The sequence below is a fragment of the Acidocella aluminiidurans genome, from assembly GCF_055383125.1.
The window spans coordinates 1,669,280-1,899,501 of sequence record NZ_AP031589.1; the positions used below are offsets into that span (position 1 = coordinate 1,669,280).

Consider the following 230,222-nt stretch of genomic DNA (forward strand, 5'->3'; position numbering starts at 1 on the left):
CGCGCGATTTATTTTTTCGGCGCGGCGGGGAGCAGCCGGCCATAGACCAGCCCGAGGAAGGCCAGCAGCGTCGCGGTGCTGCCGAGATCGAGCCGGAACAAGGCGGCCTCCTGCGCCAGGCTGAAGCCGAGCAAACCCGCGCCATAGACAGGCGAGAGCGCCAGATGCGCCGCCATCGGCAGCCCGATCAGCCCCCAGCGCCAGAGCCTCTCCTCGGGGCGCAAGGAGAGGGCGGCGATGACGATGCAGGGCAGCAGCAGCAATTCCACGCCGGAGGCCGGGCCGATCAGCACCGCGCACCAGAGCGTGTTGAGCGTGCCAAAAAGCGGCAGCGCGATGCGCCCGGCCAGGCCGTTGCGCCGGGCCAAGGCCGGGATGGCGAGAAAGACTGGGCTGGCGGCCATGGTGATGAACAGCCAGGCCCCGGGCCGGCCGATCAGCGCCATCGCGTAAAGCGGATAAAACGGCCCATTCGCCCCGACTACGGCGGCGATCAGATTGACCGTCGCGGCCAGCGAGTCTTGATGGTCGAGATAGGCCTGCAGACGGGCGGAGAGGGTCATCCGCTTCATACGCAAGCGCGGCGGAATGGGATCAGGCGATGAGCACGGTGACACCCGGCAGGGCGTGAAACGGCTCCAGCTGCGCGGCGCTGGCGCGGGCATCGGTGATCAGCGTCCAGCGCGCCGGCAGCGGCGTCCAGCTGGGCGAGATGGCGCGGCCGAGCTTGTCGGCATCGGCCAGCACGTAAACCTCCTGGCCTTGCGCCACCATCAGCTCCTTCAGCGAGGATTGTGCATCCGTCGCCTCGCAGATACCGCGCCCGGCGACGACGCCGTCCGCCCCCAGAAAGGTGCGTCGGGCGGTGAGGCGGCGCAGCGCGTGCTCGGCGGCGGGGCCGACCGTGCCAAGGCTGATCTGGCGCAGCTGCCCGCCCAGCACGCTCAGCTCCACGCCCGGCTTGCCGGCCAGGGCGTTGAGGGCGGTGAGGCCGTTGGTGATGACATGCAGCCCTTGCATCCCGGCGAGCTCGGCGGCCAGGGCGCCGGTGGTGGTGCCGGCATCCAGCAGCAATGTTTCGCCGGGCTGCACGAAGCTGGCGGCAAGCCGGGCGATGGCGCGCTTCTGCTCCATATTCACCCCGGCGCGGACCTGCAGCGATTGTTCGGGCACGGCGGCGCCGCCATAGGTGCGCAGCACCTGGCCGCCGGCGGCCAGGCGGGCGAGATCACGCCGGATGGTGGAGGCGGAAACGCCGAGCTCAGCGCTCAGCGCCTCGACATCGAGGGCCCCGGCGCGCAACCGGGCGAGGATGGTCTGGCGGCGCTGGCCGGCGAGTCTCAACTATTTCGCTCCTTGGAGTTTCTGACCTAACGCGAGGCCAGCCAAGCGCCAACACCCCAGCCCCAAAGTCGCAAAAGTTTTTGCGGGGTGTGGGGGCTTTTTTTAAAAAGCCCCCCACCTCTTCGCCGCTTTTTTGAAAAAAAGCGGCACCAAAAAACTTTTGCGCTTCAGCGTGCCGCCAGATCGATGGCGGCGCGGATCGCTTCCAGCATCGAGCGTTCATCGACAATGCCCTTGCCGGCAATGTCAAAGGCGGTGCCGTGATCGACAGAGGTGCGGATCACCGGCAGGCCGACGGTGATGTTCACCCCGGCCTCCAGCCCCAGCACCTTCACCGGGCCGTGGCCCTGGTCGTGATACATCGCCACCACCATGTCGAAATCCCCGCGCCCGGCGCGGAAGAACAACGTGTCCGCCGGCAGCGGGCCTTCCACGTCCCAGCCCTTGGCGCGGCAGGCCTCCACGGCGGGAACGATTTTCTGCTCCTCCTCGCCATAGCCGAACAGCCCGTTCTCACCCGCATGCGGGTTGATGCCGCAAACGCCGATCTTTTTGCGCGGCAGCTTGGCTTTCTCCAGCACCTCATAGCCACGGGTGATGACGCGCTCGACCAGAGCCGGCTCGATCTTCCTGATCGCGTCGATGATGCCGATATGGGTGGTGACATGGATCACGCGCAGCTTCGGCGCGGTCAGCATCATCGAGACTTCCGGGGTGTTGGTCAGCGCCGCCAGCATCTCGGTATGGCCGGGATATTTATGCCCGCCGGCATGCAAAGCTTCCTTGTTCAGCGGCGCGGTGCAGATCGCCTGCACCTTGCCCGCCATCGCCAGCCCGGTCGCGATCTTGATGAACTGATAGGCGGCATCGCCGGCCACCGGGGAGAGCTTGCCCCAAGGCATGTCGGCCGGGATCAGCCCGAGATCGATGCAATCCACGCTGCCCGGGGCGTAGAGGGCCTTGTCCTCCTCACCCGGGGCGAGCCTGTTCACCTTCAGCGTGGCGCCGATGATCCTGCCCGCCACGTCCAGCCGCGCCGCATCGCCAATGACCAGCGGGCGGCACTTCGCCAGCAGGTCCGGGTGGGTGAAGCTCTTCATGATGATTTCCGGGCCGACGCCGGCGGCGTCCCCCATGGTGATGGCGATCACGGGCTTAGACATGGCGAGGCATCCTTTTCAGGCGTTACGATAAGAAGCGTGCAGCAGGTCCGGCCGGCGCAGCACGGCGCGGCAGCGGACCATGGTCTCCGGCTGCCCGAAGGCCCCGGCCTTGGTGATCACGGCGAGGCCGTGCGGGCCGGTGGCGCCGCCCTCGGTGACGGAAAGCGGCACACCGGGCTCGATTTCTCCGACCAGCCGCAGCCCGGCGGCGCCAAACGCCACCAGCACGGCCCGCGCGGTCTCGCCGCCGGTGGAGAACAGCCCGCCAATGCGCGCCGCGAACGGGGCGACCAGCCGGGCCAGAGCGTGGCAAAGCTGCAGCCCCTCGCCGACATTCACCTGCTCTTCGAGCCCGAGCTGCACCGCGACATCCTGCCCGGCATCCAAAGCCGCCGCCAGCGCCGCCAGCGCCGCCCGCCAGCCTTCGCTGCCCTCGCCCTCGCGCAGAATATGCGGGGCGATGGGCAGGTTGCGCACGCTCTCATCCTCGATCAGCCGCGCCACCTGCTGGTGGGAGACGCCGGACATGCTGCCGACGACGAACAAAATCGGCCCCTCCACCGGCGCCATCGCGGCCTCTTCCACCGCGCCGCTCAGGCCCAGCGCCAGCGGCAGCTGCCTGGCGAGCCCGGCGGCACCGGCCCACAAAGCCGGCCGGCCCAGCCCAGCGGTGGCCTGCGCGATGGCGCGCAGATCCTCATCGCTCTCCGCATCGCACACCACGGCGTCGTGGCGTTCGGCGGCTTTCGCCAGGGCGGCGCGCAGCGCCTGGGTGCCGGCGCGCACGCTCTCCAGCCCGACCACATCGGTCCTCAGCCCGGCCTCTTCCAACAGGCTCGGCATATGGGCGCGCCCGGTGATGCCTTCGCGCCTCCACACCTCGGTCTCTTCCACCTTCACCCCATGCAGATATTGCTGGCCGCCGCGCGTCTGCCGGCCTGTGGCCGGAAAGGCGGGGGCGATCAGGGCGAAGGCCTCGGGCGCGAAGCCGCGCTGCGCCGCCAGGGCGGCGGCCAGCTCGGCGCCGATATTGCCGCGCAGGGTGGAGTCGAATTTCTTGAACCAAAGCTGGCCCGCCGCGCCGAGATCGGCCAGCAGCGCGCTGGTCCGCGCCGCGGCCTCATGCGGGGCCAGGCGGCGCGTATCCGCATCCAGCGACAGCACCGCCGCCGCCGGCGCCGCGGCGGCGGTCTCACCCAGCGTCACCAGCGTCTTCAACCCGGCGGCGACGCAGGGAATGGCGCAGTCCGCCGCGCCGGAGAGATCATCGGCGACGATCAGCAGTTTGCGGCGGGGCAGGCTCATGCCTTCGCCGCCACGCGCCGCGCCCACCAGGCGGTCATTGGCGGGGTGAGGATGGAGGTGACGATCACCGCCGCCGCCACCAGCACCGTCGCCGGCGCCGCCGCCGCCGCATAGGCATGGTTGGCGCTGGCCACCAGGGTCGGCACCGCGGCGGCATTGCCGGCGGTGGAGGCCGCGGCCAGCCCGGCCGTGCCTTTGCCGCCGGTCGCCTTATCCGCCAGCAGCATGACGATGCCGGAGACCACCAGCACGAACAGCCCGAGGCAGAGCCCCAGCAGCCCCGCCGCCCAGACCTTGTGCAGATCCAGCGAGGCCCCGAGCGCAAAGGCGAAGAAGGGGATCATCACCGGGGTGGCGCGGCCAAGGAAATCGCGCATCTCGCGGTCGAGATTGCCGATGACGATGCCCGCCGCCAGCGGCAGGATGGCGCCCACCAGCGTCTGCCAGGGGAAGGCGGAGAGGCCGGCGGCGCCCAGCGTCACCATCGTCAGAAACGGGCCGGATTCCAGCGACATCACGGAATAGGCGGCGGCCTCGTCGGCGGTGCCGTACTGGCCCATCAGCGCCATATAGAGGCCGCCATTGGTGTCGTTGATGGCGGCGACCACGGCCAGGGTGGACAGACCGGCGAACCAGCCGGAGGTGATCGGCCCTTCACCCAGGAAATGCCCGAGCACGACACCGCAGACGATGCCGAGCAGGATTTTCGCCACCAGCAGCACGCCCCCCTTGCCGGCGACCATCGGCAGCGTGCGGACGCTGATCGAGCTGCCCATGCAGACATAGAACACCGCCAGAATCGGCAGCGCGCCGGAGAACAGCGCCCCGGTGAAGGAGCCGAAGAAATGCGGCGTGCCCGGCGCAAATGTGTTGAACAAGCAGCCAATGGCCAAGGGCACGATCATCATGCCGCCCGGCACGGCCTCGATCATTTTTTTCAGGGGCAATTGCATGGGCGTTCTCCAGCTTTCATTTTAATGACTGATTTGAGCGAATTAAGGGCGGGATAACAGCATACAACGCGCGCCTCAACCAAAAATTTGCGCAAAATGCGCAATTACGCATATAGCCAGCCGAAATCGCCCCGCTCACCGGCGGGCGACCTCATCGAAAATCAGGCCTTATCAACGCAATGAGAGGTCGAGCATCCGCCCATCGAACAGCCGGTCGCGCGAGGCGCGCAGATGCGCCGCCATCAGCGTGCGCGCCGCCTCCGGCTGGCGGGATCTGATCGCCTCGACGATGCGCCGATGCTCCTCCAGCACGTAATCCAGCCCTTGCTTGGGCCCCATCAGCGAGATGCCGTGAATATGCATCCCCACCGCGATATGCGGCTGCAGCGCCTGCAGCGACTGATGGTAGTAATGGTTGTTGGAGGCCTCGGCGATGGCGAGATGGAAGGCGAAATCCACATCGTCGCGGTGCTGCCCCTGGCGGGTGGCCTGCGCCATCGTCTCCAGCGCCGCCTCGATCTTCGCCATCGCGCTTTGGTTATAGCGCAGCGCGGCGAAGCTGGCGGCCTCGGGCTCCAGCGTCAGCCGGTATTCATAGCAGCGCTGAATATCCGCGATATTCTCCACCGGCGCGAAGCCCAGCGGCGGCTGCACGGCGGGCGGGCGCACGAAGCTGCCGGCCCCCTGGCGGGAGACGATGAATTTCTCCTGCTTGAGCCGCGCCAAGGCGGTGCGCACCACCGGCCGCGAGACATCGAACTGGCTGGCGAGCTGGTGCTCACTGGGCAGGCGGCTATGGGGCGCGTAGGCGCCGTTCTGAATGCCGGCGAGAATGCTGTGATAAACTTGGTCGGCCAGACCCGAGGTCTGGCTCTCTTGCGGCTTCATCGCGGCTTCGGGGTCCTCCAACACGCTCCGTTCCTAACAAATGTTAGCGCTATCGGCAAACCCGCCGCCACGCCTCACCCGCCCAGCGCGCCTTGGGTGTTGACGTAGACGGCGTACAGGCTGGTGCTGGCCGCGATGAACAGCCGGTTGCGATGCCGCCCGCCGAAGCAGAGATTGGCCGCGCGCTCCGGCAGATGGATATGGCCGATGGCATCGCCTGCCGGGTTATAAATCCGCACCCCATCCAGCCCCTCCCCCATGCCCCAGCCGCACCAGAGATTGCCCTCCACATCCACCCGGAACCCGTCCGGCCGCTCGCCTTCCTGGCAGGCGATGAAGATACGGCCCTTGGTCAGCGTCCTGCCATCGGCGGCCATCTCGTAAACCCGCATCCGCCTGGGCGCGATACCGGTTTCCGCGACGTAAAGCAGCTTTTCATCCGGCGAGAAGGCCAGACCGTTCGGGCCCTCGATATCGTCAGCGGCGATGGACAGCGCACCGGTCTGGCCGTCGATCCGGTAGAGACAGGTCGGCAGCTCCGGCGCCGCTTTCTCGCCCTCATAGAAGCCGCGAATGCCAAAGGTCGGATCGGAAAACCAGATCGAGCCGTCGGATTTCACCACGATATCGTTGGGCGAGTTCAGCCGCTTGCCGTTGAAGCTCTCCGCCAGCACGGTGGTGCTGCCATCATGCTCCAGCCGCATCACCCGGCGCTGCAGATGCTCGCACCACACCACCCTGCCCTCGCGGTCGCGGGTGGCGCCGTTGGTGAAGTCGGACGGGCGGCGGAACTCGTCCACGCTGCCGGTCGTCTCATGCCAGCGCAGCACCCGGTTATTCGGAATATCCGACCAGAGCAGATAGCGCCCCGCCGGCACCCAGACCGGCCCTTCCCCCCAGCGCGTCCCGGTATAAAGCCGCTCCACCGCCGCCGCATCCAGCCGGTAGCGGGCGAAGGATTGATCCAGGATCTCGAAAGCCGGATCGGGATAACGGGTCTGGCCGGGCCAGCGGGGATCGGTCTGCGTCAAACTCAGCTCTCCAGCCTATAGGCGGCGGCTTCGGCCTCACGCTCGCCCTGCACCAGCCATTTCCGGGTCGGGACGGCGGAGATGATGGCCGAGAGCACCGCACCGGCGATAATGAACACGCTCATCGCCACCGGCAAGCCCCAGCGCGCCTTGAAGCGCGCGATCAACGCGGCACCGATGCCAAACCGTTGCCGCTTGCATCCGCCCGCATGTTCAAAACTCTTCAGCCTTTCACGAACAGGCGCTGCGCCAGCACCTCACCATTCAGGAAGGCCATGACATTGCGCACACTCATCAGCGACACTTCGCGCCGCGCTTCCGGCGTCACCCCGCCGCAATGCGAGGAGACGATGACATTATCCAGCCCCCAGAGCGGGTTGTCGGCGGCGGGCGGCTCCTGGGCGAAACTGTCCAGCCCGGCCCCGGCGATGCGCCGGCCGGTCAGCGCCGCCCCGATCAGCCCCAGCACGCGGCCGCGCAGTTCCCGGCCGTTGTAGAATTTTTTATCCCAGCCGCCGCGCCGCACGAATTCGTCCTGGTTGCGCATATCCTTGGCCAGCCCAAGCATCAGCGCGATGGGATGTTCAGCGCGCTGGCGCGCGCTGGTCAGCAGTCAATGCGGCGGCGCCGGCCTGGGAGGGGGCGGAGTCTGTATCCATAGGACAGGTTCCCTTGTTGCAGCGCCACGCGACCGTAGAGCTCCATACTTGTTGTAAATTTGTAATTCGACCCATAATGGCCACCCAAAGCCTCGTCAAGCCCGCATCGCCATGCGAACAAGATGAAGTCAATGCGCACTGGTCATCTCCGCGCCGTCCGCCAGACTTGACGCTGCCCCACCCCACCGCTAGTGAATAAACAAATTTACAACAAGTGACGTCCAGCTTTGCCCTTCGGGGATTGACGGCCCGGCCAACCAGGCAGAGCCTGGCGCGCGCTTGCCACCGCAAAGGGATTGTTTGAGATGAAGCTTCAACCTGTCGCGCTGCACGCACCGATCGAGCTGCTGCAGCCCGCCGAAATCGCCTTCGGCGCCGGCGCCCTGGCGCGGCTGGCGCGCTTCGCGGCCCAGCACGGCCTCACCCGCACTTTGGTGGTGGCGGATGCCTTCAACGCCACCCGCATCAATCTGCTCGGCCTGGCCGGCGAGGTCGCGCTGTTCGGCGAGGTGAAGCCCGAGCCGGATGTCCCCAACCTCAATGCCGCGCTGAAGCTGGCGGAAGCGTTCAAGCCGGATTTCGTCATCGGCTTCGGCGGCGGCAGTGCGATGGATCTGGCCAAGCTGGTGGCGGTGCTGCCCGGCAGCGGCAAGGCGATTCACGATGTCGTCGGCCCGGACAAAGCCCCGCTGCGTAAGGTGAAGCTGGCACAGATCTCCACCACCTCGGGCACCGGCAGCGAAGCCGGCATCCGCGCTTTGGTGACCGACCCCGCCACCCGCAACAAGCTCGCGGTGCAGAGTGCCAACATGCTGGCGGACCTCGCCATCGTCGACCCTGAGCTGACGATGAGCGTGCCCGCCGCCATCACCGCCGCCACCGGGGTCGATGCGCTGGCCCATTGCGTGGAAGCCTATACCAGCCGCAAGGCGCATCCGCTGATCGACACTTACGCGCTCACCGGCGCTCAGCTCGTCGGCCGCTATCTGCCCCGCGCCGTCGCCGATGGCGCGGACAAGGAAGCCCGCGCCGGCCTGGCTCTGGCCTCGCTCTATGGCGGCTTCTGCCTCGGCCCGGTGAACACCACCGCCGGCCACGCTGTCGCCTACCCGCTGGGCAGCCGCCATAATCTGCCGCACGGCCTGGCCTGCGCGCTGATCTTCCCGCACACGCTGGCCTTCAACGCCCCCGCCTGCCCGGAAAAGACCAATGCCGTGCTGGAAGCCCTCGGCCTGCCCGCCAGCAGCGACCCGGAGAGCATCCGCCAGAGCACCACGGAATGGTGCGCCAGGCTCGGCATGGATATGCGCCTTTCCGCCAACCGCGTGCCGGAGGATGATCTGGAAGCGATGGCCCAGGAAGCCCATGCCATCCGCCGGCTGCTGGATAATAACCCCCGCGATATGAGTGTTGCCGATATCCTCAGCCTCTATCGCACCGCCTTCTGACCCCAAGGGAGATGACAAGCATTATGGCAACCCCGACCAAACCGCGCGGCGTATTCTGCGCGGCGCTGACCCCCGTCCATGACGATCTGAGCCCCAATCATGCGGCCTTCACCAAACATTGCCAGGCGCTGCTGAATGACGGGCTGACCGGCATCGCCCTGCTCGGCACCACCGGCGAGGCCAACTCCTTCTCCACGGGCGAGCGCCAGGGCCTGCTGGAAGCCGCGCTGAAAGCCGGCATCGCGCCGGCGCAGCTGCTGCCGGGCACCGGTGTCACCGCCCTCACCGAGACCGTCGCCCTCACCCGCCACGCCCTCTCCGTCGGCGTCACCAATGTCGTGATGCTGCCGCCTTTCTACTACAAGAATGTCAGCGATGAGGGGCTGTTCGCCGCCTATTCCGAGGTCGTCGAGCGCGTCGGCGATCCCCGCCTCGGCATCGTACTCTACCACATCCCGCAATTCTCCGCCGTGCCCATCCCGCATGACGTGATCGAGCGGCTGCTGCAGCGCTACCCCGGCAGCTTCGTCGGCATCAAGGATTCCGCTGGCGACATCAAGAACATGCTGGCCATGGTCGAGCGCTTCCCGGATTTCTCCGTGCTCGCCGGCGCCGACCCGTTGATGCTGCCGCTGCTGCAGCAAGGCGGTGCGGGCGCGATCACCGCCACCGCCAATCTGGTCGGCGCGGATCTCGCTTTCATCTACAAATATTTCAACGATGCGAGCCGCAAGGATGAGGTCGAGGCGGCGCAATCCCGCGTCGTCGCCGGCCGCAACCGCGCCTCCACCTACGCGCAGATGGCCTCGCTGAAGGCGCTGGTGGCTGAGCGCCATGGCGACCAGGGCTGGCTGAATATGCGCCCGCCTCTGGTGAAGCTGACCGAAGAAGAGCGCGCCGCGCTGCTGGCGAGCTAAAAAAGTTTTTTGGTGCAGCTTTTTTTCAAAAAAGCTGCAGAAACGCTCGGGGCTTTGACACGATGTTGCCAAAGCCCCCAACGTTTTGAAGCCCTTTTTGAAAAAAGGGCTTCACCCCAAAAACTTTTGCAACCTAAGTCCCAGAAACTGCGGCATAGGCCTCGGGCGTGTCGATGTCTTGCAGCACCGCCTTGGTACTTACCTCAATCCGCTTCAGCCGCTCGCGATTTGCTATCAGCAGGCTCCGCGCCCCCTCATCGCCCCGCAGCTCCGCCATCGCCGCGAAATGTGCCCGGCCCCACAGCACCGGATTCCCCGGCTGCCCCTCAAATACCGGCTGCACAATATCAAATGGCGGCACCAGCGCCGCGCCCAACGCCCGCAACAAATCCGGCGTCACAAACGGCATATCGCCCAAACAAATCAGCGCCCCGGCACAATCCGCCGGCACAGCCGCAACCCCCGCGCGCAGGCTGGCCGAAAGCCCCTGCGCATAATCCGCCGCCTCAACGCAGCGTACCGCCAGCCCCGCCGCCTGCGCCGCAACCGCCTGCGCCTCATGCCCCGTCACCAGCAGCACCGGCCCGATCTGCGCCGCCACCGCCGCCTCCAGCACGCTGCGCAGAATCGTCTGTCCCGAAGGCAGCGCCAGCAACAGCTTGTTGCGCGCCCCCATCCGGCGCGACCTGCCAGCCCCCAGCACCACCACCGCGATCATCAGGCCAACGCCACCCGCCGGCTCGCCCGCAGCGAGGCCAGCAGCACCAAAGCCGCCACCACCCCCATCGCCCCGGCGGCAACGAAGGCCGGGGTGTAGGTGCCGGTCTGCTGGCGGATCAGCCCGGCGCCAAACGCCGCCGTCGCCGCCCCCAGCTGGTGTCCGGCCAGCACCCAGCCGAATACGATCGGCGCATCCTGCTCGCCAAAGGCCTGGTTGCAGAGCTTCGCCGTCGGCGGCACCGTGGCGATCCAATCCAGCCCGTAAAATACCGCGAAGATGGTGAGATTGACCGTATCGAAGGACAGAAACGGCAGCGCCATCAGCGAGAGCCCGCGCAGCCCGTAATAAACGATCAGCAATGCCCGGCTGTCATGCCGGTCGGTCAGCCAGCCCGAGGCGGTGGTGCCGATCAGATCGAACACCCCCATCATCGAGAGCAAGCCCGCCGCCGCCACCGGCGCCACCCCATGGTCGCCGCAGAACGCGATCATATGCGTGCCGATCAACCCGTTCGTGGTCAGCCCGCAGACGAAGAAGGTGCCGAAGAGCAGCCAGAATACCGGCCGCTTCGCCGCCATCGCCAGCACGCTGAAGGCCAGCCCCACCGTGCGCCGCCGCGCGGGCTTCGCCGGCGCCGTGCCGTCAATTTCGCCAAAACGCTGGGTGCCGATATCGCCCGGATGCTCCGGCAGCACCAACGCCACAATCGGCACCAAAATCATGCAGGCAAGGCTCACCGTCAGCACCACCGGCCGCCAGGTATATTGCGCGGAAAGCCAGGCCAGGAAGGGCAGAAACACCAAAGCCCCGGTGGCGGTGCTGGCACTCAGCAGCCCCATCACCAGCCCCTGGCGCGTCGCGAACCAGCGATTCACCACCGCCGCCCCCAGCACCGAAGCCACCGCCCCGGTGCCGATGCCAGAGAACACGCCCCAGCTCAGAATATACTCCAGCGGGGTGCGCATCCACAGGCTGGCGAAGGTGGCCAGCGCCATCAGCCCCAACCCGCCCAGCATGGTCCGCCTAATGCCGAAACTCTGCATCAGCGCCGCCGCGAATGGCCCGACCAGCCCGTACAGAAAAATCCCGATGGCCGCACCCAGCGAAATCGTCGCCCGGTCCCAGCCAAATTGCAGCTGCAAAGGCAGCAGCAGCACCCCCGGCGTCGCCCGCACCCCGGCCGAGACCAGCAGCGACAGGAAGGTGACGGCCACCACTGCGAAAATATGCGCCTTCGCCGAAAGCAGTCCGGAACGATGCAATAACCGGCTCATGCGCCCCGCTCCCCGCTCAGCGTGACCAGCCTTGCCAGCCCGGCCTGCATCCGCGCCCATTCCGCCGCGCCATAACCGCCCAGCAGCCGGCTCTGGGCGTCGCGCCAGGACTCCGTCGCGGCCCGCAACGCCGCCTCTCCCGCCGGCGTCAGCGCCACATGCTTGGCCCGCCCCGCCGCATCGCTCAGCGCCACCCAGCCGCGCTGGTCCAGCGGCTTCAGCGCGCGGTAGAGCGTGGTGCGGTCCATCACCAGCGTCTCCGCCAGCCGCATCAGCTCCGGCTGTCCCTCCCGGGCGATATGGCGCAGCACGGAAAACTGCACGATGGACATGCCGCTTCCCGCCAGCGCCTCGTCATAAAGCCGGGTGACGGCGCGCGAGGCCTTGCGCAAAGCCGTGCAGGCGCAAACCGGGTCGAGGAGCAGCTCGTCTGTATGATGCATATACATCAAATAGCACGCCCCCTTCTCGCGTCAACGCCCCCGCGCCGGACATAAAAAAGGCGGCGGGCCCTGGAGGGAGCCTCGCCGCCCGCACCGCATGCGCGTGATTACGCGGAGCGGTAGAGCTTGGTCATCACGAATTCGCGGTGGCCCAGCGCCTCGGCCGCCGTCAGCCGCCCATTCGCCACCCGCCCGATCATCCCGATCAGCGCGTCGCCCGCCTGGTCGATGGTCATCTCCCGGCGCAGAATGCCCGACACATCGAGATCCACATGCTCGGACATGGTGCGCACCGTGCGCGGATTGCCGGTGATCTTGATGACCGGCACAATAGGATTACCGATCACATTGCCCTGCCCGGTCGGGAAGGTGTGGATCACGTAACCGCCCGCCGCCATCAGCGTGATGCATTCCGCCGCGGCCGAGGAAGTGTCCATGTAATACAGCCCCGGCCCTTTCGCCGGGGCTTCCGCCGGCTGCAGCGCATCGATGAATTTGCACTCATGGCCGATCTTTTCCAGATTGCCGAGCGCCTTTTCCTCGATGGTGGTGAGGCCGCCGAGAATATTGCCCTTCGTCGGCTGACTGTCGGAGAGATCGTCGGTCTTGTGCGCCTCGATCACCTCCTCCTGGTAGGCCTTCCACATCTTGTACCATTTCTCCTCGATCTCCGGGGAGATGGCCCGCTTGCGCGCCAGATGCTCCGCCCCGGTGATCTCCGAGGTTTCGCCGAACACGCCGTAAATCCCTTGCGGGATCAGCTTGTCATACATGTTGCCGACGGTCGGGCAGGAGGCGAGACCCGTGGTGGTGTCGCTCTCGCCGCATTTGGTGGAGACCCAGAGATCCTTTACCTCCACCGGCTCGCGCTGCAATTCCGAGGCCCATTGCACGAACTCCTTGGCCTTGCGGGAGACGGCGGCGATGGTGTTGATGTCGCCATGCTGCTCGATCCAGTAGCCTTCCACCGGCTTGCCGGTCTTGGCGATGCCATCGACTACCACCTTGGTCCAGGACGGCTCGATGCCGACCACGATCACCGCGGCGACATTCGGATTGCTGCCGGTGCCGATCAGCGTGCGGAAATGCACAGCCAGATCCTCGCCAAACTGCAAACGCCCATAAGCGTGCGGAATCGCCAGCGTGCCCTTGATGTTGTTCGCCACCGCCTCGCAGACGGCGTTGGAAAGATCATCCAGCGGCAGGATCACCACATGGTTGCGCACGCCCACGCGGCCATTCTCACGGCGCCAGCCGGTCAGTTTCATTTCGCTCATCATCCTGCTCCTCACCAGCGCTTGGTCTTCAGATTCTGCGTGTGCACATGCCCGCCCTTCTTGGCCGGGCCGACCATCTTGCCGATATCCTCGCCATATTTGATCGCGGTGTCGCCGGCATTGAGATCCTTCAGCGCCACCTTGTGGCCGATCGGCACATCGTCGATCGCGGTCAGATGAAAGGAGGAATTATCCAGCGTCACCACGCACAGCATCTGCGTGCCGGCCTTCAGATCCTCCACCACCACAACGCCGACATTATCCTCCGGATTGTGAACCAGTAACTGCGGTATGCTCATCAGCCTGTTTCCTCTTTTTTGGTAATTCTTCTATCTTATACAAGACTCAACCTGTCAAGCCTTTCCTCCCGCCGCCGCCCGCGCGCACCGGCCCCGCGCCGCCGGAATAATTGTATCTTTATACATATAGCTTTATCCTGCCCCCCTGACCCTCAAGCCCGACGGACCCCATGGCGACACTCCCGGCGAAGGCCGAACCCAGCACCTCCTTCCAGCCGCTCTACGCGCAGGTTTACGCGCTGATGACCGAGCGCATCGGCTCCGGCCAATGGCAGCCCGGCGCGCTGCTGCCCAACGAGTTCCAGCTCGCCGCCGAATTCAAGGTCAGCCAGGGCACGGTGCGCAAGGCGCTGATGGCGCTGGAGGCCAACAAGCTGATCGTCCGCCGCCAGGGCCACGGCACCTACGTAGCCCGGCACACCGCCCAGCAGGCCTTGTTCCAGTTCTTCCGCATCGTCGATCTCAACGGCACCCGCCTCACCCCGGCCAGCCGCGCCTTCGCGCAGAAAACCGCCAAGGCGACGCGCGCCCAGGCGCAGGCGCTGGGGCTGAAACCCGGCGCTTCCCTGCACAGCATCACCCGCGTGCGCTCCTTCGCCGAGGATTCGGCGATTTTCGAAACCATCATGGTGCCGGCGGCGTTGATGCCGGGGCTCTCGGTGATCCTGAACCAGGAAATGCCGGAGGAAATGTATGTGATCTACCAGCAGCATTTCGGCATCACCATCACCCGCGCGGATGAAACCCTGGCGGCGGTGGCGGCGAGCGCGGAGGATGCGGCGCATCTGCAGGTGCCGGAAGGCACGCCGCTGCTGGAAATCACCCGCATCGCCTCGGACCTCAACGGCAGGAAGGTGGAGCTGCGCGTCAGCCGCTGCAAAACCAGCGCCTACCGTTACGCGGCGGAGATCACCTGACGCCGACGCCGATCATTCTTGCTAAACCCCGGCCAGCTCCTTGCGGCGCCGCTCCAGCTCCTCGCTATAGCGGCGCAACGCATATTGCTCCGAGAGCACGCCGATGACCTTGCGGCTCGCCGTCGTCTCCAGCACCACCAGCGCATCGGCCTCCGCGCTCTCAAACAGCGCCAGCGCCTCCTTCACGCTCATCCCCGGCAGCAGATACACATCGCGGTGATGCAGAAACCCCTCCAGCCCCGCCCCGTCCAGATTGGCCGCATGCAGCTCCGCCGGCAGCACGATGCCGCTATATTTGCCCTGCCCATCCAGCACCACCAGCCGCTTCACCTCACCGGGTGCCGCCTCCCGCCGCAGCACCTCCGGCTCCGCCTCATGCACCATCCGCACATCCCCGCTGCGCATCAGCCGGCCGACGGTGAGGCTGGCGATCCAGCCAATATCCGCGCCGCTGCGGATCGGCGTGCCGCGCAGATGAAAGCGCCAGGTGGAGAAGGAATAGCCGAACACCCGCTTGACCGTGATCGAGGCCGCGATCGCCGCCGCCAGCACGCAGATGGTGATGGAAAACTGCCCGGTGCTCTCCAGCGCCAGAAAGGTCATCGTCATCGGCCCGCCGACGATGGCCACCGCCATCGCGCTCATCCCCACCACCGCGTAGAACCCCACCGGCATCGCCGCCAGCCCCGGCACCACCAGCGCCACATCCGCGAATAATTTCCCGAACAGCGTGCCCAGAAACAGCGAGGCGAAAAACAAGCCGCCGCGAAACCCGGCGCCGATGGAAATCGAGGAGGCCACCGCCTTGCCCAGAAACAGCACCAAAGCCGTCAGCAGCGGCAGCGACAGCCCGATCTGCGCATGCAGCGCCGCATGGCCGGAACTCAGCGTCGCCGGCGAGACCATGCCCAGCGGCCCGAGCAGCAGCCCGCCCACCACCGGGCGCAGCCAGAGCGGCATTTTCGAGCGCCGGAACCCGGCCTCGATCGCCGTCACCCCGCGCATGATCGCAATCGCCACCATCCCGGCGGAAATCCCGACCAGAATCGCCATCGGGTAGGCGGAGAGCGGCAGCACCTGCGGCAGCGCCACATTCAGCGGGGCCGAGCCGCTATGCAGCTGCCCGGTCACCAGCGTACCGGCCAGCGCCGCGATGATGATGAACGGCAGCGTCGCCAGCGAATAATTCGCCAGGATCAGCTCCACCCCGTAAAACACCCCGCAGAGCGGCGCGCTGAACGCCCCGCCGATCGCCGCCGCCGCCCCGCACCCGACCAGCAGCCGCAAATCCGAGCGCCGCAGCCGCAGCTTCGCCCCGCCCCAGGAGGCCAGACCGGCGCCAAGCTGCGCATAGCCCGCCTCCAGCCCCACCGAGCCGCCAATGCCGTTGGACCACACCGTCTGCACCGCGACGATGACGCTATCGCGCAACGACATCCGCCCGCCATAGAGCGCATTCGCCTCCACCGGATCTATGATGCCTTTCGGGCGGAATTTCGCCACCAGCCAGGCGCCCAACCCCAGCACCAGCCCGCCCAGCACCGGCACCGCCAGCAGCCGCGCCGTCTCCACGGAGGGCGCGTCGGACAGACCCTGCCCGGCCGGCAGATTGAACAGCAGGCGATGCAGCGTATGGGTGACGCCGTTCATCGCCGCCACCCCGGCCCCCGCCACCACGCCCACCAGCGCCGCGAACCCCGCCAGCCATAATTCATCCACCCGCACCAGCAGCCGCACACGCTGCCAGGCTGCATCCAGTTTGGGAAAATGGGCGGGCTTAACGTCCGTAATAGAGGGTTGCGACATGGGTGGCTTCGGCAAAGAACAGCCAGCGCTCTATGAACAGCCCCATGGCGGTCAGCAGCGTGGCGAGGATGATGAGCAGTGCCGGCACCAGCCCCAGCCCGGCCAGCAGCGCCAGCAAGGCCGGCAGCAGGAAGGCGGTGGCGAGGGTGATGCGGCGCAGCTTGGCGGCGTGTTTGCGGGCGATCTGATAGCCCATCTCACGCAGCACGTAGTTTTCGGTGAAATGCGGCGCATCCAGCGGCCGCACCGCGCCATACTCTTTCAGCCCGGTGGCGCTGGCGAGCGTGGCCAGCGGCTTTTGCGTGTCGATGAAGCGCCAGTAAGCCAGCTTGGCGGCCGCCGCGAGCAGCCCGGCCACCAGCACCAGCAGACCGGCGAGCCCGGCCTGCCCGGTCCAGCAGGCCAGCAGCAGCGCCAGCAGCATTGCGCCGGAGAACAAAGCCAGCAGCATATAATTCGGCGCGGTATGCTTGTTGTTCCACTGCCGGATCGGCTTCAGGCTGGCATAGATCATCGCCGTGCAATAGACCGTGACCAGCCCCAGCGCCGCGGCGATCAGGCCGACAATCACCGTCACCGGCGCCGGCCCCCTCACCCACCACAAAGCGGCAAAGCCCAGAGCCGGCGGAAAGGTGACCAGCGAGGCCACCCCTTCGCGCGAGAGCCAGGAGGAGCGCCATTGGCTGAAGGCCCGCCAGGCGCGCTCCGGCCGCCCCAGATGCAGCATGGAGGCGATGAGCCCCGACGCCGCGAAGCCGAGGGCCACCACCACCCCAACCGGCATGAACCAGCGCGAGCCCGGCAGCAGCCCGAGCAGCGCGAACAAGGCTAGCCAGGCCAGCAGCCCGTATCCAAAGCCGGTGAGCGTGGTGAGCAGCAGAACCGAAGCGGCAGGCTTCATCGGGAGAGCACCTTGTCCAGCAGCTTCAGCAGCTTGCTGCCGCCATCGGCAACACGCTCGCGCGGCGCGGTCGGGATCTGCGCCTTGCGCGGCGGCAAATATCTGTTCACCGGCTTATAGCCCAGCTCCGGCATCAGCTCGACGCCGCCGCGCTCGGCCACCAGCTTGGAAACCTTGCTCTCCGGGTCGTTGAAATCGCCAAAATGCCGGGCCCGCGACGGGCAGGTGGCGACACAGGCCGGCTCGCGCTCCGCCTCCGGCAGCGTCTCGTTATAAATGCGGTCGATGCAGAGCGTGCATTTCTTCATCACCCCGGCCAGCTCATCAAACTCCCGCGCCCCGTAAGGGCAGGCCCAGGAGCAGAGCTTGCAGCCGATGCATTTATCCATATCCACGAGCACGATGCCGTCCTCCACCCGCTTATAGGAGGCGCCGGTGGGGCAGACGGTGACGCATTGCGGATTTTCGCAATGCAGGCAGGAGCGCGGAAAATTCACCGTGCGGCTCGCCTCGCCGCAGCCGGCTTCGTAGGAATGGATGCGATTGAACCAGACGCCGTCAGGCTCCTTGCCATAGGGGTCGTAATCGGGCAGCGGCGCGACATGGCCGCCCGTGTTCCATTCCTTGCAGTTCACCGCGCAGGCATGGCAGCCCACGCAGGTATCCAGATCGATCACCAGGCCAAGCTTCTTCGCCCCCGGATTTTGGGTGGGCAGGCTGGTCATTTCGCTGTCTCCAATTTCGCGCCATATTGCAAGGTTTCAGGATGATGCACCGGAAAAGGCGCGTGCTGCTGTTCCGGGTGCGGCGCGGTCCGCCCGGCTTCGGCGGCGTTGGCCTTGCGCACCCGAACGGTGAGATCGAACCAGGCCGCCTGGCCGGTGACCGGGTCCGAATTGGAGGCGCGATGGCCCCCGCCATCCGCCGGCAGATATTCCGAGATCAGATGGTTGAGCAAAAATCCCCGCTCGGATTCAGGGGCTTTCTTATCCAGCGTCCAGGCGCCGGAGCGCTTGCCGATGGCATTCCAGGTCCACACGCTGTTCGGGTTCAGCCCCTCCATCAGCCGCGCCTGGCAGGTGAGCGTGCCGTTGCGGCTCTCCACCACCACCCAATCCTCATCCGCAATGCCCAACGCGCCGGCGGTTTCCCGGTTCATGTAAAGCCGGTTTTCGGACATGATCTGTCGCAGCCAGGCATTTTGCGAACCCCAGGAATGGTACATCGCCATCGGCCGCTGGGTGAGGGCGTGCAACGGATACTCTTCGCGGCTCACCATCGTCGCCTCAATTGGCTCATACCAGATCGGCAGCGGGTCCATCACTGTTTCCAGCCGGGCGCGCAGCCGTTCGGGGGGTTGATGCGCCCCGTGCCCCTGTGCGGCCAGACGGAATCTCTGCAGGATTTCGCTGTAGAGATGCAGCGTGATCGGCTCGTCCTTATCGATCAGCCCCATCGCCTTGGCGGTGCTGAGATAGGCCTGATTGGAATGTTTGAAGTAAAGCTGCTCATCGGGCAGATGATGTCGCCAGAAGCTGCCATTTTCGATATAACGCTTGAGCTGATCGCCATTCACCTCGCCCTTGCCGATGGCCTGCCCATCCGCGCCGCGGAACCCGGCCAGCGGGCCGACACCTGGCTTGCGCTGATGCTTCACCATGTAGTCAGCGTACGACGCATAAAGTGGCGCGCCGTCTTCATCGGTGAAATTCGGCAATTTCAGCCGCCCGGCAATCTCGATCAGCACATCCTGAAAGGGCCGCACATCGCGGTCGGGCTTGAGCACCGGAATCCGGATCGCATCCGCCGGCCCATGCGCCGAGCCGATCGGCCGGTCCAGCAGCGAGATGCAATCATAGCGCTCCAGATAGGTGGTGTCCGGCAGCACGATGTCCGCATAGGGCACGGTTTCCGAAAAGAACGCATCGGCCAGAATGAAAAACGGAATCCTGTAGCTGCCATCCGGGGTCTTGTCGGTGAGCATGCGCGTCGCCTCACCCGGATTCATCGCCGAGTTCCAGGCGACATTGGCCATATAGACCATCAGCGTGTCGATCGGATAGCGATCCTGCGCATACGCCTCGGCGATGGACATATGCATCATCCCGTGTACGCCCAAAGGCGCGTCCCAGGAAAAGGCCCGGTCCAGCCGCAGCGCCTCGCCCTTGTCATCCACCAGAAGATCCTGCGGCCCGGCGGGGAATCCCAAAGGCAGCCCGGCCAGCGCGCCATTTTCCAGAAACGCCTTGCCCCCCGGCGCCGGCCCGGCCGGAATCGGTTTCGGGTAGGGGGATTTATAGCGCCAGGAGCCTGGCGTATCGACCGCGCCCAGCAGCATCTGCAGCATATGGATGGCGCGGCAGGTCTGAAACCCGTTGGAATGGGCGGAGATGCCGCGCATCGCATGGATCGCCACAGGCCGTCCCAGCATCGTTTCATGCCGGCGGCCGGATGTATCCGTCCAGGGCACATCCAGCGTCACCGGCTGGTTGAAGGCGATCTCCGCCAGCTCCGCCGCCAGCCTACGTATCGTTGCAGCCGGCACCCCACAACGCGCCGCCACCGCCTCCGGCGCGTAGGCGGCATCGCTATAGCGCGCCGCCAGCAGCGCAAAGGCGGGGCGGGCAGCGCGCCCATCCGGCAGCGTCACGCTGCCCAGCAAGGCCGGGTCCGCCCCCAGCGTCGCCGCTTGTTTGATCTGATTGTCGGCCCGGTCCAGGCAGAGCGGCGCGCCGCTTTCATCACGCGCGAACAACCCATCCTCCGCCGTGCCCGGCGCGTCGATCACCAGATAATGCGCATTGGTATGGCGGATGAGAAACGCGGTATCGATCGCGCCCTCTTCCAGCAGGCAATGCACCAGAGCCAGCACGAACAGCCCATCCGTCCCCGGCGTGATGGCGACGAACTCATCGGCAATCGCCCCATAGCCGGTACGCACCGGATTGATGGCGACGATCTTCGCGCCCCGCTCCTTCAACTTGCCAAGCCCCAGCTTGATCGGGTTGGAATCGTGATCCTCGGCGACGCCGATCAGCAGGAACATCTTCGCATGCTCCCAATCCGGCTCGCCAAACTCCCAGAACGCGCCGCCGACGGAATAAAGCCCCGCCGCCGCCATGTTCACCGTGCAGAACCCGCCATGCGCAGCGAAATTCAGTGTGCCGAACATCTGCGCGAAATAGCCGGTGAGGGATTGCGACTGGTCGCGCCCGGTAAAAAACGCGAATTGCTTGGGGTCGGTGGCGCGGATTTTGGCCAGGCGCGCGGTGATGATGGAAAGCGCCTCTTCCCACTCGATCTCTTCAAACTCCCCCCCGCCACGCTCGCCAACACGCTTCAGCGGTTTGCGCAACCGCGCCGGGGAGAGCACATTCATGATCCCCGCCGAGCCCTTGGCGCAGAGCACGCCGCGATTGACCGGATGCGCGCGGTTGCCTTCAATATAACGAAGCTTGCCGTCCTTCAGATGCACTTTGATGCCGCAGCGGCAGGCGCACATATAGCAGGTCGTCTGCGCCACGCTGTCGCCAACCGGCGCGGAATACTCGATGGTTTCTTGCTTCGACACCACTCACTCCCCACGGCCTACCCAACAGGAAGGCCCGCCGCGCCCGGAGGCGCGGCCGATTCAATACGTGATGATAGGTCAGCTTCCATGTATTGAATAACAGATTATTTTTGCCAAACTCATAAATCGGATTTATGAATCAAGCCGCAAACCAGCCCTCCTGTACCACCAGCCCCTCAGCTTCGGCGCGGCGGCGGTTTGCGCTGCGCCGGGCGCCTGGCAGGCGCACCCCGTCCGTCAGCGCTTCGGCAAAAAGCCGCTCCATATGTGAGATATTGCCGCCAAAGCTGATCGGGTTCAGCGCGATCAGCAATTGCCCGGTGCCCGGCGGCGGGCCTTGCGCGTCCAGAAACGAACTGGCCTCATAGGCATAATGGCTGCCGGTCAGCCCGGCCGCCAGCGCCTCCACCATCAGCGCCAACGCCGCGCCCTTGGCCCCGCCCAAAGGCAGCATCGAGCCCGCCAGCGCGGCCTCCGGGTCCTCGGTCTCCTGGCCTTGCGCATCCAGCGCCCAATCATTCGGGATTTTCGTGCCCTTCTGCCTGGCCGCGACGATCTGACCGCGCGCGACCTTGGAGAGGGAGAGGTCGATCACCACCGGCGCGCCGCGCGGGCGCGGGAAGGCGCAGGCGATCGGGTTGGTGCCGAGCAGCGGGCGCCGCCCGCCCCACACCGCCATCGCCGCCGGGGTATTGGCAAACATCAAGGCCACAAGACCATGACCGGCCAAGCGCTCAACCACCAGCCCCATCGCCCCGCAATGGCTGGAGCGGGTGATCGAGGCCGCAGCGACGCCCTGACGGAAGGTGAGCGCCAATAACTCGTCGATCGCCATGTCGATCGCCGGGTAGGCAAAGCCGTTTGCGGCATCGAGGCTCACCCCGCTGCCGGTGCGCTGCTTCACCGCCGGGCGGGCCTGGCCGTCGATCTTGCCGCATTTCGCCTGCGCCGCGTAAAACGGCAAACGCATCAGCCCATGCCCGGCCAACCCGTCCGCCTCCGCCAGCACCAGCGCATTGGCGACAGAGGCGGCATTTTCCGGCGCGGTATCATTCGCCACCAGCACGGCCTCGGCCCTGGTCTTGGCCTCGGCGATCGAGAGTTTCAGCATGCTCTTATCCGATCTTCAAAGCATTCAAGACAATTTCGGCAATCTTGCCGGAGACGCGGACATTCGATTCCATCGTCACCCCAGCGATATGCGGCGTCAGGATCAGATTCGGCACGTCGGCGAACAAGGCGCCATGGGCGCGATCCAGCGGCTCATGCGCGAACACATCCAAGGCCGCGCCGCCCAGCGCGCCCGCCTTCAGCGCCGCCACCAGGGCCGCCTCATCCACCACCCCGCCGCGCGCGGCGTTGATCAGCACGGCATGGCGCTGCATCAGCGAAAGCTTGCCGGCGTCGATCATATGGCGCGTCTGCGGCGTCAACGGCACATGCAGGCTCACCACATCCGCGTTGGCGAGCAACGCCTCCAGGCTCATGCGCTGCGCCGTGCCCCAGGCCGCATGCCCCTCCGGCAATAACGGGTCGTAAGCGGCGATGCGCATGCCCAAAGCCGCCAGCCGCGCCGCCGCCTGGCGCGCCGTGCCGCCGAACCCCACCATGCCCGCAAGCCGGCCGGAAATCTCCCGGCCGATCATCGCCTCGCGCGGCCACAGCCCGGCCGCCACCTCGGCGCTGCGCAAAAAGCCGCGCCGCAACAGGCTCAACGTGGCGCAGGCGACATATTCGGCAACGGCATCGTCATTCGCCCCCGTCGCCGGATAGACCGCGATATTGCGCGCCTTGCAGGCCTCGAGATCGATATTATCGAGCCCGACGCCCAGCCGCCCGACCAGTTCCAGCTTCGGCGCGCCCTCTAACAGCGCGCCGCGCACCTGGGTGCGGTTTCTCACAATCAGCGCCTGGCAATCCGCCAACGCCGCCTGAAGTGCTTCGGGCTGGTCGACCAGATCCGGGCGATACAACACCTGCGCCCGCGCCGCCAAGGCGTTCACCGCCTCGTCATCCATGAATTCGGTTATGACAATCTGCGCCATGCCGCCTACACGCTCCGGTCCATGATCGATCTCCTCATTTAAGATGCGGGGTTTTTCAGGCTGTCCGGCAAATCACGGGCCAGCGCGCCGCGCGGCGCGGCGATGGTCTGGCGCCGGCGCCGATAGGCCGCGCCGAAGAATTCGTCCAGAAAGCTGGAGGGCACTGGCTGCGTCATCAGGCTGACGATGAAGAAGGTCACGCAATTGGCCAGCAAGGCGACAAACCCGGCATTATAGCCCAGCACGGGATCATGGTGGGAGAGCAGGAAATACAGGCTCAGCCCCCAACCGACCAGCAGCCCCGCCGCAACCCCCGCCCCGGTGGCGCGCCGCCAGAGCAGCCCGCCAATAATCACCGCCGGCACCAGCTGGGCGATGAAATCATACGCCACCAGCAGCACCGTGACGATCAGCGATTGCGCCACCACCGCCAGGATCAACGCCGCGAAGGTGACGACGAAGACCAGCCAGCGCGTCATGTTGAACATCTGCCGGTCGCTGGTCTGCGGCACCAGCTTGGCATAGACATTGCGCGAGAGCATCGTGCAGCTCATCATGATGATCGGCCCGGCCGGGACGATGGCGGACAGCACCGCCGCCAGCGCGAAGATGGCCAGCGCCCAGGGTGGGAAAATCTGCTGGGCCAGGCGCAGCACCACCTCATTGCCGCCCACCTTCTGTGTGGCGAAAATCAGCACCGCGGCAAAACCGACGGTGATCACCGCCACTTTCACCAGCTGATAGAAGGGCATGAACACCGCCTGCAGCTTCAGCGTGCGCGGCCCCTTGGCGGAGAAGGCGACGTTGAACCATTGCGGCCACATCCACTGGCCAAAGCCGGTCAGCAGCACCGTGGTCCAGAACCAGCTGAGGCTGAGCTTATGAGTGGGCCCGGGCATGGTGATATGCGCCGGAATCTTCTGCATCATCTGGCTGAACATGTCGCCGAAGCCACCGAAATAACGGTAGGGGATGGTGAAGAACAGCACCGCGATGGCGCCGAACATCAGCAGATCCTTGATCACCGACTGCCAGGCATTGCCCCTGATGCCGCCAAAGAACACCGCCAGCGACAGCACCGAGAAGCCGATGATATCGGCGGAGAGAATATTCAGCCGGTGATCGGTCAGCACGCTGAGCACGGCCCCCAGCCCCTCGATATTCAGATCGATATAGGCGATCATGATGATCGCGGCGCAGAAGGAGACGATGATGCCCAGCCACTCATTCTGGTAGCGCCCGGCGATGAAGTCCGACTGCGTGACATAGCCGAATTTGCGCCCCAGCAGGCCGATCGCCGGCAGCACCATGAAGCCGATCGCGTAGCCGACATCGTTGGTGGCGACATTGTAGAACACGCCGCCGCCTTTGCTGTAGGCGAAACCGGCGAGGCCGAGAAAGGTGAAGGCGGTGTAGATTTCCGTACCGAGCAGAAACCAGGTGAGCCAGGGGCCCATCTGCCGGTCATTGACCAGCCAGCCTTCCATGGTGGTGGAGGCCTGGCGCCCGCCGCGAATGCCAACCCAGGTGACCAGCAGCACGCCGAGCACGACGATGCCGAGGATGAAAACCATATCGGACATCGCCCTCACTCCGCCAGGCTGGAAAGTTCGTCGTCATCGCCAGGGTTTTCCGCCCGGTCGATCAGATAAAGCACGCCCAGGATCACCGGATTCAGCAGCGGCACCAGGACGAACCAGAAATAAAGCGGCGGCATCCCCAGAATGGCGGGTGACGCCGCGTTGAAGCCGAAGGCCGGGCCCAACGTATAGAGGCCGATAATCACCAGGACCGCAACAACCCATGCCAGCATCGACATTCGCATTGTTTCCCCCGAAATTTGTATTGGATTTTTATATCTTATATAAGACTATACGAAGCCCGCATCGCGCTTGTCAAGCGCGCGGCCGCGCGGCGGCAAATATGCAGGAAACAAGGGGGATGGGATGAAGCCTGGCCAATCTGGCGCGGATCTGCTGGTTCAAACATTACAGCTGGCCGGCGTGGACAAAATCGCCTCGCTCTCGGGCAATCACATCATGCCGGTCTATGATGCGCTGCGCGACAGCGCCATCACGCTCTACCATGTCCGCCATGAAGGCGCGGCGGTGCATATGGCGGAGGCTTATGCCCGGCTTTCCGGCAAGCTCGGCGTGGCGCTGGTCACGGGCGGGCCGGGCCATGCCAATGCCATCGGCGCGCTCTATAGCGCGCGGCAGAGCGAGACACCGCTGCTGCTGCTCTCCGGTCATGCGCCGCTGCGCGAACTGGGGCGCGGGGCGTTCCAGGAGATGGACCAGGCCGGACTTGCGGCGCCTTTATGCAAAGCCTCCTGGATGGTCGCCTCGCCAGCTTCACTGGCGCAGGATGTGGCGCGCGCCATCGTCCTCGCCCAATCCGGCCGGCCAGGGCCGGTGCATCTCAGCCTGCCCAGCGATATATTGGAGGCCCAAGCCGCCACCGCCCCGCGGGCGCCGGTTCTGTCCCCCCCAACCGGATTGAGCGACACCGCGCTGGCTTCATTGCGCGCGGCGCTGGGCCGTGCGCGCCGGTCGCTGTTTCTGCTGCCCCCTTCCCTCTGCACCCCGGCCGGGCAGGCCATGACGGCGCAGCTGCGCGCCCAGGGCTGCATCTGTCTGCCGATGGAAAGCCCGCGCGGCGTCAACGATCCCGCCCTGGGCGCGGTACAGGCCTTGCTGGCGGCTGCGGACTGCATCGTCTCGCTCGGAAAATCGGTCGATTTCACCTTGAAATTCGGCAATCTCGGCGCGGCGGACTGGATCGTGATCGACCCCGACAGCGCGATGCTGGCCCGCGCCCGCGCGGCGCTGCGGGAGCGGCTGCGTCTGGGCCTGGTCGCGGATATTCCGCCGGTACTGGGCCAGCTCGCGCAGATCAAGCCGCAAAGCGCGCCGGGCTGGGCCGAGAGCGCGCACGCCGCCCTCACCCGCCGCGCCGCGCCGCCGCCCGCCACCGCGCTCAACAGTTTTTCAATGTGCCAGGCGCTGGCGGCTTTCATGCGCGGCTTGGAAGATCCGGTTTTCATCTGCGATGGCGGTGAGATCGGCCAATGGGCGCAGGCCGCCATCCAGGCGCCGGCGCGGATCATCAACGGCGTCGCCGGGGCCATCGGCAGCGCCCTGCCCTTCGCCCTCGGCGCCAAGGCCGCCGCCCCGGCCCGCCCGGTGCTGGCGGTGATGGGGGATGGCACGTTCGGCTTTCACATGGCGGAGTTCGAGACCGCGCTGCGGCACAACCTGCCCTTCGTCGCGGTGATCGGCAATGATGCGCGCTGGAACGCCGAATATCAGATCCAGCTGCGCGATTACGGGGGGACGCGCACGCATGGCTGTGAGCTGCTGCCCGGCACGCGCTACGATGCGGCGGTGGCGGCTTTGGGCGGGCATGGGGAGCTGGTGACGCGGGAAGAGGAGATCGCCCCGGCGCTGGCGCGGGCCTTTGCCAGCAACAAGCCGGCTTGCGTGAATATCATCATCGCGGGGCTGGCGGCGCCGAGGCTGCAACAATCATAGCGCTATTATTTTTTCCTATACTCGCAGAAAGCCATCTAAAAAGCGCATGGCGTCATGTTGCGCCGCGACATTGACCGGCCAAAATCGTAACGCTACGAGGCGGCAGACCCTCACCCGCCTGGTTTCATGCCCGATCTGCAGCTTGCCCTTGTCGCGTTCTCCGCCTGTCTCGGCGCTACGACCCAGCGTGTCACCGGGCTGGGCTTTGCGCTGGTCGCCTCGCCGCTGCTGATTCTGGTGCTGGGGCCGTTCCAGGGGGTGCTGCTGGCCAATCTGCTGACGCTGGTGCTCAACGCCGTGGTGCTGGCCGGCACCTGGCGGGCGGCGGAGCCGCGGCGGCTGGCGCTGCTGGTGCCGGCGGCGCTGGTCGCCGTGCAGCTGGGCGCGCCGGTGGCGCGGCTGATCCCCGCCGCCTGGCTGCTCACCATCATCGGCACGCTGGTGTTTCTGGCGCTGCTGAGCGTGCTGCTGCTGAAGAATGTGGCGCTGTTCAAGGGCAAGGCCGGGGCGCTGGCGGCGGGGGCGCTCAGCGGCTTCATGAATGTCACCGCCGGGGTCGGCGGGCCGGCGATCACCCTCTACGCCGTCGGCACCGCCTGGGATCAGGCGAAATTCGTCGCCTCGATGCAGGTCTATTTCGGGGCGCTCAACCTGGCCTCGGTGGCGGAGAAAGGCCTGCCGCATCTGCCGCTGGCCGCCATACCGCTGCTGGGCGTGGCACTGCTCACCGGGCTGGGGCTCGGGCAACTGCTTAACCGGCGCATCCCCGCCCGGCAGGCGCGCCAGGGCGTGCTGTTCCTGGCCCTGGCCGGGTCCGGCGCCACCATCGTCAAAGGCGCGCTGCTGCTCGCCCACTAGAGCTTCCAACAACCATAAGGAAACGCCATGACCAGCGCCTATCCCGACACCAAGCTCTTCATCGCCGGACAATGGGAGGCGGGCACCGGCACGGCTTTGCCGGTGCTGAACCCGGCCACCGGCGCGCAGATCGGCGCTGTCGCGGTGGCGGACGAGGCCGCCCTCGCCCGTGCCGCGCAGGCCGCCGCCAGCGCCTTCGCCGACTGGTCGCAGCGCTCGGCCTATGAGCGCGCCCGGCTGCTGCGCCTGGCCGCCCAGCATCTGCGCGAGGATGCCGAGGACGCCGCCCGGCTGATGACGCTGGAGCAGGGCAAGCCCCTGGCCGAATCCCGCATGGAAATGGCGGCGGCGGCGGACACGCTGGCGTTCTTCGCCGAGGAAGGCCGGCGCGCCTATGGCCGCGTCATCCCGCCGCGCGCCGCCAATATCCGCCAGATGGCGCTGCGCGAGCCGGTGGGGGTGGTGGCCGCCTTCACCCCGTGGAACTTCCCGGTCAATCAGGCGATGCGCAAGCTGGCCGCCGCCCTGGCCGCCGGCTGCACGGTGATTTTGAAAGGCCCGGAGGAGACCCCGGCCAGCTGCGCCGCCATGGTCGCCGCCTTCGCCAAGGCCGGGCTGCCGGCCGGCGCGGTGAATCTGGTCTTCGGCAATCCGGCGCAGATCTCGTCCTATCTCATCGCCCACCCGGCGGTGCGGAAAATCTCCTTCACCGGCTCCACCCCGGTCGGCAAGCATCTCGCGGCTTTGGCCGGGCAGCATATGAAGCGCGCCACCATGGAGCTGGGCGGCCACGCCCCGGCGATCATCGCCGCCGATGCCGATCTCGACCAGGCGGCCAGCGTGCTGGCGGCGGCGAAATTCCGCAATGCCGGCCAGGTCTGCATCTCCCCCACCCGGCTGCTGGTGCAGCGCGAGGTTTTCACCCCGTTCCTGGAGCGCCTCACCGCCAAGGCCGAGGCGCTGACCGTCGGGGACGGGCTGGATGCCGCGACAACCATGGGCCCGATGGCCAATGCCCGCCGGGTGGAGGCGATGGAAGCACTGATCGGCGATGCCACCGCGCAAGGCGCGCGGCTGGTCACCGGCGGCAAGCGGCTGGGCAATGAGGGCTTTTTCTTCGCCCCCACCATCCTCGCCGAGGTGCCGGTAAGCGCCAAGGCGATGAATGAGGAGCCCTTCGGCCCGCTGGCTTTGGTCAACAGCTTCGAGAGGCTGGAGGAGGCGCTCACCGAGGCCAACCGCCTGCCCTTCGGCCTCGCCTCCTACGGTTTTGCCAAGAGCGAGGCGAATGTCGCGCGGATCGCGGCGGGCATCCAGGCGGGCATGGTCTCGATCAACCATGCCGGGCTCGGCCTGCCGGAAAATCCGTTCGGCGGGGTGAAGGAGAGCGGCTACGGGTCCGAGGGCGGGCCGGAGGCGTTGGAGGCTTATCTGGTCAGTAAGTTTGTGACGGTGGCGGCGTGACTCGCAGGGGGTGTTTTTGGAAAAACACCCCCTGCACCCCCCAAAAACTTTTTTAGCTGGTGCCGCGTCGCACCAGCTCGAAGCCGACATCCACGGTTTTCTGTGCTGGCGTCTCGCCATTCAGCGCCGCCAGCGCGAGGCGCGCCACCTCCTGGCCGATCCGCTCGCCCGGCGGGCGGATGGTGGAGAGCGCCGGATAGGTCGCCGCGGCAAAAGGCAGATCCCCGAAGCCGATGATCTTCAGCCGCTCCGGCACCGCGATGCCGCGCTTCTGGCACTCGAACAGCACGCCGAGCGCGATCCAGTCATTCGAGCACACCACCCCGTCGATTTTCGGGTCGCGCTCCAGCAGCTCCGCCAGCAGCGCCTCACCCAGCGCCACCGAGGCCGGCTGCGGCGCGATCGCCTGGCGGGCACTCGCCCCCTCCTGCTGCAAGGCGGCGATGACGCCGGTGCCGCGCTGGGCGGCGCGCCGGTCCTCCTGCAAGCGCGCGCCGATAAAGGCGACATTCCTGCACCCGGCCGCGCGCAGATGCCGCGCCGCCGCCGCGCCCACGGCGCGATGGTCGAACCCCACCAGCATATCCAGCGGGTTGGCGCCCAGCTCCCACATCTCGATCACCGGGGTGCCGCGCGAGAGCGCCATCTGCCGCGTGCCCCGGCTATGCTCCAGCCCGGTCAGCACCAAAGCCGCCGGCGACCAGGCGAGCGAGGCGCGCACCAGCGCCTCCTCCCGCGCCGGATCATATTCATTATGGCCGAGCAGCAGCTGCACCCCGGCCTGCGCCAGCGCCGCCTGCAGCGCATCCGCGGTGGCGGCGAAGAAGGCGTTGCGCAGCGAGGGCACGATCAGGCTGACCACCCGCGTCGCCGCCGCCGCCGCCAGCCCGCCGGCCATCATGTTCGGCACATAGCCCAAACGTTCGATGGCGGCGGTGATCTTCGCCCCGGTCTTGCCCTTCACCAGATCCGGCTTGCGCAGGAACAGCGAGACGGTGGAGGTGGCGCAACCCGCCAGCCTTGCCACATCCTGCATGGTGACGCTGTCGGTCTTGCGGCGGATCCGGGGGGCGGATTTGTCTGTCGGTGAGGCCATGACCGACACATATCATAGGATTCGAGATGGCAGGCAACCATGCGGGATGGTTGACAATCCCGGAATCGTAGCGCTACGATTTTGGCGAATGAGAGGATAACGCCAATATGACTTCCCCTTACGATCAGGCAACATACCGCTCCTTGCAGGGGGCGGGGGTGGTGATCACCGGTGGCGCTTCGGGCATTGGTGCCGCGATGGTCGAGGCTTTCACCGCGCAGGGGGCGCGGGTGGATTTTCTCGATATTGACGAGGCGGCCGGCGCGGCGCTGGCGCAGGCCCATCAGGGCAGCGCCTTCCACGCCGTCGATCTGACCGATATCGCAGCGCTACGGAATACGATCGATGCGATCGAGGCGCGGCGCGGGCCGATCGATGTGCTGATCAACAACGCTGCGCGCGACAAAAGGCAGGATTTCTGGAGCTACGAGCCGCAGGATTGGAAGGACGCGCTCGCGGTCAATCTGGACCATCAATTCTTCGCCACCCAGGCGGTCGCCCGGCATATGCGCGGGCGCGGCCAGGGGGCGGTGATCATGACCGGGTCGGTCTCCTGGATGCGCGGGCGGCCGGGGATGGCGGGCTATACCTCCTCTAAGGCGGCGATCAACGGCCTCACCCGCACCTTGGCGCGCGAGCTGGGGCCGGAGGGGATCCGGGTGAATTGCATCGTCCCTGGCGCCATTCTCACCGAGCGGCAAAAGGCGCTCTGGCTCACCCCGGAGATGGACCAGCAATTCAAGGATCTGCAGGCGCTGAAATTCCGGCTGGACGCGACCCATGTGGCGCGTATGGCGCTGTTCCTGGCCTCGGCCGAATCCGGCGGCTGCACGGGGGCGAATTTCCTGGTCGATGCCGGGCTGACGGCGAATTGAGGGGGCGCAGATGACCGAGACAAAATTGCGATCCGCCCGCTGGTATGAGGGCACCGACATACGCGGCTTCGCCCACCGCCAGCGCAGCCAGCAGATGGGGCTGCGCCGCGAGGAGTTTTTGGGCAAGCCGGTGATTGCCATCATCAACACCTGGAGCGAGCTGAGCCCCTGCCATATCCATCTGCGCGAGCGGGCCGAGGCGGTGAAGCGCGGCGTCTGGCAGGCCGGGGGCTATCCGGTGGAGCTGCCGGCCCTCTCTCTGGGCGAGGTGCTGGTGAAGCCGACCACCATGCTCTACCGCAACATGCTGGCGATGGAGGTGGAGGAGCTGCTGCGCTCGCTGCCGGTGGATGGCGCGGTGCTGATGGGCGGCTGCGACAAGACCACGCCGGGGCTGCTGATGGGAGCGATCTCGATGGATCTGCCGGCGATCTATTGCCCGGCCGGGTTCATGTCCAATGGTCGCTGGCGGGGGCAGAGTGTCGGCGCCGGCACCCATACCAAGACATTCTGGGACGAGAAGCGCGTCGGCAAGATCACCGAGGATGACTGGGTCGAGCTGGAATCGAAGATGACCCGTTCGATCGGCACCTGCAACACGATGGGCACGGCGAGCACGATGACCGCCATCGCCGAGGCGATGGGCATGACGCTGCCGGGCGCCTCCTCCCTCCCCGCCGCCGATTCCGGCCATACCCGCATGGCGGCCGAATGCGGGGCACGGGCGGTGGAGATGGTGCGCGAGGATCTGCGGCCCTCGAAGATCATCACCGCGGATGCGGTGATGAACGGGGTGAGCGCCTGCATGGCGCTGGGCGGCTCCACCAATGCGGCGATCCACACCATCGCCATCGCCAGGCGCGCCGGGGTGGCGCTGCGCCTGGATGATCTCGGCGCTGTGGCGGCGAAAATTCCTGTCTGCGCCAACATCTTTCCCTCGGGCGGCTATCTGATGGAGGATTTCTTCTTCGCCGGCGGGCTGCCGGCACTGCTGGCCAAGCTGGGCGATGCGATTATTCCCGGCTGCATGACGGTGAACGGGCGCACGCTGGATGAAAATATCGCAGGGGCGCGCTGCTGGGATGACGATGTGATCCGCGATCTGGACAAAGCGGTGGTGCCGCTTTCAAAAGGCTCCAGCCTGGCGGTGCTGCGCGGCAATCTCTGCCCGGATGGGGCGGTGATGAAAAGCTCCGCCGCCAGCCCGCATCTTTTGCAACATACCGGCCCGGCCGTGGTGTTCGACAACCCGGCCGAGATGGCGGCGAAGCTAGACGACCCGAGCCTGGAGATCACCAAGGATAGCGTGCTGGTGCTGCGCAATGCCGGGCCGATCGGCGCGCCGGGGATGCCGGAATGGGGCAATCTGCCGATGCCCAAGCGGCTGCTCGAGCAAGGGGTGAAGGATATGGTGCGCATCTGCGATGGGCGGATGAGCGGCACCCATTACGGTACCTGCGTGCTGCATGTGGCGCCGGAATCCGCCGTCGGCGGGCCGCTGGCGCTGCTGAAAACCGGCGACATGGTGGCGCTGGATGTGCCAGCCGGGACGCTGAACATGCTGGTGGATGAGGCCGAGATTGCCGCAAGGCGCGCGTCCTGGGTGAAACCGCCGGAGCGCTTCGCGCGCTCTTACGCCAAGCTGTACGAGCGCAGCGTCAGCCAGGCGCCGGATGGGTGCGATTTCGACTTTCTGAGCGGGACCGAGAAGGTTCCCGAACCGCCGATTTTCTGAAGGAGACATCTATGGAAAACCAGTTTCGCGCGGCGCTTTCCCGCGGCGTGCCGTTGGGAACCTGGCTGATGAGCGGCGCCCCCGCCACCGCCGAGGCGCTGGGCCATGCCGGGTTTGATTTTCTGGTGCTGGATCTGGAGCATGTGCCGGTGGATGCGCCGCAGGCGATCGAGCATTTGCGCGCCATCGGCAACACCAAGGCCGCCCCGGTGGTCCGGCTGCCCTGGAATGATCTTGTCTGGATCAAGCGGATTCTCGATGCGGGCGGGCAGACCATCATGGTGCCGTTCGTGCAGAATGCCGAGGAAGCGAAGCGGGCGGTGGCGGCTTCGCGCTATGCGCCGGAGGGGATACGCGGCGTGGCCGCCGTGCACCGCGCCAGCCAATATGGCGCGGATGGCGCCTATCTGCGCCATGCGAACGCGGAAACTTACGTGATCGTGCAGCTGGAAACACCGGAAGCGGTGGCGGCGGCGCCTGAGATTGCGGCGGTGAAGGGCGTGGATGCGCTGTTCCTGGGGCCGGGCGATCTCTCCGCCGCGATGGGGCATATGGGGCAGATTGGCCATGAGGCGGTGCAGGCGAAGATCGCCGAAGCGGCGCAGGCGGCAAAGCAGGCCGGCAAGCCGATTGGCATTGTCGGGCCGAATCCGGAGATGGTGCAGCGGTTTCTGGGTTATGGGTATGATTACGCCGCCATTGCCTCGGATATGGGGATGATGACCGGGCGGGCGAATGAGTTTCTGGGCGCGCTGCGCGGACAAGCCAAGCGCGTGGCGACGGGGCCTTATTAGCAATAAGTTTTTGGAGGTATAGGGTGTTTTTTCAAAAACACCCTATTTCTTTCGCCGCTTTTTTGAAAAAAAGCGGCACCAAAAAACTTTTATAAATTTGCGCAGCTGCCAAAGAGCGATTCGTGCGCACTGCCCGCGCGGTAATAGACGGGCGGCTTGCCGTAGGGTGTTTCGACGCTGACGGTTTGGCCGCCCGCATGGCGCGTACCGGACCAGAGATGCACCCAGTCCGCGCCCTTTGGCAGATACACCTCCATCGCGAAGGTCTGCGCGCTGATCACCGGCGCCACCAGCAAATCCTCACCCAGCAGATAGCAGGTCTGGCCTTCATAGCAGGCCGGGTCATCCTCGAAATGCAGGAAGAGCGGGCGTTGCATCGGCAGCCCCGCCTCGGCCGCGACAGCGCGGCGATAGGGCGCCAGCGCGGCGAAGATGCGCGTCATCCTGGCGAAATGCGCCAGCACCTCTGCGTCTTCGTCGAGCTGCAGATTTTCACGCGGGCGGTTGCCCTCATGGCTGCGCATCACCGCGGTGAAGGCCGCCATCTCGCTCCAGCGCATCAGCAGATCCGCATCGCGCACATTGCCGAACAGGCTGGTATAGCCGCCAATATCGCTGTGATGATACGGGTTGCCGAGCAGGCCGGAGGAGAGCGCGCCGCAGATCACCGTCTGCAGCCCGTCATGGCGGGAGAAATCCACGCATTGATCGCCCGCCCAGAGCAGCCGGTTATGTGCCTGGATGCCGGTGAAGCCGGCCCGCATGAAGAACAGCACCTCTTCGGTTTTGCCGCGCAGCGCCAAGGCTTTTTCATTCACCCGCGCCCACAGCACCGGCCAGAGATTATGTGCCTCCAGCCCCGGCATGCCGTTGGAGAGCACCGCATCGGTCGGCAGATATTCGCCGAAATCCGCCATCCAGCCGGAGAGGCCGAGATCCAGCATCTCCTGGCCGAGCACGCGCTCGGCGAACCAATCGATCGCGGCCGGGCTGGTGAAATCCAGAATCCCGCAATCAAATTCACCGAAATCCATCACATAGGTGCCGCCCTTGGCGTCGCGCACCAGATGGCCTTCTGCCTCGGCCAGCGGGAACAGCACGCCATCCACGGCGAGATAAGGGTTCACATAGCCCAGGAAGCGCACCCCCTCATCGCGCAGCTGCGCAATCTTTTCCCGCAGACCCGGATAGCGTTTTTCATTCGCCCGCCAATCCCAGAATAGCCGGCTGCCGAAGCTGGTTTCGCGCAGGCCGCACCAATCCTCGCACCAAAGCCCGACAATGCGCGCACCTTCATCGCGGATCGCCGCCATGCGGGTGAAGCTTTTCTCGCCTTCCTTCAGCCCGAGAATGGCGCCGTCATGCACCCAGTCCGGCAGCGCCGGCGGTTGGCCGAAGCGCTGCGCCATCTGCCGCACCAGCCCGGCATAGGTTGGGCTTTCAAAAAACTCCAACGCCTCCGGGATGGCCCAGGCTTCCAGCTCGTGGAAATCCGCGTGCCGGAAATCGAAGGCGCAATAGGCGGTGGTTTGCAGATGGGCGGCGTAGCGGCGCGAGGAGAGAAAGGTAGGCTGCGGGTAGTTGGTGTTATAATAATCCCCGCCCGCCTGGCCGCTGACATCGGCCTGGAAGGTGATCTCGGTGGTCTTGTCGCGGCCCACACCGGGTTCCGAGGTGAAGAGCGGGAAATGCCGGCCCTTCAGGTCGAAATAGGACATTTGCTCGCCGCCGCCCCAGAGCTTTTCGCCGCTTTGCGCGGGCAGGCGCAGCCAGATGCGGTTCAGCGTTTCGTCATGCGCGGTGAAGGCGATGCGGGCCTGATCCCCGGACAACTCGAAACGCAGCGAGAGCAGCGGCGCGGCGTGCGCGCTTGCCGCGAAATCCGCGACGATGCGCCCATCCTCTTCGCGCACGGCACAGCGGGTCAGGGCCTGACGTTCGCTGACATAATCCTCGATCTTGAAATTGCCGCGATAGCAGGCGATCTCCGGCTGGCCGCGCCCGGCGAACAGGCAGGGCGCGCCCGGCCGGTGGGCGAACAGCACACCCGCCGCGCCAGAAAGCGAAAATCCAGACGCGTCATGGTCAAGTTTCAGCAAAACAAATATCCTTCAGCCGTTCAATGATGCGCGATGCTGGGGATCGCCTCGCCCAGCGCCTCGTCCTCCATCTCGATCCGTTCGAGGCTCTTGCGGGCGGTCTCCTTCAGAATGCCGAGGGTGAACAGCAGGGCCAGCACGCAGCCGCCGATGAACACGCCGAACACCAGCAGCGAACTCGTCGCCAGCAGCAGCGGGAAGGAGAAAGAGACAGCGAAATTCGAGGCCCAGTTGCAGAGCGTGGAGACGCCCATGCCCGCCCCGCGGGCGCGCAGCGGCAGCACTTCCGGCATGATCACCCAGACCAGCGGGCCCCAGCTGAAGGAGAAGGCCATCTTGTACACCGCCAGCGCGGTGACGGCGATGATATGGCCGGCGAGCGTAAAGGCCAGAGCGGTTTGCATGATGATGCCGATGGCGGCGAGGCTCATCCCCATCACGATGGCGCCGGCGATCAGCAGCGGCCGCCGCCCGGCTTTGTCCACCAGGCGCGAGGCGGTGAGGGTTGCCAGGATCGCCAGAAATTGCAGGCAGGCGGTGGTGAGAATGGCGCTGGAGGCGCCGAAGCCGATATTCTTCAAAATCGTCGGGGCGTAATAGATCACGGTGTTGATGCCGACGATCTGCTGCAGCACCGCCAGCCCGCAGGCCACCGCCAGCGGGCCGAGCAATGCGCGGTCGGTGAACAAGGCCGCCAGCCCGACATGGCTGCTGGTATGGGCCACCTTGCGGATCTCGGCCAGCTCCTGCGCGGCGCGCTCGGGCGGGCGGGATTGGCGCAGCACCGCCAGCGCCTCCTCGAAGCGGCCGCGATGGGCGAGCCAGCGCGGCGAATCCGGCGCGAAGCACATGCCGATGATCAGCAGCACGGACGGGATCACCGCGACGCCGAACATCCAGCGCCAGGCGCCATCGGCGGAAAAGCCATAATCGACGAAATAGGAGATCAGGATGCCGGTGGTGCCGGTCATCGGCGCCAAAGTGGCGAGCTGGCCGCGCGCCTCGGCCGGGGCGATCTCGCTGACATAGAGCATCACCTGCGCCGAGGCCGCGCCGACCGCGAGGCCGATGAAAAACCGCGCCGCCACCAGCATTTCAAAGCCGGTGCTGAGCGCCGCCCCCAGCGCGCCGGCGGTGAACAGCACCCCGGCCGCGATCAGCAGCCGGCGATGGCCGAAGCGCTCCACCAGCATGCCGGAACCGATGGCCCCCAGCGTGGCGCCGGCGAGCAGGATGCTGACCACCCAGGCGGTCATCGCCGGGGTCAGCGCCATTTCCTTTTTGATGAACAGCAACGCCCCGGCGATGACGCCGGTATCGTAGCCGAACAGCAGGAATCCCAGCGCGCCGAGCGCGATGGAGTAGCGGATCATTTTCCGGTGCGATGCCGCCATGCCGGCGAAGTTTGATTGAGTCATGAATTTTCCCCCTCAGCCTGCCGGCATAGCCTGTCCCGGCCAGCAAGCCGTTTGTTCTGGACAACTTCGTAGCGCTATTATTTTCGCTCGTCAAACCAAATCGACGCCCGTTCAAAGCCGTAATACGACAGAGTCTTAGCTGTTTTTTTCATATATTTTGGCCATTCTTATCTGCTGGACACGCCGTTTTGAAAGTGATAGCCAATTTCGTAGCGCTACGAATTATGCGCCCGGCGCGGTGACGCGCCGAAAAACGATTCAAGGGAGCAGACAAGATGAAACGCGTTTCACGCAAAGCCTTGAAAGCGGGTACGCTGGCCGCCTGGGCGCTCACCGCCGCCGGCGCCGCGGCCCAGGTGCCCGGACCTGGCAATTTCACCCCCGCCAATCCAGACAGCGCGCTGGCGAAACTCGGGCAGAGATTGCTGGATAACGGCATCTATCTGCGTTCAAACTACACGGGCGATGCGGCGGGGAATGTCAGCGGCGGCCATAAGCAAGGGGCGGATTATGCCGATGAGCTCAATCTCGGCGCGGATCTCAATATGCAGACGCTGGCGGGGATTCCCGGCGGGGCGCTGCATGTCACCGTCACCGGGCGCACCGGGCGGGATATTTCCATCGACACGGTGGGCAACAACGTGCTCGCCAACCAGATTTATGGCGGCCAGGGCATCCGGCTTTCGGAGCTGACCTGGGATCAGAGCCTGCTGCATGGGCGGCTGGATATCATCGCCGGGCGGATGAATGACGCGATCTTCGGCACCTCGCCGATCAACTGCAATTTCATGACCAACGCCTTTTGCGGCCATGTCGATTCGATGTTCCGTGCCGTCGGGCTGGTCGCCTACCCGTACGCGACCTGGGGGCAGCGCACCACGATCAAGCTCAACCGCACGCTCAATCTGATGATCGGCACCTCCGAGGTGAATCCGAAACAATCCGCCTATGGCCGGAATGATCTGAATTTCACCTTGCAGAACGATACCGGCGTGGTGGTGCCGGTGGAGCTGGATTACACGACGAATTTCCAGCAGAGCGCCTACCCCACCGCGATTCAGCTGGGCGGCTATTGGGACAGCTCGAAATATAGCGACCCCGCCTACAACAGCGCCGGCCAGCCTCTGGCCAGCGCCGGCGGCAAGGCGGCGACGCATTGGGGCCGCACAGGGGTTTATGCCTTCTTCAACCAGGTGGTCTACCGGCCGGATCCCGCCTCCACCCGCAATCTGCGGATTTTCGGCGGCTTCACCCATAGCCTGGATACGCCTGAGGAAATCCAGTGGGGCGGGGATGTCGGCGCGCTCTATACCGGGCCCTTCGCCAGCCGGCCTTATGATACGATCGGCCTGCTTGGCACGGTGATGCATTTCGGCGGGCGCGAGCTGACCTATCTGAAGCAGGAGCGCGCTCTGGCCGGCGGCAGCGGCACGCCGGCGGCGAATGAATATATTTTCGAGGTCAATTACGGCATCCAGGCGAATGACTGGCTGCGGGTGCTGCCGAATGTGCAATATGTGCTAAACCCGGATAATCTCGCTCATCCGAAACAGGCCAGCGCCACACCCAATGCGTTGATTTTCGGTGTGCAGCTGTCTGTCAATCTGGTCCGGCTCGCCGGGCTGCCACAAAAGGTGTTCTCGCATTGATCTCACGCTTCGCCCCTCTGCCCGGCACACAAGGCACGCTCACGGAAAGCCCGGTCTGGGATGCGCGGCGCCAGGCGCTGCTCTGGTGCGACATTCCGGAAGGATTGATCCATGAGCTGACGCTGGGCAGCGGGGCGCGGCGGGTTTGGCAATTGCCGGGGCCGGTGGGGAGTTTCGGCCTGGCGCAAGGCGAGGCGCTGGTGGTGGCCTGCCGGCACGACATCATTCTGCTGGAGCGCGACAGCGGCGCGCAAAGCCTGCTGGCGCGGCTGCCGCCCGACCCGCGCACCCGCGCCAATGACGGCAAGATCGGCCCGGATGGCGCCTTCTGGGTCGGCACCATGGACGACACGCCGGCGAAAGAGCCGATCGGCGCGCTGTATCGCATCACGCCGGATGGGCGGGTGGAATGCCGGGTGGAGGGGCTCGTCACCTCCAACGGGCTGGCCTGGTCGGCCGATGGGCGGGTGCTGTTCCATTCCGATTCCCGCGCCCGCAAGCTGGATGTTTACGATTTCGACCCGGCGGGCGGGACGCTGCGCAATGGCGTCCGGCTGCGCGATTTCGACGACGAGACCGGCCGGCCGGATGGCGCGGCGATGGATGTGCAAGGCCGCTATTGGAGTGCCGGGGTTTCAGCCGGAAGGCTGAACCTGTTCACGCGCGCGGGCGGGCTGGTGCAGAGCCTGGCCGCGCCCACCCCCGCGCCCACCATGCCCTGCTTCGGCGGGCCGGATATGAAGACCTTGTTTCTCACCTCGCTGCGCCACGGATTGTCCGAGGCGCAGCTGGCGGCGGCACCGGGCGCGGGCGGGCTGTTCCAGGCCCAGGCGGAGGTGGCCGGGGTGCCGGTGGGGCGCCTCGGGGGCTAGCCCTCGACATACTCACCCGGAGTATATTAGGGTGGGGCGCCATGCCGCACCATCCCGAGGAAAAACGCAAAATTCTCGCCCGCATCCGCCGCGTTCAGGGGCAGATGGCGGCGCTAGAGGGCGCGCTGGAGGAGGGGGCGGACTGCGCCCCCATCCTGCAACAGCTCGCCGCCGTGCGCGGGGCGGTGAATGGCATCATGGTCAGCGTGCTGGAGAGCCATCTGCGCGAGGAATTCGCGGCCCTTGGCGACCCGCCGCCTGAACCGCCGGAGGCGGTGATGGCCCTGCTGCGCTCTTATCTTCGCTAAAAAAACCCGGAAGGATCCCCGCCGATGAAATCCCGCGCCGCCGTCGCCTTTGCCGCCGGACAGCCTCTGCAGATCGTGGAAATCGACGTCGCCCCGCCCAAGGCCGGCGAGGTGCTGGTGAAGATCACCCATACCGGCGTCTGCCATACCGATGCCTTCACCCTCTCCGGGGAAGATCCGGAGGGGCTGTTTCCGGCGGTGCTGGGGCATGAAGGGGCGGGTATCGTCATTGAGGTTGGCGAGGGTGTAACCAGCGTGGCGCCGGGGGACCATGTGATCCCGCTCTACACCGCCGAATGTGGTGAGTGCCTGTTCTGCAAGAGCGGCAAGACCAATCTCTGCACCGCGGTCCGCGCCACCCAGGGCAAGGGGGTGATGCCGGATGGCACCAGCCGCTTCAGCTATGAAGGCAAGCCGATCTATCATTATATGGGCTGCTCGACCTTCAGCGAATATACCGTCGTCGCCGAGGTTTCGCTGGCGAAGATCAATCCCGGCGCCAATCCGGAGCATGTCTGCCTGCTGGGCTGTGGTGTGACCACCGGGCTGGGGGCAGTGAAGAATACCGCCAAGGTGCAGGAAGGTGATTCTGTCGCCGTGTTCGGGCTGGGCGGCATCGGGCTGGCGGTGATCCAGGGCGCGAAGCTGGCCAAGGCCGGGCGGATCATCGCCATCGACATGAATCCCGGCAAGTTCGAGCTGGCCAAACAATTCGGCGCCACTGACTGCGTCAACCCGAAAGAGCATGACAAGCCGATCCAGCAGGTGATCATCGAGATGACCGGCTGGGGGGTGGATCACAGCTTCGAATGCATCGGCAATGTGAATGTGATGCGCGCGGCGCTGGAATGCGCGCATCGCGGCTGGGGGCAGTCGGTGATTATCGGCGTCGCCGGCGCGGGGCAGGAGATTTCCACCCGCCCCTTCCAGCTGGTCACCGGCCGGCGCTGGCTGGGCACGGCGTTTGGCGGGGTGAAGGGGCGCTCGCAGCTGCCAGGAATGGTGGAGGAGGCGATGGCGGGCAAGATCCAGCTGGCGCCGTTTGTGACGCATACGATGGGGCTGGCCGAGATCAATCAGGCGTTTGATCTCATGCATGAGGGGAAGTCGATACGGTCGGTGGTGCGCTTCGCGTGTGAAGCTGTTTGAAACGCAAGTCGTGGGGACTTTTTGAAAAAAGTCCCCACACCCCCAAAAACTTTTGCGATTTAGGCGGCGGTGAGGCCGGAGCCCATCATGCCGCCATCGATGGCCAGCACATGGCCGGTGACGTAGCCGGCATCGTCCGAGCACAGGAACACCGCACCGCCGGTCATTTCCTCCGGGCTGGCATAGCGCGCCATCGGGGTGCGCTCGATCCAGCGTTTGCGGATGAAGTCCGTGTGCATCTTGGCCACCAACGGGGTTTCCACCGGGCCGGGGGAGAGCACATTGACGCGCACATTCTGCGCCGCCAGATCCACCGCCATCACCTTGCTCAGCACCACCACGCCGCCTTTCGAGGCGCCGTAGGCGGAGCGGCCGACATTGCCGGTCATGCCCGAGACGCTGGCGATGTTGCAGATGGCGCCGCCGCCGGTTTTCACCATCGCCCGTGCCGCCGCCTGGCCGACGATGAAGGTGCCGCGCAGATTGACCGCGATGATCTTGTCGAACAGCTCCAGCGGTGTGTCGAGGAAGGGAATGTCATTGCCGATGCCGGCGGAATTCACCACGCAATCCAGCCGGCCATATTTGGCGATGATCTTGTCGATGCCGCTCTGCGTGCTGGCCGCATCCGCGACATTCATCTGCAGCGGCGCCATCTTCGAGTCATCGAGCGCGGTGGCCTCGGTGCTGAGATCGGCGGCGATGACCTGCGCGCCTTCGCGCACGAAGCGCTCGGCGATGGCAAGGCCGATGCCCGAGAGCCCGCCCGTGACCAAAGCGATTTTTCCTTGCAACATTCCAGCCATATTCAATTTGCTCCGATGAGACAGGTGGTCAGCCATGGCACCATGGCGACGATGACGATGCCGACGAGCAGCGCGCCCATATAGGGCCAGATGCGCCGCAGCCCGGCATCAGGGTTGATTTTTCCGATGGCGCAGGCGGCATAATAGCCAACGCCGAAGGGCGGCGAGAACAGCCCCAGACCCATCGCCAGCACGATGGTGATGGCGTAATGCACCTCATTGACGCCGATGGATTGCGCGACAGGAAACAGCAGCGGACCGAACAGCACCACGGCGGGAATCCCCTCCAGCACGCTGCCCAGCACCAGGAAGGCGAGGATGGAGACGACCATGAAGCCAACGCGCCCACCCGGCACCGCCTGCATCGCTGTCGTCAGGCTCTGCGAGAAACCCGATTGCGTCAGGGCCCAGCCCATCGCGCTGGCGGCGCCGATGATGAACAGGATGGCGCCGCTGAGCGAGGCGGTTTCGATCAGCAGCGGATAGATGCGCCGCCAATCGAAACTGCGATAGACGAACAGCCCGACCAGCACCGCGTAGGCGATGCCGATGGTGGAAACCTCCGTCGCCGTGGCCACCCCATCCACCACCGCGAAGCGGATGACGAAGGGCAAGGCGAGTGCCGGCAGCGCCACCCAGAAGCGGCGGAATTTTTCCTTGTTGGGGATTTTTTCGGCCATCTCGGTCTTGTCGCCGCCCGAGCGCCACCAGGCGATGACACCGAGCGCCAGGGCCAGCACGAGTGCCGGGATGAGGCCGCCGGCGAACAAGGCCGCGATGGAAACGCCCGTGGCGGAGCCGATGGCGATGAGAACGATGGAGGGCGGAACGGTTTCGCTCATCGCCGCAGCGCTGGCCAGAACCGAGACCATCTCGCCCTCATTCATGCCGCGCTTTTTCATCTCCGGAAACAGCACAGGCGCCACCGCCGCCATATCCGCCGCCTTGGCGCCGGAAATGCCGGAGACGAGATAGATCGCGCCCAGCAGCACATAGCTGAGCCCGCCGCGCACGGAGCCGAGAATGGCGGTGAGGAAGGCGATCATCGCCCGCGCCATGCCCGACATTTCCAAGAGTCCGCCCAGGAAAACGAACAAAGGCACCGCGAGCAGGATCAGCGAGCTCATGCCCTGATCCATGGTGCTGAGCATGACGCTGGGCGGGGCGGCGTTGGTGGTGAGCAGGAAACTGATCGTCGCCATGCCGAAGGAGAAGCCGACCGGCACGCCCGCCAGCACGCCAAGCCCGAGCAAGCCGACAAAGAACAAAACTAGATTCCAGTTGCCGATGCCGGCGATCAGCGATTGCCCGACCCAGAGCAGACCAGCGATGACGCCTAACAGCACCACCGCCAGCCCCAACGTGCGTAGGCTGCCGCGCCCCAGCCGGATGACCGCCTGCAGCAGCATCAATATCGCGGCAACGGGAATGGCGCTGGTGCGGATCATGTCCGAAAGGCCAAGCGCTGGCGAGAGAATCGGCGCCTGGTTGTTGGCATAGCTCCAGGAGGGCGGGATCATCAGCAACAGGAACAAGGCCGTGGCCGCCAGCGCGAAGCCTTCCAGGAAGGCGGCGACGCGGGGCGGGGCACGATTCACGATCGCGGTCATGCGCATATGCTGGCCGCGCTGCAGCGCGATGACCGCGCCCAGCATCGCCAGCCAGAGAAACAGAATGCCGGCCAGCTCGTCGGCCCAGACCAGCGGGCTATCGAGCACGAAGCGGCAAAAAACGCTGGCCGAGAGGATAAGAATCTCGACCAGGGCGAGGATGGCGGCGGGAATTTCCACCGCCACCCGCAGCCAGCGTTCCGCCATCTTCCAGACGGAATGCCCGCTTTCTTCCAACGCGCGAGCCTGCATATGCGACAGGCCGCTCATCCCAACGGTCCGGTGTAGCTCTCCAGCAGCGACCAGGGCTGAGCGCCGAACTGGCCTTTCCAGTATTTATAGAAGCCAGCCTGCGCCAACGCGTCGCGGAAGGCGGTGGGATCGGTGTTGTTGAAGACCAGCCCCTGCTTGGCGAGGCTGCTCTGCAGGCTGGAATTCAGCGCCGCCACATCCACGCGCTGGCGCAGGGCGGCCGCGTTCAGTTCCTTGCGCACGATCGCCTGGAAATCCGCCGGCAGCTTGTTGAAGGCCGCCGGATTGGCGAGCAGCCAGAAACCGTCCCACATATGATTGGTGAGGGAACAATATTTCTGCACCTCATACAATTTCGCGGAATTGATGATGGCGAGCGGGTTTTCCTGCGCATCGACAATCTTGGTCTGCAGCGAGGTATAGACCTCGTTGAAGCTGATCGTCGTCGGCGCGGCGTCGAAATCCTTGAACATCGAGGTCCAGAGCGCGGCGGGCGGAACCCGGATGCGCAGCGATTTCAGATCCGCCGGGGTGTTGATCGGGCGGTTGCTGGTGGTGATTTGGCGGAAACCGTTATCGAAGATGTTTTCGAAGGCGATCAGGCCGCGCTTGGAAATTTCACCGCGCACATATTCGCCCAGCTTGCCATCCATCGCGGCGAAGGCGGTTTTTTCATCCTTGAAGGCAAAGCCTACGCCGTTGATGGCGGAGGCGGGCACCAGCGTGGAGAGGATCAGCGGCGAGAGGGTGAAAAACTGGATGGCGCCGGAGCGCACTTCAGAGAGCATCACCGGATCGGTGCCCAGCGTGCTGTTGGGGAACAGATTGATTTCCAGCTTGCCGCCGGTCTGTTGCTTGATATTCGCCAGGGCTTCGCTGATTCGCAGATTCAGCGGATGGGTCGGCGGCAGATTGGTGGCGAGCTTATAGGAAAAATCCGCGGCGCGCGCCGGGCGCGACATCAACGAAACCAACGGCAAAGCGGCGGCACCGGCAACGGCGGCGCGGCGCGACAATTTTATCATTCTCATTTCCTCCATTTATTTTTTGAAAGATCGTGTCGTCAGATCACCATGACGAAATTTAATGCGCCAACCAACCCAGGCGCCGAGACATTTTCGCTCAAAGGTTCATATTATGAAACTCAAAATCTCCCGAGGACGTTATTTGCCGGAAACATAAGACATAGACATTATAAAAGCAAATATCTAAAATCAGAATCAGGGAAAGGTCCACAATATGGATTTGATTTTGCAACTCAATCGGGCGCGGCATTGCCGATGAGGCGCGCCAAGGAGCCTGGACCCGCGCGCCAGGAGGGGAGCGGGACGCAGAGTCTGCTGCGCGCGCTGGGGGTACTGCGGCTGGTGGCGAGCCATTCCGGACGGGGGATTCGGTTGGCGGATGTGGTCGAGCGATCGGGCCTGACCAAGCCGACGGCGCATCGTTTGCTGCAGGCGCTGGAGCAGGAAGGGTTTCTCGCCCAGGATGCGGCGAGCCGGCTTTATCATCTCGGGCCTGAAGCCTACGTGATTGGAACGCTTGCCGGTGATCGCTACGGGTTTCGTCGCGCGGCGCTGCCAAGCCTGGCACGGCTGGCGGCGGCTTCGGAGGATACAGCCTTTCTGACGGTGCGGCGGGATCTGCATGGTGTGTGCCTGCATCGCGAAGAGGGGAGCTTTCCTATCCGCTCCTACGTGTTGCAGGCGGGAGACCGGCATCCGCTTGGTGTGGGCGCCGGCAGCCTCGCCATTCTCGCTGCCCTGCCCTGCGACGAAGCCGAAGAGCTGATCGCGCGCAACAGCGAGGAGTTGCAGGCGCGCTATCCGGGCTTTCCGCCCTCGCTGCTGCGCCAACGTGTTGAGGAGGCCAGGGCGGATGGGCACGCCTTCAATCCCGGCCAGCTTTATGCCGGCAGCTGGGCGGTGGGCGTGGCGGTGCTGGGGCGCAATGGGCAATGCGAGGGCGCGCTCTCCATTGCCGCGATCGAGAACCGGCTGCAGCCGGACCGGCGCACCTACCTGGTGCGGCTGCTGCAGCAGGAGGTGGCGAAATTGACGGAATTGCAGGAACGCCCGGCGGGGGCGACCAATATCGTCGCGCAAGCCCGCAGATTGACGGCGAATTAGAAAACCCGAGGAGTGAACAAGATCATGTCAGACTCGTGCATTGTGGGCTGGGCCCATACGGAATTCGGAAAGCTGGCCGACCCCGATGTTGAAAGCCTGATCGAGCGTGTGGCCGCGGCGGCGATCGCGGATGCCGGGCTGGAGGCGCAGGAGATTGACGGCGTGTTTGTCGGTCTGTTCAATAACGGGTTTTCCAAACAGGATTTTCCCAGCTCGCTGAGCATGCAGAGCGTGCCGGGGCTGCGTTTCAAGCCTGCGTCGCGCTATGAGAATGCCTGCGCCTCGGGCTCCGCGGCACTTTATGCGGCGCGCGATTTCATCGCCGCCAGGCGCGGGCGCTTGGCGTTGGTGATTGGCGTGGAGAAAATGACCACCCTGCCCGGCCCGCAGATTGGCGACGTGCTTCTGGGCGCCTCCTACCGCAAGGAAGAGGGCGAGATTCCCGGCGGGTTTGCCGGCGTGTTCGGGCGCGTGGCGGAAAATTATTTCCAGCGTTTCGGCGACCAGTCCGACGCGTTGGCGATGATCGCGGCGAAGAACCACAAGAATGGTATGGATAATCCCTACGCGCAGATGCGCAAGGATCTCGGTTTTGAATTCTGCCGCCAGGAATCCGAGAAGAATCCGTATGTCGCGGGGCCGCTGAAGCGCACGGATTGTTCGCTGGTGAGCGATGGCGCCGCCGCGTTGATTCTGGCGGATGCAGAGACCGCCGCCGCCATGGCGAAAGCGGTGAAATTCCGGGCGGGTGTGCAGGTGAATGATTATCTGCCGCTCTCGCGCCGGGACCCGACGCGCTTTGAAGGCGGGGCCGCGGCCTGGAGCCGGGCTTTGGCCGATGCGAAGCTGGCGCTGAGCGATCTCTCTTTCGTGGAGACGCATGATTGTTTCACCATTGCCGAGCTGATCGAGTATGAGGCGATGGGTCTGGCCCCGCACGGGCAAGGCGCGCGTGTGATCAAGGACGGCTTGACCCAGCCCGGCGGTAGGCTGCCGGTGAACCGCTCCGGCGGGTTGAAGGCCAAGGGCCATCCGGTCGGCGCCACAGGGGTTTCCATGCATGTGATCAGCGCCATGCAGCTCACCGGCGAGGCCGGGGCGATGCAGCTGCCGAAAGCGGAACTGGCGGGTGTGTTCAATATGGGCGGCGCCGCCGTTGCCAATTACGTCTCAATCCTGGAGCGGCAGAAATGAATGTGCTGTCTTCCATCGAAGCCGCGCCGCGCGGGGGTGTGGCGCCGTGCAGCAAGCGGGTGATGAATCTCTCGCATTTTCTGCGTCAGGCCGGACGCCGGCATGGCGATGAAATCGGCTTCGTGCATGGGGAGCAGCATCTGACCTGGGCGCAGCTGGATGCGCGGGTGGATGCGATGGCGCTGGCACTTACCGCGCGCGGTGTGGTGAAGGGCGACCGGATTCTGGTACAGTCCAGGAACTGCAACCAGCTTCTCGAATCCATGTTTGCCTGTTTTCGCATCGGCGCGGTCTGGGTACCCACCAATTACCGGCAGAGCCCGGCGGAAGTGGCCTACCTGGCACAGGCCAGCGGCGCCAGCGTGATGATCTGCCAGGATGTCTTCCCCGCGCACGCGCAGGCGGTGCATGAGGCGGTGGGCGGGCTTGAGCATCTCATCACCATCGGCGAGGGTCGCGAGACCTACGACGCGCTGGTGGCTGAACATGCAGGCCAGAGCTGCGCGCTTATGGATGTAACCTATGATGATCCGTGCTGGTTCTTCTTCACCTCCGGCACCACCGGCCGGCCGAAGGCGGGGGTGCTGACGCATGGGCAGATGGGGTTTGTGATCACCAACCATCTTTGCGATCTGATGCCCGGCACCACGCATGAGGATGCCTCGCTGGTGGTGGCACCGCTTTCGCACGGGGCGGGGATTCATCAGCTGGTACAGGTGGCGCGGGCGGTGAAAACCGTATTGCCGGCCAGCGACAGGCTGGATCCGGACGAGGTGTGGGGGCTGGTGGCGCGCTGGAGGATCACCAACATGTTCACGGTGCCGACCATCGTGAAGCTGCTGACCGAGCATAAGGCGGTGGATGAGCATGATCATTCCTCGCTGCGCTATGTGATCTATGCCGGCGCGCCGATGTACCGGGAGGACCAGAAATTCGCCCTACGTAAACTGGGCCGTGTGCTGGTGCAGTATTTCGGGCTGGGCGAGGTCACCGGCAACATCACCGTGCTGCCGCCGTCCTTGCACGAGCCGGAGGACCATGCGGGGGCGCGCATCGGCACGTGCGGCATTGAGCGCACGGGCATGCAGGTTTCCATTCAGGACGAGCAGGGCAAGGAGATGCAGCCGGGCGAGACCGGGGAGATCTGCGTCTGCGGGCTTGCGGTGTTTGCCGGCTATTACAATAATCCCGAGGCGAATGCGAAAGCGTTCCGCAATGGCTGGTTCCGCACCGGAGATCTCGGCCATCTCGACCGGCAGGGATTTTTGTTCATCACCGGCCGCGCTTCGGACATGTATATTTCCGGCGGTTCCAATGTTTATCCGCGGGAGGTGGAGGAGTTGCTGCTGACCCATCCGGCGGTGGCGGAGGTGGCGATTGTCGGCGTGCCGGACCGGATCTGGGGTGAGGTTGGCGTGGCGGTGCTGGTGACGCGCCCAGGGACCAGCATCAGCGAAGCGGAGATGATGGCGTTTCTGGACGGCAAGATCGCCCGCTACAAGATGCCCAAGCAGGCTTTCTTCTGGGATGAGCTGCCGAAATCCGGCTATGGCAAGATCACCAAGAAGATCGTCCGTGACGCGCTTTATGCACGGGGGTGCCTGACGCAGGATGCCCCTTCTTCCGTTTCCGCATGAGGAGATGAGCATGGCCCCCGCGCGCCTCCATACCCCAGCGCCGCGTGCGCGCACGATGATCCATCCCGGGCCGTTCAACCCGGTGCGGATTCAAAGCCAGCACGCGACGCATGGGCGCCATATCCGGCTGGCCTTGGCGCCGGGGCAGAGCCTGTATGATGGGCTGGTGAAGCCTTTGGCCGCGCTTGGCATCACCAGCGCCTCGATGACCATTCTGGGCGGCTATGCGGAGCGGCTGGATTATTGCGTCGCCCCGCCGGACCCGAGCAAGCGCGCGCTGATTGCCTACTCGACGCCGATCCCGCTCGGGCGGACCTACATTATCTTCGGCAATGCGACGCTGGGGTTTGACCCGCAGGGCAAGCCGCTGGTGCATTGCCATGCGGCGATGCGCACCGACACGGGCGCGGTGCAAGGCGGGCATATCATCACCGAGGAGACGATCATCGGCCCCTGGCCGATTCCGGTGCTGGTGACCTCGCTGGAAGGCTTCGAGCTGCGCCAGACATTCGATCCAGAGATCAATATTTCCGTTCTCAAACCATTGAGGGAGCCAATGATATGAGCCAGGCCGTCGCTGAAAGCGGGGCGATGGGGCGGGTGGCCTATGCGCGCATCGCCCCGAATGAGGATCTGGTGCAGGGGGTGGAGAAGCTCTGCCTCGCCGAGGGCTTTCGCAATGCCTTCGTGCGCGGGGCGTTGGGGAGTTTGGTGGACGCGTGTCTGGGTCTGCGCGATGGCGGCACGCAGTTGATCAAGGGCCCGGCGGTGGAGATTGTCAGCCTCGCCGGAGAGGTGCGCAGCACGGAGGATGGCGGGCTGCAGGCGGCGCTGACCGGCGTGGTGGCGGACCCGCAAGGGCATGTCTTTGGCGGGCCATTCATCGCCGGCGGCAACCCGATCTGCATGACATTCGAGGTGACACTGGAAGAGTGGCTGCCTGAAGAGTAAAAGTTTTTGGGCGTAGGCGGCGAAGGTTCCGCCGCTGCGTAGCAGCGGTGGAATGCCGCCGGAGGGGTCGCTTTTTTTCAAAAAAGCGACGAAAACGTTCGGGGCTTTGGCACCTGCGTTGCCAAAACCCACCCCCCAAAAACTTTTGCTAGCCGCCCTTTGGGCGGTAGCCATCCGTCAGCGTTTTCAGGAAGGCGACGATGTCGTTCACCTCCGCCTCGCTCAGCGCCGGGGCATCGCCCAGCTTGCGGTTCAGCGGCGGGTCGGTCCTGTCGATATTCGCCTGATATTTCGCCGGCAGATCGTTGAATGTCTCGACCTTGCCGTCGGGGCCGGTCGGGTAGATCTTGCCGGGCTCGACATCGCGCAGATTATAGAATTCCACCACGTCATGCAGATTATGATAAAAGCCGTTATGGAAAAACACTTTCCGCGTGGCGCTGTTGCGTAGCGTTGGGGTGAGGAACATGCCGCAATATTGCGTCAGGCTTTTCAAATCCTCGCGGATCGGCCCGCACAGCCCCATATCGAAATAATCCGGGTTGGCGTTGGCCGGGATGTGCGGGTTGCGCGGCACGCCCAGCGCTTCGTACTGGGTATCGGTGAACAGAGGCGGGCGGTGGTCGGGGCTGGGCTGATCCAGATGGCAGGCGGCGCAATCGCCCTTGGCCGGGTCGTTGAACAGCTGGTAGCCGCGCATTTCCGCCTGGCTCATGCGGGCTTTGCCTTCCAGCCAATAATCATATTTGCTGGTGAAAGGATGGAAATCCTGGTCCTCCATCTCATAGCGCGCGATCGCGAACAGCGCCTCGGCGACCACGAAGCGGGGGTTCTGGAAAATATCATCGCCGAACAAGGCGGTGAATTGCGCGGCGTAGGGGCTGGCCTGCAGCTTGGCGGCGATGGTGGCGTCGCTGCCGCCATCCATCTCGAAGGGGCTGGTGAGCGGGCCCTTCGCCTGCGCCATCAACGTATCGGCGCGGCCATCCCAGAACAGCCCGCCCATCGGCACGAGGTTGGCGGCGGCGCTGGCGGTGCTTTGCGCGGTCTTGGTGGCGCGTTGGGCGGTGGCGGCGGCCGCGGCGAGCTGCGGCAAGGTGGGCGGCGTGTCGTTTTCGCCCTGCTCCGGGCCGATGGAGAAATTCGCCTGGGTGCTCAGATAATCCAGCGAGGGCACGGCGCGCAGGCCGGGGCTTTTCATCTCCGGGCCGCCATAGACCACCGGGGAGGCGGTCGGCGGGCCGTAATGGTTTTGCGGGTCGTGGCAGGAGGCGCAGGAGAGCTGGCCGGAGGCGGAGAGGGTTTTATCGAAGAACAGCGTCTGGCCGAGCTGCGCCATCGCCGAATAGGACGCCGGCGCCACCGGGCGGACGAGCTGAATGGGTGCTGGGTTCTTGCCCTGAGCCAGCGCGAGACTGGCCAGCGGGGCGGAAGCCCAGTCGCTCAGCGGGATGGGGCCGGAGAGGACCCATCCCGCGAAGATGCAGAGACAAAGCGCCGCGAGAAGCAGCAGGCTAGACCAGAGACGCATCTCGCGGGCACCCGGCCGTGGTTATTCGGCGTGCGCGGCGGTGCCGGTATCGGCATCCAGCAGCATCACATCACGGCCCTTCGGCGCGGTCTTGAAATCGAACATATCCATGATCGAGCCGGCATTGGCATCGAAGGAGCCGCCGCCCAGGCGCGCACCGCCCAGCCAGTTATCCTCGATGAATTTCACCACCGAAGCCTGGCTGATCAGCGTATGGGCGATGAAACCTTTCTTCGCGTAGGGCGAGATCACCATGAAGGGGATGCGCGTGCCGGGGCCGCAGAGCCCGTGCACCGGCTTGCCGGCCAAACCCATCGGCTCGGTGCCGGCCCCGCAGACCCCCTTGCCGTTCAGCGCGTCCATCGGGCTGAAGGAGGAGGTGGTCGGGGTCACGAAGGCATGGTCGTACCAGCCATCGGAATCATCATAGGTGATGATGATGGCGGTGTTCTTCCAATCCGGCTGCCGCATAAGGAAGTTGATGACCTTCACCACGCCTTCCTGCTCGTCCAGCGGGTCGGAATAGCCGGCATGGGCATCCTGGGCCGCGATCAGCTTCAGATAGGAGACGGCCGGGTACACACCCTTGCTCACCGCCGCCTCGAAATCCTTCAGATCATATTCATGGTTGGCCGGATCGGCGGCGCCGGATGGCGCGAAGCTGTAGCCGATATCGTCCAGCGCCGCCGGGCGGGCATGGGTGTAGTTGGCGGTGGAGGCGTAATACTGGAACCAGTTATGGTGCGGGATATAGTCGGCGGTGGGGGCATCGACCGCGGTGGCGAAGCTGGACCGCTTGCAGCCAGTGGTGCCGTTGGGGTTGGTGAGGCCGAGATCGAAGCCGCCCATGAAGCCGCCCCAGGTGATCTTCTTCTGGTTCAGCAGATCGCCGATATTCTGGCCCTCCATCTTGAAGGTAACCTTCTTGCTGGAGCAGACATCGTAGGCGGGGTCGATATCGCCGTCATCGGTGAAGCCGCCCTGGCCGTCCGGGTTCAGGTTGGGCGAGGTGCCGAGCACCGGCACGGCGCCGTTGGTCTGGCCGGAGACCACCGCCAGCGCGCCGGGGGTGGAGGGGCCGTAGGTGTCGGTCCAGGCATTGTCGCTCATCGCGTAGCCCTGGGCGTAGTTCCAGAGGGCGGTGACGGTGTTGCCGTCGAAATAGCCCATCACCTGGCCCTTGGTGCCAAAGGCGCCGGCGCCGCCGGCGCTGGCCTTGCCGGTATATTTGGGGAACAGGTCCATCTTGCCGTTATCATAGGCTTCCTGCTCGGGCTTGTAGGCATGGTTCTGGTCGGCGGTGGCGGCCTGGGTGCGGTCCAGCCGGAACGGGTTGGCGGCCCCGGCGCCGTTGGCGGTGTTGGTGAAGTTCGGGTTATTGCTCAGCAAATTGGCGGTGACCAGATTATCGATTTTCTGGCCATGCAGGCTGCCACGGAAGGCCGGCTCACCGGCCGGGTTGGTGGCCTTCGGGTAGGTGGCGAAATAATGGTCGAAGGAGACGTTTTCGCCATAGATGATGACCAGATGCTTGATCGGCGTCGCGGTCGGCAGCTGGTCCGTGTACCGCGTCGCGGCGCTGGCGGAGGCTGGCGCGGTGGCGCCGAGGCTGGCGGTCTGCGCCGCCGCGGGGGTGATCGACGAGACCATCATGGAGGCGCACAAAAGAGCCCGGCGGATATTCATGGTTCACCTGCTTTGCAATATGACGAACTTACGGACTGTTAATCCGAAGCGGCGTGGTAATCCCGGCGGGCAGGTCTGCGTGTGACGTATTTATGATTTGTGACAGCCGGGCCGCGTCATGGCCCGGTCTGTCACAATGGCCTCCGAGACTGTTTCAAAAGTCGCTTGGCGGCCGCCAGAGTGGCGTTTCAAACAGTCTCTCAGCTATGCAGGCCGGGGGCTTCCTGGCCGGTGCGGGCGACATATTCGCTATAGCCGCCATCGTAGAAATGCACGCCCTCCTCGGTCAGCTCCAGCACCCGGTTGGAGAGGGCGGAGAGGAAATGCCGGTCATGCGAGACGAAGAGCATGGTGCCCTCGTAATTCGCCAGAGCGGTAATCAGCATTTCCTTGGTGGCGAGGTCGAGATGGTTGGTGGGCTCGTCGAGCACCAGGAAATTCGGCGGGTCGAACAGCATCATCGCCATCACCAGCCGGGCTTTTTCGCCGCCGGAGAGCACGCGCACGCGCTTTTCCACCTCATCGCCCGAAAACCCGAAGGCACCCGCCAGGCTGCGCAGCACGCCCTGCCCGGCCTGCGGGAAGGCGGCATCCAGCGCCTCGAAAATGGTGGCACCGCCGTCCAGCAGATCCATCGCGTGCTGGGCGAAATAGCCCATCTTCACGCTGCCGCCGAGGGTAACGGTGCCGGCATCCGGCGCGGTGCTGCCGGTGACCAGCTTCAAGAGCGTGGATTTGCCGGCGCCATTGATGCCGAGCACGCAGCAGCGCTCCTTGCGGCGGATCAGCAGGTCCAGATTGTCGTAGATCACCTTGGAGCCATAAGTCTTTGAAACGCCGCGCAAATTAGCGACATCCTCGCCCGAGCGCGGGGCCGGCTTGAATTCGAACTCGATGGTCTGGCGGCGCTTGGGCGGCTCCACCCGGTCGATCTTGTCCAGCTTCTTCACCCGGCTCTGCACCTGGGCGGCGTGGGAGGCGCGGGCCTTGAAGCGCTCGATGAAGGCGATTTCCTTGGCCAGCATCGCCTGCTGGCGCTCAAACTGCGCCTGCTGGTGCTTCTCATTCAGCGCCGCCTGGCGGGCGTAGAACTCATAATCGCCGGAGAAGCTGGTCAGCGCCCCGGCATCGATTTCGATGACCTTGTTGATCACCCGGTTCATGAATTCGCGGTCGTGCGAGGTCATCAGCAAAGCGCCGTCATAGCCGGCGAGGAATTGCTCCAGCCAGATCAGGCTTTCCAGATCCAGATGGTTGGAGGGCTCGTCGAGCAGCATCACGTCCGGGCGCATCAGCAGGATGCGGGCCAAAGCGACGCGCATTTTCCAGCCGCCGGAAAGGCGGGCGACATCGCCTTCCATCATCTCCTGGGAGAAGCCGAGCCCGTGCAGCACCTCGCGCGCCTTGGCATCCAGCGCGTAGCCGCCCAGCTCCTCGAAGCGGGACTGCACCTCGCCGAAGCGCTCCAGGATTTCATCCATCTGCTCGAACTTGTCCGGGTCGGCGAGGTCGGCCTCCAACTGGGCGAGCTCGGCGGCGACGGCACTCACCGGCCCGGCGCCGTCCATCACCTCGGCCACGGCGCTGCGCCCGGCCATCTCGCCGACATCCTGGCTGAACAGCCCGATGGAGATGCCCTTATCGATCAGGATGTTACCTTCATCCGGCTGCTCCTGGCCGGTGATGAGGCGGAACAGGGTAGATTTGCCCGCCCCGTTGGGGCCGACCAGGCCGATCTTCTCGCCACGTTGCAGGGCGGCCGAGGCCTCGATGAAGATCAGGCGGGCGCCGTTCTGCTTGCTGATATTGTCCAGGCGGATCATGAAACCTCGATGGTGGTCGGATGGGCGGTGGTCGGATGGGCGGCTGGCTCTTACCCCAATGCTGCTCTGCCGCAAACCGCCCTTGCGCCGGCGCCGCTTATGCGCTTGAAGCCGGCTCCCTTCGCGTTCACCTCAAGGCTCCCGCATGTCCCGCATTTTCGGCATCGATTTCGGCACCACCAATTCCGTGGTGGCGGAGCTGGGGGCGGATGGGCAGGTGACGAGCCGGGTGTTCACCCAGGACGGGGTGAGCTTCGAGACCTTCCGCACCGTGCTGTGCTTCTGGCAGGAGGAGAGCAAGGGCCGCCCGGCTTTGCGCCATGCCGCCGGGCCGGCGGCGGTGGAGACCTATCTGGAAGATCCGCTGGAGGCCCGGCTGATCATGTCCATGAAAACCTATCTGGCGCAGAAGAGCTTTACCCAGACGCAGATTTTCGGGCGTTCCTTCACGCTGGAGGAGATGATCGCGCTGTTTTTGAAGGCGCTGCTGGGGGATGACCGGGAGGCGCGGATCGTCGCCGGGCGGCCGGTGCGCTTTGCCGGCGAGTTCGCCGATGACGCGTTCGGCGAGGCGCGGCTGCGCGCCGCCTTCGCCGCCGCCGGGCTGCCGGAGATCGAAACCGCTTATGAGCCGGAGGCGGCGGGGTATCGGTTTATCCGCGCGCTGCAGCGCCCGGCGCATGTGCTGGTGGGGGATTTCGGCGGCGGCACGTCCGATTTCTCGATTTTGCGCTTCACCCCGGGGGCTGAGGTGCCGATTGTCACCTTGGCCAATACCGGGGTGGGGATTGCCGGGGACAGTCTGGATTATCGGATCATCGATAACGCGATCTCGCCGCTTCTGGGCAAGGGCGATGAGTATCGGGTGCCGATGGGCAAGGATATGCCGATCCCGATCGAGTATTTCACCAGCTTCGCCAATTGGCACAAGCTCTCCTTGATGCGCAGCCCGCGTGTACTGCGCGATATCGAGGAGGTGGCGCGGCTGGCGCATAGGCCGGAGAAGCTGCGCAATCTGCTGAGCCTGATCAAGGATGAGAGCGGGTATCATCTCTACCAGGCGGTGAGCCGGGCGAAGGCGGAGCTGTCGCGCCAGGAGGGCACGCGGCTGCGCTTCGAGCATGAGGATTTCACCCTGGACCGTGAGATCGCGCGCGCAGAGTTTGAGGGCTGGATCGCGCCGGAGCTGGCAAAGCTGGATGGGTGCATCCAGGCGGTGCTGGATCGGGCGGGGATGCAGGCCAGCGGGATCGACCGGGTGTTTCTGACCGGGGGGACGTCTTTTGTGCCGGCGGTCAGGGGCTTGTTCGAGCGGCGCTTTGGGGCGGAGAGCCTGTCGGCGGGCGGGGAGTTTGTCTCGGTGGCGGAGGGGTTGGCGCTGATCGGGCGAGATAAAGGGTTATAAAAGTTTTGGGCGTGTGGGGAGTTTTTTCAAAAAGTCCCCACACGCCTTTGGGGCGTTGGCAACACTTTGCCAACGCCCCAAAGGTTTTGCAGCCCTTTTTGAAAAAAGGGCTGCACCCCAAAAACTTTTATTTATCTATGTAAATCGCCCGGAAATCGTTCACGTTGGTATGGGTGGGGCCGGTGACGATGGACGCATCCACCGCCTGAAAAAACCCGTGCCCATCATGCCGCTTCAGCGCCTTCGCCGCATCCTGGCCGCGCGCCAGCGTGCCCGGCCGCCAGATTGCCCCGGCGATTTCCTCGATGCCGTCAATCCCATCCGTGTCCGCCGCCAGGGCGGTGATCGCCGGATGATCCTGCACCGCCAGGCCGAAGGCCAACAGAAATTCCACATTGCGCCCGCCACGCCCGGTCTCTTCGCCCTTGCGCAGCGTCACCGTCGTCTCGCCGCCGGAGAGCAGCACGCAAGGCGGCGCGAAAGGCTGGCCATGCGCGGCCACCTGCAAGGCAATGGCCGCCAGCACCGCGCCGGTATCCTTGGCCTCGCCCTCGATGCGGTCGCTGAGAATATGCGCCTTCACCCCCAGCGCCTCGATCCGCTGCGCCGCCGCCTCCAGGGCCGCCTGCGGGGTGACGATCATGCGGGTTTGCACCCGCGCCAGCCGCGCATCGCCCGGCTTCACGCTTTCGGCCTCCGGGCTGTTCAGCGCCGCCTGGATGGAGGCGGGCAGGTCGAGCTTGTAATGCGCCAGAATCGCCTTGGCGTCGGCGATGCTGGAGGCATCCGCCACCACCGGGCCGGAGGCGATAGCCGGGGCGTCGTCCCCCGGCACGTCCGACATCAGCAGCCCCAGCACCGGGGCCGGATGCGCCGCCGCCGCCAGCCGCCCGCCCTGGCTGCGCGAGAGATGCCGGCGCACGCAGTTGAATTCGGCGATATTGGCGCCGCAGGCCAGAAGCTCCCGGTACAGCGCCTGGATCTCCGCCAGGCTGATGCCGGGCAGCGGTAAAGTCAGCAGCGCCGAGCCGCCGCCGGAGACCAAAGCCAGCAGCAGATCATCCGGCCCCAGCCCCGCGGCGATGTCCAGGCAGCGCTGGGCGGCGGCCAGACCGGCCGCGTCCGGCACCGGATGCGCGGCTTCCACCACCTCGATCCATTGCGTCGGCAAGGCGTGGCCGTAGCGTGTCACCACCAGCCCCTCCAGCGGGGCGCCGTAATGCGCTTCCACCGCCTGGGCCATGGAGGCGGCGGCCTTGCCCGCCCCCAGCACCACCAGCCGGCCGCGCGGGCGCGGCGGCAGATGCGCGGCCAGGCTCTGCTTCGGGTCGGCGGCGTCCAGGGCGGCCTGGAAGCCGGCGCGCAGCAGCTCCTCCGGGGCCATCACGCCACCAGGTTCCGCGGATTGCCGGCCAGGAAGGCCTCGATATTGCCGATCAGCTGCTCCGCCAGCGCCTGCATCGCCTCTTCCGAGGCCCAGGCGACATGCGGGGTGAGGATGAAATTCGGCAGATCCATCAGCCCGAGCAGCGCGTTATCCGGGTGCGGCGGCTCCGGGCTGGTGACGTCGAACCCGGCCCCGGCGATCTGGCCGCTGCGCAGCGCCACCGCCAAGGCCGCCTCATTCACCAGCCCGCCGCGGCCGGTATTGATCAGCAGCGGGCGACGGGCCATCCGCGCGAATTCCTCCGCCCCCAGCAAATTGCGGGTGAGCGGGGTGAGCGGGCAATGCAAACTGATCACATCCGCCTGGGCCAGGAAATCCGCGAAGGGGGTGTAGCCCGGCTTGGCCTCCGGCTCGCCCTTGCGGCCGGCATAGATGATCTTCATGCCGAAAGCCTCGCCCAGCTTCGCCACCGCGCCGCCCAGCGCGCCGCCGCCGATAATGCCAAGCGTCGAGCCGGCGAGATCGCGGATCGGGTAGTCGAAATAGCAGAACTGGCCGCTCTCCTGCCAGCGCCCGGCGGCGACCGAGTTGTGGTAGGCGAGCAGGCTGCGGCGCAGCGCCAGCAGCAGCGCGAATGTGTGCTCCGGCACCGTGTTCACCGCATAGCCGCGAATATTGGTGACGGCGATGTCGCGGGCCGCGCAGACGGGAAGATCGACAATATCCGTGCCCGTCGCCGCCACCGCGATCAGCCGCAGCTTCCTGGCGGTGGCCAGGCTCTCGGCGCGCACCGGCACCTTGTTGGTGATCACGATATCGGCGTCCTCGATGCGCGCCGCGACCGCGCTGGCCGGGGTGGCATCATAGCTCACCAGCTCATGCGGCTGGGTCAGGCCGGGCAGCTTCACGCTGGGCCCCAGCGTGCCGCGATCCAGAAACACCACCCGCAATTTATCGTTGGACAAGGCCACTCCCCTTTTTGATTGGCGCGCCCCTTAACGCACCAGCGCCAGAGTGATCCAGGGTACCGCCGCGATCAAGAGCAGCCCCAGGAACAGCGCGCCGACATAGGGCCAGATCCGCTTCAGCCCGGCATCGGGGCTGATCCGCGCGATCGAGCAGGCGGCGTAATAGCCGAGGCCGAAAGGCGGGGCGAACAGGCCGAGACCCATCGAGAGCACCACCACCATGGCATAATGCACCTCGCTGATGCCGAGCGACTTCGCCACCGGGAAGAGCAGCGGCCCGAACAGCACCATCGCGGGAATCCCCTCCAGCACGCTGCCCAGCACCACCATCACGATGATCGAGACCAGCAGGAAGCCATAGCGCCCGCCCGGCACGGACTGCATGAAATGCGCCACCGCCATGGAGAAATTGGACTGGGTCAGGGCCCAGCCCATCGCCGTGGCGGCGCCGATGATGAACATGATGGCGCCGGCCAGAGAGGCGGTCTGCACCAGCATCGGGAACAGACGGTGCCACTCGAAATGCCGGTAGATCAGCAGCCCCACCAGCACCGCATAGGCGATGCCGATGGTGGAGACCTCGGTGGCGGTGGCGATGCCGTCCACCACCGCGAAGCGGATGACGAAAGGCAGCGCCAAAGCCGGAATGGCGATGGCGAATTTGCGCCAGACCGCCCGCGCGGGCGGGCGCGCCGGCGAATTTGCCTGCGGCTTGGTGCGCAGGCGCGCCACCAAGGCCAGCGCCAGCGCCAGCACCACGCCCGGCAGCAGCCCGCCGGCGAACAGAGCCGAGATCGACACGCCGGTGACCGAGCCGATGATGATCAGCACGATCGAGGGCGGGATGGTCTCGGCCATGGCGCCGGAGGTGGCGAGCAGCGAGACGATCTCGCCCTCATCGATGCCGCGGCGTTTCATCTCCGGCACCAGCACCGGGGCGACGGCGGCGAGATCCGCCGTCTTTGCCCCGGAAATGCCGGAGACCAGCAGCACCGCGCCGAGCAGCACGTAATTCAGCCCGCCGCGTACATGGCCCAAGGCCGCCGCCAGGAATTCGACGATGACATGCGCCATGCGGGTGGTGACCAGCAGATGGCCGAGCAGGATGAAGAGCGGCACCGCGAGCAGGATCATCGCGCTCATGCCCTGATCCATCGAGCCCGGCACCACCGCCAGCGGGGCGCCGCCGGTGGTGAGCAGATAGGCCACGGTGCACAGCCCGAAACAGAAGGCGATGGGCACGCCCGCCAGCACGCAAAAGGCCAGCAGCCCGACGAAGAACACCAGCAGATTCCAGTTGCCGATGTCCCCCAGCAGCGGCGCGGCGGCGGCGAAGAGCAGCGCGCCGCAAACCAGCACGGCGGCGGCCACCACCAGCTCGCGCCAGCCATAACGCGCCAGGCGCAGCAGGCAGACCAGCAGCATCAGGCCCGCCCCCACCGGCATCGCCCCGGCGCGGAACGTATCCGGCAGGCCCAGCGCCGGGGTCTGCACATACCATTGATTGGCCGCGTACTGGCAGGCGGGGCCGATCAGCAGCGCCAGCATCAGCGCCGGGGCCGCCACCCCGATCGCGTTCAGCCGCGCCCGCCAGAGCGGCGGCAGGCGCGAGACCAAGGTGGTCATGCGCATATGGTCCTGCCGGCGCAGCGCATTGGCGGCGCCGAACATGGTCAGCCACAGGAACATCAGCCCGATGACCTCGTCGCTCCAGACCAGCGGGGTGTTGAAGACCGCGCGCGCGATGACGCTGACCAGGATCAGCGCCACTTCCGCCAGGACCAGCATTGCGCAGGGAATATCGATGACCCAGCCGAGCAGCCGGTCCGCCTTGCGCAGCAGATGATGGCCGATCTCGGCTTCGGCTTCGATATGGCTGGCCGGCGCGTGCTGTCCCATCTTCATGGCGCTGGCCGACATCAGCCCAGTTTCCCGGACACGCTCTCCAGCAAGGACCAGGCCTGGTCGCCGAACTTGGCCTTCCAGTGCGGGTAGAAATCGGTCTTGGCCAGGGCGGCGCGGAAATTCGCCTTGTCGACATCGACGAATTGCAGCCCCTTGGCGGTCATGTCGGCCTGCAGCGATTTGCTCAGCGCGGCGATGTCCGCGCGTTCATCCTTGCCGGCCTGGTCGAATTCATGGATCACCATCGCCTTCATATCCGCCGGTAGCCTGTTCAGCGCCGCCGGGTTGCCGAGGATGAGATAGCCATCCCAGACATGGCCGGTGAGGCTGCAATATTTCTGCACCTCATAGAGCTTGGCGGTGGCGATGATCGGCAGCGGGTTTTCCTGGCCATCGACCAGATGCGTCTGCAGCGCGGTATAGACCTCGGAGAAATCGATCGGCGTCGGGCTGGCGCCCAGGGCCGCGAACAGCGAGGTGAGGATCGGCGCGGGGGGCACGCGGATCTTGAAATTCTTCAGATCCTCTGGGGATTTGATCGGCTTGGTCGAGGTGGTGATCTGGCGGAAACCATTATCCCAGCTGCGGCCGATCATGGTCAGCCCGGCCCGGTCGATCGACTGGCCGATATATTTGCCCAGAGCCCCATCCATCGCCTGCCAGACCTGGTCATAGCCGTTGAAGGCGAAGCCGGTATTCACCACGCCGGCGGCGGGGACATAGGTGGCCAGCACGGAGGAGGCCATGTTGATGAACTGCACGCCGCCGATGCGCACCTGCGAGATCAGCTGCGCATCGGTGCCGAGCTGGGCGGCGGGGAAGAGGTCGATCTTGATGCGGCCATTGCTGTTCTTGGCGATGCGGTCGATCGCCTCCTGGGCGCGCTTGTTCACCGGGTGCGAGGGGGCCTGGCCGGTGGCCATCTTGTAGGTGAATTCGGCGGCCTGGGCGCGGCGGGTGAGAATGCCGAACAGCGGCAGCGCGGCGGCACCGGCCAGAGCGGTGCGGCGGGTGAGCTTGAGCGCGTTATTGGTCTTCGTCATGTCTGCGTCCTCCAGTGGTCGCTCGGTTTTTGTGTTTGTTGAGACTTGTGTTTTTTAAAACTCTTGGATCGAAAATCGAATTCTGCCAAGGCTGCGACAGCGCCCGGTTGGATGAAATCCGGGGCCTCCCGCCGAATGGGAGGCCCCGGCCAAGTGCGGCCGGTTGGACAGACCGGGCCGCGCGAGAGGGTTACAGCCAGCCCTTGATCTGCCGCGCCACCGCCTCGGCGGAAATGCCGTAGCGTTCATGCAGCGTCGGCAGCGCGCCGGCATCGAGGAATTCATCCGGCAACGCGATCTGGCGGAAGACCGGATTGATGCCATTGCGCAGCAACAGCCCCGCCACCGCCTCGCCCAGCCCGCCGACAATGCTGTGGTTTTCAGCAACAACCACGATACGGCCGGGCTTGGCGGCCTCTTCCAGAATTTTCGCCTCATCCAGCGGCTTGATCGTCGGCACATGCAGCACCGCCGCCCCCACCCGGTCCTTGGCCAGCAGATCGGCGGCTTCCAGCGCGCGCATGGTCAGGAAGCCCGAAGAGATCACCAGCGCCTCGGCGCCGTCGCGCAGCAAGGCCGCCTTGCCGATCTGGAATTTATAGCCGTACTCGTCCAGCACCAGCGGCACATTGCCGCGCAGCAGACGCATATAGACCGGGCCTTGATGTTCCGCGATCGCCGGCACCGCCTGCTCGATCTCATGCGCGTCGCACGGATCGATGATGGTGAGGTTGGGGCAGCCGCGGAAGATGGCGATGTCCTCCGTCGCCTGATGGCTCGGGCCATAGCCGGTGGTCAGGCCGGGCAGCGCGCAGACGATTTTGACGTTGAGCTTTTCCTCGGCAATGGCGAGGCAGATGAAATCATAGGCGCGGCGCGCGGCGAACACCGCATAGGTGGTGGCGAACGGGATCGCGCCTTCGCGCGCCAGCCCGGCGGCGGTGCTCATCAAGAGCTGCTCGGCCATGCCCATCTGGTAGAAACGCTCCGGATAGGCCTTCGCGAAAATATGCAGATCGGTGTATTTCGCGAGATCGGCGGAGAGGCCGACAATATCCTGGTTTTGTGCGGCCAGGGCGGTGAGCGCATTGCCGAACGGGGCCGGCTTGGTGCGCTGGCCGGGGGCGGCCAGCGAGGCGATCATCGCCGAGGTGGTGAGGCGCTTCTTCGGCGCTTCGGTGGTGCTGCTCATGCGGGCTTCCCCTGATCCAGAATTTCGAGCGCGAGTTGCCATTCATGCGCATCCACCCGCAGGAAATGGTTCATCTCGCGGTCTTCGAGGAATTTCACCCCTTTCGCCATCTTGGTGTCGCAGATGATGATACGCGGTTTCGGTTCGGCAAGATTGCGCGCCGCATCGAAGGCTTTCACCACCGCGTCGATATCGTTGCCATCCACGCGCTCGACATGCCAGCCAAAGGCGGTGAAGCGGTCATGCAGCGGCTCGCGGCTGGACATGGCGGAGGACGGGCCATCGGCCTGCTGGTCGTTCACATCGACGATGGCGATCAGATTATCCAGCTTCCAATGGCTGGCCGCCATCGCCGCCTCCCAGGTCGAGCCTTCATTCAGCTCGCCATCCGAGAACAGATTATAGACGAAGTTTTTGGAATTCTTCCGCTTCAGCCCAAGGCAGAAACCGACCGCGATGCCGAGCCCATGGCCCAGCGAGCCGCCGGTGATCTCCATCCCCGGCGTGTAGGCGGCCATGCCGGACATCGGCAGGCGGCTATCATCGGTGCCGTAGGTTTCCAGCTCATCCTCGGGGATCACCCCGGCCTCGATCAGCGCCGCGTAGAGGGCGATGGCGTAATGGCCGATGGAGAGCAGGAAACGGTCGCGCCCTTCCCAGTCCGGGTCTTCCGGGCGGTAGGTGAGGGCGTGGAAATAGGCCACCGCCAGCACATCGGCGATGCCGAGCGCCTGGGCGATATAGCCCTGGCCCTGCACCTCGCCCATCCGCAGCGCATTGCGCCGGATGCGCCAGGCGCGCGTGGGCAGGGAAACATTGGAGATCTGGTTCAATGGATGAGCATCCCGCCGTTAACGTCGATCACCGCCCCGGTGATGTAGGAAGAGATATCGGAAGCCAGGAACAGGAAGGCCCCGGCCACATCCTTGGCCTCGCCCAGACGGTTGAGCGGGATGCCTTTCAGAATGTCGGTGCGCATCTGATCCGTCAGCTTGCCGCCGGTGATCTCGGTCTGGATCAGGCCGGGGGTGACGCTGTTGACGCGGATGCCATCCGGCCCCAGCTCGCGCGCCATCGCCTTGGCCAGGCCGAGCACACCGGCCTTGGCGGCGGAATAATGCGGGCCGCCGAAAATGCCGCCGCCGCGCTGCGCGGAGACCGAGGACATGCAGGCGATGGAGCCCTGCTGGCGCTCACGCATATGCGGGATGAAGGCCTGGCTGAGATAGAGCACGCCGGTGAGGTTCACATCCATCACCTTCTGCCAATTCTCCCCGCCAATCTCCATCAGCTTCAAGGGCTGGGTGATGCCGGCATTATTGATGAGGATGTCGGCCTGGCCGAACACCTCCAGCACGCGCTTGGCGGCCGCCTGGCAGGCTTGCGCATCCGTCACGTCGCAGGCGACACCCAGATGCGCGCCTTGCGGCACGGCCGGCAGGCTGGCGGCCGCTTCGGCGGCGGCGGCCTCGTTGAGGTCGAGAATCGCGATCCGCGCGCCCTGGCTGGCGAAAAGCCGCGCCGTGGCCAGGCCGATGCCGGCCTTGCTGGCCGCGCCCGAGATGATCGCCGTCTTGCCGCTGAGCAGCATGGTTCCTCCAATTTGGTTTTGTAAGGCTGAAGCTGCGCCGATGCGGGGCCGCCGACAAACGCGAACTTTACATCCATGGATGAATTTGGTTCAACCATACCATGCTCAATAAAATCCCGCTTCCGGCGCTGCGTGCCTTCGAATCCGCCGGGCGGCTGGGCTCTTTCACCGCCGCGGCGGATGAGCTGGGCTTCACCCCCAGCGCGGTGAGCCACGCTATCCGCAATCTCGAAGCGGCGCTGGGGGTGAAGCTGTTCATCCGCCGCACCCGGGCGGTGGAGCTGAGCATGGAGGGGGCGGCGCTGATGCGCGCGGTGGAGCGCGGCTTCGAGGAGCTGCGCCGGGGGCTGGAGACGGTCTCGCGCCGTACCCCGGCCTCGCTGCGGCTGCATTGCGCGCCGAGCTTCGCCGCGCAGTTCCTGGCGCCGCGCCTGCCGCATTTCCTCAACGCGCATCCTGGCATCGAGGTGCGGCTGGCCGCCGGCACCGATTATACCCGCTTCACCGCCGATGAGTTCGACGCCGACATCACCTACGGCCCGGTGACGCTGCCGGGGGTGGAGATGATCCCGCTCGGGCCGGAGACGGTGACGCCGCTTTGCGCCCCGCATCTCGCCGGGCGGATCACCAGCATCGCGGATCTCGCGGAGCAGACGCTGATCCAGAGCGACAATAAGCAGGTGCGCTGGCCGGACTGGTTCGCCGGCAACGGCCTGCCCGCCCCGCCGCTGCGCGGCTTGCGCTTCGACCGCAGCTTCCTGGCGATCGCGGCGGCGGTGGAAGGGCATGGTGTGGCGCTGGAATCGACCTTGCTGGCGGGCAAGGAGCTGGCCACCGGCAAGCTGGTGGCGCCTTTGGCCGGATGTTCGCGCAGCATCACCTATGTCGGGCATCATTTCGTCTATCCGACGCGACGCAAAAGCGCGCCGATGATCAGGATTTTTCTGAACTGGCTGAATTCGGCGCTGGCGGAGGTTGAGACAGGCTGAAAATTTGAACCTGAATTTATAAAAGTTTTTGGTGCAGCTTTTTTCAAAAAGCTGCGAAAAACATTTCGGGGTGATGACGACGGCGTTGCCTATGCCCCAGCGTTTTCGCCGCTTTTTTGAAAAAAAGCGGCACCAAAAAACTTTTGCAAATTTAAGCGTGGATTTGCGCCAGACGCTTCACCGCCCGCAAATCCTGCAGGAATGCCGCCTGCGCATCAGGAAAACGCAGCAGATAAGAGGGGTGGGTGGTGACAAAAGCCGGCCAGTCGCCCAGTTGCGCCGGGCCGCGCGTCTGGGTGACGGAAACAGGCTTGCCGCCCACCGCCAGTGCCGCGCTCGCCCCCAGCGCCACCACCAGACGCGGCCGCACCAGTTCCAGCTCCTTCAGCAGCCACCAGCGATAATGCTTGATCTCGCCGGTGGTCGGCGATTGATGCAGGCGCCTTTTGCCACGTTGCTCGAACTTGAAATGCTTGACCGCGTTGGTGATGTAGCAATCGGCCCGGTTGATCCCGGCCTGCGCCAGCATCGCATCCAGAAGCTGCCCGGCCGGGCCGACGAAACAGCGCCCCTGCGCATCCTCCTCATCCCCCGGCTGCTCGCCGATGAAGGCGATGGCGGGGTCCAGCATCCCCTCGCCCAGCACCGCCCGCGTGCCGCCGGCCACGAAAGGCGGCGAGGCCATGATGATCTGGTTTAATGCCGATAAACTCGTCGGATTTTGCGCCGCCATCGCCGCCACCGCTTTTTGCGGGTCGCGCTTGGCGCTCATCGCCGCCTCGCGGGCGATCATCTCCTCCACCCGCGCCGGAGCTTGCGCCACCAGATCGGGGATCAGCCGCGCCTCGGGCAGATTGCGCCAATATTTGCGGGGCATCTCTTTCTGCATCATCGCGGTGTTCAGCCGCGCCGGGTTGAAGGTGCTTTGGTAATAATCCAGCCAGCCGGACTCGACCGCGTCCGTTTCCGGCACATCGCCGCGCTGACCTGGCGGGCCGATCTCCAGCCGCGTGCCGTCCCAGCGCAGCGTCCCCTCTGGGGTGAGGATGGACCAGACCAGGCTGCGGAAGCGATTGACGAAAAACCCTGAAGTTGCCTCCAGAATATAATGATCCGGCTCGAACCAGGCGAGGAAGCGCTCGCCCTGCTCATCCTCGATCCGGCGGAAGCGCACAAAAGCGTGCATCTTGTGCAGATCCCGCCGCACGGCTTTGGCCAGCATCTCCAGCCGGTGGGTCAGCTTGTCATGGCGCATTTCCAGCAGATGCGGCTCGCCATGGCGCAGCCGCCAGATCATCTCATAGAGCAGCGCATGGCGGGCCGGGTCGCGATGGCAGATCACCAGCCCGATCAGCGCCGCCGCCGCGCGGGGCAGGCTAAAGGCCGGGCCGTCCACGGGCGGCGCGTCACCGAACAGGCTGGCGCCCGTCTCCCAGAACACCTCGCGCGGCTTCACGCCCCGCGCCACCAGCCCGCGCACCGCGGCGCGAAAGCCGGGCAGATCCGCCCCTGGCGCCAGGGCGATGCGCGTCTGCATCAGAACAGGCTCGGCTGTACCGCGAGGCGCTGGCGCAGATCCAGCCGGTCGGTCTGCGCCGGGCGGTGATCCTCGGTGATCAGGAAGGGCAGCATGCGTTTCAGCCCGGAGGTGAGCCGCGCCACATCCGCCAGACGCAGCCGTGAGACGCGCCGCGCCGCGATGATCTTCTCCACCGCCCGCGCGCCCAGCCCCGGCACCCGCAGCAGCATCTCGCGCGGCGCCTTGTTCACATCCACCGGGAACTGGCCGCGATTTTTCAGCGCCCAGGCGAGCTTGGGGTCGATCTCCAGATCCAGCATCCCGCCCTCGCCGCCGGCGGCGATCTCGGTGGCGGTGAAGCCGTAATAGCGCAGCAGCCAATCCGCCTGGTAGAGCCGGTTCTCGCGTTGCAAGGGCGGCGGCTTTGCCGGCAGCGCGGCGCTGACCGCCTGGTGCGGGCTGTAGGCGGAATAATAGATCCGCCGCAGCTTGAAATCGCCGTACAGCGCGGCACTTTTCGCCAGCACCGCCGCATCGTCCGTGGTGTCCGCGCCGACGATGATCTGCGTGGATTGGCCGGAGGGGGAGAAGCGCCGCCGCTCCGCCTTGGCCTCGACGATGCGCTGCCGCATCTGCCCCATCGCGGCGCTGATCGCCGGGGCCTGCTTTTCCGGGGCGAGCCGCGCCAGGCTGGTTTCGTTGGGGAGTTCCAGATTGATCGAAAGCCGGTCCGCCCACAGCCCGGCCTGCTCGATCAGCCAGGGATTGGCCTCCGGGATCGCTTTCAGATGGATATAGCCGGCGAAGCCGTGATCCTGGCGCAGCGATTTCGCCACCAGCATCATCTGCTCCATCGTATAATCCGGCGAGCGGATGATGCCCGAGGAGAGAAACAGCCCCTCGATATAGTTGCGCTTATAGAAGGCCAAGGTGAGATCCACCACTTCCCGCACCGCGAAACGGGCGCGCGGCACGTTGGAGGAGCGGCGATTGATGCAATAGGCGCAATCGAACAGGCAGTAATTGGTCAGCAGGATTTTCAGCAGCGAGACGCAGCGCCCATCCGGCGTGTAGGAATGGCAGATGCCGGCCCCGGTGGTGGAGCCCAGCCCGCTTTTCCCCGCCGCGCGTTTCGGCGCCCCGGAGGAAGCGCAGGAGGCATCGTATTTCGCCGCATCGGCCAGAATCCGGAGTTTCGCGGTCAGGACTGGATCGAGAGAGGCTGTCATGGCGTCGTTCACGTTATGTTCTTAAGACGCCATTCGTCAAGTTCCGAATGAACCGGGACGCGGCGAGAGCCTCGCCTCATCCCAAACGCTCCGCGCCTGTCGCGCGGCGATTTGCCCGCCTCGCCCGATGGCGCTAACCACGCGTCATCCTCCGGGGGCTGACCACCCGGCGGCGGCGCGAGGAGCGGGCATTTGAGTTTCTACTGGGCCTGGATTGCCTTCCATTGGGTTTTCATCACGGTGACGCTGATCCTGTGCGTCGTCGCCTCGATGCCGACGCGCGCCTGGATGCGCCTTGGCGCCTGGGTGAAAGGCCGGCTGACCCAGCGCACCCAGTCCCGGCTGGACGCCGCCCTCGCCGCCGCGCCGCAGCCTTTCACCGCGCAGACCAGCTTTTTCGCCCGTGGCGGCGGGCTGGCGCTGGATGGCGGGCGGGGGTTGGTGTTTCTGGCCATGCCGGAGGGCAAGGTGCTGCGCAGCCTGGTGGTGCCGGCGGCGCGCGTGCAAGGCGGCACGGTGCGTACGCTGGTGGAGAACGGGTTTCAGCAGATCGTGCTGGAGCTGCAGGTGGCCGGCGAGGGCGTCTGGCGCCTGCCCTGCGCGGATATGACCCTGGCCAACGACATGCAAGCCGCCCTGGCCGGCTTTACCATGGCGGCGAAGCGCAGCGACCAGCCGGGCTGAGCCCATTGCGCCGCGTCGATCCGCGCGCATCTTGCGGCTTAAAGTCGTATGGTCTATAGGATGACCATATATCAAACGGGTTGCCGCCCCGCATCATGTTGGACGGCGCTCATACCATTATCGGGATGATGGGGGTATGTCCGCGCCGATGAATATTCTCTCCACCGACAATCCGCTGCCGCTCTACGCTCAACTCTCCGAATTATTGCGCCAGCGCATTCTGCGCGGCATCTTCAAGCCCGGCGACAGGCTGCCCTCGGCCGAGGAGCTGGCGAAGGAATTTTCCCTGGCCCGGGTGACGGTGCGCCAGGCGATCGAGCTGCTGCAGCGCGAAGGGCTGGTGGTGGCACGGCAAGGGCGCGGCACCTTCGTGCAGCGCAACCCGGCCGCCGAGACCAGGCTGAAAGTGCAGACCACGCTGCGCGACCTCGTCACCATGCTGAAGGGCGACGAGATCCAGCTGCTCAACATCTCCGAGGGCCAGGCGGCGCCGAACCTGACCGAGACGGACGGCAAGCCGGCCGCCAATTATGTGCATATGATGCGGGTGCATCTGCGCGAGGGCACGCCGTACTGCGTGATTTCCATCCATCTCGACGAGGCGATTTTCCGCCGCGCCCCGGAGCGGTTTCGCAGCGAGCTGATGATCCCGCTGCTCGCCGCCATGCCGGATATCGAGATCGCCCGCGCCCACCAGACCCTGACCATCGGCAGCGCCGATCCGGAGGCCGCCGCCTTGCTGAAATTGCGGGTGAATGCGCCGGTCGCGCATGTCCGCCGGGTTTTCGCGGCGCCGGATGGCACGGTGATCTATCTGGGCGAGGTGATCTATCGCGGCGATCTCGTGCAGCTGGAGATGGATCTGGTCTCGTGAGCGCAACGCCCCGCATCGCCGCGCTGCGGGCCTTCGTCTATCGCTGCCCGATCGAAACGCCGGTGACCACCTCCTTCGGGGTGATGTTTGACCGGCCGATGGTGGTCGTGGAGGTGGAGGATGAGGAGGGCGCCATCGGCTGGGGTGAGATCTGGTGCAATTTCCCCGCCATCGGCGCCGAGTATCGGGCGCGGATGGTGGAGCGGGTGCTGGCGCCGCTGGCGGTCGGCCAGGAGAGCGTGCCGGAGGCCGTCTTCGCGCATCTGAGCGCGCGGACCGCGGTGCTGGCGATCCAGTCCGGCGAGCCGGGGCCGATTGCCCAGGCCATCGCCGGGGTGGATATCGCGCTGTGGGATCTGCGGGCGCGGCGTGCCGGGCAGCCGCTCTGGCGGCTGCTGGGCGGCGGCGATCCGCGCCTTCCGGTCTATGCCAGCGGCATCAATCCGGACCAGGCGGTGGAGACGGCGCTGGCGCAGCGCCAGGCGGGCTTTACCGCCTTCAAGCTGAAGGTCGGGTTCGGCCAGGCGCGGGATCTGCGCAATCTGCGGGATCTGCGCGCCGCGCTGGGCGAGAGCGCGAAGCTGATGGTGGATGCCAACCAGGGCTGGAGCCTGGAGGAGGCGGCGCGGATGCTGCCGCATCTGGCCGGCTTCGGGCTGGGCTGGGTGGAGGAGCCGCTGCGCGCCGACCGGCCCTGGGCGGAGTGGCTGCGCCTGGCCGGGCTGGCCGGCATCCCCCTGGCGGCGGGGGAGAATCTGCTCGGGCAGGAGAGCTTCGCGGCCGCCCTCGCCTGCCGCGCCTTGCGGGTCATGCAGCCGGACATCGCCAAATGGGGCGGGTTTTCCGGTTGCCTGCCGGTGGCGCGCGCGGTGCTGGCGGCGGGGCTGATCTATTGCCCGCATTGGCTGGGCGGCGGGCTGGGGCTGCTGGCCTCGGCGCATCTGCTGGCGGCGGTGGGGGGTGAGGGAATGCTGGAGATCGATTCCAACTCGAATCCGTTGCGCGAGATGAGCTGCGGCCCGCTGGGGCGGATCACCGAGGGCCACGCCAGGCTGAGCGAGGCGCCGGGGCTGGGGATTGTCCCGGACCTGGCGGCGCTGGGCGCGTATCGGGTGGCGCACTGATTTATAAAGGTTTTTGGTGCCGCCTTTTCAAAAGAAACGGTCAGGACCAAAGCCGGACGCCCCCTGAAGGGGACGATCCGGCCTTGGTCACGAAGGGGCGTTTTTGTAAAAACGCCCCTTCAACCCCCAAAAACTTTTGCGACTTTTCAGATCGGGCGTTTCAGAGCTTCAGCACCACCCGGCCCTCGATGCCGCCCTGCTCCATCCGCTCGAAGATCTGGTTGATATTTTCCAGACTGTCCCAGGAGAAATGCGCCGCCACCTTGCCCTCGCCGGCGAACGCCAGCGCCTCTTCCAGATCCTGCCTGGTACCGACGATGGAGCCGCGCACGGTGATGCGTTTGAGCACCGTCTCGAAGATCGGCAGGCTGAAGCGCCCCGGCGGCAGCCCCACCAGCGCCATGGTGCCGTGGGCGCGCAACAGCCCGTAAGCCTGCTCGAACGCCACGGGCGAGACCGCGGTGACCAGCGCCCCGTGAACGCCGCCGCTGTTCCGCGTGAAGCTGGCCAGCGCCTGCGCATCGCGCGCATCCAGCGTCACATCCGCGCCGAGCTGCCGGGCCAGGGCCAGCTTGTCCGGATGGATATCCACCGCCGCCACATGCATGCCCATCGCCTTGGCATATTGCACGGCCATGTGGCCGAGCCCGCCGACGCCCGAGATCAGCACCCATTCGCCGGGCTTCACCTCGGTTTCCTTCAGCCCCTTATAGGTGGTCACCCCGGCGCAGAGCACCGGGGCCGCCGGGCCATCCTCCAGCCCGGCCGGAATCCGGCCGACATAATTCGGGTCCGCCAACGCGTATTCGGCGAAACTGCCATTCACCGAATAGCCGGAATTTTGCTGGTCGGCGCACAACGTCTCCCAGCCGGTGCGGCAATGCGGGCAATAGCCGCAGGCGCTGTGCAGCCAGGGAATGCCGACGCGATCGCCTTCCTTCACCCGCTTCACCCCGCGCCCGACCGCCGCCACCAGCCCCACCCCCTCATGGCCGGGGATGAAAGGCGGGCTCGGGCGCACCGGCCAGTCGCCCCGAGCGGCGTGCAGATCCGTATGGCACACCCCGGTTGCGGTCAGGCGCACCAGAATCTGCCCCTCCGCCGGGGTCGGCACCGGCCAGTCCTCGATCGTCAACGGTTTTGTGAAGTCCCGCACAATGGCGGCTTTCATCGTCTTCGCCACGCGCTCTCTCCTTTGCGGTTGCAGCGAACTTCACTGAATCCCTGCCCGCGCCGCGGCGCCATGACCCAGATCAAGTCCGGCTTTTCCACCCCTCCCGGCAAGCTCGTTCCTGAAGCGATATTGGCGCGTATCAAATTATTGGATAAATTCGATTACAGGTAGAATTGGGGCGGGTCTTGAGATAGCTTCCAACCCTACCGAGAAGGGCGAGAGGGCATTCGGCAAATGGGTTGTGAGCATGTAGAATTAATGCCGTGCCCCGGCCGCCAAACGCGTGTCTCGGTTCGCCTGACCCCATTGCGTGGGGCGCAACAGGCCTGGCACTGGACCGGTTGAGGCGATGCAGATTTCCCAGCCGACCATCCTGATCGTCGATGACAGCCCGACCAATCGCCGCATTTACGCCCGCCTGGCGCGCAATCTCGGGATGGAGGCGCATGTCCGCACCTTCGAGAACGCCCAGCAGGTGATCGACTGGCTGCCCGGCAACCAGGCGGATCTGCTGATCACCGACTATAAGATGCCCTTCATGACCGGCGACAAGCTGGTCGCGCATATACGCTCCTACGACCCCAACCTGCCGGTGATCGTCGTCACCGCCTATCACGACCGCAATTACCGCGTCGCCTGCCTGGAAGCCGGCGCGACGGACTTCCTGCTGAGCCCGGTCGACCATGTGGAATTCGTCACCCGCGCCCGCAACCTGTTGAAACTGCGCGCCCAGCAGCAGAACACCCTGCGCCGGGCGGAAATGCTGGAGCGGCGCCTCGCCGCCGGCGTGCCGATGCGCGAGGATTTCGCCATCGATAGCCGCGAGGCGCTGGCGCAGGTGATCGACAATGTGCCGGCGATGATCAGCGCCGCCGACCGGCATGGCAATTGCCTGTTCGTCAACGCCGCCCAGGCCGCCGCCGCCGGCGAGCTGCCGGGCGAGCTGGTCGGCCAGCCGGTGGATCTGCTGTTCGGCTGGGAGCGCGGCATTTCCAGCCGCCGGCTGGACAAGCTGGTGCTGGAAACCGGCCAGCCGCTGCCCGCCCGCGAGGAGGAGGTGATGACCGCCTCCGGCGACACGCTGGTTTACCTCACCAGCAAGGTACCGCTGCGCGATGCCAATGGCGTGGCGCGCGCGGTGCTGACCACCTCGGTCGACATCACCGAGCGGCGCAATGCCGAGAAGCGGCTGGAATATCTGGCCAATCACGACCCGCTGACCGGGCTGCCCAACCGCGCGCTGCTGCGCGACCGGATCCAGCGCGAATTCGCCCGCGGCCGCCGGGGGGACCAGCATTTCGCCCTGCATTTCATCGATCTCGACCGGTTCAAATCGATCAATGACAGCCAGGGCCACGCCATGGGCGACCGGCTGCTGCGGCGTATCGCCGAGATGCTGGTCGAGCTGATCGGCGAGGAGGATACGGTGGCGCGCATCGGCGGCGACGAGTTCGCGGTGCTGCAATCCAACATCGCCGGGCCGGAGGATACCGCGCGGCTGGCGGATTTGATCATTGCCCGGCTGAATGAGAGCGAGCACGCGCCGGAGGCGCTGAATGTGGGAGCGAGCATCGGCATCTCGATGGCGCCGCAGGACGCGCAGGACGCCGAGGCGCTGATGAAGAATGCCGACCAGGCGATGTATGCGGCGAAGCTGGCCGGCGGCAATATGTGGCGCGCCTTCGCCGCCGAGATGGGCACCAATTCCAGCCAGGTGGTCAATCTGGAGCGCGACCTGCTGAACGCCATCGCGCAGCGGGAATTCGTGCTGAACTACCAGCCGCAATTCGATCTGCGCACCGGCGCGCTGACCGGCGCGGAGGCGCTGCTGCGCTGGCGCCGGCCCGAGGCCGGGCTGGTGCCGCCGGGGCATTTCCTCAGCCTCGCCGAGGAAACCGGGCTGATCATGCCGATCAATGAATGGGTGATCCATGAGGCCTGCCGGCAGATCGGGGACTGGGCGCGCCAGGGCGTCACCGGCTTGCGGGTCGGCGTCAATCTCTCGCCGATCCAGTTCCGCCGCCGCGCCATCGCCAAGGTGGTTGCCGCCGCCCTGGCCGAGACCCGGATCGACCCGCGCACGCTCGATCTGGAACTGACCGAGGGCATTTTGCTGCGCGATGTCGACGACATCATCCCGCAGCTCAATGCCCTGCGCAGCCTGGGCGTGAGCCTGTCGCTGGATGATTTCGGCACCGGCTATTCCTCGCTCGCTTATATGCAGAAATTCCCGCTCGACCGGCTGAAGATCGACCGCTCCTTCATCCAGGGGCTGGCCGAGAACAAGAACGACCTCGCGATCGCGCGCACGATCATCGAGCTGGGGCATATCCTCAATCTGCGCGTCGTCGCCGAGGGGATCGAGACCAATGCCCAGCTCGCACTGCTGAAGGCCGAGGGCTGCGATGAGGGCCAGGGCTTCCTGCTCGGCCAGGCGCTGGCGCCGGATGTGTTCCTGAACGAGCTGGTCTGGCAGAAATCCCAGGCCTCCTTCCTCTGCGCGGCGCGGAGCGCGCGATGCGCTGCGCAGGCTGCTCGCCCCGCTGACCCAGCGCCTGCGCGGGCGCCCGGACAGCGAACATGAGATGAGCTTCAACCGGCTGGCGTTGACGGCCGTAATGCTGCTGATTTTCCTCGCTGATGGCCATGCCATGACAGGGAATAGCGAGCTTTGCGTCATGGCGCTGTACGCCGTGCTGACGCTCGGTGTGCTGGCGCATATTCTCTGGCGCCCCGACATCAATATTCCGCGACGGATCCTCGCCTTGCTACTGGATTGCGGCTTCCTCTCATGGGAGCTCTATCTCGGCGGTGAGAAGATGGCTCTGTTCTATCCGCTATATCTCTGGCTCATCTTCGGCAACGGCTTTCGTTTCGGGCAACGTTTCCTGCTCATCGCTGTGCCAATTGCGGTGCTCAGCTTTCTCACCGTTGTCCTCACCTCCGCGTTTTGGCGCAGCGTGCCGGAATTGTCGGCTGGCTTACTGGTCGGGCTGATTGTCCTCCCCGCCTATGCTGGCACCTTGATCCGGAAACTCTCCCAGGCAACCAAGGCGGCCGAGGAGGCGAGCAAGGCCAAGAGCATGTTCCTGGCCAGTGTCAGCCACGAGCTGCGCACGCCGCTGACCGCGATCATCGGCATGAACGAGCTGCTGCGCGCCAGCAGGCTCGATTCCGCCCAGGCGGAGATGGTCGAGACCGTCGGCGTCGCCAGCCATTCCTTGCAGACGCTGATCAACCAGCTGCTGGATTTCTCCCGCATCGAGGCGGGGCGGATGACCAGCACGGTGGAGGAGTTCGACCTGCTGGCGCTGCTCGTCGATGTGCGGCGCATCGTCGAGAGCCAGGTGCGGGAGAAATCCATCGCCTTCAACCTCCATGTCACCCCGCGCACCCCGGTGCGGATCAAGACCAGCCGGCTGCATCTGCAGGAAATCCTGATCAATCTCGTCGGCAACGCGGTGAAATTCACCTCCACCGGCGGCGTGGTGCTGGCGGTGGATACCCGCCCCGGTAGCGAGGGCGAGCTGATCCTGCAGGTCGAGGTCTCGGATACCGGTATCGGCATTCCCGTCGAGGCGCAGGCAAAGATTTTTGAGAGCTTCACCCAGGGCGATGCCTCAATTCTCAACCGGTTCGGCGGCACCGGGCTGGGTCTGGCCATCACCAAGCGGCTGGTCGGGCTGCTGGGCGGTGAAATCGCCGTGCAGAGCAAGCTTGGCGAGGGTAGCCAGTTCCGCTTTTTCATCAAGGCGCTGCGCGCCGAGCCGACAGAGGAAGTCTGGCAGGCGCCGCCTGGCAAGATCGGCCTGCGGGTGCGCAACCCGCTGAAGCGCGCGCTGATGCGTACCAACCTCGCCGCCATGGGCGCGGAGGTGGAGCTGGTCAATCCCGGCACCATCGTGCCGGCGGATGTGCGCATTCTGGTGGATTACAATAATGACGGCGAGCCGCCCTCCGCCCCGGTGAGCAGCCGCGGCGCCGCGCCGATGCTGATCCAGATCCAGCCCGTCGAGGGGCCGGGCCTGCCCGATCTTGCCACCCGCCAGCGCTGCACCACCTTGCTCTCTGACGATTTTTCCGACCAGGAATTGCAGCAGGCCTTGCTGATCGCCGGGCGCTTCTGCGGCGTCGCACAGCCGATCGCGACCAGCGGCGACCTGCCCGCCGCCGCGCCGCGCGCCCTGGAGGCCGAGCCCGAACCCGCACCGCTGCCGGTCTCGCTGATCCGCCGCAATGTGCTGCTGGTGGATGATAACCGGGTCAATCAGCGCGTCTTCACCCGCATTCTGGAAGCGGCCGGGCATAATGTGACGGTGGCCGATAACGGCAATCTGGCGGTGGATATTCTGGAGCGCGAGGATGAGCGCTTCGATATCGTGCTGATGGATTTCAACATGCCCGGGCTGGACGGGCTGGAAGCCACCAAGCTCTACCGGGTGATGGCGCTGGGCAAGGACCGCTTGCCGATTGTCGGGCTGACGGCGGATGCCTTTGCGCAGATGAGCGGCGAATGGCGCACTGCCGACATGGATGGCTGTCTGGTCAAGCCGGTGGCGCCGCAGGATCTGGTGGCGGCGGTGGAAAAGATGGCCCGCATGCGCGAGCCTTCATCGGTGATCGCCCGGCTGGAGGAATGGATCGAGCCGCCGGCGCCGGTGCTGGCCCGGCCGGCTCCCGAAGAGCCGCCTTTGGACGATGCGATCATCGCCAATCTGCGGCTGCTCGGCGATGCCCAGTTCCTCAACGAGCTGCTCTCGGATTTCCTCTCCGATGCGAAGGATCTGATCGATCTGCTCTCCGCCGATGCGGAAAGGGGCGATGGGCAGGAATTTCGCAACCATGCCCACGCGCTGCGCAGCTCGGCGGCGAATGTCGGCGCCAAGGCGCTGGGCAATCTCTGCACCCCCTGGGGCGGGTTGCGCGGCAGTGAGCTGAAGGCCCAGGCGGGCGCGTTCACCAGCCGCGCCCACGCTGAGTTGAAACGGACAAGACAAGCGGTGATGGCGCTTGGCACGATCCGCCGGGCGAATACGCAGTAACTGTTTCGCCCGGCATCATCCATGAGCGCTGCAATTATTCCGCGGCCATGACCATGGAGGTGGGCGCCTGCAGCGCCGCCAGACGGCGGTCCTGCGCGGCGCAGAGCTTGTCCATCTTGCGCAGATCCGCCTCGGTCAGGTTGATTGCGGCCTCGGCCCAGATATCGACGACATCGATCAGCTCTTCCAGCGTGATCGGGTTGACACGGCGGCGGGCGCGAATGGTTGCGAGATGCGCGTTGAACTTGCGGTTATGTTTGGCGATGTAGCCCTGCACACAATCCACGCCTTGACCATCCTCGGCCAGAACATCGACAACGCCCATCTCATACAGCTCTTCGGCGGTGTAGATGCGCCCCGAGAGGATCATTTCCTCCGCCTGCTTGCGGCTGACGCGGCGGCTCAGGAAGCTGTAGGCGCCCATGCCGGGGAACAGATTGAACAGGACTTCCGGCAGCCCCATCTTAGCGCTGCGCTCGGCAACGATGATGTCGCAGCAAAGCGCGTTCTCGAAACCACCGCCTAACGCATCGCCCTGCACGAGCGCCATGGTAATCACCGGCGCGTCAAAAGCCATATGATGACGATGCACGGCCTTCACCGCGACATGGCCGTAATGGCGCATCGCATCAAGATCGCTTTGGCGGATACGCTGGGCAAAATGCCCAAGATCACCACCAAGATTGTAGATGCCCTCAACGGCGGAGGCCATCACCATCCAGTTGAACGGGCTGTTTTCGCGGCGGGGCCCGCGCGGGAAGGAGGAAACGATCAAATCCTGCATTTCGCTGATATCCTGCATCAGCGCATGGGTATAAGACGGCCGACCGGTCGGCTTCATCATGCACCAAAAGGTGCTGGCCGGCGCATCAAGCTCAAGACGCAGATTATCAAACCGGCGATTGAGAAGGGTCTGCAGCGCCAGGCCCTGGAAATCCTCGTTCTGAGAGGAGGTGGCGCTGTCGTTCTGCAGGCGGGCGGTGGTGGCGAAATTGACAAAGTTCATCTCAACTCTCCGTAGGGTCCATAAAAAACCAACCGTGCGAAGCCCGAACTACGAGACTCCCTCTCCCGGCTGTGACCGCACTATGGACTGAAATTTTGAGTAGAGTTTAAAAAATTTTCCGATCTTTAAGTAGTTTTTATGGCGTGAAACGAAGTTTCGACGGGCATCATAGCTTTAGCGGAACAAACAGCCACCCTGAGATTATTGCAAAAACAACCCATTTCGGGCGCGGGCTGGAGTTGGAGACGCAAAACCGTGGAAAAATTTTCTAACTTATCAAAGCATTAAAAATGCACATAGCGGCCGTTTTCCCCCGCGCGGCCACCGCCGGGCGAACGCCGCGCCATGGAACGCGGCTGCCCCGGTCCGCCGCTAACGGCGATTCTGGCGCTTCACGCGGTTTTGGCACGGGCTGAGTCGCAAAAATCCGCACCAGCGCCATAAAATATTCACAGATGCCTCCCCGCCCGGCCGCGAAGCGGGCACAAAAAAGGGCGGCCGCAGCCGCCCTTTTCAGATGATCGGCGTCGGGCTCAGGCGACGCGGCGCACCGAGGCCAGCAGCCGGGCGCGGGTCGCGGCCGGAACCTGGCGGGCGGATTTCGCCCGCGGGTAGGGCAGCTCGGCGATCGCGGTCTCCGGCGCGCTGCGCTCATCCCAGTTATGGAAATGCATGCGCTCGATATTGTCGACGAAGCTTTCCGCCGCCACACCTTCGGCCAGCAGCAGCTCATGGCTCGCCAGCTCGACATGGTAGTAGGTGAACTGCGCCGCGACATCGTGCTCGCGGACGATGCTCTCGCCATTCACCAGCGCGCCGGCCTGGACCAGCACGCCATCGAGGAAGATCGCATGGTCGGGCGAGACGCAGAGGTCGCGCTTGGGCAGGTTCTCGCCCAGGGCGCCGGCCTTGATCCGCACCGGGTAGGAGCGAATGGGGTCGGCGAAGGCCTTGGCGACATGGCTCTGGCCCAGCCAGCGGATCGGCAGAGCGCGGCCATCCTGGGTCAGCACCAGGTCGCCCTCGCGCAGCGCCTCAACGGCAACCTCGCCGTCCGGCGTGGCAATGTTGGTGCCGGCGCAGAAGCAGAGGGTGATGACCAGCTGGCCGGAGGCGTCGCTCACCTTGAACCAGCTGGCGCTGTCGCCGGAGGTCAGGGAGAGCGCGATGGTCACCGCCGCGCCGTCGGTCAGGTCTTTCACCACCAGCGTGTTGTTGCTGTAGGTTTCGCTCAGCACATCGCTGCTGCTGTTCAGCCCGAAATTCGCGCTGGAGAGCGTGATCGCATCGGTGGTGCCGAAATTGGTCAGCGTGTTGTTCAGCACATGGTTGGTGACGTTGGCACCGGCGAAATCGACCGCGCTGCCGGCGCCATTGCCTTCCATGTTGATCGGCCCGGCGAGCGAACCCGCCGCGACGATGGTGCCGTGATCATAGATGGCGGCGACGTTGGAGCCGGAGGCAAGCGAGGCGGTTACACCGCTATCGACCGTCAGCGTGCCCGGACCGGTGATGGCCTTGCTGTCGCTGAAATTGGAGGCGATGGTGACCTGTGCGCCGCCGCCCAGCGAGATCGCCGCCGCATCATTGCCGCCCAGCACCAGCGTGCCGTTATCGGAGATCGCCCTCAGCGTGGTGTTGCCGGTCAGTGTCGCGGCCCCCGCGACCGCCAGCACGCCGGTGCCGATGAGCGAACCGGTATCGATGAAATTGGCGCCGGAGGCGACGGAAACCATGCCATTATCGGTCACCCCGCCGGAGGTGACGGAGGCGGTGTTGGCGGCGATGGTCACGGTCTCGTTGCCGGAGATCACGTCGCCAGGCGCGACGCCGCCGGAGAAGTTCGAGTAAAGCTCGAAATTCGAATTGGTGGCGCCGGTGAAGGTGAAGGCGGTGGTGACCGTCGGGGCCAGCTCGATGGTCACGCCATTGGCGCCGATCAGATCGACGAAGGAGCCGCTGGTCAGGGTGGTGCCGGCCACACCCGCCAGGGATACCGCGTTGGCGGAGACGGTTGCGCCGGAGCTGTTGGTGACGGCCTCGGTCAGCACGCCGCCGCTATAGCTCAGCGAAACGCCATCGCCGGTCGGGATGGCAACGCCGGAGACCACGACCTCGTCGGTGGTGCCGAAATTGGTCAGCACCGGGGCGGTGGTACCGGCATTGAAGACGACTTCGCTGCCCGCGCCATCACCTTCCATGTTGACCGGGCCGGAGAGCGAACCGGCGGCGACGATGGTGCCGTAATCATAGATCGCCGCGAAGCTTGAGCCGGAGGCGAGCGAGGCGGTCACACCCTTATCCACGGTCAGCGTACCGAGGCCGGTGATCGCCTTGCTGTCGCTGAAATTGGAGGCGATGGTCACCTGCGCGCCGGAAGCCAGCGAGATCGCCGCCGCGTCGGTGCCGCCGAGAACCAGCGTGCCGCTATCGGTGATCGCGCCCAGCGTGGTGTTGCCGGTCAGCGTCGCGGAACCCGCAACCGCCAGCGTGCCAGTGCCGCTCAGCGACCCGGAGTCGATGAATTTGGCACCGGAGGCGACGGAGATCACGCCGTTATCGGTCACGCCGCTGGAGGTGACGGACGCGGTGTTGGCCGCGATGGTCACGCTCTCCTTGGCGGAGAGCACATCGCCAGGGGCAACGCCGCCGGAGAAGTTGGAGTAAAGCTCGAAATTCGAATTGCTGGCGCCGGTGAAGGTGAAGGCGGTGGCGGCGCTCGGCGCGGTCTCGACCAGCTCGCCATTGGCGCTGGAGAGCACCACGAAAGAGGAGGTGGAGAGGCCGGTGCCGGAGATGGTCAGCTTGGTGCTGGCCACGGTGGCGCCGCTGCTGCTGGTCTCGGCGATTGTGAGCGCGCCGTTGGCGTAGCTGTAGGAGAGCCCCTCGCCGCTGGTCAGGGTGGGCAGCACGGAGGCGCCGAGATCGATCACATCATTGCCGGTGAAGCCGGAAATGGTACCGCCGAAGCCGGCGCTGTTGTCGTTGACGATCAGCTCGTTCGGGGAGCTGGCGGCGCCCAGCGTGCCAAAGACGACGCTCAGCGACCCGTCATTGCCGGCGGTGTTGTAGAGGCCGAAAGTGGCGCCGTTCTGGATGGTGATGGTGCCGGCGCCGGAGATCGACTCGTGGCTGTTCAGCTGGGTGCCGGGGCCGCTGACGACCATGGTGCTGGCCGCGGTGACGGTGCCGTTGGCGCCGACCAGAGTGTTGGTGCCGCTGGAAATGCTGCTGGGCGCGGCGGAGATATACTCGGCCCCGGCGCTGTTGGTGCCGATCACCACCGGGCTCGCCAGGCTGCCGGCCAGGGTCAGGGTGGTCGCGGTGCCGCCATTATTCGTGGTCAACAGCGTGTTGCCGCCGGCGCTGGCGAAGGTGATGTTGGAGGCGCTGGTGAAACCGTCGATCTCCAGCGTGTCACCTGAGGTGAAGCCGGCGATGGTGCCGCTATTCAGCGTGCCCTGGGCGACGGAGAGGGTGTTGCCGCTGCCGGAGAAGGTCACTTCCTCCTGCGTGGCGAAGCCCGCGGAGAGGGTGGCGTTGCCGCCATTTTCGATGACGATATAGCCATCGATGGTGGTGGAGGAGACGGCGGTGTTGGCGCCGTCCAGCACAGTGGCCTCGATGTTCAATTGGCCGCCATTATCGACGACCCAGCCGGCATTGTAGAAATTCGAGACGGTGACGGTCTGCCCGGCCATGGTCCCGGCGGTGATGTCGATGAGACCCGAGCCGCTGACCGAGATCAGGCCGTAATTGATCAGGCCGTGCAGCGCCTGGGCATTGCCGCCGATGGTGTTGGCAATGGTCAGCGTATCGCCGTTGGCGGCGTCGATCAGGCCGAAATTCTCGTTGATCGTCTCGACGGTCAGCGTGTCGGTGCCGACCGCGTAGACCGACATATGCGAATCATAGCGCGGCGTGGAGGAGCGCGCGCCATGCAGGCCGGTCATCGTGTAACCGGCGGCGGTGGTGCCGCTATTGTCGTAGAAAACGCCCAGCGCCTCGCCGCCGATGGTCAGATTGGCGCCGCTGGTCAGAGTGATGCTCTCGCCCGCGACCTGGTCCTCTTGCAGAACCGTGTAGGTGGAACCGTTGGTGACCACGGTCTGGTCCACCTCGATCGGGTTGGCGCCGTTATCCGTGGGGGCCAGGTAGGGCTGGGTGCTGTTGGTGCCGGAAATGACGATGGACTGGTTACCGGTCGCGGAAGAGGCCGGAGCATAACCGCTCCAGTTGTAGTCGTTGTACCAGTTGCCCGAGTATGACCCATTCCACGTGTCAGACATTCCCACCACTCCAAAAAAGCCAGCCCGGACGGCCCCGGCGCGCGCGAAAGTTAAATTTGAGCCACCTAAAACACCTAAAGACGAGTAAAAAAAGGCGTATCGACCAAAATTATCTACAAATTTCCGTGAGATGTGGTTAAAAAACGTATGTTACGTTTCTTTTTTTATACTACCCATTGTTAAAAGGGCTGACATTGCAGCATTCCGGCGGCGCTCCCGGGCCGGATGGCGCGTCTCACCTGGCGGCATTTTTTGCGGCCCTCGAAATTATTTTAACCGCGTGATGGGTCGATCAGACGCTTCGATGCATTGTTGAAACAAGCGAATCGCCGCCTGTTTGTCGCCGTCCCTGAGGACGGCGCCCGCAACCGCGCGGCGGCGGGCGAAGCCCCACGGTTGACCGATGAACAGCTAAGAGGCTGTTTGAAAAGCCACTCTGGCGGCCGCCAAGCGGCGATTTGCTGCGCTCCGGTGCTCGCAAATCACCACTTGACGACTCACCATAGCGACTTTTGAAACAGCCTCTGATACCGACCGGGCTGAAGAGGAAGCGGCTGAAGCGCCCCTTACCCCGCCCAGGCCACCCGCCGCGCGCGGGCGCCAGCCGGCTCAGCCGCGCAGGATTTCCGCCATGGCGCTGAGCAGCCGGTCGGCCTCGGCCGGGCCGAAGACCAGAGGCGGGCGGATTTTCAGCACATTCGCATCCGGCCCGGTGGCGCTGATCAGGATGCGCCGGTCGCGCAGCCCGTTGACGATCTTCGCCGCCATTTCCGCCGAGGGCGCGCCGGTCCGCGCATCGCGCAGCGCCAGCCCGATAAACAGCCCCGCCCCGCGCACCTCGCCGATTTCACCATGGCGGGCGCCGAGGCCGCGCAAACCCTCCATCAGTAGCGCGCCGGTGGTGCGGGCATTCTCGATCAGCCCGTCCCGCTCGATCACATCCAGCACCGCCATGCCCACCGCGCAGGAGACCGGGTTGCCGCCGAAAGTGTTGAAATAGCGCATCGCCTGGCCGAATGCGTCGGCCAAAGCCGGTTTCGCAAACAGCCCGGCCATCGGGTGGCCATTGCCCATCGGCTTGCCGCAGGTGACGATGTCCGGCACCACGCCATGCCGCGCGAAGCCCCACATGCCATGGCCGGTGCGCCCGAAGCCCGCCTGCACCTCATCGGCGATGAACAGCGCCCCCGCGGCGCGGGTGGCCGCCACCGCCGCTTCCAGGAAGCCCGGCGGGTCGGCATAGACGCCATCGGAGGAGAAGATCGTATCGACGATCAGCGCCGCCGGGCGGATGCCGTGGCGGGTGAGATCCGCGAAGGCGGCGGCGACATCGGCGGCGAAGCGCGGACCGGGATTTTCCCCGGAAGGTGCGGGCACGGTGCGCACATGCGCGCCCAGCGGCGAGGCCTTGCCGAGCGAGGGCGAAAACGCCGCCACCGCCTCGGTGACACCATGATAGGCCAGTTCGGTGACGACGATGCCGGTGCCGCCGGTGGCGTGGCGGGCGATGCGCAGCGCCAGATCATTCGCCTCGCTGCCGGTGCAGGTGAACATTGCCCGGCCGATCCCGGCGGGCAGCGTGGCAAGCAGCCGCTCGGCATAGGTGAGGATGGTCTCGTGCAGATAGCGCGTATGGGTGTTCAGCGTGGAGGCCTGGGCGGTGAGTGCGGCCACCACATGCGGATGGCAATGCCCGACCGAGGCGACATTATTATAGACATCCAGATACTCATTCCCTTCCGCGTCCCAGAGGCTGCAGCCCAGGCCGCGCACCGGATGCACCGGGGTGCGGTAGAACAGCCGGTAGGCCGCCCCCAGCACCGCCTGGCGGCGGGCGACCAGAGCCGCATCGCCGGCCGGCAGCAACGCGGCATCCCGCGCCGAGAAGGCGTTGACCATGCCGGCATTGGGGCCTGAGGCGGAGGGCGGAGCGTCGGTCATTGGAGGGTCCTCGGGTTACGGGGCGAAAAGCAGCTTCGTGGCCTCGTCCCCCGCCGCGTCCAGGCGGGCGAGGGCACGCGCGGCGCTGGGGGCGTTGCGCAGAATATAGCCGGACCGGTCCGGGTTGCGGGCGGCGCGCCAATTGGCAATCGTCAAGGTCAGTGCCGCCCGCGCGCCGATCAGCGCCGGGAGGATCTGTTGCTCCAGCGGCGTCAAGGTCAATATTGCGCTATAGGCCCGCACGCAGGCCGGGGCATGGCCCAGCGCGTCCTCGCCGCGCGGCACCAGATAGGCCAACGCCACCGCCAGATCCTGCACCAAAGGCGCAAGCAGCATATCCCCGAAATCGATCACCCCGAGCCGGCCGCCTGCATCGCGCATGATGTTGTAGGGGTTGAAATCATTATGCACGATCTGCTGGCGCAGCGTACCCAGATGCGGCAGCGCCGCCGCGCGGTAGCGGGCCAGAGCCCGCCGCGCCAGCGCCAGGTGCGCGGGGTCGGCGATCATCTCCATCATCCCGGTATAATCCGGCAGGCGCCGATGGTCCCAGAGCAAATTGCGCTGGGCGGCCGGGTGGGTGAAGCCGGCCAGGCCGCGATCGAGACCGGCCAGCATGCCGCCAATGGCCGCCGCATCCGCCGCGTTCAGCGCCTCGCCGCCGATCTGCGCGCCGGCGACATAGGAGACAACCAGCATGACATGCGCCGCCCCTTGATCGTCGCGGATGCGGGGAAACACCTCCCCCGTCAGCGTCCGGCGCACGCGCGCGGTGCCCAGATCCGGCGCGGTGACGGCGAGATGGTCGAGGGCCGCCACCTGCAGCGCCAGAACCTCCGGCGGCTCGGCGATATTGGCGATTTTCACCACCCACTCCCGCCCACGCGCGGTCTCCAGCCCAAAGGTGAGGTCTTTCTCGCTGGGCAGCCGCGTCAGCGTGCCGTGCAGCCCGTATTCACGCGCCAGAAACGCCAGGATCGGCGGCAAAGCGATGCAAGGCGGCGGAGTTTCCAGAAGGTCGAGCGCGGCTTGGTGGGACATGGTCTCGTACAGCTATGAGGGGTGACTGCAAGACGAGACTTCCCCCTTGTACAGTGCCAGAGCGGGGTAAAGCGGCCAGCCAGAGGGATCAATAGACATCGCGCAGATAGCGCTTTTCGGCCGCCAGCCGGTCCAGATAGGCAGACGCCGCATCGGCCTCCAGAGCGCCGTGCGCGGCGATGATCTGGCCGAGGGCCGCATGCACATCCTTGGCCATGCGCCCGGCATCGCCGCAGATATAGAGGCACGCCCCCTCCTGCAGCCAGGCCCATAGATGCGCCCCCTCCTCGCGCAGCCGGTCCTGAACATAGATTTTCCGCCCCTGGTCGCGCGAGAAGGCGGTGGAGAGGCGATGCAGAGACCCGGCCTGCGCCAGCCCCTGCAGCTCTTCGCGGTAATAGAAATCGCAAGCGGCGCGCTGCTCGCCGAAGACCAGCCAGTTGCGGCCGCGCGCGCCTCTTACCTGGCGCTCCTGCAGGAAGCCGCGAAACGGGGCGATGCCGGTGCCGGGGCCGATCATGATGATCGGCACATCGTCCGCCGGCAGGCGGAAATGCGGGTTGGGCTGGATGAAGAGCGCCGCCTCCCGCGCCCGGTCCGCCAGGAAGCGCGAGCAGAGCCCGCCGCTTTGCCGCCCGGCGGCCTCATAGCGCAGGATATTCACGGTCAGATGCACCTGATCCGGATGCGCGGCGAGGCTGGAGGCGATCGAGTAGAGCCGGGGGGTGAGCGGCTTGAGCAGCCCCAGCCATTCCTCCTTGCTGGCCTTCACCGGATGCGCGGCCAGCAGATCGCGCAGCTGCCAGCCTTTGTGCCAGGGCAAGGCCGGGTCCGGCGCCGGGCCGGTGGCCAGGGCCGGGGCGCGGGCAGCGCAGAATGCCAGGATCGCCGGGGTGAGGCGGGAGATGTCGCGCCCGGCCAGCTGTTCGGGCGCCAGCCCGGTGAGGCGCGCCAGCTCCTCCAGCGCCAGCGGGTCGTTTTCCGGCCAGACACCGAGCGCATCGCCGGGCTGATAGGCAATGCCGGCACCGGCGAGGTCGAAGATGATCTGCCTTGTGTCCTTCTGCGACCCGGCCTGGTTGAGGCGGTGATTGCCGATCAGCCGGGCACGGTACGGGGTGGCGCGGGTGACGCCGGACAAGGCGGGCGCGGCGGGGGCAGCGCTGGCCCCCAGCGCCGGCAGCGCGGCATCGATCCAGGCTTGCGCCGCCGCCTCTTCGCCCGGCTCGCAATTGCGCCGGGGCAGCAGGGCGCTGGCCCCCAGCGCCTGCAGCCGCGCCTCCAGCGCCGCCGCGAAGCCGCAGAAGCGCGTATAGGCGGAATCACCGAAGCCGAGAATGCCAAAGCGCAGCCCTTCCAGCCGGGGCGCGTCCTTCGCCGCCAGCGCCTGCCAGAAGCGGGCGGCATTGTCCGGCGCCTCGCCATCGCCGAAACTGGCGGCGAAGAGCAGCACGGTGCCGGCGAGGGTTGCGGGGCTGGCCTCGTTCATCGGCCGGGCGATGAGGCCCAGGCGCTGCGCCGCCGCCTGCGCCTGGGCCGCCGCGGTGCCGGTTTGCGAGGCATAGAGAATGCTGACCGCCGCTCCCGCCGGCGCCTGGGACGGCCGCCCGGCCAGCGTCTCTGGCAGCTCCACCGCCTGCCTCACCGCCGCGACAGCTTCCAGCGCCACCGCGCAGATCTTGAATTCCGGCTGCAGCGAGGCGGCGTCCACCGCCGGGCTGGTGAGCTGGTTGACCGCCAGATCATCCCCGAACACGTCGTTCCAATGGAAGGGCGCGAAGAGCTGGCCCGGCTGCACACGCGGGCTGAGCAAGGCCGGCAGCACGGCGCGGCCGCGGCGGGAGCGCAGCGCCAGGCTGTCGCCTTCCCGCAGCCCCAGCGCGGCGGCATCCCGCGCATGGATTTCGACGAACGGGCCGGGATTAAGCTTGTTCAAGGCCGGGACTTTCCCGGTCTTGGTCAGGGTGTGCCATTGATGCTGCACCCGGCCGGTATTGAGGATGAAGGGAAATGCCGCGTCCGGCAGCTCCGCCGGGGGCAAGCAGGGGCGCGGATGGAAGATCGCGCGGCCGGAGGCGGTGGGGAAAAAGGGCTCACCGCGTTCCATATAGCGCACCGGATTGCGGGGGCCGGATTGCGGGCCGACCGGCCATTGCAGCGGGGTATCCGCCAGCCGGGCATGGCTGGCGCCGGAGATGTCATAGCCGGTTTGCGGATTGGAGAAACGCTTGATCTCCTCGAAAATCTCCGCCGCATTGGCATAGGCGAAGCCGGGATAGCCCATCGCGGTGGCCACCTGCGCGATCCAGCGCCAATCCGCCATCGCCGCGCCGGGCGGGGGCACGGCCTGGGGGGCGAGGGTCATGTTGCGCTCGGAATTCACCATCACCCCGTCCGCCTCGGCCCAGAGCGCGCCGGGGAGGAGGATATCCGCGTACGGGGCGGTTTCGGTGTCCAGGAAGGCATCCTGGACGATCACCAGTTCGGCTGCTTTCAGCCCTTCGATGGTGCGCCCGCGCGCCGGCATGCTGGCGACGGGGTTGGTGCAGATGATCCAGCAGGCCTTGATCTCGCCTTGCGCCATCGAATCGAACATCGCCACCGCGCCGCTGGCCGGGGCATCGCGCAGGCTGCCGGCGGGAATGTTCCAGATGGTTTCGGTGAAGGCGCGGTCGGCCGGGCTCTGGGTGCTGCGCTGGCCGGGCAGGCCGGGGCCCATATAACCCATCTCGCGCCCGCCCATGGCGTTGGGCTGGCCGGTGAGGGAGAACGGCCCGGCGCCTGGCTGGCAGATGGCGCCCAGCGCCAGATGCAGATTGCACAGCGCATTGCTGTTCCAGGTGCCGCGCACGCTCTGGTTCAGCCCCATCGTCCACAGGCTGACGAATTTCTTGCTGCGCCCGATCCAGGCCGCCGCCTGGGTGATATCCGCCGCATCCAGCCCGGTAATGTCCGCCACCCGCGCCAGCCCGTAATCGGCCAGCAACGGCAGCATCGCCTCCCAGCCTTCGGTATGCGCGGCGATGAAGGCCGGGTCGGTCTGGCCGGCCTCGTGCAGCAGACGCAGCAGGCCGTTGATGAGGGCGATATCCGTGCCGGGCTTGAGCTGCAGGAACAGATCCGCCTTCTCCGCCGTGGCGCTGCGGCGCGGATCGACGACGATCAGCTTGGCCCCCTGCTTCACCCGGTCCAGCAGGCGCAGGAACAGGATCGGGTGGCAATCGGCCATGTTGGCGCCGATGACCAGAAATATATCGGCCTCGTCGAGATCATCATAAGAACCGGGCGGGGCGTCGGCGCCCAGAGACTGTTTGTAGCCGGTGGCGGCGCTGGCCATGCAGAGGCGGGAATTGGCCTCGATATGGCGGGTGCGGATGAAGCCTTTCGCCAGCTTGTTGGTGAGATATTGCGCCTCCAGCGACATCTGGCCGGAGATATGGAAGCTGATCGCATCCGGGCCGTGCGCGTCCCGTATGGCGCGCAGCCGGGCGGCGGTTTGCGCCACGGCGGCGGAAGCGGGCAGAGGCTGCTGCCCATCGGCGCGGGCCGGGCGGATATAGGCGCTGGCCAGCCGCCCCTGCTCCAACGGCAGATGGCAGCTTTGCCCCTTGGTGCAGAGCCGGCCGCGATTGGCGGGGTGGGATTTGTCCCCGCTGACCTTGGTGATGCGCCCCTGCTCCACCTGCATCACGATGCCGCACCCCACCCCGCAATAGGGGCAGACGGATTTGACCTGCTCTGCCACGCCAGCCCTCAGACGCAGGCGGCCAGAGCCAGGCGCGCCGGCACGCGGCCGGCCATTGCCTCACCGATCAGGATCAGCACCGGCCCCTCCCCCGCCTGGGCGCGCAGCAGCGCCGGCAGCGTGGCGATGCTGGCGGCGAGCAGGCGTTCATCCGGACGGGAGACGTTTTCGATGGCCAAGGCCGGGGTGGCGGGGTCCAGCCCTGCCTCCAGCAGATGCGCCGCGAAGCCGCCCAGAGTTTGCGCGCCCATATAGAGGGCGAGCGTGCCGCCGCGCTGCGCCAGCCCCGCGAAATCATGCGCCGGGATATCGCCATAAGCGGTGTGGCCGGCGACGAAATGCACCGCGCGCGAGACCATGCGCTGGGTCAGCGAGCGTTTCAGCGTGGCGGCGGCGGCCAGGGCGGCGGTGATGCCGGGGATGATCTCATATTCGATGCCGGCTGCCTCCAGCGCGTCCATCTCCTCGGTGGCGCGGCCGAAGATCATCGGGTCGCCGCCTTTCAGGCGCAGCACGATGCCGGGGGTGGCCCGCGCCTCGCGCACCAGCAGGGCGCAGATTTCCGCCTGGGTGGCGGAATGGCGAAAGCAGCGTTTGCCGACATCGATCCGCCGCGCCTGCGGGTTGGCCAGCGCCAGGATCTCCTCGCTGACCAATGAATCATGCAGCACCACGCTGGCGGTTTGCAGCAGGCGCAGGGTTTTCACGGTGAGCAGGTCCGGATCGCCCGGCCCTGCCCCGGCCAGCACCACCCGGCTCATGGCGCCACCGCCAGCAGGATGCGCCCGGCTTCCAGCTTCACCTGGAAGCGGCTGGTGCAGCCAGTATCCGGCCCCTGCGCCGCACCGGTTTCCAGCGAAATCACCCAGCCATGCAGCGGGCAGGTGACGGAGGTACCGTGCACGATGCCCTGGCTGAGCGGCCCCTGCTTGTGCGGGCATTGGTCGCGCAAGGCGAAGACGCGGTCGTCATTGGTGCGGAAGATCGCGATGTCGCCGAAGGCGGTTTTCACGCAGCGCGCGCCCAGGCGCGGAATCTCGGTGAGCGCGCCGACATCGGTGAAGAGAGGGATGTTCATATCCATTAGACCAGCTCCGCCAGCGGCAGATAGGAAGTTTGGTTGGTGGCGGCTTCCTGCGCCCAGGGGTCGATCTGCGCGAATCTCTGCGCGTAGAGGAATTTCTCGTAGAGGGCGGCACGGTTTTGCGCATCGTCCACGATGCGCTCCTGCACATATTTCAGGCCGACGCGTTCGATCCACGGCGCGGTGCGTTCCAGATAACGCGCTTCCTGGCGGTAGAGTTGCAGGAAGGCGCCGCAATATTCCAGAACCTCCGCCTCGGTGGTGACTTTGCAGAGCAGCTCGGTGGCGCGCACTTTGATGCCGCCATTGCCGCCGACATGCAGGTCCCACCCCGCTTCGGTGGCGACGACGCCGTAATCCTTGATCGTCGCTTCCGCGCAATTGCGCGGGCAGCCAGAGACGGCGAGCTTGACCTTATGCGGATGCCAGGAGCCCCAGGTCATTTTCTCCAGGGCGATGCCCATGGCGGTGGAATCCTGCGTGCCGAAGCGGCACCATTCCGAGCCGACGCAGGTTTTCACCGTGCGCAGTGCCTTGCCGTAAGCATGGCCGGAGACCATGCCGGCGGCGTTCAGATCCGCCCAGACGGCGGGCAAATCCTCCTTCTTCACCCCCAGCATATCGACGCGCTGGCCGCCGGTGATCTTCACCGTCGGGATGGCGAATTTGTCGCAGACATCGGCGATGGCGCGCAGCTCCTTGGCGGAGGTCACACCGCCCCACATGCGCGGGATGACCGAGTAGGTGCCGTCCTTCTGAATGTTGGCGTGCATGCGTTCATTGACGAAGCGCGATTGCGAATCATCCCTGTATTCGCCAGGCCATTCGCAGATCAGGTAGAAATTCAGCGCCGGGCGGCAGGCGGCACAGCCATCCGGCGTGGTCCATTCCAGCGCCTGCATCACGGCTTGGATGGTTTTCAGCGCCTGGCCGCGAATGCGGCGGCGGACCTCGTCATGCCCATGGGCCGTGCATTTGCACATCGGCTTGACGCCGGCGGGTTTGAAATCCGCGCCCAGCGTGAGTTTCAGCAGCCCTTCCACCAGCCCGGTGCAGGAGCCGCAGGAGGCGGAGGCCTTGGTGCAGGCGCGGACTTCGTCCAGCGAACCGCAGCCGCCTTCGATGGCGCCGATGATGGTGCCTTTCTTCACCCCGTTGCAGCCGCAGATTTCCGCATCCTCGCCCAGCAAAGCAAGGCTCTCCAGCGGATCACCGGCGGCGGCGAGCGGGCCATAGATCACGGTTTCACGCAGATCACCGAGATCCGCGCCATCCTTCAGCAGCTGGAAATACCAGCTGGCATCAGAGGCATCGCCGAAACAGACGACGCCGACCAGCCTGTCCCCGCGCAGCACCAGGCGTTTATAAATTCCGCGCGCGGCATCCCGCAGCACCACATCCTCGGTGCCGGCATCGCCCAGGAATTCGCCGGCGGAGAACATCTCGATGCCGGAGACTTTCAGCCGGGTGCCGGTGGCGATGGGCATGAATTCGGTGTGCGCCGTGCCGGTGAGATGGTCGGCGGCGACTTTTGCCATGTCCCAGATCGGCGCGACGAGACCGAAACATTGTGTCTCGAATTCCACGCATTCGCCGATGGCGAAGATGTTTTCGTCCGAGGTGCGCAATGACGCATCGACCTTGATGCCGCGATCGCAGTCCAGCCCGACGGCGCGGCCGAGCCCGGCATTGGGGCGAATGCCGACCGCCATCACCACCAGATCCGCCTCGATGCGGGTGCCGTCCTTCAGCAGCACGGCGCTCACCGGGCCATCCTCGCCCTCGCCGTCAAAAGCTTCGGTATTGGCGCTGGTGAAGATGCGCATGCCGCGCTGGCTGAGTTTCTGTTCCAGCAGATGCGCGGCGGAGGCATCGAGCTGGCGCTCCATCAGCGTCGGCATCAGATGCACGATGGCGACCTCCATGCCGCGCAGATTGAGCCCGTGCGCGGCTTCCAGCCCGAGCAGGCCGCCGCCGATGACCACGGCCTTCCTGCCCGGGGCGGCAATGGCCAGCATGTCGTCGACATCCGCCTTGGAGCGGAAAGTCATGACGCCGGGGCGGCCCACGCCGGGCAGCTTCAGGGTGAAGGGATTCGAGCCTGTCGCCAGCAGCAATTTATCGTAAGCGCGCGCGGTGCCATTGGCGCCGCGCACGATTTTCCGCGCGCGGTCGATCCAGTCCACATGCTCGCCGGCGATCAGCTCAATCTTGTTCTGCGCGTACCAGTCGAGGGAATTGATGACGATCTGCGCGAAGCTCTTCTCGCCCGCCAGCAGCGGGGAGAGCATGATGCGGTCATAATTCGGCTCCGGCTCGGCGCCGAACACGGTGATTTCATATTTGCCGCGATCACGCGCCAGGATTTCCTCCACGGTGCGCATGCCGGCCATGCCGTTGCCGATGACAACCAGTTTTTCCTTGCCCATCGCGTCACTCCTTTTCCTTGAATTGCGCCTTCAGATGCGAACGGAGCCTTCCGCGTAGCCGCGGGAGAAGCTGATGCGCCATTCATTGCGGACGATGTTGATGCCGATGAAGGCGACCAAGGCGAGGCCAGCGAAGATCAGAAATCCCGCCTGGTAGGAGCCGGTCCATTGCTTGGCGAAGCCGAGCGAGGAGGCGAGATAGAAGCCGCCTATGCCGCCGGCGCAGCCGACGATGCCGGTCATCACGCCGATCTCCTTGATGTAGCGTACCGGCACCAGCTGGAACACCGCGCCATTGCCCATGCCCAGCGCCAGCATGGCGATGACGAAGCCGGCCAGCGCCATCGGCATGGTCGGCAGGCCGAAGCTCACCGCCAGCAGCGCCAGGGCGGCGATCGGGTACATGAAGGAGAGCGCGTTGATGCCACCGAAGCGGTCCGCCAGCGCTCCGCCGAGCGGGCGCACCATGGAGCCGGCGAAAACGCAGGCGGCGCTGGCATAGCCGGCATCAACCGGCGCCAGACCGTACTGGGTGTGAAAATAGATCGGCAGCGAGGAGGCGAGCCCGACGAAACCGCCGAAGGTGACGCCATAGAACAGCATGAACCAGTAAGTGTCTTTCATGCCGAGCACGCTGAGATAATCCCGCGCCGAGATTTTCGGCCCCTGCCCTGGCGCGTCCTTGGCGAGGAGGATGAACAGCGCCAGCACCACGCTCATCAAAATCGCGGTGAGGCCGAAGACGTTGGTCCAGCCGAAGGCGAGGCCCAACGCCGGGGCGAAGAGCGCGGCCAGCACGGTGCCGGAATTGCCGGCCCCGGCAATGCCCATCGCCTTGCCCTTATGCTCGACCGGATACCAGCGCGAGGCCAGCGGCAGCGCGATGGCGAAGGAGGCGCCGGCCATGCCCAGCACCACGCCCAGACCGAGCAGCGCGGAGAAGCCGGGAATGCCGAAGAACCAGGCGGCGGCGAGACCGAGAATGACGATGCTCTGCGCGACGATGCCGGCTTTCTTGCCGCCGATGCGGTCCGCCATGGCGCCGTTGAACAGCCGCAGGATGGCGCCGGCCAGAACCGGGGTGGCGACCATCAGCCCTTTATGCGCGGGGTCGAGATGCAGGGCCTTGGCAATCTGGATGCCAAGCGGCCCCAGCAGCACCCAGCACATGAAGCTGAGATCGAAATACAGAAAGGCGGCCAGCAGCGTGGGGGTGTGGCCGGATTGCAGAAAGCTCTTGCCCTGGGCTTGAGACATCGAAAAACCTCGAGGCGGCGCTGTTGCTTCGCCGCACGCCGGCCGCCCTTGGCCCGCGAGATCAATGAACGGGGGCATCCCCATCCGCCTGCCTGATCCTCTTTGACCGGGCGGCCTGCGGGCATCGCGCCGCATGAGCCGTTAAACCAAATCGGCGCGCCAGGGTTCAATCGGGATTTTGATTAAAAATGCACTCTTGAAGCGATGATGGATTCAATTGTGGCAAAATATGTCTAGATAAACACCATGACGCCGATTTTTTATTCAAAATCGACACTCAGAGGCGGCAAGGCGATGTCGCGCGCCTCTCCGCCGGCGCGCAGGAACAAATCCGGACGGTAGAGCTGCGGGGCCAGCGCCTCCAGCCCGGCGGGGGCGCGGCCCCAGAGATGCATCTGGTGCGCATACCATTGGCCATAGGCCGGGGACGGGTAAGGGGCGGTGAAAGCGGGGCCGCCTTGCGCCGGGTCCAGCGCCGCCAGCAGCAGCGTCGCCGGAAGGTCCAGATATTCCGGACGGGCCAGCAGCTGGCTGAGGGCCTGGCGACCGTCCGGCGCGGCGCAGAGATGCTGGGCGCGCAGCAGCACGCGCAGCAGCGCCTCCAGCCGCGCCGCCTCGGCGCTGGCGAAATCGCCGCGCAGGGCCAGGCATTTCTCCGGGTGGTCGGGCCAGATCTCGCGGCTGAGGGCGGCGGTGAAGCCCAGCCCTGCCGTCGCCGCCACCAGCCCCCAGGGGGCGCCGGCGCAGAATCCGTCAATGGCGCCGGCGGCGAGCGCGCCGACCATCTCGGCCGGCGGCAGCACGGTGATGTCGGCATCGCGTTCCGGCGTGACGCCCTGCCCCGCGAGCCAATGGCGCAGCAGCAGATCATGCGAGGAAAACCCGTGCACCACCGCCAGGCGCGGCCGCTTCGCCGCCGCCACCGCCTTGATGCCGCCCGCCGCGAAGGCGCTCTGCATGGACGCCGCCAGAGTGATGGCGTTGCCGTTGCTGGACAGGCTCATCGGCACCGCCAGATCGATCCTCGCCCCGCGCAGCCCGCCGGCGCAGGCCAGCGCCAGCGGCGCCAGCATCACCGCCCCGTCCAGCAGGTTGAAGGCGAGCTTGTCGGCGATATTCGCCCAGGAGGGCTCGACCGAGAGCGCCACATTGAGCCCGGCGGCGGCGAACAGCCCCTCATGCGCGGCCAGGATCACCGGGGCGGCGTCGCAGAGCCGCAGCAGGCCCAGACGGATCACATCATTCATGGTTTCTGCCCTTGCCGCGTCTGCGCGGCCAAATAATCCGCCGCGACATCCGCCAGGCGTTTCTGCTGGTCCATGGCGCGGCGTTGCAGGAAGCGATGCGCCGCCGGCTCGCTCATGCGCTCTTCCTTCATCAGCAGGCGCTTGGCGGCGTCGATGGCACGGCGCTGCTCCGCCTGCTCCTCCACCTCCTGCAATTTCGCCGTCGCCTGCTGGTTGCGCTGAAAGAAGGCAACGGCGAGGCGCATCACCAGCTTGGCGGCATCCGGCGCCACGTCCTGGCCGTGATAGGAGCTGACGCCGGCACTGATCGCCTCCTGCATGAAGGCGGGATCGGCGCCGTCCAGGAACATCACCACCGGCGGGGTGCCGCCCTGGGCGGGCAGGGAATCCAGCATGTCGCGATCCGGCCTGGCCATGTCCACCAGCACCACATCCGGGCGAAGCCGCTCCACCTCGGCCAGCAGCGAGGCGTCGTTGGCCAGGGCGGTGATGGAAAATGCGGCATCGAGCTTGGTGAACTGGGCAGAGAGTGCCTCACGACGGGCCGCGTTGGAATCGGCGAGCAGGATTTTCATGGCGAGGCGCGGTCCATGATCTCCGGCTCAGCAACTTTCCTGCCAAAAGCGCGCGGGCCGCACCGTTGGCCTGTTAAGTCCGGGACTGGGGTCCGCCGGAGGGGTTACGGCCCCGAGCTGGGCTGGAATTCGGTCTTGGTCGCGGCGGGGAGTTGCAGGGCTGGCGAGGGCGGCTGGGGCGACGCGGCGGCCGGCGGCGGGCTGGATGCGGCCGGGGCCGGCTGAGCGGGCGCGGGCGCAGCGGGCGCGGGCATCGGCGGCACGGGGGCCGGGGGCGGCGTGAGAGGGGTGGGTTGCGCCGCGGCAGGGTGAGCCGGCGCGGCCGGGATGGCAGGCGCCGGGGCCGTTGCCGGGTGCGGCGCCGCCTGCGGCGCGGGCTGCGTAACGGCCTCATGCGGCGTCGAGGACGGCTTCGGGGCCGGCGCCGAGGCTGGCGGCTTGGCGGGATGGGACGGCGCGGTATGGGTTTTGAGAGCTGGCGCCGCGTGGTGCGCCGGCTTTGCCGCACGGGCCTTGGGGATGCGCGGATGCGCCGGACGATGGGGGGAGTATCTGGCCCGCGCGTGCGCCGGCGGCATCGGGACGGGCATGGACGCGGGCGCGGCGACGGGCGCGGGCAGCGGAATGGTCGATGCGGGCGGCGCGGCGGGGTGCGGGCTCACCGCCAGCATCGTCCAGTACACCGAAATCTGCGCATCCTTGGGCACGCCCTCGCCGTTCAGATAGGCCTGGCCCAGGCTGGTCTGCGCCTCCTGGTTGCCCTGCGCGGCGGCGCGCCGCCACCAATAGACCGCCTGGGCCGGGCTGCGGGCCAGGCCGGCCCCGGCCGCATAGGCATCGCCCAGTGCGTTCTGCGCGGCGGCGAGATTTTGCGCGGCGGCCTTGGCCCACCATTGCGCGGCCAGGCGCTGATCCTGGGTGACGCCGCGCCCCTGCGCGTAATCCTCGCCCAGCCGATATTCGGCCTGCGCGTCGCCCTGGGCGGCGGCGGCGGCGAAATAGGTTTGCGCCTTGGCATCGTCATGCGGCACGCCCTGGCCGGTGGCGTAATATTGTCCCAGCGCCGCCTGCGCCTGGGCGTTGCCGGCATCGGCGGCTTGTTCATACCAATGGCTGGCCTTGGCATCGTCTCGCGGTACGCCGATCCCTTGCGCATAGGCATTGCCGAGCGCCAGCGCCGCGCCGGTATCGCCCTGGGCGGCGGCCTTGGCGAACCAGTAGGCGGCGGCGCCCTCATCCTTCGGCACGCCCTGGCCCAGCGCATACATGCGGGCGAGCCGGTCCTGCGCCGCCATATCCCCCAGCTTCGCGGCGCGGCCATACCAGAAGGCGGCATTGGCGAAGCTCTGCGGCAGGCCGGTGCCGGAATCATAGGCATCGCCCAAGGCGCGGGCGGCGGCGGCGTTCAGCGGCGGCAGCGGCGCGGCTTGGGCGGGAGCGGCCGGCACCGCCGGTTGCGCCCGCGCCGCACCCCCCAGCAGGCCCAGCGCCAAAGCCAGGGGGGCAAGAAGCCGCGCGGTACGTCCATCAACCATCATCGTTCGACCTTCTCCGGCGCATCCGGCGGCAAGCGGTTACGCCATCATTACGGCGCGTTCATGCAATGAGTGTGTATTCAATTCCAGGCCCTGTTGTATAGCGCCGCCGGCCAGATTCAGCAGCGTTACGGGCCGGCGGGCAACTGCCCGGCGGCGGCCTGGGCCTGCGCGGCGGCGAGCGCGGCGGGCGCCATGCGCGCGGCCAGGGCATCGCGGGCGGTGGCCGCCTGCGCATTGCCATGCGCCGCGGCCAGCGCCAGCCACACATAGGCCTTGCTGAAATCGACATTCACCCCTTCGCCATTCTGGTAGAGCAGCCCCAGGCTCAACTGCGCCTCGGCCGCGCCCTGGCGGGCCGCCTTGGCGAACCAGCTGGCGGCCTGCGCGGCATCCCGGGGGACGCCACGACCGTAATAATACAGGATGGCGAGATTGGTCTGCGCCACCGGATCGCCCGCCTGCGCCGCCTTTTGCGACCAATAGGCGGCCTTGCCGTAATCCTGCTTCACGCCGCGCCCGGCATCGTACATCACCGCCAGATCGGTCTGCGCCACCTCATCGCCCTGGGCGGCGGCTTTTTCGTACCAATAGGCGGCCTGGGTGGGATCCTGGGTGACGCCCTGGCCGCTGCTATAGAGCCCGCCCAGCTGCTTCTCGGCATCCACCTCGCCCTGCGCCGCCGCCTTGGCGAACCAGCTGGCGGCCTCGGCCGCGTCCTTGGGCACGCCCTCGCCGGTTGCATAGAGAGTGCCCAGCTGGTCCTCGGTATAGGCATCGCCCTGATCGGCGGCCTTGCGGTACCATTGCGCCGCCAGCGCGGCATCGCGCGGCACGCCGTCGCCGGTGCGGTAATGGGTGCCCAGCCGGCTCTGCGCCACCGCATCGCCCTGGGCAGCGGCCTTGGCGTACCATTCCACCGCCGTCGCGGGGTCGCGGCGCACCCCGACCCCGGTATCGTAGAGCTGCGCCAGATTGGTCTGCCCGGCCTGGTCGCCCAGGGCGGCGGCTTTCGTGAACCAGAACGCGGCGCGGGCCGGGTCGCGCTTCACGCCGCGCCCATCCTTGTAATGAAACCCCAGATTATTCTGCGCCGGGGCGAAATTCTGCGCCGCCGCCTTTTCGTACCAGAAGACGGCTTCGTGCGGATCGGTCTTCACGCCCTGGCCGCGATCATAGGCCAGGCCAAGATAATATTGCGCCTGCTTGTTGTTCTGGCGGGCGGCGCGGCGCAGCCAGAGCAGCCCCTGGGCCTCGTCCTTCGGCATGTCCTGGCCGGTCAGCTCATCCAGCCCGAGCAGGGTTTGCGCCACCTGATTGCCGCGTTCGGCAAGCTGGCGGAGATCCTGCGGCGCCTCGCCCCAGGCGGGCTGCGAGAGGGTCATCCCCATCAAGGCGATCGCCAAACACCGTCCGCGGCCCTTCATCTTTCCTCCGATACCCTGTCTGCGCCCCGGCCCAGCCGCTTGGCCAAGAGCGTGTTCCGCTCACCTTGGGGCGCGGAACACGCTCTCGCTTTTTGTTTGAGCGAGCAACTTTATCCGATCAAACGATTCCATTTGGTCGAATGTTGCTCTAGGCCGGAAAGACCTCCTTGTTCAATAGCTTGGCGCGGCCGCTTGGGGCCGGCTTGATGGCGCCCGCCCCGGCGCCTAGCCTTAACGGCGAGCGGCGTGGTTGTAACGGTTTAAGTACGAATTCGGGGAGGACAATCAGTGAGCGCATCCATGCAGGGCCTGCTGCCCGAGGGCCTGAGGAAATGTCTGCGCCAGCCCGGGCCAGCGCGCCCGACGCGGATTGAAAGTTTTCGATGCGCGCAACGGATTTTCGATATCGACCTGCAACCGGGCCTGACGCTGGCCGAGGCTGTCGGCGCGCAGGCGGCGCGCCATGGCATCACCGCCGGCGCCGTCACGCTGCATGGCGCTTTGCTGGCGCCGATGCGCTTTGTGCTGCCGGCCCACGCCGAATCCGACCAGCACGTGGCCTATTATAGCGCCACGCACGCCCCTGAGGGGACGGTGCGGCTGGATGCGGCGACGGCGAGTTTCGGCTTCAAGGATGGCGCGGCCTTTCTGCATTGCCACGCGCTCTGGCGCGATGCGGCGGGGCGGGAGATGGCCGGGCATATTCTGCCAGGCGAGGCCCGCCTGGCGGCACCGCTGAAGGCCCGCCTGACCGGCACCGGCGCGGTGAGCCTGCAGGCGCGCTTCGACCCTGAGACCAATTTCACTTTGTTCCGGCCGGAAGCGGCGGACGGGGCTGGCGGAGCGGGCGGGCTGATCGTCGCGCGGATCGGCCCGAATGAGGATTTCATCAGCGCGATCGAAACGATCTGCCGGCGTCATGGGCTCCGGCAGGGGCGGATTTTGAGCGGGATTGGCAGCCTGATCGGGGTGCGGTTCACGGATGGCCGGGACGTCCCGGCGCAACCGACCGAGCTGCTGGTGCTGGAGGGCGAGATCCGTCCGGGGCCGGACGGGGCGGGCATGGCGGAGATCGAGATCGTGCTGGTCGATGTGGCGGGGCGGCTGCATCGGGGCCGGCCGGCGAAGGGGCTGAATCCGGTGCTGATCTGCGCCGAGCTGTTCATCGCGGATCGCGCCGGCGACCCGCCGGCGGAGATGGCGCGCAACCTCACCCCACCGCGCTGAGAATGGCGGCGGTGATCGCATCGGTCTTGTCCTGGCCCGGCCTGCTGCCGATACCGCGCGCCGTGACCGCCTCCACCGCCCGCATCACCCGTTTCGCCGCCGCTGGCTCGCCCAGATGCTCCAGCATCATCGCCCCGGACCAGATCGACGCGATCGGGTTGGCGATGCCCAGCGCCGCGATATCCGGCGCCGAGCCGTGCACGGGCTCGAACATCGAGGGCGAGCGGCGCGTCGGGTCGATATTGGCGGAGGCGGCAAAGCCCAGCCCGCCCTGAATCGCCGCGCCCAGATCGGTGAGGATGTCGCCGAACAGGTTGGAGGCGACAACCACATCCAGGCTCTGAGGCGCCATCACCATCCGCGCCGCCATCGCGTCGATATGATAACGCGTCACCTCGACATCCGGATACGCGGCCGCGACCAGGTCGGTGATCTCGTCCCAGAACACCATGCTGTATTTCTGCGCGTTGGATTTGGTGACGGAGGCGAGCTTGCCGCGCCGGGCACGGGCCTGCTCGAAGCCGAAGCGCAGGATGCGCTCCACCCCGGCGCGGGTGAAGATCGAGGTCTCCACCGCCACCTCATCCGCGCTGCCCTGATGCACCCGCCCGCCGGCCCCGGCATATTCGCCCTCGGTGTTTTCGCGGATGCAGAGAATATCGAACCCCTCGGCCCGCAGCGGCCCTTGCACCCCCGGCAGCAGCCGGTGCGGACGGATATTGGCGTATTGCACAAAGGCCTTGCGGATCGGCAGCAACAGCCCGTGCAGCGAGACCGAATCCGGCACGCTCTGCGGCCAGCCGACGGCGCCCAGCAAAATCGCATCGAAGCCGCGCAGCGTCTCGATCCCGTCGGCCGGCATCATCCGGCCGGTTTCGAGGTAGTAGGCGCAGGACCAGGGGAAGCTTTCCGCCGCCAGGGTGACGCCCTCCGCCCGCGCCGCCGCCTGCAGCACCGCCCAGGCCGCCGCGATCACCGGGCCGCCGATCCCGTCTCCGGGGATCAATGCAATGCGATAGGATGCCATCTCTCTGTCTCCTCACCTTCCGGGCGCGAGCTTAGACTCCGCGGCCCGGTGCAACCAGAGCCGGATGACAGGGCTGGCCCTATGCCGGCAGCGGGCGCGCCCCCGGCATTTGGCGGCCGAAACTCTATGCAGGCAAAAACCTGACCTGATTTCGAATTAGGCAAATGATGTGGGTTTTCGACCATACCAGCCCACAGGGGCGGCAGCCCAGAAACAGCGCGCCGGCAAAGCGATTGAAATGACTGATTTGCCCGGTTTGTGGATTCTTTGGCATTGGCTTTGCAACAGCTCTCGCATCAGGCGGGTCGGGCATTCCGGCTCATGCGGATCAAGGAGAGCCTTTCATGAAGACGAAGACCGTTAGCCGACGCAATGCCTTGAAGCTGGGGGCCGGCGCCGCCGGCGTGCTGGCGATGCCCTTCTATGCCCGCAATGCGCTGGCGGAGACACCGATCAAGCTCGGCAGCCTGCTGGATTCCACCGGCACCATCGGCCTCGAAGGCAGCCGTATGACGCAGACCACGCAATATGCCGTGGATGTGCTGAACAAGGCGGGCGGGCTGCTCGGCCGGCCGATCCAGCTGATCAGCTACGACACCCAATCCTCCATGCAGCTCTACTCGCAATATGCCCAGCAGCTGGTGCTGCAGGACAAGGTGGACGTGGTGCAGGGCGGCATCACCTCCGCCTCGCGCGAGGCCATCCGCCCGACGCTCGACCGTTTCAAGACGCTGTATTTCTACAACACCCAGTATGAAGGCGGCGTCTGCGACCATAATGTCTTCTGCACCGGCACCACCCCCTCGCAGACGGTGAGCCATGTGGTGGATTACGCCCTGAAGAACTGGGGCAAGAAATGCTACATCATCGCCGCCGATTATAATTACGGCCACATCACCGCGCAGTGGGTGCAGAAATATCTGAAGGATGGCGGCGCCGCCGCCGTCGCCACGGATTTCTTTCCGCTCGATGTCACCAATTTCGCCTCCGCGATCAGCCGCATCGAGCAGGCGAACCCGGATTTCGTCTTCTCCGCCCTGGTCGGCGCCAACCATTCCGGCTTCTACCGGCAGTGGGACGCGGCCGGGATGAAGAGCAAGATCCCGCTCGGCTCCTCGGTATTTGGCCTCGGCGACGAGCTGGTGAGCATGGATACCTCCACCACCAACGGCATCGTCACCAGCTTTGGCTATTACAACGATCTCGACAACCCGCAGAACGCCGCCTTCCTGAAAGGGATGGACGCGAAATTCCCCGGCAGCAGCAAGGATCTCTCCGAGCTGGACAGCGCCACCTATGACGGCATCATGCTCTGGGCGGAAGGCGTGAAGAAGGCCGGTTCGGTGGACCGCGCCAAGGTGATCAAGGCGCTGGAGAGCGGCATCTCGATCGACAGCCCGGCCGGGCATGTGACGCTGGACCCGCAGCTGCACGCCACCATCCGCACCGCCTATTTGGCCAAGCCGGTCGACCGCAAATGGGACATCATGGCGACCTTCCCGAACCAGACGCCGACCGATACCGGCACCCAGTGCGATCTGATCAAGAACCCGCGCATGGCCAAGCAGTTCACGCCGAGCCTGTAAGCGCCACATCGGCAGACTGAGCCCGGGACCGCGCGGTCCCGGGTGTTAACGCAAGCAAGGGGAGCGGGTGATGGACCTGACCGGGCTTCTGGCCTTTAACGTTCTGAGCGGCATCGCGACATTCGTGCTGATCACGCTGGGGCTTGGCGTGATCTACGGCATGATGCGGATCATCAATCTCGCCCATGGCGAATTCATGATGCTCGGCGCCTACACCACGGTGAGCGCGGTGGGGGCCGGGGTGAATATCTGGATCGCCATGCTGGTGCTGCCGCCGCTCGTGGTGGGGCTGGTCGGGCTGGTGCTGGAACGCGCCCTCATCCGCTTTCTCTATGGCCGCATGATGGACATGATGCTCGCCACCTGGGGCGTCAGCCTCGGGCTGATCGGCATCAGCTCGACCATCTATGGCAATGTGGTGCGTGGCGTCACGGCGCCGCTGGGCGGGTTCAATATCGGCCGCTACGGCGCCAGTCTCTATAGTTTCGTCATCATCCTGGTCGCCATCGCCTGCCTGGTCGGGCTGTATGCGCTGCTGCGGCTGACCAAGTTCGGGCTGATCCTGCGCGCGGCGATGCAGAATCCGCGCATGGCGGCGGCCTTGGGCATCAGCCCCTCCATCGTCTATATGGCCACCTTCACGCTTGGCGCGGCACTGGCGGGGCTGGCTGGCGGGGTGCTGGCGCCGATCTCGGGGATTTCCCCGAATATGGGCGCGGCCTACATCGCCAACGCCTTCATCACGGTGCTGGGCGGCGGCCCGGCGATCATCGCCGGCACCGGCATCGCCTCGGTGATCTTCGGCGCGATCAACCAGATCGTCTCCTTCGTCGCCAATCCCGTCCTGGGCACGGTCTCCCTGCTGGTGTTCGCGGTGATCATGATCCGCATCCTGCCGCAGGGCATCACCGGCCGCTTCTTCCGGAACAGCCTATGAGATTCAATTCAGCCTGGGCGGGCTTCATCGCCGTTCTCATCGCCGGCCTCATCGTGCTGTTCGCGGTGCCGCAGATCGTGAGTCTGTTCGGCATCGTGCAGATGACCGTGTTCGTCGCCATGGCGATGTATGCGCTGAGCCAGGGCTTTCTCTGGGGCTTTGGCGGCATCATGTGCTTTGGCCAGGCCAGCTTCCTGGGGCTGGGCGCCTATGCCTACGCGATCACCGCGATCAATCTCGGCGATACCAGCTGGGGGATGCTGGCCGGTATCGCGGTGCCGGCGATCTTCGCGCTGCTGCTTGGCTATTTCATGTTTTACGGGCGGATTTCCGATGCCTATATCGGCGTCATCACCCTCACCGTCAGCGTCATCCTGTTCCAGCTGATCAATTCCACCTCCGGCGCGCAATATCATATCGGCCAGGCGGAGCTGGGCGGGTTCAACGGCATCCCCTCGGTGCCGACGCTGAACATGCCGGGCGATGTCTCCAACGTGCTGAGCCCGACCGGCATCTGGTATGTCTCGATGGCGCTGCTGATCATCGTCTATGTGCTGCTGCGCCTGGCCCTGGCCAGCCGCTTCGGGCGGGTCGTGGTCGCCATTCGTGAAAACGAAACCCGCGCGATGCTGCTGGGCTATGATGCGCGGCTCTACAAGCTGCTGAGCTTCACCATCTCCGCCGCGATCGCCGGGCTGGCGGGCTGCATCTACGATAATTGGGGCGGCTTCATCAGCCCGACCATCTTCGGGCTGGCGATGTCGGCGGAGGTGATCATCTTCGTGCTGGTCGGCGGGCTGGGCACGCTGATCGGGCCGATCCTGGGCGGGGTCGGGCTGCAATATGTGATGAATCTGGCCGGCACGCAGCATAAGGTCGATCCCAATCTCGGGCTGGGCATCGTTCTCGTCGCCTTCGTGCTGCTGGTGCCGCAAGGGGTGGTGCCGGTGATCCGCGACAAGGCGATGCAGCTTTTCACCCGGCGCGGCGCCAAAGCCGCTCAGATCCAGGAGAGCAGCCCATGAGCGAGATCGTGCCGCTGCTCGAGGCCCGCAACGTGACGATGCGCTTTGGCGGTGTCACCGCGGTCGACGATGTCAGCCTGGTGCTGGGCGAGGTCGAGCTGCGCTGCCTGATTGGCCCGAACGGGGCCGGCAAGAGCACCTTTTTCAAAACCCTCACCGGCCAGTTGAACCCGACCGAAGGCAGGATCAAGCTGCGCGGCCAGGATGTGACCGGGCTGCTGCCCAACCAGATCGCCCGGCTGGGTGTTGGCATCAAGACGCAGATCCCCAACGTCTTCAACGGCCTCACCGCCTATGAGAATATCCTCGTCGCGGCCCAGCGCGGGCGCAGCGCGGCGATGGCCAAGGCGATGGTGGAACAGACCCTCGCCCGGTTGCGGCTGGAGCCTGTCGCCCGCCGCCAGGTCGGGCAGCTTGCCCATGGCCAGCGGCAATGGGTCGAAATCGCCACCGTGCTGGCGCAGGAGCCGGATCTGATCCTGCTCGACGAGCCGGCGGCGGGGATGACGCATGAGGAGGTCGAGCGCACCGCCGAGCTGATCAAGGAGATCAACCGCACCCAGGCGCTGGTGGTGGTCGAGCACGACATGCAGTTCATCCGCATGATCGCGCGGACGGTGACGGTGTTCAACCAGGGCAAGGTGCTGATGGAGGATCATGTCGACGCGGTGCTGGCGGATCAGCGTGTGCGCGATGTCTATATCGGAAAGGCGGCGGCATGAGCGTGGTTCTTGAGGTTTCGGGCCTGCGCGCCGGCTATGGCCGGGTGCCGATTCTGGGCGGCATCGGGCTGGCGGTGGAGGCGAACAGCTTCGTCGGCATTCTCGGCCATAACGGCATGGGCAAATCCACGCTGCTGCGCAGCTTGATGGGCTATCTGCCCGCCACCGGCGGCAAGGTGAGCTTTCAGGGCAGAGACATCACCCATCTCTCCACCACCGCCCGCGCCAAGGCCGGGCTCGGCTATGTGCCGCAGGGGCGCGAGATTTTCCCGGCCCTCTCGGTGATGGATAATCTGCGCATGGGCTGCCTTCTCGCCAAGGGCGAGGAGGCGCGGGTGATCGAGGACATCCTTGAGGATTTCCCGCGGCTGCGCCGCCTGCTGGACCGCCCGGGCGGCGCGCTCTCCGGCGGCGAGCAGCAATTGCTGGCGCTGGCCCGCTGCCTGTGCGGCAGCCCGAGCCTGATCCTGCTGGATGAGCCGACCGAAGGCATCCAGCCCTCGATCATAGAGGAAATGGCGGAGACTTTGCACGCGCTGCGCCGGCGCCGCCCCTTCGCAATGCTGCTGGTCGAGCAGAAGCTGAGCTTCATCCAGGCCTGCGCGGAGCGCATCCTGATTTTGCAGAAGGGCATGATCACCGGCGAAATTCCACCGGAGTCCATCGGCGATGCCAATGTCATCGCCGAATTCTCCGGCATGGCCTGAAAAAAACCGAAAGGAACAGAGGCATGTCAGCCACCATGGACGCGATCCTCACCGACGAGACGCTGATCGAGATGACGCTGGAGGATGCCGCCGCCGCCTTTGCGCGGGGCGTCACATCCGAAGCGCTGACCACGGCGTTTCTGCGGCGCATCGAAACCTATAACCCGCGCTACAACGCCATCATCACCATGAACCCGACCGCGCTGGAGGAGGCCCGCGCGATCGACCGGCGGCGCGCTGCCGGCGAGGCGCTGGGCCCGCTGGCCGGGGTGCCGGTGGTGGTGAAGGACACGATGGACATGCAAGGCCTGCCGACCACGGCGGGCTGGCATTTCCTCTCCGCCCAGGCGGGCGGGGTGGATCTGATCCCGGAGACCGACTCGCCGGTGGTGGCGCGGATGAAGGAAGCCGGCTGCGTCATTCTCGGCAAGACCAACGTGCCCATCCTCTCCGCCACCGGCACCCATGCCAGCAATAGCTGGGCCGGCCCCACCCTGAATGCCGCCGCGCCGGATTACATGCCAGGCGGCAGCACCGCCGGCACCGCGACGGCGGTGGCCGCCAGCATGGCCGTGCTCGGCCTGGCCGAGGAAACCGGCGGCTCCATCCAGAACCCCGCCTCCGCGCAAGGGCTGGTCGGCATCAAGCCGACCTTCGCGCTGGTACCCAATAGCGGCGTGGTGCCGCTGGCCGGCTCCACCCGCGATGTCGTCGGCCCGATCGCCCGCACGGTGCGCGACGCGGCGCTGACACTGGATGTCATCGCCGGCTATTGCGCGGAAGATCCGAAAACCGTCGCCGCCATCGGCAAGCTGCCGAAAGGCGGTTACGCGGCCAGGCTGAGCGCCACGGCGCTGCAGGGCAAGCGGATCGGGCTCTATGGCCCTGGCTGGCGCGCCAGCCCGCTTTCGCCGGAATGCACCAGCCTTTACGCCCGCGCCCAGCAGGAGCTGGCGGCGCGCGGTGCCACGCTGCTGGAGGACCCGTTCGCCGGCACCGGCTTCGCCGCCATCAGCAAACCGATTTCCGACAAATACCAGTTCGATGCGCGCGGCATGGAATGCTGCCCGTATGACATGGAGCTGTATCTGCGCCGGCTGGGGCCCAGCGCCGCGATCCGGGACTACAAGAGCCTGGCGGAACTGACCAAGGCGGAAGACCCGTACGCCGAAGGCGGGGTGATGGCGTATATGAGCTATCTCGCGGAGACCGCGTTCTCGCTGGAAAACCCGACCCTGCCGCCGCCGCTGCAAGATTTCCTGGGCGCGAAGGAGGCGTATCTGGAGGTCGTCGCCGAAATGTTCGCGCGGCACCGGCTGGACGCGCTGGTTTTCCCGCAGATGCGCGAGGAACTGCCGAAGCTGCATAGCGACGGGGTGATCAACGAGACCACCGTATGCGAGATCAACATCGCCGGGATGCCGGTGGTGACACTTCCCGCCGGCTATTACGCCTCCGGGGCGCCGTTCAATCTGGTCTTTGTCGGCCTGCCCTGGAGCGAGGCCGATTTGCTGGCCCTGGCGCATGATTATGAGCAGGCGACGAAACATCGCCGCGCGCCGGTGCTTTCCGTGTAAAGCCAGCCCTGCGCGCCGGCATACCGGCGGCGCCGGAGGAGCAAGATGCTGACCAATCATCGCCACCAGGAAATCATGACGTCCCTGCACCAGGCGGGGCGCGTGGAGGTTGCCGGCATCGCCAGGCTGCTGAATGTTTCCGAGGAGACCATCCGGCGCGACATGAAGCTGCTGGAGGAGCAAGGGCTGCTGCGGCGCATCTATGGCGGCGCGGTCCTGCCCCGGCTGGACCAGGACCGGCCGCTGCTGGAACGCGGCAAGCTCAACGCCCGGGAAAAGGCCCGGGTCGGGCATCTGGCGCAGAAGCTGGTGCGCGATGGCATGTCGATCTTCATCGATAGCGGCACCAGCACGCTGGCCCTGGCGCGGGGGCTGGCGGGGCGCCCGATCAATGTCACCACCAACTCGATCAATGTGGCGCTGCTGCTGGGCGATGGGCCGGGGCGGGTCAATCTCACCCCGGGCACCTTGCGGCCCAAGGACAATGCGCTGGTCGGGTACGAGACCGTGGATTACGCCAGACGGTTTTATTTCGACATCGCCTTCATGGGGATCAGCACCGTCGACATCAATCATGGCTGGATGGATTACGAGGAGCATGAATCCGTGCTGCGCCGGGCGCTGAAAAGCCAGGCGCGGCGGGGCGTGATTCTGGTCGATTCCAGCAAATTCGGCCGCCAGGCCAATCTTCACACATTCGGGCTGCACGAGGCGCTGACCATCGTCACCGACCGGAAGCCGCCGCCCGCTTTCATGGAAGTTTTCAAACAGCATGACATCGAGCTCATCGCCACACCCTGACGCCGCTTCCCTGCTGGCGCTGCTGGACCGGTTTGCGGCCATCGGCGCGACCCCGGCCGGCGGGGTGACGCGGCTTTGCGGCTCGGCCGAGGATGGCCAGGCGCGGGCGCTGTTCCGCGGTATCGCGCAGGCGGCGGGGGCGCGGGTGACGATTGATGAGGTCGGCAACCAGTTCGCGCTATTCCGCCTGGCGCGGGGCGTGGCGCCGGCGGTGATGATGGGCTCGCATCTGGACAGCCAGATCCGCGCCGGCCGGTTCGATGGCACGCTGGGCGTCGCCACCGCCTTGTGCGTGGGCGAGGCGCTGCTGCGAGCGCGCCGGCAGGGGGCTGCCTTCAACGCCGATTTCATCGCGGTGAACTGGACCAATGAGGAAGGGGCGCGCTTCCGGCCGAGCCTGCTGGGCAGCGGCACCTATGCCGGCAGCTTCACCCCGGATTACGCGCTGTCGCGCTGTGACGATCAGGGGGTGAGCCTGCGCGCGGCGCTGGGCGCGATCGGGTCTCTCGGCACCGACCTGCCGCCCCCTGCCCCGGCCTGCTATCTGGAGCTGCATATCGAGCAGGGCAGCGTGCTTGAGGAGGCGAAGGCGCGCATCGGCATCGTCACCGGCAATTGGAGCGCGCTGAAGCTGGAGGCGCTGTTTCTGGGCGAGCAGGCCCATACCGGCCCGACCCCGATGGCCAGGCGACGCGATGCGCTGCTCGGCGCGGCCTATGCCATCGCCGGCATTCGCGCGGTGGCGGAGCGCTGGCCGGGGGAGGTTCACACCGCCGTCGCCCGGGTGCTGGTGGAGCCGAATTCCGCCAATGTGGTGCCGGCACGGGTCAGCCTGGCGGTGGAAGTCCGGGCCCGCAGCAATGAGATTCTGGAACAGGCGGTGGCGGCGGCGGAAGCGGCGCTGCGCGCGGCCGCCACGCAGGCCGGGGTGGGCTACGAGGTGGCGGCGCGGGCGCAACGCCCGGTACAGCGCCTGCCGGAGGGCCCCGCCGCGCTGGTGCGGGCCTGCGCCCAGGCGGCGCGGCTGGAATGGCTGGAGATGAGCACGGTGGCCGGGCATGACGCGCTGAGCCTGCTCTCGATCTGCCCGGTGGGGTTGATTTTCGTGCCCAGCATTGGCGGCATCACCCATAACGAGGCCGAGAACACCGCCGCGCCGGATATCGCGGCCGGGTTCGAGGTGGCGCTGCGCGCCGCCACCGGGCTGTGCCAGGCGAAGGCGGTGCCGGAAGCGGCATTGGCGTTGCACGCATGAGCGCGGTGGAGGCGGGCTTGGAGGAGATGGCGGATTTGCGGGCGCGGTTGGCGCCCTGGTTCCCGGGTCAGGCGATCAGCCTGCGGCCGGCGGCGGCCCCGGTGGCCTCGCCGCTGCACCGGGCGGTCGCCTCCGCCTGCCTGCTGGCCGAACCGGACAGCGCGGCGCCGCTATTCCTGAAGCTGGCGCACCCGGACATTCAGGACGATCTGCTCGATGCGGATGGTGCCGCCGCCCGCCTGGCGGCGCGCGCCGGGGTGGCGCCGGAGCTTGTGCTGGCGCAGCCGGGGCTGCTCGGCTTTGCCTATCTCGCCCCGCCCTGGCGCTATGCCCGCACCGGCGATCTGCAGCCCCCCGCGATGCTTGCCGCCGTGCTCGCCGCCAAAAAGCGCCTGCATGATGGCGACGCTTTGGGGCGGCGCTTCTGCCCGTTCACGCGGATCGCGCAGCTGCATGCCCAGGCCGACGCGGCGCAGGTACCGCTGCCGGCGGAAACCGCGAAGCTGCTGCGCCATGCCGCGCTGATCCAGCAGGCGCTGACGGCGTCGGGGATGGATCTTCGCTTCTGCCATAACCATGCCTGCGCCTCGAACATCATGCTGAACGGCAGTGCGGTGATGCTGGTGGATTTCGACATCGGCGGCGATAACGACCCCTGGTACGATGTCGGCGCGCTGCTCAACGAGGCCTGCGACTTCGACGCGCCGCGCCGTGCCGCGATCGAGGCCTATGCCGGGCGCTGTGACGAGGCTTTGTTCGCCCGCTGCCGGCTCTACGGGGCGGTGGATGATCTGATGTGGGGGCTCTGGGGGCTCACCCGCGCCGTGACCGCGCCACGCGACGGGATCGAATTCTGGAAATACGGCACCTGGCGGTTGTTCCAGGCCCGCACGACGATGGCGATGCGGGATTTTGAGCTCTGGCTGCGGACAGTATGAGGTGCTGGTGATGTGGAAACAGACAGGCGAGGCCAGCACCGAGGACGAGCACCGCATCGAGGCGGTGCTGGCGCAGGTTGGCGCATGGCGCGGCCAGACGATGCGCTACCGGCCGGTGGCGGGCGGCATCAGCAACCATAATTGGCGCGTCGCCGACGCGGCGGGCGAGACATTTTTCCTGAAACTGCCCGGGCGCGGCACGGAGATGTTCGTCAGCCGCGAGGCCTCCAACGAGGCCAGCCGGCGCGCGCATGGCTGCGGCGTCGGGGTCGAGGTGGTCGATTTTCTGCCGGCGGAGGGGGCGGAGATCTTCGCCTTCGCGCATGGCTATCGGGCCAGCTCCAACCTGGATTTCATGCGCGGAACGGTTCGCCATAACGCAGTGCGGGCCTTGCGCGCCTTCAATGATTCCCCCCGCCTGACCCTGACCAAGACGGTATTCGAGGCGATCGATGAGCATCTGGCCCAGATCGCCCAGGTCGGGGCGCGGCTGCCCGAGGATATCGCGCAGATGCGCCGCTGCGTTGAGGATGCGCGGGCGGCGCTGGCGGCCGCCGGGTTGGATCTGGTGCCGTGCATGAATGACACATTGGCGGGAAATTTCATGATCAACGCCGCCGATGAACTGCTGCTGGTGGATTTCGAATACGCCACCAACAATGAGCGGGCCTATGAGCTGGCGCTGTGGTTCACGGAAATGGCGTTCCCGGTGGAAATCGAGCAGGAGATGATCGAAGCCTATTTCGGCCGGCTGGAGCGCGGCGTGCAGGCGCGGGTGAATGTGCTGAAGGGGCTGGCCGACATCAAATGGGCGAGCTGGGCGATGGTGCAGGAAGCGGTCTCGACGCTCGATTTCGATTTTCACAAATACGGCACCTGGAAATATCGCCGTGCGCGCACCCAGATCTATCATCCCGACTGGCCGGTCTGGCTGCGGCATATGTAAGCGACATCGTGAACCTGACTGGCTGAAGAGGATGGCATGAAAGAGCCTTATCTGCTCACCGCCGCCGCGCTGGCGGCGGCCTATCGGGCGCGCAGCCTCTCCCCCGTGGAGGCGGTGCAAAGCTGCCTGGGGCGGATCAAGGCGCTGGATGCGCATCTGCAGGCGTTTATCGCGTTGCATGAAACCGAAGCGCTGCTGGCCGCCGAGGCCGCGCACAAGGCGCTGCGGGCGGGATATGATCTCGGGCCGCTGCATGGCGTGCCGGTGGGGTTGAAGGATCTGGTGGCGGTGCAAGGCAAGATCTGGACGGCGGGATCGAAGATCCTTCTGCACCGGCGCGCGCCTTATACCGCCACGCTGGCGCAGAAGCTGATGGCGGCGGGCGCCATCTCGCTCGGCAAGCTGCACACGGTGGAATTCGCCTTCGGCGCCTGGGGCACCAACCATCATCTCGGTACCCCGAAAAACCCCTGGAAGCCGCAGGGCCATTACACGCCCGGCGGCTCCTCCTCCGGCTCCGGCGTGGCGGTGGCGGCGCGGATGCTGCCGCTGGCGCTGGGCACGGATACTGGCGGCTCGGTGCGAATCCCCGCCGCCTTCAACGGCATCACCGGGCTGAAGGTGAGCTATGGGCGGATCAGCACGCACGGGGTGGAAATGCTCTCGCCCTCGCTGGATACGCCCGGCCCGATGGCCCGCAGCGTCGAGGATGCGATGCTGATGTATCTCGCCATGCGCGGCCCGGACCCGCAGGACCCGGCGACGCTGGGCCTGCCGGCGGATGATCCGGCCGCCAGCCTGCATCTGGGGGTTCGCGATCTGCGGCTGGGCCGGATCGATCTGAGCGATTGCGGCTGCGCGGTCGATGCCGAAATAGCGGCCGCCTATGAGGACGCGCTGCTCAGCTTCGCCCGGCTGGGGGCGAAGATCATCACCGTGAAACTGCCGCAGACTCTGGCGGAGCTGGCCGCCTTGTCGCAGATCCTGGCCGGGGAGGCCTATGGCGCGCATGGCGACTTGGCGGAGGACCCGGACAGTCCGATGGGCCCGGCCACGCGCGCGCGGATTCTCTCAGGCCGCATATCGGTGAAGGATTATCTGCAGCTGGTCTGGCGCCGGCAGGAGCTGACCGAAGCCTATCTGGCGGCGATCGAGCCGGTGGAGGCGCTGATCCTGCCGACCACCCCGCACCCGGCGATCCCGCTCGCCGATGTCGATGAAAGCGGCGGGCCGAGCATCTTGACCCGGCCGATCAATCTCTTCGGCGGCTGCGCGCTGGCCCTGCCGAGCGGGATGAGCGGCGACGGGCTGCCGCTCTCGATCCAGATTTGCGGGCGGGCCTATGCGGAGGCGCTGGTGCTGCGCATCGGCCAGGCGTTTCAGCGCGCCACCAGCTGGCATGAGATGTCACCCCCGGAGCTGTGAGCGCCTTCGGGACCCCGCATCTCGACCCTGCCCGCGTTGATGTCGTCGGACTGCAATTCGGGCGGGGAGTCTGTGTTGGAGGAAGACCGCGGCACGGCGACAATGCCGCGCGTCAGCCCAACCCGACCGCGGCAAGGATTTTGCCGACCTGCCGGTCCGAGCCATAGCGATCATACACGCTGCTGGCCGCCTTTTCCGCAATCTCGGCATAGGATTCGGGCTTGCTGACAAGCTCGATGGCTTCCGCCAGCACGAAATCCCATTCATGCGTCCGCGCCAGGCGTCCGGTCACGCCATCCTGGATCGCCTGCCGGAAGGCCAGCGTCGGGGTGGCGATCGTCCACGTGCCGACCGCCGCCGCCTCGAAGAATTTCAGCTCGCTTTTGCAGTTTGTGAACAGATTATCCTGCAGCGGGGCGATGTTGATTTCGACCTCGGCGATGACGCGTTGCAGGTTCAACGGGTCCTGCAACGGCACGATTTCGACACGATCCATGAAGGGCTGCAACGCCTCCGAGGGCGGAGGAAAGCCGACGATGCGCAGCCGCACCGTGCTGTTTTCAGCCATCAGGCGCACCAAAGCGGGGACGGCGATGGCGAAATCCTTGTTGTGCGTCGGCGTGCCGCTGAAATATCCGATGGTGATGTCACCGGTTCCGTGAAACCCGCGCTTGCGCTTGGCCGCCAGCAAGGCGCGCGAGACCTCTTCCTGATCGGGCGCGAAATAATTGGGAACGATGTGCACCGGCAGATGCGGAAACGCTTGCGAAATGCGCGCCGCCAGAAACGCGTTCGTGGTGATCGCGCCTTCGCATAGACGTGCCGTCGCTGCCATGCGGCCGAAATAGGCGAACCAGAAATCCCAATGCACTTCGGCATCGGTCGGCTGGTCCAGCGTATCCATCACCAGATGGACCTGGTTGATGTCGAACACCATATCGTCGCAGTCGAACAGCAATCTCGTACCCGCACCGTTCGCCGCGACAATCAGCCGCGCCAACGCGGCGTCGTAGCGGAACCGGCAGATGACAAGCACGTCGATCCCGGACAGCTCCTTGATCAGGACCGGAATATCCTGCCGCTCGAACCAGGCAGCGCCAATATCCGGACGCATTTTTTCCAAAGTGGCGGCCGGGTTGAAACAGCGATAGCGAAAGGTGCTGGTATCGCGTTTTTCGTACAGCCAAGCGATCCTGGGGCGGCCGCGGCGCAGCGCATCGAGACGTGAGTCCAGGCTCTGTTCGTCCCAGAGCATCTCTTTGGGCAAGGTTACGTCAAGAAGATTATAGAACATCTCAGTTGGCGCGATTCAGTTTTTGATCGATCCGAGACACGACGGCTTCAAGCGCCAGCGTCCAATCGTGGTTGATATGGTCGGCCTTGCGGTTTGCCTGAATGGCCGCCTCATTCTCCGCCAGCGCCTCAAGCCGCTGCAACCCCGCCACCAAGCCCTCGACGCTGGGCGGCACGGTTAAGATATTCCCTGAATAATTCAGCAAATCCCGCTTTCCAGGATGGGTATTGGTCAGCACCGGCACGCTCGCCATGGCCATGTCCAATGGTGGATAAGAGGGATGCGGTGTATCCATGAGCACGAAGCCGGCACTCAGGCTCGCGACAAATTCCTGATAATCCCCCCAGGAGAGATGCGACACGATCTGCGGAACAACCCCCCGGGCCAGCTTGAATTTCGGAACATCCCGGCCAATCAGATGGATTTCCCAGCGATCCGGCGCGAAGCTGCCGGTGGCGACGGCTGCGTCCAACGCCTCGATGCCGCGCCAGAAGAGATTACGCAGATTATTGGGGCGCGCATAGAAAAACAGCCGTCGCTTCGCGGTGGATTTGCGCGCCTTGCCCCCGCCGGGAAAGGCCGGCTCGAACCACAGGCCGTTTTCCTTGAGATTTTCGAAAGGCTCCGCGCCGGAGCTGAGATGTTGGAACAGCCTCTCGGTGTTGACCACGGTCAGCAGCGCCGGATGGCCCATCGTCTCCGCGCAGAGCAGCTGCTCGTCGCCACGGGCATAGAACAGGCGTTCATCTTCCTGGATCAGCGCGATGATGCGTGACGCCGGCACGACCCCCAGCGTGGCCTTGGTCGTCCACCAGGAGGTGGTCAGAAAAATCTCATCCGCCGAAACCGGCAGTATCTTGCTTCCATCCAGCGGTGCCATCGCGGTTTCCAGCGAACCGTGCAAACTGACATTATTGCGGCGTAAAACCTCATTGACCGCGGAGGCATCCGGCTCTTCCGTACGGGTGACGATACGCAATGTCGCCTGGAATTTGTTGGCAAGCAACGCGCCCAGGATGATCGCCGTGCCGACACCGCCGAACAGCGATGACGGGCCGACGCTGTCCGTGACCAGGGAGATACGTTTCTGCGCCGTTGCCGCCGGAAAACAATCGAATGGCTGCAGGGACGGAAAGCGCGCCGCCAACAGGCTGGACACGCTCGGGAGCGACGCGGCGGGCTCGGGGGCCGGGGCCAGCGCCGGGGCAACACCGGGCTCCGCCAAGAATTCAATCGGCGCGGCGACAGACGCCACCGGCACCGGCTTGGCTTGCAGGAGGCTGTTTGGCCGGTAGAGGGCTTTTACGACCTGTTTTATCCGCTGCCGGGCCGGCGCCGGCAATTGCGTGGCGATCCGGCGCAAAGGATAGGTTGCACGCCAGCTCGTGGAATGAACGATCGCCTCTTTCTGCGTGACGGCGTCGGCCGCGATGGCGCGCAGCGCTTCAGCTTCTCCATGCTGGACCTGCAACGCATTCGCCCGCTCGGTCATTTGCTGAAGCGACGCCCGCAGAGCCTGCAATTCATGGTCCTGGCGCGCCCTGGCCCGCCGCTCCTCGGCCAGGCCGGCTTGGCTGCGCCGCTCATGCGCGCGCTGTTCAGCCAGGTCACGCTTGGCTTTTTCAAGGGCAAGCTCGCTGGCGGCCAGCGCCGCTTTGGCGTCGTCGCCGACCTGACGCGCATCCGAAAGCTGCCGGAATATGGCTTCGACCGATTGTTCGTGCGCGAACACGCTGTCCGGCAGGGCCGGCAGTTCGGCATCCGATGCGACACCGATCAGATAGACGGCGCGCGCCAGCCCGGTCGTCGCCTCGATCGTCGTGGCGTCTCGTTTCTCGTAGGTTCGCACCCCGGCGCGGCCTTCGAGAATGGCCGAGCCGATGAAGGTTCTTTGCGGTAGAATACGCATGGTCTTGAAATGCGCCGACAGCGTGGCTTCGAATTCGGCGCGCGACAGTTCACGGATATGAAACGGGTTGACCCCCATGCCAATACCGGAATGAACGAGCCTGTCCGGCGTGCTGACGAGCAGAATGCCACCAGGCCGCAACACCCGCCGGACTTCGGCGAAGAAGCTCTCGTGATCCCGCAGATGTTCCAATGTTTCGAACGAAACGACGACATCGAAGGATGCGTCATCGAGTGGCATGGCGGTGGCATCGCCGGAAATGAAGTTCAGATTGGCGGTCGAATATTCTCTTTGCGCGTGAAGCCTCGCCTCCTCGGCCAATTCGACGCCGACCACCTGGCGCGCCACCGTGGCCAGCATGGAACTGCCATAGCCCTCCCCGGAAGCGATATCCAGCACATCGCGGTCCACGCAGAAATCGCGCGCGAAGCAATAGCGATGGAGATGCTCAAGCTCAACCTGGCCACCGAAATCAGAGGTCAGGCGTTCACCTGAAAAGGGCAACGGGGAGGAAGGCTGCTTCAACCGAAACAAGCCATCGGGGCTACGTGCCAATTTAGAACTCCAATCACTCAGGCCGTCTCATTGGTATTGAGCAAACTAAACAATTAGTAAATAGGGCAGATAATCGGTCTAAATTTATCCGTTTTCCCAGCTTATGCTCAGGTTTGGTACGGGCAAAGGTCCCGGTTTTGCCGGTCTGGCCTAAGCTCCGGCCTGCTAGAGCAATATGCGTTTAGGTTGACCCGTCAGCGTCACCCTAAATGCATGAAATTGCTCGCCAAAATATAAACAGAGCGAGTGGGTATAAACCCATCTCGCTCTGGTGGCACCCGCCGAATCCGCGCTCCAAGCCGGAAATACGCTGAAGCGGGCGCCGCGGCCTGTTCGGCACAAACGCCGCCCGCGTCTACCAGTCGATGGACATGCCGCCGGGGCTGTCTCAGGCGGGCGACCATGCAGATGAAATCCGTTGTCGTCAGCTCAACCAACGCAACCCGCGGCGCCTGCGAGGCCGGCGCCGCGCCCCTGCGTCTCGAACCAGAACAGCCCCGCCTCATCGATGGCGATGTGGTGCAGCCCCGGGCTGACCGGGAGCGGACAATACCCGCTGAGGATCAGGCCTTCGCCGGGCAGGCGCCAGCGCACCAGGAAGCGGCCTGCCTCGAAGCTGGCGCTGAGCGCCTCCGCCGGGATGCCGGAGTCGGCCGGGGCCAGGCGCACCGCCTCGCCGCGCCAGAACAGCCTGGCCTGGGCACCGCGCGGCGCGGGGCCGCGGGGGGTGAAGGCGCGGCCGCCCAACACCAACCTGACCTGCTCAGCTTCGCGCCGGACCGGCACGCAGACCCCGCCCAGCGCGCCGGTGAAGCGCGCGATATAGGGGGAGGCCGGGCTGCGCCAGAGATCGATCGGCGTGCCGTGCTGGCGGATCACCCCGGCCTCCAGCACCGCCACCTGGTCGGCCAGCTTCCAGCAATCCTCGGGGTCGTGGCTCACCAGAACCGCGGCAATGCCGGCGGCGCGCACGCTCTCGCGCAGCTCCTCGCGCAGCATCTCCCGGCTTTCCAGATCCAGGCTGGAGAGCGGCTCGTCCAGCAGCAGCAAACGCGGCTGGCTGGCCAAGGCACGGGCAATGCCGACCCGTTGCTGCTGGCCGCCGGAGAGCTCCGCCGGGCGGCGATGCGCCACATGCTCCACCCGCAGCCGCGCCAGCAGCGCCTTCGCCGCGTCGTTGCGTTTGGCGGTGCCGGGCGGCAGCGCCAAAGCGACATTCTCCCGGCAGCTCAGATGCGGCCAGAGCGCGAAATCCTGGAACACCATGCCCAGCCCCCGGCGCTGCGCCGGCACGAAACCGTGTTTGCCATCCTCCACCAGCGCGCCATTCAGGCTGATCCGCCCGGAATCCGGCCGGTCCAGCCCGGCGATCAGCCGCAGCAGCGTGGTTTTGCCGGAGCCGGACTCGCCGGCCAGCACCAGGAACTGGCCTTCCTCCAAAGCCAGCTCGATGCCGCGCAGCACCTGCCGCCCGCCCAGCCGGCGGTTGAGCGCTTCGATGCTCAAACTCAGCATCTTGCGGCCTCCTGGCCGGATTTAGCCCGGCCCAGCCGCAGCGCGAGGTTCAGCCCCAGCGCCAGCAGCCCCAGCGTGCCCATGCCGAGCAGCGCCAGCTGCGCCGCCTCATTGTACTGCCCGCCCATATCGGCGGCGAGGATGGCGACGCTGAGCGGCATCTGCCCGGGCACGTAGAGCAGTTCGGAGACCGGCAGCTCGAACATCACCGTCGCCACCACCAGCAGCCAGGCCTGCAGGCCGGGGCGGGCCAGAAGCGCGGCTTCGATATCGATCAGCCTTGTCTGTGGTGACAGGGCGAAAATCCGCGCCGCCTCGTCCAGCCGCGCATCCAGCTGCGCCAGCGCCCCGCCGACCAGCCGGATCGCCATCGGCAGCGTCCCGGCGGCGTAGGCGATGACCAGCAGCAGCACCGTGCCGTAGAGCGGGAAAAAATCATTATTGAAGGCGACGACATAGCCCGCCCCGAGCACGAGCCCCGGCACCGCCATGTTGGCGCTCAACCCGGCCTGGAGCAGCCCGGCGAAAAGCGGATGCCGGCCGCGCTGCAGCTTCAGCAGCGCCATCGCCAGCCCCAGCGTCAGGCTGGCGGCGAGCGCGCCATAGCCGAGCGAGCGCGGGATCGCCGTGAACAGATCGGCCGGCGCCGCCGCGCCGAACAGCGCGACATCCGCCATCGCCAGCAGCGGCAGCGCCAGCCCCAGCCCCCAGAGCGCCAGCGCCGCCCCCACCAGCCCCGCGCACGCCGCACCGCGCGGCCTCTGACGCAGGCCATGGCGGGCCTTGCCATGCACCAGCACGGCCCGGTAGCGGCGCTGCACCGCCATCTGCAGCAGGCTCAGCATCGCCGCGGCGCCGATCAGCCACCAGCAGAGCCGCGCGGCGCCGGCGAAATCCGCCGGCGTGGTGTTGAGGCGTTGATAGATGCTGTAGGTGACCACGGGCAGCTGACCGGCGACGCCGAGCGTCGCGGGGATCGAGAAATCCTGCATCGTCTCGATCGCGGCGATGGTGAAGCCGGCCGCCATCGCCGGCAGCGCCAGACGCAGGCCCAGCCCCAGCCGGCGCCAACGCGGCAGCCGCAGCACCAGGGCCGCCTCCCGCAGCGAGGCCCCGGCCCCGGCATAGGTGGCGCGGGCGACGAACACCGAAAACGGCAGCGCCTTCACCAGATACAGGAAGGCCAGACCGCCAGCGCCCAGGAAGGCATGGCCAAAGGCAGAGTGGCGCATCTGCGGATGGCTGAACAGGATCAGCCAGCCCGTGGTCAGCACATAGCCGGGCATGATGAAGAGCAGCCACAAGGCCAGCCCCAGCAGGCTGACCAGCCGGCCGGAAAACCGCTCCAGCGCCAGCGCCAGCGCCGCCCCGGCGGGGGCCGCCAAAACCCCCGTCAGCAACGCCAGCCCGCCCGAGTTCAGCAGCGGCCGCCAGTTCAGCGATGCCCCCTGCCCCACCCCCATCGCCAGCAGCCGCGCCAGGGGATAGACCAGCAGCAGCACCAGGAGCGCGAGCAGCGCCCCGCGCAACAGCCTCATCGCGCCGACATCGTCTGGGCGAACCAGCTATTGACGGTGGTTTCCAGCTTGCCCCACCGCACCGGGTCCAGCGTCACGAGGTTCAGGCCGGAGAGCGCCGGCGCGCCCGGCAGCGGCGCCGGCGCGCCGGTGGTGATCGGCCAGAAATTGCCATCCGACCCGCCCTTGTCCTGCCGCAGCTTCTGGATGTCCGGGCGCATGGCGAAGGCCAGGAACCGGGCGATTTCCTTGCGCTTGGCGGCCGAGACGCCCTTGGCTTCCACCATCACGCTCGGCAGCACATAGGCGGGGCTGGGGACGGTGATCCGATAGCCGGGATTATGCGCGGCGAAATAGATCGCGGCGGAGGATTGCACGATGGCCAGGCTGATCGCCTGCGCCTTCAGCGCCGCCAGGGTGGCGCCGTTGGCGTCGAACATATGCAGCCCGTTGGCCTTCAGCGCCAACACATAAGCCTGGCCCTGGGGCCAGCCGCCGGCATGGTCGAGCATGCCGGCCAGCATCGGGTAGGTGGGGCCGGAAATCGAGGGATCGTTCATGCCGACCAGCCCTTGGCAGGGTGCGGCCAGCAGCGCGTCCCAGTTGCCGGGCGGGTTCGCCAGCCGCGCCGGGGCGGAGATGAACACACCGGCCAGGGTGAAGCCGGTGGGGGCGAAGGCAGCATCGGCGGAGAGCAGGCTCTGGCCGGTGGCGGTGAGGTTGGAAGGGGCCGGCATGTCATGCGCCAGCAGGCCTTTCGCATCCAGGGCGGCGGCGGCGGTGGCGCCGTCGAACCAGCCGATATCCCAATCCGGATGCCCGCCCTGCGCCACGATGCGCGCCAGCAGGCTGCCGGTGGAGAGCCTGATGGCGCTGACCTTGATGCCGGTCTGCTTGGTGAAGGCGGCGGCGACGGCGGGGCCGTAATCCAGCCCGGTATAGAGCACCAGGCCCGGGCTGGAGGCGGGCCATAGCAGCAGGCCGGCGATCACCAGGATGATGGCGGCAAAACCGGCCGCGATGAGCTTGCGCATGGCAGTGCTGTACCTTGAAAGAAACGGTCCGTCCGGTCAGTCGGCGTCGAAATCCTGGCTGGCGGCGGGACGGAAGATCACGAGCACGGTGACGTCATAGACCCGCCCGGCAAAGCCCGGCGGCGGGGCTGGATAATGCGCGATGCGCGCGGCCTGCAGCGCCGCCTGGTCGAGCAGCGGAAAGCCGCTGGAATGGGCCAGGGCGATGTCGCTCACCACGCCGTTGCGGTAGGTGAAGGTGATCTCCGGCGTGCCGCCTTCACGCGCCATCTGCGCGGCCTGCGGATAGACGCGGTTGGCCACACCCTGCACGGCATTGCGCATCGCCAGCCGGAACGCATCCACCTCACCCTGGGACGGGGCGGGCGGCAAAGCGGGTGCTGGCGGCGCCGGCGGCGTCACCGGTTGCGGCTTTGGCGGCGGGGCCGGCTGCGGGCGCGGCTGCGGCGGCACCACATGATGCGGGACCACGTGATGCACCGGGCGCGGCGGCGGCGGTTTGGGCACGCTGGGCGCCGGAACCGGCTTGGGCGGGGGCGGCGGCGGCGCGGGGGTGGGCACCGGCGGCGGCGGCACCGGCTTCGGCGGTTGCGGCACGGGCGGGGGCGGTTTGGGCGCGGGTGGCGGGGCGGCCTGGATGGTCACCTTCACCACCGCCGGCTGCTTGGCCGGCGGCGGTTGCTGATGCTGCATGGCCGGCAGCAGCAGCCCCAGCGCCCCGGCCTCGAGCAGCAGCCCAACGCCGATCGCCAGCAGGAAGCGGCGATTGGAATGCCCCTCCCCGCCCCATTCACCGGACATGCCAGCCATCATTGCGCGGCCTGCGGCTGCGCGGCGATGCCGATATCGGTCACACCGGCCTTCTTGGCGGCGTCGATCACCGTCATGAAATGCTGGAAGGCGCTGGCCTTATCAGCGGCGATGGTCACTTCCGTCTTGTCCGGCGCGCCATCGGCGGCGAACATGGCGCTGAGCTGGTCAGCGCTCATCACCTGGTCCTTCACCTTGATGGTGCCATCCGCCATGACATTCACGATGAATTTCGGATGCGGCAATTGCTGCGCCTGGGAGGCGTTGGGCAGCTGCATCGAAACCCCGGCGTCGGGGATCATCTGCATCGTCACGATGATGAAAAACACAAGCAGGAACAGCATCACATCGATCATCGGGATGATCTCGATGCGCGCCTTGCGGCGTTCGAAATAGCGCATGCGGGCGGGCTCCGCTCAGACCGTGGCGAATTTGGCGGCGGTGCTGGCACCCGCGCCGGCCTTGCCGGCCTGCACCACCGGCGCGCCGTCCATGCGGTTGACGATCAGCACCTTCAGCGAATCAAGCTGATGCACGACCAGCCGCACCTGGTTGGACAGCGCGTTGAAGGCGGCAAGCCCCAGCATGGCGATGAACAGACCGAAAGCGGTGGCCACCAGCGCATCCGCGACACCGCCAGTGACCTCCGCCGGGGCATGGCCGGGCGCGGCCAGAACGTTGAAGGCGTGGAACATGCCGATGATGGTGCCGAACAGACCCATCAGCGGCGCCAGGGTGATGATGGTGTCCAGCAGCCAGAGCCTGCGGTCCAGGCCGGGGGCGATCAGCATCACCGCCTCGTCGAGCCGGCTGTTCAGCGCCTCGGCATTGACCATGCCGGCATGGCGCAGGGCGGTATCCAGCAGCGCGGCTTCCGGCAGCTTGCCGGCGCGGTTGCGCAGCGCCACCAACTCGCCAGGACGCAAGGCCGTTTCCTGCGCGGTGGCGCGAATGATGCTCTCGCCACGCAGAATGGTGCTGCGCAGGAACCAGAAGCGGTCCAGGATCACCGCCAGCGCCAGCAGCAGCAGCACCGCCATCAGATAGAGAATCCCATCCGAATAGTTGGCCAGGTAGACGATATATTTGATGGACATGAGAAACTCTCCTTCTGCAGCGGCCGATACAACAAAGGCGGCGCCAGGACGTGTGACAAATTGGAGTCAAAACGGCGAAAGGCCCGCCGCCGCGCGGCGGGCCTTTCTTGTGGAACAATCTTACAGCGAGGAGCCGAACCCAACCGGCACGCTGACCGAGGCGAAGGCCGAGAAGCCGGTCAGGCGCAGATAGAGCAGGTCGCCGGCGCCGTTGGTGCCGTTATCGAAGATGATCTGCTTCTGGTTGGTGATGTTATCCAGGTTCAGCTTCACCTTGATCGGATCCTTGTGCGGATTGTCGTGGTTGAAGGTGTAGCCCAGCGTGACGTTCACGACATTGTACGGATCATACCAGCCGGTCGGGGATTTGCCGCCGCCGGCACTGCCCTCGGCCTGGCCGTTGGCGATGTTGGTGCCGTTATTGCCGCTATATTCACCGCCGGTCCACTGGTCGAGCACCGAGGCGTAGATGCCGTCATGATCGTAGATCACACCGAAATTCGCTGTGCCCTGCGGCGCCTGTTTGATCTTGATGTTGGTCGAGGTCTTAAAGGCCTGGTTGTAGCCGGCATTGCCAAACAGCGTGACGCCGTTGCCAAAGCTGTAGGCCAGCTCGCCTTCGATGCCGCGATAGATCACGCCGCCCTGGTTATAGTAGAACTTCTGCTTGTTGACCGTGGTCGAGGCGATGTAGTTCTGGAAATGGATGTTATAAACATCCCCGCCAACCGCCCAGTGCGCGTCCTGATAGGCCAGGCCGGTCTGGAAATTGATGGTGCTTTCCGGCTTCACGCTCTCGGTGGTCAGCGCCGTGGTGTAGAAGGTGTTCAGGTTCGGCGCCAGGAAGCCTTCCGCGCCCTGCACATAGCCGGTCAGGTTCGGGCTGAAAGCGTATTTCGCATCGAAGGAGGGCAGCAACTTCGTGTAATCATGCGTATAGCCGGTCGGCAGTTCGGTCTTCTGGTTCACCTGCGCGTTCAGCGCGCGGCGGAAATAGGCCCATTTCAGGCCGCCGGTGAGGGTCAGCTTGTCGGTGACATGCCAATCCACCTGGCCATAAGGCTGGAACGTGTAAAGCTGGTTATGCTGCAGCCGTTCGATCGACCCGTTGGCATTGTCATAGCCGGGCAACTGCGCGCCGGTGGTGGTGTTGATGCCCTTGCCGCCATTGCTGTCCAGCGGATCATAATTGACCGCGTTGGCGTTGGTCAGCGAGACATTCTGTACGAAGCGGCTATTGACCTGATGGTCGAACCAGAAGCCGGTCTTGATGTCGCCCCAGCCAAAATCCTTCTGCAGGCGCTGGATGGTGCCGACGGAGCGGTAATCCATCATGAAGGTCTGGCCCGGAATCCCGGCCACCGCGGCACCGCCGGGGGTCAGCACCACCTCATTGGGCACGGCCCCGGAGGAGACCGCCTGGGTGACGCCGTCGGCATTGGTGTCGTTGGTGTCGTCGCCGTTCAGATCGTGATGGTAGTAGGCATAGGTGTAGATCTTGCCGTCATACAGGAAGCCGTCGCCGAGCGCGGATTGCAGGTCGGCATATTCCATATCGGTGGTGATATGGTCGTTATTGAAGCGGTAATAATTCTGCGAGTTCGGATTGCCGCTGAGATTATAATTCCAGCCCTGGGTCGCCATCTCGGAGAGCGTCGCGCCATAGACCGGGTTCTGATAGAGCTGATTATGGTCGGCCATCAGCGTCAGGGTGGTGCGCGGGCTCAGCGGGATCACCACCTTGCCGAAGAAATTCGTGCGCTGCTGGCCGGAATAGCTCAACGCGCCATCGCTCTGCATATGCTCGGCCTCGAACACCGCCGAAGCGCCGTTGAGCGAGGAGATCGCGCCGGTATCCAGGCGCACGCTGTTATCGGAGGTGTTGTAGCTGCCATAGGAGCTGTTCAGCGTCGCGGTCGGGGTCGGCAGCGGGTTGATCGTGCGCAGCGAGATGGTGCCGCCGAAGGTGGCATCGCCCACCGTCTCCGCCTGGCCCGGGCCGCGATCGACAATGGTCTGGCCGATCAGCGAATTGGTGAAGAAGGAGGTGGAGTGGTGGGTAAAATCGTTGGAATCGCCGAAGGGGATGCCATCGAAGGTGACGTTGTACTCACCGTCCTGGAAGCCGCGGATGGTCGGGCCGGAGGTCTCCGAGAGGCCGGGACCGTTCGGGTCGATGTTGCTGACGGAAGGCGTCAGCCGGGCGATATCCGCGTAGCTTTCGGTGCCGGTGAGCAGGTTATCCACCGTGTGCTTATCCACCAGCGAGGTCGGCTGGGTGGAATTCAGCGGCGCCTTGGAGGGCGACTGATAGGGCGCGGTGCCCTTGGTGTTGACCAGATTGGCGGGGTTGTCGGTGCCGGTGGCGAGCACCGAGCCGAGATCGAGATTGACCGGCGTGCTGGCGCTCTGCGCCATCGCCGCCGGCGCGATCATGGCGCTCGCGGCAAGACCGATATAGAGGCTGCGCATGGAACAAAAGCCGCGCAGCGCCACGCGCGCCCGCGATCCCCAGAAGACAGACATCACAGAAACCTTCCTGTTGATTTTGATGTAGCGGCTACTACTAAATTTATTTATTTGGTTGTTTTACTACTTCGTGATTCTTTTATTGCAGTTCAGCGACTCTTCAGCCGGTCGGCGCGCAGCCGCTCGCGCTGGTCGGTGAGCCGGAATATGGCGGCGTAGACGGCGGTGAACGCCCCCAGGCAATTCCCGCCGACGATCAGGAACATCAGCAGAATCTGGTATTTCGCCGCGGAGATCGGGTCCATGCCGGCGAGCAGCTGGCCGGTCATGATGCCGGGCAGGGTGATGATACCGGCCGCGCTCATCACATTGATGGTGGGGATCAGCGCGGTGCGGATGGCGCGGCTGGAGGCGGCGTGCAGCGCCACGAACCGCCCCTCCCCCAGCGCCAGCCGGGCCTCGATGGAGGCGCGCTCGCGCCCCACCGTGCCATAGAAACTGTTCAGCGCCAGCGACACCGCATTCATCACATTGCCCAGCAGAATGCCGATCAGCGGCAAGGCCTCGCGCGCCACGTACCAGGGCGTGGGGCGCAGGGCGGTGGTGAGCGCCAGCACCGCGATGATCATCGAGGAGATGCCGATGGCGCTGCCGGTGGTGAGATATTGCCAGGGGCCGGGCAGCCGGTAATCCTGCCGCGCCCCCACCTCGTAACTGGCGGCGCAGGCCATCACCAGCGCCGCCAGCAAGGTCAGCCAGGGGTTGGAGCGCTCGAACAGCAGCCGCAGCACGAAGCCGACCAGCATCAGCTGCACCACCATGCGCAGCGCCGCGATCAGCAAGACGCGATGCACCCGCAAGGCGAGCAGCAGCGAGAGCAGGGCGCACATCAGGATCAGGCCGGAGGTGATGGCGAGGCTGGCCGGGGTCAGGTCGATCGGGTTCATAGCGGGCGCTCGCACAGGCCGGTATTGCTCATCTCATAGCGCCGATGGGCGATGCGCCCCGCCTGCGCCTCATTATGCGTCACCACCAGCAGCCCCATGCCGCCGGCCGTCAGCGCCGCGAACAAGGCTTCCATCTTCAGCGCCGTGGTTTCATCCAGCGCCGAGGAGGGCTCATCGAGCAGCAGCACCCGGGGCTGGCGGATGATGGCGCGGATCAGCGCCATGCGCTGGCGCTCGCCGGTGGAAAGCTGGGCAACCGGCGCCTCCAGCAGCGCCTCGGCCAGACCCAGGCGCGGCAGCAGCGCCAGGGCGGCCTCACGCGGGGCCATGTGCGCGCTCACCCGCTCCGCCCACCAGCCGGGCTCCGCCGGATTGTACATCACCTGGCGGCGCCAATGCGGGGCGGGCATCGCCTCGCGGTTGACACCGTCCAGGCTGAGCTGGCCCTCATTCGGGTCCAGATCCGCGATCATCCGCAAGAGCAGGCTTTTGCCGATCCCCGAGGCGCCCGAGATCACCACGCATTCCCCCCGCGCCAGGGTGAGCGCGAACGGCCCGCCAGCCAGGCCCCGCAACCCTTTGACGGCAAGCAAGGGGCCGCTCATGCCATCCCGCCTAACAAGGGGTGAGACAGAACTGTCACAGGAGCAAGGCTAGGAACCAGCCTGAATATGAGGTATGACATTGGTAGCATTTGCTACATAACCACCACCCGCCTTGCAACCACTACCGAATTGACGTTTTGATGAAAGCCTCCCGCCCCCCGCCGCCGCTGCCCTTAGATGCCACGCCGGCCGCCGATTTTTCCGCGCAGCTCGCCGCGCACGAGGCCGATATGCCGCCGGCGATGCAGCGCGTGGCCCACTACCTCGACCGCAACAAGGTCGCCGTCCTTGCCCATTCGGCGGCGGAGCTGGCGGCGATGATCGGCACCTCGGACGCCACCGTCATCCGCACCGTCCAGGCGCTGGGGTTTCAGGGCATGGCGGAGCTGCGCCAGAGCATCGCCGCTGGCATCGGCAAATCCGCCGCCCCTTTGCAGCATATGCGCCAGACCTTCGAGGATCTGGAGGGCAAGGGCTCCTCGGCCGCGGATCTGGTCATTGACACCCATATGGAATCACTGGCGCAGCTGCAGGAGCCGGCGGCGCGCGCGCAAATCCATGAGGCGATCGCGCTGCTGGGCGGGGTGGCGCGGATTGTCATCTACGCGGCCGGCCCGTCACGCCTGCTGGCGGACTATCTGCGCCTGCTGATGGGCCGCCATGGCCAGGCCTGCAAGACCATCGGCCAGGGCGGGCTGGGCCTGGCCGATGAGCTGCTGGATCTTTCGGAGCGGGATGGACTGCTGATCCTTTCTTACGGCAAGCCCTATAAGGAAGTGCTGCTGGCGGCGAGCGAGGCGAACAAGGCCGGCGCCAAGATCGTGCTGGTGACCGACACACCCAACACCAGGCTGGCGAAGCTGGCGCAAGGGCTGATCACCGCCCGGCGTGGCCGTACCGAACGCGTGGCGCTGCATGGCGCCACGCTGATCATTCTCGAAGCCCTGGTCATGGGGCTGGCGATTGCCAACCAGAACCGCACCATTCGAACCCTGGCCCGGCTTGGCATGCTGCGCGACGCGCTGGGATAGAGCGATATGCGTTTCGGTTGACGCCCCAGCGTCACCCTGAACGCATGCAATTGCGCGCCAAAACATGAATAGAGCGAGTGGGTGTCAACCCATCTCGCGCTGGCGGTTCTTGGTGCCGCTCTTTTTCAAAAATCGGCACCTGGGCAGAGTTTTTACGAAACCGGCTTATAAACCAGCAGCCGCAGCGTCCCCGGCGCGAAATTGTAGCGCGGCGCGAAGCCAGGATGTTTCACCTTGCCCTTGCCCTGCGGCGTGGCGGTCACCAGAAATACATCGCCATTCGTCTCATCCAGCGCCATCGTCCGCGCGCCGATCTGCGTCCTCACCGGCGCCAGAGCCTGGTAATGATCGGCGTCGATCTCGCGAATCACCGAGAGCGTGCCGGTGCTGTTGGCGCTGAACACCAGATGCCGCTTGGCATCGAAGGCGGCGCTGTCTGACCCTTTGCCGATATTCAGCAGCGCCACCTGGGCGCCGGTGGCGGCATTCACCACCGCCAGCTTGCCGTTCTGGCAGCTGGCGAAAACCCGCATCGTGGCGGTATCCATCGCCAAGCCGGTCGGCGCCGCGCAACCGGGCAGCGCGTCGCTGATGACGAGTTTTTTCGCCTTGGTGTCAACCACCGCGATCTGGTTCTTGTCATTCAGCGCCACGTAAAGCCGGCCCTGCCCATCGGCTACCAGATATTCCGGCTTGCCGGGCAGATCGATCCTGGTCTCCTGATCGGTGGCCGGGTCGAGTGCCAGCACCGCCTGGGAGTCGCCGGCCGCAACGAAAATATCATGGCTGGCGGCGTCGAACACCATGCCGTCAGTATCCTCGAGCGACGGCAGCGTCTTGATCAGCTTCAGCGTCGCGGGATCGAACTCCGACAGCGTCTTGGTGCCGGAACTGTCGGTATAGCCATCGCCGGTGGCGGGATCGAAGGCGATGCCATGGGTATCGTCCAGCCCGCTCACCTCGCCCTGCAGCTTGCCGGTGGCAATGTCCACCACGCTCACCGCCTTGCCATGGGCGATGAAAAGCTGCCCGGTGGCGGCGTGATAATGCAGATAATCCCAATGCGCGCCGCCGCCGAGCGGAATCGTCTTTGCCAGCACGTAGGCGGGCGCGGCGGCATGGGCGATGGGCGCGCAGGCGGTCGAGAGGCACAGCGCCGCAAGTCCGGCTTGCCAAAGATGTCGCATATCAAATCCTTTTGAGCGGTGGGGAAATTAGCGGGGTATCTGTTTATCCTGAGGCTGGGGCGTCAAGATAAACAGATGAGACGGCTCGCCAAACAAGAGCCCGAGCGAGCGGGTGTAAACCCACCTCGCTCTAATTTCATGGTTCTGAAATACTTCAGATTTCCGAACCACGACACTTATTGCGCTAGAGCCTTCAGCTTTTAGCTGAAGGCTCTAGCTTTCGCTTTGGCGAGCAATTTCTTGTGTTGATTTTGACGCTGGCGCGTCAACCTAAACACATATTGCTCTAGGCGCGGGGCTTGGTGAGTTTCAGCAGCAGCACCGGCAGCGCCAGCAGCACCAATGGAAACTGCACCAGCAGCCCGGCGATGATGGCAATCGCCAGCGGCTGCTGCATGCCGGCCCCCTGGCCGAGATCCAGCGCCAGCGGCAGCAGCGTCAGAATCGCCGCCAGCGTCGTCATCGCGATCGGCCGCAGCCGGTTCCCCGCCGCCGTGGCGAAGGCCTCGCGGGGCGGCAGCGTCTCCAGCAGATGCTGCGCCTCGGAGACGAAGAAGATCGCCATCTCGGTCGCGATGCCGACGATCATCACCATGCCCATCATCGCGGTGATGTTCAGCGGCACGCCGGTGAGAAACAGCCCGGTGAACACCGCGGTGGTGGAGAGCAGCGAGGTGCAGATGATCGCCGCCACCCAGGCGAAGCGCTCATAAAGCAGCAGCAACAGCACGAACTCCGCCAGCAAGGCGGCGATGAACACCCGCACCAGACCGGCAAAGGCGATCTGCTGCTGCTTGTAGAGCCCGCCCAGCGTGTAGGTTACGCCGTTGCCGAGAACCCCAGGCTGGGCCAGCGCCTTTTTCACTTCGGCGATGCCGGCGCCAAGCCCGGTGCCGTTGAGCCGGGCGGTGACATCCACCACCTGCTGCAAATCCTCGCGGGTGATCTCCGGCTGGCCGGAGGCGATGGAGAAGCTGGCGATGCTGGAGAGCGGCACCAGCGCGCCGGCCGGCGTCGGGATCGGTAACTGCCCCAGCTGCGTGGTGTTCAGCCCCGCCGCGCCTTGCGCCCGCACCCGGATGCCGGTGAGCTGATTGTTCCCCTCGAAGGTCGCGGCCACCGTGCCGGCCATGGCGGTCTGCAGCATCGCCGCCACCTTGCTTGGATCGAGCCCCAGAGCCGCCGCGCGGGCCTGGTTGACATGGATCTCGATGGCATCGCCGGCCGGCACCACGCCGTCATCGATGGAATCCACCCCCTGGATCTTGCCCAGAGCCGCCGCCACGCGCTGCGCCGCCCCTTCCAGCGCCGCCGGATCGGCCGCCGCCAGACGCACATCGATCGGCTGCGGCGTGCCGGTCATGTCGCCCAGCTCGTCGGACATCAGCTGGTGCGGATCGATCTGCACGCCCGGCACCTTCGCCGTGACCGCATTGGCGATGCGGTTCATCACCACATCCACATTGGCGCGCTGGCTGAGCGGGGTGAGGCGGATGACGAAATCGCCCTTGTTGGATTCCGCCAGATCGCCGCCGAAGCCGGCGCCGGCGCGCATCGAATAGCTGGCCACGGCGGGGTCCTTGTGCAGGATCGCCTCGATCTCGCGCATCTCGCGCTCGGTCTCGGCCAGCGAGGTGCCGGGGGCGGTGAGATAATCCATCACGAACCCGCCTTCATCCAGCGAGGGCATGAAGCCGGTCTGCACATGGCTGTAGGAGAGATAGCCCACCACCACCAGCCCCAGTACCGGCAGGCTCAGCAGGAGCGGCCGGGTGAAGAAGCGGTTCAGCAGCCGCTCATGCATGCGCCCGAGCCAGCCCTGGCCGTTCTGGCCGGGGTCGGTCCAGCGGTCGAAATCCACCAGGGTCGCGGCCAGCAGCGGCACCACCAAAGCGGTGAGCAGCCAGGAGGCGAGCAGCGTGGAGGCCACGGTGATCGACAGCGCCTTGAAGAAGGCGCCGGTGACGCCGGAGAGAAAGGCCAGCGGCACGAAGACGATCAGCGTCGCCGCGGAGGAGCCGGTCAGCGGCCGCAAAAACGCGCTCCCCGCCTGCAACACCCAGAACCGCCCGGCGCCGCGCGTGGGATGGCCGCTGCGATGCGCGATGAACTCGATCATCACGATCACGTCGTCGATCACCAGCCCGACCGAGGCCGCCAGCCCGCCCAGTGTCATGATGTTGAAGCTGAGCCCGGCCATCGAGAGCACCATCACCGCCGCCGCCAGCGAGGCCGGTACGATGGTGATGGCCAGCAGCGTGATCCGGCCATTGCGCAGGAACAGGTACAGCACCCCGGCGGCCAGCACGATGCCGATCAGGATCGCATCGCGCACGGAGCCTGCCGCGGCCAGCACCAACGTGCTCTGGTCGTACCATTTGCTCAAGCTGACACCGGGCGGAATCTGCCCCTTGAACCCGGCCAGCGCCTTATCGACGGCCTTGGCGGTGGCGACCATGTCCGAGCCGGTCTGTTGGTAGAGCAACAAGGTGACGGCCTGTTTGCCGTTGGCATCGACGCCGAGGAATTGCGGCACCACGCCCTGGCTCACCTGCGCCACGTCACCCACATGCAGCACCCCGCCAGGGCCGGCGCGCAGCACGATATTCTTCACATCCCGCACGCCGCTCACGCTGTTATTGGTGAGCAGCAGATAGAGCAGCTGGTGATCCTCGATCCGCCCGACCGATTGCAGGCTGGCCGCGCCGGAGATCGCATTGACCAGATCGGTGAGGGTGAGATGCGCCGCCGCCAGCCGCGCCGGATCGGCCGAGACCTCGACCTCGCCGGTATCGCCGCCTTGCACCTGGACATGGGCAATGCCCTTCACCCCGGAGAGCAGCGGCACCAGCTGGTATTTCGCGAGGTTGCGCATTTTCACCAGGCCGACGCTGGGGGAGGTCAGCGCATACGCCATGAACGGAAACACGTTCGGCAGCATCTGCAGAACATTGTAGCTCACCCCCGGCGGCAGGCTGGGCACGGTCTGCGCCAGGGCCGCGTTCACCCCCAGCATCGCGGTGGGCATGTTGGTGCCCCAGGCGAAATCCACCGTCAGCATCGCCGAGCCGCGCGAGGTGACGGATTTCACGTTGACCACGCCGGGCACCGCGCGCACCGCCTGCTCCACCGGTTGCGTCACCGCCAGCACCATCTGCGAGGCCGCCTGGCTGCCGGTATCGACAGTGACGCGCACGCGCGGGAAGGAGGCATCGGGATACAGCCCGATCGGCAAGGAGATGGCGGCGCTCAACCCCGCCAGCGCCAAGGCGGCGGCCAAAGTGAGAACGAAACGGCGATGCCGGTCCAGCCAAGCGCTGAACTTCACGAGCCGGCCCCCTGGGTGGCGGTCTGCATGCCGTCACTGAGCTGGTAGGCGCCCTGGGTGGCGATCTTCCAGGCGGGATTCAACCCCTTGGCCGCCAGCACGCTGGTCCGGGCCCCCTGCTGCAGCAGCTCGACATCCGCCCGATGCGCGATCCCCTTGGCATCGAGCTGATACACATACAGCCCTTTCTCATCGCGCAGCACGGCCTCGTTGGGCACCTGCACGCCCTCCAGCTGCCCCGCCTGGATCTGCACCCGCACCGGGGCGCCCAGCATCACCGGGGCGGCGGGGCGCAGCGTCACGTCGATCAGCCCGGTCTGCGCATCCAACCCGCCGGCAATGCCAACCACGCTGGCGGCAACCGGGGCGCCGCCATTCAGCGGGGTCAGCGTCGCGCCATCGCCGGTCTGCAGCTGGGCGGCCTGGCTCTGTTCGAGTCCGATCTGCGCCACCAGCCCGCTTTGCGGCACGAATTTCACCAGCACACTGCCCGCCGGCAGGCTGCCGCCCGGGGTTGCCGGCAGCGCGGTGACCAGGCCGGCCTCCGGCGCCTTCAGCGTATAGCTCTGCCCGGCGCCGGTGGCGCGCAGCGCCGCCAGGGCGCTGGCGGCTTCACGCTGCGCCTGAGTGGCGGCGGCGAGGTCGGAATTGGTGGCCAGATGCGCCGGCAGCAGCGCCGCGACATGCGCGCGCGCCGCGCTGGCGGCGGCGAGCGCATCCTGCGCCTTGGCCAGATTGGCGGCCTCGACCGGGTCCGGCCCCAGCTGCGCCAGCGCCTGGCCCGGCTGCACCGCCTCATTCGGCACCACCTGGTAGCCGACCAGCACCCCGGCCGCCTTCAGCGTCAGGCTCTGCTCCGCCGTGCCGGCGATGATGCTGCCGGGCGCGTCGATCAGCCGCGGCAGGCTCTGGCTGCGCACCGCAACCGTGCTCACCGTGGCCACCGGCGTGGGGGTATCGTCCGCCGACGCGGCGGGGCTCAGAGCATACCAGGCCGCAAGCCCGGCAACGAGGATGACGGCGGCAATCGGATAGATCGGTTTCATGATGCGGGATGTTCCGTAAGCGGCTGCGTCAGGCCAAAGCCGAGCAGCGTGGCCAGAGAGAGTTCAGCGGTTTGCAGCTGGGCGCGCAGAGCGATGGCGCTTCGCTGCCGCTCCCCGGCCACAGCCGCGAGATTGGCGAACACCGGCCCGGCCAGCTGCCCGGCGTGGTAGAGGGATTGTGCCGAATCCGCCATCGCCCGCGCCTGCGCCGCCTGGGTTCGCGCGGTCTGCAGCTCGCTCTGCAGCAGCGCGATCTGGGCCGGCAGCGCGGCGGCGGCTCCGGTGGCATTGTCCAGCGCGCTCTGATATTGCGCCCGCAGCGCCGCCCGGCTCGCCTCCGCTGCCTTGATCGCCGGACGGTTGCGGTTGAATAGCGGCAAGGTCAGGGTGAATTGCGGCCCGAAGCTCCAGACATTGGAGGTATCGCGCCCGCCCGACCCGCCCAGGCTGAGCGGCAGGAACTGGCTGAGGATGGCCGCGCGCAATTTCTGGTCCGCCTGTTCATAGCCATAGCGCAGGGCCAGCAGATCCGGCCGGCGCTGCGCCAGGCTGGCCAAAGCCGCCTTCACCGCCGCCGGGGACGGGGCGGCAATGGCGGGGGCGGCGATGGCGACCGGCGTATGCGGCTGCAGCCCCAGCAGCGCATCCAGCGCCACCTCGTCCTGCTGCGCCGCCTGGGCGGTGGTGTTTTCGCTGGATTGCACGCTCGCCAGCGCGCTCAGCGCCGTCACCCCCTCATTGCTGGTGAGGTTGCCGGCGCTGATCTGGGTCTGCGTCTCGTTGTTGATCCGGCTCAGCAGCGCATCATCCTGGCGCAGGCTGGCCAGCGTCTCACGGTCGCCCGCCAGCGTCACCGCCAGCTGCTCCGCCTTCGCCGCCACCTGCCATTCCTGCCAGAGAATATCCTCATTGGTCTGTTTCAGCCCGGCGCGGGCGGCGGCCCGGTCGGCCGGGCCGGTGATCAGCGCGCCCAGATCCTGGGTGAAGGCGCCGGTCAGCGCCGGCATGCTCCCCGGCCCGCTGAGCAGGGCCGCAAACCCGCCGGTGATGCTGGGATCGGGCGGGGTCCCGGCGGCCAGCAGATTGGCCTCGCTGACCCCGCGCTGGGCCCGGGCGGCGACCAGATCCGGGTCGTTCAGCACCGCCAGCTTGGCCAGGGTTTGCGGGCTGAGCGGCCCGCTCACATCCAGCGCCGTGCCATCCGGCAGGCGGGTCCGCAGCCCGGTCACCCCGGCCCGCAGATCCGGCGCGGTGGGCAGCGGGGCGGCGTGATAGCTGGCGCACTGGGCCAGGCCCAAAGCGAGCGGCAAACAGAGATATTGCAGCAGACGAGGCTTCATGACCGCGCTCATAACCATGTCAAATTGTCCGCCGTCTATCGCCAACTATGCAGGAATTTAATTTTTGCGCTGGCCCCCGGCCGAATTGCCAGTCAGGGCCGCGCGCGGCAGGCTGGGCGGCATGAAACTCCTGCTGATCGAGGATGACGCCCAGGCGGCGGCCAATCTGCGCGCCGGGCTGGCGCCGGAGGGCCACGAGATCGAGCTCGCCGCCGATGGCCGGGCCGGGCTGCTCGCCGCCGCCGCCGGCAGTTTCGACGTGCTGATCATCGACCGCATGCTCCCCGGGCTGGACGGGCTGGCCCTGCTGCAGACGCTGCGCGGGGCCGGCATCCACACCCCGGCTTTGTTTCTCACCGCCCTTGGCGGGCTGGATGACCGGCTGGAGGGGCTGCGCGCCGGCGGCGATGACTACATGGTCAAACCCTACGCCCTGCCGGAGCTTTCCGCCCGCCTCGGCGCCCTCGCCCGCCGCGCCCGTACCCCCGCGCCAACGACGCGGCTGCGGATCGCGGATCTGGAGCTGGAGCGCACCACCCGCAGCGTCTGGCGAGCGGGGCAGCGGATCACGCTGAAGCCGCGCGAATATGAGGTGCTGGAATATCTGTTCCGCCATCGCGGCCAGGTGGTCACCAAGACCATGTTGCTGGAAGATGTCTGGGGCTTTCACTTCACCCCGCAGACCAGCATCGTCGAGGCGCAGATCAGCCGGCTGCGCGGCAAGATCGACCAGGGCTTCTCACCGCCCTTGATCCATACTTATCGCGGCGCCGGGTACAGGCTGGATGTGGCTTAACCGGGTCTGGCGGGTTCCGGGGATCCGGCTCGCCTGGGGCGTGGTGCTGGTCTGCCTGGCCGGGGCGCTGCTGGTGTTCGCCATTGTCCACCACGCCACCGAATCCAGCTGGCGCGACCAGATCGATGCGCGCGTCGCCGCCGCGCAAGCCGACATCTCCGCCGACATCGCCGCCAATCAACGCGGTGTGGCCTGGAATGTCCGCGCCACGCTGGCCGAGGGCAGCGGCCTGCTCTATGCCGCGCTGGCGCCGGACGGCACCTGGCTGGCCGGAAATTTCCGCCCCGCCCCTGAGGTCGCGGCACACTGGACCGGGCCGAAGACGCTGCCCGGCGCGCCGGATCTCGGCCTGCCGCCGCATGTTCTGGCGATCCGCGGCAGCGTGCTGAACCTGCCGCATGGCGAGCGCCTGTTCATCGCCGCCGATGCCAGCGCGCTGATGACGCTGAAAAGCCTGATCGCCCGCTCCTTCCTCGGCGTGTTCGGCACCATCATGGCGCTGGGGCTGATCATCAGCCTGCTGATCGGCCGCGCCACCACCCGCCGCCTCGATGGGTTCACCCGCACGCTGCACGACATCGTCGCCGGCGACCTCACCCAGCGCATCGCGCTGAGCCGGCATGAGGATGAGTTCGACCGTCTGGCCAGGGAGGTGAACCAGGCGCTGGCGCGCATCCAGCAGCTGATGGAAAATCTGCGCCAGGTCACCAATGATATCAGCCATGATCTGCGCTCGCCTCTGGCCCGGCTGCGCGAGCATCTCGAACTTTCGCGCGCGCGGATGGAAGATGAGCGCTTCCGCGCCGTGTGCGACGAGGCGATCGCCCAGCTCGACCAGGCGCTGGCGATTTTCTCGGCGCTGCTGCGTCTGGCGGAAATCGAAGCCGGGGCGCGGCGGGCGCGGTTTCAAACGCTGGACCTGACGGCGTTGCTGGAAACCCTCGTCGAGAGCTATGAGCCCGCCATGGCGGATGGCGGGCTTGCGCTGCAGGCGCAGATCGAGCCGGGGCTGCAGCTACTGGGCGACCGCGATCTGATCAACCAGGCCATCGCCAATCTTCTCGACAATATCCTGATCCATGCCGAAGGCGCGAAGACGGCGCGGCTCTCGGCCCGGCGCCGCGAGGGGGAGATCGCCATCACCCTCAGCGATGATGGCCAGGGCATCCCGGCCGCGCAGCGCGAGCGCGTGATGCTGCGCTTCGTCCAGCTCGACCCGACCCGGCAAGCTGGCGGCTACGGCCTCGGCCTGCCCCTGGTCAATGCGGTGGTGGCGTTGCATGGCGGCACGATGATGGTCGGGGCATCGGAGGCGGGGGGCGTGAGGGTGAAGCTCAACCTTCCCGGCATTTAGAGCATCAAGCTTTTAGCTTGATGCTCTAAACTGTGTTTTAGCGAGCAATTTCATGTGTTTATTTTGACGCTGGCGCGTCAACCTAAACACATATTGCTCTAGCGATTGTTTAAACAAACAGGCTAAAGAATTTACAAAAGTTTTTGGCGGTAAGGGGGCTTTTTACAAACAGCCCCTGTCCATCCAGCACCTGTTTTTAAAAAGGCGGCACCCAGGGCGTTTCGGTTTTGTCACTCAGCCAGGCGATGCGTCACCTGACCGTCGCTCAATGTCACCCGGAACGGCGCCGTTCCCAGCTCATCGATACCGGCATTGAGCGGATCGACGGAAAATCCCGTCAGATCCGCGTCATAGCCCGGCAGCACCGCGCCCAGCCTGGTCTCCTCCTGCACCGCATAGGCGGTATGGCGGGTCAAACCGGCCAGCGCCGCGGCACGCGAGAGGGTTTGATCCGCGCCCACGGGCGGCAGCGCGCGCCCCGGCAGCCGGCGCGCCACCGCACAGGCCAGGATCTCACGCGCATCATACGGGGCGATCGGCCAGTCAGAGCCGAGCACCAGAGGCACATCTGTCGCGGCGATGTCGGCGGTGCGCCAGCCGCGCGCCGCGCGCACCGGCCCCAGACGCTGCGACCACGGATCGCTCAGATCAGCGCTGGCATAGCGCACCGCGTGAGAGGGCTGCATCGAAGGCAACACCTGCAACGAAGCGAACCGGCCGATATCCTCATCGGGCAGGGTTTCGATATGCTCCACCCGGTGGCGCGCCGCCGCTCTGATCGGCGCCGGCAGGCTGGCCAGCGTATCCAGCACGTGCCGCACCGCCTTGTCGCCGATCGCATGGGTGGCGGTGTGCACCCCCCGCTCGCCGAAAAACCGCACCGCCTCGCTATAGGCCTCCGGGGAAGGCCAATGCGGTCCGGTGGAGCCGCCCTGCGTGTCCGGCTCATGCAGCCAGGCGGTGCCGGCATCGATGGTGCCGTCGATGAAGAATTTCGCCCCGCAGACCCGCCAGAGCCGGCCGGCGCGGCTCTGCAGAGCCAGAACCGCCTCCAGCGCCGCGCGCGTGGCACCGGGATTCACCCAGGGAAGAATATGAAAGCGCAAGGGCAGCTTTGCTTGCGCCTCCAGCGCTTCAAAACAATCCAGACTGTCGCCATTGGCGTCCATCACATGCATGCCGGTCAGGCCGGCGGCGGCCATGCGCTCGAACAAGGTGCGCATCGAGGCCAGGCGCGCCGCCTGGTCCAGGCGCGGCAGCACGGCACGGACCAGCTCCACCGCCTCCGTCTCCAGCAAGCTGCCGGTGGGGCGGCCCGCCGCATCGCAGAGAATTTGCGCCCCGCTGGCAAAGCGGCGCGGCCCGGCGATGCCGGCCAGGGCCAGCGCCGCGCGGCTGACCATGGCGCCATGATAATCGAAGAACAGCAGAAACACCGGCCGGCCGCCGGCAGCCTCATCCAGCATATCCGCCGGATGCCCGGCTTGCGCCAGCAGCGAGGGGTCCAGCCCGTGGCCTTGCAGCCAGGCGTCCGGCGGCAGCGCGGCCGCTGCCCGCGCCAGGGCGGCACGCAGCTCCGCCGCGTCGCGGACCTCGGCCAGATCCAGCCCGATCTGCAGATCATGCCCCTGGATCGGGTGGGCATGGCCATCGACCAGGCCGGGGGTCAGATAGCCGCCGGCCAGATCGATCGTCTCGGTCCCCGGGCCGCGCCAGGCCGCCATCTCCGCCGCCCGTCCGAGCGCGCAAATCTTGCCGCCGGCCAGCGCCAGGCAATCCGCATCCTCGCGCCAGCCCAGCCCATCGGGGCGCAATATATGGCTATTACAAATTATGATATCTGCAAAGCTGGTCATTACGCTTCATCCTCCGGGACGACATAGCCAAGCCGGTCGATCGCGGCCCCTCGCGTGGCTAATTTGTAGATCGTGGCGGCGAGCGCGAGCACGAAAATGCCGCCGATATAAATCCAGAACCGGTTGGCCGGCGGGGGCTGGTAAGGCGAGACCGCCTGGTAGAGCCCGTTGCCAATGGTGACAACACCGATCAGGGCCGGCAGGACATGCCGAAACAACCCAAACCGCGCCCGGTCCGTCCGCCAGATGAACACGGGGCAGAGCAAGGCCATCAGGAAATAGCCAACCGTGATCGGCGCGGCGCCGATGCCGGCCAGATAGCCCGTGCCGGTGACCGCATCGCCGTTGAACAGGAAATAGGCGGCGATCACGAAAAAGCCGATCAGCAGGGTCCAGATCAAAATCGACATCACGGGGGCGCGGGAGATGGCGCTTACCCGCGCGAAGGGGGCGGGCAGCAAGCCGCCACGCGCGGCGGCATAGGTCCAGCGGGACACCGCGGTAACCGATGCGACATAGCAGCCGATGGCGCTGCTCAGGCCGATGAACACCATCACCCAATGGAACCAGGGCAGGTAATGGTCGGTGAGCTCAATGAAGGGCGCCGCATTGGTGGGGTCGGCAAGGCGGGTCATGCCGGGGCCGGCGCCATGCCAGGCGGCATAGCCAGACACCACCGCCCAGGTCACCAGAATATACAGCAAGCCGATGATGGCGATGGAGCCGATCACCGCGATCGGCACGTTGCGGCGGGGGTGGCGCAACTCCTCGCCCAGGCTGCCGGAATTCTCCCAGCCGACATAGCTGAACAAGGCGGCGGTGAAGACGATGCCGTTGAGCCCGGCGAACCCGCCGGGCATGCCCCCCGCCGGATGCAACGGCGCGGCCAGCGCCGGACCGGAATGCGCCAGCACGATGACGGAAAACAGGATCAGCCCCACCGCCTCGACTAGGAACAGCACGAAGGCGGCATGGGTGGAGGCGGCGATGCCGCGCAGCAAGACCGGCACGCTGAGGACGATCCCCGCCAAGGCGATGATCAGCCACCAGATGTTCGGCAAGCCCAGCGCGGTCTGCACCCAGGAGCCCAGAAACACCGAGACCGAGGCCAAGGTGATCGGCCCGCCGAGAATGCCGAGATAGAAGGTCAGGGCGCTGGTGAAGCGGCCATAGCCAGGGCGTATGGCGTTGCCGCCATGATAGATGAAGCCGATGAAGCTGCCGGCGCTCGGCACCCGCACGGCGAATTCCGAGAGATTCCAGCCCGTTGCGGCAATGGCGAAGCCGGTGATGAGGAAGGTCCAGGGCGTGAAGCTGCCCATGAAGGCGGCGATCAGCCCGATCAGCGAGAAAATCGCCTCCGCGGGCGCGATATTCGCCAAGGTCGAGGCGAAGGCTTCCGCCAGGCCGATAGCGCCGCGCTTCAGCCCGGCATCGGATGTTGCGATCAGAATGGAGGGAGCCCCCGGCTCAACCTGCTCGATTATTTCACTCATGAACCCCGCCTCATTGTTATGTTTCCACGGATCAGGGGCCAAGCCTAACGCCGCCCGGCGCCGGGGGGAGCGGGAGCCCGCGCCAAAAACTTGTCAAAACACGCCAGCCTCCCCAGCCCCCATATTGCGTTTGCGCGCCGGGGGGATAAGACGAAGAACCGGGAGAAAACACCATCCGCGGTTTACCGCAGGAAGGAATGATAAATTGTCCGTGCCAAAACCAGCCGAATCGCGGATCCGCGCGATCACGTTGCAACCTTTCATCGAACACCCGCAGGTGCCGCCTGATTTGCGCCGGGCGCTGCTCGACCGTTATGGCATCGATCCTGCCATGATCAGCGACCCTTATCGTTGGATCAGGCTGGAAACCGCCTCCTTATTGATCGAACAGGCGGCGGCGCTGAGTGGCGATCCCTGTCTGGGGGCGCGGATCGGGATGACCTATAAGGCGGACCAGGCCGGGCCGTTTGGCGCGCTGTTCAGCGCCAGCTCCAGCCTCGCGGATATTTTCGCCCATTATCCGAAATTCGCGCCGCTGATTCAGAGCCATACGCAGATGCGGGTGGAGCAGCGCGATGGGCTGTGCGTGCTCAGCTACCGGATTCACGACCCCGCGGTGCCGATGCGCTGCCAGGACACCGAAATGACCGCCGCCAGCGCGATCAGCTTCATCCGCGGCTTCCTGTCGCGCAACTGGAGCCCGCTGGAGGTGCAATTCGCCCATGCCGGCCAGGGGCGGGAGGCGGCGTTGCGGCAGATTTTCCGCGCGCCGGTGCATTTCGGCCTCTCGGAGAGCCGGATCATCATCGCCGCCGCCGATGTCACGCGCTCCAACCCTTTGGCCACCCCCTCCTTGCGGCCGGTGGTGCTGCGGCATCTGGAGGATTTGCTGGCGCGCGAAAGCCAGCCCTCCAGCCTGGGCGAGAGCCTGCGCGCGACGATCCGGCATTTGCTGGGGCGCGGGCCGGTGACGCTGCATGATGTTGCCCGGGAGCTGGGATTTTCCGTGCGCACGCTGCAAAGGCGGCTGCAGGATGAGCGGCTGAATTTCCGCCTGCTGCTGGAGGAGGAGCGGCGTGGACTCGCGGAAACCATGCTGGATAATCCCGGCTTGCCGATGAAGCAGATCGCCGCGCGGCTCGGCTATAGCGAACTTTCCGGCTTCTCGCGCGCCTGCCGCGGCTGGACCGGCAAATCGCCCCGCGCCATGCGCCAGGCGGCGCAACCTGGCCTGTAAGGCCCGCCTCTCGAAACGCGCAGCCTATACGGACGGCAGCGCCACACCGCCTACGCCGCGATGAACCCGGTGCTCATTGGACCCATATCGGTCGATCATGGCGCCGGATTCATGCGTTGATATCGGCGGTTGATGGCGTTTCGATGAGACTTTGCACCAACATTTGGCGTTCCTGAAACTCAAGACTTCATCAAAGAATTTCAAAAATCTTGATCAGGACGTGATCATGCCGGAAGGCGCCGCTGCCGATGAAGAGACGCTCGCTCAGCCAGCCATGCGGCCCTTCCGGCGCCTCGAACCGGGGCGCACAGCGGAAATAATAGGCGGCCTCGTCGACGCTCTCGCCCGCATCCAAACGCCGCAGCAGCGCCGCATCGGCGATGAACAGGCCTTGATTGCGGATATAGATCGGCGTGCCGTCCTCGGCCTGCAACACATAATGAGCATCCAGCACCGAACAGCCATTCGCGCGCACCCATTCATAATCCGCCCCGCCGGGCAGCACGCGCCCTTGCAGGCGCGGCCCCCGCACCCATCCGCCGGTGATCGGGTTGATGCGCCTGTGCCCGTGGCGGCCTGGGCCGCCATCCAGCGGCGGTGCAAGCGCGGCGTTGATCTCGAAAGCGAATTCCAGGCGTGGATCGTTCATAAGTCCAGGCATCCTTGTGGTGAAGTTTACAAAGAAATACGGCGGGCCGGCCTGCGGCCCGGCCGCTGTGGCCAGTGTGATTCAGCTTTGATTGAGCGCGCAGCTTTATCCGGTCAAACGATGGCGTTTGACCGGATGTTGCTCAAAACAAGACCCCCGCCTCAAGCAGGCCCTGCACCACATCGCGCCCCCCGGCTTGATTGCCGAAGGCGCCAACCTGCCCGTTGCCGGCATAGGAGCCGTTGAGCAGGTGCATGTAGCCGGCGGAGGCACGCACGAAGAGATCCTTATGCTGCCAGCTTGGGGTGATGGCAAAGCCCACCCCGCGCGCCCCCGGTGCGATGAACCAGGTATCCGGCCCGTTGCTGGTGAAATATTCCGCAAAACCACCGATCTCGTAAGGTGTGTTGGCGATTGGATAATCCGCGAACAGCGCGGCGCCGAACATGCTGGAGAATTTGCGCATCGCCGCGGCGCCGGGCTGGGCCAGCCGCGCATCCGCCTTGGCATATTGATACTGGATTTCCGGGGTGAGGCTCAGCGCGCCGTCACTAAATGTGTAATAGGCGCCGAACATCTGCGAATTGGCATAGTTTGGGCCGGCGGTGCCAACCGTGGCGAAATGCGCGGGATCTCCATAAGAACCGGTACCAGCATAGGTTTTGGCGTTCAGCCCAACCCGCCCGAGCGCCCCCGCATAATAGGCGGCGATGGATTGCCCGTGCGGCAACTGGTAGGTCGCCACCGCCTGCATCGTGTTGAACACCCCCGTCTCATAGCCATCGCCCCAGGCGATCGTGGCGTTCAGCGCCTTGCTGGCATAGTTGAGCTCGGCGCCGCGGAACATCGAACTCTGCGTGTAAAACAGCGCGCTGGTGAACAGGTTGAAATTATACCAGTCCGTGCCGGCTTCGAATCCTTCCAGTGAAATCAGCTGTCCGGCAGAGAGTGTCACCGGGCTGCCCGGCGGGGCGATGGTCAGATAGCCGTAATAAAGCGGCCCGGTCGCCAGGCTGTTGACACTGGCCTGAAGCGGCGCGCTGCCCAGCGGCATGGCGCCGGTATTGGCGCCGATGGCGAGGTTGAACTGCACCAGCCCCGCCGGTTTCTGCAGCTCGATCAACGCGTTCGCCAGCCTGGTGCCGGTGATGTTGTTGCCGTTAAAGGCCGCGTGGCTGGTGCCGCTCTGCACGAAGCCATACCCATCCGCGCCGCCGGAAAGAGTGAGTTTTCCCAGCCAGGCGCCGTCAATTTCGATGCCCGCCGGCGGGGTGAGCGCCATCGCGCTGCCGGCCACCGCCAGCCAGCCGCAAAGACCGGCCAAGCCAATCTTGTATAAATCCATTTTCGAGGCTCCCATTCTTTTCGCGCGCGAGATCCGTCCGCGCTTTGTTTCGCTCAGGGCGGTGGGAGGTTTCCCACTGCAGCCCGCAGAATGGCAGCTTCATGGCGCGGCGATGAACGCCGGCACATGCCAAAATCTTGTCAAACAGCGCCAAACGCGGCGATCCTCCGGCCGGCTTCTGTTTTGGCCAGAATTTTCATGTGTTTATCGTGACGCTGCCGCGCCCATCCAAACCTGCGCTGCGCGCGTCATCGCCCGGCCGCGCCACTGAGCGGCCGGGCGATGACGTCAGGGATTGCCGCCGGCTCAGGATTCGACAGGCAACAAGCCCATCGCTTGGCGTTCGAACAGCCGGCGATAGATGCCGCCCTCACGCGCCAACAACGCCTCATGCGGCCCTTCCTCCGCCAGCCGGCCGCGATCGAACACCAGGATCCGATCCAGCGCGCGCACGGTGGAGAGACGATGCGCGATGACGATCACGGTGCGGCCGGTCATCAGCCGTTCCATCGCTTCCTGAATCAAAGCCTCGGATTCGGAATCCAGGCTGGCCGTCGCCTCGTCGAGAATCAGGATCGGGGCATTCGCCAGGAAGGCGCGGGCGATGGCGACACGCTGGCGCTCACCGCCAGAGAGCTTCACCCCGCGCTCGCCGACCAGCGTCTGGTAGCCGCGCGGCAGCCGGGCGATGAACTCATGCGCGTTGGCGAGCCAGGCGGCCTGCTCGATCTCCGCCAGGCTGGCGCCGGGCCGGGCATAGGCGATGTTATCCGCCAGCGAGCGATGAAACAGGATCGGCTCCTGCGCCACGATGGCGAGATTGGCGCGCAGGCTGGCCTGGCGGACAGCGCGGATATCCTGCCCGTCGATCCTGATCGCGCCGGCGCTGACATCGTGCAGGCGCTGCAACAGCTTGACGAAACTGGTCTTGCCCGAGCCGGAATGGCCGACCAGCCCGACCCGCTCGCCCGCCGCGATGCGCAGTGAAAAATCCTCGAACAACGGCAAGGCGTGCGGCCCGTAGCGGAACCCGACCCGATCGAAGACGATCTCGCCATTGCCGATGCGGATTGGCCGCGCGTCGGGCGCATCCTCCACCCCCAGCCTTTGGCCGTGCAGCGCCACCAGCTCCTCCATATCGTTCACGCCGCGTTGCAGATTCGAGATGTGAAAGCCGATATCGCGCAGATAGCCGTGGATAACAAAGTAGGCGGTGAGCACGGTCGCGATGTCGCCGGGCGAGGCGCGGCCGCTCCACCAGAGCCAGACCGCGAGCGAGGTGACGCCGGTGCGCAGCAGCAGCAGCGCCACGCCCTGAATGGTGCCGGAATTGGTGCCGCGGATCCAGGTGCGGCGGGTACGCGCGGCCCATTTCGCCAGCACACCGCGCAGAATCTCGTCCTCACGGACTTCCGCGCCGAAGGCCTTCACCACCGCGTTGCAGGAGATCGCATCCGCGAGGGCGCCGCCGACCCTTGTATCCCAGCGATTGGAGAGCTGGGCCGCGGGCGCCACCCAGGCCACCGAGAGCACCGTGGCCAGCGTGATATAAAGCAGGGCACCACCAGCCAGCAGCCCGCCCATCACCGGCCAGCGCCAGCCCAGCACCGCCGCGGTGCCACCCAACACGCACAAGGCCGGCAGCAGCGCCACCAGCAGCGTGTCGTTCAGCATGTCGATCGCCCACATGCCGCGGGTGATCTTGCGCTGGACCGAGCCGGCGAAGCTGTTGGCGTGCCAGTCCGAAGAGAAACGCTGCACGCGGTTGAAGGCCTCCTGCGCGGATTCAGCCATGTTGCGCAGGCTGAGCGCGACCACGCCGCGAAACACGATATTGCGCAGCAGCGTCTGCGAGGCGCCGAGCCCGGCCATGATGCCGACCGTCACCAGCGCCGCGTGCGCTTCGCGCAGGCGCGGCCCGGTGGCAGAGACATCGGTGACCAGCTTGCCGGCGAAAAGCGGCATCAGCACATCCGTCAGCGTCGCGCCGATCATCGCCGCGACGATCATCGCGACGAGCCAGGCATGGCGGCGCCAAAGCCGCAGCAGAAATAACAGCACGCGGCCCATCGGGCCCGCGGAATTCTTATCGATGAGTGACACGGTTGCTCCCGGCCCTGAACGGGTCGGCCTTCCGGCTGAATGAAATGAAAAAGAAAAAGGGGCGGAGAAAAAGGCCGGCTATACGCCGGCGCGCGCGCCACAGGCGGAGGGATAGAGAATAAATGATTTCATCAGCCCCTCCTTTAAAAGATTGAAACGAGGCTGGTTGAGTAGCAGCGGGGCACAGGCTCTGTCCAGGATTTTTTTTGCACCGCAACCAAATTTTTCAGGAAGCTTTGGTTTCAAAAAAACCGAGACAAAAACTGCAATAAATCTGAGATATTCATTTGAATTAAAATGTCTCTCACAGGCCTGCCCACGACCGATGATTTTGCCTTACGGATGGTGGACGGAATGATCCTCAAAAAACGTCAATTGGCCATGGCGCTTTGCAGCGTCGCGATGGCGGCGAGCAGCGTGGTGCGGGCCTGGATTTGCGACAGCGCCGCCTGCGCCGCCTGGGTCTGGGCGGTCAGCACCGTGGTGTAATCCACCGCGCCCAGCCGGTATTGCGCGGCGGCGAGCTGGTAGGCGCGATCCGCGGTTTGCGCGGCGGCGCTGGCGCGGGCCAGGGCGTCCTGGCCATTCCGCACCGCGCTCAACGCATCCGCCGCCTGGGCAAAGGCGTTGAGCACGGCGCCATGATAGGCGCTGAGCGCCCCGGCCAGCTGCGCCTGCGCCGCCTGCTTATGGGCGCGCAGCGTGCCGCCTTCGTAAAGCGGTGCCAGCAAATTGCCGGCGAGCACCCAAAAGGCCGAGCTGGTGTTGAACAGCGCGCTGGTGAGTTCGGCGGCATAGCCGCCCGTGGCCGAGAGGCTCAGATCCGGGTACATATGCGCGACCGCGACGCCAAGTGCCGCGTGCTGGGCCGCCACCTGCGCCAGCGCGGCGCGGATATCCGGCCGGTTGCGCAGATAGGCGCTCGGCAGCACCACGGGAATATTGGCAGGCAACGCCAGCGCGGCGAGGCGCGGATCCGGCGCGATGAACGAGGCGGGCAGGCTCCCGGTGAGCACCGCCAGCCGGTCGCGCTGCTGCTGCGCCTGGGTGCGCAGAGCCGGCAGGCTCGCCTGGGTGGCGAGGATGGTGCTCTGCTGCTGCAGGACATCGAGTTGCGGAATCGCGCCATCCGCATATTCGCCCTGCAGCAGGGTGAGCAGACGCTGCTCGGTGGCGATGATGCGGCTGGTGGTCTCGATCTGGGCCTCGTCCCCCGCCAGGGCGATGGCGGCGGCGGCGATGTTGCCGGTGACGCTCTGGCGCGCCGCGTCCAGCTCCGCCGCCTGGTAGGCGGCCAGCGCGGCGCCGTTGGCGAAGGTGAAATGCCGCGCCCCGAACAGACCGGGATCGTAACTGATCTCGCCGGCCAGGGTGTAGATCGTATAAGGCGGGTAGCCGTTCGGCCCGGTCGGGTAGGATTGCCGGGAGACCGCCGGATAACCGGACGGCCCCAGCACAAGCTGCGGCAGAAAGGCGCCATCGGCCGCCCGTGCATTGTCCCGCGCCGCCGCCAGGGCGGCGCTGGCCTGGGCGATGTCGCTGTTGGCGCGCAGGCCGCTTTGCTCCAGCCGGTCCAAGGCGGGATTGTCGAAGATTTGCCACCAATCGGTAGGCAGCGCCGCCACCTGCCCGCCCTGCCCCGGCAGATAGGCGCTGGCCTTCACCGTCACGTCCGGCGCCGGCAGGTTCGGGGCGCACCCGGCCAGGGCCAAAGCGAGCAGCAGGAGGAGGCGCTCAGCCCGCATGGCGCCGCCGATGGAGCAGGCAATAGAGAGCCGGGACCGCGAACAAGGAGAGCAGGAAGCCCCCACCCATGCCGGTCGCCAGCACCGCGCCGAGATCGTAGCGGATGGTGGCTTGCGGGCCGGAGGCCAGCAGCAGCGGCACCGCCCCGCCCAGCAGCGCCAGCGTGATCATCAGGATCGGCCGGAAGCGCAGCCGCGCCGCGCGCAGCGCCGCGGCGCGGGTGGGCAAGCCGAGCGCCGAGCCTTCATGCGCCACCTGCACGAACAGGATCCCCTGACGCGCGATCAGCCCCCAGACCGTCAGCAGCGCGATCTCGGTGACGATGTTCAACGTCGCCCCGCCCGCCAGGCACAAAATCAGCGGCCCCAGACTGGCCAGCGGCACGGTGGCGATGACCACGAAGGGATCACGCAGGGACCGGAACTGCGCGGCCAGCAGGAAGAACAGCCCGGCCAGGCCGAACGCGAACAGCTTGGCATTCTGCGCATTCGCCTCGCGATAGGTTTCCGACGGGCCGCTATAGCCGAAGCTGAGATCGCGGGTGGGCTGCGCCGCGAAGGCGCGACGCAGCGTCGCCAGCGCCCGGCTCATCGCCACCCCGGCATGGGGCTGCGCCTGGATATTGACACTGGGCAGACCCTGCCAGGAGCCGAGCGCGTTGGGCAGCTCCTCCCCAACCAGCGACGCCACGGTGCCCAACGGCACGCTGCCGCCCGCCGCCGTGGGCACCAGCAAGGCCAGCAAGGTGGCGGGACGCAGCCGGTCGGGCAGCGCCAGGGTGACGTTCAACGCATCGCCCCTCACATCCACCTGGCCGAGCTGGGCATGTGAGAGCGCGGCGCTGACCACCTCGTCGATATCCGACTCACTGATGCCGAGCCGGGCGGCGAGCAGCCGGTTGATCCGCAGCCGGTACTGATATTGCGGCTGGCCGGGCGAGATCTGTACGAAATCGAAATCGCCGCTGGCATAGGCGGCGCTTTGCATTTTGGCGGCGATGGCGAGCAGCCGCGCGGCGCTGGCCTGGCCGGAGATGTTGACGGACACGGGGAGATCCTGCGCGCCGGGCAGGCCGGTATCCTGCGAGACATAGGCGGCGAGGCCCGGCAGGGCGGCGAGCGCGCCGGAGAGCCGGTCAACCGCCCGCGCCGCCTGCCCGGGTGTGGCGAAGGTGTAGCCGCCGAAAATCGCGTGCTGGGACTCCACCGCCACCAGCCAGTCCGGCAGGCCGGGATAGAGGCGGTGCAGCAGCGCCTCCATGGTGAGCGCCTGGGCGTTGAGATAAGCCTGCGAGGCGCCATTCGGCCCGGCGGCGTAGATATTCACATCCAGCCCATCGGGCGCGGGGTCGAGATTGCGCGGGGCGAGGGCCGCCAGCACCGCGCAGCCCGCCACCGCCAGCAGCACCAGCGCCGCGACCAGCCTGGTTCTGTCCAGCAATGGCGTGAGCCGCCGGACATAGCCATCGCGAATTTTATCCAGCAGCCCGGTGCCCGGCTTGTGCACGTAAGTCCGGCTCGCCCACATCGCGATGCTGGGCACGATGCCCAGCGCCACCGCCAGCGAGACCAGGAAGGCCGAGATCAGCACCAGCGCGAACGGCCGGAACAAGGCGGCGGTGAGGCCCGAGAGAAAGCCCAGCGGCAGAAAGGCGACCACCAGCGTCGAGGAGATCGCCGCCAGCACCGGCGCGAGGCGGGTGATGGCCAGTTCCGCCGCCTCACGCGCCGGCGCGCCCTCGGCGGTGCGACGAAAAATATCCTCGACGACGACGATCGCGTCATCCACCACCAGCCCGACCGCCAGCACCAACGCGATGATGGTGAAGAGATTGAAGCTCTGGCCGCAGACGCGCATCACCAGCCCGGCGCCGAGCAGGGACAGGAAAATGGCCAGGAACGGCGCCGCCGCCGCGCGCAGGCTGCCCAGCGCGGCGACGGTGATGGCGCCGACCAGCAGGATGGTGACCAGCAACGTCATCGCCAGATCGCGCAGCGATTCCGTGACGCCGATCGACTGATCGTAGCTGACAACGAGCTTCACCCCCGGCGGCATCATCGGCTGCAGCGTGCCGACCAGCCGGCGCAGCTGCGCCGCGACCGCGATGATGTTGCCGCCCGGCGCCACCCCGGCCGCGACATACACGCAAGGCACGCGGTTCCACCAGGCCATGCCGCCGCCATCGGTAAAGCCGATCGCGGCCTTGGCGACATCGCCCAGCCGGGTGGTGCCGCCCGCCCCGGCCCCCAGCGGCAACGCCGTCAGGGCGTCCTGGCTGGTCAGATCGCCACCGGTATTCACCGGCATCGCGGCGGCGCCATCGCGCAGCGTGCCGGCCGCGGCGACGGTGCTGGCCCCGGCGAGGCTGCGCGCGACCTGCGCCGTGGTCAGGCCCTGCGCCAGCAGCCGCAGCGGATCGGCCGTGACCAGCAGCGCCGGGGGGGAGGAATAGAGCGTCACCGGGCCGATGCCCGGCACCGTCTCCAGACGCGGCACGATATTGCTGATGGTAAAGGCGGTGACCGCCGCCGCGCTCAGGCTCGGCGGGAACAGTACCGAGATGTTGAGTTCCTGATTGGCATTGTCGTCACCGACGATTTTCAACGCCGATGGCTGCACCGCCGCCGGCAGATTATCCCGCGCGGCATTGGTGGCGGCGAGGATTTCCGCGAACACCGTATCCGGCACCGCGCCGGGGGCGAGGAAGGCGTTGATGTCGGCATTGCCCGGCTGGGTCGAGCCGGTGACATATTGCACCCCGGCGATCGCGGAGACCGCGTTTTCCAGCGGCAAGGTGACGAATTTATCCACCGTCGCCGCGTCGGCGCCCGGAAAATTGGTTGAGATATCGATATAGCGCGGCGGAATCACCGGGCTGGAGCGGACCGGCAGGCTGACCACAGAGGCCAGACCAAACAGCCCCAGCGCCGCCGCCGCCAGCCCGACAAGCACCGGCTGGCGCAGCAATTTCACCCAGATGCTCAAGGCGTTTGCGGGCTCACGCGCTGGCCATCGGTGAGGCGGAAGCCGCCGAGTGCGACGATGCTCTGCCCGGCGCCGAGGCCCGGCGCCTGAATGATGCTGTCATCCCCCACCCGGCCCAGGATTTTTACATAGAGGCTGTGCACCACGCTGCCGCCCTGGCCGGGCGAGAGCACGAGGACATAAGGCCCCAGCATGGAATCAGTCAGCGCCGTGCTGGGCACCTGGAGCGCCGGAACGGGCGCGCCGGTGGCGATCTCGACCACGCCATTCATGCCGGAGAGCAGTGAAGGGGTTTCGCCATCCAGCCGCCCCTCGGCGGGCCGCGCATCGCTCGCGCTGTCCAGCGCCGGGCCAAGGGCCACCAGCCGCCCTGGCACGCTGAGCTGGGCGCCGTCGCCCAGCGGGGCGGTGAAGCGCAGCGCCTCACCCGGCGCCAGCCCGGCCTGCTCGGCCTGAGGGACGCTGAAATAGAGCTTGAGCGGCCCCGGCGCCGCCAGCGTCACCACGCTCTGCCCGGCCTGCAGATAGTCGCCCGGGTCAATCTCGCGGATGCCGGCAATGCCCGCGAAGGGCGCGATGATCTCTCCCTGCGCCAGCGTCGCCTGGTCCAGCCGCAGCTGCGCCTGGTCCTCCGCCAGCACCGCCTGCGCCTGCTCCAGGGCGGATTGGCTGGCGCCGGAGATCGCCATCAGCTTTTCGGTGCGGGCGAGCGCGCGCGCCGCTTGCGCCAGCTTCGCCTGGTCCAGCGCCAGCTGCGCCTGCTCGGGCGCGACATCCAGGACCACCAGCACCGCGCCGGCGGCGACCGCCTGGCCGGAGTGGAAATTCACCTGGGTGACGACACCGCCGCGCCCTGGCGCCAAAACCGCCTGTTGCGCGGCCGCCAGATGCGCGGAAAACCTCGCCTGGTCGCGCCATTGCACCTTGATTGGCCGCGTGATGGGCACGCTTGTTTGCGCCCAGGCCGCGCCGGACAGCGCGGCGGCAAGAACCAGGCCGGAAAGAAAGCTCACACCGCGAATGGAAAGCACCCCTGTCTATCCATCGCCGCGTCGCAGACTCGGCGATGGTTTATATGTTTGTGCCGGACCGGTTGCGGACCGTGCAAGCCCGGACCGCAACCGCTTTATTCAAGATCCGTCGTGATTATCCGTGGCGATGCCGATATTGGTGATGCCGGCCTTGCGCACCAGATCCATCACGCTCATCAGCTGCTGCAGCTTGGTGCCCTTGTCCCCGGCGACGATCACATCGGTATCGTGCCCGGCCTTCTCGCCTTCGAGATAGGTTTCCAGCTGGGTATCGTCCATCACCTGGTCCTTCACATGCATCGCGCCTTGCTGGTCGATGATGATCACCACCTGGGTGTGCGGCAAGGGCTGCGCGGTGGAAGCGCCGGGCAGATGCAGCGTGACACCCGAATCCGGGATCATGCGCAGCACGATCATCACGAAGAACACCAGCAGGAACATCATGATGTCGATCATCGGCACGATTTCGAGCCGGGGCTTCTCCCGCTCCAGCGGGTCGTGGCGGCGTCTGCGGGCCATGCGCTTAGCCCCCCGCCGACAGGCGCACCGGACGCGCCGGCTCGACCCGGGTCTCGCGGCCCTGCATGCGGTTGATCAGCACCACCTTGATCAACTCCAGCTGATGCATGATCTCACGCGACAAAGTGCTGTAATAATTCACAAAATAAACCGCGATGATGGCGATGAGCAGGCCCGCGCCGGTGGAGACCAGCGCATCCGCGATGCCGCCCGTGACCTTCGAGGGGCCGCCATTGGAGGAGAGCACGTTGAAGGCCTGAATCATGCCGACGATGGTGCCGAACAGGCCGAGCAGCGGCGCGATGGTGACGGAGGTATCCAGCACCCAGAGCCGGCGCGTGATCTTCGGGCTGGCGGCGAGGATTTCCTCGTCCAGCCGCAGATCCATGTCCTCAGCGCTTTCGCCGCGAATGGCGATGGCTGTGCTGATCAGCCGGCTCTGCAGCGCATCGCTCGAAGCCTCGACGATCGCCTGCAGCCCGTCCACATCGTTATCCGGAACCTTGCGCAGATTGCTGTGCGCATAGCGACCCTGGCGCAGGATTTTCTTGAGGATATAAAACCGCTCCACCGCGACGGCGAGGGTGATGATCAGCAGCACCGGCATGATCGCCAGCAGGCCGCCGGTCAACATGACCAATCGAACAAATTCCAACATGATAAAAACTCCTAAGCTTGCATGGGTTGAAGTTGCGGGGCCGCGCCAATGAGCGCCCGCGTGTAGGCTGCGCGCGGCGCCGAGAGCAGCGCCGCGGTCTCGTTCATCTCGACGATCCGGCCGGCATTGAGCACGGCGATCCGGTCAGACATGTAGCTGACGACCGCGAAATCATGGCTGATGAGAATGTAGGAGAGAGCGTGCTTGAGGCTGAGATCCTTCAGCAGGTTCAGCAACATCGCCTGGGTGGAGACATCGAGCGCCGAGGTCGGCTCATCGAGCACGATCAATTCCGGTTCCGCCGCCAGGGCGCGGGCGATGGCGATGCGCTGCGCCTGGCCGCCGGAGACATCGCCAGGATGGCGCGCCGCCATCTCGGGATTCAGGCCGACCTGGCCCAGCAGCGCCTCCACCCGCGCGCGGCGCGCGGCGTTGTTCATGCCGCCGCGCAGCCGCAGCGGCTCGGCGATCACCTCGCCGATGGTCATGCGCGGATTCATGCTCTCCCGCGGGTCCTGGAAAACAACCTGAATTTTCCGGCGCAAATCCCGCTTCGCGCGGCCGGCCATGGCGTGGAAATCATGACCATCGAGCGTGACCTGACCGTCATACTCGATCATTTGCAGCACCGCGCGGCCGAGGCTGGATTTGCCAGAACCGCTCTCGCCGACCACGCCCAGACATTCGCCGCGCCCGAGCCGGAAGCTGACCTCGGCCAGCGAGGGGGGCAGACGGCGCGCCGCCCCGAACCAACCGCCGGCACCGCGATAGCGCACGCCGAGATCCGTCACATCGAGCAGCGGCGCGAAGTTTCGCGCGGGGCGCGGGGCCAGGCTCTCGGCAAAGGCCGGCCGGGACGGGCGCGGCAGCGGATAGAGGCAGGCGGCCAGCGTGGCGCCTTGCGCATTCGCCTGCGGGTAGGCGGCGCTACAGCCCTCGCCAGCATAGGCGCAGCGCGGCGCGAACCGGCAGCCGGGCGGGCGCTGTTCCGGCTCGGGCAAATTCCCCGGAATGTTGCGCAGCCGCGCCTGGCCCAGCCGCGCCACCGAGCCCAGCAAAGCCTCGGAATAAGGGTGACGCGGGTGCTGAAAAAACGACGCCGCCGCGCCCCATTCCACCGAGCGCCCGGCATACAGCACATGGATCGAATCCGCATGTTCCTGCACCACCGAGAGATCATGCGTGACAAAGAGCACCGCCATGTCGCGCTCGCGCCGCAGCCGCGCGATCAACGCCATGATCTGCTGCGCGATCAGCGGATCAAGACCGGTGGTAGGCTCATCGGCGATCAGCAAATGCGGCGAGCAGGCCAGCGACATCGCGATCATCACGCGTTGGCGCATGCCGCCAGAAAACTGGTGCGGATAATCATTGAGCCGGCTTTTCGCATCCGGAATGCCAACCTCGTCCAACAGCTCCAGCGCCCGGGCCCGGGCCTGCGCCGCGCCGCCGCCTTGATGCACCTGCCAGGCTTCGCCGATCTGTGCTGCGATGGTGCGGCTCGGATTCAGCGCCGCGAGCGGATTCTGAAAGACCATGGCAACCGATTTGCCGCGGACCTGGCGCATGCGCGGCTCCGCGACGGCGGCGAGATTTTCACCGTTCAGCAGAATCTCGCCGCTAATTTTCGCCCCTGGCGGCAACAGACGCATGATGGCCAGTGCCGCGATGGTTTTACCGGAGCCACTTTCGCCGACCAGCGCCTGCATTTCACCCGGTGCGATGCGGAGATTGAGCTGGTCGAGAATGGCCACATTGCTGCCGCCGCGATTCAGCGTGACGGATAAATTCTTGATCTCGAGCACGGCGTTCAACGCTTATTCCCCCAGATTTGCAACAGCCCCTGCCCCGTCAACGACGCCGCCAGGAGCGCGCCAAAAATCAACAGGCCGGGCGGCAGGATCAGCCACCACGGATCGAGTGCGGCGATATCCAGCGCGCCTTGCAGCAAGCTGCCCCAACTTTCCTGCGGCGGCTGCACGCCAAGCCCCAAAAAGGAGAGCGCGGATGTGGCCAGAACCGAATCGCCAATCATGAAGGTGCCGTTGACCACCAGGATCGGCGCGATCACGCGCAGCAGATGCACCCGTGCGAGGTAGGCTGACGAGGCACCGGATTGCCGGGCCGCCAGCATGAAATCACGGCCGCGCTGCGCCAGCACCTCGTTGCGGACGAGCCGCGCCAGGCTCGGCCAGGAGATCAGACCCAAGAGCAGGATGAGATTGAAATTGGATTGCGGCACCAGCGCCGCGAAGAACAGCAACACGATGAGGCTGGGCAGCGCCAGCACCACATCGAGCAGGCGCATCAGCAAACGGTCGAGCCAGGCGGGGCCGAGACCGGAGATGAAGCCGTAGGTGACACCTATGAAAAAAGCCAGGACCGCCGCCGGCAACGCCACGATCAAGGTGGTGAAGCCGCCGGAGAGCAGCAAGGCCAGCGCATCCCGCCCCAGCTCATCCGTACCGAACAGAAACTGCCCGTCCGGCGCTTGCAAGGCGTGCGAAGGGTGAATCGTGTAGGGGTTCACCGGATCCAAAAAGGGCGCCACGAAGCCGAGGAACAGGATCAACGCGCTCAGGACCAGGCCGGCCTTCAGCGTCGCGTTGCCGGCGAGCCGCCCGCCCAGCGACTTCGAAAGACTGAGCATCGCCGCCTCACTCATAGCTCGCCCTCGGATCCAGCAGGCCGTTGACCAGATCGGCCAGCAAATTGCCGAGCACGGTGAGCACGCCGATGACCAGGACAATCGCGATCAGGATCGGATAATCCTGCGACAAGGCCGAGCGCCACATGAGCCAGCCCAGGCCTGGATAGTTGAAAACGGATTCCACGATGACACCGCCAGTGAAAATGTAGGGAAAGGAGAGTCCCAGGATGGTAATGAGGGGCCGCAGGGCATTGCGCATCACGTGCCGGAACAGAATCGACGCGAAGCCCACCCCTTTCGCCCGCGCCGTACGGACATAATCCTTCCCCAGCTCCTCATGCACCGCCTCGCCAAAATAGCGCGACAGGGAAGAGACCGTGAGCAGCGATACCGTGGTGACCGGCAGCACCAGATGCGCGGCGAAGCTGGCGATACCGGCGTGCGGATCGCGAAGATCGATAATGCCGCTGGCGGGAAGCCAATGGACATCGACAGCGAACCAAAGGATCAGCATCGCGGCCACAAAAAAGGGCGGTAACGCGTAGAAGCCGAGCTGAAACGCGCCGATCAGCTTAGCCGGCCAACGGCCAAACCATACGCCCTGAATGAGCCCCAGCGCGATCGACAAGGCCGTACTGATGATAATGGAAACGGTATAGAAGATGAGAGTATTTCTCTCATATACCCAGAGCAGCTGTCCGACTGGACGGTTGAGCAAATAGGAATAGCCAAGCTCCCCATGCAGCAAGTGCCATATCCAGAGGCCGAATTGCTTGAGCAAAGGCTGGTCCAGCCCAAGGCGCTGGTTGAGCTGGGCGACCGATTCCGGCGTCGCTTTCTGCCCGAGAATCGAGTAGGCGGGACCGCCCGGCGTAAGATGCGCCAGAAAAAACACCAGCGCCACCAGGATAAAAAGAGACAGGCAAGATGAGGCAAGACGCCTGAGGATCATCTTCATCATTGCGCTTCCCTCCCCTGCGGCGATTCGCAATATAATTTTTCAGGATAGTAATTATAGAGCTGATCGACAAAGCCCGCGGCACCCTTGATCCGGTTATGGGCGAGCATGGCGACGCCTTCGCGTTCCATGAAGAGCACCGGCTGCTGCGCGCTGGCATAGGTCTCATAAGCGTACAGGCCGCTCAGTCCTGGTTGATTTGTGCTTTCATCGATCAGCTTATCCATGGTTGGATCTGAATATCCGCCGGAATTTTCAAAAGATCCCGTCTTGAAGTTGAGCTCGCCAGTAGGATAAGCGCCAACGTCACCGCCCAATCCGGTCGCTTCCCAATCTGCATGTGGATCGTTCAGCAACGCCATAACCTGATTGAATTCCATTTCCCTTACCCGCATATCAATCCCGATCCGACGCAGATAGGCCTGCGTCATCAGGGTGATCTGCTGCCCCAAGACACTCCCCGTGGTATCAAGGAAGGTGAATTCCAGCTTCTTTCCGTCTTTCTGCATGATTCCGTCAGCGCCTGGGCTGTATCCGGCCTGCTCCAAAAGCTGCCGCGCATGTGCGGGATCATAGCTCACCGGATAATGGCCAGCCTGCATCGCGGGTGTCAGGAATGTCGGTGGCTGCGTGGGAACGGGTCCCCAGTGCTCGGCACCTATGCCATGATCGATAAGTTGTATCATTTCCTGTTGATCAATCGCATCTTCCATAGCCTGGCGAACCCGTACATCGCGGAAGAACGCCACCTTTGGATTGCGGAAATTTAGAACTAAATCGTTGTAATCGAGTGGCATCGGAAGCTTGATCTTGTAGGCGCCAGAGAGATGCTGCACGGCATTCCAGAGACCGAAGGGTATGTTGATCATATCCAGCTCGCCATCTTCAAATTGCTGGACGGTCTGGCCATCGGTATCCACGAATTTAAAAATAAATCTGTTGAAATTGAGCTTCGCAAACGGCCATTTTTGATTTGGGACCATTATCAGATCCTGCCCGACATGCAATGCCAGCGGCTTCAAAGGTCCATCCACGACCTGGAAAAATTTCACGTCGCTCTGGTGCTGATAGATTTCATCAGAGGTGAAATGTTTCCAGACATGTTCTGGCAAGGGCGACAGCAGGAGCAAGCCGTTCATGATGAACCATTGCGGATTCACTTGCCGCTTCAGAACGACGCGGAATTCCTCGGGACCGATAATCTGCAACTGCTTGATGATATCTGGCATCCCGCCAGCGCCATAATACGCATATGTCGCGCCGAAGGACTGGATCAATTTCCAGGTATAGGCAACATCGGCACTTGTCACCGGCACACCGTCAGACCAAACCCAGGGGCGCATCTTCACATCGAAACTTGTCCCCTGGTCCGGCGTCGTTACCGAGCTGGCAATGCTACGTGACCAGTCAATCTGCAGGGTCGCGCCGCTTATCCATAATAGCGGCTGAAACATCAAAGATGAGGCTTCCGCATTGTAAAGCGAATTGGTGAGCAGAGGATTGAAGTTGGTGACATCAGCACCGGTACCAATGCCAATGCCGGTCGGTACGATGATGGTTCCACAATTTCCAGGAATGGGGCTTGATGTTCCGGCAATCGCCGGCGCATGCACGGCCAGCGCCACGGCGCCGGCGAGCAGATATTTCAATGCGCGGTGCAAAACAACTTCTCCGGCGCCCACATGCCTAGCGGGTTCATGAAATCTCGAACACCATGAACATTCTCTCTTGCAAGAACCGAATACTCCTCCTCTGGCAAAAAGATCACCGGCTGTTGCGCCGAAGCATAATCCTGGTAGGCAAACAAAGCCTGCATGCCAGGCAGGTTGGTGCTTTCGTCAATCAGTTGATCCATTGTTTTATCTGCATAACCATTATTGTTATAATAACCGCCCGTTTTGAAAAGATATTCTCCACTCGGGTACGGCGACAGATCCTCCGCGATCAGGATGGCCTGCCAGCTTTGCGGCATACTGACCATGGCTGTCAAAAGCTCGTTAAACTCGACCTGCTGCACCTTCATATCTATGCCTACCGCTTTCAGATCCTGCTGGATGAGCTCAGCGATTTCAATCCGCATGTCCTGCCCCGCCGGAATCTCCAAAGTAAATTCGAGCCTCTGCCCGTCTTTCTGAAGAATGCCATCCTTCCCCGGGGTGAAGCCGGCGGCTTTGAGCAGCATCCGAGCCTTCTGAGGGTTATAGCCGACCGGATAGTCGCCTTGCTTGGCCGATGGGGATAGAAAATTGGCGGGCACTGGCGGGACAGGATTATAGGTTTCAATACCGTGCCCATGGAAAGCGATCCGAATGATCTCTTTTTGGTTGATCGCGTCGGCCAGGGCCTGGCGTACACGGATATCCTTGAAAAAACCAGTCGATTTATTAAGGAGGTTTGGCACCAGTTCGTTCCAGGAATAGGCGGGCGGCATTGTCACCAGCCTTGTACCCCGCATTCCAGCGGCTTTGCTATAAAGATCGAACGGGACATTGCCCATATCTATATCGCCAGATTGAACGGCCTGCAGCTCTTCGCCCTCATTATTTTGAAACTTCATAAAAAACCGTTCAAAATGCATTTTGGCGCCGGGGTAAAGAGGATTCGGCACGAATTCAGCATATTGTCCGATCGCCAGTTTTCGGATTTTCAAAGGACCATCGACAACCGAAAAAAAAGCCGGGTTCGATTGCTCATCCCAAATCTGATTGGTTGTATATTTTCCCCATATATGTTGCGGCAGCGGCGTGAATTGGGAAATGCCGTTGAGAATGAACCATTGTGGATTAACCGCATGCTTGAGTACGATCCGCACATGCTCGGCATCGGGTGCGGTCATGCTCTGGATGAGCATCGGCACGCCACCGCCACCATATCTTGAATAGTTCTGGCCGTAGCTCTGTATGAGCTTGTAGGTATAGAGAATATCGGCGCTGGTAACCGGAACACCATCCGACCACACCCAAGGCCGCAGCGTGATATCGAACGTCTTGCCGTCATCGCCAATGGAAATGGAGCTCGCGAGCGAGCGCGTCCAGTCAATGTCGTGATTGCGATTGACCCATATGAGCTGCTCAAACATCATCCATATCGCCTCTTGATTATAAAGAGACGTTACGAATAGCGGGTTGAATGAGGTGACATCCGCCCCGGGGCCAATTCCCAGACCCGGCGGAATGACGATGGTGTGGCAATCATTCTGAATGGCACGCGCGGAAAAAGGCACAGCTTGAAACACGAGCATGCAGCCGAAAAGAAAGGCACGAAAATTCATCTTTAAGGTTTTTTGCTTCGGTCGACATGCCAGGAAACGCATAAGCTTCAACTTCAAATCAGGTAGAAGGAAATCCCGGCGGCGAACCGCCGGGATCCGTGGCTTAGAACCTGGCGACAAGATCCAGCTGCAAGGAGCGCGGCGGGCCGATCAAACCGGATTCATATTCCGGAAGGACCGAGTAGACGCCCTTATATGCAACTTCGGAGTTATATTTGTAGGTGTAATAATGCACGTCGAAAATATTCAGCGCCGTGAAGGTCAGCTTCAGGCTCTTGATCCGGTGGGTGTTCACCGGGATCTTGTAGCTGGCGTTGAAATTGAAGATCAAATTCGGATCATTGGTGTTTTGAAGATCCGTTGTCGTCGCGCCGGAGAGCATGCTTCCCGGATCGCTGGGCGTCAGAATATCGTAGGTTTGATTTTCCCGGCCCGTATATTGCGCGGATACTTCAGCGGTCCAAGGCCCTTTATCATAATCAAGGGCGACATTGGCCAGGTAGGTCGGGGTGTTCGAGAATGGCGTACCCTTAAAGGCATAGCCAAACTGATCGTTGGCCAGGGTCACGAACTCGAAGGCACTGTCCGTATAGTCGGTGTTATTATAGGAAAAATTCCCAGAGAGCGTAACCGCGGGTGTCAGGCGTGCCTTACCCGCAACCTCAACGCCGCGGACCAGGAAGCCGCCCTGGTTGGCGTAGTAGGAGGTGCCAGTGAGATAGTTTTCATAGAAAGAGAACGCGTCGTTCACCTTCTGATAGAAATAGTCGGCGCTTAAGTAAAGATCAGGCGTGTCATAACGCAACCCCGCCTCATACATATGCACGATTTCAGGTGTCGGCGCGGTTTCAGACCCCGAAAGCGGGTTGGATCCTGAGCCGTAATCCGAGACAGGCGAGAACAGCGAGCCCTTGCCGTAGGTCGCATAAGGCGTCAGATGCCATGGCAGATCATAGGAAATGCCGATATAGGGTTCGCCGACTTTGGTGAAATTCTGATATTTCCCGGTCGCCGCAGAGAAATTCTGCTGCACAATGTTGCTGGTATAGGCCGAGGTGACCCGAAAGGCCGGCTCGATATGCAGCTTGTTCTTGAGCAGATCGATCTTGTCCGAAATATAGCCGACATAGACGGAACGCTGATAGGCACCACCAAGAACGTCAGAATTATAGCCGTTGATCTGATTCTCCTGCGCCAAATCGCTGCCGTAAATATATTGCGTCTGGCTCGAAGTTTGCTTGGCGATCAAGCCACCGATTGCGATCGTGTTATGTGGCAGATGGATGTTCAGCTGCGGCGTGAAGCCGTAGGTGTTCCCCCATGTATGCCAGAACTCAGACGATTCGCCCGCTCCCGCGCTGCCGAATACGGCGGTCGGGTTGTAGGTGAAAGCCGAAGATGGTGTGATATCGCCGTAAAAAGTCTCCGGACACTGCGCATTGACCGCGTAGGGCAAGCTGCCATCGGTCGTGGAGGGGGCGCAATAAGAATCAACCTTCTGGTCCTGGTGGATATAGAATACCGAACCCTGGAAATCCAGATATTGGTTGATATAGCTCTTATCGCTGAGGATCGTGGTCAGGAATTTTCCGTACTGATTATAATAGCCCAGATTGGTCGGGAAATTATAGTTCCAGCCATATTTATCAATCAGCGCGGTCGGCGTTGGCGTGCTTTGAATCGTGCCGTTACCCTGGTTGAAGATCACCAGCAACCCGACCTGGGTCAAGCCATCGTCAAACGGCTTTACCGTATTCATCAGGAAATTATGATAATGCGCCGGGGTGTTGGCGACATAGCCGGCGGTTTCACTCTGGTCGTAAAGCAGCAAGGTCTTTGGCGCGTCAACGCCATTATACCATTTGCCGGTATTGATGGTGAAACCGAAATGGGAGGTGTCGAAAGAGCCATAGCCACCTTCAAGTTCCGCATAAGGCTTGTCGGTCGGCGCTTTGGCCGTGTAGGCAATGGTGCCGCCGACGGTGCCAAAGCCTTGGCGCTCCGGCGGCGCCACGCCAGGATAGACCGTGGCTGAGTCGATTTCCGGCAGCGTGATCGGCCCGCTGACATTGTTGGAGAGATAATCCCCGGCGCCGCCCAACAGGCTGGTGATCGGCACGCCGTCCAGCGTTTCCGCCAGCTCGTCATTTTTCACACCGCGAATGGCCAAAGTCGGCGCGCTCTGGCCCGGCCCCTGCGCGTAGGCGGTGACGGAAGGCGCTTGTTTAAGCAAGGTCTGGATGGACCCCATGGTGGGGTTCACGCGTGTCACGCTCTTGCTGTCGAGCTCGGTGATGGAGCTGGGGAGATCCTTCTCCTTCAGGAGATTTTTCTTATAGCGTATATGTACCTTTTGAATTTCGTAGGCGCTGGTGCCGCTGGCGCTGCCGAGGCCCGGCACGATCACCGGATCTTCCGTCGTGGCGGCGCTCTGCGCGTGAGCGACATGATTCATCGATACGGCGCCGACAAAGCTGCACGCCGTAAACAGCAATAAATGCTTTCGAAGGTTGCTTGCCTTATTCTTCATACGAAGCCTCTTGTTGTTGATCCCCATCTGCCCAGCCCATGTTTCAATGCGCCCAGCGAGACATTGGGGCCTAATGAGCAAGCATGATGCCAAGCCCAGGCTTTGATTCAGCTTCGCGACAAAAATTAACGAAATTAATTATAAGATTTCCAAAAGCGCGGTTGCGGCATTATGTTTATGTCTGCTGCATTACCTATTGAGTGGGAATATGTCTAAAACTGCAGTAGATTGCATGCACCTAAAAGAGGCGATCGGCGACACTCTCCTTAGCCAACAAAAAATGCCCGCCTTGAGAAGGGCGGGCATTTCATCGAGGCTCTAAAAAACAGGCTTTTGCTGTTTAGATTTTAGGCTTTCTTGTTCTCGCGACGAGAAACTTTAATCATTGCCGCCATCGCCAGGGCTGATCTCCACCGGCACCTCGAAAGTCAAGGCGGAACCTGGCATGTTGCTGTTGAAGGCGGGGAAATGCGCCTCGCGCGCATGGTCCAGCGCGGTCTTGTCGATCAGCGGATTACCGCTTGAGCGCACCAGGCTGACCGCGATGATCCGGCCGCTGGGATCAACCTCGATCTTGATCACCGCCGTTCCTGACAGCCCCATCTGAGAAATGCCCGGCGGCACGCTTTGGTTGGCCTGGATGATCGCGTGCATGGTGGCGCCGTAGGGGCCGATGCCGCTGGTCGGCGCCGCAGCCGGAGGGGCCGGGTGCGGCGGCGGCGGGGCCGGCGTGGCGCGCGCGGCTGGCTGCGGCGGCTGCGGCTTTGGCGGCGCCGGGGTATGATGCACCACCGGCCGCGGCGGCGGCGGCTTGATGACGTGATGCACCGGCGGGGGCGGTTTCGTCGCCACCACGATTTTGCTCGGCACCGGCGGCGGCTTCGGGATCACCGCCGGCACCGGCTTGGGCGGCGGCACGACTTTCGGCGGCGGCGGCGGTGGCGGCTTGGGTTGCGGCAAGCTGGTCAGGCTGGCCTGCGTCACCTGGATGGTTTGTGGAACGGTTTTCGGCTTTATGCCGAGCGTTACCCATAAAGCCGCCAGGGAGATCAAGGCCACCAGGAGGATGGCAATGATCGTTGCCTGGGGCAGGCCGAGTTCCGGCGCCTCCCAGTCTTGGCGGTGCCGATCAATCGCTGCGTGCAAGTCCGCGTCCTTATCTTTGTGAGACCCTCCAGAGAAGGGCCGGGATTGGCAATAGGCAGCAGCGCCCGGGAAGAGCGATGGCCCGCGGCATTACAATGCAAATTTTGTGCCGCGCCTGCGCCTGCGCCGACATGATATTGCCACGCCGCATCGCACAGCCCATCCTGGCCCCCGCCCAGCTGAAACAGGAGCCCTGAATGTCCGACCCGAAACCCGTTCTGCTGCTCACCGGCGCCAGCCGCGGCATCGGCCATGCCACGGTGAAGCTGTTTCAGGAGCGCGGCTGGCGCATCCTCACCGTCTCCCGCCAGCCTTTCTCGCCGGAATGCCGCTGGCCAAATGCCAGAGAGAGCCATCTGCAGGCGGATCTTGAGGATCTCGGCGGCATTGCCGGCTTGGCCGAGGCGGTCCGTGCCCGACTGGATGGCGGCAGGCTGCACGCTCTGGTGAATAATGCCGGCATCTCGCCGAAAGGCCCGGAGGGCGGGCGCATGGGGGTGATCGAGACGGATGCCGCGCTCTGGACCAAGGTGCTCAACGTCAATCTCGTCTCCACCGCCCTGCTCGCCCGGGCTTTGTTACCGGAGCTGGAGCGCGCCCGGGGCTCCATCGTCAATGTCACCTCCATCGCCGGGTCCCGGGTGCATCCGTTTGCCGGGGTCGCCTATGCCGCGTCCAAGGCGGCGCTGGCCGCGCTCACCCGCGAGATGGCGCACGAGTTCGGCAGCCGCGGGGTGCGCGCCAACGCCATCGCGCCCGGCGAGATCAGCACCGCCATCCTCTCCGAAGGCACTGACGAGCTGGTCGACGCGGAAGTGCCGATGAAGCGGCTGGGCACCCCCACGGAAGTGGCGCAGACCATCCATTTCCTCTGCACCGATGCCTCCTCCTACGTGAATGGGGCGGAAATCCACATCAATGGCGGCCAGCACGTGTAGGCGACACGGTGTCCACAAAAAACCCCGCCATTGGCGGGGTTTTTCAGGAGTTCAGCGCTGACTTTTTGTTGGAACGAGCAAGTTTGCCCGATCAAACGGGGCCGTTTGATCGGATGTCGCTCTCGTTCAGCCGCATTTCGACCAGCCGCATTGCACGCAGCTCAAACAGCCCGCCTCGCGCACCAGGCCGGGCTGGCTGCATTTCGGGCACAGGCTGCCCAGCGCGGTGCCGGTGGCTGGCGCCACCGCCTCAGCCCGCAGCTTGCCATAGGCCGGCTCATCATCCGGCAGGGTCAGGAAGCCGGTCTCGATCATATGCCGCTCGATCACATCGCCGATCGCCGCCACCAGAGACGGCACATAGCGCCCCTGCGCCCACTGGCCGCCGCGCGGGTCGAAGACCTGCTTCAGCTCCTCGGCCACGAACGCCACCTCGCCGCCGCGGCGGAACACCGCCGAGATCATCCGGGTCAGCGCCACCACCCAGGCATAATGCTCCAGATTCTTGGAGTTCACGAACACTTCGAAGGGCCGGCGCACGCCGTCTTGCTCGATGTCATTGATGGTGACATACATCGCATGCTCGCTGTCGGGCCAACGCAGCTTGTAGGTCGCCCCGACCAGACGGTCGGCGCGCGTCAGCAGCCCGAGCGGATCCTCCACCGGCTTCACCGGCGCGGGGGCCGCTTCAGGGGCCGGCGCAGGGGCGGAAACCGACAGCACAGAGCCGGTCACGTCATTCGGCCGGTAGGTGGTGCAGCCCTTGCAGCCGCTGCGATAGGCATCGAGATACACCTCCTGGAAGGCCTCGAAGCTGATATCGGCCGGCACGTTCACGGTCTTGGAAATCGCGCTGTCCACATGCTTCTGCACGGCGGCCTGCATGCGCACATGCTCGGCCGGCTCCAGATCCTGCGCGGTGACGAAATAATCGGGCAGCACCGCCTCGGCGCCGAATTTCTGGCGGTAAAGGCGCAGCGCGTAATCCGTCACCTCTTCCTCGCGGCGCGAGCCATCGCGCTGCAGCACCTTGCGGGTATAGGCCAGCGCAAAGACCGGCTCCACGCCGGAGGAGACGTTATCCGCCACCAGCGAGATCGTGCCCGTCGGCGCGATCGAGGTCAGCAGCGCGTTGCGGATGCCGTTCGCGGCGATGGTGTCGCGCACCTCTTCATCCAGCCCGGAAATGGTCTCGCCAGCCAGATATTTCGCCTCGTCATAAAGCGGGAAGGCGCCCTTTTCGGCGGCGAGATGGGCGGAGGCCAGATAGGCGGCGCGCTCCACCTGGCGGGCCCATTCGCTCGCCTGGGCGGCGGCTTTTTCGGTGCCGTAGCGCAGCCCGCACATCATCAGCGCGTCGGCCAGGCCGGTCATGCCCAGACCGATGCGCCGCTTCGCCTCGGCTTCCTTCGCCTGCGCCTCCAGCGGGAAGCCCGAGGCGTCGATGGTGTTGTCCATCATCCGGATGGCGGTGCCGACCAGCTTGGCCAGTTCCGCCTCGTCGATATGCGCGCCCTCTTCAAACGGGTTGCGCACCAGCTTGGCGAGGTTGATCGAGCCCAGCAGGCAGGCGCCGTAGGGCGGCAGCGGCTGCTCGCCGCACGGGTTGGTGGCGTTGATCGTCTCGCAATAATAGAGGTTATTGCGCTTATTGATCCGGTCGATGAAAATCACCCCCGGCTCGGCGTAATCATAGGTGGCGCGGGTGATCTTGTCCCACAGAGCGCGGGCCTGCACGGTGCGGTAGGTCTTGCCGTCGAATTTCAGGTCCCAGGGCGCATCCGCCTGCAATGCGGCCATGAAATCGTCGGTCACCAGCACGGAGCAGTTGAAATTGCGCAGCCGCCCGGGCTCGCGCTTGGCGGCGATGAAATCTTCCACATCCGGGTGGTCGCAGCGCATCACCGCCATCATCGCGCCACGGCGCGCGCCGGCGGACATGATGGTGCGGCACATCGAATCCCACACATCCATGAAGGAGAGCGGGCCGGAGGCATCGGCGCCAACCCCGCGCACCAGCGCGCCTTTCGGGCGCAGCGAGGAGAAATCATAGCCGATGCCGCCGCCCTGCTGCATGGTCAACGCCGCCTCGCGCAGATGCGAGAAGATCTGGCCCAGATCATCCTCGATCCGGCCCATCACGAAGCAGTTGAACAAGGTCACGCGGCGCGCGGTGCCGGCCCCGGAGAGGATGCGCCCGGCGGGAATGAAGCGGAAATCCTGCAGCGCCTCGAAGAAAGGCTGCTCCCAGCGGGCCGGCTCTTTCTCCACCTCGGCCAGCGCCCGGGCGACACGGCGCCACATATCCTCGACCGTCAGGTCGATCGGCGTGCCGGTCTCATCCTTCAGCCGGTATTTGGAATCCCAGATCTGCGCGGAAATCGGTGCCATGCTCTCCAATATGGAACGCTTGCTGGTTTCTGACACCGTAAAATCCGCCGGAATATCCATATTGCTTGCTCCCATCTGGCATATCCGCGCCGAGGGGCGGCGCGGAGACTCGCGTGAGGCCACACCATAGCTCGGCCTTTATCGCGTCGCCAACACTAGATGTTGATTTTGTGGCAGAATTATCTGCGCCCGAACGGCCTTTTTAACTTGACGGCGGCCACAGCGGGCAGGCTAGGATTTTGCCCCCAAAACTCTTGAGGCTTAGAGTCTTGACCGCCGGTCCAGCTCCGGCGCCGTCGCGTAAAAGGCCCGTTTATCGGCATACATGGCGCTATCCGCGCGCTGAATCGCCGCCTCCAGCTTTTCACCGGCCTTGCAAACCGCCATGCCGACGGAGAGAACCAGCCGAGTCTGGGTGGAATGGAACTGATTATTCAGCTCGGTCACCCGCGCCAGATCGCTCAGCACCGCCTGAGCCTCCAGCGCGCTCTTGCCCGGCAGCAGGATCACGAACTCATCCCCGCCAATGCGCGCCGCACAGCCCGGCTTCTCCACCACCTGCGTCAGAATCTCACCGATCCGGCGCAGCATCGCATCCCCGGCGGCATGGCCGGATTCGTCATTCACCTGCTTCATGCCGTTGAGGTCGATCAGGATCACCGAGACCGGGAACGGCCCCTTGCGCTCCAGCCGGTTCACCTCATCCATATAGAAGCTACGATTATAAAGCCCGGTCAGCACGTCATGCTTGCCGAGATATTCCAGGTAGGCCTCGGCCTTCTTGCGGGCGGTGATGTCGGTGAGCGAGACCAGCACTTTCGACCAGTCCTTCTCATGCCCCGGCATCACCGAGAATTGCAGGATCAGGTTCAGCGCTTCGCCATCCAGCCGGTAATTCAGCACCTCGCGCTCATGGCGCAGCCGGCCCTCCCACAACGCCACCAGCTGCTCGGCGAAAAACCCGCGCATCTCGTCGCGGAACACCTCATCCAGCCGCGCGAGCAGATCCGCCTTGTCGCGCGCCTGAAACAGCCTGAGCGTGTGAATATTCACATCCAGCACATGGATATCCATCATGCACATCTCAACGAAATCAGGATGCACATCGATGAAGGTGCGGAAATCGACGATGCCGCGATGGCGCAGCTCGTCCAGCCGGGTCTTGATCAGGCTGAAATTTTCAAACCAAAGCGAGACCGGCGAGTCATTGAACATCGCCCGCGCCTGCAGCTCGCTGGCCTCCAGCTCCCGGCGCGCATCCTCCTGGGCCGAGACATCCTCGATGGCGACGATCACCCGCGACCAGCTCTGCGTCTCATCCGGGAGAATCCGGCCATTCACGCGGATATCGATCCGTGTCCCATCCAGCCGGTAATTCATCGTGGTGGTGGTGAACCGCGTCTGGCCGCGCCAGATTTGCAGCAGCTCCTGGGCGTAGGGGGCCAACGCATCGTCACGAATGATCACGGCAAGATGCGCCGTCAGCTCCTCATGGGTTTTCGCCCCCAGCATATCCAGCGCGCTTTGATTGACCCGCAAAATCTTGATCGAATGGGCGCAGCGCTTGATCTCGTGAGGATGCGCGGCCAGGTAGGCTTCGAGATCCTCTATGCCCTCCCTGCGCCACGCCGCCATGATCAGCTTGAGGGCGCTGAGATCCTCCTCCCACAACGCGACGGGCATCAATTCGAAATAGTCGCCAGGATGGAGGTCGGGCAGCGCGGACATGGAAACTCATTCCCAAATTCCCGCGACGACGTCAAAGCCTGACCGCGACAGGAAGGCTACGTCAGCTCCGCAGCAGCCATTGGCAGATCATGCACGCCACCGTGGCGGCGGTCGCCGTTGCGAACGCCCCCCAGGCGAGGTCGGCCAGGGTGATCACCGTCGGCCAGCCCCGCATCGTCGCCTGATTGGTCAAATCGTAGGTGGCGTAGGCGATCAGCCCGAACACCGCCCCGCGCCACAGCGCCATCGCCGGGCGCGGCGCGGGCAGCACCGCGAAAATGACGATCCCGGCGACATAAAGCCCGTAGAAGATGATCGCCGGCGCCGGCCGGACCTGCTCCGCCAGCAGCCCGCGCAGCAGGGGCTTATAAAGCCTGGGACCCATCTGGCTCAGCCAGACCGCATCCAGCCCCAGAAACACCAACGCGCTCGTCAGATAAGCCAGACCGAAGAATTTCACCCGCGTCCCCCCTCAGCCTTGCAACTCATAAAGCCCGACATCGACGCTGCCGGTGAGAAACCCCGCCTCGCAATAGCAAAGGTAATAATCCCAGAGCCGGCGGAAGCGCTCATCGAAGCCCTGCCCCTCCAAGGCCGGCCAGGCGGCGGTAAAGCGCTCCCGCCACGCCGCCAGTGTACGGGCATAAGAGGCGCCGAAATGCCGCACCCGGCCCGGCACCAGGCCCGCCGCGCGCGCCTGCGCCGCAATCTCCGCCTTGGCCGGCAGCATCCCGCCGGGGAAAATATGGCTCTGGATGAAATCCGGGCTGCGCCGATAGGCCGCGAAGCGTTCGGCGGCGATGCTGATCACCTGCAACACTGCCTTGCCGCCCGGTTTCAGGCGCTGGCGCAGGGTCTGGAAATAGCCGGGCCAATAGGCCTCGCCCACGGCCTCGAACATCTCCACCGAGACGATGCGGTCATAGCGCCCGGCCTCGTCGCGATAATCGCGCAGCACCAGCTCCACCCGTTCCTCAAGCCCGGCATCGCGGATCACCTGCTGCCCCCAGGCCAGCTGCGCCGGGGAAATGGTCAGCCCGGTCACCTTCGCCCCCTGCTGGCCCAGATGCCGCGCCAGCGCGCCCCAGCCGCAGCCGATTTCCAGCACGCTCTGCCCCGGCTCAACCGCCAGCCACTCTGCGATCAGCGCCAGCTTCGCCGCCTGCGCCGCCTCCAGCGTCGCCGCGCCGCCCTCATACAGGCCGGATGAATAGAGCATGGTTTCATCCAGCCAGCGCGCGAAGAAGCCATTGCCGAGATCGTAATGCGCCATGATGTTGCGCCGGGCGCCGGCCCTGCTGTTGGCCCGGCGCTTATGGCGCAGCCCTTGCAGCGCCCGCAGCGGCGCGGAGAGCGCGCCTTCCGCCTGGCCGCTGAAATTCAGATTGCAGATCTGCAGCAGCGCGCTGAGATCCGGGCTGCTCCAGCCGCCGTCGATATAGGCGTTGGCGAAGCCGGTATCGCCCTCAAGCGCCAAAGCGCGCAGCAGCCGCCAATCATGCAGCACCAGCCGCGCCTGCGGCCCGGGCAGATCACCCTGCACCTCCAGCCTGTGGCCCTCAGGCGTCACGCAGACCAGCCCGCCATAGCGCAACCCCGCGATGGCGCGGCGCAACAAGGCGGTTCTCCAGCCGCGCCGGCCTTCGGCATGGATCATGGCGGGCTGAACGATGTCACTCATGCACGTCTCCTGGAACGGCTATAGCCCTGGCTGATCTCGTCACGGGGCGCGGCTGGACGCGGCCGCAGCCCGATCCCCTTGCGCCAGATCTTCAACGCTTCCCAATGGATGGCGGCCAGCACCTTCAGCCCGGCCCAGGGCTGGGCCAGCACCAGCCGCAGCAACGCGGCATCGGTCAGCGCCGTCCGGCGCCCGGCCATGGTGGCGCGCAGCATCACCCCTTGCGCATCGGCCACGGCGATATGCAGCCCCAGCGCGGCGCCGGGCGGCTGCAAGGTGAAGCTGTAGCGCAGCCCCATCTCCATGAAGGGCGAGACGTAAAATATCTTCTCCGCCCCTTGCCGGATGGCGCCGTCCTGCTCTGCGACCGGGCAGAGATAGCTGTGGCGCTGGCCGAAGGTATTATTGACCTCATACAGCACCGCGCGCAGCACACCGTCGGAATCATGGCACAGAAACAGGCTCAGCGGGTTGAAGCCCAGCCCGAGGATGCGCGGCATCGCGAGCAGGGTAATCCGCGCCGCTCCCGCCTGCAGCCCCGCCGCAGCGAGATGGTGCTCCACCCAGCCCCGCAACGGCGTGGTGCCGTCGCCATGGTCGGTGTCGCGAAAGCTCACCAGATTGAAGCCGCCGCGCGAAAACAGCCGCAGGCGCGGCATCGCATCGAGATCCAGCAGCAGATACGGCACCTGATAGGCCAGGCTGTGCTGGCGAGGCCGGGTGCGGGTATGGGTGACCCAGACCGGGTAGAGCGCGTTCACCCGGCCACCTCGAAGGCGGGCCGCGGCGCGATACGGGCTGATTCGCCCTCCACATTCCAGGGCCGGCGCGGCGCGCCCAGCGCTTCCGCCACCGCGAGCCCCGCCTGCAGCCCGTCCTCGTGAAACCCCGCCCCCCACCAGGCGCCGCAGAACCAGGTCCGGCGCAGCCCCTGCACCTCCCAGATCCGCGCCTGCGCGCGCAGCGCCGCGACGTCGAAAACCGGGTGGGTGAAAATTTGCCGCAGCGCCACGTCGCGTAACGCCCGGGTCGGGTTGAGGGTGACGAACCAGTCCCGCCCCGCCAGGCCCTGCAGCCGGTTCATCCAATAGGTCACCGCCACATGGGCATCGCCACCCGTGTAGTTCCAGGCGGCCCAGGCGGCGCGGCGCCGGGGCATCGCCGCCGCATCGCCATGCAGCACCACCTCGTTCGCCGTGGTGCGGAAACTGCCCAGAATCTGCGCCTCCGTGGCGCAGGGATCGGCCAGCAGGGCGAATGCCTCGTCCGCATGACAGGCCAGCACCACCTCGTCGAACCCCTCTTCCGCGCCATCCGCCAGGCGCAGCGCCACACCGCCAGGCAGGCGCCGCAGCCGCGCCACCTTCTGCCCCGCCCTTACCTCACCCGCGAACGCCGCCCGTAACTTGGCGACATAAGCCTGCGAGCCGCCCGCCACGCTGCGCCAGACCGGGCGGCCGGTGAGCTTCAACAGCCCATGATTTTCACAGAACCGGATGAAGGCAGCGGCCGGCAGATCCCCCGCCGCTCCCGCCGGGCAGGACCAGACCGCCGCGATCATCGGGTAAAGATGGTCCTGCAGAAACGCCTCGCTATAGCCGCCATGGCGCAGATAATCGCCCAGGCTTACCCCGGCCAGGGCGGCGGCGTCGCCCGGCGCGCGCTTATAGAAGCGCAAAATTCCCCGCAACATCGACCAGAATCGCGGCCGCAGGGCATTGGCCGGTTGTGCGAACAGACCGCGCAGATCCGTCCCCGCATATTCAAGCCCGCCTTCGCGCAGCGAAACCGAGAAGGACATATCCGTCGCCCGCGTCTCCACCCCCAGATGCGCGAACAAGGCGGTGAGATTGGGATAGGCCGGCTCATTATAGACGATGAAGCCGGTATCGATCTTCGTGCCCTCGACCTCGACCGTATGGCTGTGCCCGCCCAGCCGGGGCAACGCCTCGAACAAGGTGACATCATGCGCGCGCGACAGCGCCCAGGCACAGGACAGGCCAGAAATGCCAGCCCCGATCACAGCGATACGCCGGCGCCCGGCAGAAGAAACAATCGCGTCCATGTTTTAAATACGCGGTCCGCGGGGTTTCGGATCAACCGGCTTGATCCAATTTAGACAACGTATCGTATAGTGGTCTGTGAATGCTTTTGCTCCTCCTTCTGCCGCCCGCCGCGCCCCGCCGCAGGCCTTGCCGGTGAACCAGGCCGGCGGCCCCGCCCCGGATGCGGCGACCTTGGCGGCATTGATCCGCCGGGTCGCCACCGCGCGCGACAAGCAGGCCTTCGCGGCCTTGTTCAAGCATTTCGCCCCCCGGGTGAAATCCTTTCTGCGCCGCGCCGGCATGGAGCCCGGCGCCGCCGAGGAGGTGGCGCAGGAGGTGATGATCCTGCTCTGGCGCAAGGCGGAGCATTTCGACCCCAGCCGCGCCGGGGCCGCCACCTGGGTATTCGCGATTGCCCGCAATGCGCGCATCGACCATGCCAGGCGCGCCAAGGGTCTGCCCCCGCAACCCGAGCCGGAGCCCGAAGCGGCGCCTTCGGCCGAAACCCTCACCCTCGCCGCCGAGCAGGCCGCCCGCCTGCGCGGCGCCATCGCCGAACTCGGCCCTGAACAGAAACAGATCGTGCAGCTCTTCTTCTTCTCCGACACCCCCCACGCCGCCATCGCCAGCGCGCTCGATCTGCCGCTGGGCACGGTGAAATCCCGCATCCGCCTGGCCATGGCCAAGCTGCGCTCCAGCCTGGGAGAGGTACCGTGATCCTGCACCATCCCAGCCCGGAGACGCTGCTGGCTTACGCCGCCGGCACCCTGCCCGCCGGCCAGTCCCTCGTGGTGGCGGCCCATGCCGAGGGCTGCCCGCATTGCCGCGCCGAAATCGCCCGTCTGGAGGCCATCGGCGGCGACATGCTGGAGGACATGCCGCCGGAATCCCTGGCGCTGGATGCCTTCACCGATACGCTGGCGCGGCTTGACCAGCCAGCGCCGCGCAGCCCGGCCCTGCCCCGCCAGGCGGATCTGCGCCTGCCCGCCGGCACCCTGCCGCGGATTCTGGCGAGTGCCGAGATCAGCCGCTGGCTCTGGGTGGCGCCAGGCGTGCGCTATAGCCGCGTGCGCCTGCCCTGGGCGCCGAAGGATAATGTCATGCTGCTGCGCGTCGCGGCGAATAAGCGCGTGCTCGCCCACAGCCATGGCGGCGCCGAATTCACCCAGGTGCTGCATGGCGATTTTCATGACGAAGCCGACCGGTACACCGCCGGCGACCTCATTGAGGAAGACGAACACACAAACCACCAGCCCCATGCCGGGGACCAAGGCTGCCTTTGCCTCGCCTCGCTGGATGGGGGCTTGCGCCTGCCCTGGCTCACCCGGTTGATCAGGAGATCCGCATGACCGCTTTCGCCGCCCGCCTCTCCGCCCTCGCCGAGCGCGCGCCGCTGCCGGACGCGCTGATCGGTCTTGGCATCAACCGTCTGGTGGCGCGCACTAGGCGGGCCCTGGACCTGGCCCCGCCTTCCGGCGCCAGCTTCGCCGCCGGCATGGCCGCCTTCCCCATCGCCGCCCATGCCAGCACCGCCAATGCCCAGCATTACGAGATCCCGGCCGAATTCTTCGCCCTCTTCCTCGGCGAACGGCGCAAATATTCGAGCTGCCTCTACCCGACTGGTCGGGAAACGCTGGATCAGGCCGAGCTGCACGCGCTGGAGGAAACCATCGCCCATGCCGGCCTCGCCGACGGGCAGGAGATTCTAGAACTGGGCTGCGGCTGGGGCTCGCTCAGCCTGTTCATGGCGGCGCGCTTTCCCGGCGCCCGCATCGTCGCCGTCTCCAACTCTGGCTCGCAGCGCCAATATATCGAAGCCGAGGCCGCCGCCCGGGGCTTGGCCAATCTGCGCGTCATCACCGCCGACATGAACGAATTCTCCACCGATGCGCGCTTCGACCGCGTCGTTTCCGTGGAGATGTTCGAACATATGGCCAATTGGCGCGCCCTGCTCACCCGCGTGCGCGGTTGGCTGAAGCCAGAGGGACGGCTGTTCATCCATGTCTTCGCGCATGAGCGCCAGCCCTACCGCTTCGACCATGAGGACGAGGCCGACTGGATCGCCCAGCATTTCTTCACCGGCGGCATCATGCCCAGCCACGATCTGATCACCCAGTTCCCCGATCTGTTCACGCTGGAGCGGGACTGGCGCTGGAACGGCAGGCATTACGCCCGCACCGCGAAACACTGGCTGCAAAATTATGATGCGCGGATCGACGAGGTCCGGAAAATCCTCGCCGCCACCTACGGCGCCGAGGCGCCGCTATGGGAGCGCCGCTGGCGGCTCTTCTTCCTCGCCACCGCCGGGCTGTTCGGCCATGCCGGCGGCAAGCCCTGGGCGGTGAGCCATTATCTGCTGGCGCCCAGCGCATGATCCTCTGCCTCTATGCCGGGCTGGCGGTGACGCTGGCCATGGCGGCGGGGTCGTTTCTGCAGCGGGCTTTGAACAATGCCGGCTGGGTGGATGTGGTCTGGACTTTTTCCACCGGCCTCGCCCTGGCCGGCGTGGCCCTGGCCGCCCCCGGCGCGCTCTGGCGGCATGCGCTGCTGGCGGGGTTGATGCTGGTCTGGTCCTTACGGCTTGGGCTGCATGTGGCGCTGCGCGTCGCCAGCGGGCCCGAGGATGCGCGTTACGCGCAGATGCGCAAGGATGCAGGCGCTGGCTTCCAGAAACAGATGGCCTGGCTGATGTCCGGCCAGGGACCGGTCTCCGGCCTGCTCTCGATCAGCCTCTATCTCGCCGCCGCCCAGCCCGATCCAGGCCTGCGCCCTGGCGATGTGCTGGGCGTGCTGATCCTGCTGCTCTGCCTTAGCGGCGAAGCTTTGGCCGATGCACAGCTGCGCGCCTGGCGCGCCCGCCAGACCAGCCCTGGCGGCATCTGCGAGGACGGTCTCTGGCGCCTCTGCCGGCATCCGAATTATCTGTTTGAGGCTTTGCTCTGGCTGGCGTTTCCGGTGATGGCGATAAATGCCGAGCCGCTTTCCTGGCTGTCGCTCATCGCGCCAGTGTTGATGTTTCTGGTGTTGCGGTTCCTCACCGGCGTGCCGCCTTTGGAGGCGTCAATGCTACAGAAGCGCGGGGAGGCTTATAGGGCCTACCAAGCACGCAGCAACGCGATGTGGCCGCGTTTTTCATGAGGACTTTTTGAAAAAATGCCCCACCCCTCCGGCGACATTCCACCGCCGCCTTAGAGCATCAAGCTTTTAGCCTGATGCTCTAAATTTTGTTTTAGCGAGCAATTTCATGTGTTTATTTTGACGCTGTCGCGTCAACCTAAACACATATTGCTCTAGAGTCCTCTGCGAATAGCTTGAATCGTATCTCTTTACCGACGCGGGGCTGATGTGATTCATGATTTGGGCTGGTTGAGGAGGCCAGTGCTGATGCCTCGAGCCTATTCTTCTGATCTTCGTGAACGCGTGATTTCGGTTGTGGAGAGCGGTGAGGAGACTTGCCGGTCTGCGGCGCGGCGTTTTGGCGTGAGCGCATCGTCTGCCATCAAATGGGTTCAGCGCCTGCATCGGGTTGGTGACCGACGCAGCGCTGGCACTGGTGGCCACCGGCCCTCGAAGGTGAAGCCTGAGCGGGCCTGGCTTCTGGCGGTCATTGAGGAGCGGTCCGACATCACGCTGGCGGCGTTGAGCGTGCGCCTGTGGGAAGAGCGTGGCGTGCGCGCCGACACTGGCATGTTGTCGCGGTTCTTCCGCGCTGAGGGTAGCAGCTTTAAAAAAAACCGTGCTGCCCGCCGAGCAGGACCGGCCTGACATCGCCTTCAAGCGGGCGCGCTGGCGGCGGTATCAGGGAAAAATTGACGCGTCTCGCCTGGTGTTTATCGACGAGACCTGGGCCAAAACCAACATGACCCGCACCCATGGGCGCTGCCGGCGTGGGCAAAAGCTGCACGCCAAGGTGCCGCACGGGCATTGGAAAACCTTGACCTTCATCGCCGCCCTGCGGGCCGACAAGGTTACCGCGCCCTGTGTACTCGATGGACCCATCAACAGCCGCAGCTTCACTGCCTATGTCGAGCAATTTCTGGTGCCGACGCTGCGCCCCGGCGATGTCGTCATCCTCGACAATCTCGGCAGCCACAAGGCCAAGACAGCGCGCGATGCCATAAGAAAAGCCGGCGCCAAACTCTTCTTCCTGCCGCCCTACAGCCCAGACCTCAATCCCATCGAGCAGGTCTTCGCAAAGCTCAAAACCCTACTCAGAAAAGCCGCCGAGAGAACCGTCGAAGCCACATGGCGGCGCATCGGGTCACTGCTCGATCACTTCCCGCCAGAAGAATGCACAAATTACCTCAAACACGCAGGATATGCGTCAACCTAATCACAGAAGATTCTAGCGGCGGTGGAACCTTGGTCGCCTACGCCCCCAAAAACTTTTAAGACCTATAGGTGCCTACGGCGTCGCCGGCGTTCAGAAAGGCGCCTTCCTTGGCGACGCGCTGGAAGATGCCGTTGCGTGGCGCGGTGATCTGCACCTCCATCTTCATCGCCTCCATCACCGCCAGCAATTCGCCTTCCTTTACCTCGGCACCATCCTCAACCTTCCAGGCCTGCACACTGCCGGCAATCGGCGCCGGCACTTCGTTGGCGGCACGCCCCGCCGCCTGCGGCGCGCTCACCCCCGGCTGCGCCATACCGGCCAGGAAGCTGCGCGGTAGGCCGATCTGATGGCGCTTGCCATCGATCTCCAAGGGCAGCCTCACCAGCTCCTCCTCCACCGGCGCCGGACGCGGCGTGGGCTCGAAATCGCAGGCGAAATCCGTCTCGATCCAGCGTGTATGCACGGCAAACCCGTCATCGCCGGCAAAATCCGCATGCGCCACCACGGCGCGATGGAAGGGCAGCACCGTCGCCACCCCCTCGATCCTGAATTCCGCCAGCGCCCGCCTCGCCCGTTTCAACGCCTCAGCGCGGGTCTTGCCGGTGACGATCAGCTTCGCCACCAGCGAATCATACTGGCCGGGAATGATCGAGCCCGAGACCACGCCGCTATCCAGCCGCACGCCAGGGCCCGAAGGCGGCATGAAGGCGGTAATTTTCCCCGGTGTCGGCAAAAACCCCTTCGCCGGATCCTCGGCATTGATGCGGAACTCGAAGGCATGGCCCATCGGACGCGGCGTCTGTTTGATGGACAGCTCTTTGCCCTCCGCCACCCGGAACTGCTCGATCACCAGATCCACCCCGGCGGTTTCCTCCGTCACCGGATGCTCCACCTGCAGGCGTGTATTCACCTCCAGGAAGGAAATCATCCCGTCCTGCCCAAGCAGAAACTCAACCGTGCCGGCATTGGTGTAACCCGCCGCGGCGCAGACGCGCTTCGCCGCATCCTCGATGGTGGCGCGCTGCGCATCGCTGATGAAGGGGGCAGGCGCCTCTTCCACCAGCTTCTGGTTACGCCGCTGCAGCGAGCAATCGCGCGTGCCCAGCACCACCACATTGCCATACGTATCGGCGATGATCTGCGCCTCGATATGGCGCGGCTTATCCAGGAAGCGTTCCAGAAAACACTCGCCGCGCCCGAATGCCGCCACCGCCTCGCGCACGGCGGACTCGTAGAGCTCCTTCACCTCGTCCAGCTTACGCGCCACCTTCATGCCGCGCCCGCCACCGCCATAGGCGGCTTTAATCGCCATCGGCAGCCCGTGCTGCTTGGCAAAGGCCAAAGCCTCCTCGCCGCTTTCCACCGGCCCATCGCTGCCCGGCGCCAGCGGCGCGCCGACCGACTGCGCGATCCTGCGGGCCGAAACCTTGTCGCCCAGCGCGTCGATCACATCGGCATCCGGGCCAATCCAGATCAGCCCCGCCGCCTTCACCGCGCGCGCGAATTCCGCCCGCTCGGAGAGGAAGCCATAGCCAGGATGCACCGCATCCGCCCCGGCGCGCTTGGCCACCGCCAGCAGCTTCTCAATATCAAGGTAGGTCTCCGCCGGCTTCGCCCCGCCCAGCGCGTAGGCTTCATCGGCCAGGCTGACAAACAAAGCCTCCGCATCCGGGTCCGAATACACCGCAACCGAGCCCACACCATAATCCCGGCAGGCCCGGATGATGCGTACCGCGATCTCACCGCGATTGGCGATCAGGATTTTTTTCATGCGTTACTCTCCCCGCTGTTTCGGCGTGATCTCTGCAAAAGCCTTGAGCGGCCTGAAACGAATTTTCGCCCCTACCGGAACCTGCCCGGCGAGGTCGAGATGATATTCAGCCACCGCGCCGATGACCGGATAGCCGCCGGTCAGCGGATGATCGGCCAGGAACAAAAGCGGCTTGCCATTGGCCGGCACTTCCACCGCGCCGGTCACCGTGCCCTCGCTGGGCAGTTCCTCGGTGCGCGAGCGCTCCAGCACCCCCTCGCCATCCAGCCGGATGCCGACGCGGTTGGATTGCGGCGTCACCACCCAGGCCTCGGTGGCGAGCGTCTCCAGCGCCGCGGCCGTGAACCAATCCGGCCGCGGCCCCATCACCAGATCGAGCGTGACCTCATCCCCCGCCTTTGGAAATTCAAATTCTGGCGCTTCATCCAGCGAAACCGCCCGCAATCCGGACGCTGGTTTCACCTTCAGCGTCTGCCCCGCCTGCACGGGGGCGGGGCCGACAATCGCCAGCGTATCCGTCGCCGCACTGCCGAGGATGGTCTCCACCTCAAACCCGCCGCGCACGGCGAGATAATAGCGCATCCCCCGCGCCGGGGCGGCCAGGCTCACCACATCGCCCGGCTCCAGCGCGATCGGCGCGTAGGTTTGGCCCTGCAGCATCTGCCCGGTTTCGGTGCGAATGGAAATTCCGCACGGCGCGCCGGTCAGCGCGATCACCGCCGCCGCCTGCACGCGAAAGGAAAACCCGCCCCCCATCAGCTCCAGACAAACCGCAGCCTCATCATTGCCGACAACCCTGTTCGCCGCCTTGAACGCCCCGCGATCCAAGGCGCCTGAGGCCGACACACCCTGCCCGGTCTGTCCGAAGCGCCCGAGATCCTGAAACAAAGGCGGCAACGGCGCGGAGAGAATTTTGAAGGCACCGGCTTCATCAATCGCCACGGGCGGGGCCACGGCAACAGCCTGAAGCTGCGTCTTTACCTTCGCCAGATCGGTAAAGCGCACCTGATAGCCGGGCTGGAAATAGGCCGGCGGGTTACGCGTGATGTCCCACATCTTCACTGGCGTGGTGCCGATGATCTGCCAGCCGCCGGGGCTGTTCTGCGGATACACGCCGGTGAAAGCCCCCGCCAGCGCCACCGACCCCGCCGGAATCCGCGTGCGCGGGGTCTTGCGCCGGGGCACCTGCAAGGCGGGATCACCACCGACCAGATAGCCGAACCCCGGCGCGAACCCGCAAAACGCCACCATGTAGGTGGCCGCGCTATGGCGGCGGATCACCTCATCCACCGAAAGCCCGGTGATGGCGGCAACCTCTTCGAGATCCTCGCCATCGTAACGCACCGGCACCTCCACCAGCGTCGCCTCCCGCGCCAGCGGCGCCACCAGGTCGCGCGCCGCGACACCGGCGGCAATCGCCTCGGCGCTGGTCTCCTCCGGGGCAAAGCCGATCATCAGCGTGCGCGCCGCCGGCACCAGCTCCTTCATCCCCGGCAGCGGCACGGCCTGCAACGCGGCGAGCAGCGCCAGCGTCTCGTCCAGATCATTCAGCTCAACCAGCAATGTGCTGAGATTAACAGGGAGAAATCGGATCATGGTATCAGGCGTGGTAGGCTGCGTCGGGAATATCGGTGATGAACATGTGGCCGGGCGCGTGGGTGATGGCAAAGGGCACGCCAGAGGCCATCACCACCGCTTGCGGCGTAACCCCGCAAGCCCAGAACACCGGCACCTCCCCAGGCGCGATGCGCACCGCCTCTCCGAAATCAGGCTGCGCAAGATCCGCGATGCCGATTGCCTCTGGCATCCCCACATGCACCGGCGCGCCATGCACGGCGGGGAAACGTCCGGAAATGGTGGCGGCATCCGCGACCCGCCCCCCGGGATGGGCCGCATGGACACCACCATGTTCCCCCGCAACCGCCCGGCCGGGCGGCAGGGCTGATTGGTGAGGTACATCGGCACGTTGGTTTTGTCCGTCATGTGGCGGATCTCAATCCCCGCCTCCACCAGCTTCGTTTCAAAGGTGAAGCTGCACCCGATGAGAAACGCGACAAGATCGTCCCGCTCCGCCCATGCGCGGCTGGCATCCGGGGTTTCCTCGGCCAGCTTGCCGTCGCGCCAGATGCGGTAGAGCGGCAGGTCCGTGCGCAAATCGGCGCCGGGGGCGAGCGCGGTTGTCGGCGCCCCGGGATCGGATACATCCAGCACCGGGCAGGGCTTGGGGTTGCGCTGCGCGAAGAGCAGGAAGTCAAACGCCCAGTCACGCGGCAGCACGATCATATTCGCCTGCGTGAAACCAGGGGCGATGCCGGATGTCGGCGCCACCTGCCCGGTCCGGTAGGCGGCCCGGGCCTGGCGCGCGGCGGTTGCATCCGTATGCGACAAAAACGCGGCTGGCGTCATCATGGCGGTTCCTCAGACGGTGCCGGCGAAGGCGCGGATGTTAATCGCCTCGGCCTGGAAAAGGTCGCGGATCTCCCGCGCCATCGTCACGGCCCCCGGGCTGTCGCCATGGACGCAGATAGACTGCGCCTCGATGCGGATTTCAGTACCATCATGCGCGGCGATGAGGCCGGTGCGCACGAAATTGAGCATACGCCGCGCGACCTGTGCCGCATCATGCAACACCGCGCCAGGCTCCCGGCGGGAGACCAGCAGGCCCTCGCGCGTATAGCCGCGGTCCGCGAAAACTTCGCCGACAACCTGCACCCCTTCGGATTTCGCCAGTTCCAGAACCGGCGTGCCCGCCAGCCCCATCAGCACCAGCGACGGATCGATCAGCTTGATCGCCTTGATCACCGCCATCGCCTGGCGCTCATGGTTGGCGATATGGTTATAGAGCGCGCCATGCGGCTTCACATAGCGCACGCTGGTTCCTGACGCTTTCGCGATCCCCTGCAGCGCGCCGATCTGATAGATCACATCGCCGATCAGCTCCTCAGAGGTCACATCCATATCGCGCCGGCCGAAGCCGACGCGATCCGGGTAGGAGACATGCGCGCCGATCGCCACCTTCATCTCGGCGGCTTTCCGCACGGTCTTCAGCAGCCCCGCCGGATCGCCAGCGTGAAACCCGCAGGCGACGTTGGCGCTGGAGACGATTTCGAGCATCGCCTGGTCGTCACCCATCTTCCAGGCGCCATAGCTCTCGCCCAGATCACTGTTCAAATCGATGCTGACCATGCGTGTCTCCTGTAAGGTTCGTTACTTGCCGAGGAAGGCGAAGATCGGCCCGACCGATTTGTAGGCCATATACCAGGTCAGCAGGCAGACCAGCACGCCCAGCCCAAGCAGCCAGCGCGGATAGTGATAGCCGCCCATCAGCTTCTTGCAGGCCACGGCGGCGAACAGGAAGATGGAGAGGCCCACCGGCAGCACCAGCCCGTTCAACCCGCCGACGAACACCAGCATCGCCGCCGGCGTGGTCTTCATCAGCTCAAAGCAGAGCAGCGAGAACAGGATGAAGCCGACCGTGGCGAAATTGCGATGCCGCTCGGTCATGTCCTTCTTGAAGGCGGTGACGAAGGTGACGGAGGTGTAGCCCGCGCCGATGATGCTGGTCATCGCGGAAGCCAGGAACACCGCGCCGAAAATGCGGTAGCCGATCGGCCCGCAGGAGGCGAGGAAAGCCTGGCCGGCCGGGTTGGCATCCTTGCCGGAGAAGGTGATGACGGTGCCCGCCGCGACCACGCCCAGCACCGCCAGGAACAGGATATAGCGCATCACGCCAGTGACCAGAATGCCGGTGATGGCCGCCTTGTTCGCCTCGGCGATATGCTCGGGCCCGACAGTGCCTTTATCCAGCAGCCGATGCGCGCCGGCATAGGTGATATAGCCACCCACCGTGCCGCCGACGATGGTGGTGATGGTGGCGAAATTGATATGGTCCGGCATGACGCTCTGGCGCAGCGCCTCACCCACCGGTGGGGCGGCGGCGACGCAGGCATACAGCACCAGCGCCAGCTTCACCGCCCCCGCCACCAGCACCACGCGGTCCATGGCGATGCCGGCGCGCTTGGAAAGGAAGATGATAATCGCGACGATCGCCGCGGCCGCACCGCCGATCTTCGGGTCCATGTTCACCAGCGCGTTCAGGCCCAGCCCGGCGCCGGCGATATTGCCGATATTGAAGAACAGACCACCGACGATGATCAGCACCGCGAGCAGATAGCCGGAGCCGGGAATGGCGGCGTTGGCAATGTCGGCGGCGCGCATGCGGGTGATCGTCACCATGCGCCAGATATTCGCCTGAATGACGAAATCGATGATGATGGAAGCGAGGATGGCGAAGGCGAAGGCCGCGCCCATCTTCGCGGTGAAGGTCGCGGTCTGGGTGATGAAGCCGGGCCCCACCGCCGACATCGCCATGATCATGATCGCCGCAATATAGCCCTTGCGCCGCGCTGCCGGGCTCAAGCCCGATTGTGGAATTGTCACCTGCGCCATCACACTCTCCCTTTATTTACGCCGCCCAGCCCAATGCTGTCCTACAAAACCTGCCGCAGGAAAGATCAAACCGTCAACATTGTTCAACAATTTTATTTTGATCATCCTACGATATAGAGGAATAAATGGTCAACCATTGAATGTTTCTTGAACAAACCGCACGCGCTTGATGCAAATTCATGCTGCACCGCAAAATCCACACCGCGCCGGCGTCTGGCGAGGCGCTGTGGCATCGGCTAAGCACACCGCATGGAGAGGCGGCCAAATCGTCGTCGCCAAAGGATAAAAGACCGGAAATGGACCAGGATCTCGCGCTGCCGCTGCCCCAGAAACTCGCCAATCAATTGCGCGAGGGGTTGATCGGCGGCGCCTTCACCCCAGGCCAGCGCCTCTCCGAACAGGCGCTGTGCGACGAGCTCGATGTATCACGCAACACGCTGCGCGAGGCGTTCCGGCTGCTCACCAAGGAGGGCTTGCTGGAGCACAAGGCCAATCGCGGCGTCTTCGTCACCACCCCCAGCATTGCCGCGGTGATCGATATTTATCGCGTGCGCCGGATGATCGAATGCCCGGCTCTGGCGCAATCCTATCCCAACCATCCCGCCGCCGCGCGTATGCGCGCGGCCGTGCAAAGCGCCCGCGCCGCCCGCCAGCGTCTGGATTGGCGCGAGGTCGGCAGCGCCAATATGCGCTTTCACACCGCCATCGTTGAGCTGGCGGATAGCGAACGCCTCAGCGGCTTCTACGCCCAGGTCTCGGCTGAGCTGCGTCTGGCGTTTTTCCTGCTCGATGATCCCGAGCTGCTGCATGCGCCCTATGTCGATATGAACGAGGCGATCATATCCTTGCTGGAACAAGGCCGGCCTGCCGCCGCCGCCGCCTCGCTGGAAACCTATCTCAACCAGTCGGAGCGGACGATTCTGGCCGCCCTGGCCCGGCGCGCGGCCGCCTAGAGCCGGATGACATAAGATGGAATCGCTGCGCGATTGCATCTTATGTCTGAAGCGCCCTCTAAGCCGCTCTTGACCAGGGCGCGGCGCCGAAGGCCCGCGCCAGCTCCTCCAGCAGCACCCTTACCCGTGCCGGGCGCAGCGGCCCGGGCGGGGTGAGCAGGTTCAGCGCCACGGGCGCCATTTCCCACCCCGGCAGCATTTCTTCCAAGCGGCCCTGCGCGAGCTCCTGCCAGACCATGAAATCCGGCTGCAGCGCCATGCCCTGCCCGGCCAGCAGCGCGCCGCTCAGCACATCGGCATTATTCGCCCGCAACCGCCCCTGCACCGGCACCGCATATTCGCCCAGCCGCTCATGCTGAAACCGCCACAGCCCCGGCTGCGCGATATTCGTATAAAGCAGCGCCTGGTGCTGCTGCAGCTCACGCGGATGGCTGGGCCGGCCATAGCGGTCGAGATAGGCGGGGCTCGCCACCAATGGCCGGCGCACCGTGCAAAGCCTGCGTCCCAGCAGCGACGAGTCGGACAAAGCCGCAATTCGCAGCGCCACATCGAAGCGCTCCGCCACCAGATCCACCTGGCTGTCGCTGAGGGAAAGCTCGATCTCCAGCTGCGGATAGCGCGCCAGAATCTCCGGCAGCAACGGGGCGAGATGCCGCACCCCGAAGGACATCGGCGCCGCCAGCCGCACCAGCCCGCGCGGCTGTTCGCTCTGCGCCGCCGCCTCGGCCTCCGCCGCCTCGCCCTCGGCCAGAATCCGCTGTGCCCGCGCCAACGCCGCCTGCCCGGTCTGGGTGAGGGAGAGCCGGCGGGAGGTGCGGTGAAACAACCCCGCCCCCAGCCGCCGCTCCAACCGGGCTATGGCCTTGGAGACGGTCGGGTGGGACAGCCCCAGCTCCTGCGCCGCGCCGCTGAAGGAGCCCCGCGCCGCCACCTTCGCGAAAATCGCCCAGCCCTCGAAATCCGGCATCGTCATGTTTAAACTTTCGGAACAGATGATGTTCAATCATTTCTATTTTATCGAAACATGTCCAGCTCTATCTCTCGGTCATACCAAAGCGGGGCACGGCCCCGAGGAGCACAACATGATCGAACATCGTCCTTTCAAATCCCTCGGCGGCGCCAACCATGGCTGGCTGGACGCCAAGCACCATTTCTCTTTCGCCGGATATCACGACAGCGCACGCATGGGCTGGGGCCGGCTGCGCGTCTGGAATGACGACCATATCGCCGCCGGTGCCGGCTTTCCGCCGCATCCGCATGAGAACATGGAAATCATCACCTATGTCCGCAAAGGCGCCATCACCCATCGCGACAATCTCGGCAATCACGGCCGTACCGAGGCGGGGGATGTGCAGGTGATGTCAGCCGGCACCGGCATCACCCATAGCGAATTCAATCTGGAAAACCAGGCCACGGAACTGTTCCAGATCTGGATCCTCCCCTCCAGCCGCGGCCACGCGCCGAGCTGGGGCACCCGGCCTTTCCCGAAGGATGGGCGCGAGGGCAAATTCGTCACCCTGGCCTCGGGCTTTGCCGAGGAGGTGGAAGCGCTGAAAATCCACGCCGAGGCGCGGCTGCTGGGCGCCACGCTGAAGAAAGGCGAGCGGGTCAGCTATGATCTGACGCCGGAGCGGCACGCTTATCTGGTGCCGGCGACGGGTAAGGTGAGCGTGAATGGGCTGACGCTGAATGAGCGCGATGGCGCGGCGATCACCGGCGAGACTAGCATTACCATTGAGGCGCTGGAGGATGCGGAGCTGGTGTTGGTGGATGCCGCTTAAATGAGGTCGGGGCTTTGGCACCTCCTGCCAAAGCCCCGAACGTTTTGAAGCCCTTTTTGAAAAAAGGGCTTCACCCCAAAAACTTTTATTTCATGGTCGGCATGGCGTACTCGGCGCCTTTGCGGATGCCGGTCGGCCAGCGCGAGGTGATGGTCTTCAGCCGCGTATAGAACCGCACGCCTTCGCGACCATGGATCGCATGATCGCCGAACAGAGAGCGCTTCCAGCCGCCGAAGGAATGGAACGCCATCGGCACCGGGATCGGCACATTCACCCCCACCATCCCGGCGAGCACGCCAGTGGTGAAGGCCCGCGCGGTATCGCCATCGGAAGTATAGATGACCGCGCCATTGCCGAACTCATGCTTGTTCACCAGCTCCAGCGCCGCCGCGAAGCTGGGCTGACGCGCCACGCTGAGCACCGGGCCGAAAATCTCGTCCTTATAGACGCTCATCTCCGGGGTCACATGGTCCAGCAGCGTGGCGCCAGTGAAATAGCCCTGCTCATTGCCCTGCAGCGTCAGGCCGCGCCCATCCAGCACCGCCTTGGCGCCTTCCTCAAGACCCTTGGCGATATAGCCCTCGACCTTCTCCTTATGCTGCGCCGTGACCAGCGGGCCCATCTCGGCCTCCTTGTCGCTGCCCGGCCCGATCTTCAAGGCGCGTGCCCGCTCGGCGATCTTCTGCACCAGCGGTTCGGCCACGGGGCCCACCGGCACGGCAACCGACACCGCCATGCAGCGCTCGCCGGCGGAGCCATAGGCCGCGCCCATCAGCGCATCCACCGCCTGGTCCAGATCCGCATCCGGCATCACCACCAGATGGTTCTTGGCGCCGCCCAGCGCCTGCACGCGCTTTCCGGCCTTGGTGCCGGTGGCATAGACATATTCGGCAATCGGGGTAGAGCCGACAAAGCTCACCGCCGCGATGCGCGGATCATGCAGCAGCTGCTCCACTACATCCTTGTCGCCATTCACCACATTGAACACGCCATCCGGCACGCCCGCCTGCTGCAACAGCTCGGCCATGCGCAGCGCGGCGGAGGGCACTTTCTCGGATACTTTCAGCACAAACGTATTCCCGCAGGCGAGTGCGACCGGGAACATCCAGAGCGGCACCATGGCCGGGAAGTTGAAGGGGGTGATGCCCGCGCACACGCCCAGCGCCTGGCGCACGCTGTAGCTGTCGATATTGGTGCCGACATTCTCGGAAAATTCGCCCTTCAGCAGATCCGGAATGCCGCAGGCGAACTCGACCACCTCAACGCCGCGCGTCACCTCGCCCAGCGCGTCGGAAAACACTTTGCCATGCTCGGAGGAGATCAGCTCCGCCAGCTCCTTGGCGTGGGTCTCCAACAGATCCTTGAACTTGAACATGATCCGCGCCCGGCGCAGCGGCGGCGTCGCGGCCCAGGCCGGGAAGGCGGCGGCGGCGGCGGCGATGGCTTCATCCACCTCGTCCCTGGTGGCAACGGCGACCTGCTTGCTCTGCGCCCCGGTGGCGGGGTTGAAGACCGGCAGGCTGCGGGACCCGGCACCCGGAACGGACTTGCCGTTGATATAATGACCAAGCGTTTGCATCTGGCGCTCCTTTGTTGAGCCGGGGCTCATGCGCCACGGCCAATCTTGATTGACGGCGAATATGAAACACCAATTCCATTTAATCCGCAAGAACAGAATTTAAATTCTGTTTGTCGATAAGGATTTTGAGTGTTCGCTTCCAAAAATGGAATTTTCGTTCTACAAACCGACTTCCATTCCATAACCGAGTCCGATGTCCGCTTCCCCATCCGCCGCCCCGCGCAGCTTCTCCGCCCTGCGTGAAACCTTGCTTGCCCGCCAGCCCGGCCTGCCCAAGCGCCTGGCGCAGGTGGCCGCCTTTGCGCTGGAACGGCCGGATGAAATGGCGCTGGGCACGGTGGCCGAACTCGCCATTGCCGCCGGGGTGCAGCCCTCGGCGCTGATCCGGTTCGCGCAGACACTCGGCTATTCCGGCTTCTCGGAATTACAGCAGGTGCTGCGCGACCGGCTGCGCGAGCGCTGGCCGGATTACCAGGAGCGGCTGGTGAAATTGCAGGACGAAACCGGCCCCGGCTTCGATTCCGCGCCGATGCTTGGAAAGCTTGTCGAGACCTCCATACACTCGCTCAACCGCCTCTCTGGCTCGGTGGCGCCGGGCTCGTTCGACCAGGCGGTGGAGGGTCTGGCCAAGGCGCGGATGATCTATCTGCTCGCCCAGCGGCGCACCTTCCCGGTCGCGGCCTATCTCTCCTATATGCTCGGCAATCTCGGCGTGGCGCATATGCTGCTGGATAATGTCGGCGGCATGGTGGATGTGCAGGCCGCCAGCGCCGGCGCCGAGGATGTCATGCTGGCGATCAGCTTCACGCCCTACGCGCCAGCCACGGTGCAGATCGCCGCCCAGGCAGCGGGGCGCGGCGTGCCGATCGTCGCCATCACCGATTCCGCCTTCTCCCCCATCGCCGCCCTGGCGCAATCCTGGCTTGAAGTGGCGGAGGCCGATCTGGGCGCCTTCCGCACCCTCTCGGCGACGATGGCGCTCTCCATGGCGCTGGCCCTGGCCACGGCGGAGCGCAAGCGGGGTTAGCTGCTTTCGCGGATATTGAGGGTGAAGCCGAGATCCTCACAGCGCGTCGGCGGCTCGCGCCCGGCCATCAGCTCCAGCAGCATCGCCGCCGCCCGCCGCCCCACCTGCTCACGCGGTGTCGCCACGCTGGTCAGCGCCGGGCTGGTCCAGGCCGAAGCCGGCAGGTCGTTGAACCCGGCGATCGCCAGCCGCCCCGGCACCGCCAAACCGAGACGCTGCGCCTGAAACAACGCGCCCTGCGCCAGATCGTCATTGCAGAAAAACAGCGCGTCGAGCTCAGGGTGGGCCGCCAGCGCCTCCTGCAGCAGCTTTGCCCCCAACCCCACCGAGGAGCGCTCCGGCACCATCAATTCATAAGGCGCGGCCTGCCCTGCCCCCATCACCGCCTGGCGGAACCCTGCCCCGCGAGCGATGGTCCGCGGATCCAGCTGCGCCGCGACAAAGCCCAGCTTCCGATAGCCACGCGCGAGAAAATGCCGGGCGATCGCGGCACCGCCCTGTTCCTGCGAAAATCCGACCGAGTACGCGCCGGGCTGCCCGTTCAGCTCCATCATATGCACCGCCGGCAAGGCCTGGCTTTGCAGCAGCTGCAGCGTGGCGGGCTGATGATCGATGCCGGTCAGCAGCACCCCGTCCGGCCGGAAGGCCAGCAGGCCGCGCAACAGCCGCAGCTCCTCGGCGGCGGAATAGAGCGTCGTGGCCATGATCATCTGATAGCCCTGCGGGGAGAGCACCTCGTCGATCCCCGCCAGCATTTCGACGAAGACGGTGTTGGTGATCGAAGGGATCAGCACCGCCACATTCATCGACCGGGCCGAGGCCAGGGCGCTTGCCGCGCGGTCCGGTACATAGCCGAGCTTGGCCGCGGCGGCCTCGATTCGGGCCCGCAAGGCGGGGCTGACCTGGCCGCCACTGCGGAAGACCCGCGACACGCTGATCATGCTGGTGCCAGCCTGCGCCGCCACATCCTGCATCGTCACACGCCCCGTCATCGTGGTGCGCGGTTTACGCCCGGCCATTTTTTCGTCTCCTGATTCCGAAGCGCATGACAGATTCTGCTTTACGAAGCCAGATGTTAGCGCTAGCAGCGACACACAACAAACCTTCCTGGAGGAAGCATGACCACCATCATCCCCCGTCGCCGCTGGGTTATCGGCGGCCTGCTCGGCACCGGCGTGCTGATCAACTATATCGACCGGATCAATCTCTCCGTCGCCGCACCGCAGCTGAAGGCGGAGTTTCACCTCACCACCGCCGATATGGGGCTGCTGTTCAGCGCCTTCTTCTGGTCCTATGCGCTGACACAGATCCCGGTGGGGATGATCCTGGACCGGTTCGGCGTCACCCGGATCGGTCGCTGGGGCACGTTCCTTTGGGCCATCGCCTCCGGGGCAGTGGCCTTCACCGGCGGGTTTGGCGGCATCTTCGTCGCGCGCATGGTGCTGGGCATCGCCGAAGCGCCGGGCTTTCCCGCCAGCGCCAAGGCCACGGGCTACTGGTTCCCGCGCCAGGAACGCTCCGTCGCCACCGCCTTGTTTGACGCGGCGGCGAAATTCTCCAACGTCATCGGCGTGCCGCTGGTCGCCTTCGTTGTCGTCGGCTTCGGCTGGCGCTGGGGCTTTGGCCTCACCGCCGTTCTAAGCTTTCTGTATTTCGTCGCGTTCTATTTCATCTATCGCGACCCCTCGGCCGATCCGAGGCTGAGCCGCGAAGAACATGCCTACATGCTCGAAGGCGGCGCCACGCCGGAAGGCCAGGCCGACACCAATGCCGGCGCGATGCTGGCCTATCTGCTGCGGCAGCCGAAAGTCTGGGGCTTGAGCCTGGGTTTCGCGGCCTATGGCTACAGCTTCTATCTCTTCCTCACCTGGCTGCCGGGCTATCTGGTGCAGGCGATGCATATGAGCATCATCAAATCCGCCGGCTTTGCCGCCATTCCCTGGGCCTGCGCCACCGCCTCCGATATTCTCTTCGGCGGGTTGCTGGTCGATCGTCTGGTCGCCAAAGGCTATGACGAGACCAAGGTGCGCAAAAGCGTGCTGATCATCGGCATGTTGTTCGGCCTGGCGGTATTCGGCGCCACCCAGACCACCAATCCCGTCTGGGCGATTATCTGGATCTCCATCGCGCTGTCCGGCCTTGCCGCCTCCGCGCCGATCGGCTGGTCCATCCCCTCGCTGATCGCGCCCAAGGGCGGTACCGGCACCATTGGCGGCATCATGAATTTTCTCAACAACATGATGGGCGTTATCGCCCCCATCGTCACCGGCTTCATCGTCGGCGCCAGCAATAATTTCGAGCTGGCCTTCCTGGTGGCGGGGATTGTGCTGATCGTCGGCATCTTCTTCTATGTCGTGGTGCTGGGCCGCATCGAACCGATCAAGGCACCGGAGTCAGCGCTTTGACGTTCATCATCGTCATGGGTGTTTCGGGCTGCGGCAAATCCACTGTCGCGGCCATGCTGGCCGGAAGGCTGGGCTGGGATTTCACGGAAGGCGATGCGCTGCATCCGCCGGCCAATGTCGAGAAGATGCGCCAGGGCATTCCGCTGAGCGATGATGACCGCGAGCCCTGGCTGCGCGACATCGCCGCCACCATCGAGGGCTGGCGCCAGGCGGGGCAGAGCGGGATCATCGCCTGCTCGGCCCTGCGCCGGCGCTACCGGGAGATCATCGCGGCCGGGCATGAGGATGTGCACTTCGTCTATCTGCGCGGCAGCTTCACGCTGATCGAAAGCCGGCTGGCGGCGCGCCAGGGGCATTATATGCCTGTGAGCCTGCTGGACAGCCAGTTTGCCACACTGGAAGAACCGACAGCGGAGGAAAACGCCATCACCATCGATACCGGCGCGCCGGCGCCGGAGCTGGTGAACGAGGTGGTGGCACGGCTGCATCTGGCCGCCTGAACAGAGGAGAGTTCAAGCATGCTTCACCCTGTCATTGCCGAGGTTACGGCCCGGATCATTGAGCGAAGCCGTGGGCCGCGTTCGCGCTACCTGCAGCGCGTGGCGCAGGCGGCCAGCCACAAGCCCAAGCGCCAGGCTTTGGGCTGCGCCAACCAGGCGCATGGCTTCGCCGGCTGCGGCGCGCAGGACAAGGCCGTGCTGCGCGACGGCGATGGCGGTAGCCTTGCCATCGTCACCGCCTATAACGACATGCTCTCCGCCCACCGCCCCTACGAAACCTACCCGGAGCAGATCCGCGCGGCCGCGCGCAAGCTTGGCGGTGTGGCGATGGTGGCGGGCGGCGTGCCGGCGATGTGCGATGGGGTGACGCAGGGCGAGGCCGGCATGGAGCTCTCGCTATTCTCGCGCGACGTGATCGCGCTGGCAACCGGCGTGGCGCTCTCCCACAACACCTTCGATGCCGCTTGTTTCCTGGGGATTTGCGATAAGATCGTGCCCGGGCTGGTGATTGGCATGCTGAGCTTCGGGCATCTGCCCTCCGTGCTGATCCCCGCCGGGCCGATGCCCTCCGGCCTGCCCAATTCCGAAAAAGCCAAGATCCGCCAGCTTTATGCGGAAGGCAAGATCGACCGCGCGGCGCTGTTGAAGGCGGAAGGCGAAGCCTACCACGCGCCGGGCACCTGCACCTTCTACGGCACCGCCAACACCAACCAGATGCTGGTCGAGATCATGGGGCTGCATGTGCCCGGCTCGGCTTTTGTGAATCCCGGCACGCCCTTGCGCGATGCGCTGACCGCGTTCGCGGTTGAGCGGGTGATGAGCCAGACGGCTCTGGGCGAGAATTTCCAGCCGGTGGGCCGGATGATCGATGAGCGCAGCTTCGTGAATGCGATCGTCGCGCTGCACGCCACGGGCGGGTCGACCAACCATACCATCCATCTGCTGCCGATGGCGGCGGCGGCGGGGATCACCATCACCTGGCATGATCTTTCGGACCTGGCGGCGGTGACACCTTTGCTGTGCCGCATCTATCCCAACGGCCAGGCCGATGTGAATCACTTCCACGCCGCCGGCGGCACCGGATTTTTGATCCGCGAGCTGATCGAGGCCGGGCTGCTGCATGAGGATGTGGACACCATCATGGGCAAGGGGCTTTCCGCCTATATCAGGGAACCCTACCTGCAGGACGGCGCATTGGCCTGGCGCGACGCGCCTACATCCAGCGGCGATGAAAAAGTGCTGCGCCCTGCCGCCAACCCGTTCCAGCCGACCGGCGGGCTGAAACTGCTCAGCGGCAATCTCGGTCAGGCGGTGGTGAAAACCTCCGCCGTGGCGGAAGAACGGCATGTGCTCGAAGCCCCTTGCCTGGTGTTCCACAGCCAGGAAGCGGTGCAAGCGGCATTCAAGGCGGGTGAGCTGAACAAGGATGTCGTCGTGGTGGTCCGCTTCCAGGGGCCGAAAGCGAACGGCATGCCGGAATTGCACAAGCTGATGCCCCCACTTGGGGTGTTGCAGGATAAGGGCTTCAAGGTGGCTTTGGTCACTGATGGCCGCATGTCCGGTGCTTCCGGCAAGGTGCTCTCCGCCATCCACGCCACGCCGGAGGCGCTGGCCGGCGGGCCGCTCGCCAAGCTGAGGGATGGCGACATTGTCCGCGTCGATGCCAAGGCGGGCACGCTGAGCGCGCTGGTGGATGCGGCTGAGTGGGAGGCGCGCGCGGATGCGCTGGCGGATCTCGAGGCCAGCCATCACGGCACCGGGCGCGAGCTGTTCGCGCCCTTCCGCCATCTGGTCAGCCGCGCCGATCTTGGCGCATCCATTTTCGCCTACGAGGAGTCGCACGCATGATCCAGGAGGGTTTGGAAACCATCATGAAGCTCGCCCCGGTGATCCCGGTGGTGATCATCGATGATGTGGCGGATGCGGTGCCGCTGGCCCGCGCGCTGGTGCAAGGCGGGCTGAAGGCGATCGAGATCACGCTGCGCACGCCTGCGGCGTTGGAGGCGATCCGCGCGGTGGCGAATGAGGTGGAGGGGGCGGTGGCCGGTGTCGGCACCGTGCTGACGCCCAAGCAGTACAAGCAGGCGGCGAAGGCGGGCGCGCAATTCGCCGTCTCGCCTGGGGCCACGCGCAAACTTCTGGATGCGGCGGAGGATGCGGACTTAGCACCGCTGCCCGGCATCGCCAGCGCCTCGGAGGCGATGGTGCTGATCGAGCGCGGCTATCGCTTCGCGAAATTCTTTCCGGCCGAGGCGGCGGGCGGGGCGCCGTTCCTCTCCTCCATCGCCTCGCCGCTGCCGCAGCTGCAATTCTGCCCGACCGGCGGCATCACCCCGGAGATCGCCCCGCGCTATCTGAAGCTGCCCAACGTGCTGTGCGTCGGCGGCTCCTGGATGGTGAAGAAGGAGCTGGTCGCGGCCAAGGATTGGGACGCCATCACCAAGCTGGCGGCAGAGGCGGCGAAGCTGAAAGCTTAAAAAATGCGGCGAATGCCGCATTTTGCAAGAAGACGGCGCCGCACTCACGCGCCGCTGAAGAACCAGACGTTGAAACGGCCGAATGATCGAGCCGCCCTGGCGGCAGCTTCCCCCGATTCGGTGCCGAGGCGGGGCGGCAGATCAGGCATCATCCGCGCGCCCCTGCCGGGTTCACGCTGACAGGCCCGGCTTTCCGGTTGCCAGACTGGCTTTTTTACGTCATCGATTTGTCACAGAACTGTTATTGACCCGGCCGCCGGTTCAACTAACAGCAGACCCCGTTTAACCAGAAGGGTTGGATCGATGAAACGCCGTACACTCCTCGCCGCCGCGCCCGCGGGCGCCGTGCTCGCCTCCGCCGCCAACGCCGCCAGCGCCCCCACCAGCATCGCGCTGTGGCACGCCATGGGCGGCGCGCTGGGCGATACCCTCCAGGCCAGCGTCGACAAATTCAACGCCAGCCAGAGCGATTATCAGGTCCAGGCCACTTATAAGGGCACTTACGCTGACCTTCTCACCGCGTCCATCGCCGCCTGGCGCGGCGGCAAGGCGCCGAGCATCGCGCAGGTGTTCGATGTCGGCACCGCCGACATGATGGCGGCCGGCCGCGCCGTGGTCGATGTGTACAAGCTCTCCGAGATGACCGGCGTGGCGATCGACCCGGCCACCTATATCCCGGCGGTGCGCGGCTATTACAGCCTCAATAACGGCAAGATGGGCGCCGCCCCGTTCAACTCCTCCACTGCCGTGATGTGGATCAACAAGGACGCCTTCGCCAAGGCCGGGCTTGACCCCGAGGCGCCGCTCGCCACCTGGGACGACGTGATCAAGGCCGCGCGCGTGATCAAGGCGAAGAACGCCGCCGACATTCCGGTGATGACCTCCTGGCCAACCTGGAGCCAATTCGAGCAATTCGCCGCCATCCATAATGTCGAATATGCGACACTGAATGACGGCTTCGGCGGGCCGAAGCCGCAGCTGAAGATCGGCAGCGCGCCGTTCGTGAAGCAGCTGGACATGTTCCTCTCCATGCAAAAGGAAGGGCTGTTCTCCTATCAGGGCCGCGACGGCAAGCCGAGCCCGATCTTCTACGCCGGCAAGGCCGCGATCACCTTCGACAGCTCCTCGATCTATGGCCAGCTGGTGAAGAGCGCCGCGTTCAAGTTCGCCGCCGCCCCCCTCCCCTACCACCAGGACATCATCAAGAGCCCGATCAACTCCATCATCGGCGGCGCGGCATTCTGGGCGATGACCGCCCCCGGCCGCAGCCCGGCCGAGTACAAGGCGGCGGCCAGCTTCTTCAAGTTCATCTCGCAGCCCGAGAATGACAGCGCCTGGGCCGAAAAAACCGGCTATGTGCCGGTCACCGTCGCCGGCAACCAGATGATCGAAAGCCAGGGCTTCTATGCCCAGCATCCGGGCAGCGACGTGGCCGTGAAACAGCTTACCCGCACCCAGCCCACCCCGCTCTCGCGCGGCATCCGCCTCGGCGGCATGCCGGAGGTCCGCGTGATCATCGAAGAGGAATGGGAAAAGGCGATCCAGAACGGCACCCCGGCGGCCAGCGCCATGGAAACCGCGCAAAGCCGTGGCCAGGCCGTGATCAACCGTTTCGCGCAGACGCTCAAAGCCTGAGCGTGGAGCGGAAGACTCTCTTTCGCGGCTGGCTTCTGCCAGCCGCGCTTGTCGCCCCGCAATTGCTGATCACCTTCGTGTTCTTCTTCTGGCCCGCGGGCCAGGCGCTGGTGGAAAGCACACAGGCGACGGACGCCTTCGGGCTCAGCACCATATTTGTCGGGGCCTCGAACTTCCTCGCCCTGCTCGCCGACCCGAATTATCACGCCGCGATTCTGCGCACGGCGTTTTTCTGTGTCGCCGTCACCATCCTGGCCATGGCCGCGGGGCTGCTCTTCGCCAGCTTCGCCAACCGCGCCATCAAAGGCCGCTTTCTCTACCGCACCGCGCTGATCTGGCCTTACGCGATCGCGCCGGCGCTGAGCTCGGTGATCTTCGTCTTTCTGTTCCAGCCGCAAATCGGCATGATCACCAATGTGCTCGCCCGCTTCGGGGTGAATTTCAACTATACCGCCAACGGCACCCAGGCCCTGGGGCTGGTCATCCTCATCGCCGCCTGGAAGCAGGTGAGCTATAATTTCATCTTCTATCTGGCCGCCCTGCAATCGGTGCCGCGCTCGATGCTGGAAGCCGCGACGCTGGACGGCGCCCGCGGGTTGCATCGCTTCCGCACCATGATCTGGCCGATGCTGATGCCGACCACTTTGTTCCTCAGCGTCACCAACATCGTCTATGCGGCGTTCGACACGTTTGACGTGATCTTCGCCCTCACCGGCGGCGGCCCCGGCACCTCCACCGACATGCTGGTGGTGAAAGTCTATCGCGACGGTGTGATCAATCTCGATCTCGGCGGTTCGGCCGCGCAATCGGTGTTGCTGATGGCGGGCATCATTGCCCTCACCGCCTTGCAGATGCGCCTGACCAGGGGCCGCGCGATATGAAGAAACGTTCGGATTTTCTTGCCCATGCGGTTTTGCTGCTGGGCGTGTTGTTGTTCATGTTCCCGATCTGGGTGGCCTTTGCCGGCGCCACGCAATCCGCCGCGGCGATCAATCGCGGGGCGCTGTCACTGGTGCCGGATTTCAGCAAGCTCGGCGTGTTCGTGCAGGCGCTCAGCTTCAGCAACGCCAACGCGCCGGTCTGGCACATGCTGCTGGTCAGTTTTTTCATGGCGCTCGCCATCGCCATCGGCAAGATCGCGATCTCGGCCCTCTCCGCCTTCGCCATCGCGTTCTTCCGCTTTCCGCTGCGCATGGTGGCGTTCTGGCTGATCTTCATCACGCTGATGCTCCCGATCGTGGTGCGCATCGTTCCCACCTACGCGGTGATGTCCGACCTGCATCTCATCGACACCTTCCCCGGCCTGACCCTGCCGCTGATCGCCTCGGCGACGGCGACATTGCTGTTCCGGCAAATCTTCATCGCCGTGCCGGACGAGCTGGTGGAGGCCGCCAAGCTGGACGGCGCCGGGCCGATGCGGTTTTTCTGGGACGTGCTGCTGCCGGTCTCGCGCGCCAATATCGCGGCATTGTTCGTGATCGAATTCGTTTATGGCTGGAACCAGTATCTCTGGCCGCTGTTGGTGACAACTAAAGGCGGGCTGAATACCATCGTCATCGGCATCGTTCAGATGATCACCGGCGATCAGCTCATTCCCTGGAATCTTGTAATGGCCACCACGATCCTCGCTTTGCTGCCACCCATCCTGGTGGTGCTGGCGATGCAGCGCTGGTTCGTGGCCGGGCTGACGGAGGCGGATAAATAATGGCCACACTCGAACTGCAAGGCCTGGCCAAGAGCTTTGGCAACACCAAGGTGCTGCACGGGCTGGATGTGAAGCTGGACGATGGCGAGATGCTGGTGATCGTCGGCGGCTCGGGCTGCGGCAAATCCACGCTGCTGCGCCTGGTCGCGGGGCTGGAGAGCCCGACCGCCGGGCGCATCCTGCTGGATGGCAGGGACATCACGCATGTCGACCCTTCCAAGCGCGACGTGGCGATGGTGTTCCAGAACTACGCCCTCTATCCGCATATGAGCGTGTTCGAGAACATGGCCTACGGGCTGAAGCTGAAAGGCATGCCCAAGGCCGAAATCGCCAAGCGGGTGGAAGAGGCGGCGGACACACTCTCGCTTTCCCATCTCCTTGCCCGCAAGCCGGGGCAACTCTCCGGCGGCCAGCGCCAGCGCGTCGCCATGGGCCGCGCCATCGTGCGCGAACCGAAGCTGTTTTTGTTCGATGAGCCGCTGTCCAACCTGGACGCCAAGCTGCGCGTGCAGGTGCGCGCCGATATCCGCAAGCTGCAAAAACGCCTCAACGTCACCAGCCTCTATGTCACCCACGACCAGGTGGAGGCGATGACGCTGGCGGACCGGCTGGCGGTGATGGAGCAAGGTGTCGCCGCGCAGATCGCCACACCTTTGGAGGTGTTCACGCGCCCGGCGGACCAGTTCGTCGCCGGCTTTATCGGCGATCCGTCGATGAATTTCTGCAAGGCGGTGCTTTGCGCCGGCGGCCATGGCGCGAAGCTGGCGGCCGGGCCGGATGTGGCGCTGCCGGGCGAGGCGCCCTGGGGGCCGGAAGGCATGGCGGTGATGCTGGGAATCCGCCCGCAGCACGTGGTCATCGAGCCCGGTACCGGGCCGCTGGGCTTTGCCGTGGCGCTGGAGGAGCCGCTGGGCTCCGAGGCGCTGCTGCACGGCACGCTGCCGGATGGGGAAGCCTTCCGCATCCGCGTCTCTTACCCCGCCCCAAAAGCGACGGCGCTGACCATCAGCCTGCCGGCGGCGCATCTGCATCTGTTTGATGCGCAGACCGGCAAGCGCCTGGAAATCGCTTAAAAATCGGTGCGAATACGTGGGGGCTTTTTGTAAAAAGCCCCCAAGCCCCCAAAAACTTTTGAAATGTCAGCGCCGCAGCGCGCTCACGAATCCCGGCTGCGCCGGCTCCTCGCCGCGCGCAGCGAGGATCTCCAAAGCCAGGTCGGGAACATCGGTGATGATCCCATCCACGCCCAAATCCAGCATCCGCTCGAAATCCGCCGTCGCATTCACCGTCCAAGGAATCACCGCCAGCCCCAGTGCCTTCGCCTCGGCCAGCTGTGCGGCATCCAGCATCTCATGAAACGGCGCCCAGACCACCGCCCCGGTGCTCGCCACCGCGCGCGGTACGCTGTTGCCATGCGCGGCCAGGCTGGTGCCGCCAAACCATAGATCGGCCGCCGCCACACTGCCCGGCTCCGTCAGGCAGCAGCGGCGCAGATCCGGGGCCTGCTTCGCGGCTTCCTCCAGCACCCGCCAATCGAAGGAATAAAGCACGCTGCGCTCAACCGCCCCCGCCGCGCGCAAGCCGGCCAGCGTATGCGCCACCAGCGCGGCGGGCGGCAGCGTCGCCTCCGGGCGCTCCGGAAAGCTCTTGATTTCCACAAGAAGATCGAGCGGCTCGCAAACCTCAAGCACGGCATCGAAGCTTGGAATCCGGGTACCGTCACGCGCAATCTGCCCCGCGAACCGCGCCGCGTAGGCTGAGCCTTCCCGCAGCCGGCCGACATCGTAGCCTTGCAGCTCCGCGAAGCTTAAATCGCGCACCAAAGGCGCATCGGCGCCGACATAAGCGCCCTGCCTGTCCCGCGCCACATCCTGGTTCAGCCTTGGGTCATGATGCACCACCACCACGCCATCGCGGGTGACGCCGACATCGAACTCCACCCCGGTCAACTCCAGCGCATTCGCCAGCCCGAAGCCGGACAAGGCATTTTCCGGCAGCAGCCCGCGCGCCCCGCGATGGCCAAAAATCGCAACCATGGTCTCACTCTCGATCTTGTTTGCGGCGAGACTACCCCAACAGGGCGCGGCTCAAAAGCCACGCCTCAGCGACATCACGGCTCAGCCGGGGCGTGCGCGCTCCAGCCTGTCGCTTCGTCATAGAGCTGGCCCAGCCGCAGCACGCCCAGCTCATCGCGCGGACGGCCGATCAGCTGCATGCCCATCGGCAGGCCCCGCGCGTTGAAACCGACCGGCACGTTCAGCGCCGGCAGGCCGGCCAGCGTGACGGGTGTCACCACCTGCATCCAGCGATGATAGCTGTCCATCGTCACACCATTGATGGCGCGCGGCCAATGGGTCTCCACCGGGAAGGGAAAAACCTGCGCGCTGGGCAGCGCCAGATAGTCATGGCGCGCGAAAAGCTGCAGCGCCTGCTGCATCCAGAGCGTGCGCGTCTCAATATGCCGTGCCACATCCAGCCCGGAGAGGCGCAAGCCCTGCTCGACCTCCCATTGCGCTTCGGATTTCAGCAGATCCCGCCGATAAGGATCGCGGATCACATCGTTGAAGCGATGCGCGATGCTCCAGGCCCGCAACCCCGCCCAGCTCTCCCAGATGCGCTCCGCGTCAAAGCCGAGGGACGCCGCTTCCACCACCAGCCCGCGGGCCGGCAGCGCCTGCAAGCCGGCTTCGCATAGCGCCAGGATGCCGGGCTCCATCGGCAACACGCCGCCGAGATCGCCCAGCCAGCCGATCCGCGCCCCGGTCAGGTCGGCTTGTAAAACTTCATGATACGAACAAGGTTTTTCCGGCCAGGTCACCGGGATTGCGGGGTCTGCCCCGGCCTGCACGGAGAGCAGCAGAGCCAGATCCTGCACATTGCGCGCCATCGGCCCCAATGTCGCCAGAGAGAGGGTGAACGCATCCGGGCTGGGATCGGGGATCAACCCCGGGCTCGGGCGCAGGCCAAACACGTTGTTAAACGCGGCCGGGTTGCGCAGCGAGCCGCCATGGTCGCTGCCATCGGCCAAGGCCAGCATCCGCACCGCCAGCGCCACCGCCGCCCCGCCGCTGGAGCCACCCGCCGTCATCTCGGGCTGGTAGGCATTGCGGGTGGCGCCGAAGACCGGATTATAGGTTTGCGAGCCGAACCCGAATTCCGGCACGTTGGTCTTGCCGATAATCAACGCCCCGGCCTGGCGCAGCCTTGCCACCATCGGGCTGTCGGCGGCGGGGATATTATCCGCATAGAGCGGCGAGCCGTAGGTGGTGCGAATGCCGGCGGTCTCTTCCAGATCCTTCACCGCGAAAGGCAGACCGTGCAGCGCGCCGGGCAGCTCTCCCGCCGCCAGCTTCGCATCCGCCGCGCGCGCCAGCGCCAGCGCGTCCTCTTCCGGCAACAGGCTGACAACAGCGTTGAGGCGGGGATTGACCAGCGCCAGGCGCCGGTAGGTGGCCTTCATCACCTCAACGGCGGATACCCGTTTTTCAGCGATGGCGGCAAGCAACTCACGGGCGGTCAGGCCCAATAGATCCGGCATGGTCGGCGCAAACCTCGTTCAAACCTCGACAATGCTAGGCCAGGTCTTCGCATTTAATCAACCCGCCGAGCGACCGCTGAAAGGATCCACAGACAAACGAAAGATTGAGCCGTTTCTGGCCAAATTTCTACCAGGTGCGCGGAGCCCATGCGCAAATCGCAGGCATGACGAGGCACCCCTTGATGTACAGTCACCTACATTCCCTAACCTGTGAATTTTTACGGCGGATCGATGAGTTTTCTATTCAAGCATGAGAGCGCGCAGCGCGCGATCTGGGAAGCGGCCTTCGCCGCGGCACTGCCTGAACTCGAATTTCGCGCCTGGCCGGAATACGGCGCGCCGGATGAGATCCGCTATCTGCTCTTCTACAAGCCGATCGAAAATCTTCAGCCATTCACCAATCTCGAACTGGTCTTCACCACCAGCGCCGGCGCCGATCAGGCGCTCAAGCTGGACCTGCCCGCGCATGTGAAGCTGGTGCGGATGATCGAACCGGCGCTGACCGGCGGCATGGTCGAGTATGTCGTCGGCTCAGTGCTGATGCAGCACAGGCATATGCCGGCCTATCTCAACGCGCAGGCGCAGCTTCGTTGGGCGCCGCTGGACGTGCCCCTGCCCGGTGCCCGGCGCGTCGGCATCATGGGGGCGGGCGTGTTGGGTCTGGCCTGCCTGGAGGCGCTGCGCCCATTCGGTTTTCCGCTCTCCGTCTGGAGCCGTACGGCGAAGGCGCTGCCGGGTGTGAGCGCATTCGCCGGGCCGGACCAGCTGCCCAGCTTTCTGGCGCAGACGGATATATTGATCTGCCTGCTGCCGCTCACCCCAGCCACCACCGGTATCCTCAATCAATCCTTGTTCGCGGCCCTGCCGCGCGGCGCCAGCCTGATCCATGTCGGGCGCGGCGGCCATCTGGTGGAGGCCGATCTGCTGGCCGCCCTGGAAGATGGGCAACTCAGCCACGCCATTCTGGACGTGCTGCCGCGGGAGCCGCTGCCGGCGGCCTCGCCCCTCTGGGCGCATCCGCAAATCTGGATCACCCCGCATATCGCCAGCGACACCCAGGCGAAAAGCGGTGCTGTGGCGGTAATCGAGAACCTCAAGCGCCACTTCGCCGGGCAGGCGATGATCGGTGAGGTGGACCGCCAGACCGGCTATTGAGCTCAGCCCCGCCCCAGCGCATGCTTCATTCCGGAACCGGCGACAAGCCGGCCAGGAACGCACAGCAGCAAGACCAGGAGAGGCCGGCATGAGCCGCATTTTTGAAACCGATCTCGACCGCGATCCGGCGAATTTCGTGCCGCTCTCACCGCTCAGCTTTCTGCGCCGGGCGGTGCGGATTTTCCCGGACAAGATCGCCGTCACCCATCACGACCGCGCCTATAGCTACACCCAGTTCGCGGACCGCGCGCGGCGCTTCGCCAGCGCCATCATGGCCGCCGGGGTGCAGCCGGGCGAGGCGGTGGCGGTGCTCTCCCCCAACGGGCCGGTGGCGCTGGAAGCGCATTACGCGGTGCCGCTGGCGGGCTGCGTGCTCTCCATGATCAACACGCTGCTGGACGCGCCGGCCATCGCCTTCATCCTGGAGCATGCCGAGGCAAAACTGTTTCTCGTGGACCGGGAATGGGCGCCGAAGGCCAAGGCGGCGCTGGCCCTGCTGGCAAACCCGCCAATCCTGGTGGAAATCGCCGATGAGGCCGCCCCGCCTGGCCTCACCCTTGGCGCGCCGGAATATGAGGACTGGATCGCCCCGCATCCCCCCGCCCCCTGGCGGCTGCCGGCGGATGAGTGGGAGGCGATTGCGGTGAACTATACCTCCGGCACCACCGGCAACCCGAAGGGCGTGGTCTATCATCATCGCGGCGCCTATCTGGGCGCGCTCAGCGTCGCCTTCATGGTCAATCTGACGCAGGATAGCGCCTATCTCTGGACCTTGCCGATGTTCCATTGCTCGGGCTGGACCTACACATGGGCGGTCACCGCGCTGGGGGGCACGCATGTCTGCCTGCGCAAGATCGATCCGGCGGCGATTTTCGAGAAGATAGAGCGTCATCGCGTCACCCATATGTGCGGCGCGCCGATCGTACTGGGGATGCTGATCAATGCGCCGGAGGCGGTGAAGCGGGTGCTGGCGCGGCGGGTGATCGTCGCCATCGCCGGGGCGGCGCCGCCGAGCGCGATCATCGAAGGTACCGAACGGCTGGGATTTGCCGTGCGGCATGTCTATGGGCTGACGGAAGTCTACGGCCCCTCGGCGCTGTGCGAGCCGCAGCCGGACTGGCAGGAGCTGGACCTCACCGCCCGTGCCCGGCTTACCGCCCGCCAGGGCGTGCCCGGCATCACCCAGGAGGATTTGACCGTGCTGGACCCGCAAGGCGCGCCGGTGCCGGCTGATGGACGCAGCATCGGCGAGCTGGCCTTCAAGGGCAATGTGGTGATGAAGGGCTATCTGAAAAACCCGAAGGCAACGCGTGAGGCTTTCAGAAACGGCTGGTTCCTCACCGGGGATCTCGGCGTGCTACACCCGGATGGCTATGCCGAGATCAAGGACCGCGCCAAGGACATCATCATTTCCGGCGGCGAGAATATTTCATCGCTGGAGGTGGAGGAGGTGCTGTATCGCCACCCGGCGGTGCGCGAGGCGGCGGTGGTGGCGCTGCCGGATGAGAAATGGGGCGAGGTGCCGCTGGCGGTGATTGCGCTGAAGGAGGGTGCAGAGGTGAGCGAAACGGAGCTGACGGCGTTCTGCCGCGCGCATCTGGCGGGGTTCAAAATCCCGAAACGCTATTGCTTCGATGAGCTGCCGAAAACCTCAACCGGCAAGATCCAAAAACATATACTACGCGCAAAAGCGCTCACAGACTTAACCTAAATTCTCAAAAGTTTTTGGGGTGCGGCCCTTTTTTCAAAAAGGGCTGCAAAACGTTTGGGGCGTTGGCACGTAGTTGCCAACGCCCCAAACCTCCCCGCCCCTTTTTTGAAAAAAAGGGGCGGCCCCAAAAAACTTTTACCCCGTAATCCCCGCTGCCGCGAGCACCGCCAGCGTCATCAGCTCGCTGGCATTCGCACTCATCGAGGCAATCTGCACCGGCTGTTCCATATTGATCAGCAGCGGCCCGATGATCCGCTCCCCACCCAGCTCGCGCAGCAGCTTGGCGGAAATATTGGCCGATTGCAGCCCCGGCATCACCAGCACATTCGCCGGGCCGGAAAGCCGGCTGAACGGATATTTCTTCATCGAGGCCGCATTGAGCGCCACTTCCGGCGTCATCTCGCCCTCATATTCGAAATCCACCTGGCGCTGATCCAGCTCCAGCACCGCCTCGCGGATATGCTCGATCCATTTGCCCTGCGGATTGCCGAAATTCGAGTAGGACATAAACGCCACGCGCGGCTCATGCCCCATGCGCCGCGCCACCTCGGCGGTCTGGGTGGCAATGTCGGCCAGCTGAGACGCGGTCGGGCGCTCATTCACCGTGGTGTCCGCCAGGAACACCGTATGGTTGCGCCCAACCATCAGATGAATGCCGAACGGCGTATGGCCCGGCTTCGGGCCGATCACCTTCATCACGTCGATCATCGACTGGCGGAAGGGCCGGGTCAGGCCGGTCACCATCATATCCGCCTCGCCCAGCGCCACCAGCAGCGCGCCGAAGATGTTGCGGTCGCGGTTCACCAGCCGCTCCACGTCGCGGCGCAGGAAGCCCTTGCGCTGCAGCTTGGCGTAGAGATGATCCACCATTTGCGGCACCAGCTTGGAATGGCGGCTATTATGCAGCTCGAACCCGTCCGGATCGGCAACGCCGAGCTGGCTCAGCATCTCGCGCGTCTCATCCACCCCCACCAGCACCGGGGTGCCGTAGCCGCCTTCCTTGAAGGCGATGGCGGCGCGCAGCACCACATCCTCCTCCGCCTCGGCGAAGACCACGCGCTTGGGCTTGGCCCGCGCCTTCTCATAGGCCGAGGCCAGCACCGCATCGGTCGGGTTCAGCCGGGCGCGCAGGCTCTCGCGATAGGCCTGCATATCGGTGATCGGCTTGCGGGCGACACCGCTATCCATCGCCGCCTGCGCCACCGCCGGCGGCAGGGTTTCGATCAGACGCGGGTCGAAGGGGGTCGGGATGATGTAATCCGGGCCGAAATGATGCGTCACGCCATAGGCGGCGGCGACATCCTCATGCACCTGCTGACGGGCCAGGTCCGCCAAAGCGCGGGCGGCGGCCATTTTCATCTCCTCATTGATCGTGGTCGCGCGCACATCCAACGCGCCACGAAAGATGAAGGGGAAGCCCAGCACGTTATTCACCTGGTTGGCATAATCCGAGCGGCCGGTGGCGATGATCGCATCCGGGGCGGCTTCCAGCGCATCCTCCGGGGTGATCTCCGGGTCCGGGTTGGCCATGGCGAAGATGATCGGCTGCTTGGCCATCTTCTTCACCATCTCCTTGGTCAGCGCGCCGGCCACGGAGAGGCCGTAAAACACATCCGCCCCCTCGATCGCCTCATCCAGCGTGCGCGCATCCGTCTCCGCCGCATGGGCGGATTTCCACTGATTCATCCCCTCGGTGCGGCCCTTGTAGATCACCCCCTTGGAATCGCAGAGAATGACATTATTCGGCTTCACCCCCAGCGCCTTCGCCAGCTCGGTGCAGGAGATGGAGGCGGCACCGGCGCCGTTCACGACGATCTTGATGTCCTTAATATCGCGCCCGGTGAGGTGGCAGGCATTGATCAACCCGGCGGCGGAGATGATCGCGGTACCGTGCTGGTCGTCATGGAAGACCGGGATGTTCATCTTCTCGCGCAAAGTCTGCTCGATGACGAAGCATTCCGGCGCCTTGATGTCTTCCAGATTGATGCCGCCGAAGCTCGGCTCCATCAGCGCCACCGCGTCAATGATCCGGTCCACATCCTCGGAGGCCAGTTCAATATCGATGGAGTCGATATCGGCGAAGCGCTTGAACAGCACCGCCTTGCCTTCCATCACCGGCTTGGAGGCGAGCGCGCCGAGATTGCCCAAGCCCAGAATGGCGGTTCCGTTGGAGATCACCGCGACCAGATTGCCCTTGGCGGTGTAATCATAGGCGGTGTCGGGGTTGGCGGCGATGGCCTTCACCGGCACGGCCACACCCGGCGAGTAGGCCAGCGCCAGGTCGCGCTGGGTCGCCATCGGCTTGGAGGCGATGATCTCGATCTTGCCGGGGCGGCCGATCTCGTGGAAATCCAAGGCTTCGCGCTCGGAAATATGCGGCCGGTTTGCCATGTCAGGCTCTCCTCTTATCTATCTGGGCTTTTGCCCAGTCGGGTTTGATACCGGCGGCTCGCATCCGGCGCAACAGCGCCACCGCCCGGCGCTCAGCGACGCCGCGCCTTGGCTTGGTAAAGGGCGGTATCGGCCGGCGCCAAAGCGGCATCGCAGCTGCGCGCCCCGGGGTCGATCCCGGCGATGCCGATGCTCACCTGATAGGGTAGCTTGGTCTGCGCCAGGCTGGCGGGATTGGCGCTCACGGCCTGCTTCAGCCGCGCCGCCAGCATCACCGCCGCGGGCTCGTCCATCTCAGGCAGCAATACCGCGAATTCATCGCCGCCGAGACGGCCGATGACATCGTCGGCACGTAGGTTCTTGCGCAACAAATCGGCGAAATGCCGGATCACCGCATCCCCGGCGGCATGGCCGGCGCTGTCATTGATCGTCTTGAAGCGATCGATATCGATCATCATCACGCTGGCCTGCGTCAGCCGGCCCTGGCGCAGCTCGGCCAGCAGGGCGCTCATGCGGCTGCGGAAATGCCGGCGGTTGGGCAGCTGGGTCAGATCATCCAGATCCGCCAGCACCTGCAACTCCATCTCCACCTGCTTGCGGGCGGTGATGTCCGTCGTGGTGCCGACCATGCGCAGGGCGCGCCCGGTCGCATCCCGGCTGATCACCCGGCCACGGCTCAGCACCCATTTGAAGCTGCCATCCTTGCAACGCAGCCGGTGCTCCACCTCATAGAAAGCGGTGCGCGCCTCGAAATGCGCCTGCATCGTCGCCTGGACATAGGCCAGATCCTCAGGATGCACCCGTAAATAGGCGTTTTCGATCTGCCCGCTCAGCTCCCCTTGCGTATAGCCGAGAATGGCGTGCCAGCTGGCGGAGTACCAGATATCACCCGTGACGATGTTGCGGTCCCACACCCCGGTACCGCTACCCTCAATGGCGATTTCCCAGACATCCGGCGAGGGCGGCGTCATTGCCTGTCGATCACCCCCGCCCTCCGGCGAGGGAAGTGCGTCTGGGGTCTTAAACGCATGCGACAAGGCCGGCTCCTGCTCCTACTCACCCTTCACGCTCACCACCTGCCACCGACGGTCCTGGCGCAGCGCGAGAGTTGGAGCCTAGCGCATTGGTTTTCAATCAGGAAGCATGGAAATGCCGGCGGGGAGCGGCAAGCCGCCATTGGCCTCGGCATGGATGCGGATGGTCACGTCCACCGCCGCGCCATGGGTGGTCAGCAGGTCCTGCAGCAACGTCAGCAGCGTCTCGCGCGAAACATGCAGGTCCACGATCTGGCGGGGTGTGCATTCATAGATCAGATGCGAATGCGGCTGGGGGATCGTATCGTATACCGGCTCCGCCGCCGCACAGGGCACACGGCCGATCAGCCTATGGCGGGCGAGACGCTGAAGATGGTGTTCCAGTTCCCGCTTTGGTGTGGCATCGCCCTCGCGCGCCAACGTGGCGGCGGTGATATGCGTTTCCTCGCGGTTGCGCAGCGTCATCAAAAGCTGCGCCAGCGTGTCATCATCGGGCAAGCGGGCGCGACGCAGCGCGGCGCGGCAGTCGGATTTTGTAGTTGTTTTCAAGCAAGGCCCCTGCGCAGAGTTAGAGGCGATTTCAAAAGTCGCTCTGGCGACGCACGAGAGTGGCTTTTCAAACAGCCTCTCAGCGCCGGCCGCCAGCGCGCCTTGAATGGTCGGTCTGGCCCGGCAACGCACCGGGCCAGATCTGAAGTGAAGAAGGACGACATAAGCTTGGATCGACGCGCGCGCGTTGACACAAGCCCATGAACCCGCTCAGCGACTAGGCGACGTCGAAGCGGTCCGCGTTCATCACCTTGGTCCAGGCGGCGGCGAAGTCGCGCACGAAGGCCTCGGCGTTGTCGTCCTGAGCGTAGAGCTCGGCATAAGCGCGCAGGATGGCGTTGGAGCCGAAGACCAGATCAACCCGGGTTGCGGTGAACTTCACCGCGTTGCTGACACGGTCGCGCAGCTCATAAACCCCGGCCCCAGCCGGCACCCAGACATTGCCCATGTCGGTCAGGTTGACGAAGAAATCGGTCGTCAACGCGCCTTCGCGGCTGGTGAACACGCCATGCTTGGTGCCGCCATGATTGGCGCCGATGACACGCAGGCCGCCCAGCAAGGTGGTCATCTCCGGCGCGGTCAGGTTCATCAGCTGGGCGCGGTCGAGCAGCAGCTCCTCCGGCTTGGCGGCATAGTCGCGCTTGAGCCAGTTGCGGAAGCCGTCATGCACCGGCTCCAGCGGCGCGAAGCTGTCGGCATCCGTCTGCGCCTCGCTGGCGTCGCCGCGGCCCGGGGTGAAGGGCAGCTCGATGGCAACGCCGGCCGCCTTCGCCGCGCGCTCCACGCCGACATTGCCGGCCAGCACGATGACATCGGCGAGGCTGACATTCGCGGCCTGGGCGATCGGCGCCAGCACCCCCAGCGTCCTGGCCAGGCGGGCCGGCTCATTGCCCTCCCAATCCTTCTGCGGCGCCAGGCGGATGCGCGCGCCGTTGGCACCGCCGCGCAGATCCGAGCCGCGGAAGGTGCGGGCACTGTCCCAGGCCACCACCACCAGATCGCTGGTGGACAGCCCGCTGGCATCGATCTTCGCCTTCAGCGCCGCCACATCGTAATCCGTGCGGCCAGCGGGCACCGGATCCTGCCAGATCAGCTCCTCGGCCGGCACGTCCGGGCCGAAATAACGGGCCTTCGGTCCCATATCGCGATGGGTGAGCTTGAACCAGGCGCGCGCGAAGGTGTCCTGGAAATAGGCGGGGTCCTTCATGAATTTTTCGCAGATGCCGCGATAAATCGGGTCCACCTTCATCGCCATGTCGGCGTCGGTCATGATCGGGTTGCGCCGGATATTTGGGTCCGAGGCGTCGCGCGGCTTATTCTCTTCCTTGATGTTCACCGGCTCCCATTGCTGGGCGCCCGCCGGGCTGCGGCGCAGTTCCCATTCATGGCCGAACAGCATCTCGAAATAGCCCATGTCGAACTTCGTCGGGTCGCTGGTCCAGGCGCCCTCGATGCCGCTGCTCATCGCCTGGCTTGCCTTGCCGTGCTGATCCGGATTGCTCCAGCCCATGCCCTGAGCGGTGATGTCGGCCGCTTCCGGGGCCGGCCCCAGCCGCGCCGCATCGCCATTGCCGTGGCATTTGCCAACGGTATGGCCACCGGCGGTCAGCGCCGCCGTCTCCTCGTCATTCATCGCCATGCGCGCGAAGGTCTCGCGGATATGCAAGGCGGTGCGGGCCGGGTCGGGCTGACCGTTGACACCTTCCGGGTTCACATAGATCAGACCCATCTGCACCGCGGCGAGCGGGTTTTCCATGGTCTTCGGCGTGCTGACATCGGCGTAGCGCTCGTCGCTGGGGGCCAGCCATTCGGTCTCCGGGCCCCAATAGACATCGATTTGCGGATGCCAGATATCCTCGCGGCCGAAGGAGAAGCCGAACGTCTTCAGGCCCATCGATTCATAAGCGATGGTGCCGGCCAGAATGATCAGGTCGGCCCAGGAGACCTTGTTGCCGTATTTCTTCTTCAGCGGCCAAAGCAGCCGGCGCGCCTTGTCGAGGCTGACATTGTCGGGCCAGGAATTCAGCGGCGCGAAGCGCATATTGCCATGCCCGCCGCCGCCGCGCCCATCGGCGATGCGGTAGGAACCGGCGGAATGCCAGGCGAGACGGATCATCAGCCCGCCATAATGACCCCAATCGGCCGGCCACCAGCTCTGGCTGTCGGTCAGCAGCGCATGCATGTCGCGCTTCAACGCCTCGACATCGAGCTTTTTCAGCTCTTCGCGGTAATTAAAACCGCGCCCCAGCGGGTCGGTCTTGGTGTCGTGCTGGCTGAGAATGTCCAGATTGAGCGCCCCCGGCCACCAGCCGGTCACGGAATTGGAACTGGTCGCGGTGTTGCCGCCATGCATGACGGGGCACTTGCCCGCCCCTGCCGGTTGATTGCCGTCCATGGGTATCCTCCTATGTCAATCGAATTTGCCCGCTCGCGCGGAAAGCCTCATCAAAACCGCTGGCCAGCTTTGGTTATGCTGGTGGAGCAGCCACATGCACCGTATTTGGCAAGAAGAGTCTTACCAGCCTAAACCAATCAGATAAACTTTTATTTTCTGATTAAACTGATAAGATAATCTGATGAACAATATCACTCTGCGGCAGATGCGCTATGTCGACGCGCTGGCACGGCACGGCCATTACCGCCGCGCCGCCGAGGCCTGCGCCATCTCGCAACCGGCTTTGTCGATGCAGGTGAAGGAGCTGGAGGAGGGGCTGGGCATCGCGCTGTTCGAGCGCGGGCTGCGCCAGCTCCGGCTCACCGCCTATGGCGAGCAATTCGTGCAGCGGGCGCGGGCGATCCTGGAGGCGGTGGATGAGCTGGCGGCCCTGGCCCGCGCCGCCAAGGGCACGCTGCGCGGCACGCTGCGGCTGGGGCTGATCCCCACCCTCGCCCCGTATCTGCTGCCGGCCCTGATCGGCGATCTGCGCCAGAGCCACCCGGAACTCGACATCCAGCTGCGCGAGACGGTGACCACCCGGATTCTGGAAGAGCTGGAGGCAGGGCGGCTCGATGTCGCCATTGTGGCGCTGCCGGTCTCCGCCCCGGCGCTGGTCGAGCTGCCCTTATTCAGCGAGGATTTCGTGCTGGTCCGCCCTGAGGAGCAACGTGCGGCGCCGGTGCCGGACCAGGAGGGGCTGGCCAAGATGCGCCTGCTGCTCCTGGAAGAGGGGCATTGCCTGCGCGACCAGGCTCTGGCCTTCTGCACCCGCGCGCCACGGCCCGGCCAGGAGACGCTGGATGGCAGTTCGCTCTCCACGCTGGTCCAGATGGTGGCGGCCGGGCTGGGGGTGACGCTGATTCCCGAAATCGCGGTACCGGTGGAAACACGCTCGGCGCCGGTGGCCGTGCAGCATTTCCCCGCCCCGGCGCCGCAACGGCAGATCGGCATGGTCTGGCGCCGCTCCAACCCGCTGGGCCCCAGCTTCGAGGCGATGGCGCCGACCATCCGCACCGCCGCCCTGCGCTGCCGCGTCTAGAGCATCAAGATTTTGCTTTATCTAGCAATTTTAAATGCTTATCTTGACACGATCGCGTCAAGATAAGCACATATAGCTCTAGCCAGCCATCTGATAGACGCCCTTGGCCAGGGTCGCGGCGGCTCCGGCCAGGGCCAGACACACCGCTCCCTTGCGCGCCCAGTCCAGCGACACCAGGCGCGCCAGCCAATGCCCGCCGGCAAACCCCAGCGCCAGCGCCGCCACCACCACCAGCCCCACCGCCTGGCCGAGATGCGGCAGCCCCTTGGGCAGGAAGGAGGCCAGGTTGAGCACCGCCAGATAAACCTGCATCGAGGCGTAAAAGCTCGCCTGCTCCCAGGAGATATTCATCGCATAGAGCGTGATCGCCGCCCCGCCGACGCCGGAGGTGGCATTCATGAAACCGCTGATCGCCCCGGCCGCCAGCGCCCCGATGCGGCCGCGAAACAGCCTCACATGGCGCATCGTCATCACCAGAATCAGCGCCCCCAGCACCAGCGCGCCGCTGATGGTGAGCATCCAGGCGGACGGGATCAGCCGCCCCAGCGGCGCACCGGCCAGGGCGGCGAGGATGGCGGCGGGCACCAGCAGCGCCAGCCGCCGCGGCTCCGCCCGGCGCCAGGTGACGATGAACATGCCGAAGGTGAGCAGGAAGGTCAGGATATTCGCCAGCAGCACGCCTTCGAAAGGCCCCAGCACCAGCGTGAGCAGCGGCGCCGCCACCATCGCGAAGCCAAGCCCGGTGAGGCGCTGGATGACCGCGCCGGCGAAGACCGCCACACCGATCAGGCCAAGCTGCAGCATGGTCATGGTGCCAGCGCCGCGGCGAAGGCTGCGGTGAGCGCCTCGGGTGCCGGCATGTCCGGCGTGCCGAGCAGCACCAGGGCCGACGCCTCGCCCGCGAAAGCCTCCAGGCTCCAGCGCCGGCCGACCAGTTGCAGCAGCATCACCCTCCCATCCGCCAGTCGCAACGTCCCCTTGCCGCGCCAGACGCTGGCCGGCAACGCCTTGAGGCAGGCACGCAGCCGCATCTCGTCAAATCGCCCTGGGCTCTGCCAGCTCCAGCTGCTGATGCCATGCTCGGGCGCATCGGCGATCAGGGCGCTGGCGGTCTCCATGCGCGCCGGCAGCAGCAGCGCATTCGGCAGCGCGCCATGGGCGATCTGCAGAACGCTGACACCAGGGCGGATCGCCTGCAGCGTCGCCTGCGCCGCCGCCAGGGTTGGAGCATCAGCGAGATCACATTTATTCAGCGCCACCAGATCGGCGCGGGCGATCTGCCGGTCCAGCGTGTCGCTGAGCCAGCGATCCTTGTGCTGCGCCGTCACATTCAGCGCATCCGCCAGCACGATCACCGCCTCCAGCCTCGCCAGCCGGTTCAGCTTCACCAGCTGGGCGATGCGCCACGGGTCCGACACGCCGCTCGCCTCGACGACGATGCGTTCGGGCGCCAGCGCCACAACCTCGGACAAGGTGGCGCTGAAATCCAGACCGATCGAGCAGCAGACGCAGCCATTGGCCAGCGGCACCAGATTATCCGCCCCTTGCAGCAGCGTCGCATCGATGTTCAGCGCGCCGAAATCATTCACCAGCACGGCGATGCGCTGGGTGGCATGGCGGAGCATATGGTTGAGGGCGGTGGTCTTCCCCGCCCCCAGAAACCCGCCCAGAATCGTCACCGGGATGCTCATGCCGGGAAGAACACGCCCCCGCGCATTGTGCCCAGCACCTTGGTATCCTTCAGCGCCGCCGGCGGCGCCTCCAGCGGATCGCTCCCCAGCACCGCGAAATCCGCCAGCTTGCCGACCTCGACGCTGCCGACCAGATGGTCGAGCTTCAGCGTATAGGCGGCGCCAATGGTGATGGCGTAGAGCGCTTCGGCAATGCTGATGCGCTCATCCGGCCCCAGCACCCGGCCGGCCGAGGTTTCGCGCATCACCGCGCACCAGGCGGTGAAAAGCGGGTCCAGCGGGGTGATCGGCGCGTCGGAATGGATCGCCAGCGGGATCTGATTGCGCAGCACCGTACCGCAGGCATCCATGCGCTGCGCCCGCGCCAGCCCCATCGTCTCGGCGATATGCGCCTCGCCCCAGTAATAGATATGGTTGGCGAAGATGTTGCAGCAGAGCCCCAGCTTGGCGATGCGGCGGAACAGCGCCTGGTCCGGCATCTGGCAATGCTGCAGCGTGTGGCGATGGTCCGGCCTTGGATGCGCGGTGATCGCACGCTCCAGCATCTCCACCGTCAGCTCCGTCGCCTCGTCGCCATTGGTGTGCATATGCAGCACCGCGCCGGCGCGGTGATAGGCTTCGATGATGCCGCCCAACTCGCTCGGCGCGATATACCAGAGCCCATTCGGCGCGCCGTTATGATAGCCCGGCCAGCGCAGCCGCGCGGTGAAGCCCTGGATCGAACCATCGACATGCAATTTCACCGTGCCGATGAACAGCCGCTCGCTGCTGTGCGCGCGCAGCCGCTCCAGCCGGGCGATGCCCTCTTCGATGCTATAAAACCGCGCCGCCATCGCCGGGGCGATGCGCAGCGGAAATTCCTCGTCGGCGGTGACGGTCTTGTAAACCTCCAAGGTATCATCGGCGAGATCGCTGACCAGATCGGTCGCCGTGGTCACCCCCACGCGCCGCGCCAGCTGGCCGAAGCGCTTCAGCCCCGGCACATCCAGCTTGCGCGAAATCCCGCCGGCGGCGATGCGGTCGCGGATCAGCCCCATCAGCTCGAAGCCGAGCAGCTCGCCGGTCGGCTCACCGGCTTCGTCGCGCACCAGCCCATCCAGATCCGTATCGCGATCCACCCCGATGATGCGCAGCGCGACCGAATTCACATTCATGATATGGCCGGAAGCATGGGTGATGATCACCGGCAGCGTCGCGGAGACCTGATCCAGATCCCCGACATTCATCCGCCGGCCGTCCATATAGATCGGATCGAACCCCCAGGCGCAGAGGCTTTTCGCCCCCTCCGGCAGAAGATGGGCGCGCAGCGCCGCCACCACCGCCTCGATGGTTTTCAGCCCCGGCGCGATCTCGCCATCCGGACCGCGCCGGTCGAAATAGCCAACATAGGGGTCGCTCCAGATTGCGCCTTCGAACAGATGGCAATGGCCTTCGACGAAGCCCGGCATCAGCACCGCCGCGGCGAAACGTTCATCCAGCCTGGCATCGCCGAAGCCCTGCATCTCCGCCGCCCCGCCGACGGCGAGGATCTTGCCCTCCCGCACCGCGACATGGGTGGCGACCGGCTGGCCGGGATTCATGGTGAGAATCCGTTTGGCGCGGAAGATCGTGGTGGTGGCGTGCATCGGTCCATCCTCTCTGGTCACGGCGCGTCGGGCTTCTCGTCGCGGCGCTGATACAGCTCATAGAGCATGCGTTGGCCGAGCCGGCGGAAGGGCGCGAACATATGGCCCTTCAGCGTGCCGGTATAGATCGGCAGCGGATGCGCGCGCGGTTTGCCAGCCGCCAGCTCCGCCAGCCGCCAACCTGCCTGGGCGGAATAGCTGACCCCATTGCCGCCATAGCCGAGTCCGTAGAACAGCGGCTCGCCCGGATTAGGCTGCACGATGCGCGGCATCATGTCGTGGCTGACATCCACCCAGCCCCACCAGGAATAATCGATCTGGATGCTGGCCAGTGCGGGAAATTTGCGCGCCAGCCCCTCGGTGAGTACCTGCAGATGCTTCGGGTTGGCGGCATCGCGCCCGGTGATGGCGCTGCGGCTGCCGATCTGCAATCGGTTCTCCGGCAGCAGCCGGTAATAATAGCGCAGCACTCTTGTATCGGTGATCACCTGGCGGGTGCGAAAGCCGGTCACCTCGATCTCGTCCGGCGTCAAGGGCCGGGTGACCATGGAGTTGGAGAGGATCGGCATGATCTTGCTGCGCAGGCTCTTATGCAGACCCTGGCCGGTATAGCCGCCAGTGGCGATGACCACGGCGCGGGCGCGCACCGTGCCGCCGGGCGTGCGTACCCGAAACACACCGCCCTGACGTTCGATATTCAAAACCGGGCTGGCCGGATGCACCTTCGCCCCGGCGGCGCGGGCGGCGCGCAGATACCCGAAAGCGAGCTTGGCGGGATTGACCCCGGTGCCCAGCGGCTCATGCAGCGCCCCCACCGCCTCCGCCTCGCGCACCCACTCAGACTCCAGCGTGGCGCGGTCAAGGATCCTGGTCTTGTAGCCGAAGACTCGGTTGCTGAGCTCGCACTCCACCCGCAACCGCTCCAGCGTGCGCTGGCGATGCGCGATATAGAGATGCCCGCCGGCTTGCGCGTCGCAATCGATCTCCTGGGTCAGCGCGGTGAACCGCTCGAAGCCCTCGCGGATTTCCGCATGCAGCTTCAGCGCCGTCTCTTCCCCCCAGCGTGCGATCCACTGGCCGCGCGTCAGCCGGCCGGAGGCATTCTGCCCCTGCCCGCCATTGCGGGTGCTGCAGCCCCAGGCGACGCGATTGGCTTCCAGCACACTCGCCTTGATACCATGCTCGCGGGCCAGAAACAGCGCGCAGGTGAGCCCGGTGAAGCCTGATCCGACAATGACGACATCGGCATCGAGATCCTGGGTGACCGGCCCGTCATCGCCCGGCGGCTCACCGGCGGCGGCCAGCCAGAAGGTCGGCGCGTAACCGCGGCCAATGCCCGGATGCGCATCGCGCAGCGGGTCGTAGAGCGGATCATAGGCGTTGCGCGCCGGGGTGGAGAGGCTCTCCTGCATGGCGGACCTCACATGCCCTGGAGCGGACGATCCTTGCGGAAGGCGCTCTTGGAGACGATCAGCTCGCCCTCGAACCCGAACAGATCGACCCCTTCGACCTCGATGCGCCCGCCGGCCGGCGCGGTGGCGGTGAACAGCCATTCGGTGACGGCGCGGTCGGCGAATACGGCATGGCGGCGCACCTGCCATTGCACATCCGGCATGCTGGTCCAGGTGCCGACGAAGGCGGCGCGCACCGCGTCCAGCCCGGTGATGCGCTTGCCCACCGCCTCCGGCCCGGCCGCCGCATCGAACACGATGGCGGGGGCGAAGCAGGCCATCACCGCGTCGGCATCATGCGCGTTGAACGCCGCGAACAGGGTTTCCAACAAAGCGAGCCGGGTTTTTTCCATGATATCAGATGATCCGTTGTAAAGGAGGCAGACGCCGCAGCGTTGGCACCAGATTACGCCGGGTGCAGCGGTGAGAAAGGTCCAGTTGCGGCAAATCATACAGCCAGTTACATCTTTTCAAGTCGGGCCGGGCACGCCTATGTTAGCGCTTGTTGGAAAATCATTTGTGCCAAGGGGCGAAATCATGAACCACGCGCGAAAGACCGGGCCGCAGCCGCGCAAACAGGCGGCGGAGCGCGCATGGAACCAGCTGTTCCAGCTGGACCCAGAGGGCGGCATCTCCTTGCAGGTGCAGATCCGCAGCGCCTTCGTCGCCGCGATCCTGGACCAGCGCCTGGCCGCCGGCAGCAAGCTGCCCTCCAGCCGGGTGCTGGCGCAACAGCTCGGCGTGGCGCGCAACACGGTGAATGCCGCCTACCGGCAGCTGGCGGATGACGGGCTGATCCTGGCGCAGCCGCGCAGCGGCTATCAAGTCGCCGCCTTGCCGGAAGAGGCGACGCGCAGCAGCGCGCCTCTGGCTATACCGCCGGCCGCCAACGGCCCGCATTGGGCGGCGCGCATCGGCTCGCGCTATTCCACCATGCGCAATATCAGCAAGCCGGCGGACTGGCATCGCTACCCCTACCAGTTCATTTATGGCCAGCCCGACCCAGCGCTTTTCCCGATCGCGGATTGGCGCGCCTGCTCGCGCGCCGCTCTCGCGGTGCTGGCGATCCGCGACTGGGCGGCGGACATGATCGATGGCGACGATGTCGCGCTGATCGAGCAGCTGCAACGCCGGGTACTGCCACGGCGGGGCATTTTCGCCGCGGCCGAGCAGATCATGATCACCGTCGGCACCCAGCACGCCTTGTTCATGCTGGCCGAGTTGCTGGCCTCGGCGCATAGCGTGGTCGGAATCGAGGAACCGGGCTATCCGGATGCGCGCAACATCTTCGCGTTGCGCGGGGCGGCGCTGCGGCCGCTGCCGGTGCGCGAGGATGGCATCGACATAGCGGCGCTGCGCGGCTGCGACCTCGCCTATCTGACGCCCAGCCATCAATGCCCGAGCTCGACGACGATGAGCCTGGCCGCGCGCCAAGCGGTGCTGGCGTACGCCCAGCGCCATGATCAGCTGATCATCGAGGATGATTATGATTCGGAGATGAGCTTCGCCGAAACCGCGCTGCCGGCGATGAAGAGTTTCGATGTCGACGGCCGGGTGATCTATCTCGGCAGCCTCTCGAAAACCCTGGCGCCGGGCTTGCGTCTCGGTTTCATGGTGGCGGCACCTGAGCTGATCGCCGAGGCCAGGGTGCTGCGGCGGCTGATGCTGCGCCACCCGCCGGCGAACAACCAGCGCGCGGCGGCCTTGTTCATCTCGCTCGGGCATTATGATTCGCTGCTGGGGCGGGTGAAGAAAAGCCTGGCGGAGCGCGCGAAAATCCTGAATGCCGCGCTGCGGACCCACGCCCCGTCGCTCAGCTTCACCCCGCTGCGCGGCGGTTCCTCGGCCTGGGTGAAGGGGCCGGCGGGGATGGAGTCCGGCCTGCTGGCGAAACTTGCGGAAAAGCAGGGCATCTTGATTGAGCCGGGGGAGCTGTTCTTCCACCAGCCGCCGACGCCTTGCCCGTATTTCCGCCTGGGCTTCGCCTCCACCCCGACAGATAAAATCGCCGAAGGCATCAAACGCCTGGCCCCGCTGGTGAACCAGGCGCGATTTTGAAGGGACGAGGGCTTTTTTCAAACCCCCAGTGCCAGCCTCAGCCTTTCTGCAAAGCCCCGGAGAGCCTCGCGTAAATCACCGGCACCGGCGAGTCCACCCGGCGGCTGATCAGGCTGCCGACGGCGACGATGACGATATTCACGATCAGGCAGACAAAGCCGATATTCCAGCCCGCCAGGCTCACCTTGTCCACCACCATGGCGATGGCCATGACATCGGCGACGAGAATGCCGGCGATGATCGCATATGGGTTGATGCGGCGCAGGAACAGGATCGCGATGACGCCCGGGAAGAATTGGGTGATCCCGAAATAGGCGGTGTTGACCAGGGTCAGCATCAATGACGGCGTGACCAGGGTGAAGAAGATCGACAGCGCCAGGTAAATGACGATGGCGATCTGCGCCCCGCTGCGCTGGCGGGTCTCGGGCAGATGGCCAAGCAGGTTACGCGAGATCAGCGGTCCCATCGCCAGGCTGATGCCAGCCAGCACAACGAGGCCGGAGAGTGCCGCCCCCGCCGCCACCATGCCCAGCAGCCAATGCGGCAGCAGCGCCACGGCCGCGGCCATGAAGGCCTGATTCGGCGAAGACAGATGCAGATTCTGCCCCAGGCTGAAATAGGCCGCCACCACCAGGAACGGATACATCAGCATGTAAAGCGGCATGAAAATCTGCGCCTTGCGGATGGTCTGCTCGCTGCGCGCGGTAAACAGGTTGGGGATGGCGAAGGGGAAGAGATAGAAGCCCAACGACTGGAAGAAGATGGTGCTCATCGAGAATCGCTCTTCCGTCGGGCTCATCTGGCTGTGCACATGCTGGCTGGCTGCCTGGAAGATATGGCTCAGCCCGCCCGCCGAGGCGGCGGCAACACCGGTGACCACCAGCGCCAGCACCAGCAATAAATCCTTGATGATGGAGACCATCGCCGGGGCGCGGATGCCGGAGGCGGCGATGTAGGCGAAGGCGAGCACCGCGGCGATCAGCGACAGCGCCAGCGGATTCAGATTCCAGCCCAGCCCGTGCAGTGCCACGATCAAGCCGGTGAATTGCAGCTGCCCCCACGGGATCAAGAAGATGATCGCGGTGATGGTGACGGTCAGTTCCAGAGCGCGGCTGTTGAAATGCCCCTTGAACAGATCCGGCAGGGTGAGCGCGTTATAGAGCTGCCCGGCGCGCCAGATCAGCGGATTGAGGAAATAGCCGAGAGGATAACCAAGCAGAATATAACCCAGGAACCAGATGCCGTAGGTCGGCCCCTTGGCGTAGATGCCGCCGGGAAAGCCGATCATGGTGCCGATGGAGTAGATCTCCCCCACCGCCAGGAAAAACAGCAGCGGCCCGCCAAACTGTCGGGAGGCAACCAGATATTCCTTGAGGTCGGAGGTGTTGTGCCCGCGCATGGCCGAGAAGGCCACGATCAGGGAGAACAGAATGATCGCGATGAAAACGAAACTGGCCATATCTGTTCTCCTTATGCCGCGTCAGCGCGGTGACGGTCGAAACAGAACCAGCAAATCGCCAGGCATGCCGAGGTCAGGAAGAACCAGGCGAACACCCAGAGATACAGGAAGGGGATATTCCACAACGTCCAGGTGACGCTGTTGGCAAAGGGCAGCAGCCCGATCACGCCGAAATAGGGCACCACCAGCCCAATGAACACTCTCAACATCAACTCTATGCCCCAAAACAAGACGTTCATGGGCCACGTGACAGACGGCGTTATTGGGGGCGGTCGCGCATTGAAAGATGCAAGACCGCCCCGATCGGTTATCCGACGCTGCTTACCCTAACCGAACCGGCGCTGGTCCACCAGCACCAGATAGCGTTGGAGATAGGGCCAGTTCCCCGACCCGCCCCCGCGCCTCAGCCCTTGCGGATCTCAAAGCGCTTCAGCGGCCCGGCCAGCACCGCGAAGCAGAGCACCGCGACGAAGGCATGCGCGGCGATAAAGCCCAGCGCACCGTTGAAGGAGCCGGTATCCTTGACGATGTAGCCAATCACGATCGGGGTGACGATGCCCGAAGCGTTGCCGATCATGTTGAACACGCCGCCGGTGAGGCCGGTGATTTCGCGCGGTGCGATATCCGCCATCACCGCCCAGCCCAACGCGCCGACGCCCTTGCCGAAGAAGGCGATGGCCATCACCGCGATCACCACGGCGTTGATGTTGGTGTAGTTCGCCGCCAGGATCGACATTGAGAGCAGCATGCCGCCGATGATCGGGATTTTGCGCGACAGGCTCAGCGACAGCCCCATGCGCTGCAGCGCATCCGAGAGCACCCCGCCCAGCACGCCGCCGGCAAAGCCGCAAATGGCGGGAATGGCGGCGACGATGCCGACCTTCAGAATCGACATATGCCGCGCCTGCACCAGATAAACCGGAAACCAGGAAATGAAGAAATAGGTGAGCGCGTTAATGCAATATTGCGCCACGAACACGCTGACCATCATCCGCGAGGCGAACATCTGCTTCACCGCCTCGGCGCGAAAGCCGGGTGCCAGCGCGGCGCCGGGCTTCACCGTGTCGATCCGCACCAGCCCGCCGCCCTGCTCGATATACTCCAGCTCGGCCTTGTTGATGGACGGGTGCGCGTCCGGATTGTGGATCACCTTCAGCCAGAGCAAGGAGGCGAGGATGCCCGCCCCACCCATCACGAAAAACACTGACTGCCAGTTGATCGTATGGATCAGCCAGCCCATCAGCGGCGCGAACATCACCGTGGCGAAATATTGCGCGGAATTGAAGATGGCGGCGGCGGTGCCGCGCTCATTGGCGGGGAACCAGGCGGCGACGATGCGGCTATTGCCGGGAAAGCTCGGCGCCTCCGCCAGACCAACTAGGCAGCGCAGAAGCACCAGCGTGATGATGATCTCTGTCGTGCTGCTGAAAATGGTGACGAAGCCCTGCAGCGCCGTCACCACCGACCAGGAGAAGATGCTCCAGAAATAAACCCGGCGCGAGCCGAACCGGTCCAGAAGCCAGCCGCCGGGGATCTGTGCGACGACATAGGCCCAGGAGAAGGCGGAGAAGATATAGCCGAGCCCAACCGAGTCAATTCCCAGCTGCTTGGACATCGGCGCGCCGACCATCGACATGCTGGCGCGATCACCATAATTGATCGCCGTCACCAGGAACAGCATGGCGACGATCCCGTATCTCACTTTGCTTCGGCGCAGCGCCGCCGTTACCACCGACGAACTCATTGGGCTGGGTTCTCCTTCAATTCTTGGTCGTTCTTGTCATTCGGGAGCGTCCAAAGGGGGGCATCTCCACGGGATTTTTTGACGTATAAACACTAATATATTAGAATGTCAACGTCAGGGACGCCAGCCCGGCCTGATCGTCCAGCCTCTGCCAGGCAAAGCTATAATGACGATCAAGCTTGGTATATGAGAGCGCCGAGCCCATTTATCCGACCTACCGCCTTACGGGACCGCCATGATGCCGACCGACACCGCCCGCGCCTTCGTCTTCGACCGCACCCGCCAGGCGGCGCCGCAAATCGCCGATTTTCTGCGCGAGCAGATCCTCTCGCTGGAAATTGCGCCGGGCACGACCATGTCGCGCGCCGAGTTGCAGGTGCAGTTCGGCGTCAGCCAGACCCCGGTGCGCGACGCGTTGCTGAAGCTGGAGGAAGAAGGGCTGGTCACCGTCTATCCGCAATATGCGACACTGGTCTCGAAGGTGAATCTGGCGCAGGCGAAGCAGGCGCATTTCATGCGCCGCGCGCTTGAAGCGGATATTGTTGCCCTGCTCGCCACCCGCCCGACGCCGACCATGGTGAATGATCTGCGCAAAGCCAATGCGCGCGTGAAGGCCGAGGCGCAGGCGCAGGACCTCACCGCCTTTCTCGTCGCCGACCGGGATTTTCACCGGCTGCTCTATCACTATGCCGATATGATGCAGGTCTTCGCGGTCATGCGCGCCCATAGCGGCCATCTCGACCGGCTGCGCCGGCTGAACATCAAGAATGTCGGCACCGAGCGGATCATTCGCCAGCATGAGGAAATGATCGACGCGATCGAGGCCGGCAAGCCGGAGGAGGCCAACGCCAAGCTGCGTGAGCATTTGGCGAATACACTCGCGACATTGGAGCAGGTGGCGGCGGATTATCCGGCGTTTGTCGAGTAAGGATAAGGGAACTTTTTGGAAAAAGTTCCCTTAAACCCTCAAAAACCTTTTGCGATTTTAGAGCCGCGGGTTAGTGGCCGTTGGCCTTGCGCCAGGCTTCGTAGGCGGCTTGGTTTTCGTCCTTGGTGCACGGATAAAGCCCAATGATGCCAGCCCCCGCCTGGACCTGCTCCAGCACGAAATCCTCGAAGCTTTCCATGCCGGCGCATTCATCGGCGATCTCATCGGCCAGATGCGCGGGGATCACCATCACCCCATCCTTGTCGCCGACCAGCACATCGCCCGGAAATACCGGCGCATCGCCGCAGGAGATCGGCACATTGATGTCCATCGCCTCGTGCAAGGTCAGATTGGTCGGCGCCGAGGGCCTGGCGTAATAGGCCGGCATGTCCAGCTTGCCGATGCCCTCCGCATCGCGAAACCCGCCATCCGAGACCACCCCCGCCGCACCGCGCAGCGCCAGGCGAGTGATCAGAATGGAGCCCGCCGTGGCCGCCCGCGCATCCTTCCTGGCATCCATCACCAGCACATGGCCGGGCGGGCAGGTTTCGATCGCCACGCGTTGCGGATGCTCCGGGCTGCGGAACACCGTCATCGGGTTGCGGTCCTCCCGCGCCACGATATAGCGCAGCGTGAAGGCGGGGCCGACCATGTTGCCCTGCTTCGGCGCCACCGGCACCACGCCTTGGATGAACTGGTTGCGCAGGCCGCGCTTATAAAGCGCGCTGGCGATGGAGGCGGTAGAGACCTTACGCAGTTTCTCGCGCGTGGCGTCTGACAATGTCGGGTTGCTCATCATATCCTCAGAAAATATCGGGCTCGCCGGCGGCGGGGCCGAAATCGGATTGCAGGAAGTCGAAATCGCAGCCTTGGTCGGCCTGGGTCACATGGTTCTGGAACATATAGCCATAGCCACGGGAATAGCGCGGCGCCGGGGCCACCCAGGCGGCTTTGCGGCGCGCGATCTCGGCCTCGTCCACCAGCATATCCAACCGGCGATTGGGCAGATCCAGCCGTACGATATCCCCGGCCTGCAACAGCGCCAACGGCCCGCCGACAAAACTCTCAGGCGCCACATGCAGCACGCAGGCGCCGTAGGAGGTGCCGGACATGCGCGCATCGGAAATCCGCAGCATATCCCTGTGGCCTTGCTTAATCAGCGCTTTCGGAATCGGCAGCATGCCCCATTCGGGGAAGCCCGGTCCACCCTGCGGCCCGGCATTGCGCAGCACCAGCACATGGTCCGGCGTGATGTCGAGATTTTCATCCTCGACCGCCTTCTTCATCTCCGGATAGCTGTCAAACACCAAGGCCGGGCCTTGATGCACGTGATATTTCGGATCACACGCCGCGGGCTTGATCACCGCCCCGTCCGGGCAGAGATTGCCGCGCAGCACCGCCAGCGAGCCTTCCTCATAGACCGGATTGGAAAGCGGGCGGATCACATCGTCATTATAAACTTTCGCCCCTTCCAGATTCTCGCTGAGGCTCTTGCCGGTGACGGTGAGCGCGCTGCCATCCAGCCGCGCCTCGATCTGCTTCATCAGCGCGCGCAAGCCGCCCGCATAGAAGAAATCCTCCATCAGATAATCCTTGCCCGAGGGCCGGATATTGGCGATCAGCGGGGTCACACGGCCCAACGCGTCGAGATCATCCAGCGTCATATTCACCTTGGCGCGGCGCGCCATCGCGATCAGATGCACCACCGCATTGGTGGAACAGCCCGTGGCCATGGCAACAATCGCAGCGTTACGACAAGAGGCTTCGGTGATGATCTTCTCCGGGGTCAGATCCTCCCACACCATCTCGACAATCCGCCGGCCGCAGGCGGCGGACATGCGCTCATGCCCGGAATCCACCGCCGGGATGGAGGAGGCGCCGGGCAGGCACAGCCCCATCGCCTCGGCAATCGCGGTCATGGTGCTCGCCGTGCCCATAGTCATGCACACGCCCGGCGAGCGGGCGATGCCACCCTGAATGCCGCGCCATTCATCGTCCGAGATATTCCCGGCCCGGCGCTCATCCCAGTATTTCCAGGCATCGGAACCCGAGCCCAGCCGCTTGCCGGCGTAATTGCCGCTCAGCATCGGCCCGGCGGGCAGGAAGATCATCGGCACGCCAGCCGAAATCGCCCCCATCACCAGCCCCGGCGTGGTCTTGTCGCAACCGCCCATCAGCACCACGCCGTCCAGAGGGTGGCAGCGGATCATCTCCTCCGCCTCGATGGCGAGCAGATTGCGATAGAGCATCGAGGTCGGCTTGATATAGCTCTCATCCACCGAGAGCGAGGGCAGCTCCACCGGCAGACCGCCCGCCTGCAGCACGCCGCGCTTCACATCCTGTACCCGCTCGGGGAAATGCGAATGGCAGGTGTTCAGCTCCGACCAGGTGTTGAGGATGCCGATCACCGGCTTGTCCTTGAAGTCCGGCTCATCATAGCCGAGCTGCATCATCCGGGAGCGGTGCCCGAAGCTGCGCAGATCATCCGGCGCGAACCAGCGCGCGGAGCGGAGTTGAGCGGGGGTTTTACGGCTCATGGACAGGGGCCTCTACGATAATGCCAAACCAACAGCGCCAAGCCGCGCGGGCCCACGATGCCGGGGACACCCGGCATGACATGTTTCCTCCTGGCTCGTTTCACGCTTTAGACCGAAAAATGCACTAATATATTAGCCTGTCAAGCGCCCGACATCACCGGCGGCCATTTCGTCCCCCGGCACCGCGTTTTCCGGTTTTGGGCCTCAAACTTTTATTTTGGCGAGCAATTTCATGGGGCTTTCTCGGTCAACGCCTGGGCGATGAGGCCGAGCGGGTGACGCAAGCTTTTGCCGGCCAGGCGCGCCGCCTGGCAGCGGCAGGAAAAGCCGCTCGCGGCCATCTGCGCTCCGCCCTCCAGCTTCCCCCGCCAGGAGAGATCGAACAGACGCCGCGAGACGTCCTGGTGGCGCTCCTGGTGCCCGAACAGCCCGGCCATGCCGCAACAGCCGGTGGAGGGCGTCTCCACCGCCAGCCCCAGCGCCGCATAAACGCGTTGCCACAACGCCCCGGCGGCCGGCAAAGCGGTACTTTCCGTGCAATGGCTGAACAGCCGCATCCTCCCGTCGGCGTGGGCTTGCGGGAAAACCCGCCCCGCCTCCATCTCCCGCACCAGAAATTCCTGCGGCAAGGCCACAGGCGGAGGGGTAAAGCCAGCCTTCGGATAATCCTGACGCAGCTGCATCACCAAAGCCGGGTCGAGCCCGACCAAAGGCGCCCCCAGCCGCTCCAGCCCCGCGAGCGCCGCGCAGAGCCGCGCCGCCATCGCCTTGAAAGCGGGCAGCGCGCCGAATGTCTGCGCCACCTTGCCCGCCGGATGCAGCTTGAGCAGCCAGGGGCGATAGCCAAGCGCCTCCAGCCCGGCGATGGCATCACGCTGGGCGGCGCCGTCGAACAGGGCGCTGAACCAGTCCTGCACCAGCACCACCGGCCGCACGCCCAACGCCGAGACATCTTGCGGTAGCTGATCCAGCCGGTAGCGGCGCGGCGGCTTCGGCGCGAAATGCCCCGGCAGATCCTGCATCCCCAGTAGCCCGCCCAGCTTTGCCAGCATTGGCCAAACCGGACGCAGCACAGGGGCGCAGGCGGCCAAAACGGGGCTCAGCCGCTCGCCCAGCAGCGCCAGCCGGTCCGCCAGAGGGCGGGTGTGGCGGGCATAATAATCCGCATAGAAGGCGCTGCGCAGCCCAGGCACATCCACCTGCACCGGGCAGGTTGAGGCGCAGGCCTTGCAGCCCAGGCAGCCATCCAGAATCGCCAGCAGCCCGGCCTCCAGCGCCGCGTCCGCTGGCCCGCTCTGGCGCTGGCGATGCCATTCCCGTAGCGCGTCCGCCCGCCCCTTCGGGCTCTGCCGCAAATCCGCCGTCGCCTTGTAGGAGGGGCACATCGGCGTGCGCGCCTCATAGCTCAGACATTGCGCATTGCCGTTGCAGCGAAACGCCCCGGCCAGCGCATCGCCATCCGGCGCGTTGAAGGGCCGGAACGGGGTGGTGAGAATGCCCAACGCGCCGTCATCCCCAGTGACCAGCTTGCCGGGATTGAAGCGCCCTTGCGGGTCGAACGCCGCCTTCACTTGGCGCAGCGCCGCATAAGCCTCCTCGCCGATCCAGTCCCGCAGATAGGCGCCGCGCACCCCCTTGCCGTGCTCGCCCCAGAACACCCCGCCATATTTGCGGGTGAGCGCGAACACCGCATCGGAAACCGCACCCAGCGTCTGCCGGCCCTCTGCGCTGTCGATATTCAGCGCCGGGCGCACATGCAGGCAGCCGACATCCACATGCCCGTAAATGCCGAATTCCAGCCCATGCCCCTCCAGCACCGCCAGGAACTCATCCAGGAAGGCCGGGAGGTTTTCCGGCGGCACCACGCAATCCTCGACAAACGCCACCGGCCGCGCCGCGCCCTGGACCTTGCCCAACAGCCCGACCCCGGCGGAACGGATCGCCCAGAGCGCTTTAATCTCCGCCAGCCCCTGCGCCATATGCACCGCCCGCGCGCCCTCCAGCCCGTCCAGGCAGGCGCGGCAGGCTTCCAGCTGCGCCTCCAGCGCCAGCCCGTCGGTGCCGTTGAACTCGATGAACACATAGGCCAGGCGCTGGCCCGCCTCGGCGCGCAAGGTGGGCGGCAGCCGCTCCAATATCCCCGCCTCGCCGGCCAGGGCCTGGACCCGCTCATCCATCACCTCGATGGCGGTGGGCTCGAACGCCATCAGCGCCCCGGCAGCGGCCAAGGCCTGGCGAAACTGGTCGAACCCCACCACCAGCAGCCGCTTCTCCGGCTCGATCCGCCGCAGCTTCACCCGGATGCGCGAGATCAGCCCGAGCGTACCCTCCGCCCCCAGAAACAGCCGCCACCATTCAAACCCGCCCGCCTCAGGGCAGGCGCGCTCCAGATCATAGCCGGTGAAACGCCGGTTCAGCCGCGGCGTATGGGCGATGAAGGCCGCCCGCCCGGCCCGCGCCGCCGCCTCCGCCCGCGCCAGCATCCCGGTGGCCCAATCCGGCGGCGCGGCCAGGCTGGAGAGCAGCCCTTCCGGCCGCGCCAGCTCCAGCCCGATGATATTGTCGCTGGTCTTGCCATAAATCCGCGAGCCTTTGCCCGAGGCATCGGTGCTGACCATGCCGCCGATGGTGCAACGGGTGGAGGTCGAGGTTTCTGGCGCGAAGAACCAGCCGCTCGGGCGCAGCGCGTCGTTCAACGCGTCCAGCACCACGCCCGGCTCCACATCCGCCCAGCCTGCCTGCGCATCCACCGCCAGCACCCGGTTCATATGCCGCCTGGTATCGACGATGACGCCCCGGTTCAGGCTCTGCCCGTTGGTGCCGGTGCCGCCGCCGCGCGCCGTCACCCCCAGGCTGCGAAAGACCGGCTGGTCCAGCACCGCCGCCAGCCGCGCCATATCCTCGGCATCGCGCGGCGCCACGATGATGTCAGGCAGGATCTGATAAACGGAATTATCGGTGGACATCGCCACGCGCAGCGCCACCTCGGTCTCGATCTCGCCGCCAAACCCGGCTTTGCGCAGGGCAGAGGCGAAGCGCGTCACCTGATCCATCTCCGCACCCATACCGTCCATGCCTGCCTCCCGTTTATGGACCACTTGAAACACAGACGGCGCGTTCGTAAAAATAGAAAAATATGAAGCTAAATTCAAATAATCTGAACATCACACTACGGCATCTGCGGGCGCTGCACGCGATCTGGGCGCAGGGCAGTTTCACCCGCGCCGCGGCGGCGCTGGGCATCGTGCCCTCCGCCCTCACCGAAACCATCCGCCAGCTGGAAGCGGAAGCCGGCGCGCCTCTGTTCGACCGCACCACCCGCCCGCCTGCCCCCACCTTGCTCGGCCTCGCCTTCCTGCGCGAAACCGCGCCGCTGCTGGCCGGGCTCGATGATGCGGTGGAAAAGCTGTGCGATCAGGCCCGGCTGCGAACCGGGCAGCTGGCCATCGGCGCCTCACCCTCGGCCATCTCGCGCCGCGTCGCCCCCGCGCTGGCGCGGTTTCGCCAGCTCAACCCCGGCATCGCCTGCCAGCTGCATGACGATGTCGCCGAGGCGCTGGCGGATATGGTCTCCGATGGGCGGCTGGATCTGGCGATTGCCGGGCGGGCCAAATCATCGCCGGATCTGCGGCAGACGAAAATCGAACGCGACCGCTTCGGGCTGGTCTGTGCCGCCGGGCATAAGCTGGCCGGGCGCGCGCAGGTGCGGCTGCAGGAGATCGACCCTGCCAGCCTGATCTCGCTCTCCGCCGCAACCGGCACCCAGCAATTGCTGCTGCATTGCCGGCAACTGCCCGAAGCCTACCGGCAGACGACGCTGCTGGCCCATTCCACCATCGCCCAGCTCTGCATGATCCGCGCCGGGGTTGGGGTCTCGCTGATGCCAAAAAATGCCGCATCCCTGTTCGAGGATCGCTCGATCCGCTTCGTGCCGATCGAGGATCTGGAGCTGTGGCGCACGCTCTATCTTCTGGAACCGGCGCTACGCCTGCCCTCGCCGGCTGCCGCCCAGTTCGCCGCACTGCTCCTGCAGGATAGTAGCGCGGCGGACCGGCAGGCCCCTCACCCGTAACCGCGGCGGCGCATCTCCAAATCCCGTCAGGCCTGGCCGTGCTCGTCGCGCAGCCCCACCCCGGAGCGCCGGGCAGTGAAGGCGCTGACAATCCCCAGCGAGATCAGATTGACGATCAGCGCGACGATGCCGACATTCAGATCCCGAACCATTTCCGGCAAGGCGGGGAAGAGCGTGCCCATCGTCTGATGCGCGAGGGAGAGATAGACGACAGTGGCGACACCAGCGGCGATGCCGGCAAAGGCGCCCCATTTTGTCACCGGGCTGTTCGGCAGCAGGCTGCTGACCAGCGCGGGAAAGAGCTGGGTGACGAAACTATAGCCCATCAGCAGCAACGCCACGATCGTCGAGTTCCCGGCGATGGCGAAGCCGGCCCCGATCAGCGCAATCACCGGCACCAGGATTTTCGCCAGCAGCACGGTGGTCTCGTCGCTGATCTGCGGCCAGAGCGGCGCCACCACGTTACGCGCGCAAAGTGTCGCCGCGCTCATGATGATCAGCGAGCCCGGCACGAGCGCCGTCAACACCCCGGCGGCGCCGACAATGCCGACCACCGCCGGCGGAAAGCTGGCGACAACGATTTTCAGCAGCGCCGAATTCGTCGCCCCGCCTTTCAGGCCCGGCACCTGCAGAAACGCCGTAAATCCGACAAAGATGATGAACAGCATCACCAGCTGATAGAGCGGCAGCACGATCGCGTTCTTGCGGAACACATCAGCATCGCGCGCGGTGTAGCAGGCCCCCATGGCTTGCGGCCACATGAAAAAGCCAAGCGCTGTCAGCAACACTGTGGAGACGAACCAGGAGACACTCTGCCCGCTGGCGGCAAAGGCCAGGAAGCCCGGCCGCGCCTTGTCCACCGCCTCGAACATATGCGGGATGCTGCCGTAATAATGGATCGGCAGGTAGAAGCCGAGAAAGGCGGCGACAGAAAGGATCATCACATCCTTCACCACCGCCGTCCAGGCGGTGCCGCGTACGCCGGAGGTGATCACATACAGCACCACCACCGCCGCGCCGATCAGCACGGAGGCGGTCTTGTGGATTGAACCGTAACTTGCCGCCTCGACAATCACGCCGAGACCGACGAATTGCAGCACCAGATAGGGAATCAGCGCCACGATGCCGACCAGGGCGACAAAGATGCCAAGCGGCTTGCTCTTATATTTATGCGCGAAGAAATCCGGCTGCGAGACCAGATTATGCTCGCGCGCATAGGTCCAGACCGGCGGCAGGATGAAATACGAGATCACGTAGGCCAGCGTGCCGTAGGCGACGATGTAGTAGCAGGGCGCGCCGAACCCGTAGGCATAGCCGGCGGCGCCGAGGAAGGTGAAGGTGGTGTAGATCTCGCCCGCCAGCAGCAGGAAGACGAACAAGGTGCCAAGCCCGCGCCCGGCCACCGTCCATTGCTGCAGCCCCATCGCATGGCCGCTGCGCGCGGAAACACCAAGCCCCAGCGCCACCAGGGCGGCCAGGGCCAGCAAAAGCAGGGCGATGCTCATCGGCCAGCCCCCTCTTTGCGCGATTGCAGATGATGGATCAGCGCCATGATGCCAGAGGTGAGAAACACCCAGAGCACGATCCAGCCGAGGCTGAAGGGCATTCCCAAGATATAGGGGGTGACACTGTTATGGACCACCGGCCCAATTAACATGCCAATAAATGGAATAACGGCAAGCAGCCCGGGATGTTTCATCATCTCGCCCCGTTGAAAATTTTATTGAAGACGCGGGCCGTGTTGCCGAGCGCTCCCCGCTGAGTGGCTCACACCATCAGCCTTCGCCGGCAACTTCAGTCTGCGGCGATTAGGGATGCGATGCAAGCCTTATTTCAACGGGATAAAGGCAATTGCTTGGGCCGAACCACAGCAGGGCCACGCGCGGCGGCGGGGAAAGCAGCTCGGCCGGCGCCGCGATCCGACCAGAGCGAGCTCGGCAAAGATCGACCGATTGGAGGTGCTGCCCGGAATTGACCGTGCTGCGCTTGCCCCGCTCTGAAGTGAACCGCGCCAGATTTGCCGAAGGCGCCGCCGCTTGAGAGACTTGAGTGGGCTAGCTCCCCAGATATAGCCGGGGCGGCGGTTCAGCATTAAGGCACGCACAGAATATCGCCGCGCCCCACAGCGCCAAGGAGACAAACACGGCCCAGTGGCCCGTCCGGACTTCATCGTTGGAGGCAAGCTGGGGCGAAAGATATCGCCTGTTGAACCAGATTGCGTTCGCAACCCCAAGGGCAATGAATAGCAGCTTCGGCGTCAGCCAGTCATGGCTGCCAACCGCAACCGGGTCGTAAAAGAACAATGTGAAGCCGGTTAGCAAGGCAAGTCCAAATGCCGCGTACACAACCGGCAACACCAAACGCAGCAATGGCCGAACGGGCAGGTCAGGCGCAAAACCCAGCAAGCGCAGATCTAATATGCATAAGGCCCCGAAAAACACGCAAACAGCCGCCACATGCAGGGCACGAATGAGAAACTGCCACGGCTGAAGCGCCACCGTGATATCGCGATTATACAACGCCACCAGCCAGCCGGCCGGAATCCGGTAAGGATCGAGCGCGTTCGCGACCTCAACACCAAAAGTCATACTGCATTATCCCAGGATAATATTTGCTCAAGCCACTTGATAACGAGAATCGTTTTCAATAAGTAGCTCTTACAGCAATCGATAATTATTTGCAATTGACGGAGTGCGGCTCTCATGGCAAGTAAAGCCATTTATTTCAGGTATCTGGCCGTTGGGGTTGTAGCATCGCTGTTGCCCGTGGCCGGCATGGCAGCACCGCTCAGCTTGGTGCTGGAGGCTCACCATTTCACGCCGGACCATATCGTCGTGCCGGCCGGCAGCCGGTTTAAACTGCTGGTAACCAGCCATGACACCACACCGGATGAATTCGAAAGCCCGGATTTGCGGGTCGAGAAAATTCTCATGCCCGGCCAAACCATCTCTGTGATGGCTGGGCCGTTGAGCCCCGGGCGGTACAAATTCTACGATGATTACCACCCTGAAGCCGCGCACGGCATTGTGGAAGCCAAATAGATGCTGGCCAGCTTCATCATTGTGTTTCGTGAGGTCTTGGAAGC

At 65.3% G+C, this 230,222-nt stretch carries 187 protein-coding genes and 1 pseudogene (1 of these 188 cut by a window edge); 66 read left to right on the top strand and 122 right to left on the bottom strand.

All coding sequences use genetic code 11. The features are described from left to right. Positions 1 to 8: 8 nt before the first annotated feature. The 9 genes from ACZ46S_RS08510 to ACZ46S_RS08550 form a co-directional block, all read right to left on the bottom strand. The gene (locus ACZ46S_RS08510) at positions 9 to 572 is read right to left on the bottom strand and encodes a hypothetical protein (RefSeq protein WP_464064143.1); all 564 of its coding nucleotides are present in this window, start codon (positions 570 to 572) and stop codon (positions 9 to 11) included. Positions 573 to 594: 22 nt separating this feature from the next. Then, positions 595 to 1,344 (bottom strand): DeoR/GlpR family DNA-binding transcription regulator, encoded by a 750-nt coding sequence (locus ACZ46S_RS08515; protein WP_295737750.1) that lies wholly within the window; start codon positions 1,342 to 1,344, stop codon positions 595 to 597. 167 nt (positions 1,345 to 1,511) lie between these two features. Then, positions 1,512 to 2,507, bottom strand: coding sequence for a 4-hydroxythreonine-4-phosphate dehydrogenase PdxA (gene pdxA, locus ACZ46S_RS08520; protein WP_464064144.1), 996 nt, complete (start codon positions 2,505 to 2,507; stop codon positions 1,512 to 1,514). A 15-nt stretch (positions 2,508 to 2,522) separates the two neighbouring features. Further along, positions 2,523 to 3,812 carry a four-carbon acid sugar kinase family protein gene (locus tag ACZ46S_RS08525; protein ID WP_464064145.1) on the bottom strand — a complete coding sequence of 430 codons (1,290 nt, stop codon included), beginning with the start codon at positions 3,810 to 3,812 and terminating at the stop codon, positions 2,523 to 2,525. After that, entirely contained in the window at positions 3,809 to 4,765 is a 957-nt protein-coding gene (locus ACZ46S_RS08530; protein ID WP_295737759.1) for a 2-keto-3-deoxygluconate permease, read from the bottom strand. Before ACZ46S_RS08530 ends, ACZ46S_RS08525 begins: the two co-directional genes overlap by 4 nt. Positions 4,766 to 4,936: 171 nt before the next feature. Next, positions 4,937 to 5,677 carry a FadR/GntR family transcriptional regulator gene (locus tag ACZ46S_RS08535; protein ID WP_464064146.1) on the bottom strand — a complete coding sequence of 247 codons (741 nt, stop codon included), beginning with the start codon at positions 5,675 to 5,677 and terminating at the stop codon, positions 4,937 to 4,939. Between the two features lie 50 nt (positions 5,678 to 5,727). Continuing rightward, complete coding sequence (locus ACZ46S_RS08540) at positions 5,728 to 6,684, bottom strand: SMP-30/gluconolactonase/LRE family protein (protein ID WP_464064147.1); 957 nt, start codon at positions 6,682 to 6,684, stop codon at positions 5,728 to 5,730. A 2-nt stretch (positions 6,685 to 6,686) separates the two neighbouring features. After that, a complete protein-coding gene (locus ACZ46S_RS08545; RefSeq protein ID WP_464064148.1) occupies positions 6,687 to 6,851 on the bottom strand; it encodes a hypothetical protein in 165 nt (54 codons plus the stop codon). 56 nt (positions 6,852 to 6,907) lie between these two features. After that, a complete protein-coding gene (locus tag ACZ46S_RS08550) occupies positions 6,908 to 7,252 on the bottom strand; it encodes an NAD(P)-dependent oxidoreductase (RefSeq protein ID WP_464064149.1) in 345 nt (114 codons plus the stop codon). Between the two features lie 396 nt (positions 7,253 to 7,648). On the opposite strand from ACZ46S_RS08550, the gene ACZ46S_RS08555 reads away from it, so the two are divergent. Beyond that, positions 7,649 to 8,791, top strand: a complete 1,143-nt coding sequence (locus ACZ46S_RS08555) for an iron-containing alcohol dehydrogenase (protein ID WP_464064150.1) — start codon at positions 7,649 to 7,651, stop codon at positions 8,789 to 8,791. Positions 8,792 to 8,802: 11 nt separating this feature from the next. Next, positions 8,803 to 9,708, top strand: coding sequence for a dihydrodipicolinate synthase family protein (locus ACZ46S_RS08560; protein WP_464064151.1), 906 nt, complete (start codon positions 8,803 to 8,805; stop codon positions 9,706 to 9,708). Between the two features lie 133 nt (positions 9,709 to 9,841). Here the strand turns inward: ACZ46S_RS08560 and ACZ46S_RS08565 are convergent, their stop codons facing one another. The 5 genes from ACZ46S_RS08565 to ACZ46S_RS08585 all read right to left on the bottom strand — a co-directional run bounded on the left by ACZ46S_RS08565 (position 9,842) and on the right by ACZ46S_RS08585 (position 13,722). After that, positions 9,842 to 10,426 carry a nucleotidyltransferase family protein gene (locus ACZ46S_RS08565; RefSeq protein WP_464064152.1) on the bottom strand — a complete coding sequence of 195 codons (585 nt, stop codon included), beginning with the start codon at positions 10,424 to 10,426 and terminating at the stop codon, positions 9,842 to 9,844. Beyond that, positions 10,426 to 11,703: an MFS transporter gene (locus ACZ46S_RS08570; protein ID WP_464064153.1), complete on the bottom strand. Its 1,278-nt coding sequence runs from the start codon at positions 11,701 to 11,703 to the stop codon at positions 10,426 to 10,428. The genes ACZ46S_RS08565 and ACZ46S_RS08570 overlap by 1 nt, the downstream gene beginning before the upstream one ends. After that, entirely contained in the window at positions 11,700 to 12,146 is a 447-nt protein-coding gene (locus ACZ46S_RS08575; RefSeq protein ID WP_464064154.1) for a MarR family winged helix-turn-helix transcriptional regulator, read from the bottom strand. Before ACZ46S_RS08575 ends, ACZ46S_RS08570 begins: the two co-directional genes overlap by 4 nt. A 107-nt stretch (positions 12,147 to 12,253) precedes the next feature. Further along, on the bottom strand, positions 12,254 to 13,423 hold the full coding sequence (locus ACZ46S_RS08580; RefSeq protein ID WP_008495518.1) for a UxaA family hydrolase: 1,170 nt from the start codon (positions 13,421 to 13,423) through the stop codon (positions 12,254 to 12,256). 11 nt (positions 13,424 to 13,434) lie between these two features. After that, positions 13,435 to 13,722 carry a UxaA family hydrolase gene (locus ACZ46S_RS08585; RefSeq protein ID WP_464064155.1) on the bottom strand — a complete coding sequence of 96 codons (288 nt, stop codon included), beginning with the start codon at positions 13,720 to 13,722 and terminating at the stop codon, positions 13,435 to 13,437. A gap of 170 nt (positions 13,723 to 13,892) precedes the next feature. Here ACZ46S_RS08585 and ACZ46S_RS08590 point away from each other — a divergent pair, with 170 nt between their 5' ends. Beyond that, positions 13,893 to 14,639 (top strand): GntR family transcriptional regulator, encoded by a 747-nt coding sequence (locus ACZ46S_RS08590; protein ID WP_464064156.1) that lies wholly within the window; start codon positions 13,893 to 13,895, stop codon positions 14,637 to 14,639. A 21-nt stretch (positions 14,640 to 14,660) separates the two neighbouring features. Here ACZ46S_RS08590 and ACZ46S_RS08595 read toward each other — a convergent pair whose 3' ends face one another. From ACZ46S_RS08595 to ACZ46S_RS08630, 8 genes are all read right to left on the bottom strand, one after another. Continuing rightward, entirely contained in the window at positions 14,661 to 16,445 is a 1,785-nt protein-coding gene (locus ACZ46S_RS08595) for a chloride channel protein (RefSeq protein WP_464064157.1), read from the bottom strand. Then, complete coding sequence (locus tag ACZ46S_RS08600) at positions 16,417 to 17,346, bottom strand: dimethyl sulfoxide reductase anchor subunit family protein (RefSeq protein ID WP_464064158.1); 930 nt, start codon at positions 17,344 to 17,346, stop codon at positions 16,417 to 16,419. The genes ACZ46S_RS08595 and ACZ46S_RS08600 overlap by 29 nt, the downstream gene beginning before the upstream one ends. Continuing rightward, positions 17,343 to 18,071, bottom strand: coding sequence for a 4Fe-4S dicluster domain-containing protein (locus tag ACZ46S_RS08605; RefSeq protein ID WP_464064159.1), 729 nt, complete (start codon positions 18,069 to 18,071; stop codon positions 17,343 to 17,345). Before ACZ46S_RS08605 ends, ACZ46S_RS08600 begins: the two co-directional genes overlap by 4 nt. Further along, complete coding sequence (locus tag ACZ46S_RS08610; RefSeq protein WP_464064160.1) at positions 18,068 to 20,917, bottom strand: molybdopterin oxidoreductase family protein; 2,850 nt, start codon at positions 20,915 to 20,917, stop codon at positions 18,068 to 18,070. Before ACZ46S_RS08610 ends, ACZ46S_RS08605 begins: the two co-directional genes overlap by 4 nt. A gap of 139 nt (positions 20,918 to 21,056) precedes the next feature. Then, positions 21,057 to 22,028 carry an Ldh family oxidoreductase gene (locus tag ACZ46S_RS08615; protein ID WP_464064161.1) on the bottom strand — a complete coding sequence of 324 codons (972 nt, stop codon included), beginning with the start codon at positions 22,026 to 22,028 and terminating at the stop codon, positions 21,057 to 21,059. 4 nt (positions 22,029 to 22,032) lie between these two features. After that, entirely contained in the window at positions 22,033 to 22,962 is a 930-nt protein-coding gene (locus ACZ46S_RS08620; RefSeq protein ID WP_464064162.1) for a hydroxyacid dehydrogenase, read from the bottom strand. A gap of 38 nt (positions 22,963 to 23,000) precedes the next feature. Continuing rightward, positions 23,001 to 24,545, bottom strand: a complete 1,545-nt coding sequence (locus tag ACZ46S_RS08625; RefSeq protein WP_464064163.1) for a sodium:solute symporter family protein — start codon at positions 24,543 to 24,545, stop codon at positions 23,001 to 23,003. Positions 24,546 to 24,550: 5 nt separating this feature from the next. Further along, positions 24,551 to 24,781, bottom strand: a complete 231-nt coding sequence (locus ACZ46S_RS08630) for a hypothetical protein (protein ID WP_464064164.1) — start codon at positions 24,779 to 24,781, stop codon at positions 24,551 to 24,553. 127 nt (positions 24,782 to 24,908) lie between these two features. Here ACZ46S_RS08630 and ACZ46S_RS08635 point away from each other — a divergent pair, with 127 nt between their 5' ends. From ACZ46S_RS08635 to ACZ46S_RS08645, 3 genes are all read left to right on the top strand, one after another. After that, positions 24,909 to 26,495 (top strand): thiamine pyrophosphate-binding protein, encoded by a 1,587-nt coding sequence (locus ACZ46S_RS08635; RefSeq protein WP_464064165.1) that lies wholly within the window; start codon positions 24,909 to 24,911, stop codon positions 26,493 to 26,495. Between the two features lie 126 nt (positions 26,496 to 26,621). Then, on the top strand, positions 26,622 to 27,353 hold the full coding sequence (locus ACZ46S_RS08640; RefSeq protein ID WP_464064166.1) for a TSUP family transporter: 732 nt from the start codon (positions 26,622 to 26,624) through the stop codon (positions 27,351 to 27,353). 27 nt (positions 27,354 to 27,380) lie between these two features. After that, entirely contained in the window at positions 27,381 to 28,817 is a 1,437-nt protein-coding gene (locus tag ACZ46S_RS08645; protein WP_464064167.1) for an NAD-dependent succinate-semialdehyde dehydrogenase, read from the top strand. A gap of 52 nt (positions 28,818 to 28,869) precedes the next feature. Here the strand turns inward: ACZ46S_RS08645 and ACZ46S_RS08650 are convergent, their stop codons facing one another. Continuing rightward, positions 28,870 to 29,913 (bottom strand): LacI family DNA-binding transcriptional regulator, encoded by a 1,044-nt coding sequence (locus ACZ46S_RS08650; protein WP_295737827.1) that lies wholly within the window; start codon positions 29,911 to 29,913, stop codon positions 28,870 to 28,872. A gap of 107 nt (positions 29,914 to 30,020) precedes the next feature. Between ACZ46S_RS08650 and ACZ46S_RS08655 the strand changes: the two genes are divergently transcribed. Genes ACZ46S_RS08655 through ACZ46S_RS08665 form a run of 3 tightly spaced genes read left to right on the top strand, consistent with a single transcriptional unit; the run spans position 30,021 to position 33,317 of the window. Next, positions 30,021 to 30,788, top strand: coding sequence for an SDR family NAD(P)-dependent oxidoreductase (locus tag ACZ46S_RS08655; protein WP_464064168.1), 768 nt, complete (start codon positions 30,021 to 30,023; stop codon positions 30,786 to 30,788). A 10-nt stretch (positions 30,789 to 30,798) separates the two neighbouring features. Continuing rightward, positions 30,799 to 32,523 (top strand): L-arabinonate dehydratase, encoded by a 1,725-nt coding sequence (gene araD / locus ACZ46S_RS08660; protein WP_464064169.1) that lies wholly within the window; start codon positions 30,799 to 30,801, stop codon positions 32,521 to 32,523. Positions 32,524 to 32,534: 11 nt separating this feature from the next. Then, positions 32,535 to 33,317, top strand: coding sequence for an HpcH/HpaI aldolase family protein (locus tag ACZ46S_RS08665; protein WP_464064170.1), 783 nt, complete (start codon positions 32,535 to 32,537; stop codon positions 33,315 to 33,317). A gap of 89 nt (positions 33,318 to 33,406) precedes the next feature. On the opposite strand, the gene ACZ46S_RS08670 is transcribed toward ACZ46S_RS08665, so the two are convergent. Further along, positions 33,407 to 35,416, bottom strand: a complete 2,010-nt coding sequence (locus ACZ46S_RS08670; RefSeq protein ID WP_464064171.1) for an alpha-glucosidase — start codon at positions 35,414 to 35,416, stop codon at positions 33,407 to 33,409. A 20-nt stretch (positions 35,417 to 35,436) separates the two neighbouring features. Further along, entirely contained in the window at positions 35,437 to 36,834 is a 1,398-nt protein-coding gene (locus tag ACZ46S_RS08675; protein ID WP_464064172.1) for a sugar porter family MFS transporter, read from the bottom strand. Positions 36,835 to 37,109: 275 nt separating this feature from the next. Between ACZ46S_RS08675 and ACZ46S_RS08680 the strand changes: the two genes are divergently transcribed. From ACZ46S_RS08680 to ACZ46S_RS08695, 4 genes are read left to right on the top strand one after another with little or no spacing between them, the layout of a single operon-like run. Further along, the gene (locus tag ACZ46S_RS08680; protein WP_464064173.1) at positions 37,110 to 38,483 is read left to right on the top strand and encodes a carbohydrate porin; all 1,374 of its coding nucleotides are present in this window, start codon (positions 37,110 to 37,112) and stop codon (positions 38,481 to 38,483) included. Next, a complete protein-coding gene (locus ACZ46S_RS08685) occupies positions 38,480 to 39,355 on the top strand; it encodes an SMP-30/gluconolactonase/LRE family protein (RefSeq protein WP_464064174.1) in 876 nt (291 codons plus the stop codon). Before ACZ46S_RS08680 ends, ACZ46S_RS08685 begins: the two co-directional genes overlap by 4 nt. Positions 39,356 to 39,396: 41 nt before the next feature. Next, complete coding sequence (locus ACZ46S_RS08690; RefSeq protein ID WP_464064175.1) at positions 39,397 to 39,663, top strand: metal-sensing transcriptional repressor; 267 nt, start codon at positions 39,397 to 39,399, stop codon at positions 39,661 to 39,663. Positions 39,664 to 39,687: 24 nt separating this feature from the next. After that, the gene (locus ACZ46S_RS08695) at positions 39,688 to 40,812 is read left to right on the top strand and encodes an S-(hydroxymethyl)glutathione dehydrogenase/class III alcohol dehydrogenase (RefSeq protein WP_464064176.1); all 1,125 of its coding nucleotides are present in this window, start codon (positions 39,688 to 39,690) and stop codon (positions 40,810 to 40,812) included. A 59-nt stretch (positions 40,813 to 40,871) separates the two neighbouring features. On the opposite strand, the gene ACZ46S_RS08700 is transcribed toward ACZ46S_RS08695, so the two are convergent. The 3 genes from ACZ46S_RS08700 to ACZ46S_RS08710 are packed head-to-tail and all read right to left on the bottom strand — an operon-like array spanning position 40,872 to position 44,505. Then, positions 40,872 to 41,609 carry an SDR family NAD(P)-dependent oxidoreductase gene (locus ACZ46S_RS08700; protein ID WP_464064177.1) on the bottom strand — a complete coding sequence of 246 codons (738 nt, stop codon included), beginning with the start codon at positions 41,607 to 41,609 and terminating at the stop codon, positions 40,872 to 40,874. Positions 41,610 to 41,620: 11 nt separating this feature from the next. Next, entirely contained in the window at positions 41,621 to 43,498 is a 1,878-nt protein-coding gene (locus ACZ46S_RS08705; protein WP_464064178.1) for a TRAP transporter large permease, read from the bottom strand. Continuing rightward, positions 43,495 to 44,505: a TRAP transporter substrate-binding protein gene (locus ACZ46S_RS08710; RefSeq protein WP_464064179.1), complete on the bottom strand. Its 1,011-nt coding sequence runs from the start codon at positions 44,503 to 44,505 to the stop codon at positions 43,495 to 43,497. Before ACZ46S_RS08710 ends, ACZ46S_RS08705 begins: the two co-directional genes overlap by 4 nt. A 255-nt stretch (positions 44,506 to 44,760) precedes the next feature. Between ACZ46S_RS08710 and ACZ46S_RS08715 the strand changes: the two genes are divergently transcribed. From ACZ46S_RS08715 to ACZ46S_RS08735, 5 genes are read left to right on the top strand one after another with little or no spacing between them, the layout of a single operon-like run. Continuing rightward, positions 44,761 to 45,609, top strand: a complete 849-nt coding sequence (locus tag ACZ46S_RS08715; protein ID WP_464064180.1) for an IclR family transcriptional regulator — start codon at positions 44,761 to 44,763, stop codon at positions 45,607 to 45,609. 24 nt (positions 45,610 to 45,633) lie between these two features. Further along, positions 45,634 to 46,803: an acetyl-CoA acetyltransferase gene (locus ACZ46S_RS08720; protein ID WP_464064181.1), complete on the top strand. Its 1,170-nt coding sequence runs from the start codon at positions 45,634 to 45,636 to the stop codon at positions 46,801 to 46,803. Continuing rightward, positions 46,800 to 48,440 (top strand): acyl-CoA synthetase, encoded by a 1,641-nt coding sequence (locus ACZ46S_RS08725; RefSeq protein ID WP_464064182.1) that lies wholly within the window; start codon positions 46,800 to 46,802, stop codon positions 48,438 to 48,440. The genes ACZ46S_RS08720 and ACZ46S_RS08725 overlap by 4 nt, the downstream gene beginning before the upstream one ends. 10 nt (positions 48,441 to 48,450) lie before the next feature. Beyond that, on the top strand, positions 48,451 to 49,005 hold the full coding sequence (locus ACZ46S_RS08730; protein WP_464064183.1) for a PPC domain-containing DNA-binding protein: 555 nt from the start codon (positions 48,451 to 48,453) through the stop codon (positions 49,003 to 49,005). Then, entirely contained in the window at positions 49,002 to 49,391 is a 390-nt protein-coding gene (locus ACZ46S_RS08735) for a PPC domain-containing DNA-binding protein (RefSeq protein ID WP_464064184.1), read from the top strand. The genes ACZ46S_RS08730 and ACZ46S_RS08735 overlap by 4 nt, the downstream gene beginning before the upstream one ends. A gap of 148 nt (positions 49,392 to 49,539) precedes the next feature. Here the strand turns inward: ACZ46S_RS08735 and ACZ46S_RS08740 are convergent, their stop codons facing one another. The 3 genes from ACZ46S_RS08740 to abc-f all read right to left on the bottom strand — a co-directional run bounded on the left by ACZ46S_RS08740 (position 49,540) and on the right by abc-f (position 54,431). After that, the gene (locus tag ACZ46S_RS08740) at positions 49,540 to 50,922 is read right to left on the bottom strand and encodes a cytochrome-c peroxidase (RefSeq protein ID WP_464064185.1); all 1,383 of its coding nucleotides are present in this window, start codon (positions 50,920 to 50,922) and stop codon (positions 49,540 to 49,542) included. Between the two features lie 21 nt (positions 50,923 to 50,943). After that, positions 50,944 to 52,608, bottom strand: coding sequence for a phospholipase C (locus ACZ46S_RS08745; RefSeq protein WP_464064186.1), 1,665 nt, complete (start codon positions 52,606 to 52,608; stop codon positions 50,944 to 50,946). A 200-nt stretch (positions 52,609 to 52,808) separates the two neighbouring features. Next, positions 52,809 to 54,431 carry a ribosomal protection-like ABC-F family protein gene (gene abc-f, locus ACZ46S_RS08750; protein ID WP_464064187.1) on the bottom strand — a complete coding sequence of 541 codons (1,623 nt, stop codon included), beginning with the start codon at positions 54,429 to 54,431 and terminating at the stop codon, positions 52,809 to 52,811. Positions 54,432 to 54,576: 145 nt separating this feature from the next. On the opposite strand from abc-f, the gene ACZ46S_RS08755 reads away from it, so the two are divergent. Next, entirely contained in the window at positions 54,577 to 55,836 is a 1,260-nt protein-coding gene (locus ACZ46S_RS08755; RefSeq protein WP_464064188.1) for an Hsp70 family protein, read from the top strand. Positions 55,837 to 55,963: 127 nt separating this feature from the next. Here the strand turns inward: ACZ46S_RS08755 and ACZ46S_RS08760 are convergent, their stop codons facing one another. The 7 genes from ACZ46S_RS08760 to ACZ46S_RS08790 all read right to left on the bottom strand — a co-directional run bounded on the left by ACZ46S_RS08760 (position 55,964) and on the right by ACZ46S_RS08790 (position 63,922). After that, the gene (locus ACZ46S_RS08760; protein ID WP_464064189.1) at positions 55,964 to 57,220 is read right to left on the bottom strand and encodes a glycerate kinase type-2 family protein; all 1,257 of its coding nucleotides are present in this window, start codon (positions 57,218 to 57,220) and stop codon (positions 55,964 to 55,966) included. Then, the gene (locus tag ACZ46S_RS08765) at positions 57,220 to 58,188 is read right to left on the bottom strand and encodes a D-2-hydroxyacid dehydrogenase (protein WP_464064190.1); all 969 of its coding nucleotides are present in this window, start codon (positions 58,186 to 58,188) and stop codon (positions 57,220 to 57,222) included. Before ACZ46S_RS08765 ends, ACZ46S_RS08760 begins: the two co-directional genes overlap by 1 nt. Positions 58,189 to 58,218: 30 nt before the next feature. After that, positions 58,219 to 60,111 carry a TRAP transporter large permease gene (locus ACZ46S_RS08770; protein ID WP_464064191.1) on the bottom strand — a complete coding sequence of 631 codons (1,893 nt, stop codon included), beginning with the start codon at positions 60,109 to 60,111 and terminating at the stop codon, positions 58,219 to 58,221. Next, entirely contained in the window at positions 60,111 to 61,139 is a 1,029-nt protein-coding gene (locus tag ACZ46S_RS08775) for a TRAP transporter substrate-binding protein (protein ID WP_464064192.1), read from the bottom strand. The genes ACZ46S_RS08770 and ACZ46S_RS08775 overlap by 1 nt, the downstream gene beginning before the upstream one ends. A 190-nt stretch (positions 61,140 to 61,329) precedes the next feature. Next, complete coding sequence (locus ACZ46S_RS08780; RefSeq protein ID WP_464064193.1) at positions 61,330 to 62,331, bottom strand: transketolase family protein; 1,002 nt, start codon at positions 62,329 to 62,331, stop codon at positions 61,330 to 61,332. Continuing rightward, positions 62,328 to 63,164 (bottom strand): transketolase, encoded by an 837-nt coding sequence (locus ACZ46S_RS08785; protein ID WP_464064194.1) that lies wholly within the window; start codon positions 63,162 to 63,164, stop codon positions 62,328 to 62,330. Before ACZ46S_RS08785 ends, ACZ46S_RS08780 begins: the two co-directional genes overlap by 4 nt. Next, a complete protein-coding gene (locus ACZ46S_RS08790) occupies positions 63,161 to 63,922 on the bottom strand; it encodes an SDR family NAD(P)-dependent oxidoreductase (RefSeq protein WP_295737909.1) in 762 nt (253 codons plus the stop codon). Before ACZ46S_RS08790 ends, ACZ46S_RS08785 begins: the two co-directional genes overlap by 4 nt. Positions 63,923 to 64,023: 101 nt before the next feature. Between ACZ46S_RS08790 and ACZ46S_RS08795 the strand changes: the two genes are divergently transcribed. Continuing rightward, positions 64,024 to 64,911, top strand: a complete 888-nt coding sequence (locus ACZ46S_RS08795; RefSeq protein WP_464064195.1) for a LysR substrate-binding domain-containing protein — start codon at positions 64,024 to 64,026, stop codon at positions 64,909 to 64,911. Between the two features lie 151 nt (positions 64,912 to 65,062). Here ACZ46S_RS08795 and ACZ46S_RS08800 read toward each other — a convergent pair whose 3' ends face one another. Together ACZ46S_RS08800 and ACZ46S_RS08805 are read right to left on the bottom strand one after the other, a co-directional pair. Further along, positions 65,063 to 66,448 (bottom strand): UdgX family uracil-DNA binding protein, encoded by a 1,386-nt coding sequence (locus ACZ46S_RS08800; RefSeq protein ID WP_464064196.1) that lies wholly within the window; start codon positions 66,446 to 66,448, stop codon positions 65,063 to 65,065. Then, on the bottom strand, positions 66,448 to 67,659 hold the full coding sequence (locus ACZ46S_RS08805; RefSeq protein WP_464064197.1) for a putative DNA modification/repair radical SAM protein: 1,212 nt from the start codon (positions 67,657 to 67,659) through the stop codon (positions 66,448 to 66,450). The genes ACZ46S_RS08800 and ACZ46S_RS08805 overlap by 1 nt, the downstream gene beginning before the upstream one ends. Positions 67,660 to 67,851: 192 nt before the next feature. Between ACZ46S_RS08805 and ACZ46S_RS08810 the strand changes: the two genes are divergently transcribed. The 3 genes from ACZ46S_RS08810 to ACZ46S_RS08820 all read left to right on the top strand — a co-directional run bounded on the left by ACZ46S_RS08810 (position 67,852) and on the right by ACZ46S_RS08820 (position 70,341). Beyond that, complete coding sequence (locus ACZ46S_RS08810) at positions 67,852 to 68,343, top strand: hypothetical protein (RefSeq protein ID WP_464064198.1); 492 nt, start codon at positions 67,852 to 67,854, stop codon at positions 68,341 to 68,343. A gap of 136 nt (positions 68,344 to 68,479) precedes the next feature. Beyond that, positions 68,480 to 69,217 carry a GntR family transcriptional regulator gene (locus ACZ46S_RS08815; RefSeq protein ID WP_464064199.1) on the top strand — a complete coding sequence of 246 codons (738 nt, stop codon included), beginning with the start codon at positions 68,480 to 68,482 and terminating at the stop codon, positions 69,215 to 69,217. Beyond that, positions 69,214 to 70,341 carry a mandelate racemase/muconate lactonizing enzyme family protein gene (locus tag ACZ46S_RS08820; RefSeq protein ID WP_464064200.1) on the top strand — a complete coding sequence of 376 codons (1,128 nt, stop codon included), beginning with the start codon at positions 69,214 to 69,216 and terminating at the stop codon, positions 70,339 to 70,341. The genes ACZ46S_RS08815 and ACZ46S_RS08820 overlap by 4 nt, the downstream gene beginning before the upstream one ends. A gap of 160 nt (positions 70,342 to 70,501) precedes the next feature. Here the strand turns inward: ACZ46S_RS08820 and adhP are convergent, their stop codons facing one another. Beyond that, on the bottom strand, positions 70,502 to 71,524 hold the full coding sequence (adhP, locus tag ACZ46S_RS08825; protein ID WP_464064201.1) for an alcohol dehydrogenase AdhP: 1,023 nt from the start codon (positions 71,522 to 71,524) through the stop codon (positions 70,502 to 70,504). A 340-nt stretch (positions 71,525 to 71,864) separates the two neighbouring features. Between adhP and ACZ46S_RS08830 the strand changes: the two genes are divergently transcribed. Then, the gene (locus ACZ46S_RS08830) at positions 71,865 to 74,099 is read left to right on the top strand and encodes a GGDEF/EAL domain-containing response regulator (RefSeq protein ID WP_464064202.1); all 2,235 of its coding nucleotides are present in this window, start codon (positions 71,865 to 71,867) and stop codon (positions 74,097 to 74,099) included. Between the two features lie 94 nt (positions 74,100 to 74,193). After that, positions 74,194 to 76,557, top strand: coding sequence for an ATP-binding protein (locus tag ACZ46S_RS08835; RefSeq protein WP_464064203.1), 2,364 nt, complete (start codon positions 74,194 to 74,196; stop codon positions 76,555 to 76,557). Between the two features lie 34 nt (positions 76,558 to 76,591). On the opposite strand, the gene ACZ46S_RS08840 is transcribed toward ACZ46S_RS08835, so the two are convergent. The 13 genes from ACZ46S_RS08840 to ACZ46S_RS08900 all read right to left on the bottom strand — a co-directional run bounded on the left by ACZ46S_RS08840 (position 76,592) and on the right by ACZ46S_RS08900 (position 98,133). Next, complete coding sequence (locus ACZ46S_RS08840) at positions 76,592 to 77,563, bottom strand: crotonase/enoyl-CoA hydratase family protein (protein ID WP_464064204.1); 972 nt, start codon at positions 77,561 to 77,563, stop codon at positions 76,592 to 76,594. Between the two features lie 533 nt (positions 77,564 to 78,096). After that, entirely contained in the window at positions 78,097 to 81,852 is a 3,756-nt protein-coding gene (locus tag ACZ46S_RS08845; RefSeq protein ID WP_464064205.1) for a Hint domain-containing protein, read from the bottom strand. Between the two features lie 609 nt (positions 81,853 to 82,461). After that, the gene (locus tag ACZ46S_RS08850) at positions 82,462 to 83,793 is read right to left on the bottom strand and encodes an aspartate aminotransferase family protein (RefSeq protein WP_464064206.1); all 1,332 of its coding nucleotides are present in this window, start codon (positions 83,791 to 83,793) and stop codon (positions 82,462 to 82,464) included. Positions 83,794 to 83,808: 15 nt separating this feature from the next. Then, a complete protein-coding gene (locus ACZ46S_RS08855; protein ID WP_464064207.1) occupies positions 83,809 to 84,834 on the bottom strand; it encodes a phosphotransferase in 1,026 nt (341 codons plus the stop codon). 88 nt (positions 84,835 to 84,922) lie between these two features. Continuing rightward, positions 84,923 to 88,579, bottom strand: a complete 3,657-nt coding sequence (locus ACZ46S_RS08860; RefSeq protein WP_464064208.1) for a molybdopterin-dependent oxidoreductase — start codon at positions 88,577 to 88,579, stop codon at positions 84,923 to 84,925. Between the two features lie 8 nt (positions 88,580 to 88,587). Further along, the gene (gene cobA / locus ACZ46S_RS08865; RefSeq protein WP_464064209.1) at positions 88,588 to 89,340 is read right to left on the bottom strand and encodes a uroporphyrinogen-III C-methyltransferase; all 753 of its coding nucleotides are present in this window, start codon (positions 89,338 to 89,340) and stop codon (positions 88,588 to 88,590) included. After that, the gene (gene nirD / locus ACZ46S_RS08870; protein WP_464064210.1) at positions 89,337 to 89,657 is read right to left on the bottom strand and encodes a nitrite reductase small subunit NirD; all 321 of its coding nucleotides are present in this window, start codon (positions 89,655 to 89,657) and stop codon (positions 89,337 to 89,339) included. Before nirD ends, cobA begins: the two co-directional genes overlap by 4 nt. A gap of 5 nt (positions 89,658 to 89,662) precedes the next feature. Further along, positions 89,663 to 92,092, bottom strand: a complete 2,430-nt coding sequence (gene nirB, locus ACZ46S_RS08875; protein ID WP_464064211.1) for a nitrite reductase large subunit NirB — start codon at positions 92,090 to 92,092, stop codon at positions 89,663 to 89,665. Between the two features lie 30 nt (positions 92,093 to 92,122). Further along, entirely contained in the window at positions 92,123 to 93,349 is a 1,227-nt protein-coding gene (locus tag ACZ46S_RS08880) for a nitrate/nitrite transporter (protein ID WP_464064212.1), read from the bottom strand. A 260-nt stretch (positions 93,350 to 93,609) separates the two neighbouring features. Beyond that, on the bottom strand, positions 93,610 to 94,596 hold the full coding sequence (locus ACZ46S_RS08885) for a CmpA/NrtA family ABC transporter substrate-binding protein (protein ID WP_464064213.1): 987 nt from the start codon (positions 94,594 to 94,596) through the stop codon (positions 93,610 to 93,612). Continuing rightward, entirely contained in the window at positions 94,593 to 95,171 is a 579-nt protein-coding gene (locus ACZ46S_RS08890; RefSeq protein WP_464064214.1) for an ANTAR domain-containing response regulator, read from the bottom strand. The genes ACZ46S_RS08885 and ACZ46S_RS08890 overlap by 4 nt, the downstream gene beginning before the upstream one ends. A 104-nt stretch (positions 95,172 to 95,275) precedes the next feature. Beyond that, a complete protein-coding gene (locus tag ACZ46S_RS08895) occupies positions 95,276 to 96,709 on the bottom strand; it encodes a tetratricopeptide repeat protein (protein WP_464064215.1) in 1,434 nt (477 codons plus the stop codon). A gap of 125 nt (positions 96,710 to 96,834) precedes the next feature. After that, positions 96,835 to 98,133 (bottom strand): SEL1-like repeat protein, encoded by a 1,299-nt coding sequence (locus tag ACZ46S_RS08900; protein WP_464064216.1) that lies wholly within the window; start codon positions 98,131 to 98,133, stop codon positions 96,835 to 96,837. Between the two features lie 288 nt (positions 98,134 to 98,421). Between ACZ46S_RS08900 and ACZ46S_RS08905 the strand changes: the two genes are divergently transcribed. Then, a complete protein-coding gene (locus ACZ46S_RS08905) occupies positions 98,422 to 99,360 on the top strand; it encodes a PCC domain-containing protein (protein WP_464064217.1) in 939 nt (312 codons plus the stop codon). Here ACZ46S_RS08905 and ACZ46S_RS08910 read toward each other — a convergent pair. After that, complete coding sequence (locus ACZ46S_RS08910; protein ID WP_464064218.1) at positions 99,344 to 100,387, bottom strand: tartrate dehydrogenase; 1,044 nt, start codon at positions 100,385 to 100,387, stop codon at positions 99,344 to 99,346. The genes ACZ46S_RS08905 and ACZ46S_RS08910 overlap by 17 nt on opposite strands. A gap of 344 nt (positions 100,388 to 100,731) precedes the next feature. On the opposite strand from ACZ46S_RS08910, the gene ACZ46S_RS08915 reads away from it, so the two are divergent. The 11 genes from ACZ46S_RS08915 to ACZ46S_RS08965 all read left to right on the top strand — a co-directional run bounded on the left by ACZ46S_RS08915 (position 100,732) and on the right by ACZ46S_RS08965 (position 112,306). Beyond that, complete coding sequence (locus ACZ46S_RS08915) at positions 100,732 to 101,973, top strand: ABC transporter substrate-binding protein (protein ID WP_295744395.1); 1,242 nt, start codon at positions 100,732 to 100,734, stop codon at positions 101,971 to 101,973. A 70-nt stretch (positions 101,974 to 102,043) separates the two neighbouring features. Next, entirely contained in the window at positions 102,044 to 102,910 is an 867-nt protein-coding gene (locus tag ACZ46S_RS08920) for a branched-chain amino acid ABC transporter permease (protein ID WP_026439832.1), read from the top strand. Next, on the top strand, positions 102,907 to 103,935 hold the full coding sequence (locus tag ACZ46S_RS08925) for a branched-chain amino acid ABC transporter permease (RefSeq protein ID WP_464064219.1): 1,029 nt from the start codon (positions 102,907 to 102,909) through the stop codon (positions 103,933 to 103,935). The genes ACZ46S_RS08920 and ACZ46S_RS08925 overlap by 4 nt, the downstream gene beginning before the upstream one ends. Next, positions 103,932 to 104,657, top strand: a complete 726-nt coding sequence (locus ACZ46S_RS08930; protein WP_295744403.1) for an ATP-binding cassette domain-containing protein — start codon at positions 103,932 to 103,934, stop codon at positions 104,655 to 104,657. The genes ACZ46S_RS08925 and ACZ46S_RS08930 overlap by 4 nt, the downstream gene beginning before the upstream one ends. Next, on the top strand, positions 104,654 to 105,364 hold the full coding sequence (locus tag ACZ46S_RS08935; RefSeq protein ID WP_464064220.1) for an ABC transporter ATP-binding protein: 711 nt from the start codon (positions 104,654 to 104,656) through the stop codon (positions 105,362 to 105,364). The genes ACZ46S_RS08930 and ACZ46S_RS08935 overlap by 4 nt, the downstream gene beginning before the upstream one ends. A 23-nt stretch (positions 105,365 to 105,387) precedes the next feature. Further along, complete coding sequence (locus ACZ46S_RS08940; protein ID WP_464064221.1) at positions 105,388 to 106,941, top strand: amidase; 1,554 nt, start codon at positions 105,388 to 105,390, stop codon at positions 106,939 to 106,941. Between the two features lie 45 nt (positions 106,942 to 106,986). Then, positions 106,987 to 107,742 (top strand): DeoR/GlpR family DNA-binding transcription regulator, encoded by a 756-nt coding sequence (locus ACZ46S_RS08945; protein WP_295744412.1) that lies wholly within the window; start codon positions 106,987 to 106,989, stop codon positions 107,740 to 107,742. Then, the gene (locus ACZ46S_RS08950; RefSeq protein ID WP_464064222.1) at positions 107,714 to 108,997 is read left to right on the top strand and encodes a M20 family metallo-hydrolase; all 1,284 of its coding nucleotides are present in this window, start codon (positions 107,714 to 107,716) and stop codon (positions 108,995 to 108,997) included. Before ACZ46S_RS08945 ends, ACZ46S_RS08950 begins: the two co-directional genes overlap by 29 nt. Continuing rightward, positions 108,994 to 109,935: a phosphotransferase family protein gene (locus tag ACZ46S_RS08955; protein ID WP_464064223.1), complete on the top strand. Its 942-nt coding sequence runs from the start codon at positions 108,994 to 108,996 to the stop codon at positions 109,933 to 109,935. Before ACZ46S_RS08950 ends, ACZ46S_RS08955 begins: the two co-directional genes overlap by 4 nt. Further along, positions 109,910 to 110,881 carry a phosphotransferase gene (locus ACZ46S_RS08960; protein ID WP_464064224.1) on the top strand — a complete coding sequence of 324 codons (972 nt, stop codon included), beginning with the start codon at positions 109,910 to 109,912 and terminating at the stop codon, positions 110,879 to 110,881. Before ACZ46S_RS08955 ends, ACZ46S_RS08960 begins: the two co-directional genes overlap by 26 nt. Before the next feature lie 36 nt (positions 110,882 to 110,917). Then, positions 110,918 to 112,306, top strand: coding sequence for an amidase (locus ACZ46S_RS08965; protein WP_464064225.1), 1,389 nt, complete (start codon positions 110,918 to 110,920; stop codon positions 112,304 to 112,306). Between the two features lie 112 nt (positions 112,307 to 112,418). Here the strand turns inward: ACZ46S_RS08965 and ACZ46S_RS08970 are convergent, their stop codons facing one another. The 11 genes from ACZ46S_RS08970 to ACZ46S_RS09020 form a co-directional block, all read right to left on the bottom strand. Further along, complete coding sequence (locus ACZ46S_RS08970; RefSeq protein ID WP_464064226.1) at positions 112,419 to 113,573, bottom strand: glycosyltransferase; 1,155 nt, start codon at positions 113,571 to 113,573, stop codon at positions 112,419 to 112,421. Between the two features lie 28 nt (positions 113,574 to 113,601). Further along, the gene (locus ACZ46S_RS08975; protein ID WP_464064227.1) at positions 113,602 to 116,064 is read right to left on the bottom strand and encodes a rhamnosyltransferase WsaF family glycosyltransferase; all 2,463 of its coding nucleotides are present in this window, start codon (positions 116,062 to 116,064) and stop codon (positions 113,602 to 113,604) included. Between the two features lie 429 nt (positions 116,065 to 116,493). Beyond that, complete coding sequence (locus ACZ46S_RS08980) at positions 116,494 to 117,579, bottom strand: ABC transporter ATP-binding protein (RefSeq protein ID WP_464064228.1); 1,086 nt, start codon at positions 117,577 to 117,579, stop codon at positions 116,494 to 116,496. Further along, the gene (locus tag ACZ46S_RS08985) at positions 117,573 to 119,117 is read right to left on the bottom strand and encodes an ABC transporter permease (protein ID WP_464064229.1); all 1,545 of its coding nucleotides are present in this window, start codon (positions 119,115 to 119,117) and stop codon (positions 117,573 to 117,575) included. The genes ACZ46S_RS08980 and ACZ46S_RS08985 overlap by 7 nt, the downstream gene beginning before the upstream one ends. Beyond that, entirely contained in the window at positions 119,114 to 120,130 is a 1,017-nt protein-coding gene (locus ACZ46S_RS08990) for an ABC transporter substrate-binding protein (protein WP_464064230.1), read from the bottom strand. The genes ACZ46S_RS08985 and ACZ46S_RS08990 overlap by 4 nt, the downstream gene beginning before the upstream one ends. A 36-nt stretch (positions 120,131 to 120,166) precedes the next feature. Beyond that, positions 120,167 to 120,931, bottom strand: coding sequence for an energy transducer TonB (locus tag ACZ46S_RS08995; protein ID WP_464064231.1), 765 nt, complete (start codon positions 120,929 to 120,931; stop codon positions 120,167 to 120,169). An 8-nt stretch (positions 120,932 to 120,939) separates the two neighbouring features. Next, positions 120,940 to 121,341: an ExbD/TolR family protein gene (locus ACZ46S_RS09000; protein ID WP_295746383.1), complete on the bottom strand. Its 402-nt coding sequence runs from the start codon at positions 121,339 to 121,341 to the stop codon at positions 120,940 to 120,942. 15 nt (positions 121,342 to 121,356) lie between these two features. Then, positions 121,357 to 122,037, bottom strand: a complete 681-nt coding sequence (locus tag ACZ46S_RS09005) for a MotA/TolQ/ExbB proton channel family protein (protein ID WP_464061611.1) — start codon at positions 122,035 to 122,037, stop codon at positions 121,357 to 121,359. A gap of 120 nt (positions 122,038 to 122,157) precedes the next feature. Next, on the bottom strand, positions 122,158 to 124,563 hold the full coding sequence (locus tag ACZ46S_RS09010; RefSeq protein ID WP_464064232.1) for a TonB-dependent receptor: 2,406 nt from the start codon (positions 124,561 to 124,563) through the stop codon (positions 122,158 to 122,160). Between the two features lie 92 nt (positions 124,564 to 124,655). Beyond that, positions 124,656 to 125,453 (bottom strand): ABC transporter permease, encoded by a 798-nt coding sequence (locus ACZ46S_RS09015; RefSeq protein ID WP_464064233.1) that lies wholly within the window; start codon positions 125,451 to 125,453, stop codon positions 124,656 to 124,658. Further along, a complete protein-coding gene (locus ACZ46S_RS09020; RefSeq protein ID WP_464064234.1) occupies positions 125,450 to 126,058 on the bottom strand; it encodes an ABC transporter ATP-binding protein in 609 nt (202 codons plus the stop codon). The genes ACZ46S_RS09015 and ACZ46S_RS09020 overlap by 4 nt, the downstream gene beginning before the upstream one ends. 140 nt (positions 126,059 to 126,198) lie before the next feature. On the opposite strand from ACZ46S_RS09020, the gene ACZ46S_RS09025 reads away from it, so the two are divergent. Beyond that, positions 126,199 to 127,089, top strand: coding sequence for a MurR/RpiR family transcriptional regulator (locus tag ACZ46S_RS09025; protein WP_295745939.1), 891 nt, complete (start codon positions 126,199 to 126,201; stop codon positions 127,087 to 127,089). A 152-nt stretch (positions 127,090 to 127,241) separates the two neighbouring features. Here the strand turns inward: ACZ46S_RS09025 and ACZ46S_RS09030 are convergent, their stop codons facing one another. From ACZ46S_RS09030 to ACZ46S_RS09045, 4 genes are all read right to left on the bottom strand, one after another. After that, entirely contained in the window at positions 127,242 to 128,276 is a 1,035-nt protein-coding gene (locus ACZ46S_RS09030) for a YncE family protein (RefSeq protein WP_464064235.1), read from the bottom strand. A gap of 286 nt (positions 128,277 to 128,562) precedes the next feature. Further along, a complete protein-coding gene (locus ACZ46S_RS09035) occupies positions 128,563 to 131,604 on the bottom strand; it encodes an efflux RND transporter permease subunit (protein WP_464064236.1) in 3,042 nt (1,013 codons plus the stop codon). Further along, positions 131,601 to 132,650 (bottom strand): efflux RND transporter periplasmic adaptor subunit, encoded by a 1,050-nt coding sequence (locus ACZ46S_RS09040; protein ID WP_464064237.1) that lies wholly within the window; start codon positions 132,648 to 132,650, stop codon positions 131,601 to 131,603. Before ACZ46S_RS09040 ends, ACZ46S_RS09035 begins: the two co-directional genes overlap by 4 nt. Then, a complete protein-coding gene (locus ACZ46S_RS09045) occupies positions 132,647 to 133,990 on the bottom strand; it encodes a TolC family protein (protein WP_464064238.1) in 1,344 nt (447 codons plus the stop codon). Before ACZ46S_RS09045 ends, ACZ46S_RS09040 begins: the two co-directional genes overlap by 4 nt. A 121-nt stretch (positions 133,991 to 134,111) precedes the next feature. Here ACZ46S_RS09045 and ACZ46S_RS09050 point away from each other — a divergent pair, with 121 nt between their 5' ends. Together ACZ46S_RS09050 and ACZ46S_RS09055 are read left to right on the top strand one after the other, a co-directional pair. Beyond that, positions 134,112 to 134,786, top strand: coding sequence for a winged helix-turn-helix domain-containing protein (locus ACZ46S_RS09050; protein WP_464064239.1), 675 nt, complete (start codon positions 134,112 to 134,114; stop codon positions 134,784 to 134,786). Beyond that, entirely contained in the window at positions 134,776 to 136,140 is a 1,365-nt protein-coding gene (locus ACZ46S_RS09055; RefSeq protein WP_464064240.1) for a sensor histidine kinase, read from the top strand. The genes ACZ46S_RS09050 and ACZ46S_RS09055 overlap by 11 nt, the downstream gene beginning before the upstream one ends. A gap of 230 nt (positions 136,141 to 136,370) precedes the next feature. Here ACZ46S_RS09055 and ACZ46S_RS09060 read toward each other — a convergent pair whose 3' ends face one another. Both ACZ46S_RS09060 and ACZ46S_RS09065 read right to left on the bottom strand, forming a co-directional pair. Continuing rightward, positions 136,371 to 137,954 (bottom strand): amidohydrolase, encoded by a 1,584-nt coding sequence (locus tag ACZ46S_RS09060; protein ID WP_464064241.1) that lies wholly within the window; start codon positions 137,952 to 137,954, stop codon positions 136,371 to 136,373. Between the two features lie 41 nt (positions 137,955 to 137,995). Beyond that, positions 137,996 to 139,492, bottom strand: a complete 1,497-nt coding sequence (locus ACZ46S_RS09065) for an APC family permease (RefSeq protein ID WP_464064242.1) — start codon at positions 139,490 to 139,492, stop codon at positions 137,996 to 137,998. A gap of 211 nt (positions 139,493 to 139,703) precedes the next feature. Between ACZ46S_RS09065 and ACZ46S_RS09070 the strand changes: the two genes are divergently transcribed. Next, on the top strand, positions 139,704 to 140,729 hold the full coding sequence (locus tag ACZ46S_RS09070; RefSeq protein ID WP_464064243.1) for an AraC family transcriptional regulator: 1,026 nt from the start codon (positions 139,704 to 139,706) through the stop codon (positions 140,727 to 140,729). 190 nt (positions 140,730 to 140,919) lie between these two features. On the opposite strand, the gene ACZ46S_RS09075 is transcribed toward ACZ46S_RS09070, so the two are convergent. From ACZ46S_RS09075 to ACZ46S_RS09145, 15 genes are all read right to left on the bottom strand, one after another. After that, positions 140,920 to 141,378, bottom strand: coding sequence for a DUF3237 domain-containing protein (locus ACZ46S_RS09075; protein WP_464064244.1), 459 nt, complete (start codon positions 141,376 to 141,378; stop codon positions 140,920 to 140,922). Positions 141,379 to 141,520: 142 nt separating this feature from the next. Beyond that, complete coding sequence (locus ACZ46S_RS09080; RefSeq protein ID WP_464064245.1) at positions 141,521 to 142,723, bottom strand: outer membrane beta-barrel protein; 1,203 nt, start codon at positions 142,721 to 142,723, stop codon at positions 141,521 to 141,523. A gap of 306 nt (positions 142,724 to 143,029) precedes the next feature. Further along, positions 143,030 to 144,793: an ABC transporter ATP-binding protein gene (locus tag ACZ46S_RS09085; RefSeq protein ID WP_464064274.1), complete on the bottom strand. Its 1,764-nt coding sequence runs from the start codon at positions 144,791 to 144,793 to the stop codon at positions 143,030 to 143,032. A gap of 404 nt (positions 144,794 to 145,197) precedes the next feature. Beyond that, on the bottom strand, positions 145,198 to 146,571 hold the full coding sequence (locus tag ACZ46S_RS09090; protein ID WP_464064246.1) for an efflux transporter outer membrane subunit: 1,374 nt from the start codon (positions 146,569 to 146,571) through the stop codon (positions 145,198 to 145,200). After that, complete coding sequence (locus tag ACZ46S_RS09095) at positions 146,561 to 149,557, bottom strand: efflux RND transporter permease subunit (RefSeq protein ID WP_464064247.1); 2,997 nt, start codon at positions 149,555 to 149,557, stop codon at positions 146,561 to 146,563. Before ACZ46S_RS09095 ends, ACZ46S_RS09090 begins: the two co-directional genes overlap by 11 nt. Continuing rightward, the gene (locus ACZ46S_RS09100) at positions 149,554 to 150,588 is read right to left on the bottom strand and encodes an efflux RND transporter periplasmic adaptor subunit (RefSeq protein WP_464064248.1); all 1,035 of its coding nucleotides are present in this window, start codon (positions 150,586 to 150,588) and stop codon (positions 149,554 to 149,556) included. Before ACZ46S_RS09100 ends, ACZ46S_RS09095 begins: the two co-directional genes overlap by 4 nt. Before the next feature lie 99 nt (positions 150,589 to 150,687). Further along, entirely contained in the window at positions 150,688 to 151,107 is a 420-nt protein-coding gene (locus ACZ46S_RS09105; RefSeq protein ID WP_026439808.1) for an ExbD/TolR family protein, read from the bottom strand. 4 nt (positions 151,108 to 151,111) lie between these two features. Then, positions 151,112 to 151,765 carry a MotA/TolQ/ExbB proton channel family protein gene (locus ACZ46S_RS09110; RefSeq protein WP_295741750.1) on the bottom strand — a complete coding sequence of 218 codons (654 nt, stop codon included), beginning with the start codon at positions 151,763 to 151,765 and terminating at the stop codon, positions 151,112 to 151,114. Between the two features lie 11 nt (positions 151,766 to 151,776). Continuing rightward, the gene (locus ACZ46S_RS09115) at positions 151,777 to 153,570 is read right to left on the bottom strand and encodes a dipeptide ABC transporter ATP-binding protein (protein ID WP_464064275.1); all 1,794 of its coding nucleotides are present in this window, start codon (positions 153,568 to 153,570) and stop codon (positions 151,777 to 151,779) included. Positions 153,571 to 153,575: 5 nt separating this feature from the next. Further along, positions 153,576 to 154,415 (bottom strand): ABC transporter permease, encoded by an 840-nt coding sequence (locus tag ACZ46S_RS09120; protein WP_295741755.1) that lies wholly within the window; start codon positions 154,413 to 154,415, stop codon positions 153,576 to 153,578. A gap of 7 nt (positions 154,416 to 154,422) precedes the next feature. Continuing rightward, positions 154,423 to 155,376 (bottom strand): ABC transporter permease, encoded by a 954-nt coding sequence (locus ACZ46S_RS09125; protein WP_464064249.1) that lies wholly within the window; start codon positions 155,374 to 155,376, stop codon positions 154,423 to 154,425. After that, positions 155,373 to 157,022 carry a peptide ABC transporter substrate-binding protein gene (locus ACZ46S_RS09130; protein WP_464064250.1) on the bottom strand — a complete coding sequence of 550 codons (1,650 nt, stop codon included), beginning with the start codon at positions 157,020 to 157,022 and terminating at the stop codon, positions 155,373 to 155,375. The genes ACZ46S_RS09125 and ACZ46S_RS09130 overlap by 4 nt, the downstream gene beginning before the upstream one ends. After that, a complete protein-coding gene (locus ACZ46S_RS09135; RefSeq protein ID WP_464064251.1) occupies positions 157,019 to 158,644 on the bottom strand; it encodes a peptide ABC transporter substrate-binding protein in 1,626 nt (541 codons plus the stop codon). Before ACZ46S_RS09135 ends, ACZ46S_RS09130 begins: the two co-directional genes overlap by 4 nt. 103 nt (positions 158,645 to 158,747) lie before the next feature. After that, a complete protein-coding gene (locus ACZ46S_RS09140; protein WP_464064252.1) occupies positions 158,748 to 161,099 on the bottom strand; it encodes a TonB-dependent receptor in 2,352 nt (783 codons plus the stop codon). Between the two features lie 453 nt (positions 161,100 to 161,552). Then, positions 161,553 to 162,320 carry an energy transducer TonB family protein gene (locus ACZ46S_RS09145; protein ID WP_464064253.1) on the bottom strand — a complete coding sequence of 256 codons (768 nt, stop codon included), beginning with the start codon at positions 162,318 to 162,320 and terminating at the stop codon, positions 161,553 to 161,555. Between the two features lie 197 nt (positions 162,321 to 162,517). Between ACZ46S_RS09145 and ACZ46S_RS09150 the strand changes: the two genes are divergently transcribed. Then, positions 162,518 to 163,258, top strand: a complete 741-nt coding sequence (locus ACZ46S_RS09150) for an SDR family NAD(P)-dependent oxidoreductase (protein ID WP_464064254.1) — start codon at positions 162,518 to 162,520, stop codon at positions 163,256 to 163,258. Positions 163,259 to 163,384: 126 nt separating this feature from the next. On the opposite strand, the gene ACZ46S_RS09155 is transcribed toward ACZ46S_RS09150, so the two are convergent. From ACZ46S_RS09155 to ACZ46S_RS09180, 6 genes are all read right to left on the bottom strand, one after another. Continuing rightward, a complete protein-coding gene (locus ACZ46S_RS09155) occupies positions 163,385 to 165,649 on the bottom strand; it encodes an adenosylcobalamin-dependent ribonucleoside-diphosphate reductase (RefSeq protein ID WP_464064255.1) in 2,265 nt (754 codons plus the stop codon). Positions 165,650 to 165,910: 261 nt separating this feature from the next. Further along, positions 165,911 to 167,377, bottom strand: coding sequence for a sensor domain-containing diguanylate cyclase (locus ACZ46S_RS09160; RefSeq protein WP_464064256.1), 1,467 nt, complete (start codon positions 167,375 to 167,377; stop codon positions 165,911 to 165,913). 61 nt (positions 167,378 to 167,438) lie between these two features. Then, positions 167,439 to 167,837 (bottom strand): DUF2177 family protein, encoded by a 399-nt coding sequence (locus tag ACZ46S_RS09165; RefSeq protein ID WP_464064257.1) that lies wholly within the window; start codon positions 167,835 to 167,837, stop codon positions 167,439 to 167,441. A 12-nt stretch (positions 167,838 to 167,849) separates the two neighbouring features. Further along, the gene (locus tag ACZ46S_RS09170) at positions 167,850 to 169,058 is read right to left on the bottom strand and encodes a class I SAM-dependent methyltransferase (RefSeq protein ID WP_464064258.1); all 1,209 of its coding nucleotides are present in this window, start codon (positions 169,056 to 169,058) and stop codon (positions 167,850 to 167,852) included. Continuing rightward, the gene (locus ACZ46S_RS09175; protein ID WP_464061465.1) at positions 169,055 to 169,819 is read right to left on the bottom strand and encodes a DUF1365 domain-containing protein; all 765 of its coding nucleotides are present in this window, start codon (positions 169,817 to 169,819) and stop codon (positions 169,055 to 169,057) included. Before ACZ46S_RS09175 ends, ACZ46S_RS09170 begins: the two co-directional genes overlap by 4 nt. Further along, complete coding sequence (locus ACZ46S_RS09180) at positions 169,816 to 171,123, bottom strand: NAD(P)/FAD-dependent oxidoreductase (protein WP_464061466.1); 1,308 nt, start codon at positions 171,121 to 171,123, stop codon at positions 169,816 to 169,818. Before ACZ46S_RS09180 ends, ACZ46S_RS09175 begins: the two co-directional genes overlap by 4 nt. A 76-nt stretch (positions 171,124 to 171,199) precedes the next feature. Here ACZ46S_RS09180 and ACZ46S_RS09185 point away from each other — a divergent pair, with 76 nt between their 5' ends. The 5 genes from ACZ46S_RS09185 (at position 171,200) to ACZ46S_RS09205 (ending at position 175,436) form a co-directional block, all read left to right on the top strand. Further along, entirely contained in the window at positions 171,200 to 171,820 is a 621-nt protein-coding gene (locus tag ACZ46S_RS09185) for a sigma-70 family RNA polymerase sigma factor (protein ID WP_295741790.1), read from the top strand. Next, entirely contained in the window at positions 171,817 to 172,452 is a 636-nt protein-coding gene (locus ACZ46S_RS09190; RefSeq protein ID WP_464061467.1) for a ChrR family anti-sigma-E factor, read from the top strand. The genes ACZ46S_RS09185 and ACZ46S_RS09190 overlap by 4 nt, the downstream gene beginning before the upstream one ends. Beyond that, positions 172,449 to 173,477: an SAM-dependent methyltransferase gene (locus tag ACZ46S_RS09195; protein ID WP_464061468.1), complete on the top strand. Its 1,029-nt coding sequence runs from the start codon at positions 172,449 to 172,451 to the stop codon at positions 173,475 to 173,477. Before ACZ46S_RS09190 ends, ACZ46S_RS09195 begins: the two co-directional genes overlap by 4 nt. Beyond that, the gene (locus ACZ46S_RS09200) at positions 173,474 to 174,241 is read left to right on the top strand and encodes a DUF1295 domain-containing protein (RefSeq protein WP_464061469.1); all 768 of its coding nucleotides are present in this window, start codon (positions 173,474 to 173,476) and stop codon (positions 174,239 to 174,241) included. Before ACZ46S_RS09195 ends, ACZ46S_RS09200 begins: the two co-directional genes overlap by 4 nt. 246 nt (positions 174,242 to 174,487) lie before the next feature. Continuing rightward, a protein-coding gene (locus tag ACZ46S_RS09205; RefSeq protein WP_464061470.1) for an IS630 family transposase occupies positions 174,488 to 175,436 on the top strand; the annotation gives its coding sequence in 2 pieces (ribosomal slippage) (positions 174,488 to 174,829 and positions 174,831 to 175,436; 948 coding nt in all). A gap of 55 nt (positions 175,437 to 175,491) precedes the next feature. On the opposite strand, the gene ACZ46S_RS09210 is transcribed toward ACZ46S_RS09205, so the two are convergent. The 6 genes and pseudogenes from ACZ46S_RS09210 to ACZ46S_RS09235 form a co-directional block, all read right to left on the bottom strand. Beyond that, positions 175,492 to 177,207 (bottom strand): acetyl/propionyl/methylcrotonyl-CoA carboxylase subunit alpha, encoded by a 1,716-nt coding sequence (locus ACZ46S_RS09210; protein WP_464061471.1) that lies wholly within the window; start codon positions 177,205 to 177,207, stop codon positions 175,492 to 175,494. Between the two features lie 3 nt (positions 177,208 to 177,210). After that, positions 177,211 to 178,803: a 5-oxoprolinase subunit B/C family protein gene (locus ACZ46S_RS09215; RefSeq protein WP_464061472.1), complete on the bottom strand. Its 1,593-nt coding sequence runs from the start codon at positions 178,801 to 178,803 to the stop codon at positions 177,211 to 177,213. Between the two features lie 4 nt (positions 178,804 to 178,807). Then, the gene (locus ACZ46S_RS09220; RefSeq protein WP_464061473.1) at positions 178,808 to 179,041 is read right to left on the bottom strand and encodes a D-glutamate cyclase family protein; all 234 of its coding nucleotides are present in this window, start codon (positions 179,039 to 179,041) and stop codon (positions 178,808 to 178,810) included. Positions 179,042 to 179,148: 107 nt separating this feature from the next. Further along, positions 179,149 to 179,616 (bottom strand): annotated as a pseudogene (locus ACZ46S_RS09225) (D-glutamate cyclase family protein); the annotation flags it as partial. Positions 179,617 to 179,625: 9 nt separating this feature from the next. Then, positions 179,626 to 180,393, bottom strand: coding sequence for a LamB/YcsF family protein (locus ACZ46S_RS09230; protein ID WP_464061474.1), 768 nt, complete (start codon positions 180,391 to 180,393; stop codon positions 179,626 to 179,628). Between the two features lie 21 nt (positions 180,394 to 180,414). Then, complete coding sequence (locus ACZ46S_RS09235) at positions 180,415 to 181,656, bottom strand: NRAMP family divalent metal transporter (protein WP_464061475.1); 1,242 nt, start codon at positions 181,654 to 181,656, stop codon at positions 180,415 to 180,417. 296 nt (positions 181,657 to 181,952) lie between these two features. On the opposite strand from ACZ46S_RS09235, the gene ACZ46S_RS09240 reads away from it, so the two are divergent. Continuing rightward, positions 181,953 to 182,609, top strand: coding sequence for a GntR family transcriptional regulator (locus ACZ46S_RS09240; RefSeq protein WP_295741819.1), 657 nt, complete (start codon positions 181,953 to 181,955; stop codon positions 182,607 to 182,609). Between the two features lie 58 nt (positions 182,610 to 182,667). Here ACZ46S_RS09240 and ACZ46S_RS09245 read toward each other — a convergent pair whose 3' ends face one another. Beyond that, positions 182,668 to 183,582, bottom strand: a complete 915-nt coding sequence (locus tag ACZ46S_RS09245) for a LysR family transcriptional regulator (RefSeq protein ID WP_295741822.1) — start codon at positions 183,580 to 183,582, stop codon at positions 182,668 to 182,670. Between the two features lie 109 nt (positions 183,583 to 183,691). Here ACZ46S_RS09245 and ACZ46S_RS09250 point away from each other — a divergent pair, with 109 nt between their 5' ends. Next, positions 183,692 to 184,390 carry a pirin family protein gene (locus ACZ46S_RS09250; RefSeq protein ID WP_464061476.1) on the top strand — a complete coding sequence of 233 codons (699 nt, stop codon included), beginning with the start codon at positions 183,692 to 183,694 and terminating at the stop codon, positions 184,388 to 184,390. A gap of 85 nt (positions 184,391 to 184,475) precedes the next feature. Here the strand turns inward: ACZ46S_RS09250 and ACZ46S_RS09255 are convergent, their stop codons facing one another. Then, a complete protein-coding gene (locus ACZ46S_RS09255; protein WP_464061477.1) occupies positions 184,476 to 185,969 on the bottom strand; it encodes a CoA-acylating methylmalonate-semialdehyde dehydrogenase in 1,494 nt (497 codons plus the stop codon). Positions 185,970 to 186,162: 193 nt separating this feature from the next. On the opposite strand from ACZ46S_RS09255, the gene ACZ46S_RS09260 reads away from it, so the two are divergent. Beyond that, positions 186,163 to 186,996, top strand: a complete 834-nt coding sequence (locus tag ACZ46S_RS09260; RefSeq protein WP_464061478.1) for a MurR/RpiR family transcriptional regulator — start codon at positions 186,163 to 186,165, stop codon at positions 186,994 to 186,996. On the opposite strand, the gene gntR is transcribed toward ACZ46S_RS09260, so the two are convergent. Beyond that, entirely contained in the window at positions 186,993 to 188,015 is a 1,023-nt protein-coding gene (gene gntR, locus ACZ46S_RS09265) for an HTH-type transcriptional regulator GntR (RefSeq protein WP_464061479.1), read from the bottom strand. The two genes, ACZ46S_RS09260 and gntR, sit on opposite strands and share 4 nt — an antisense overlap. Before the next feature lie 99 nt (positions 188,016 to 188,114). Between gntR and ACZ46S_RS09270 the strand changes: the two genes are divergently transcribed. The 8 genes from ACZ46S_RS09270 to ACZ46S_RS09305 all read left to right on the top strand — a co-directional run bounded on the left by ACZ46S_RS09270 (position 188,115) and on the right by ACZ46S_RS09305 (position 196,791). Beyond that, a complete protein-coding gene (locus tag ACZ46S_RS09270) occupies positions 188,115 to 189,401 on the top strand; it encodes an MFS transporter (protein ID WP_464061480.1) in 1,287 nt (428 codons plus the stop codon). Continuing rightward, positions 189,398 to 189,901, top strand: a complete 504-nt coding sequence (locus tag ACZ46S_RS09275) for a gluconokinase (protein WP_295741839.1) — start codon at positions 189,398 to 189,400, stop codon at positions 189,899 to 189,901. Before ACZ46S_RS09270 ends, ACZ46S_RS09275 begins: the two co-directional genes overlap by 4 nt. Positions 189,902 to 189,919: 18 nt before the next feature. Further along, positions 189,920 to 191,749, top strand: coding sequence for a phosphogluconate dehydratase (gene edd / locus ACZ46S_RS09280; RefSeq protein ID WP_464061481.1), 1,830 nt, complete (start codon positions 189,920 to 189,922; stop codon positions 191,747 to 191,749). Next, on the top strand, positions 191,746 to 192,378 hold the full coding sequence (gene eda, locus ACZ46S_RS09285) for a bifunctional 4-hydroxy-2-oxoglutarate aldolase/2-dehydro-3-deoxy-phosphogluconate aldolase (RefSeq protein WP_295746329.1): 633 nt from the start codon (positions 191,746 to 191,748) through the stop codon (positions 192,376 to 192,378). The genes edd and eda overlap by 4 nt, the downstream gene beginning before the upstream one ends. Positions 192,379 to 192,681: 303 nt before the next feature. Further along, positions 192,682 to 194,013 carry an extracellular solute-binding protein gene (locus ACZ46S_RS09290; protein ID WP_464061482.1) on the top strand — a complete coding sequence of 444 codons (1,332 nt, stop codon included), beginning with the start codon at positions 192,682 to 192,684 and terminating at the stop codon, positions 194,011 to 194,013. A gap of 2 nt (positions 194,014 to 194,015) precedes the next feature. Further along, entirely contained in the window at positions 194,016 to 194,894 is an 879-nt protein-coding gene (locus ACZ46S_RS09295; protein ID WP_295742515.1) for an ABC transporter permease subunit, read from the top strand. After that, a complete protein-coding gene (gene ugpE / locus ACZ46S_RS09300; protein WP_464061483.1) occupies positions 194,891 to 195,718 on the top strand; it encodes a sn-glycerol-3-phosphate ABC transporter permease UgpE in 828 nt (275 codons plus the stop codon). Before ACZ46S_RS09295 ends, ugpE begins: the two co-directional genes overlap by 4 nt. Beyond that, on the top strand, positions 195,718 to 196,791 hold the full coding sequence (locus ACZ46S_RS09305) for an ABC transporter ATP-binding protein (RefSeq protein WP_464061484.1): 1,074 nt from the start codon (positions 195,718 to 195,720) through the stop codon (positions 196,789 to 196,791). The genes ugpE and ACZ46S_RS09305 overlap by 1 nt, the downstream gene beginning before the upstream one ends. A 66-nt stretch (positions 196,792 to 196,857) precedes the next feature. Here ACZ46S_RS09305 and ACZ46S_RS09310 read toward each other — a convergent pair whose 3' ends face one another. After that, on the bottom strand, positions 196,858 to 197,754 hold the full coding sequence (locus tag ACZ46S_RS09310; protein ID WP_464061485.1) for a glycerophosphodiester phosphodiesterase family protein: 897 nt from the start codon (positions 197,752 to 197,754) through the stop codon (positions 196,858 to 196,860). A gap of 74 nt (positions 197,755 to 197,828) precedes the next feature. Next, on the bottom strand, positions 197,829 to 199,256 hold the full coding sequence (locus tag ACZ46S_RS09315; RefSeq protein WP_464061486.1) for an amidase: 1,428 nt from the start codon (positions 199,254 to 199,256) through the stop codon (positions 197,829 to 197,831). A 231-nt stretch (positions 199,257 to 199,487) separates the two neighbouring features. On the opposite strand from ACZ46S_RS09315, the gene ACZ46S_RS09320 reads away from it, so the two are divergent. After that, positions 199,488 to 200,411, top strand: a complete 924-nt coding sequence (locus ACZ46S_RS09320; RefSeq protein ID WP_464061487.1) for a 2-hydroxyacid dehydrogenase — start codon at positions 199,488 to 199,490, stop codon at positions 200,409 to 200,411. 88 nt (positions 200,412 to 200,499) lie between these two features. Continuing rightward, positions 200,500 to 202,122: an AMP-binding protein gene (locus tag ACZ46S_RS09325; protein WP_464061488.1), complete on the top strand. Its 1,623-nt coding sequence runs from the start codon at positions 200,500 to 200,502 to the stop codon at positions 202,120 to 202,122. Positions 202,123 to 202,257: 135 nt separating this feature from the next. Here the strand turns inward: ACZ46S_RS09325 and ACZ46S_RS09330 are convergent, their stop codons facing one another. The 4 genes from ACZ46S_RS09330 to katG all read right to left on the bottom strand — a co-directional run bounded on the left by ACZ46S_RS09330 (position 202,258) and on the right by katG (position 208,491). Then, on the bottom strand, positions 202,258 to 204,513 hold the full coding sequence (locus ACZ46S_RS09330) for an NADP-dependent malic enzyme (protein ID WP_295742536.1): 2,256 nt from the start codon (positions 204,511 to 204,513) through the stop codon (positions 202,258 to 202,260). Positions 204,514 to 204,605: 92 nt separating this feature from the next. After that, the gene (locus ACZ46S_RS09335; protein ID WP_464061489.1) at positions 204,606 to 205,484 is read right to left on the bottom strand and encodes a GGDEF domain-containing protein; all 879 of its coding nucleotides are present in this window, start codon (positions 205,482 to 205,484) and stop codon (positions 204,606 to 204,608) included. Positions 205,485 to 205,643: 159 nt separating this feature from the next. After that, complete coding sequence (locus ACZ46S_RS09340; protein ID WP_464061490.1) at positions 205,644 to 206,096, bottom strand: hypothetical protein; 453 nt, start codon at positions 206,094 to 206,096, stop codon at positions 205,644 to 205,646. Positions 206,097 to 206,313: 217 nt separating this feature from the next. Beyond that, the gene (gene katG / locus ACZ46S_RS09345; protein WP_464061491.1) at positions 206,314 to 208,491 is read right to left on the bottom strand and encodes a catalase/peroxidase HPI; all 2,178 of its coding nucleotides are present in this window, start codon (positions 208,489 to 208,491) and stop codon (positions 206,314 to 206,316) included. A 181-nt stretch (positions 208,492 to 208,672) separates the two neighbouring features. On the opposite strand from katG, the gene ACZ46S_RS09350 reads away from it, so the two are divergent. Continuing rightward, positions 208,673 to 209,572, top strand: a complete 900-nt coding sequence (locus ACZ46S_RS09350; RefSeq protein ID WP_464061492.1) for a LysR substrate-binding domain-containing protein — start codon at positions 208,673 to 208,675, stop codon at positions 209,570 to 209,572. 78 nt (positions 209,573 to 209,650) lie between these two features. On the opposite strand, the gene ACZ46S_RS09355 is transcribed toward ACZ46S_RS09350, so the two are convergent. The 5 genes from ACZ46S_RS09355 to ACZ46S_RS09375 are packed head-to-tail and all read right to left on the bottom strand — an operon-like array spanning position 209,651 to position 214,692. Next, positions 209,651 to 210,382, bottom strand: coding sequence for a TSUP family transporter (locus ACZ46S_RS09355; RefSeq protein WP_464061493.1), 732 nt, complete (start codon positions 210,380 to 210,382; stop codon positions 209,651 to 209,653). Continuing rightward, positions 210,379 to 211,263, bottom strand: coding sequence for a CobW family GTP-binding protein (locus ACZ46S_RS09360; protein ID WP_464061494.1), 885 nt, complete (start codon positions 211,261 to 211,263; stop codon positions 210,379 to 210,381). The genes ACZ46S_RS09355 and ACZ46S_RS09360 overlap by 4 nt, the downstream gene beginning before the upstream one ends. Then, complete coding sequence (locus tag ACZ46S_RS09365; RefSeq protein WP_464061495.1) at positions 211,260 to 212,909, bottom strand: amidohydrolase; 1,650 nt, start codon at positions 212,907 to 212,909, stop codon at positions 211,260 to 211,262. Before ACZ46S_RS09365 ends, ACZ46S_RS09360 begins: the two co-directional genes overlap by 4 nt. Next, the gene (locus tag ACZ46S_RS09370; RefSeq protein ID WP_464061496.1) at positions 212,906 to 214,300 is read right to left on the bottom strand and encodes an NAD(P)/FAD-dependent oxidoreductase; all 1,395 of its coding nucleotides are present in this window, start codon (positions 214,298 to 214,300) and stop codon (positions 212,906 to 212,908) included. The genes ACZ46S_RS09365 and ACZ46S_RS09370 overlap by 4 nt, the downstream gene beginning before the upstream one ends. A gap of 8 nt (positions 214,301 to 214,308) precedes the next feature. Then, positions 214,309 to 214,692, bottom strand: coding sequence for a nuclear transport factor 2 family protein (locus tag ACZ46S_RS09375; RefSeq protein ID WP_464061497.1), 384 nt, complete (start codon positions 214,690 to 214,692; stop codon positions 214,309 to 214,311). Between the two features lie 184 nt (positions 214,693 to 214,876). Between ACZ46S_RS09375 and pdxR the strand changes: the two genes are divergently transcribed. Beyond that, a complete protein-coding gene (pdxR, locus tag ACZ46S_RS09380) occupies positions 214,877 to 216,397 on the top strand; it encodes a MocR-like pyridoxine biosynthesis transcription factor PdxR (protein ID WP_464061498.1) in 1,521 nt (506 codons plus the stop codon). Positions 216,398 to 216,434: 37 nt separating this feature from the next. On the opposite strand, the gene ACZ46S_RS09385 is transcribed toward pdxR, so the two are convergent. The 3 genes from ACZ46S_RS09385 to ACZ46S_RS09395 form a co-directional block, all read right to left on the bottom strand. Next, complete coding sequence (locus ACZ46S_RS09385) at positions 216,435 to 217,856, bottom strand: sodium:solute symporter family protein (protein ID WP_464061499.1); 1,422 nt, start codon at positions 217,854 to 217,856, stop codon at positions 216,435 to 216,437. Positions 217,857 to 217,867: 11 nt separating this feature from the next. Beyond that, positions 217,868 to 218,065 (bottom strand): DUF3311 domain-containing protein, encoded by a 198-nt coding sequence (locus ACZ46S_RS09390; protein WP_008495344.1) that lies wholly within the window; start codon positions 218,063 to 218,065, stop codon positions 217,868 to 217,870. Positions 218,066 to 218,259: 194 nt separating this feature from the next. Beyond that, on the bottom strand, positions 218,260 to 219,600 hold the full coding sequence (locus tag ACZ46S_RS09395) for an MFS transporter (protein WP_464061500.1): 1,341 nt from the start codon (positions 219,598 to 219,600) through the stop codon (positions 218,260 to 218,262). Between the two features lie 235 nt (positions 219,601 to 219,835). Here ACZ46S_RS09395 and ACZ46S_RS09400 point away from each other — a divergent pair, with 235 nt between their 5' ends. After that, positions 219,836 to 220,528, top strand: coding sequence for a GntR family transcriptional regulator (locus ACZ46S_RS09400; protein WP_295742582.1), 693 nt, complete (start codon positions 219,836 to 219,838; stop codon positions 220,526 to 220,528). Positions 220,529 to 220,598: 70 nt separating this feature from the next. Here ACZ46S_RS09400 and ACZ46S_RS09405 read toward each other — a convergent pair whose 3' ends face one another. From ACZ46S_RS09405 to ACZ46S_RS09415, 3 genes are all read right to left on the bottom strand, one after another. Then, positions 220,599 to 221,327 carry a ribonuclease activity regulator RraA gene (locus ACZ46S_RS09405; protein WP_464061501.1) on the bottom strand — a complete coding sequence of 243 codons (729 nt, stop codon included), beginning with the start codon at positions 221,325 to 221,327 and terminating at the stop codon, positions 220,599 to 220,601. 4 nt (positions 221,328 to 221,331) lie between these two features. Then, entirely contained in the window at positions 221,332 to 223,065 is a 1,734-nt protein-coding gene (gene araD, locus ACZ46S_RS09410; RefSeq protein ID WP_464061502.1) for an L-arabinonate dehydratase, read from the bottom strand. A 230-nt stretch (positions 223,066 to 223,295) separates the two neighbouring features. Next, on the bottom strand, positions 223,296 to 226,139 hold the full coding sequence (locus tag ACZ46S_RS09415; protein WP_464061503.1) for an FAD-binding and (Fe-S)-binding domain-containing protein: 2,844 nt from the start codon (positions 226,137 to 226,139) through the stop codon (positions 223,296 to 223,298). 62 nt (positions 226,140 to 226,201) lie between these two features. Between ACZ46S_RS09415 and ACZ46S_RS09420 the strand changes: the two genes are divergently transcribed. Further along, positions 226,202 to 227,137 (top strand): LysR family transcriptional regulator, encoded by a 936-nt coding sequence (locus ACZ46S_RS09420; RefSeq protein ID WP_464061504.1) that lies wholly within the window; start codon positions 226,202 to 226,204, stop codon positions 227,135 to 227,137. 26 nt (positions 227,138 to 227,163) lie between these two features. Here ACZ46S_RS09420 and ACZ46S_RS09425 read toward each other — a convergent pair whose 3' ends face one another. From ACZ46S_RS09425 to ACZ46S_RS09435, 3 genes are all read right to left on the bottom strand, one after another. Then, positions 227,164 to 228,642 (bottom strand): sodium:solute symporter family protein, encoded by a 1,479-nt coding sequence (locus ACZ46S_RS09425; protein WP_464061505.1) that lies wholly within the window; start codon positions 228,640 to 228,642, stop codon positions 227,164 to 227,166. Next, on the bottom strand, positions 228,639 to 228,839 hold the full coding sequence (locus tag ACZ46S_RS09430; protein ID WP_295745859.1) for a DUF3311 domain-containing protein: 201 nt from the start codon (positions 228,837 to 228,839) through the stop codon (positions 228,639 to 228,641). Before ACZ46S_RS09430 ends, ACZ46S_RS09425 begins: the two co-directional genes overlap by 4 nt. 352 nt (positions 228,840 to 229,191) lie before the next feature. Continuing rightward, the gene (locus tag ACZ46S_RS09435; RefSeq protein WP_295745862.1) at positions 229,192 to 229,725 is read right to left on the bottom strand and encodes a hypothetical protein; all 534 of its coding nucleotides are present in this window, start codon (positions 229,723 to 229,725) and stop codon (positions 229,192 to 229,194) included. 114 nt (positions 229,726 to 229,839) lie between these two features. On the opposite strand from ACZ46S_RS09435, the gene ACZ46S_RS09440 reads away from it, so the two are divergent. After that, the gene (locus ACZ46S_RS09440; RefSeq protein WP_295745865.1) at positions 229,840 to 230,178 is read left to right on the top strand and encodes a cupredoxin domain-containing protein; all 339 of its coding nucleotides are present in this window, start codon (positions 229,840 to 229,842) and stop codon (positions 230,176 to 230,178) included. Then, positions 230,179 to 230,222 carry the beginning of an FTR1 family iron permease gene (locus ACZ46S_RS09445; protein ID WP_464061506.1) on the top strand. 793 nt of this gene lie beyond the right edge of the window, so only the first 44 of its 837 coding nucleotides appear in the window; the start codon lies at positions 230,179 to 230,181; the stop codon falls past the right edge of the window.

What these genes read in the sequence shown, in the direction of transcription:
- ACZ46S_RS08510 (WP_464064143.1), bottom strand. Translation starts at nt 572, where the DNA reads ATGAAGCGGATGACCCTCTCCGCCCGTCTGCAGGCCTATCTCGACCAT.
- pdxA (WP_464064144.1), bottom strand. Translation starts at nt 2,507, where the DNA reads ATGTCTAAGCCCGTGATCGCCATCACCATGGGGGACGCCGCCGGCGTC.
- ACZ46S_RS08525 (WP_464064145.1), bottom strand. Translation starts at nt 3,812, where the DNA reads ATGAGCCTGCCCCGCCGCAAACTGCTGATCGTCGCCGATGATCTCTCC.
- ACZ46S_RS08530 (WP_295737759.1), bottom strand. Translation starts at nt 4,765, where the DNA reads ATGCAATTGCCCCTGAAAAAAATGATCGAGGCCGTGCCGGGCGGCATG.
- ACZ46S_RS08550 (WP_464064149.1), bottom strand. Translation starts at nt 7,252, where the DNA reads ATGCTTGGGCTGGCCAAGGATATGCGCAACCAGGACGAATTCGTGCGG.
- ACZ46S_RS08555 (WP_464064150.1), top strand. Translation starts at nt 7,649, where the DNA reads ATGAAGCTTCAACCTGTCGCGCTGCACGCACCGATCGAGCTGCTGCAG.
- ACZ46S_RS08560 (WP_464064151.1), top strand. Translation starts at nt 8,803, where the DNA reads ATGACAAGCATTATGGCAACCCCGACCAAACCGCGCGGCGTATTCTGC.
- ACZ46S_RS08565 (WP_464064152.1), bottom strand. Translation starts at nt 10,426, where the DNA reads ATGATCGCGGTGGTGGTGCTGGGGGCTGGCAGGTCGCGCCGGATGGGG.
- ACZ46S_RS08570 (WP_464064153.1), bottom strand. Translation starts at nt 11,703, where the DNA reads ATGAGCCGGTTATTGCATCGTTCCGGACTGCTTTCGGCGAAGGCGCAT.
- ACZ46S_RS08575 (WP_464064154.1), bottom strand. Translation starts at nt 12,146, where the DNA reads ATGCATCATACAGACGAGCTGCTCCTCGACCCGGTTTGCGCCTGCACG.
- ACZ46S_RS08580 (WP_008495518.1), bottom strand. Translation starts at nt 13,423, where the DNA reads ATGAGCGAAATGAAACTGACCGGCTGGCGCCGTGAGAATGGCCGCGTG.
- ACZ46S_RS08585 (WP_464064155.1), bottom strand. Translation starts at nt 13,722, where the DNA reads ATGAGCATACCGCAGTTACTGGTTCACAATCCGGAGGATAATGTCGGC.
- ACZ46S_RS08590 (WP_464064156.1), top strand. Translation starts at nt 13,893, where the DNA reads ATGGCGACACTCCCGGCGAAGGCCGAACCCAGCACCTCCTTCCAGCCG.
- ACZ46S_RS08595 (WP_464064157.1), bottom strand. Translation starts at nt 16,445, where the DNA reads ATGTCGCAACCCTCTATTACGGACGTTAAGCCCGCCCATTTTCCCAAA.
- ACZ46S_RS08600 (WP_464064158.1), bottom strand. Translation starts at nt 17,346, where the DNA reads ATGAAGCCTGCCGCTTCGGTTCTGCTGCTCACCACGCTCACCGGCTTT.
- ACZ46S_RS08605 (WP_464064159.1), bottom strand. Translation starts at nt 18,071, where the DNA reads ATGACCAGCCTGCCCACCCAAAATCCGGGGGCGAAGAAGCTTGGCCTG.
- ACZ46S_RS08615 (WP_464064161.1), bottom strand. Translation starts at nt 22,028, where the DNA reads ATGCTGAAACTCTCGATCGCCGAGGCCAAGACCAGGGCCGAGGCCGTG.
- ACZ46S_RS08620 (WP_464064162.1), bottom strand. Translation starts at nt 22,962, where the DNA reads ATGGCGCAGATTGTCATAACCGAATTCATGGATGACGAGGCGGTGAAC.
- ACZ46S_RS08625 (WP_464064163.1), bottom strand. Translation starts at nt 24,545, where the DNA reads ATGTCCGATATGGTTTTCATCCTCGGCATCGTCGTGCTCGGCGTGCTG.
- ACZ46S_RS08630 (WP_464064164.1), bottom strand. Translation starts at nt 24,781, where the DNA reads ATGTCGATGCTGGCATGGGTTGTTGCGGTCCTGGTGATTATCGGCCTC.
- ACZ46S_RS08635 (WP_464064165.1), top strand. Translation starts at nt 24,909, where the DNA reads ATGAAGCCTGGCCAATCTGGCGCGGATCTGCTGGTTCAAACATTACAG.
- ACZ46S_RS08640 (WP_464064166.1), top strand. Translation starts at nt 26,622, where the DNA reads ATGCCCGATCTGCAGCTTGCCCTTGTCGCGTTCTCCGCCTGTCTCGGC.
- ACZ46S_RS08645 (WP_464064167.1), top strand. Translation starts at nt 27,381, where the DNA reads ATGACCAGCGCCTATCCCGACACCAAGCTCTTCATCGCCGGACAATGG.
- ACZ46S_RS08650 (WP_295737827.1), bottom strand. Translation starts at nt 29,913, where the DNA reads ATGGCCTCACCGACAGACAAATCCGCCCCCCGGATCCGCCGCAAGACC.
- ACZ46S_RS08655 (WP_464064168.1), top strand. Translation starts at nt 30,021, where the DNA reads ATGACTTCCCCTTACGATCAGGCAACATACCGCTCCTTGCAGGGGGCG.
- araD (WP_464064169.1), top strand. Translation starts at nt 30,799, where the DNA reads ATGACCGAGACAAAATTGCGATCCGCCCGCTGGTATGAGGGCACCGAC.
- ACZ46S_RS08665 (WP_464064170.1), top strand. Translation starts at nt 32,535, where the DNA reads ATGGAAAACCAGTTTCGCGCGGCGCTTTCCCGCGGCGTGCCGTTGGGA.
- ACZ46S_RS08675 (WP_464064172.1), bottom strand. Translation starts at nt 36,834, where the DNA reads ATGACTCAATCAAACTTCGCCGGCATGGCGGCATCGCACCGGAAAATG.
- ACZ46S_RS08680 (WP_464064173.1), top strand. Translation starts at nt 37,110, where the DNA reads ATGAAACGCGTTTCACGCAAAGCCTTGAAAGCGGGTACGCTGGCCGCC.
- ACZ46S_RS08690 (WP_464064175.1), top strand. Translation starts at nt 39,397, where the DNA reads ATGCCGCACCATCCCGAGGAAAAACGCAAAATTCTCGCCCGCATCCGC.
- ACZ46S_RS08695 (WP_464064176.1), top strand. Translation starts at nt 39,688, where the DNA reads ATGAAATCCCGCGCCGCCGTCGCCTTTGCCGCCGGACAGCCTCTGCAG.
- ACZ46S_RS08700 (WP_464064177.1), bottom strand. Translation starts at nt 41,609, where the DNA reads ATGTTGCAAGGAAAAATCGCTTTGGTCACGGGCGGGCTCTCGGGCATC.
- ACZ46S_RS08705 (WP_464064178.1), bottom strand. Translation starts at nt 43,498, where the DNA reads ATGAGCGGCCTGTCGCATATGCAGGCTCGCGCGTTGGAAGAAAGCGGG.
- ACZ46S_RS08710 (WP_464064179.1), bottom strand. Translation starts at nt 44,505, where the DNA reads ATGATAAAATTGTCGCGCCGCGCCGCCGTTGCCGGTGCCGCCGCTTTG.
- ACZ46S_RS08715 (WP_464064180.1), top strand. Translation starts at nt 44,761, where the DNA reads ATGAGGCGCGCCAAGGAGCCTGGACCCGCGCGCCAGGAGGGGAGCGGG.
- ACZ46S_RS08720 (WP_464064181.1), top strand. Translation starts at nt 45,634, where the DNA reads ATGTCAGACTCGTGCATTGTGGGCTGGGCCCATACGGAATTCGGAAAG.
- ACZ46S_RS08725 (WP_464064182.1), top strand. Translation starts at nt 46,800, where the DNA reads ATGAATGTGCTGTCTTCCATCGAAGCCGCGCCGCGCGGGGGTGTGGCG.
- ACZ46S_RS08730 (WP_464064183.1), top strand. Translation starts at nt 48,451, where the DNA reads ATGGCCCCCGCGCGCCTCCATACCCCAGCGCCGCGTGCGCGCACGATG.
- ACZ46S_RS08735 (WP_464064184.1), top strand. Translation starts at nt 49,002, where the DNA reads ATGAGCCAGGCCGTCGCTGAAAGCGGGGCGATGGGGCGGGTGGCCTAT.
- ACZ46S_RS08740 (WP_464064185.1), bottom strand. Translation starts at nt 50,922, where the DNA reads ATGCGTCTCTGGTCTAGCCTGCTGCTTCTCGCGGCGCTTTGTCTCTGC.
- ACZ46S_RS08745 (WP_464064186.1), bottom strand. Translation starts at nt 52,608, where the DNA reads ATGAATATCCGCCGGGCTCTTTTGTGCGCCTCCATGATGGTCTCGTCG.
- abc-f (WP_464064187.1), bottom strand. Translation starts at nt 54,431, where the DNA reads ATGATCCGCCTGGACAATATCAGCAAGCAGAACGGCGCCCGCCTGATC.
- ACZ46S_RS08755 (WP_464064188.1), top strand. Translation starts at nt 54,577, where the DNA reads ATGTCCCGCATTTTCGGCATCGATTTCGGCACCACCAATTCCGTGGTG.
- ACZ46S_RS08760 (WP_464064189.1), bottom strand. Translation starts at nt 57,220, where the DNA reads ATGGCCCCGGAGGAGCTGCTGCGCGCCGGCTTCCAGGCCGCCCTGGAC.
- ACZ46S_RS08770 (WP_464064191.1), bottom strand. Translation starts at nt 60,111, where the DNA reads ATGTCGGCCAGCGCCATGAAGATGGGACAGCACGCGCCGGCCAGCCAT.
- ACZ46S_RS08775 (WP_464064192.1), bottom strand. Translation starts at nt 61,139, where the DNA reads ATGACGAAGACCAATAACGCGCTCAAGCTCACCCGCCGCACCGCTCTG.
- ACZ46S_RS08780 (WP_464064193.1), bottom strand. Translation starts at nt 62,331, where the DNA reads ATGAGCAGCACCACCGAAGCGCCGAAGAAGCGCCTCACCACCTCGGCG.
- ACZ46S_RS08790 (WP_295737909.1), bottom strand. Translation starts at nt 63,922, where the DNA reads ATGCTGCTCAGCGGCAAGACGGCGATCATCTCGGGCGCGGCCAGCAAG.
- ACZ46S_RS08795 (WP_464064195.1), top strand. Translation starts at nt 64,024, where the DNA reads ATGCTCAATAAAATCCCGCTTCCGGCGCTGCGTGCCTTCGAATCCGCC.
- ACZ46S_RS08800 (WP_464064196.1), bottom strand. Translation starts at nt 66,448, where the DNA reads ATGCAGACGCGCATCGCCCTGGCGCCAGGGGCGGATCTGCCCGGCTTT.
- ACZ46S_RS08805 (WP_464064197.1), bottom strand. Translation starts at nt 67,659, where the DNA reads ATGACAGCCTCTCTCGATCCAGTCCTGACCGCGAAACTCCGGATTCTG.
- ACZ46S_RS08815 (WP_464064199.1), top strand. Translation starts at nt 68,480, where the DNA reads ATGTCCGCGCCGATGAATATTCTCTCCACCGACAATCCGCTGCCGCTC.
- ACZ46S_RS08830 (WP_464064202.1), top strand. Translation starts at nt 71,865, where the DNA reads ATGCAGATTTCCCAGCCGACCATCCTGATCGTCGATGACAGCCCGACC.
- ACZ46S_RS08835 (WP_464064203.1), top strand. Translation starts at nt 74,194, where the DNA reads ATGGCGCTGTACGCCGTGCTGACGCTCGGTGTGCTGGCGCATATTCTC.
- ACZ46S_RS08840 (WP_464064204.1), bottom strand. Translation starts at nt 77,563, where the DNA reads ATGAACTTTGTCAATTTCGCCACCACCGCCCGCCTGCAGAACGACAGC.
- ACZ46S_RS08845 (WP_464064205.1), bottom strand. Translation starts at nt 81,852, where the DNA reads ATGTCTGACACGTGGAATGGGTCATACTCGGGCAACTGGTACAACGAC.
- ACZ46S_RS08850 (WP_464064206.1), bottom strand. Translation starts at nt 83,793, where the DNA reads ATGACCGACGCTCCGCCCTCCGCCTCAGGCCCCAATGCCGGCATGGTC.
- ACZ46S_RS08855 (WP_464064207.1), bottom strand. Translation starts at nt 84,834, where the DNA reads ATGTCCCACCAAGCCGCGCTCGACCTTCTGGAAACTCCGCCGCCTTGC.
- cobA (WP_464064209.1), bottom strand. Translation starts at nt 89,340, where the DNA reads ATGAGCCGGGTGGTGCTGGCCGGGGCAGGGCCGGGCGATCCGGACCTG.
- nirD (WP_464064210.1), bottom strand. Translation starts at nt 89,657, where the DNA reads ATGAACATCCCTCTCTTCACCGATGTCGGCGCGCTCACCGAGATTCCG.
- nirB (WP_464064211.1), bottom strand. Translation starts at nt 92,092, where the DNA reads ATGGGCAAGGAAAAACTGGTTGTCATCGGCAACGGCATGGCCGGCATG.
- ACZ46S_RS08880 (WP_464064212.1), bottom strand. Translation starts at nt 93,349, where the DNA reads ATGTCTCAAGCCCAGGGCAAGAGCTTTCTGCAATCCGGCCACACCCCC.
- ACZ46S_RS08885 (WP_464064213.1), bottom strand. Translation starts at nt 94,596, where the DNA reads ATGAATGATGTGATCCGTCTGGGCCTGCTGCGGCTCTGCGACGCCGCC.
- ACZ46S_RS08890 (WP_464064214.1), bottom strand. Translation starts at nt 95,171, where the DNA reads ATGAAAATCCTGCTCGCCGATTCCAACGCGGCCCGTCGTGAGGCACTC.
- ACZ46S_RS08895 (WP_464064215.1), bottom strand. Translation starts at nt 96,709, where the DNA reads ATGATGGTTGATGGACGTACCGCGCGGCTTCTTGCCCCCCTGGCTTTG.
- ACZ46S_RS08900 (WP_464064216.1), bottom strand. Translation starts at nt 98,133, where the DNA reads ATGAAGGGCCGCGGACGGTGTTTGGCGATCGCCTTGATGGGGATGACC.
- ACZ46S_RS08910 (WP_464064218.1), bottom strand. Translation starts at nt 100,387, where the DNA reads ATGGCATCCTATCGCATTGCATTGATCCCCGGAGACGGGATCGGCGGC.
- ACZ46S_RS08915 (WP_295744395.1), top strand. Translation starts at nt 100,732, where the DNA reads ATGAAGACGAAGACCGTTAGCCGACGCAATGCCTTGAAGCTGGGGGCC.
- ACZ46S_RS08920 (WP_026439832.1), top strand. Translation starts at nt 102,044, where the DNA reads ATGGACCTGACCGGGCTTCTGGCCTTTAACGTTCTGAGCGGCATCGCG.
- ACZ46S_RS08925 (WP_464064219.1), top strand. Translation starts at nt 102,907, where the DNA reads ATGAGATTCAATTCAGCCTGGGCGGGCTTCATCGCCGTTCTCATCGCC.
- ACZ46S_RS08930 (WP_295744403.1), top strand. Translation starts at nt 103,932, where the DNA reads ATGAGCGAGATCGTGCCGCTGCTCGAGGCCCGCAACGTGACGATGCGC.
- ACZ46S_RS08935 (WP_464064220.1), top strand. Translation starts at nt 104,654, where the DNA reads ATGAGCGTGGTTCTTGAGGTTTCGGGCCTGCGCGCCGGCTATGGCCGG.
- ACZ46S_RS08940 (WP_464064221.1), top strand. Translation starts at nt 105,388, where the DNA reads ATGTCAGCCACCATGGACGCGATCCTCACCGACGAGACGCTGATCGAG.
- ACZ46S_RS08945 (WP_295744412.1), top strand. Translation starts at nt 106,987, where the DNA reads ATGCTGACCAATCATCGCCACCAGGAAATCATGACGTCCCTGCACCAG.
- ACZ46S_RS08950 (WP_464064222.1), top strand. Translation starts at nt 107,714, where the DNA reads ATGACATCGAGCTCATCGCCACACCCTGACGCCGCTTCCCTGCTGGCG.
- ACZ46S_RS08955 (WP_464064223.1), top strand. Translation starts at nt 108,994, where the DNA reads ATGAGCGCGGTGGAGGCGGGCTTGGAGGAGATGGCGGATTTGCGGGCG.
- ACZ46S_RS08965 (WP_464064225.1), top strand. Translation starts at nt 110,918, where the DNA reads ATGAAAGAGCCTTATCTGCTCACCGCCGCCGCGCTGGCGGCGGCCTAT.
- ACZ46S_RS08980 (WP_464064228.1), bottom strand. Translation starts at nt 117,579, where the DNA reads ATGCTGAGTTTGAGCATCGAAGCGCTCAACCGCCGGCTGGGCGGGCGG.
- ACZ46S_RS08985 (WP_464064229.1), bottom strand. Translation starts at nt 119,117, where the DNA reads ATGAGGCTGTTGCGCGGGGCGCTGCTCGCGCTCCTGGTGCTGCTGCTG.
- ACZ46S_RS08990 (WP_464064230.1), bottom strand. Translation starts at nt 120,130, where the DNA reads ATGCGCAAGCTCATCGCGGCCGGTTTTGCCGCCATCATCCTGGTGATC.
- ACZ46S_RS08995 (WP_464064231.1), bottom strand. Translation starts at nt 120,931, where the DNA reads ATGTCCGGTGAATGGGGCGGGGAGGGGCATTCCAATCGCCGCTTCCTG.
- ACZ46S_RS09000 (WP_295746383.1), bottom strand. Translation starts at nt 121,341, where the DNA reads ATGCGCTATTTCGAACGCCGCAAGGCGCGCATCGAGATCATCCCGATG.
- ACZ46S_RS09005 (WP_464061611.1), bottom strand. Translation starts at nt 122,037, where the DNA reads ATGTCCATCAAATATATCGTCTACCTGGCCAACTATTCGGATGGGATT.
- ACZ46S_RS09010 (WP_464064232.1), bottom strand. Translation starts at nt 124,563, where the DNA reads ATGTCTGTCTTCTGGGGATCGCGGGCGCGCGTGGCGCTGCGCGGCTTT.
- ACZ46S_RS09015 (WP_464064233.1), bottom strand. Translation starts at nt 125,453, where the DNA reads ATGAACCCGATCGACCTGACCCCGGCCAGCCTCGCCATCACCTCCGGC.
- ACZ46S_RS09020 (WP_464064234.1), bottom strand. Translation starts at nt 126,058, where the DNA reads ATGAGCGGCCCCTTGCTTGCCGTCAAAGGGTTGCGGGGCCTGGCTGGC.
- ACZ46S_RS09025 (WP_295745939.1), top strand. Translation starts at nt 126,199, where the DNA reads ATGAAAGCCTCCCGCCCCCCGCCGCCGCTGCCCTTAGATGCCACGCCG.
- ACZ46S_RS09030 (WP_464064235.1), bottom strand. Translation starts at nt 128,276, where the DNA reads ATGCGACATCTTTGGCAAGCCGGACTTGCGGCGCTGTGCCTCTCGACC.
- ACZ46S_RS09040 (WP_464064237.1), bottom strand. Translation starts at nt 132,650, where the DNA reads ATGAAACCGATCTATCCGATTGCCGCCGTCATCCTCGTTGCCGGGCTT.
- ACZ46S_RS09045 (WP_464064238.1), bottom strand. Translation starts at nt 133,990, where the DNA reads ATGAAGCCTCGTCTGCTGCAATATCTCTGTTTGCCGCTCGCTTTGGGC.
- ACZ46S_RS09050 (WP_464064239.1), top strand. Translation starts at nt 134,112, where the DNA reads ATGAAACTCCTGCTGATCGAGGATGACGCCCAGGCGGCGGCCAATCTG.
- ACZ46S_RS09055 (WP_464064240.1), top strand. Translation starts at nt 134,776, where the DNA reads ATGTGGCTTAACCGGGTCTGGCGGGTTCCGGGGATCCGGCTCGCCTGG.
- ACZ46S_RS09065 (WP_464064242.1), bottom strand. Translation starts at nt 139,492, where the DNA reads ATGAGTGAAATAATCGAGCAGGTTGAGCCGGGGGCTCCCTCCATTCTG.
- ACZ46S_RS09075 (WP_464064244.1), bottom strand. Translation starts at nt 141,378, where the DNA reads ATGAACGATCCACGCCTGGAATTCGCTTTCGAGATCAACGCCGCGCTT.
- ACZ46S_RS09080 (WP_464064245.1), bottom strand. Translation starts at nt 142,723, where the DNA reads ATGGATTTATACAAGATTGGCTTGGCCGGTCTTTGCGGCTGGCTGGCG.
- ACZ46S_RS09085 (WP_464064274.1), bottom strand. Translation starts at nt 144,793, where the DNA reads ATGGGCCGCGTGCTGTTATTTCTGCTGCGGCTTTGGCGCCGCCATGCC.
- ACZ46S_RS09090 (WP_464064246.1), bottom strand. Translation starts at nt 146,571, where the DNA reads ATGCGGGCTGAGCGCCTCCTCCTGCTGCTCGCTTTGGCCCTGGCCGGG.
- ACZ46S_RS09105 (WP_026439808.1), bottom strand. Translation starts at nt 151,107, where the DNA reads ATGGCCCGCAGACGCCGCCACGACCCGCTGGAGCGGGAGAAGCCCCGG.
- ACZ46S_RS09110 (WP_295741750.1), bottom strand. Translation starts at nt 151,765, where the DNA reads ATGTTGGAATTTGTTCGATTGGTCATGTTGACCGGCGGCCTGCTGGCG.
- ACZ46S_RS09120 (WP_295741755.1), bottom strand. Translation starts at nt 154,415, where the DNA reads ATGCTCAGTCTTTCGAAGTCGCTGGGCGGGCGGCTCGCCGGCAACGCG.
- ACZ46S_RS09125 (WP_464064249.1), bottom strand. Translation starts at nt 155,376, where the DNA reads ATGATGAAGATGATCCTCAGGCGTCTTGCCTCATCTTGCCTGTCTCTT.
- ACZ46S_RS09135 (WP_464064251.1), bottom strand. Translation starts at nt 158,644, where the DNA reads ATGAATTTTCGTGCCTTTCTTTTCGGCTGCATGCTCGTGTTTCAAGCT.
- ACZ46S_RS09140 (WP_464064252.1), bottom strand. Translation starts at nt 161,099, where the DNA reads ATGAATCATGTCGCTCACGCGCAGAGCGCCGCCACGACGGAAGATCCG.
- ACZ46S_RS09150 (WP_464064254.1), top strand. Translation starts at nt 162,518, where the DNA reads ATGTCCGACCCGAAACCCGTTCTGCTGCTCACCGGCGCCAGCCGCGGC.
- ACZ46S_RS09155 (WP_464064255.1), bottom strand. Translation starts at nt 165,649, where the DNA reads ATGGCACCGATTTCCGCGCAGATCTGGGATTCCAAATACCGGCTGAAG.
- ACZ46S_RS09160 (WP_464064256.1), bottom strand. Translation starts at nt 167,377, where the DNA reads ATGTCCGCGCTGCCCGACCTCCATCCTGGCGACTATTTCGAATTGATG.
- ACZ46S_RS09170 (WP_464064258.1), bottom strand. Translation starts at nt 169,058, where the DNA reads ATGAGTGACATCGTTCAGCCCGCCATGATCCATGCCGAAGGCCGGCGC.
- ACZ46S_RS09180 (WP_464061466.1), bottom strand. Translation starts at nt 171,123, where the DNA reads ATGGACGCGATTGTTTCTTCTGCCGGGCGCCGGCGTATCGCTGTGATC.
- ACZ46S_RS09195 (WP_464061468.1), top strand. Translation starts at nt 172,449, where the DNA reads ATGACCGCTTTCGCCGCCCGCCTCTCCGCCCTCGCCGAGCGCGCGCCG.
- ACZ46S_RS09200 (WP_464061469.1), top strand. Translation starts at nt 173,474, where the DNA reads ATGATCCTCTGCCTCTATGCCGGGCTGGCGGTGACGCTGGCCATGGCG.
- ACZ46S_RS09210 (WP_464061471.1), bottom strand. Translation starts at nt 177,207, where the DNA reads ATGAAAAAAATCCTGATCGCCAATCGCGGTGAGATCGCGGTACGCATC.
- ACZ46S_RS09215 (WP_464061472.1), bottom strand. Translation starts at nt 178,803, where the DNA reads ATGATCCGATTTCTCCCTGTTAATCTCAGCACATTGCTGGTTGAGCTG.
- ACZ46S_RS09230 (WP_464061474.1), bottom strand. Translation starts at nt 180,393, where the DNA reads ATGGTCAGCATCGATTTGAACAGTGATCTGGGCGAGAGCTATGGCGCC.
- ACZ46S_RS09235 (WP_464061475.1), bottom strand. Translation starts at nt 181,656, where the DNA reads ATGGCGCAGGTGACAATTCCACAATCGGGCTTGAGCCCGGCAGCGCGG.
- ACZ46S_RS09240 (WP_295741819.1), top strand. Translation starts at nt 181,953, where the DNA reads ATGGACCAGGATCTCGCGCTGCCGCTGCCCCAGAAACTCGCCAATCAA.
- ACZ46S_RS09245 (WP_295741822.1), bottom strand. Translation starts at nt 183,582, where the DNA reads ATGACGATGCCGGATTTCGAGGGCTGGGCGATTTTCGCGAAGGTGGCG.
- ACZ46S_RS09250 (WP_464061476.1), top strand. Translation starts at nt 183,692, where the DNA reads ATGATCGAACATCGTCCTTTCAAATCCCTCGGCGGCGCCAACCATGGC.
- ACZ46S_RS09255 (WP_464061477.1), bottom strand. Translation starts at nt 185,969, where the DNA reads ATGCAAACGCTTGGTCATTATATCAACGGCAAGTCCGTTCCGGGTGCC.
- ACZ46S_RS09260 (WP_464061478.1), top strand. Translation starts at nt 186,163, where the DNA reads ATGTCCGCTTCCCCATCCGCCGCCCCGCGCAGCTTCTCCGCCCTGCGT.
- gntR (WP_464061479.1), bottom strand. Translation starts at nt 188,015, where the DNA reads ATGGCCGGGCGTAAACCGCGCACCACGATGACGGGGCGTGTGACGATG.
- ACZ46S_RS09270 (WP_464061480.1), top strand. Translation starts at nt 188,115, where the DNA reads ATGACCACCATCATCCCCCGTCGCCGCTGGGTTATCGGCGGCCTGCTC.
- edd (WP_464061481.1), top strand. Translation starts at nt 189,920, where the DNA reads ATGCTTCACCCTGTCATTGCCGAGGTTACGGCCCGGATCATTGAGCGA.
- eda (WP_295746329.1), top strand. Translation starts at nt 191,746, where the DNA reads ATGATCCAGGAGGGTTTGGAAACCATCATGAAGCTCGCCCCGGTGATC.
- ACZ46S_RS09290 (WP_464061482.1), top strand. Translation starts at nt 192,682, where the DNA reads ATGAAACGCCGTACACTCCTCGCCGCCGCGCCCGCGGGCGCCGTGCTC.
- ugpE (WP_464061483.1), top strand. Translation starts at nt 194,891, where the DNA reads ATGAAGAAACGTTCGGATTTTCTTGCCCATGCGGTTTTGCTGCTGGGC.
- ACZ46S_RS09305 (WP_464061484.1), top strand. Translation starts at nt 195,718, where the DNA reads ATGGCCACACTCGAACTGCAAGGCCTGGCCAAGAGCTTTGGCAACACC.
- ACZ46S_RS09310 (WP_464061485.1), bottom strand. Translation starts at nt 197,754, where the DNA reads ATGGTTGCGATTTTTGGCCATCGCGGGGCGCGCGGGCTGCTGCCGGAA.
- ACZ46S_RS09315 (WP_464061486.1), bottom strand. Translation starts at nt 199,256, where the DNA reads ATGCCGGATCTATTGGGCCTGACCGCCCGTGAGTTGCTTGCCGCCATC.
- ACZ46S_RS09320 (WP_464061487.1), top strand. Translation starts at nt 199,488, where the DNA reads ATGAGTTTTCTATTCAAGCATGAGAGCGCGCAGCGCGCGATCTGGGAA.
- ACZ46S_RS09325 (WP_464061488.1), top strand. Translation starts at nt 200,500, where the DNA reads ATGAGCCGCATTTTTGAAACCGATCTCGACCGCGATCCGGCGAATTTC.
- ACZ46S_RS09330 (WP_295742536.1), bottom strand. Translation starts at nt 204,513, where the DNA reads ATGGCAAACCGGCCGCATATTTCCGAGCGCGAAGCCTTGGATTTCCAC.
- ACZ46S_RS09335 (WP_464061489.1), bottom strand. Translation starts at nt 205,484, where the DNA reads ATGACGCCGCCCTCGCCGGATGTCTGGGAAATCGCCATTGAGGGTAGC.
- katG (WP_464061491.1), bottom strand. Translation starts at nt 208,491, where the DNA reads ATGGACGGCAATCAACCGGCAGGGGCGGGCAAGTGCCCCGTCATGCAT.
- ACZ46S_RS09350 (WP_464061492.1), top strand. Translation starts at nt 208,673, where the DNA reads ATGAACAATATCACTCTGCGGCAGATGCGCTATGTCGACGCGCTGGCA.
- ACZ46S_RS09355 (WP_464061493.1), bottom strand. Translation starts at nt 210,382, where the DNA reads ATGACCATGCTGCAGCTTGGCCTGATCGGTGTGGCGGTCTTCGCCGGC.
- ACZ46S_RS09360 (WP_464061494.1), bottom strand. Translation starts at nt 211,263, where the DNA reads ATGAGCATCCCGGTGACGATTCTGGGCGGGTTTCTGGGGGCGGGGAAG.
- ACZ46S_RS09370 (WP_464061496.1), bottom strand. Translation starts at nt 214,300, where the DNA reads ATGCAGGAGAGCCTCTCCACCCCGGCGCGCAACGCCTATGATCCGCTC.
- ACZ46S_RS09375 (WP_464061497.1), bottom strand. Translation starts at nt 214,692, where the DNA reads ATGGAAAAAACCCGGCTCGCTTTGTTGGAAACCCTGTTCGCGGCGTTC.
- pdxR (WP_464061498.1), top strand. Translation starts at nt 214,877, where the DNA reads ATGAACCACGCGCGAAAGACCGGGCCGCAGCCGCGCAAACAGGCGGCG.
- ACZ46S_RS09385 (WP_464061499.1), bottom strand. Translation starts at nt 217,856, where the DNA reads ATGGCCAGTTTCGTTTTCATCGCGATCATTCTGTTCTCCCTGATCGTG.
- ACZ46S_RS09390 (WP_008495344.1), bottom strand. Translation starts at nt 218,065, where the DNA reads ATGTTGAGAGTGTTCATTGGGCTGGTGGTGCCCTATTTCGGCGTGATC.
- ACZ46S_RS09395 (WP_464061500.1), bottom strand. Translation starts at nt 219,600, where the DNA reads ATGAGTTCGTCGGTGGTAACGGCGGCGCTGCGCCGAAGCAAAGTGAGA.
- ACZ46S_RS09400 (WP_295742582.1), top strand. Translation starts at nt 219,836, where the DNA reads ATGATGCCGACCGACACCGCCCGCGCCTTCGTCTTCGACCGCACCCGC.
- ACZ46S_RS09405 (WP_464061501.1), bottom strand. Translation starts at nt 221,327, where the DNA reads ATGATGAGCAACCCGACATTGTCAGACGCCACGCGCGAGAAACTGCGT.
- araD (WP_464061502.1), bottom strand. Translation starts at nt 223,065, where the DNA reads ATGAGCCGTAAAACCCCCGCTCAACTCCGCTCCGCGCGCTGGTTCGCG.
- ACZ46S_RS09415 (WP_464061503.1), bottom strand. Translation starts at nt 226,139, where the DNA reads ATGGACGGTATGGGTGCGGAGATGGATCAGGTGACGCGCTTCGCCTCT.
- ACZ46S_RS09420 (WP_464061504.1), top strand. Translation starts at nt 226,202, where the DNA reads ATGAAGCTAAATTCAAATAATCTGAACATCACACTACGGCATCTGCGG.
- ACZ46S_RS09425 (WP_464061505.1), bottom strand. Translation starts at nt 228,642, where the DNA reads ATGAGCATCGCCCTGCTTTTGCTGGCCCTGGCCGCCCTGGTGGCGCTG.
- ACZ46S_RS09430 (WP_295745859.1), bottom strand. Translation starts at nt 228,839, where the DNA reads ATGATGAAACATCCCGGGCTGCTTGCCGTTATTCCATTTATTGGCATG.
- ACZ46S_RS09435 (WP_295745862.1), bottom strand. Translation starts at nt 229,725, where the DNA reads ATGACTTTTGGTGTTGAGGTCGCGAACGCGCTCGATCCTTACCGGATT.
- ACZ46S_RS09440 (WP_295745865.1), top strand. Translation starts at nt 229,840, where the DNA reads ATGGCAAGTAAAGCCATTTATTTCAGGTATCTGGCCGTTGGGGTTGTA.